Here is a 230,686-nt window from a genome sequence, read left to right on the forward strand (position 1 = left end):
CCGCACTTGGTGCACTGGGTCTGCGGCAGCAGGTCTTCGATCTGGTCGGCGAGCGTCTTGGTCACGGCGGTGCTACTTCGAAACTGGATAGACCGTCATTATCCGCTAAAAGCCCAATGCAGTCGAAATGCACCTAGGTAATTCAATCTGCATACTTTCGTGATGCAACGTACGGAGTGCAAGATGAGTCTGGTGGTCTACTGGAGTCCAGGCAACGAATTACATGGAGGGTCTTATGAACAAGAAGCACCTCGCGATGTCCACGTTGCTGGCGGCGCTGCTGAGTGCTGCCGGCGCATCGAGCTTTGCCCAGGACCGCTACCACGGTGACCGTGACGATAGCCGCTATAGCCAGCGCGACAATGATCGTGGCGACCGCCGCATCGACAACCGGAGCGACCGGCGCGGTGACGACCGCTACGACCGCCGCAATGACGATCGTCGCGACGGCTATCAGGCCCGCGGCGGCGGCCGCTACGGCGACGAAGGTTCCGGCGGGGCGCGCCGTTGGGATGGTGCCGGGCCCAACCACGATATCCGCCGCGGCGGGCGCCTGCCGTCCCGCTACCGGAATCACCAATACGTCGTGGACAACTGGCGCGACCACCATTTGCGGCCTCCGCCGCGGGGTTATCACTGGGTGCAGACAGGCGGCGATTATGTGCTGGCGGCCATTGCCACCGGCGTCATCGCAGACCTGATCATCAATCACTGACGCCGCGGGCTGCCTTCAAGGCGGCCCCGGCAGGTGAAACGCCAGGCCGTTCCCGTTCGCGCGGGGACGGCCTTCTGTTATTCTTGACGCGCCAACAACAAAAGAAAGGAGGACATCGTGTACCACGCATTCCTGGACCATTCACTTCACCGAACCAGCGACCTTTATGCAAGCGATTCCAACGATCTATTTTCCCGGCCTGTGCGCCGAAGCCCTTTCTTTTTATCGTGACGTCCTGCACGCCGACGTGCTGTTTCAGTTGACGGCGATTCCCGATGCACAACCACGGTTCCTCGCGCCAGGCAGTCCCGGCAAGATCATCCGGGCCGGCCTGCGCTTCGGCGAGTCGACCATCTATTTCTCGGAAGGCCACCACCCCGGCCAGGCGCCCGCGTTCTCTGGCTTCTCGATGAACCTGCACGTGGACAGCGCGGACGAGGCGGTGCGCATCCTGCAGGCGCTGGGCGAGGGCGGCGACGTCCGCGTCCCGTTGCGCGCCACGGCGTGGGCGGATGCGTTCGGTGCCGTCATCGACCGCTACGGCCTGCACTGGATGATCGAAACGGGCACGCGTTAACGAAAAATGCCGCGGTCCAGGCCGCGGCATTTTCAAAGGGACATTCGCAACGCTCAGGCGTTCTTGCGGATAAATTCACCGATCATCGGGCAAATGATCTCGCGCCAGCGGCGGCCCGAGAAGATGCCGTAGTGGCCGCACTTCGGCGCCGTGAACTGCTGCTGCTTCTTGGCCGGGATGCCGGTGCACAGGTCGTGCGCGGCATGGGTCTGGCCGGCGCCGGAGATGTCGTCCAGCTCGCCTTCGATGGTGAACAGCGCCACGCTCTCGATGTCTTGCGGACGCACGAGCTGGCCGCCCACTTCCCACGTGCCTTTCGGCAGGCGGGTTTCCTGGAATACCGTTTTAATCGTTTCCAGGTAATACTCGGCCGGCATGTCGAGGACGGCGTTGTACTCGTCGTAGAACTTGCGGTGCGCTTCCGCCGAATCGTCGTCGCCGCGCACCAGGTGCTGGTAGAACTCGCGGTGGCTCTGGGCGTGGCGGCCCGGGTTCATCGCGATGAAGCCGGCGTGCTGCAGGAAGCCCGGATAGACTTTGCGGCCGAAGCCCGGGTAATTGCCCGGCACGGCATAGATCACCGTGTTCTCGAACCACGAATATGGCTTCTCGACTGCCAGGTCGTTGACGGCCGTCGGCGACTTGCGCGGGTCGATCGGACCGCCCATCATGACCATCGACTTCGGCAGCCTGGCATCCTTGTTCGTCGCCATCAGCGAGATCGCGGCGAGCACCGGCACGGTCGGCTGGCACACGGAGATCACGTGCACGTCCGGGCCCAGGTGGCGGATGAAGTCCTGCACGTAATAGATATAGTCGTCCAGGTGGAACGGACCGTCCGACAGCGGCACCATGCGCGCGTCGACCCAGTCGGTAATGAAGACGTCCTGGTCCGGCAGCAGGGCGCGGACCGTGTCGCGCAGCAGGGTCGCATGGTGGCCCGACAGCGGGGCCACGACGAGCACCGTCGGCTGCTTGAGCGCGGCAAAGTCCGCGTCGCTCATGTCTTTCTTGAAGTGCAGCAGCTTGCAGAACGGCTTGCTGACCACGGGGCGTTCCACGATGCCGACCGTCTGCCCGTTGATGATGGTCGAGGTCAGGCCGAAAGCAGGTTTCTCATAGTCCTTGCCGAGGCGGTACATCAGCTCGTAGCCGGCAGCGATACGCTGCGAAAACGGGGTGTGCGCGAACGGTGAGACTGGATTCGAAAACAGTTTGGCAGAGGCATCGGCCCACTGCATCAGCGGGTTCAGGAAGGAGCGTTGCATCTCGTGCAGTTGATAAAGCATAATTTTTCCTTCATGACTCTGTGCGCAATTGCAATCGTTTGCGCTACGTGTGCGGTGAATTATAGGCTCATTCGGCTTGGCGTGGGGCAACAACGAGCCTGAGTCACAATCTGTTTATTACTGCGTTGCACAATATGTATCACACTTGTCAGCACCCGGTTCGTTAAGTGCACTACATAAGAAAAATGCCCCGCACAGGCGGGGCATTTTCGTCGTGACTGAGTTACGGAACGGTCAATCGAACACAGGCGTTTCGACGCCGAGGATCTTGTGCAGCTTCGGCGACGTCGTCGTGTACTGCATGTGGATCTTCTTGTCCGGGAAGATGTACGGCGCGGCGCCGAAGGCGGCCAGCGCGGCTTCGTGGAAGCCCGACAGGATCAGCTTCTTCTTGCCAGGGTAGGTGTTGATGTCGCCCACGGCGAAGATGCCCGGCACGTTGGTCTCGAACTTCTCGGTGTCCATGACCTTCAGCTGGCGGCGTTCGATGTCCAGGCCCCATTCGGCGATCGGGCCCAGCTTCGGCGACAGGCCGAAGAACACCATCAGCATGTCCAGCGGCACGCGGCGGGTCACGCCGTCGGCGCCGGTCACCTTGACTTCGGACAGCTGGCCATCCTTCTCATCGAAGCCGGTGACCTGGCCGGTGATCAGTTGCATTTCGTAGTCTTCGCACAGCTGCTTCATCTTGGCGACGGAAGCCGGGGCGGCGCGGAAGTCTTCGCGACGGTGCACCAGCACGACGGATTCGGCCTTGCCAACGAAGTTCAGGGCCCAGTCCAGCGCGGAGTCGCCGCCGCCGCAGATGACGAGGTTCTTGCCTTCGAACAGGCTCGGATCCTTGACGCGGTAGAACAGCTGGCTGTTCTCGAACTTCTCGATGCCGTCGACCTTGATCGTGCGCGCCTGGAACGAACCGACGCCGGCAGCGATGAAGATGGTCTTGGTGATGAAACGGGTACCGGTCGACGTTTCGACGTTGAAGCGGTGGTCTTCACGGCGCTGGACGGTGGTGACTTCCTGGCCCAGGTGGAAGGTCGGCTCGAACGGCTCGATCTGCTTGAGCAGGTTGTCGGTCAGTTCCTGGCCGGTGCAGACGGGCACGGCCGGGATGTCGTAGATCGGCTTGTCCGGATACAGCTCCACGCACTGGCCGCCGACGGCCGGCAGCGAATCGATCACGTGGGCCTTGATCTCCAGCAGGCCCAGCTCGAACACCTGGAACAGGCCGACCGGGCCCGCGCCGATGATCACGGCATCGGCTTCGATGGCGCCGGCAAAGGAGCTGTTGGGAGCGATGGTGCCCACTTCGGGGGTCGTAGTCATGCTGATTTCCTGAAAATTATGTACGGTAGGTAGGCGAGGGCGGATAGTGTGCCACGAATGGCGCACACCTGCAGGGACCGGCAAAGGACGCCGGCCACGGCCGGCGCTCCGGCGGGCCGGCGTTCAAGAACGATTAGCGGACCAGTTGGTCCAGCTTGCTCTTGACGTCCTTCCACTCTTCCGCGTCCGGCAGGGCCGGCTTGGTCTTGGTGATGGACGGCCAGTTGCGTGCCAGTTCGACGTTGAGCTTGATGAATTGCTGCTGGTCCGACGGCACGTCTTCTTCCGCGTAGATCGCGTTGACCGGGCACTCCGCCACGCACACGGCGCAGTCGATGCACTCGTCCGGGTCAATGGCGAGGAAATTCGGGCCTTCCCGGAAACAATCTACCGGGCATACATCCACGCAATCGGTATAGCGACAACGGATGCACGATTCGGTGACAACGTGGGTCATAACAGTCCTATCAATGAGTGGAAGCGGCGGCGTGTATTGTTCGAAAAGCGTTCGCCGGACGCGGCAAAGCACTGTATTTTAGGGCAATTCTGCTTCTACGACAAATCAGGCTTATACACAATACACATAAGCAAATGTATTCGGAGTCCGCTCGCCGGGCCGCTTCCAGGGCTCATCGAAGCCTGTCCGTAGCCCCCAGGTCCACTACCGCCGTCGTCGCGACGGCCGCGCCGGAATCGTCCGTCACCGTGACCGTGGTCAGCGCCACGGCCGCCGGCGGCGCGCCGGCCGGACCGGACCGGCCGTGCGCCGCGCACCAGCGCGCGAGGGCGTCCGCCTCCGCCTGCAGTACGCGTTCGACATCGTAGTATTCGGCCAGGTTCATCGTGCCGCAGCAGGCGCGCCGGTCCTGGCGCGCGCCGGGCGCGTCGGTCACGAGCGGCGCCAGGCGCAGGCCGGCCGGGTGGTCGCCCGTGATCCCGGCCGGCACGGCGAACACCTCGCGCTGGGCGAACCGGTCGCGGATCGCGTTGACGACGGCCTGCGGTTTGCCGTCCTCGAAGGCCAGGCGCAGCATCTCGTTGGCCACGTCGGCGAACGTGGCGGCCGTGTCCGGGGCGGCCATCAGCGCGCGCAGCACGAGTCCGCGCAGCCATCCGGCCACGCGGTGCAGGACGCTGGCGCAATCTTCCAGCGCGGGATCGCGCTCGAGGGCGAACACGTCGGCCAGGATGTCGTAGACGGCGCCCGTGAACACCTGCGAGATCGCGTGCACTTCGGTCCCGGCTTCGGACAGGGTGAGGTCGTTGTCGGCATTGCGCAGCCCGGTCGTGCTGCCCAGGGCGAGGCCGAACTGCTCGGCGATGTCGGCCAGGAAGGTCTTGTCGTGCAGGTGCGCCTTGGTCTGGGCGATGACGGCCTCGCACTGGTCGAGCTGGGACAGCGCGAGGAAGATCGCCGTCAGGTCGCCGAACGATTCGTGCAGGCCGCCCGTCTGCGGCGGATTGTCGGCCAGCAGCCATTGCGGCTTGAGGCCGTCCAGCACGGCGTGGCCCGTTTCGTGCGAGACGATGTCGAACGAGCGGCACGTGTACACGCGCGCGGTCTCTCCGGCGGGCACGAAGTCGCCGAACTTCAGGCACGCCTGCGCGCGGCTGTAATAGGCATTCATCACGTTCGGCAGGCCGTATGGCCAGACCTGCAGCGGCGCCGTGTCCACGCTGCTGTTCCATTGCCAGGGCAGGGGCATCGCGCTGCCGGCCGTCGACAGCGCGCGCTGGTACATCGTCAGGGTCTGGCGCACGACGGCGAACGTGTGGACGGCGTCGAACTGCGGCGTATCGGGCATCGTCACGAAGTCGCCGAAGGCGTTCGGCTCGACCGGCGGGATGCCGGCATCGCTGGAGGCCAGCACGATGCGCGCGTCGCGCGGACCGGCCAGTACGACGCCGGGCAGGAAGACCTTGCGCGTGCCGATCTCGTCCACCGATGGATCCTGCTTCCACATCAGCACGCGTGCGCCGGACGCGTAGGGCAGGGGCACGTCACCGGGCTGGCTGCCCTCAAGTGCCGACGCGCTGCCGGGGCCGGATTGCGGCCGTGGCCGGCCCGGCTGGTCGAGCAGTTGCGCGGCCTTGCGGTGCTGGCGATACGAGGCGGTGGGCGTCGGCACGAAACCGACGGGGGGCTGGGTGGGCGTCGAATCCATGGGAATCCTCCTTGATGACACGAGGAATGGTCGCCCCTTGCCCAAGTTGGGTTTTGAGACTCATCAATTGATTATTCTCTAGGCAAGCGCTGGCCTTTGCGCCCATCAACTGGCATCATGGCGGGCTGTTTGCTTTGAATCAGTAAGGAAATCGAATGCCGGACATCAGCATCACCCAGCCGCACAGCCTGAGCCAGACCGACGCGCGCGCCGCCGCGCAAAAGGTGGCGGACAAGCTGGCCCGCGAATATGGCCTGACGTGCAAATGGGAAGGGGACGTGCTGCGTTTCGCCCGCAGCGGCGTGGAGGGGGCGCTCACGCTGGGCGAGCGCCAGGCCGCGTTGCGCATCAAGCTGGGGTTTTTGATGAGTGCTTTCGCGTCCGCCATCGAACAGAAGGTGGCGGAAAGCATGCGCAAGACGTTTAACGCTTGATTACTTCAGGTCTTCGATCAGGTCGACGTACTGCTGCATCGCGTCGTCCTGCGACGTGCCTTTCAGCGCGGCCCACGCGTCGTACTTGGCGCGGCCGACCATGTCGGTGAAGCCGGGACGCTCGCCCGTGACGTCGCCGCTCGACCCCTGCTTGAACAATGCGTAGATCTTCAGCAGGGTCATGTTGTCCGGACGCTCGGGCAGGTTCTTCGAATCGATCTGGGCCTGGGCGAACTGTTCTTGCAAACTCATGGTAACTCCTTTGACGATGTGCGGGCATCTTAGCCCATCATGTTCGGAATTACGCCCGATTTGACCGGATTTTAGAATAATTGCTCGGTTGGCATCGTGGGCTCGGGGAGCCCACCAATGCGTCGGCGAAAATTAAACGTCCAGCAGTTCCACGTCGAAGATCAGCGTGGCATTCGGCGGAATCACGCCGCCGGCGCCGCGCGCGCCGTAGCCCAGGCTCGCCGGGATGATCAGGCGGCGCGCACCGCCCACCTTCATGCCCTGCACGCCTTCGTCCCAGCCGCGGATCACGTGGCCGGCGCCCAGCGGAAACTGGAACGGGTCGTTGCGGTCCTTGCTGGAGTCGAACTTGACGCCGGTGCTGCCGTCGTCGTTCTGCAGCCAGCCGGTGTAGTGCACGGTCACGTAGTTGCCGGCCTTCGCTTCGGCGCCGCTGCCGACGACGGTGTCTTCGTATTGCAGGCCGGAATTCGTGGTGGTGATGGACATGGGTGTTCCTTGTTATTCAGAGTGAAAGGCCGATTGTAGTCCATGACCTGTCAATGCGCTATTAACGGTCTGTCCACTGTGTTGCGGCGGCGCGCCGCTTGCGTGCGATTCCATCGTTCTGCGCTTCGGAGCGTTCAAGTTTCCCCGTAGAATAAAGCTTCCTTCCACTGAGTCCGTCTGGTTCCATGCCGCGTCGCTTCTGCAAGTCTCTCATCCCTGGTTTCGTGTTGTTTTCGGCCATCCAGGCTGCCCACGCGAACGTCGTGGTCGTACTCAATTCGCGCGACGCCACCGTCCAGCTGCTCGACCAGAAGACGGGCGCCGACAACGGCACGTTCGCGGTCGGCAAGGAGCCCCATCACCTGATGGCCACGCCGGACAACAAGTCAGTCATCGTCGCCAGCTCCGTCGGCAACGAACTGATCTTCCTCGACCCCATCTCGGGCAAGGTGCAGCGCCGGCTGGCGGACGTGCTCGACCCGTACCAGATCGGCTTCTCGCCGGACCAGAAATGGTTCGTGTCGGCGTCGCTGCGCCTGGACCGCGTCGACGTCTACAAATACGAAGGCGGCAACCTGTTGCTCAGCAAACGGCTTCCGCTCGCGCGCATGCCCAGCCACATCGCGTTCGACGCGGCCAGCACGACCGCGTTCGTGACGCAGCAGGGCAGCGACCAGGTCAGCGCCATCGACCTGAAGACGCAGACCGTCAAATGGACCCTCCCGGTCGGCAAGCTCCCGGCCGGCATCTCGATGACGCCGGACGACAAGTACCTGCTCGTCGGGATCATGGGCAGCGACTACGTCGAGGTGATCGACTGGCGCGCGCAGAAGACCGTCAAGCGCATCAAGACGGGCAACGGCGCCCACAACTTCCGCGCCCTCGGCGACCGCCGCCACGTGTTCGTGTCGAACCGCGTGCAGAACTCGATCAACATCATCGACCAGGTCACCCTGGAAAACGTCGGCATGATCCCCGTGCCGGGCGGCCCGGACTGCATGGAACTGACGAACGACGGCAAGACCTTGTGGGTGACGCTCCGCTGGATCAAGAAAGTCGCCGTGATCGACGTGGCCAGCCGCAAGGTCATCAAGATGATCCCCGTAGGCCGCTCGCCGCACGGCGTGTTCTTCGCCAACGCGGCGCCGCGGATGTGATGCTGCGTCTCGCCGCCGCCGCACTGCTGGCGGCCAGTTCCAGCGCGCACGCGGGTGACGCGCCCGCATGCAAGGGCACCGTCTACCTGACGTTCGACACGGGGAGCCAGTCGCAGGCCGAGCTGATCGCCGACACGCTGCGCCGCCACCACATCAAGGCGACGTTCTTCCTCGCCAACGAGAAGACGGTGCGCGGCGACTGGTCGCTCGATCCTTCGTGGGCGGACTACTGGAAGGCCCGCGTGGCGGAAGGCCACGCGTTCGGCAGCCACACGTTCGACCACGTGTATTTCCAGCGCGACGAGGCGGATGGCCGCATCGTCGTCAAGCCGCAGTTCGGCGCGCATGCGGGTCGGAAGCTCACCTGGACGCAGCAGCAGTACTGCGCCGAACTGCGCCGCGTCGACGCGCGCTTCGAACAGCTGACGGGCCGCCGCCTGGACCCGATCTTCCGTACGCCGGGCGGCCACAGCTCGCCCAACATCCTCGCGGCCGCGAAGGCATGCGGTTATCAACACGCGGGCTGGGCGCCGGCCGGCTTCTCGGGCGACGAGACGTCCAGCGACAAATTCCCCAACGCGGTGCTGCTGAAGCGCGCACTGGACAACCTGAAGGATGGCGACATCTTCATGGCCCACATGGGCATCTGGTCGCGCAAGGACCCGTGGATGCCCGCGAACCTCGAACCGTTGATCTCCGGTCTCGAGCGCAAAGGCTTCTGTTTCGCTACACTGAGAGCGCATCCGGACTACCGATAAAAATATGATTCAGCTAACGACATGAGCCAGCATTTCCTCGATGGTTTCGCCTTCCTGCAGGGATGGCTGTTCGAGAACGCGGTCGAACCCGCAATGTTCGCCATGGGCCTCGGCGAATACATCGAAGACGCCTTCGAAGGCATCGAATGGTTCCTCGCCGGCCTGTGCGAAGTGGCCGCCCTGTACCTCGTGCTGCGGCCGCTGGAGGCGGTCATCCCGGCGCAGAAGATGACGGACCGCCGCGCGCGCATCGACGATTTCATCTACACGCTGATCCACCGCCTCGGCTTCTTCGGCATGGCCGTGTTCTTCACGCTCGACCCGGTCATGGACGGCATCGCCGCGGCGCTGCGCATGGAAGGCGTCCGCCCGTTCAACCTGGAGAACCTGATGACGGGGTTCCACCCGCTCGCCAGCTTCCTCATGTACCTCGTCGTGCTGGACTTCTTCGATTACTGGTTCCACCGCGGCCAGCACAAGTTCCGCTGGTGGTGGGCCCTGCACAGCCTGCACCACAGCCAGCAGAACATGAATTTGTGGAGCGACGACCGCAACCACCTGCTGGACGATCTGCTGCGCGACGTCTACATGGCCGTCATCGCGCTGGCGATCGGCGTGGCGCCGAGCCAGTACGTGCTGCTCGTCTCCGTCTCGCGCGCGCTGCAAAGCCTGCAGCACGCGAACGTGCGCATCCACTTCGGCCGCCTGGGCGAGCGCCTGCTCGTGTCGCCGCGCTTCCACCGCACGCACCACGCCGTCGGCATCGGCCACGAATCGCAGGGGCGCGAGCTGGGCGGCTGCAATTTCGGCGTACTGCTGCCCGTCTGGGACCAGCTGTTCGGCACCGCCAACTTCGCGCCCGGCTGGCACGGCACGGGCGTGCGCGACCAGTTCGCGCGCACCAATCCTGATGGGAGTGTACGTCCCGCGCGCGACTACGGCCGCGGTTTCTGGCGCCAGCAGTGGCTCGGCCTCGTGCGCCTCGTCGAAGCCGGCAACCGGCGCAACGCGGCATGATGCGCCCCGTCGCCATTGCCTACGGCCGCGCGCTGCGCTCCCAGTTCTCGGGGCGCATGCTGCTGTTGTCCATCGTGCCGCTGCTGCTGTCGCTGGCGTTGTGGGGCGGCCTGCTGTACGCCGGCATGCAGCCGCTGCTGGACTGGCTGCACGCGGTCTTCGCCGACTACGGCCTGTTCGAGACGAGCGGCAGCATCCTTGCCACCCTCGGCCTCGGTTTCCTGAAAACGCTCGTGATCCCGCTCGTGGCGATGCTCGTGCTGCTGCCGCTGATGATCATCACGTCGCTGCTGTTCATCGGCGTGGGCGCGATGCCGGCCATCGCGCGCCACGTCAGCCGCGTGCAGTTCCCGACGCTCGAGCGCAAGGAGGGCGGCAGCTTCATGGGCAGCCTCGGCGTCAACCTGTCGGGCATCGTCGTGTTCGCGCTGCTGTGGCTCGTCACGCTGCCGTTGTACGCGCTGGCGCCCGTCGCCATCGTCGTGCAGGCCGTGCTGTGGGGCTGGCTGACGGCGCGCGTGATGGGGTACGACGCGCTGGCCATCCACGCCAGCCCGGAGGAACGTCGCACGATCATGCACGCGCACAAGCGCTCTCTGCTACTGATCGGCACCGTGTCGGGCCTGCTGGGCGCGTTGCCGGGCGTCGCGTGGATCGGCGGCGCGCTGTTCTCCGTCGTGCTGTTCCCGTTCCTGGCCGTGCTGTCGATCTGGCTCTACCTCGTGATCTTCATTTTCACGGGCCTGTGGTTCCAGTATTTCTGCCTGCAGGCGCTGGCCGACCTCCGGGCCGGCCAGGTGTCCAAGGACGTGTAAAGCGCGTCAAGGCGTGCCCAGCGTGACGAGCACGAGGCGGCCCTGCGCGCCTTTCGACTCGTTGACGGTGACGAGCACGCGTCCCTGCGGATCCTGGGCGATGGCCGTCACTTCCGCCACCGACGCATCGTCCAGGTTGCGCGCATAGCCGGGCAGCAGGGGCGACAGGTCCGTCCACGTCGTGCCGCCATCCTTCGACCAGGCCAGGTACGGCTTCTGCGTCGCCTTGTCGAAGCCGCCCGCGACGAGCGTGTCCGGCTTGCCCGCGAGGGCCAGCAGATGCCGGATGTACGGGTAGTTCGCGCCGCCGCTGAGCGGATGCCGGATCACGAACTTGAACGACTTTCCGCCATCCTCGCTGCGCAGCAGGCCGCCCTCGACGCCGGCGAACACGCGCTGGGCGCCTGTCGCCTGGATGAATTGCACGTTGCGGTTTTCCAGTTCCGGCAAGGCGACGGGGAGAGCGTCGCGCGATGCGAGGCTGACGCCATCCGCAGCCAGTTGGTAGGCGCGCAGGAACGCGAAATCCAGCGGGCATTCGCCGCCGACGAGCAGGCGGTCGCCGACGATCTCGAACGCGGGATGGGTGCAGATGTCCTGGTCGAAGAAGCCGGTCAGCACGCGCCAATGGGCGCCGCCGTCGTTCGACGCGAGCACGTTCTGGCCGCCGCCGGCATTCGTGTACAGGCGGTCGTTCACCTGTTTCAGCTCGTCCATCGACAACGTCGTGCACGTGCTGCCCACGCACGCTTTCAGGCCGGCGTCGCGCGGCACGAAGGTGGTCCGGTCGGCACTCAACGCGCACAGCGCGTGTTCGGGGCGCGCGTCCGGGCCCTTGTCGTACCAGGGCTGGAACAGCCACAGATCGGATCCCAGCATGCGCAACGATGGTGCGCGCAGGGGCCAGGTGCCGCCGTCTTCCCGCGCGAGGCCGCATTCGCCCAGCGCGACGCCGGTCCACGCGGAATCCGCCCGCAGCGGCAGGCTGGCATGGACGACGGCCGTGTCGGTGGTCGCGGTATTCGACAGCGACAGCCAGGCGCTGTCGCCACCGAAGGCGATGCTGTCGATGCCGCCGGCCGCTGTCGCCAGCACGTCGGCGCGCGCGGGTTGGGCGACGGGGGTCGTCGGCTGGGTGGCGACCGGCGGCGATGCGGCCGGATCGTCCGGGCCGCCGCAACCGGCAAGCAAAAGGGCCAGCGCGCACGCGCCGGCGACATGTCGTCCTGATGGAATCATCGTTCATCCTGTTCGGCGCCGCGCAGCCCGCGGCCGGCGCGCCGATTCTAGGAGGGGAGCCGTGTAGCGTCTTGGGGGCCTTTGTCACGAGTTTGTCCGCAAATGTCACACACGGTACGCGGCCACGGCGCGGCAGGCTCCGGCGCACTGTGGCACACTGGACGCATGGAGGACTGCATGTCATTCGGCCTCATCATCATCGGCGACGAGATCCTGTCCGGGAAACGCCGCGACCAGCACCTGCCCAAGGTGATCGAACTCCTGCGCGAGCGCGGCTTGCGCCTGGCGTGGGCCGAGATCGTCGGCGACGAACCGGAGCGCATCACGGCCCTGCTGCGGCGCACGTTTGCGAGTGCCGACATCGTGTTTTCCTGCGGCGGCATCGGCGCCACGCCGGACGATCACACGCGCCAGTGCGCGGCGGCGGCGCTGGGTGTGCCGCTCGCACTGCATCCGCAAGGACGCGCGCTGATCGAGGAGCGCATCCGCGAGACCGCGGGTCCGGACGCCGACCTGGAAGCGCCGGAGAACCTGCAACGCCTCAGGATGGCGGAATTCCCCGCGGGCGCGAGCCTGATCCCGAATCCGTACAACCGCATCCCCGGCTTCACGGTGGCGCAGCACCACTTCGTGCCCGGTTTTCCCGTGATGGCGTGGCCGATGATCGCGTGGGTGCTCGATACGCTGTATGCGGACCAATTCCACCGCGAGGCGCGGCTCGAAAAGTCGTTGCTGGTGGTCGAGGCGGCGGAGGCGGCGCTCACGCCGCTGATGGAAGCGCTGGAAGCGCGTTACCCCGAAGTGCGCGTGTTCAGCCTGCCCAGCGTGGGCGATGCGCACACGCGGCGCCATATCGAATTGGGGGTAAAAGGCGACCCCGGCCAGGTCGAAGCGGCCTGGACCGACATGTGCGTGGAACTGGAAAGAATGGGTGCGGAAGTGCAACCGTTGCGGGTGGTGGACAGCAGTTCGAACTGAGTCGTTGTTTTTTTGCGAAAATGTCAGGACGACGTCAAAAAACTGCGTGAGCGGTTCCTGCATGTCACATTGATGTGGTGGAATGATGTCTGTGAGCAGGGGCGATCCGGAGTGAGGTCGCCGTAGCTTTGTGAACTTTTACGACCTGGATCACTCGAACCGACCAGCAGCAGGATGGCGAGCAGGTTGACGGGATTTGCAGGCGTGTTTCAAACCGGTTGAGCCATCATGGATAGTATTCGCCGTCAACGACGGCCCCGTTTCTTCTCCCGCGCGCTGCGCCGCATTCTTGGCCAGGCTGCGCCGGGCCAGCCTGCATTGGCCGGCATTCCCGCCGTGGCAGCCGAGCAGGATCTCCCTGTCCGCAACATCCCCTCGCGCCAGGAGCCGAGTTTCGACTCCAGCCTCGAGCCCGCCGTCGAACCCGGCGGGGCCGGAGCGGACACGCCGCCCGAGCCGCCGCCGGCGCCGCCCAAGCGCCGCTGGCGCATGGTCAAGCGCACGTTCCTCGTCCTGCTGCTGCTCGCCGTCGCGGGTGCGGCCGGCCTGGTTGTCTACGAAAGCCGCACGTCGGCGCTCGAAGCGCACTTCTTCGCCGGCCTGACGAAGAAACTCAACTACCGCATGGCCAAGGGCCCGAGCGACGCGATCCGCTTCCCGCAGGCCAGCCCGTACGACGAGCGCCTCGGCTACTCGAACCTGCCGAACTACCTGGCCAAGCTCAAGACGCGCGACTACGTCGTCGTCGAACAGGCGCGCATGTCGCCAAAGATGCTGGAACTGGCCGACATGGGCCTGTTCGCCACGTACCACGAAAAGACGCGCGCCGGCCTCGACATCCTCGACTACAGCGGCGAGCCGCTGTTCTCGGCCCGCTTCCCCGAGCGCCTGTACGACAAGTTCGACGCCACGCCGCAGCTGCTCGTGAAGAGCCTGCTGTTCATCGAGAACCGCGAACTGCTCGACACGACGTATCCGAAGCGTAACCCGGCCGTCGAATGGGACCGCTTCTCGAAAGCCGTGTTCGACAAGACCTTGCACTCGATCGGCCTGGGCAGCGGCGGCCGCGTCGCCGGCGGCAGCACGCTCGCCACGCAGATCGAAAAATACCGCCACTCGCCGGAAGGCCGCACGGCCTCGCTGGGCGACAAGCTGCGCCAGATGGCGTCGGCCACGCTGCGTTCCTACCTGGACGGCGAGAACACGGGCCCGACCCGGCGCCGCATCGTGCTCGAATACCTGAACACCGTGCCGCTGTCGGCCAAGCTCGGCTACGGCGAGGTGAACGGCATCGGCGACGGCATGTGGGTCTGGTACGGCCGCGATTTCGCGGAAGTGAACCGCATCCTCTCGAGCAAGCAGGTCACGCCCGAATTCGCATTGGTGTACAAGGAAGCGCTGTCGCTGATGATCGCGCAGCGCCGCCCCGCGTACTACCTGGGCGCCGGCGAGAAGGACCTGGAAATCCTCACGAACTCGCACCTGCGCGTGCTGGCGCAGGCCGGCGTCATTTCGCCCGCGCTGCGCGACGCGGCCATCGCCACCGTGCTGCATCCGGCACTCGGTTCCGGCGTCGCACCGCCGCCCGCGAACACATTCGTCACGCGCAAGGCCGCCAACGCCGTGCGCAACCACCTCGCCAACCTGCTGGGCGACTCGCGCCTGTACAACCTCGACCGCCTCGACCTGTCGGTGGTGACGACCTTGAATTCGGACGCGCAGAAGGCCGTGACGGCCACCTTGCGCAAGCTGACCGACAACGCAGCGGCCGCGGAAGCGGGCCTCACGGGCAAGGGCATGCTGGGCAACGGCGACCCGTCCAAGGTCGTGTACAGCTTCACGCTGATGGAGCGGGGCGACAAGGTCAACTACCTGCGCGTCCAGACCGACAACTACGACCAGCCGCTCGACATCAACGAGGGCGCCAAGCTCGACCTCGGTTCGACGGCGAAGCTGCGCACCCTGACGACCTACCTCGACATCGTCGACCAGCTGCACCAGCGCTACGAGCCGATGTCGAAAGCGGAACTCGCCCAGGTCAAGGTCGATCCGAAGGACCGCCTGACCCAGTGGGCCGTCGACTACTTCCAGGCCTTGCCGGACGGCGCCGACCGCGGCCTCGTGCCGATGCTGGGCGCGGCCATGGAGCGCAAGTATTCGGGCAACCCGGGCGAAGCCTTCTTCACGGGCGGCGGCGTGCACATCTTCGGCAACTTCAGCAAGCTGGACGACAGCCGCATCCTCACCGTGCAGCAGGCGCTGCAGAACTCGACGAACCTCGTGTTCGTGCGCCTGATGCGCGACGTCGTGCGCTACTACATGTTCCAGCTGCCCGGCTCGTCCGCGCAACTGCTGGCCGACGCCGACGATCCGCGCCGCGCGGAGTATCTGTCGCGCTTCGCCGACCGCGAAGGCAAGGATTTCCTGGCCCGCTTCTGGAACAAGTACCGCGGCAAGAACTGGGACGAGGTCGAGACGGCACTGATGCAGGGCGTGCGCATCCGGGCGTCGAAGGTCGCGGCCGTGCACCGCACAATCTACCCGGACGCGTCGCTGGCCGAATTCGGCACCTTCCTCCACAAGTACCTGCCGGCCGACGCCGAGGTCGACGACGAGCGCATCGCCAAGATGTACGACCAGTACGCCGTCGCGAACATGTCGCTGGCCGACCGCGGCTACGTCGCCTCCGTGCACCCGCTCGAACTGTGGCTCGTGGGCTACCTGCGCACGCATCCGAAAGCGGGCTGGGACGAAGTCGTCGGCGCATCGACGAAGGAACGCCAGGAAGTGTATTCGTGGCTGTTCAAGACGCACCGCAAGCATGCCCAGGACAAGCGCATCGCCGGCCTGATCGAAGTGGAAGCCTTCCTCAAGATCCACGCGCAGTGGAAGAAGATGGGCTATCCGTTCGACTCCCTCGTGCCGTCGTACGCGACCACGCTGGGCGCGTCGGCCGACCGTCCGATCGCGCTGGCCGAGCTGATGGGCATCCTCATCAACGGCGGCGTGCGCAAGCCCACGCAGCGCATCGACTCGCTGCACTTCGCCAAGGACACGCCCTACGAGACCGTCGTCAAGCGCGGCAACGCGGAGAAGGGCGAGCAGGTGCTGAACCCCGACGTGGCGCGCGCCGTCGTCAACGCCATCCGCGGCGTCGTGCAGGAAGGTACCGCGAAGCGTGCCAAGACCGCGTTCGTCAAGGACGACGGCAGCGTGATCGCGCTGGGCGGCAAGACGGGTACCGGCGACCAGCGCTTCGACGTCTACGGCGCCGGCCACCGCCTGATCGAATCGCGCTACGTGAACCGTTCGGCCACGTTCGTGTTCAACATTGGCGAGCGCTTCTTCGGCAGCATGACGGCGTACGTCCACGGCCCGGATTCCGCGCACTACGACTTCACCAGCGCGCTGCCCGTGCAACTGCTCGTGAAGCTGGCGCCGAGCCTGATGCCGATGATCCAGCACCAGGACACGGTCACCATCCCGGGCCTGCACGTCGAACGTGCCGCGCCGGCGCCGGCGGGTCCGACGGATGCCGTCGCGCGCGATACCGAGCAGCCCGCGCCGGCCGATGCAGCGCCGCCCGTGGAGGCCCCGGCCGTCGAGGAGCCGGTTGCGAAACCGGTTGCCAAGCCGGCGGTGAAGGCCGCCGAGAAGCCGGCCGACAAGCCAGCCGACAAGCCGGCGCTGAAGAAACCGGCCGCGGAAGATCATCCGAAAGCGGTCGGCGTCCGCAAGGCCGACGTCGACACGCCGTCGAAGCCGGCGCCGCACAAGCCGGCGGTCAAGCGCGACGATCCGGAGGCACCGCCGCCGAAGGTTGAACGCGCAGCCCGTCCGAAGCCGGCCGCCGTGGAAGACGTGCTGCTGTGAGCCGGGCCGCATGAAGCGGCTCCCGCTGCGTAAATTCAGTCTCGTCTCGTTGCGCGACCTGCTGGTGGCGGTCGCGCCGACGGCCGTGCTCGTGCTGGCCGCGTGCATCGTCGCATACATCGTCGTCGACCCCGCGCCGCCGCGCCACGTGATCCTCGCGACGGGGCAGGAGAACAGCGCGTACGAGGAATTCGGCCGCAAGTACGCGACCATCCTCGCCCGCGACGGCATCAAGGTCGATGCCCAGCGCACGCTCGGATCGGAAGACAACCTGCAGCGCCTCATCGAAGGCAAGGCCGATATCGCGTTCGTGCAGAGCGGGTCGACGAGCGAGGCGCAGGCCGAGCGGCGCGGCCTCGTGTCGCTGGGCAGCCTGTTCACGGAACCCGTCTGGCTATTCCTGCGCGAGCGCGATGCGCACGGCCGCAAGCGCGACATGGACAGCATCGTGCAGCTGAAAGGCCTGCGCATCAACCTCGGGCCGGAAGGGACGGGCGTGCCGAAGCTGTTCCGCCAGGTCCTCGCCGTGAACGGCCTGGAGCCGCGCCAGCTGAAGCTCTCCGCGCTCGAGAACACGCCCGCCACCGTGGAGCTGCTGGCGGGGCATATCGATGGCCTCGTGTTCAGCTCCGCGCCGGAAGCGCCGTTGATCCAGATGCTGCTGCAGACGCCGGGCATCCGCCTGTTCAACTTCCGCCAGGCGGAGGCGTACACGCGCCGGCTGCCGTTCCTCACGCACGTCGTGCTGCCACGCGGAATCGTCGACCTCGGACGCGACATCCCGGCCCAGGATTTTCATTTGATCGCGCCCACGGCCACGCTGGTCGCGCGCGAGGACCTGCATCCCGCGCTGATCGATTTGTTCGTCAAGGCGGCCACGGAGATTCATGGCGGGACGGGCTGGTTCCAGCAGCAGGGCCAATTCCCGTCGCCGCGCTACACGGAGATCCCGGTGGCGCGGGAGGCGGCGAAATACTACCGCGACGGTCCGCCGTTCCTGCAGCGCTACCTGTCGTTCTGGCTGGCGAACCTGTTCGACCGGCTGTGGGTCGTCGTGGTGGCGCTGGCGGCGCTGATCATTCCGCTGTCGAAGATCGTGCCGCCGCTGTACGTGTGGCGCATCCGCTCGCGTGTGTACCGCTGGTACGGCGAGTTGCGCGCCGTCGAGCAGGCGCTGGAAAACGCGAAGGACGAGCACCGCGACGAGGCACGGGAGGAGCTGCTGCGCCGCCTCGACGGTATCGAGCAGCGCGTCAACCACATCTCGATCCCGCTCGCGTACGCGGATGCGTTATATGGCCTGCGCAGCCACATCAACTTCGTGCGCCAGCGCGTGCGGATCGCACTCGCGTAACGGCGGCACATCGCATACGTCACGCGTGGCGCCAACAAACCGCACGCGTCACGCGTGGCGCCAACAAACCGCATGCGTCACGCGTGGGCACGGGGTGCCCACCCTACGGCAACACGATTTTCACGATGGCGTTGCCCGACGTCGCGTACAACGTGCCGCTGCCGTCGACCGCGATGCCGCGCAGCTGCGCGAAGCTGCCGGGCAGCTTGCCGGTCCGCAGCGTCGTCGACGCGGCCAGGCCGGCGGGCGTCGCGACGATGCCGTCCGGCGTCGTGATCTTGCGCACCGTGTTGTTGATGGCATCGGCGCCGTACAGATTGCCGTTCTTGTCGATGGCAAGCGCGATCAGCTGCTGGAAGCGGGCGGTCGACGCATTGCCGTCGGCGTTGCCGGCCTGGTTGCGCGCGCCGACGAAGGTCGTGAGCGCGGTGGCGCCGGACGTGGCACGGCTGAGGGTGCGGAACAGGTCGGCCACGTACACGGTGCCGTCGGGATCGACGACCACGCCGCGCGGCACCAGCTGGCCCGTGCCGTAGATGGACGCGACGGCGCCCGTTTCGAGCGTCGTGGCGCGGTTCGGATTCGCGATCGGGATGCGGCGCGTGTCGACGCCCGACGTGACGTACAGGTTGCCGTCGTTGTCGGCCGCGATCCCGGCCGGGATGTTCTGCGGGTCGATGCCGAAATTGCCGAACGAGAGCCGGGTCACGGTGGTGACGGTGCCGTCCGACGTGATCTTGCGGATGGTCGCGCCGTCCAGGACGTACAGGTCGCCGCTGCCGTCGATCGTGACGGCGGTGGGTTGCGTGAAGCGGGCGCGGTTGCCCTTGCCGTCGGCCGTGCCGCTGGCGCCCGCCAGGCCGGCGAACAGGCTGACCGTGCCGTCCGGAGCGATCTTGCGGATCGTGAGGTTGCCTTCGTCCGCCACGTACACGTTGCCGTTGGTGTCGACGGCCAGGCCGCGCGGCGTGTTGAAGCGGGCCGCCGTGCCTTTCTTGTCCGCCGTGCCGCCGGTGGCGGCATCGCCGGCCAGCACGCTGATCCCGGTGCCCGGCCCGGAATCGCCGCCGTCGCCGTCGTCCGTCTCGCGCTTCGGCCCGCCGGGACCGCACGCGCACAGCAGCGCCGCGACACCCGCGCACAGGAGGCGCACGCGCAGGCGGGCAGGGACAGCGGATGGGGTCGTCATGGCTACATCTCCAGGTCAGCAGTGAGCCCGCATGCTAGCACGCGCGCGGCGTGGCGAATCTCTGCGATTCTCACGTGCGACCGGGAGGCCGGGCGAAAGTTCAGGCGCCGATCCAGGGCAGGCCGGCCTTGCACCAGCCGCCGACCGTCTTGCGGTGGCCTTCCGGATCGCGATCGCCCTCGAAGCCTTCCAGGATGTCGAACGCATTCTGGTAGCCCAGTTCCGTGGCGGTGCGCGCGGCGTGGCGCGAACGCACGCCGGAACGGCACAGGAACAGCACGACGTCATCCGGGGTGGCCACGTTCTGCAGCTGGGTCACGAAATCGGGGTTCGGCGCACCACCGGGGTACAGCGTCCATTGCACGGCGCCGTGCTGGGTTTCCGGGATCGCGGGGCGGCCGACCCAGTCGCGTTCCGCATTCGTGCGCACGTCGACCAGTTTCACCCTGGGGTCCGCTTGCAGGAGCTCGAACGCTTCCTGGGGCGTGACGGCGCCCGCGTACGGCTGGCCGGGCGCGCGGGCCCTGGCGTTCGCGAGGATCTCGTCGGTCGTAGTCATGTCATCAATTCCTTGTAGGGTGGTTGCGCACCGTCGCGGGTCGTTGCTAAGCTAGGGCTCGCACTTTTGGTGCATTGCGCATCAGTTTGGTGCATACTCGAAAAATTGCACTTGTTTGGTGCGTATGGACGAGCTTGCGCCAAGATCGTGCACGCTTAAGGTGTCATTGATTTTAAGGGGCAAATTGAGCGCCCTCAAAGTAATCATTATTTATTTGCTCATGGAAAAATGCTGGCATAATTTCTGCTTAGAAGGTTATGCGCCTGTCGCATGCCCGGTTGGCATCGACACCCCTTTTTGACTTAGGAGATACTGGAATGGCAAGGACCGCCGCAGATGTAATGCAGATGCTGAAGGACAACGAAGTCAAGTTCGTTGATTTGCGTTTCGCCGATACCCGCGGCAAGGAACAGCACGTGACCGTTCCCATCTCGCACTTCGACGAAGACAAGTTTGAATCCGGCCACGCATTCGACGGCTCGTCGATCGCCGGCTGGAAAGGCATCGAAGCATCGGACATGCTGCTGATCCCTGACCCGAACACCGCGAACATCGACCCGTTCTTTGAAGAGACGACCGTGTTCATGCAGTGCGACGTGATCGAACCGTCGGACGGCAAGGGCTATGACCGCGACCCGCGCTCGATCGCCAAGCGCGCCGAAGCGTACCTGAAATCGTCGGGCATCGGCGACACCGCCTACTTCGGCCCGGAACCGGAATTCTTCATTTTTGACTCCGTCCGCTGGAAAGTCGACATGTCGGGCTGCTTCGTCAAGATCGATTCGGAAGAAGCCTCCTGGTCGACCGACAAGGAATTCGAAGGCGGCAACAGCGGCCACCGTCCGACCGTCAAGGGCGGCTACTTCCCGGTCCCGCCGGTCGACAGCTTCCAGGACATGCGTTCGGAAATCTCGCTGATCCTCGAATCGCTGGGCATCCCGGTCGAAGTGCACCACCATGAAGTGGCGGGCGCCGGCCAGATGGAGCTGGGCACCAAGTTCTCGACCCTGGTCGAGCGCGCCGACTGGACGCAGAACCTGAAGTACGTGATCTGGAACGTGGCCCACAGCTACGGCAAGACCGCCACCTTCATGCCGAAGCCGATGAACGGCGACAACGGCTCGGGCATGCACGTCCACCAGTCGATCTGGAAAGACGGTAAGAACCTGTTCGCCGGCGACGGCTATGCCGGCCTGTCGGAAACGGCCCTGTTCTACATCGGCGGCATCATCAAGCACGCCAAGGCCCTGAACGCCATCACCAACCCGGGCACGAACTCGTACAAGCGCCTGGTGCCGGGCTACGAAGCCCCGGTCAAGCTGGCTTACTCGGCCAAGAACCGTTCGGCATCGATCCGCATCCCGCACGTGGCGAACCCGAAAGGCCGCCGCATCGAGACCCGCTTCCCGGACCCGCTGGCCAACGTCTACCTGTGCTTCGCAGCCCTGCTGATGGCCGGCCTGGACGGTATCCAGAACAAGATCCACCCGGGCGAAGCAGCAACGAAAGACCTGTACCACCTGCCGCCGGAAGAAGACAAGCTGATCCCGACGGTCTGCTCGTCGCTGGAAGAAGCGCTGGACGCCCTGAACAAGGACCGCGAGTTCCTGACCCGCGGCGGCGTGTTCAGCGATGCCATGCTCGACGCCTACATCGACCTGAAGATGCAGGAAGTCCAGCGTCTGCGCATGACCCCGCACCCGGCCGAATTCGACATGTACTACTCGTCGTAATTCGTTGGCATCACCCGGTGTCGGATTGGAAACGATTGACACCGGAGTGTATCCACACGGTAACGAAAACGCGGGGAAAGCCAGCCGGCTGCCTCGCGTTTTTTACTGGATGGGGTATAGTCGGAAGCTTCCCAACCATGCATCCAGACTGACCTGATGCGAATGACAAGCTGCTTCCTCCTGCGTCTGTTGTTGCTCGCAGGACTTGCCGCGCACGAGGCGCGGGCCGATTCCGTCATCTACAAATGCGTCGACCAGAACGGCCGGGTGGAGTTCACCGACATCAATAAACCGGGCTGCAAGGTGCTCGACCTGCCGGGTTATGTCGCATCCACACCCGCACCGGCGCCGCGCGCCGCGCCCGCGGTGACGATGCGCCAGGGGGCAGGGCGCCCCGCGGCCGCGAGTCCGAATCCCGCCGGCTTCCCGCGGGTGGACACGGCCACGCAGAAGGCGCGCGACGACGACCGCCGCACGATCCTCGAGGACGAATTGCGTGCCGAGGAGCGCAAGCTGGCGGACCTGAAGCGCGACTATAACAACGGCGAGCCGGAACGCCAGGGCAACGAAAAGAATTACGCGAAGTACCAGGAACGCGTGGCCCAGATGCGCGACAACATCGGCCGCAGCGAAAAGAACGTGGAAGCGCTCAAGCGCGAGATCGCCAACATCAAATGACATGAACGGGACATCGGCCCAACTTCTCCAGCACGACCGTTTCGCAGGCCTCGACATGCTCGCCTCCGCCGTGCTGGTGGCGGATGCCGATGGGCTCGTTCGCTACGCTAACCCGGCCGCCGAGCACCTGCTCGACATGTCCGCCAAATCGCTGTCGCGGCAGAAGCTGGTCGGGCTGTTCACGAACGGCGACGAACTGGGTGTCCTGTGCGAACAGGCGATCGCCCACAAGTATGCCGACCTGCGCCAGGACCTGACGCTGTTCCGCCCCGCGCGCGACCCGCTGCACGTGCACAGTATCGTTAGTGCGGCGGGCGAGGCCGAGGTCGTCGTCGAGCTGCGCGAGAACGTCCAGCAACTGAAGACCGACCGCGAGGAGCGCCTGCTCGACCAGAGCCTGGCCAACAAGGAACTCATCCGCAATCTCGCCCACGAGATCAAGAACCCGCTGGGCGGCATCCGCGGCGCGGCCCAGCTGCTGGAGCTGGAGCTGCCGGACGTGCACCTGAGTTCGCTGCGCGAATACACGCAGGTGATCATCAAGGAGGCCGACCGGCTGCAGACGCTCGTCGACCGCCTGCTGGCGCCGCACCGCCGCCCGCACATCGTGGGCGACGTCAACATCCACGAAGTGTGCGAGCGCGTGCGCAGCCTCGTGCTGGCCGAATTCCCGTCGGGCCTCGCGATCCGGCGCGATTACGATGCGTCGATTCCCGAGTTCCGCGGCGACAAGGAACAACTGATCCAGACGGTCCTGAACATCGTCCACAACGCCGCCCAGGCCCTGCGCGCGCGCATCGCGGCGGGCGACGCCGAGATCGTCCTGCGCACGCGCGTGGCGCGCCAGGTGACCCTGGCGAAGGTCCGTTACGGCCTGGCATTAGACTTGCATATCATCGACAACGGACCGGGCATCGCCCCCGATATCCGCGACCGCATCTTCTACCCGCTCGTCTCCGGGCGCGAAGGCGGCAGCGGTCTCGGGCTGACCTTGGCACAGACCTTCGTGCAACAGCACCTGGGCATGGTCGAGTGCGAGAGCCGGCCTGGATTGACGGATTTCCGCATCCTGATTCCCCTGCCATAAGCGGGTGAAGACGAGGGGCGTGCCCGGCAATCCCCCTTGAACCTTCGCGGGAAGTAGAATTACATGAAACCAATCTGGATTGTCGACGACGATGCATCGATCCGCTGGGTGCTGGAAAAGGCCCTGGCGCGCGAGAACCTCGCCACCCGGAGTTTTGCCAGCGGCCGCGAAGCGCTGGCGGCATTCGAAACGGACACGCCGCAGGTGCTGGTGTCCGACATCCGCATGCCGGGCGAATCGGGCCTGGACCTGCTGGCGGCCGTCAAGGAACGCCATCCCGGCCTGCCGGTCATCGTCATCACCGCCTTTTCCGACCTCGACTCCGCCGTCGCCTCGTTCCAGGGCGGCGCCTTCGAATACCTGGCCAAGCCGTTCGACATCGACAAGGCCGTCGCCCTGATCCGCCGCGCGCTCGAGGAGAGCCTGCGCGAGACCAGCGTCGACATCGCGCCGTCCGAAACCCCCGAGATCCTGGGCCAGGCGCCCGCGATGCAGGAAGTCTTCCGCGCCATCGGCCGCCTGTCGCAGTCGAACGTGACGGTGCTCATCACGGGCGAATCGGGCACCGGCAAGGAACTCGTCGCGCGCGCGCTGCACAAGCACAGCCCGCGCGCGCAGCAGCCGTTCATCGCGCTCAACACGGCCGCGATCCCGAAGGACCTGCTGGAATCGGAACTGTTCGGCCACGAGCGCGGCGCGTTCACCGGCGCGCAGGCGATGCGGCGCGGCCGCTTCGAGCAGGCCGAGAACGGCACCCTGTTCCTCGACGAGATCGGCGACATGCCGTTCGACCTGCAGACGCGCTTGCTGCGCGTGCTGTCCGACGGCCATTTTTATCGCGTGGGCGGCCACCAGCCGGTGAAGGCCAACGTGCGCGTGATCGCGGCCACGCACCAGAACCTGGAACAGCGCGTGCGCGACGGCCTGTTCCGCGAAGACTTGTATCACCGCCTGAACGTGATCCGCCTGCGCCTGCCCAGCCTGCGCGAGCGGCGCGAAGACATCCCCATTCTGGTGCGCCACTTCCTGGTGCAGAGTGCACGCCAATTGGGCGTCGAGACCAAGCGCATGAGCGACGACGCGCTGCGCTTCCTCACCGGCCTCGAGCTCCCCGGCAACGTGCGCCAGCTGGAAAACCTGTGCAACTGGATCACGGTGATGGCGCCGGGGCAGACGGTCGAAGTGAAGGACCTGCCGCGCGACCTGACCCAGGCGCAACCCGTGCCGGCCGGAGGCAACGGGTTCGCCGTCGGCATCAGTTCGGGCGTGGGCACGGTCTCGCTGGCGGCGCCGTCTTCCAGCATCGTGCACCATGCCGAACCGGGCGCGCCGCCGAACGGCGCCGACGGCTGGATCGGCCTGCTGGAACTGCAGGCCGCGCGCATGCTGTCGGAAGGGCAGGTCGAGGTGATGGACGTGCTGGGCCGCCAGTTCGAATCCGCACTGATCCGTACGGCGCTGAAGCACACGCACGGCCGCAAGAACGACGCGGCGATCCGGCTCGGGATCGGGCGCAATACCATCACGCGCAAGATTGCCGAGCTCGGCATTGATGGGGCAAAGGACGAGTAACCCGTATTGTTGAACCCGTGGGCTCGGGGAGCCCACCCTACCGATCTGCGTTGGGTGGGCACCCTGTGCCCACGCGGACTGATGGTGTAAGCTCTGTCATCCTAGCAACAACGTTCCGATGACATGCTGATCAACTGTGTCGCCTACCAGGAAGGCAAGAAGCTGTCCGACATTCCCGTCGAGGACATCAGCGACTACCTCTGCAAACCCGGCTGCTTCGTCTGGGTTGCGCTGCGCGACGCCACCGACGCCGAAATGGCGCAGATGAAGGAAGAGTTCAGCCTGCACGAACTGGCCGTGGAAGATGCCGCGCGCGGCCACCAGCGCCCCAAGATCGAGGAATACGGCGACTGCCTGTTCACCGTCGTGCACATGCTCGACCTCGTCGATGGCGACCACGTTGCCACCGGCGAGCTGGCGATCTTCGCCGGCACGAACTACGTCCTGTCCGTGCGCCGCGATTCCGCCAAGGGCTTTTTGGGCGTGCGTGCGCGCGCCGAGCGCGAACCGCATCTGCTGAAGATGGGCTCGGCCTTCGTCATGTACGCGCTGATGGACGCCGTCGTCGACCGCTACTTCCCCGTCGTGGACATGCTCGAATCCGAACTCGAAACCGTCGAGGACCGCATCTTCACGCACGGCGCCCAGCGCGAGAACGTCGAGCGCCTGTACCAATTGAAGCGCAAGGGGCTCGTGCTGCGCCACGCCGTGTTCCCGCTGCTGGAAGCGATCGGCCGGCTGCACGGCGGCCGCGTCCCGCCGCTCGTGCAGGGCACCGAGGATTATTTCCGCGACGTGCACGACCACCTGATCCGTATCGCCGGGCGCCTCGACGCGATCCGCGACACGATCAGCACCGCGATCCAGGTGAACCTGTCGATGGTCTCGATCGACGAGAGCGAAGTGAACAAACGCCTGGCCGCGTGGGCCGCGATCTTCGCCGTGTTCACGGCGTTCGCGGGCGTGTGGGGCATGAATTTCAAGTACATGCCCGAGCTGGAGTGGAAGTGGGGCTATCCGATGGCGCTCGCCGTCATGGTCGGCGTGTGCGCCTACCTGTACCGGCTCTTCAAGAAGGCAGGCTGGTTGTAAGCGTTCGGTGGACTCCCCGAGCCCGCCAGAACGAAAAACGCCCGGTGCGAACACCGGGCGTTCGATTTTCTACGAGCGGTTCAGCTTAGAACGTGTAGTTCACGCGCGCGTAGAAGGTGCGGCCCAGCGGATCCGTGTAACGCGGATCGTAGCCGGCCTGGAACGTGTAGTCCTGGTACGACAGCGGCGGATCCTTGTCCAGCAGGTTGCGCACGCCGACGGTCAGGCCCAGGCCCTTCTTCTGCTGCCATGCGCCGAACAGGTCGAACGTCGTGTAGGAAGCGACGTGGTTGGTCGGATCCTGGTCGATGTAGCCGCTCTTGTAGCGGGCGGTCAGGCCGGCCGACCAGGCGTCGCGGTTCCACACCACGTTGTTGGTCGACTGCCAGCGGAACACCGGACCCGTGCCCGAGTACACGCCGACGTTCTGGTGCCACTCGCCGCCTTCCGTGTTCTGGTACTCGTACTTGTGGACGTAGGTCGTGTTCGACGCGAACGAGAACGTGCCGTAGCCGGCGCTGCGCAGGCGGTAGTTGGCCGACAGGTCGATACCGTTGGTGATGATGCCGCCCAGGTTCTCGTTCAGGCGCTCGATGTAGCCGCAGGTCGCCGGGTTCGGGCACTGCGAACCGTCCACCGACAGTTCGCCGGCCGGGTTGCGGTGGTACCGGGAGCCGTACTTGACGTTGTCGGCGAAGATGTCGTCCAGGCTCAGCACGCCGATCTGGTGGTCCAGCTTCAGGGCCCAGACGTCGACGCCGACGCTCAGGCCTTTCAGCGGCTCGATCATGATGCCCAACGTGGCGTTCTTCGACTTCTCGGGCTGCAGCGCGGGGTTGCCGCCACCCAGCACCTGGAACTGCTGGCCGCAGTTCGCGGCGCGCGAGTGGCCAGGCAGCGGGGTGCCGCCCGGGCAGTTGACCGGGTCGTCATACGTGCCGGCGCTGTTGGTGAAGGTCTGGGCCGAGTGGATGTCGTACAGCGACGGGGCACGGAAGCCGGTCGAGTACGAACCACGCACCAGCACGGCCTGCGTCGGCTGCCAGCGGAACGACACTTTCGGGTTCGTCGTGTTGCCGAAGTCGCTGTACTTGTCGTAGCGGACCGAGCCCGTCACGTCCAGGGTCTTGAGGATCGGCACGTTCAGTTCGCCGTAGACGGCGTACGTGTGACGCGAGCCCGAGTTGAGCGTGTTCGGGTCGATACCGGTCGAAGCGACGACCTTCTCGGCGAACTCGGTATTCGCGGCGCTCGTGAACTTGTCGTACGTCGTTTGCGCGCCCAGCGCCACGGCGGCGCCGCGGCCGGCGTTCAGCCAGTCGCCCAGCTCGCGGCTGGCGTGGAAGTCGAGGCCCGTGGTCTGGCCGCGCGCGGTCTGGATGGTGCCCGACAGTGCGGCCGAGTTCAGCAGTGCGGTGCCGGCGGCGGACTGTTCGCCGAACGGGTTGATGATGCCGTCGCGGACGCCTTGGGTGATGAGGCCGCCGTCGCTGTAGCCGAACAGCTGCTCCTGCACGCGGTTCTCGTTCCACGAGACGGCGCCGTCATAGTCCCAACCGGCGACGTTGCCGTTGAGCGAGACGACCAGGCGTTGCTGGCGGTTCGTGTTCTTGTCCTGGCGCACGCCGTTCGGGATGTCGCGCCATTTCACGTGCGCGAAGCCCGGCTTCACGCCGGCCGGCATGAACGGTTCGGTGTAGGTCGGGTCCAGGCCGGCCGGGTAGTACGGGTTGGCCGTGCCGTCCGGGCGCAGGCGGTTCATGTACAGGCCGCCGTACGGGACCTGGGCGATGGTGGTGCCCACGACGCTCTGGCTCGTCAGGTACTCGACGCCCAGTTCGTGCTGGCCCAGTTTCAGCGTGCCGCGGATCAGGCCGGAGTCGCGGATGTTGCGCGGGATGTAGTCGACGAACGACGAGGTCGTCATGATGCAGCCGGAACCGCCGTCCGGGATCGTGTGCACGCCGGTCGTGCAGCCCGGGCCGGCCGGGTTGACGCTGTCGCCGCCCTGGTAGTAGTTGGCCGGGAAGGTCGACGTCGACAGGCCGCCCGGGTAACGGGTGTTGTACGAGCGGTCGGTGCCGGTCAGCGGGTACTGTTCCTGGTGGTCGATCACGGCCGAGACGTTCCAGCCCTGCGTATCCAGGTCACCCCAGCCCAGCGCGACGTTCGCGTTGATCGAACGGCCGCCGCCATGCGACGGGACGTCTTCGCCGAAGGTGGCACTGCCGCCCTGGTAGTTTTTCTTCGTGATGAAGTTGATCACGCCGCCCACGGCGTCGGAGCCGTACAGCGACGATGCGCCGTCGCGCAGCACTTCGACGCGCTCGAGCGCGGCGAACGGGATCATGTTCAGGTCCGGTGCCGAGCTGTCGTAGGCGTTGTTCGCCAGGCGGCGGCCGTTCAGCAGCACCAGGGTCTTGTTCTGGCCGATGCCGCGCAGGTTGGCGAACGATGCGCCGCCCGTGCTGGAACCGACCGACTGGCTGGTGCCTTGCTGGGCTTGCGAGACGCTCAGGTTCGACATCACCTGTTCGATGGTGGTGAGACCTTCCTTCTTCAGGTCTTCGACACGGAGCACGGTAACGGGTACGGCCGTTTCCGCATCGATACGCTTGATCGCCGAGCCGGTGATTTCCACACGCGCGATCGGCGCCTGTTGCACTTCCTGGGTTTGTGCCAGGGCGGTGCCGGCAAAACCGAAGCCGGCTGCCAGCGTCGTGCCGGAGAATACGAGGCGCAGGGTGCGCGCCATGGTTTTTTCTGTGAGCATCTCTTGGTTCCTGTTTTTGTAGGTTACAAGTTTGAAATAGTGGATCGCCAATATTTCAAGAACAGTAAACATACACCACAGAAACTAAAATTCACGCAAATTTGTGGTGTAATTACGTCAAAAACAGACAGATTTGCATTAGCGCTTGTAAGAATCTGAAACAATATTTCTTTGTGAAATTAAGTATGTATGTACGACATGTTTTTGTACATATGTCTCAATTGGCGGAAATACGTTGTTTCGGCCATGCGGGCGGGCGCCGGCCGTGCGACCGGCGCCGGGGATGAGGCAGTGGAAGATCAGCCGACCATGGCCAGTGCGACGGCTTCCGCGACGCGGATGCCATCGATCGCAGCCGACATGATGCCGCCCGCGTAGCCGGCGCCTTCGCCGGCCGGATACAGCCCTGCCGTGTTCAGGCTCTGCAGGTTGTCGTCATGGCGCTTGATGCGGATCGGCGACGACGTGCGGGTCTCGACGCCGGTCAGCACGGCGTCCTCCTTGTAGTAACCCTTGATCTGCTTGTCGAATGCGACGAAGGCTTCGCGCAGCGCGACGGTGGCATAGTCGGGCAGGGCCGGGGCGAGGTCGGTCAGGTGCACGGCCGGCTTGAACGATGGCGTCACGCTGCCGAATTCTTTCGACGGCACGCCGCGCACGAAGTCGCCCATCAACTGGCCCGGGGCATCGTAATTGCTGCCGCCCAGCACGAAGGCGCGCGATTCCAGTTCGCGCTGGAAGGCGATGCCGGCCAGCGGATGGCCCGGATAGTCGGCCGGAGTGATGCCGACGACGACCGCGCTGTTGGCATTGCGCTCGGCGCGGGAATACTGGCTCATGCCGTTCGTGACGACGCGGCCTTCCTCGGACGAGGCGGCCACGACGGTACCGCCCGGGCACATGCAGAAGCTGTACACGCTGCGGCCGTTGGAAGCATGGTGGACGATCTTGTAGTCGGCCGCGCCGAGGATCTTGTTGCCGGCGTTCGGGCCGAAGCGGCAGACGTCGATCAGCGATTGCGGGTGCTCGACGCGGAAGCCGATCGAGAACGGTTTTGCTTCGACATACACGCCGCGGTCGTACAGCATCTCGAACGTGTCGCGCGCGCTGTGGCCGACGGCCATCACGAGGTGGCGGGTCGGGATGGTCTCGCCCGTGTGCAGCTTGACGCCCACGACCTGGCGCGCATTGCCTTCACCCTCGATCAGCACGTCTTCCACGCGCGTCTGGAAGCGGATTTCCCCGCCCAGCGCGAGGATTTCCGCGCGCATCTGTTCCACCATTTTCACCAGACGGAACGTGCCGATGTGCGGCTTGCTGACGTACAGGATTTCTTCCGGCGCGCCCGACTTCACGAATTCGTTGAGGACCTTGCGGCCATAGTGTTTCGGATCCTTGACCTGGCTGTACAGCTTGCCGTCCGAGAAGGTGCCGGCGCCGCCTTCGCCGAACTGCACGTTCGATTCCGTGTTCAGCTTGCGCTTGCGCCAGAAGCCGAAGGTGTCGACGGTACGCTCGCGCACGATCTTGCCGCGTTCCAGCACGAGCGGCTTGAAGCCCATCTGGGCCAGGATCAGCGCCACGAACAGTCCGCACGGACCCATGCCCACGATCACCGGCCGCGGCGTGCCCGGTGCGGGCAGGGCCTTGGTCACGAACTTGTAGGCGGTGTCGGGCGCCGGGACGATGTGCGGATCGCGCGCCAGCCGGGCCAGCACGGCCGCCTCGTCGCGGACTTCCACGTCGAGGGCGTAGATCAGGACGATGGCGGTCTTCTTGCGCGCGTCGTAGCTGCGCTTGTAGACCGTGAAGTCGATCAGGTCGTCGCCGGCGATGCCAAGCCGGCCGACGATGGCGTCGCGCAGGGCGTGGTCGGGGTGATTCAGGGGCAGTTTGAGTTCGTTAATTCGCAGCATGATGAGTGGTGGGCCGGCGCGCGGCGGCGCCGGACGGGCGCCGTGCCGGCGGCGGCAGATCGGTACAGGCGCCAGTATAAGGCATCGGCCACCCGGACCGGCAGGAAAGGCCGCATCCGATGACCGGATGGATGAGCCTGTTTCCCTCGTTTTGTGTTGTAGGCAAGCAACCGACGTTGGGCTCCCCCCACGCATGGTGGCAACGTAAACATCATACGCAGGGAACGCGTTTCCAACCGAAATGCGTAACGTTCAGAATTTTCCTGTTGCGGTGCGTTGAGGATATTCGGCATCGAAAGCAACGAATATGCATGCCAAGTTCTGGCGACTCACTTCGATAGTGCAATATTTGTTCAAAACAAAACCCTTTGTGGTGCTGCGCCGCACCAGGGAAAAGCGTGAATTCTTCGGCGTTTTAAATGTGTTGTTTCTACACATTTCGGCAATTGTGCTTTATTGACACTTTTGCTTTTGCTATGGTTTTATCGACAAATCAGTAACGTTTGATATCTAGAAAACGTTAATTGAGAGGGTTCGTCCTACAGGGCGAATGATGAAAAAACACAGCAATTAGTGTGGAAGTCACCAGTAGTTTAAACGCACCAGGCCAAAAGCCTTTGCAGGCAACGGGGTGCAAGCGGGGGCGGCGCAGATTGGCCGCCCCCGCGTGTAAGCGTCGTGCCTGCATGTGGTGAACGTAAAAAACCACTTTGAGAGATCCGAGAAGGAGAAGTATTCATGACGTTTAAATTGAAGTCGATGCCATTGGCGATTTCGTGCGTTCTTGCCAGCGGTGCGTTGCTGGCAGCACCAGCAATGGCGCAGACGCAAGATGCAGTCAGCGCCCAGACCCCGGCGCGCGTTGTCGTCACCGGTTCGCTGATCAGCCGTACCGACACCGAAACTCCCACCCCCGTGCAGGTGTTGACGGCCGCCGACATCCAGAAAAGCGGCAAGACCTCCGTCGCCGAACTGCTGAACGACCTCGCCGCCAACGGCCAGGGCACGCTCGGCACCGGCTTCTCCGGCGCATTCGCGAACGGCGCTTCGGGCGTGTCGTTGCGCGGCCTGACGGTCGGCGCGACCCTCGTGCTCGTCGACGGCCACCGCCTCGCCCCGTATCCGCTGTCGGACGACTCGCAACGTTCCTTCGTCGACGTTTCCTCGATTCCATTCGACGCCATCGACTCCATCGAAGTGCTGAAGAGCGGCGCCTCGTCGCTGTACGGCTCGGACGCGATTGCCGGTGTCGTCAACATCAAGCTGAAGAAAAACCTGAACGGCACGCGCCTCGCGGCCGAAACCGGCAACACGCAGCACGGCGGCGGCAAGACGCACCGCGGCTCGATCAGCACCGGTATCGGCGACCTGGACAACGACGGCTACAACGCCTTCGTGACGGCCGAATGGCGCCGCCAGGGCAACATCAAGGTCAAGGACCGTTCGCAGTTCGAATGGGACAACGCCGACTGGCGTTCGCGGGGCGGCAACAACCTGAACCTGGGCGTGCCGACCGCGGTCAACAGCTTCCTCACCCCCACCAATACGCCGTTCCTGTACAACCCGTCGGGCACCGGCGGCGTCAACAACGCAGCCAACTTCACCTTCCTGGACCCGTCCAAGTGTAACTACCAGAAATACATGGCAGGGGAGTGCGCCGTCACCAACAACGACGGTTTCATCCAGCCGGAAACGGAGAACATCAACCTGCTGGTTGGCCTGACCAAGAAGCTGAACCAGGACTGGGAACTGGCCTTCAAGGGCTCGATGTTCCAGCGCAAGAGCCTGAACAACCGCGGCACGCCGTACCTGGCGTACAGCCCGACCGCGTTCAACGGCAACACGGTCGTCGCGCAAGGCTCGGCAACGCCGGGCGTCAACGCGTTCGGCTCGACCCTGTTCGCACCGGGCGCCGCGGTCGGCAACGGCTTCACGAATCCGTACGCAAACAATGCCCGCCTGTACGGCTACATCCCGGACGTCGATCCGGACCGCACGCTGGACAACACGGCGACGACCACCCGATTCGCCCTCGACCTGCACGGCAGCGCCTACGGCTGGGACATCAACGCCGCCGGCGGCATCACCAAGGTCAAGACCGACATCGACTACAGCGGCTACGTGAACCGCTTCGCCCTGTACACGGCGCTGCGCAACGGCACGTGGAACCCGATCGGCGGCAACGACCCGTCCCTGGTCGCGCAGATCTCGCCGCGCTTCTCGAACTCGCTGGAATCGAAGCTGAACTACCTGGACCTCGTCGGTTCGCGCGAACTGATGCAGCTGGGCGCGGGCCCGCTGGCCCTGGCGGCCGGCGTGCACTGGCACAAGCGTGAGCAGAACGCGCCGCCGGCCTCGCTCACCGCGAACGGCACGGTTGCCAGCACGACCGCGTTCGTGATCGGCGACGAGACCAACTCGGCCGTCTTCGCCGAACTGCAGGCGAGCCCCATCAAGAGCCTCGAGCTGCACGTCTCGAGCCGCTACGACCACTACGACACCTACGGCAATTCGTTCACGCCGGCGGCCAGCTTCAAGTGGACCCCGGTCCAGTCGTTCGCCGTGCGCGGCACGTTCGCCCGCGGCTTCCGCGCGCCGAACCCGGCCGAGGTGGGCAACGCCGGTTCGATCTTCACGTTCAACACGATCAGCGACCCGATCCTGTGCCCGGACGGCAAGAAGACGACGAAAGGCAACGTACCGACCGCATGCGGCATCTCGCCGATCTACGTGCAGTCGACCAGCAAGGACCTGTCGCCCGAGAAATCGAAATCGTTCACGCTGGGTATCGTCGCCGAGCCGATCCGCGGCCTGAACGCGACCCTGGACTACTACAACATCAAGGTCAACAACCAGGTCGTGACGTCGGCCGGTAACGACCCGTCGTACGTCCCGGTCTGGGTGCGTGCGCCGGCCCTGCCGGTCGATATCGCGACCGGCGTCGGCACCGGCACTGCCGTGGGCACGCCGGTCGTCGGTCCGATCCAGTACGCGCTGTCGCCGTACATCAATGCCGGCTCGACCAAGACGAGCGGTATCGAAGCGGATGTGGGCTACCGCTGGCGCCTGCCGAGCGACATGGGCATCGTGCGTGCAAACCTGAGCGCTGCCCATACGTTCAGCTACATCACTGAGGTGGCGGGCACGTCGTTCCAGCTGGCCGGCACGCATGGTCCGTCGGTCGTGTCCGGTGCAACGGGCAGCCCGAAAGACCGCGCCCAGTTCACGCTGGGTTACGCCCGCGGTCCGCTGGACATCACGGCGACGGTCAACTACACGAGCGACTTCACGACCCTGGACCCGGCGATCCCGGCGAACGACTGCGCGACGACCGCAGGCGACGTCGGCGGCCGCCTGTACTTCGACGGCCTGGATCAGCCGGCCTACTACTGCCACGTTGCGTCGTTCACGACGACCAACCTGAACCTGCAGTACAAGCTGAGCCAGAACCTGACGCTGAAGGGTTCGATCCTGAACCTGTTTGACCGCCAGCCGCCGATCGACGTGGCCACCTACGGCAACTCGGGTACGCAAACCGCGTACAACGCGTCGCTGCACCAGGCCGGCGCCGTGGGCCGTTTCTACAGCCTCGGCCTGAACTACACGTTCTGACGATGCGATCCTGAGCCCGGCGCCGCCGGGCTGCCGACCGCCCCGCAATGGACATCGTCCACTGCGGGGCGGCTTTTTTTTGTCCGGACGCGCCCCGGTGGCGATTTGCTGATATGATGACCGTCATGCGAAATAAATCGAACAAGTCGTCCGCGCAAAGCCGCAAGGAAGCCACCCACGAGCGCATCGTCGAGGTCGCGGCGCGCGCGATCCGGCGCAGCGGCTACGACGGTATGGGCGTGGCCGACATCATGAAGGAAGCGGGCCTGACGCACGGTGGATTTTACGCGCACTTCGCGTCGCGCGACGCGCTGCTGGCGGAAGCCGGCGACCGCGCGGGCGCCGAATCCGTGGCGTTGGCGGCCGGCATCGCGGCGGCCGCGCCGGCGGGGGAGGCCTTGCAGCGCATCATGGAGGCGTACCTGTCCGACGAACACCTCGGCGCCATCGAGACGGGTTGCCCGATCGCCGCGCTGGGTTCGGAAATGCCGCGCCAGGCGCCGGAAGTGCGGCACGCGGCGACCATCCGCATCAAGGAAATGATCGACCTGTTGGCCCGGCAGATGCCGGACTGGGGCCAGCCGGAGGCGCACGAGCGGGCGATGATGCTCGTGTGCGGGCTGGTCGGCACGGCCGTGATCGCCCGGGCCGTCGACGACCCGAAGCTGTCGAAGACGTTGCGGCTCGCGGCCATGAAGCAGTTGCTGCCTTCCGGCGCCACCACGTAGGCCGTTTTTTTTGCGCTCAAATATGATGATCGTCATATATATTAACTCAATCAGGAGAACTACCATGGAAAGCAAGATCGCACTGGTCACGGGCGCCTCGTCCGGCATCGGGGCCGCCGTCGCGCAACGACTCTCCGGCGCCGGCTACCAGGTCTACGGCACGAGCCGCCGTGGCGCGCAGGGCGGGCGCGCTGTCGAGATGATCGCGCTGGACGTCACCAGCGACGAGTCGGTGCGGGACGCCGTCGCCACCGTCGTGCGGAAGGAAGGGCGCATCGACCTGCTGGTCAACAACGCGGGTTTCGGCGTGGCCCCGGCCGGTGCCGAAGAAAGTTCCATGGAGCAGGCGCAAGCGATCTTCGACACCAACGTCTTCGGCGTGGTGCGCATGACCCGCGCCGTGCTGCCGCATATGCGCAGCCGGGGCGCGGGCCGCATCATCCACATGGGCTCCGTCCTCGGCTTCCTGCCGATGCCGTACGGCGCGCTGTACGCCGCCACCAAGCACGCGATCGAAGGCTATTCGGAATCGCTGGACCACGAGCTGCGCAACTGGGGCATCCGTTCGATCGTCGTCGAGCCGGCGTACACGAAGACCCCGTTCGACGCCAACCTGCTGGAACCCGACGCCGTGCTCGACGCATATCGCGACATCCGCGCCGCCGTCTCCGCGCGCCTCAAGGAATTGATGGCCGGCGCCGAAGGGCCGGACGTGGTGGCGGACACCGTGCTCAAGGCCGCGCAGGCGCCCCGCCCGAAACTGCGCTACACGGCCGGCACGCTGGCGAAGCGCCTGCGCCTGCTGCGCACCCTGGCCCCGAGCGCGCTGATGGACGCGGGCCTGCGCAAAGACCTGCACCTGGCCTGATCGATGAACGCACTGATACTCAAGCGCTACGGCGGCGCCGACGGGTTGGCATTCGCCGAGGTCGCCCGCCCGGCGATCCGGCCGGACGAGATCCTCGTCCGGGTCCATGCCGCTGGCCTCAATCCGGTCGACAACATGATCGCCAACGGCATGTTCAAGCCCATCCTCAAGTTCGACCTGCCGGCCATCATGGGCAGCGACCTCGCCGGCACGGTGGTGGAAGTGGGCAGCCGCGTGACCCGGTTCCAGGTCGGCGACGCCGTGTACGCCAGCGTCTTCGACCTGGGCCGGGGCAGTTTCGCGGAGTTCGTCGCCGTGCCCGAACGCGCGGCGGCCCGCAAGCCGGCGAACCTCGGCTTCGTCGAAGCGGCGTCGCTGCCCATGGTCGGCCTGACGGCGTGGCAGGCGTTCAAGGAACGATTGCGGCTCGAACCGGGGCAGAAGGTGTTCATTCCTGCCGGGTCGGGCGGCATCGGCACCTTCGCGATCCAGCTGGCGAAGCAGCTCGGCGCGACGGTCGGCACCACGACGAGCACGGCCAACGTCGATCTGGTGCGCGCGCTCGGGGCCGACGTCGTCGTCGATTACAAGCGCGAGGCGTTCGAGCGGGTGTTGCAGGGTTACGATGCCGTGCTGGGCACGATCAAGGGCGACGGCCTGGAGCAGGCCCTGCGCATCGTACGCCCCCATGCCCGGGTCGTATCGCTGGTCGGCCCGCCCGATCCGGCCTTCGCCGCCGCGCGCGGCATGAACCTCATCATGAAATTCGTGTTCGGCCTGCTGAGCCACAAGATCCGGCGCCTGGCCAGGCAACGCGACGCCAGCTATGCCTTCATGTTCGTGCGCCCGGATGGTGCCCAGCTTGTCGCGATCGGCGACCTCGTGGAAGCCGGACGCATCCGCCCCGTGATCGACAAGGTGTTTCCGTTCGCCGACGCGAAGGCGGCACTCGACTATCTCGAACAGGGGCGGGCGAAAGGCAAGGTCGTGCTCCGGATGAGCGCGGACTGACGCCCCGTCAGATGCCGCCCCAGCCGGCCGCCAGGATCGCCAGCGCCGCCAGCCCGGCCGTCTCCGTGCGCAGCACGCGCGGCCCCATCGACAGCGCCAGCGCGCCGGCTGCCCGCGCCGTCTCTTCTTCCTGGTCCGTGAATCCGCCTTCCGGCCCGACGAGCAGGGTGACGTCCTGCGGCGGCGTCGCGCGCACCCATTGCGCGAGCGAGGCGTCCGCGCGCGGGGAGAGCAGGATGCGCGTGCCGGTGGCTGGCGTCGCGAGCCAGCGGTTCGCGTCCTGCACGGGCGCGACGTCGGCCAGCCGGTTGCGTCCGCACTGCTCGGACGCGCTGACGACGACGCCCTGCCAGTGCGCCAGCCGCTTGTCGGCACGGTCACCGGACAGCCGCACGACGGACCGCTGCGCCGCCAGCGGAATGATGCCGGCCGCGCCCAGCTCGACCGCCTTTTCGACGATCCAGTCCATCTTGCTGCCCTCCGGCAAACCCTGGGCCAAGGTGACGCGGAAGGGGAGCTCCACGTCGACGGCTTCCAGCGCGATGACCTCGGCGCTGGCGCGGCGCTTGCCGATCTCGGCGAGGCGCGCGCGCACCTGGCCGCCCTCGCCATTGAACAGCACGAGCTCGTCGCCGCTCTGCTGGCGTACGACGTGCAGGTGGTGGGCGACCGCCTCCGGCAGGTCGACGACGCTGCCGGGAATGAGGGGCTGGGGGCAGTAAAAACGTGGCATGGATGGCAATCGGAACCGTTAACGAGCCGGCATTTTAAAGCGAGGTTGTCATGCTCTGGTAAAATACCCGGTTAAGGCCAGCTCGTGCCACCGCTTCCCTATCCTCAGACCCACACATCCATGAAATCTCTGCAAACCACCACCCTGATGGCCAACGCAATTCGTGCGCTGGCGATGGACGCCGTCCAGAAGGCGAATTCCGGCCACCCCGGCATGCCGATGGGCATGGCCGAGATCGCCGTTGCGCTGTGGGACGGCCACTATCGCCACAACCCGGCCAATCCGGGCTGGATGAACCGCGACCGTTTCCTGCTGTCGAACGGCCACGGCTCGATGCTGCATTACGCGCTGCTGCACCTGTCGGGCTACGACCTGTCGATGGACGACATCCGCAACTTCCGCCAGATGCACAGCAAGACCCCGGGCCACCCGGAAGTCGGCATCACCCCGGGCGTGGAAACGACCACCGGCCCGCTGGGCCAGGGCATCGCCAACGCCGTCGGCATGGCGCTGGCCGAGTGGCTGCTGGCAAAGGAATTCAACCGTCCGGGCTTCGACATCGTCGATCACTACACGTACGCATTCGTCGGTGACGGCTGCCTGATGGAAGGCATCTCGCACGAAGTCGCGTCGCTGGCCGGCACGCTGCGCCTGAACAAGATGATCTGGCTGTACGACGACAACGGCATCTCGATCGACGGCAAGGTGGAAGGCTGGTTCACGGACGACACGCCGCAGCGCTTCGCAGCGTACGGCTGGAACGTGATCCCGGGCGTGGACGGCCACGACGTCGCCGCCGTGGACGCGGCCATCGCGCAGGCCAAGCAGTCGGACCGCCCGACGCTGATCTGCTGCAAGACCATCATCGGCAAGGGCTCGCCGAACCTGCAGGGCGGCGACAAGGTGCACGGCGCCGCGCTGGGCGAGAAGGAAGTCGCCGCGGTGCGCGAGCACCTGATCTGGGACGCCGTGCCGTTCGACATCCCGGCCCCGATCTACGAAGCCTGGGACCAGAAGCAGAAGGGCGCCGCCGTCGAAGGCGCGTGGAACGAGCTGTTCGCCGGCTACCGCGCGCAATACCCGGAACTGGCCGCCGAATTCGAGCGCCGCATGAAGGGTGAGCTGCCGGGCAAATTCGAAGAGACGCTGGCCGCCGCCATCGCGTCGACCATCGACAAGAAGGAAACCATCGCGACCCGCAAGGCGAGCCAGAACGCGATCCAGGCGCTGGCCCCGGTGCTGCCGGAATTCCTGGGCGGCTCGGCCGACCTGACCGGCTCGAACCTGACCAACTGGAAGGAATCGATCCCCGTGCGTTCGGGCACCCCGGGCAACCACATCAACTACGGCGTGCGCGAATTCGGCATGTCGGCCATGATGAACGGCATCGCCCTGCACGGCGGCTTCATCCCGTTCGGCGCCACGTTCCTGACGTTCTCGGACTACAGCCGCAACGCCCTGCGCATGGCCGCGCTGATGAAGATCCGTTCGCTGTTCGTGTTCACGCACGACTCGATCGGCCTGGGCGAAGACGGCCCGACGCACCAGTCGGTGGAACACGTCTCGTCGCTGCGCCTGATCCCGAACCTGGACAACTGGCGTCCGTGCGACACGACGGAATCGACCGTCGCCTGGGGCGCAGCCGTCCAGCGCAAGGACGGTCCGTCCACGCTGATCTTCTCGCGCCAGAACCTGCCGTTCATGGAGCGTGACGCGGCGACTGTCGCGAACATCGCCAAGGGCGGCTACGTGCTGCGCGAAGTGGCGAATCCGGCCGCGGTCCTGATCGCGACGGGTTCGGAAGTGGAACTGGCGGTGAAAGCCGCCGAAACCCTGGCTGGCCAGGGTATCCAGGTGCGTGTGGTGTCGATGCCGTCGACCGACGTGTTCGAGCGCCAGGACGCGGCCTACAAGGCTGCCGTGCTGGGCCGCGGCATCCCGCGCGTGGCCGTCGAGGCTGGTGTGACGGACTTCTGGTACAAGTACGTCGGCCTGGAAGGTGCCGTGGTGGGCATCGATACCTTCGGCGAATCGGCTCCGGCCCCGGTGCTGTTCAAGCACTTCGGCTTCACGGTCGAGAATGTCGTCGCCAAAGTCAAATCGGTCCTCCCGGCCTGATGGATTGCAACCGCCGTATGGACACGGAGACTGTCCGTACGGCGGGTTTCACGCTATGCTTCGGTGTTAGGATTTTTTTAATCAGGAGTGAATAAATGACGATCAAAGTAGCAATCAACGGTTATGGCCGTATCGGCCGCAACGTGCTGCGCGCTTTCTACGAAGGCGGCAAGAAGCAGGACATCCAGATCGTGGCGCTGAACGATCTCGGCAACGTCGAGCACAACGCCCATCTGACCCGTTACGACACGACCCACGGCAAGTTCCCGGGCACCGTCGAAGTGGACGGCGACTACATGATCGTCAACGGCGACCGCATCCGCGTGTACGCGCAGCGTAACCCGGCCGAACTGCCATGGGGCGAGCTGGGCGTGGACGTCGTGCTGGAGTGCACCGGCTTCTTCACCACCAAGGAAAAAGCCTCGGCCCACCTGAAAGGCGGCGCCAAGAAGGTCATCATCTCGGCACCGGGCGGCAAGGACGTCGACGCCACCATCGTGTTCGGCGTGAACCAGGACGTGCTGAAGTCGACCGACACCGTGATCTCGAACGCGTCGTGCACCACCAACTGCCTGGCCCCGCTGGTCAAGCCGCTGAACGACGCCATCGGCCTGGAAAACGGCCTGATGACCACCGTGCACGCCTACACGAACGACCAGGTCCTGACCGACGTGATGCACGAAGACCTGCGCCGCGCCCGTTCGGCCACGCAGTCGATGATCCCGACCAAGACCGGCGCCGCCGCCGCCGTCGGCCTCGTGCTGCCGGAACTGAACGGCAAGCTGGACGGCTACGCGATCCGCGTGCCGACCATCAACGTGTCGATCGTCGACCTGTCGTTCATCGCCAAGCGCGACACGACGGTCGAAGAGATCAACAAGCTGATGAAGGACGCATCGGAAGGCGCGCTGAAAGGCATCCTGACGTACAACACCGAGCCGCTGGTGTCGGTCGACTTCAACCACAACCCGGCCTCGTCGAACTTCGACGCGACCCTGACCAAGGTGTCGGGCCGCCTGGTGAAGGTCTCGTCCTGGTACGACAACGAGTGGGGCTTCAGCAACCGCATGCTGGACACCACCGTGGCGCTGATGAACGCCAAGTAATCCGCACCACCCAACGAAAAACGCTCCCTCGGGAGCGTTTTTTGTTGGTGGGCTCGGGGAGCCCACCCTACGGCCGCACGTAGGGTGGGCACCCCGTGCCCACCACAACGTCCGCGTACCGTTATTTCGTCTTGGGCCAGGGCGTCAGGATTTCGAAGCCGTTCTTCGTCACCGCGATCATGTGTTCCCACTGCGCGGACAACGACCGGTCGCGCGTCACGACGGTCCAGCCGTCGTCGAGCTGTTCGACGTCGGCGTCGCCCAGGTTGATCATCGGCTCGACGGTGAAGGTCATGCCTTCCTTGATGAGCATGCCGGTGTTCGGGCGGCCGTAGTGCAGCACCTGCGGGTCTTCGTGATAGACCTTGCCGATGCCGTGGCCGCAGTATTCGCGCACGACGGAATAGCCCTGGGCTTCCGCCAGCTTCTGGATCGCATGGCCCACGTCGCCCAGGCGCGCGCCCGGGCGCACGGCGCGGATGCCGGCCATCATGGCATCGTACGTCGTCTCGACGAGTTTCTTTGCCTCCGGGCTTGGGGTGCCGACGAAGTACATGCGGCTCGTGTCGCCATGCCAGCCGTCCTTGATCACGGTGACGTCGATGTTGACGATGTCGCCGTCCCGCAGGATCTCGGCGGGGGAGGGGATGCCGTGGCAGACGACGCTGTTCACGGACGTGCACAGGGTCTTCGGAAAGCCGTGGTAGCCGACGTTGGCGGGCGTGGCCTTCTGCACCTTGCGGATGTATTCGTTGCAGCGGCGGTCGAGTTCTTCCGTGGAGACGCCGGGGACGACGTATTCCGCGATCATTTCCAGCACCTCGGCCGCCAGGCGGCCGGAGACGCGCATCTTGGCGATGTCTTTGTCAGTCTTGAGTTTGATAGGCATGGTTCGTTGAGTGTGCACCGATCGCTCATGATAGCCGATGCACGAAAAAAAATGCCCGCCAGGCGAACCCGGCGGGCATTGTTCAGGCTGTCACTTGCGTGATCAGAAGGCCTGGTTGTAACGCACGTAGATGAAGCGGTCGATCGGCAGGTTGGCGTCCACAGCCGACGAGGACGACGCACCCAGCACGGTGGTACGCGGTTCCTTGTCGAAGATGTTGTTGGCGCCGACCATGATCTGGCCTTTCCACGAGGTCTTGTAGGCGACGCTCACGTCGTTGTAGACCATCGCACCCTTCTTGTTGTAGCCGGTACCCCAGTTGGCGTGGCCTTGCGGGGTCGAGCATTCCACGGTGCTGCTGTAGCACTTGTCGCGCATCGCGCCGAAGTAGCGGGCCGTCCAGGTGGCGCTCCAGTTGCCCAGGCTCCAGTCCAGCGCGACGTTCGACTTCACGCGGTAGTAGGCGACGCCGCCGCTGCCGTCGTATTCGCCCAGCGAGCTTTCCCAGTCGGCCGTGTTGTCGGCCTTGGTGCGGTACTTGGTCACGAAGGTCGAGTCCGAACGCACGCCGAAGGCGCCATAGGCACCACGCTTGAAGCGGTAGGCGAACGACAGGTCGTAGCCTTCGGTTTCCAGCGCGCCCAGGTTGGCGTTGCCGCGCGAGAGGTTCGTGATCTGGCCGGTGACCGGGTCACGCTTGATCGCGTTGCAGAACGACTGAACACCCTGCACGTAGCAGTATTCGGCGACCTGGGTGGCCGAGATGCCGGTGATCAGGTTGTCGACACGGATGTTGTACCAGTCCAGCGAGCCCGACAGACCCGGCAGGAAGGCCGGGCTGTAGACGAAGCCGAAGGTCTTCGTCTTGGCGCGTTCCGGCTGCAGCGAGGCGTTGCCGGCGCCCGACATGAACGGGTTGGCGCTCTGTGCGCCGCCCGCGTCGGTGATCGGGGTGTTGGTCTGGTCGGTCTGGCGGAAGCCCGGACGTGCGCCTTGCGCCGTGCAGCGTGCATCGACGCCCGGCGTGCCGCGCTGGCCGTACAGGCTGTCGCACGGGTCCATGTACGTGTCGTAGGTCTGCTGGCCGCCGCCGAACGTGTCGCCCACGGTCGGTGCGCGGAAGCCCTGTGCCCACGTGCCGCGGACCAGCACGTCCTTGATCGGCTTCCACATGAAGCTGGCTTTGCTGTTGTGGGTGTTGCCGAAGTTGCTGTAGTCCGAGTAGCGGGTTGCCAGGTCGACGCTCAGCAGTTCCGCGAAGCGCACACCCTTCAGGATCGGGATGTTCGTTTCGAGGTAGGCTTCACGCACCGAGTACTTGCCGATGGTCGAGTTGCCGGCCAGGTCGGTCGAGTAGCCCGATTGCTCGAACTGGCCCGGGATGTCGTAGCCGCGTACTTCGCGGTGTTCGACGCCGCCTGCCACGCCCAGCATGCCTGCCGGCAACTGCAGCAGTTCGCCGCTGATGTTGGCGGTCGCGCTGTTGATGGTCGAGCCATAGGTGGCCTGGCCGGTCGACATCACGTAGTCCAGGGTTTCCTTGTTGGCTGCGCCCGGACCGGCGATGATGTTGAACGGCTTGCACTCAGCCAGCGGGATCGGCGAGGCCGCGGTGCCGCACTGGACGACGCCACTGGCGTTCAGGAACGACGGACCCAGCGCCTTCTTCAGGTTCAGCAGGTTGACGTTGCCGGTGCCCATGGTCGTGCCGCGGACGGCGCTGTGGTTGTAGCCCACGTCCCAGTTCCAGGCCTTGCCTTGCCAGTCGAAGTTGCCCGACAGGGTGGTGTCGACGTGGAACGTGTTGTTGGTGTTTTCCGTCACGCGCGGCACTTCGACGGTGCGGCGGATGAAGTACAGGTCTTCACCGAACGGGTTGTAGTAGTTGTCCTTGTCGATGTAGACCGGGTAGCTCGGCTGTGCATCGCTGCGCAGCGGATAGCCCGCGACCTGCGCGGACGACTGGCGCTGCGAATACATCGCGGTCGTGCTCAGCTGCATGTTGTACGGCAGTTCCAGCGTGCCCTTGGTGAACAGCGTGTCCAGGCGGTTCGGCATCTGGAACATCATCTGCGAGGCGCTGTTGAACTTGTCCTCGACGATGCTGCTCTTCCAGTCGTGGTAGTTGGCCGTGTTGCGCGGATCCGAGCCCGTGCCCATACCGTTGCCGCCGGCGCCGCCGGTGTGGTTCAGCACGTAGTCGAAGGCATCGCCGTTGGCCGGCAGGACTTCAGCCCACGGGCCTGCGCCCAGGCCGGCGGTCGGGTGAGCCGGGCCCTTCGGGTATTTGGTGATGTCGCGGTCGCGGGCCCACACGGTGCCCTGTTCGGTGTGCGACAGGCCGACCATCAGCGACGCCTTGTCGGAGCTGGCGCCGTAGGTCAGCGAGAAGTCCTTCGCGCGGCCGTCGGCCTTGTCGTTGGCGCCGCTGTAGATGCTCAGCTGGCCACCATCCATGCGCTTCTTCAGGATGATGTTGACCACGCCCGAGATCGCGTCCGAGCCGTAGATCGACGAGGCGCCGTCCTTCAGGACTTCGATGCGCTCGATCATGGCCGACGGGATGGTCGACATGTCGGTATAGCCGTCGACGGACTGGGTCCAGCGCTTGCCGTCCACCAGGACCAGCAGGCGGTTCGAGCCGAGGTTGCGCAGGCTGATGTACTGGCCGCCGTTCTCACGGTTCGACGTCAGCGAACCGCCGCGGTCGAAGTCCGGCGTACCGGCGGAAGACAATTGGTTCAGGATGTCGCCGACGGTCACGAGACCCGTCTTTTGAATCTGTTCCTGGGTCATGACCTGGATCGGTTGTGCCGTTTCCAGGTCGACCTGGCGGATGCGCGAGCCGGTCACTTCGACGCGCTGCAGGGGCGCCGATTGGGTCTCTTGCGCGTAAGCCGCGTGCATCCCGAGCGCGACGCCGCCGAGGCAGATCAGGCGGATCGAGCGGGACAAGACTTTTTCCATCATGGTTACAAAACTCCTAGGTTAGGGCACGGCGAACTGGGTAGCAGCAGCCGTGTGAGGCCGTCGCTGCAAAGCGACTGTTTTGAAAGCAATGTGGTTAACATTTTTTTTCAAGCTGGCAATGGAAGCATCCACCGTGGCAGCCTGTCAATGTTCAAGGATGCATATTTGTGGGTGTTGCGAGTTTGCGTAATTACAATAAAATCAACAGAGTTGCCCATATTTACGGCAACAAATATTGTGTACAGACATGAATCTATGCCGAAAGCATCGGTTTGGGCGTAGAACCCCCTACAGATCGCTGGAATAAGTGCAACATTCTTTTACGGCAGGAATGCATCAGATTGGTGCAAGAGGATTTGCACGCTTTTTAGACTGTTACATTTGTACAACAGGCAAAATTTCTTGAAAGGTCAAAACGACTGGTTGTCGCGCACGTGGACAGGGGACCGATCGGCCGCTGCGGGTCGACGGGTGCGCCGCTGCAGTAGTGCGACGCCAGGGGCACGGCCAATGCGATTCTCTTTCGTTGTGACATTGAGTCTCCGATGTAGACATTGCTGCAGATCATGCAACGTTAGTCATACCGGTGGCTTATGTATTGACGAGAATCAAGCCGTAAATATGTTCGCGAGGAAAAGTTAAGGAATAGCAAATTCCCGAGCGAAATAATACGCTCGGGATAGCGTCAGACGTGGAAGCAGTCGTGCCACAGCCGCACGACGACATCGGCATGTTTCGCGACGAGGCTGCGTTCCACGCGAGCATTTTCCTGGCCCTGCAGGCGGACCTGGTGCTGCAATTTGCGCATGGCGCGGTACGCCACGGCGGCGCCATCGGCCAGGGCCATGTCGATGAGGCCCAGCGTGCCGCACAGCTTCAGCAACGCGATATTGCCGACGTTCGCCGTCAGCTGCGGATACGCGGCCGCATGGCGCAGCACGAGGTATTGCACGATGAATTCGATGTCGATCATGCCGCCTTCGTCGTGCTTCAGGTCGAAACGTTCGTCGCGGGGCGGGTGCGCGTCGCGCATGCGCTGGCGCATCTTGACGACTTCCTCGCGCAGTTCGGCTTCGCGGCCCGAGCGGTCCTGGCGCAGCACCTGTTCGCGGATCGCCTCGAAGCGGGCGCCGATGCCGGTGTCGCCCGCGCAGAAGCGGGCGCGCGTGAGGGCCTGGTGCTCCCACAGCCACGCGGAGGATTGCTGGTAGCGTTCGAACGCCCCCACGGACGACACGAGCATGCCGGACGCGCCGTCCGGCCGCAGCGCCGTGTCGATGTCGAACAGGATGCCGGCCGGCGTATGCGTCGTCATCCACGTGATGAAGCGCTGGGCCAGCTTGGCGTAGTTCGAGGGCGCCATGTCGTCGTCGTCGTCGAACAGGAAGATGACGTCCAGGTCGGACACATAGCCCAGTTCCTTGCCGCCCAGCTTGCCGTAGGCGATCACGGCGAAGCGCGGCACTTCCACGTGGCGGGACGCGATCGTGCGCCAGGCGCGGCGCACGACCTCGCACACGATCAGGTCGGCCAGCGCGGAGAGGTGGTCGGCCAGGCGTTCGACGGACAGTTCTCCGGCGAGATCCAGCGCCAGCAGGCGGAACATCTGGGCGTGGTGGGCTTCGCGCAGGATGTCGAGCTGGCGCTCGGTATCGCCCGTGGCCGCGTCGAGCTGGGCCGCGAGGCTCGCCGCCAGCGAAGGCAGATCCTCGGCCGCGTTGCCGCGGTCGTCCAGCAGCTCGTCCAGCAGGATCGGGTGCTGGGTGAGGAACGTGGCGGCCCAGCCGGACGCGTTGATCATGCGGAGCACCCGCTCCAGCGTGTGCGGATATTCCGTCAGCAGCGACAGGTACGCGGAGCGGCGTGCAATGGCTTCGAAGAAATCGAGCAAACGGCCCAGCGTGGCCGCGTGGCTGCCGGCACCCGCCTGCGCGACGACGTTCGGGATCTGCGTCAGCGCCGTGTTGACGAGGGCGACGAGGCGGTGGCGGCTCGCTTCCGGCAACGTCTGCAGCTTGGGCGCCTGCCATGTGGCGATCAGGCGGTTCGCGCCGGCCTGCGGATCGTCGAAGCCGAGGCTCGCGAGGCGGTCGGCGATGGCGTCGCGGTTGTCCGGATCGGTCAGCAGCGCGTCCGGGTCGACGGGCTCGCTGCCTGCCGCCTTGTCGGCGAAGATCGCGTCGAACTGGGCGGCGACGAACGCGCGCCACGCGTCCAGCCGTGCCAGCAGTTCGGCCTCGTCGGCCATGCCCATCATGCGCGCGACGGTGTTGCGGTCCTCCGGCGCGACGGGCATCGTGTGTGTCTGGGCATCTTCCAGGTATTGGAGGCGGTGCTCCAGGTTGCGCAGGAATGTATAAGCTTCAAGCAATTGCTCGACGGTGTCTGCGGCCAGCAGTTCGCGCTCGGCCAGCAGGCGCAAGGTCTTGCGCGTGGAACGCTCGCGCAGCGCCGGGTCGCGGCCGCCGCGGATCAATTGAAACACTTGCGCGAGGAATTCGATCTCGCGGATGCCGCCGCGGCCCAGCTTGACGTTCTGGTTGCGCTCCGGATGCAGGCGCTCCTGGCGGTTGACCTCGGCGCGGATCTGGGCGTGCATGGTGCGGATCGCGTCGATCACGCCGAAGTCGAGATAGCGCCGGAACACGAACGGCCGCACGATGGCGTCGAGGGCCGCGATGTCGGCCGGATCGCCGGTGACCGCGCGCGCCTTGACCCACGCATAACGTTCCCACTCGCGCCCCTGTACGATCAGGTAGTCCTCGACCATGTTCAGGCTCGCCACGAGCGGGCCCGACTTGCCGTTTGGACGCAGTGCCATATCTACGCGGAACGTAAAACCGTCCTCGGTGACTTCGGACAGCGCGGCGATCAGCTTGCGGCCCAGGCGCACGAAGAATTCGTGGTTGGACAGGGATTTCTGGCCGGGGCCGGCTTTCGTATCGCCGTCCTCGGGGTAGACGAAGATGAGGTCGATGTCCGACGAGACGTTCAGTTCGCCGCCGCCGTGCTTGCCCATCGCCAGCACCATCATCTGCTGGGGACGGCCGGAATCGGCGCCGACCGGCTCGCCGTGCAGCGCGGTCATCTCCGCCATCAGCTCGGCCAGATGGGTCTGGACGGCGAAATCGGCGAAGCGGCTCATGGCCGTCACGACTTCGTCCAGGTCGGCCTGGCCGTCGAGGTCGCGCCGGATGATGGTGCAGATGAGCAGGTTGCGCAGCCTGCGCATGGCCCGCGTTGTCGGCAGGACCGTGCCGTTGGGACCAGAAGCGGCCTCGGTCGCCAGCGCTGCGCCGAAATCGAGGGAGGCCAGCGATAATGCGGACAGGGTATCGACGCGCCCGGCACGGGCCGGATCGGCGGCGAGCCAGCGTTGGTAATAGCGCGACATCTGCGCGGCCGACTGCGAAGAAGCTTGGAAAGGGAAAGCATGGAGCATGAGGCGAATTCCAGACGAGTTGTGCGTTTCGGGACGCTTGCTATGGGGTAAAATTGCCCGCCATGCTGCCCTGGGTCAGCACGATGTTAAGGTAGACGCCGCGGATGTTGCAAGCGCTCTCTTTTATTTACAGATTAACAACAAGGCACCTCGAAAACCGTCGTGAGCGGCGGCAGATTTGGCAGAGAAGCGCAGCTGTACGGATGTACAGCGAGCATCGCAGGCCGAATCTGCAACGCGCAACAGGTTTGCGAGGTCCCTGACACTCGGCGAGTCTTTTGACGCTATTGATGCACAACCCGGAACCGCAGGCGCAGCGCGAGCCCAACGCGCATGAGCAGGCGCACCCCCAGACGCACGCGCTGCCGCTGGTGGAGCGCTGGGCCCGCGCGCGTGCCTGCTACCGCTATGCGAACCTCGCGTCGCATCATGTGCTCGGCTTCACGATCAAGGCCGTCCTGCTCGTCTACTTCGCGTTCACGGTGCTGTTCCTGGTGCTGCGCTACGCAGTCCTGCCGAACATCGATTACTACAAGCCCGACATCGAAAAGGCCGCCAGCCGCGCGCTGGGCAACCAGGTGACCATCGCGCGCGTCTACGCATCGTGGCGCGGCCTGCGCCCGAACCTGTACCTGGGCGACCTGCGCCTGCACGACCGCGCCGGGCGCCAGCTGCTGGCGTTGCCGTCCGTGTCCGCCACCGTGTCGTGGTGGTCCGTGGTGGCGGCCGAACCCCGGTTCGAGGCGCTGGAAATCAACCGGCCGGAACTGGACGTGCGGCGCAGTGCGGACGGCATCATCGCCGTCGCGGGTGTGCGCATCGATCCCAATAAAAAGGAAGAGGGCGGCGGCGCCGACTGGCTGCTGCGCCAGCACGAGGTCGTGATCCGCGAAGGCCGCCTGACGTGGACGGACGAACTGCGCGCCGCGCCCACGCTCGCGCTGTCGGACGTGACCCTCGTGCTGCAGAACCGCTGGACCACGCACCGCTTCGCCCTGAAGGCCGCGCCGCCGGCGGGCGCGGGCGACCCGCTCGACCTGCGCGCGCGCTTCTCCCACCCGCCGTTCGGCGCCAAGCCGTCCGATGCAAGGCGCTGGAAAGGCCAGGTGTATGCCGACCTGCGCAACACCGACCTCGCCGCCTGGAAGCAGTACGTCGATTATCCGTTCACCCTGCAGGAAGGCCGCGGCTCCGTGCGCGCCTGGCTCGACTTCGACCACGCCCGCCTGGCCGGGTTCACGGCCGACCTGGCGCTGGCCGGCGTCAGCGCGCGCCTCGGCCCGGACACGCCGCCGCTGGCCCTGTCGCGCGTATCGGGCCGGCTGTCGGCCAGCGAGACCATCGCGCCGAACGTGGACGACGGCAAGCCGACCTTCGGCGCGCTGGGCCATGCGATCGGCCTGGAAAATTTCTCCGTCGTCACGGAAGGCGGCGTCGTGCTGCCGCCGGCCACCCTGAACGAGTCGTGGCGCCCCGCCACGCGCACCCAGCCGGAACGGTTCGAAGTGCGCGCCGAACAGCTGGACGTGGGCGCGCTGGCCGCGCTGGCCGTGCAACTGCCCATCGCGCCGGCGCAGCGCCAGCTGCTGACGGAACTGGCGCCGCGCGGCCGCATCAACGACGCCGACGTCGAATGGCAGGGCCGCTTCCCGCACATCGCCGGCTACCGTGTGCGCGGCGACGTCGAGAACCTCGGCATGAATCCGCTGGCGGCGCGCGCCGAGCTCGCCGCAACCGATGGTCACCCGGCCCAGCCCGCGCGCCCCGCGCTGCCGGGTTTCAGGAATCTGTCGGGTCGCATCGACGCGAGCGACCATGGCGGCAGCGTCGACATCGATTCCGACAAGCTCGTGCTGGCGCTGCCGGCCTGGTTCGCCGATCCGGAAATGCCGTTCGATCAATTTGCGCTGCACGCACGCTGGACGCAGCTGGCGGACGAGCAGCTGGCCGTCGACGTCGACAGCCTGAACCTGACCCAGGGCGCGCTGAAGGCGAGCTTGACGGGCCGCCACGTGCTGTCGTTGAAAGCCGGCCAGGGGCCGGGCAATGCCGACTTCACGGGCACGGTCGACAATTTCGAGATCGGCAGCATCGGCCGCTGGCTGCCGCTCGCGACGCCGGAAGGCCTGCGCGAATGGCTGACGGGTGCGCTCCAGGGCGGCATGCTGCACGACGCGCGCCTGCGCCTGCGCGGCGACCTGGCTCACTTCCCGTTCCGCGCCGAGAATGCCGTGCAGCGCGCCAAGGGCGAGTTCCGCGTCGGCGGCCGCATCGAGGACGGCAAGCTCGAGTACGCACCCGGCCACAAGGCGGCCGACGGCAAGACGCCGCTGTGGCCGCTGCTGGAAAACATCGACGGGTCCATCGTGTTCGACCGCGCCCGCATGGACATCCACGCCGACACGGCACGCACGCAGGGCATCGCCCTGTCGAACGTGAAGGCCGTGATTCCCGAGCTGGGCATCCACGAGATGATGCTCGACATCGACGGCACGGCCGCCGGCCCGCTGCCCGAGTTCCTGCACTACGTGGCGGCCAGCCCCGTGCTCGAATGGATCGGCCATTTCACCGAGGACACCAAGGGGACCGGCCCGGCGAAGCTGGGCCTGAAGCTGCACCTGCCGCTCGCGAACCTGCACGATGCGAAGGTGCAGGGCGCGCTGCAATTGCAGAACAACGAGGTCGTGCTGTTCCCCGACCTGCCGCCGATCGAGGCCGCGCTGGGCCGCATCGAGTTTTCCGAGCACGGCGTGAACCTGAACGGCGTGGGCGCCAGCTTCCTGGGTGGGCCGCTGCAATTGTCCGGTGGCACCCAGCGCGACGGCAGCATCCAGATCCGCATGGCCGGCAGCGCCACGGCCGAGGGCATGCGCCAGACGCGTTCCCTGCCGGCGCTGCAGCGCCTGGGCAATAAACTGTCCGGCGGCGCACGCTTCGGCGGCACCGTCACGGTGAAGGACCGCCAGACCCAGATCATCCTCGACACCAACCTGGCCGGCCTCGGCATCGAACTGCCGGCGCCGCTGAACAAGCCCGCGCCGGACGCGCTGCCGCTGCACTTCGTCCTCACGGGCCAGCCGACGGGCGTGGATGGCGTGGGCCACGACGACATCCGCATCCAGCTGGGCAATATCGCGGCCGCGAAATACGTGCGCGAGCGCCAGCCGCACGGCCCGTGGATCGTCAAGCGGGGCGGCATCGGCGTCAACGTGCCGGCGCCCGAGCCGGACAGCGGCATGATGATCAACGTGAACATGAAGGCGCTGAACGTCGACCGCTGGCTCGCGGCGGCGGCCGACATCGCCGGACCGGGCGAGGCGGCGCCGGCTGCGTCCACTGAAACCGGCGGCGGCATGGCCCAGTACGTCGTGCCGGACATCGTGGCCGCCCGTGCCGGCGAACTGATCATCGGCGAGCGGGCGCTGCGCGACGTCGTCGTCGGCGCCACGCACCAGAACAATACGTGGCAGGCCAGCATCGATTCGCGCCAGGTCGTCGGCTACGTCACGTGGGCCGAATCGGGCCAGGGCCTGGGCAAGGTGACGGCGCGCCTGGCGTCGCTCGTGATCCCGGAATCGTCCGCGAACGAAGTCAAGGACCTGCTCGAATCGAACAAGGGCGCCAGCGCCAGCATCCCGGCCCTCGACATCGTGGCCGACCGCTTCGAGCTGTTCAACAAGCAGTTCGGCCGCCTGGAACTCGTGGCCAGCAATGCGCAGGCGCTGGCCGGGCGCGAATGGCGCATCGAAAAGCTGGCGCTGACGAATCCGGACGGCCAGCTGAAGGCGAACGGCCGCTGGCTCACGCGCGACGGCAAGAGCAACACGGCGCTCAATTTCACGCTCGACATCAGCGACGCCGGCCGCCTGCTGGACCGCCTGGGTTTCCCGGAGACGCTGCGCCACGGCAAGGGCTCGCTGTCCGGCGACATCTCGTGGGCCGGCCTGCCGTACTCGCTCGACATTCCGAGCCTGTCGGGTCAGATCCAGATGAATGTCGAGGATGGCCAATTCCTCAAGCAGGATCCGGGTGCCGCGAAGCTGTTGGGCGTGCTGAGCCTGCAGATGCTGCCGCGCATGCTGAAGCTCGACTTCCACGACGTGTTCTCGGAAGGCCTCGCCTTCGACGGCATCACGGCGAACGCGATGATCACGCGCGGCGTCGTGCGCACGGACAATCTCAAGATGCATGGCGTGGCGGCGACGGTGCTGATGGACGGCACGGCCGACATCGCGCACGAATCGACGAACCTGCACGTCGTCGTGATCCCGGAATTCAATCTCGGCACCAGCTCGCTCGTGTACGGCCTCGCGGTGAACCCCGTGATCGGCCTCGGCAGCTTCCTGGCCCAGCTGTTCCTGCGCGCGCCCGTCATGAAGGCGCTGACTTACCACATGCAGGTGACGGGACCGTGGAAGTCGCCGCACATCGTCAAGCTGGACAATTCGCCGGCCGTGAACGCCGCCGCCGAGAAAGCGGCCGCGCAGGACCGCAACAAGGACAAGAAGGGAAGCAAATGAAGACGACCGTCGCTGCCGTACAGATGGTGTCCACGCCCAATGTGGACGAGAACATTGCCACCGCGCGCCGATTGATCGCGGACGCCGCCGCGCGCGGCGCGCAACTGGTCACGCTGCCGGAATACTGGCCCATCATGGGCATGACGGACACGGACAAGGTCGCCCGCGCGGAACAGCCGGGCCACGGCCCCATCCAGGATTTCCTGGCCGGACAGGCGCGCGAGCACCGTATCTGGCTCATCGGCGGTACCTTGCCCCTCGTGTCCAGCGACGCCGGGCGCGTGCTGAACACGACGCTCGTCTACGATCCGGCCGGGCAACATGTCGGCCGCTACGACAAGATCCACTTGTTCGGTTTTAATAAAGGCAGCGAATCGTACGACGAGGCCCGCACCATCGTACCGGGCGAGACGGTCGGCGGCTTCGACGCGCCGTTCGGCAAGGTCGGCCTGGCCATCTGCTACGACCTGCGCTTCCCGGAACTGTTCCGCGCGATGGGCGATTGCGCGCTGATCGTCGTGCCGGCCGCGTTCACGCACACGACGGGTCTTGCGCACTGGGAAGTGCTGCTGCGCGCCCGCGCCATCGAAAACCAGTGCTACGTGCTGGCCTCCGCGCAAGGCGGCACGCACGTGAACGGCCGCCGCACGTTCGGCCACAGCATGCTGATCGACCCGTGGGGCGAGGTGAAGGACGTGTTGCCGGAAGGCGAGGGCGTCGTCAGCGGCGCGATCGATCCCGCGTACATCGCGAAGGTGCGCGAGAGTTTGCCGGCACTGAAACACCGCAAACTTTAAGGTATGGCACAATGCCCCATCCCTATCAGAAAGACCTGACGCAATGACTCCATTCGAACCGAATCTCTCCTCCCTCGCTGTCGCGCGCGACGTCCTGTTGACGCCATTCGGCCTCGACGAAGGCAAGCTGATCACGACGCTGGGGACCATGTTCACGCACAAGGTCGACTATGCCGACCTGTATTTCCAGTTCACCAAGAGCGAGGGCTGGAGCCTGGAAGAGGGCATCGTCAAGAGCGGCAGTTTTTCGATCGACCAGGGCGTCGGCGTGCGCGCCGTGTCGGGCGACAAGACCGCTTTCGCTTACTCCGACGAAATTTCGCAGGCCGCCCTGCTGGACGCCGCCGCGGCCACGCGCACGATCGCGCGCGCGGGCGCCGGCCGCGTGAAGGTTGCAGCGAACGTCCAGCCGTCCGGCGGCCGCTCGCTGTACCTGCCGCATGACCCGCTGGCCTCGCTCGACGCCACCGCGAAGGTTGCGCTGCTGGAGCGTGTGGAAAAGATCGCACGTGCAAAAGATCCGCGCGTCGTGCAGGTGATGGCCGGCCTGGCCGGCGAGTACGACGTCGTGCTCGTCGTGCGCAGCGACGGCGTGCTGGCGGCCGACATCCGTCCGCTCGTACGCGTGTCCGTCACCGTCATCGCCGAGCAGAACGGCCGGCGCGAGATGGGCTCGTCGGGCGGCGGCGGTCGTTACGATTACAACTATTTCAGCGACGAACTGCTGGAGAAATACGCCAGCGAAGCCGTGCAGTCGGCTCTCGTGAACCTGGAAGCGCGTCCGGCCCCGGCCGGTCCGATGACCATCGTGCTCGGCCCGGGCTGGCCCGGCGTGCTGCTGCACGAAGCCGTCGGCCACGGCCTCGAAGGCGACTTCAACCGCAAGGGCTCGTCCGCGTATGCCGGCATGATCGGCCAGCGCGTCGCCGCGAAGGGCGTGACCGTCGTCGACGACGGCACGCTGCAGGACCGCCGCGGTTCGCTGAACATGGACGACGAGGGCAACCCGACCCAGTGCACGACCTTGATCGAAGACGGCATCCTGAAGGGCTATATCCAGGACACGATGAACGCGCGCCTGATGAAGATGCCGGTGACCGGCAATGCGCGCCGCGAATCGTTCGCCCACCTGCCGATGCCGCGCATGACGAACACGTACATGCTGGCCGGCGACAAGGACCCGGCCGAGATCCTGGCGTCGGTCAAGAACGGCCTGTATGCGGTGAACTTTGGCGGCGGCCAGGTCGACATCACGAACGGCAAGTTCGTGTTCTCGGCCAGCGAGGCCTACATGATCGAGGACGGTAAAGTGACGTACCCGGTGAAGGGCGCGACCCTGATCGGCAACGGTCCGGACACGATGAACCGCATCTCGATGATCGGCAACGACATGCGCCTGGACTCGGGCGTGGGCGTGTGCGGCAAGGAAGGCCAGAGCGTCCCGGTGGGCGTGGGCCAGCCGACCTTGCGCATCGACGGCGTGACCGTCGGCGGTACGGCCTGACGTCAACCGCAGCGATGGCGAGTGCCTTTGCAAACATGACGCCCGCCCTGCGCGGGCGTTTGTTCATCCGGGCTGCCCTCGCCGTGCTCGTCGTGTCGATGCATCCGTGGTGCACCGCAGCCGACGCTCGCACGAGCGTTCCGACCCGATTTGGTCCGGTCGAGACGCGCACCGTCGCCGGTGCTGACGCGGACAGTTCCAACATCCTCTTTCGCGGCGCGCCGCTCGGCCAGGTCGACGGCGATGCCAACCTCGTCAAGCTCTCCGTACAGGATGACGCCGACTATGTGATTGCGGACGCCTTCCTGCCGGGCCTGCACTGCCATCACCGTTTCACCCTGCTACAAATTGGCCCCGGCGATGAGGCGACGATGTCGCAGCCGTTCGGCGATTGCATGACCCTGTTCGGCGCCCGTCGCGCGGGCGACAGACTGGTCATACAGTTGGCGCACGAGACGACGGCGCAGGTGCACGAGTTCGTCTGGATGCAGGACCGCATGAAGGAACTCACCAACGTGCTCACGCGCTGCGAAGCGGCCCAGCTGACGGCCGCCTCGCGCTGGCTTCCGGTGGCCGCCGGGCAGGCCGCGCGCGTCATCACCGGCACCGGCCGCGCCTGGTTCCACACCGCGCCGCTGGACGAGTGCAAGCTTCCGCAGCTGTTCGTCATTCCCGGCGACGTGCTGACCGTCATCCACACGTACGGCGACTATGCGGACGTCGCGTACCGCAATCCGCGCACGGGCCGCGAGGCGAGCGGCTGGATCAGGGTCGAGCGGCTTGCGCCGATGCGGACGCCATCGGATGCGCCCTTGTGACACACTGGCTCCGACAGATTAACCATCGCAAGGAGCGCAACATGGCCAACGATCAAGCACAGTCCCCGCAGACCAACGCACAGCAGGGGCAACCACCCGCGCAGCCGGAGGCTCAGCAAGATGCGCAGCAGCCCTCCGACTTCGACGGCCTCGAAGGCAAGAAGCCGGAGGAGCTGACGCCGGAAGAGCTGCGGCTGATGGCTGACACGATGCCTGGCGAAGGACCGGGTGACTGAGGATAAGCACGCACTTCGGCTGCGCGACGAAATTGGGCCCCGGCCTTCGCCGGGGCGATGGTTTTAGGTCGCGTCCTAGAACGAGTACCGCGCCCCCAGTGTGAAATAGCGCCCGCGCGCACCCTCGTAATCGAGCGGGTTGTACGCTTGTGCGCCATACGTCAGCGGGTCGAGCGGCGCGATCTTGTCGAACAGGTTCTGGACCGAGCCGAACAATTCCCAGCGCTGCTGCGGCTTCCAGCGCACCACCAGGTCGACCGTCGTGAACGACGCCAGTTCGCAACCGTTCGGGGCGTCGGCGCCGTTGGCAAAGGTCACGGCACAACCGCTCGGGTCGCCCCGGAAGAAGCGGTTTTCCAGCACGCCGCGGTAGTTCACGTTGGCCGATACGCGCAGGTTGTTGCGGTCCCAGCCGAAGCGCATGTTGACACGGTCGGCCGGCGTGCCCGTGCAGTTCGTCACGTCGCAGTTGCCGTGCGTGCCCGCGAATTCGCGCGACGTACCGTCCCGTTCGGTGCGCAGCCATTCGAAGATGTGCGTGTACTTCACGTCGAACGTGGCATTGCCCCAGGCCTCCGGCAGGCGGTGGTTGTAGCGCGCGTCCACGTCGAGGCCGCGCACCTTGCTCTGGGCGGAGTTGACGTAGCGGGTCAGCACGGCCGTGATCTGGCCCGGGTCGCCCGGGATGCCGCTCACGCTGCCCGGGTCGCGCGCCACGCTGCCGGCAGCGATGGCTGCGTCGACCTGTTCCTGGTTGATCTCGTTCTTGCGCTTGATCTTCCAGTAGTCCACGGAGATGCTCGTGCGCGGCAGCGGGTCCCAGATGACGCCCAGCGTGTAGCTCTTCGACCGTTCCGGCGACAGGTTCGGGTTGGGCGACGTGATCAGCGCCACCGATGCCGGGTTGCAGGCGTTCGTCACGCCCAGGGCGCAGCGCACGGGGTCGGCCGCAGTGGAGAACGCGGCCAGGCCGCCGACGCCGTTCTCGGCCGGACTCGGCGCGCGGAAGCCCCGCGCGAACGTGCCGCGCAGCGCAAATTCGCGCACCGGCGTCCACTTCAGGCCGAACTTCGGCGTGTACGAACTGCCGACGTCGGTGAAGTGGTCGTAGCGCAGGGCCGCCGACGCTTCCACGTTGAACGGCAGCGGCGCGAGGCCTTCGCCGTACAGCGCGAACACGTTGCGGGCGCCGGAATACGCGGAATAGCCCAGGCCGATGACATTGCCCCGTTCCGTGCCGGTGGTGGGCAGCAGTTCCGTCATCTCGTGGCGGAACTCGGTGCCCAGCGCCAGGCCCAGGTTGCCGGCCAGCCAGGGAATGCCGCTGAATTCGCGCGTGGCCTTGAAGTCGATCTGGCCGATCTTCGTGTTGGCCCTGTTGCCGATGGTCGGCGACAGCGCGGCGTACACCGCGGGCGAATTCAGGCCCGCGTTCTCGGCGATGCGCCAGACGGTACCCAGCGGTAGCGCCGCATAGGCCGGGCTGTTCGCCGCCGCCGCCGCGATGTTGGCGGGGGTGGGATCGAGCAGGGCGAAGGCGACGTCGCGCTGCAGGAAGCCGTTCTGGTTGTTGTTGACGTGGTTGTGCGAGAACAGCAGGGACGAGTCCCAGTCCCAGCCGTAGTGCGTGCCCTTGGCGCCGCCGAGCCAGCGCAGGAAGTTGGAATCGATGCTGGACTTGCGCGGCCCAACGTCGGCAGCCAGGTAGCGGATCCGCGCGGCCGTGCCGAAATACGGGTTGTCCGGATGGTTCGCACCGAGCTGGACGACGGCATTGTTCACGGGCCCGCCCGGGAAGCCCACGGAGGCGCTGACGGAGGAGGGCGTCGTGGCGGTGTCCGTCTGGCTCGTGTACCAGTTGAACTCGCTGTACAGCTGGAGCGCCGGGTCCAGCTGCATCGTGCCGCGCAGGAAGAAGCTCAGGTTTTCCTGCTTCGGCTCGATCTGGTTGTACTGCATCGAGGCGTCGATCAGGCAGCCGCCGCCGGGATCGCCCTGCGGGTGGCTCGTGAAGTTGGAGCAGGCCGCGCCGGGGAAGGTGCGGGTGAAGCCGGGACCGGCCAGGTTGCCGCGGTTGTAGTAATTGGTCGGATCGGCCGGATTGCGCACGTTGCCGTTGATGGCATTGCCGGCCGTGCCGGTGCCGGGCAGGATGGCGCCGGTACCGCCGAGCGCCTGGTCGGCCGAATAGCCCCAGCGGCGCAGGTCGTTGCGGCCGATCCAGTCGCGGTCCGCGCGGTCGCGGTACCAGATCTCGTCGAACTTCTTGTACTCGATGCTGAACAGGACGTTGTAGCGGTCGGTGTCGAGGCTGCCGACGCCCTTGGTGAAGGCGACGTTCGTGCGCTTGCCGTCCCAGTCGTTGGTGGCGCCGCGCGAGAAGCGCACCGTGTTGCCCTGGAAGTCGCGGCGCAGGATGATGTTGACGACGCCGGCGATGGCGTCCGAACCGTAGATGGCGGACGCGCCGTCCTTCAGCACCTCGACGCGCTCGACGGCATCCGTCGGGATCACGTTCAGGTCCGTGAACTGCTTTTGGCCATCGTCGGCGAGGCCGTACGGGGCCATGCGGCGGCCGTTCAGCAGCACCAGGGTGGACGCCGCGCCCAGGCCGCGCAGCGAGATGCCCGAGGCGCCGGCGGCGAAGCCGTTGCCGAAGGTGGTAGGCACGGAACCCTGGTTGTCGACGGCCAGCGTCTGCAGCAGCTCGGCCACGGTGGCCTTGCCGGAACGCTCGATGTCGGCGCGGTTGACGGTGATCACGGAGGACGCCGTTTCAGCCTCGGAGCGGCGGATGTTCGAGCCGGTGATCTCGACGCGCGGGACGGGCTTCGGTGCGGCTTCCTGGGCCGGCGCCGGCAATGCCAGGATCGCCAGGCCGATGGCGCCCCCGCCCGCGAACAGGCGTCGGATCGTCCGGGATATCGGGGTTTCAGTCATGTCCAGACTCCAATAGGATGAGGGATAATCGACCCGGTGCGCATCATCCGGGGCTCGTTGCGACTTTTGCATCTTGCATAAAGGGGCAACTGACATCTCTCAAGCGTGTCCGGCACGGCGGAAAAGATGTCGGGTTGATGCAACCGATCGCCTGTATAGGCAACCGTAACCGACAGATCACAGGCCAAATAAAGTCTTGCCAACGTCGCAGCAATGTTGTTATAGTCAATCGACTACTTCGGATCTCTCCATGCGCCACGCCGTTTTCTTTACCTTTTATTTTTGGTTTAGCCATTCCAGCCCGACGGCGGTGGAGTAGCGGCAGGTTCACGCAGCAACAGAACAGAGTCCGACACAAGAATCCAAAAGACCGCCGAGCTGGCGGTCTTTTTTTTTACGCCCCAGAATTTAACCAGATCAAGAACGGAGAACTGCAATGCCTCGCACCGACGACTTACGCATCCGCGAAATGAAGGAACTGACGCCGCCCTCGCACCTGATCCGCGAATTCCCGGTGACCCCGGAAGCGGAACAGGTCGCGTCGCAGGCGCGCATGGCGCTGCATCGCATCCTGCATGGGCAGGACGACCGCCTGATGGTCGTGATCGGCCCGTGCTCGATCCACGATCCGAACGCCGCGATGGAATATGCCCGCCGCCTCGTCGAGCAGCGCCACCGCTTCGCCGGCGAGCTGGAAGTGATCATGCGCGTGTACTTCGAGAAGCCGCGCACGACGGTCGGCTGGAAGGGCATGATCAATGACCCGTACATGGACAACAGCTTCCGCATCAACGACGGCCTGCGCATGGCGCGCGAACTGCTGCGCGACATCAATGAACTGGGCCTGCCGGCCGGCACCGAATTCCTCGACGTGATCAGCCCGCAGTACATCGCCGACCTGATCAGCTGGGGCGCGATCGGTGCGCGCACGACGGAATCGCAGGTGCACCGCGAGCTGGCGTCCGGCCTGTCGTGCCCGGTCGGCTTCAAGAACGGCACCGACGGCAACATCAAGATCGCAGCCGATGCGATCAAGGCCGCGTCGCAGCCGCACCACTTCCTGTCCGTGACGAAGGGTGGCCACTCGGCGATCGTGTCGACCGCGGGCAACGAGGACTGCCACATCATCCTGCGCGGCGGCAAGGCGCCGAACTACGACGCCGCCAGCGTCGAGGACGCCTGCAAGCAGCTCGCCGCCAACGGCCTCGCGAGCCGCCTGATGATCGACGCGTCGCACGCCAACAGCAGCAAGAACCCGCAGAACCAGGTACCCGTGTGCGCGGACATCGGCAGCCAGATCGCGGCGGGCGATACGCGCATCGTCGGTGTGATGGTCGAGTCGCACCTCGTCGGCGGCCGCCAGGACCTCGTGCCGGGCAAGGAACTGACGTACGGCCAGTCCGTCACCGACGGCTGCATCGACTGGGAGACCAGCATCGCCGTGCTGGAAAACCTCGCGGCCAGCGTGCGCGCACGCCGGTTGCGCGACGACGCCTGAAGGGCGGCCAAATAAGTCTTGCCAACGGGAAGCAGCCATTCCAGAATCGGTATGTACATGGTCATACTTGAAGGAGCGGCATGGCTTCCAACGAAGGTGAAATCGCCGCCTGGGAACGCGCGGCCCAGGCGGCACTGAAGGGCGCCAATCCGCGCCTCGCGGCGCAGCTGTGGCAGCGCATCCTGGAACAGGTGCCGACGCACGGTCCGGCGCTGCTCGGCATGGCGCAGCTGCATTACCGGTCCGGCGCGCTGCCGGAGGCGCGGGCGCTGCTCGAGCGCCTCGTCGCCGCTGACGGACGCGACAAGCAGCAGTGGATCAACCTCGCCGTCGTTTGCATGGCCCAGCGCGACGAGGCGCGCGAGGAAGAGGCGATCCGCGGCGCGCTCGTGCTGGAGCCGACCGACCTCGTCGCGCTGATCCTGCGTGCCGGCTTGCTCACGCGCCAGGGCAAGCGCCACGCGGCCGCGCGCGCGCATGGCGCCGTCGCCGCGGTGGCGCCGCCGCTGCAGCAACTGCCGCCCGAACTGCGCCCGGCCGTGCAGGAAGCCATGGCCTACCGCGAACAGTACGACACCGATTTCGGCCGCTTCCTCGACGACCACATGGCACCCCTGTTGCGCGACCTGCGCGGGGAGCGCGTGCAGCGCTTCACGGAGTCGCTCGACATCATGCTGGGCCGCAAGCGCCGCTACGAGCCCCAGCCCGCGCTGTTCCACTTCCACGGCCTGGCGCCCATCACTTTCTTCGACCGCGCGGACTTTCCGTGGCTCGACGCGTTCGAGCGCGAACTTGACGCGATCCGCGCGGAATTCCTTGCCGCGCAGGCCGGCGCCGAAGGTTTTACGCCTTACATGCAGTATGGCGACGACCAGCCGCTGCGCCAGTGGGCCGAGCTGAACAACTCGCTGCGCTGGAGCGCCTTCCACCTCGTCGAAGCCGGCAAGGTCAACGACGCGAATGCGCGGCGCTGCCCGCGCACGATGGCGCTGCTGGCCGGGGCGCCGCAGCCGGACCAGCCGGGCCGCACGCCCGTCGCGATGTTTTCCGTGCTCAAGCCGAAGACGCGCATCCCGCCGCACTGCGGCGTCAGCAACGTCCGCCTCGTCACGCATGTGCCGCTCGTCGTGCCGGCGGGCTGCGGCTTCCGCGTCGGCAACGACGTGCGCGCGTGGGAGGAGGGGAAGGCATGGGTGTTCGACGACACGATCGAGCACGAGGCGTGGAACGACAGCGATTCTCCCCGCGCGATCCTGATGTTCGACATCTGGCATCCGCATCTGACGGGGCCGGAACGTGCCCTCGTGACGGCGATGAGCGACGGCATGAACGCGTTTTCGGCGGACGAAGGCAGCTTCGGGTTGTAATCTTCAAAAACAAAACCGCCGCCGGCCTCGCAGCCGGCGGCGGTTTTTTTACGGCGTCCGATTCAAGCGATCAGAAGCGGTAGGTCACGTTGGCGTAGATGAAGCGGCCGTACGAATCGTAGATCTGCGGGAACGTGTTGCCGTTGCCGTAGGTACCCGTCACCGAGCTGGACGATGCGATCGGCGGATCCTTGTCCAGCAGGTTGTTGATGCCGAAGCTCACGGCCAGCTTGCGGTTGAAGCGGTACACGCCGTTCAGGTCGAAGTAGCTGCGCGAAGCCAGGTACGCGTCGCGCTGCGTGTCCAGTTCGCCAGCCAGCTGCGGGTTCCCGTCGAGCATGTCGTTCTTCAGGCGGTCGATGTAGCGCCAGGTGAGCGACAGGTCCAGGTTGTACGGGCTCGACCAGGTCGTGCGCAGCTTGTGGCGCCATTTCGGGGTCGGGGTGCCGCAGGTCGCGCCGTACAGGCCCGTGCAGTCGTAGCTGCCGTTGCCCGGCAGGTTTTCCACGGTGTAGCTGTGCACGTAGGTGCCGTTCAGCGTGAAGTCCAGGTTGCCGTAGCTCTGCGGCAGGCGGGTGCGGTAGCTGGCGCCCACGTCCAGGCCCGACGTGCCCTGCGAACCGATGTTCGTGGTGCCGGCTTCGACGTAGCCGTTCGGGGTCAGCCACAGCGAACCGAGCTGGTCGCGGTGGATCAGGCCGCAATACAGCGGGTTGCCGGTCGTGAGGCACTGGGTGTACACGCTCTGGGCGTTGACGGCCTGGATCGCGTCCTTGATCTTCAGCTTGAACGCGTCCAGCGTGATGGTCAGGTTCTTGATCGGGTCGATCACGATACCGACCGTGTACGTGTTGGCGGTTTCCGGCTTGACGCCCGGGTTGCCGCCGGTACGGCCGTTGTACTGGTTGGTCGAGTTTTCCGGCACCTTGCCGTACAGCGAAGCCGGCAGGCCCGTGTTGGCGCACTGCGCCTGCGTGGCTTTCGGGGTCTCGCCGCCGCACGGGTCGTCGTTCGGCCCGGCCAGCACCACGGCTTGCGGCGTGTACAGTTCATAGATGTTCGGTGCGCGGACGGCACGCTGGGCCGAACCGCGGACGCGCACCTGGTCGATCGGCTGCCAGTCGAGGCCCAGGCCGAACGTGTTGGTCTTGGCATCCGTGCTGTACTGCGAACGGCGGTACGAACCGGACAGGTCCATGTGCTTCGAGAAGGCCATGTTGTCCAGCAGCGGCAGCTTGAATTCGCCGAAGGCTTCCTTCACGTTGTACGAACCTGCGACGGCCGGGGAGGCGCCGCCGGCACCGGACAGGTCGCCGGTCTGGTTTTCGTAGTCGGGCTCGAATGCCAGTTTTTCGACGCGCTGCTCGTAGCCGAACGACACGCCGGCGCCGCTTTCGGCGGTCGGCAGCTTCAGGCCGAAGCGGGTCAGGTCGGTGCCGATGTTCAGGCCGAACACGGATTGCTGGGTGAAGCCGCCGTTCGAGCCGGTGGCGTTCAGGTAGTCCAGCGCGGCCTGGTTGACGCCGCCCTGCTTGTACAGGTTGTACGGCACGCAGGCGGTGTCGGAACCGTTGACGACGGAGCGGCACACGGCCTTGCCCGTGGTCGGATCGGCGACGACGTCCAGCGCGTTGGCGATCAGGCGGCTCGAGAAGTAGCCGGTCGCACGGTCGCTGTGATTGACGCGCGCGAACTGGCCGAACACGTCGTACGACCAGTCCCCGACCATGCCCTTCACGCCCAGCACTTCGCGGAACGAGGAGTCGGTGATGCTGGTGGAACGCGGGCCGCCTTCGACGTTACGCTTGCCGACCGAGACGGTGGCGGTGTCGCCCGGCTTCTTGAGGCCCAGCGCGGTGCGCCATGCATCGTTCAGCAGCGGGTTTTCGTAGGCGATGGTCGCCTGCTGGCCGTAGAAGATGCCGCCCGGCGCGATCTGCGCGTCGGTCGTGTAGTTGTGGAAGCTGAATTCGCTGTAGATGCGCGCGTTCTCGTTGATGTCGAGGTGCACCATCGAGTTGATGTTGTACTCGTCCGACGGACGCTGGAAGAAGTTCAGCGGGCCGAAGTTGTAGGCGTCGGTGGCCGACACGTACTTGCGCGGATTGCCGTTCGCATCCGGGGTGAACGAGCCGACGCGGGCGATCGAGGTGCCGGAACCGGAGCAGGCGAAGCCCGGATCGGACGCGCCCAGCGAGCAGGCCGAGAAATCGCGCTGCGATTGCAGCAGGGCGTCGGCGTGGCGGTGCGAGGCGAAGAACGTCGCGTTACCCTTGTTGTCGGCGAAGTTCGAGCCCATCAGGATGCTGAAGTCGTACTTCTTGGCGTCGAACGTGTGGTTGCCCGGCAGCGGGAACCCCTTCTGGTTGACGACGCCCTGGATCTCGTCGTTGTGCTGCTTGTGGTTGGCGCCGGAGATGTTGGCTTCCAGTTCCACGCCTTCGTAGTTGTCCTTCATGATGAAGTTGACGACGCCCGACACGGCGCCCGAGCCGTACACGGCGCCGGCGCCGCCGGTCAGCACGTCGACACGGCGGATCAGTTCACTCGGGATCTGGTTCAGGTCGGCCGCGACGCTGAGCACGCTGCCGGACGGCAGGCGCTTGCCGTTGACGAGCACCAGGGTACGCTGCGAGCCCATGCCGCGCAGGTCGACGGTGGCGGTACCGCTGGCGCCGTTCGAGATCGCGGCACCTTGCGAGGCGAACACCTGGGGCAGGTTGTTCAGCAGGTCTTCGGTATTGCGCACGCCATCGATCTTGATGTCCTTGGCGCTGAGGGTGGTGATGGGGCTGGAGCCTTCCGTATTCAGCGACGGAATGCGCGACCCCGTCACTTCCACGCGCTGCATCGACGCGGCGGGTGCCGCGGCAGTGTCCTGTGCGTGAGCGACGGACGCGCCGAGCGCCATGCCGCCGGCAAACATCAAACGTACCGATCGAGATAAAACTTTTTCCGACATCATTTGTCTTGAGTCCCTTCTGAGCTGGGCCGGTGCGGGCTACGCGCCGGCTCGCAGATCTTGTTATTGATCTACCCCCATCCTTTTGGGAGGGAATTTTTATTTGCTGCAAGACAATGAAATCATTGCTAATAAACAAAGTCAACGTGTAAATATGCATATATGCATAACCACTGTAAATATCACATTTTGTTCTCCGGATATTAAAAATACTCGAAAGAAATTTTGCTTTACATGTTGTATTTAGTTTTTTATTCGAAATTTCATTGATGCGTAATTACAACGTTCTGCCCCATATTGGTGCGGCAATGCACCAAAAACAAACGGGACAGTGAGTGCTCACTGTCCCGTTCGTCATCGTCCGTCGATCAGCCGGGGAACCGGCTGTGTGTCGTCAGAACTGGTAACGCACGCCGGCCTTGAAGAAGCGGCCGATGGCGCCGCCGGCATCCATCGGGTTGTAGCTCGTGCCGCCGTAGGTCAGCGGATCCTGCGGTGCGATCTTGCCGAACAGGTTCGTGATCGAGCCGTAGACCTGCAGTTGCTGCGTGACCTGGTAACGGGCCGACAGGTCGATGGTCGTGAACGACGCCAGGCGGCAGTTGTCCGGTGCCGGCGAGCCGTTCGCGTACTGCGAGGCGCACTTGTCGCCCGCGCAGTACACGTTCTGCATGTCGGCGCGGTAGTTCGCGGTCGCCGTCACGTTCAGGTCCTGGCGGTCCCAGGACAGTAAACACCACAACAGCCCATTCATTTGGTTATGGCCCCATGACATCTTTTCCCGGCAGGGGCGGCGCAATCTGGTCTATAGTTCCGAACGCGTTCGATGACTCACCCGGGAATCCCGATGTTTGCTTATATCCTGCGGCGCCTGTGGCAGATGCTGCCGACGATGGCCGGCGTCGTCGTGCTGGTGTTCGTGCTGTTCAACTGGGTCGGCGGCGACCCCTCGTACCTGTTGGCGGGCAAGATGGCCGACGCGCGCGCCATCGCCAACATCCGCGCCCAGCTGGGACTCGATGCGCCGTGGTACGTCCAGCTCGGCATCTTCGTGAAGCAGATCGTCACGTTCGACTTCGGCAACGCCTGGGCGACGGGCGAGCCCGTGTCGCACATCATCGCCAGCCGGCTGGGGCCGTCGCTGACGGTGCTCGTGCCGCTGACGGTGCTGGAGACCACGATCGGCATCGCGCTGGCGCTCGCCGTCGCCTTCGTGCGCGGCTCGCTGACGGACCGCGTCGTGATGGTCGCGTGCACGGTCGGCATGTCGATCTCGATCCTCGTCTACATCATCGTGTTCCAGTACGGTCTCGCCTATAAGCTCGGGCTGTTCCCCGTGCAGGGCTGGGGCGAGCATTTCACGGAAAACCTGCTGCGCTACGCCACCCTGCCGATCCTGATCGGCCTCACCGTGTCGCTGGCGCCGACATTGCGCCTGTTCCGCAGCTTCGTGCTGGATGAAGTGGGGCAGGACTACGTGCGCACGGCGCGCGCGAAAGGCTTGCCGGAGCGGCGCATCGTCTGGGTGCACGTGCTGCGCAACGCCGCCATCCCCATCATCACGTACGTCATGGCCAACCTGCCGGCGCTCTTGATCGGCGCCTTCCTGCTCGAGCGCTTCTTCGGCATCCCGGGCATCGGGCGCGAAGTGATCCTCGCCGTCGAGCGCAGCGACTTCCCCGTGATCAAGGCGATCACGGTCTACGTCGCCGCCGCCACGATGGTGTTCAACCTGCTGGCGGACCTGATGTACCAGGCCGTCGACCCGCGCGTGCAGCTCAAATGACGGGTCAAGAGCTTAGCCTTCCCGCAACTTCTGTCGGCCTGTGGGGTCTGGCCTGGCGCCGCCTGCGCGCCGACCGCGTCGCGATGGCCGCGCTGGCCGTCGTGGGCCTGTTCCTGTTGTCCGTCGTGCTGGCGGCGACGGGCCTCGTCGCGGCCGACTGGGAAGACGAGGTGGCCGTCAATTACGCGCCGCCTTCCTTCGTCGGCCCGGATCCGGCCCTCGCCGCGCTCGCGCAGCCGCCGCGGCCGGCGCCGCCGAATGCGTTCGATCCGCTCGCGGGCGACATCGCCGAGCTGCGGGCGCAACTGGCACGCCAGGGCCATGCCGCGCATGCGGCGAAACGCACCACGCTGCCGTTCGGCGCCGACAAATGGGGCCACGACATCGTGAGGAAGACGATCAAGGGCGGGCAGACGTCGATCGTCGTGGGCCTCGTCGCCGCGTTCGTCGCCGTCGCGCTGGGCACGCTGTTCGGCGCGCTGTCGGGCTTCTACGGCGGGCTCGTCGACGATTCGTTCAACTGGTTCTACAACGTGTTCACGGCGATCCCCTCGATCCTGATGATCCTCACCGTGGCCGCCGTGCTGCAGACGAAGGGCGTGCTGACGATCGTGCTGATCCTCGGCCTCACCGGCTGGACGGGGCCGTACCGCCTGATCCGCGCCGAGTACATCAAGCACAAGGCGCGGGAATACGTGATGGCGGCCGACGCGATCGGCGCGTCCGGCTGGCGCAAGATGTTCGTGCACATCTTCCCGAACGTGTCGCACGTGGCGCTCGTGCAGATGTCGATCCTCGTCGTCGGCTTCATCAAGGCCGAAGTGATCCTGTCGTTCCTCGGCTTCGGCGTGCCGGTGGGCGTCGTCTCGTGGGGCAGCATGCTGAATGAGGCGCAGAATGAGCTCATCCTCGGCAAATGGTGGCAACTGACGGCGGCCGCCGGCGCCATGGCCATCCTGGTCACGGCGTTCTCGCTGTTGGCCGATTCGCTGCGCGATGCGCTGGATCCGAAATTGAAATGAACCTGCTCGACGTCCACAATCTGCGCGTGTCCTTCCGGACCGATAAAAAGAACACGTTCGAGGCCGTGAAGGGCATCTCGTTCAGCCTGCCGCTCGATGCGACCGTCGCGCTGGTCGGCGAATCGGGCAGCGGCAAGTCCGTCAGCTCGCTCGCCGTGATGGGGCTGCTGCCGCCGGAGACGACGATCATCCACCCCGGCTCGTCGATCCGCTTCGAGGGCCGCGAGCTGCTCGACCTGCCGGTCGCGGAACGCCGGCGCCTGTGCGGCAAGGACATCGCGATGATCTTCCAGGAACCGATGTCGTCGCTGAATCCCGTGTTCACGGTCGGCTTCCAGATCGGTGAAGTGCTGCGCCTGCACCTCGGCATGGACAAGCGCCAGGCGCGCGCCCGCACGCTCGAACTGCTGGAGGAAGTGGGCATTCCCGATCCGGCGCACAAGATCGACGCCTACCCGAGCCAGATGTCGGGCGGCCAGCAGCAGCGCGTGATGATCGCGATGGCCATCGCGTGCGAACCGAAGCTGCTGATCGCGGACGAACCGACGACGGCACTGGACGTGACGATCCAGAAGCAGATCATGGAACTGATCGCGACCCTGCAGCAACGCCGCCGCATGGCCGTGCTGTTCATCACGCACGACCTGGGCCTGGTGGGCGAGATCGCGGACCGCGTGATCGTCATGCGCCACGGCGAGGTGCGGGAAGAGGGGCTTGCCACGCAGGTGCTGGGCGACCCGCGCGATGCGTACACGCGCGCGCTGCTGCACTGCCGCCCGCCGCTGGATGCGCGGCCCGTGCGGCTGCCCGTCATCGACGACTACCTGAGCGGACGCGCCCAGCCCGGCGACACGCTGCCCCAGCGCACGCGCGGCTATGCGCCGGGCGACGACCATATCCTCGTCGTAAACAATCTCGCCAAGACGTTTTATCTGCGCGAGGGCCTGTTCGGCAAGCGCGCATTCCAGGCCGTGAAGGACGTGTCGTTCACGCTCCCGCGCGGCAAGACGCTGGGCGTCGTGGGCGAATCGGGATCGGGCAAGACGACGGTCGGCCTCACGCTGCTGCGCCTGCACCGCGCGACCGGCGGCAGCGCGCTGTTCGACGGCCGCGATCTCGTCGCGATGAGCGATGCCGAGTTCCAGGCGTACAAGCGGCGCATCCAGATCGTGTTCCAGAATCCGTACGCGTCGCTGAATCCGCGCTTCACCGTCGGCCAGATCCTGCTGGAGCCGATGCGCATCCACCGCATCGGCGCGAACGATGCGGAGCGCACGGAACATGCGCGCCATCTGCTGCGGAGAGTGGGCCTCCCGGCGCAGGCATTCGACCGCTATCCGCACGAATTCTCCGGCGGCCAGCGACAACGCATCGCCATCGCGCGCTGCCTGACGATGAAGCCGGAGATCCTCGTGTGCGACGAATCCGTGTCCGCGCTCGACGTCTCGGTGCAGGCGCAGGTGCTGAACCTGCTGCAGGACCTGCAGGATGAGTACAGGATGAGCTACATCTTCATCTCGCACGATCTGTCCGTGGTGAAGTACATCTCGGACCGCGTGATGGTGATGCACCACGGTAGCGTCGTCGAGATGGCCGATGCGGACGAGCTCTACCGTAACCCGCAGCATCCGTACACGCAGCAATTGCTGGCCGCCATCCCGGGGTCAGAGCCCTGATTTTGGCAATTGCCCAAAATCGGGCTCTGACCCCTGTGTGCGGTGTTGCGCGCGGGCTGCGCGCGTTGCCGCTTTCGCCACGCCGGTGCCGGTTTTCCGCTACCATACCAGGATGGCCCAGCTCTCCCACCTGATTCACGTTTACGGCGTCCTCATCGTGTTCGGCATCGTCCTGCTCGAACAGATCGGACTGCCCATTCCCGCGTTTCCGGTGCTGATCATCGCCGGTGCGCTGGCCGTCGACGGCGGGGCCAACTGGCCGCTGTACCTGGCCGCTTCCGTGCTGGCTTGCCTCATCAGCGATTACTTCTGGTTCCGCGCCGGCCGCTACTACGGCAAGCGCATCCTGCGCCTGCTGTGCAAGATTTCGCTGTCGCCCGATTCCTGCGTCAGCCAGACCGAGGACAATTTCAGCCGCTGGGGCGCGAAATCCCTCGTCGTCGCCAAGTTCATTCCCGGCTTCAACACGATCGCGCCGCCGCTCGCAGGCGCCATGGGCACGACGACGCCGCAGTTCGTCTGGCTGTCCGTCGCCGGCGGCCTGCTATGGAGCGGCGTGGGCATGGGCCTCGGTGCCTGGTTCCACAACAGCGTGGACGACGTCATCGCATGGTTCGAGACCCTGGGCAGCACGGCGTTGATGGTCGTCGGCTTCCTGCTCGTGCTGTTCGTGTCGTTCAAGTACATCGAGCGCAAGCGCAACCTCGGCGGGGCCAACCTGCCGCGCATCACGATGGACGAGCTCAAGGACCTGGTCGAGGCGGGACACGATCCGCTGATCGTCGACGCCCGCGGCGCCACCGCGCGCCAGCTGGAAGCAGGCATTCCCGGCGCACTGGTCTATGGCGACAACGTGCCGGAGCGCCTGATGGCCACGCTCGACAAGGACCGCCATATCGTCATCTATTGCTCCTGCCCGAACGACGTCACGGCGGCGCAGGTGGCGAAGGAGTTCGTCAAGAACGGTTTTCATCGCGCCCGTCCGCTGTACGGCGGCCTGGATGCGTGGAACGACCATTGCGCGGCCGCCCAGGCCGACGCCGAGCTCAAGCCCAAGCACGGCTGAGCATTCATCTATCAACCGATCACGCGGCACCGGCCCGGCGCGCCGGCGCTCGCCCATGCTTTCGATACATCCCGCGCATTGGTAGCTGGACTACTTGCCGCCGCACAGGGCTTTACGCAAATTCGCCCGGGTGTTGGGTCGGATGTACCTAAACTACAATAAAAGCTTGCGCTGCAGCCAAGAAATCCTTAAGCTTCGAGGAATCTGTTTCTTACGGCCTGCCATGATCGTTTCGTCCGTTGCCATCGTCGATCCGTCCACCGAACCGCGCCTCGACAGCGCCCGATACGCGAGCCCGCGCCTGCTGGCCGACATCGGCGGGACCAATGCTCGCTTCGCGCTGGAAACCGGACCCGGCACGGTCGGGCTGATCGAAGTCCTGCCCTGCGCCGCGTACGCGACCCTCGCCGACGCGCTGCGGGCCTACCTCGCGCTGCCGCACGTGGCCGCCGTGGGCGCCGTCCGCCATGGGGCGATCGCGATTGCGAATCCCATCGTCGGCGACTTCGTGCGCATGACCAATCATCACTGGGAATTCTCGATCGAGGCGTTGCGCCGCGAGTGCGGATTCGACGCGCTGGCCGTCGTCAACGATTTCTACGCGCTGGCGATGGCGCTGCCGCACCTGGCGGACGGCGAGAAGCGCCAGGTCGGCGGCGGCGCGCCCGTCGCGGGCAGCCCGATCGGCCTGCTGGGAGCGGGGACGGGCCTGGGCGTATCCGGCCTGGTGCCTGCAGAAAACCTGCCGGCCGGCGCCAAGCCGGTCTGGACGGCACTGCGCAGCGAAGGCGGCCATGTGACGTTTTCCCCGGCCAACGAGACCGAAGTCGCCATCCTGCAATTCGCCTGGCGCGAATTCGAACACGTGTCGGCCGAGCGCTTCCTGTCCGGTTCGGGCCTGGAACTGATCTACCGCGCGCTGGCGAACCTGCGCGGCGGCGCGGTGGCGGCACTGGATGCGCCCGAGATCACGCGCCGCGGCTTGGCCGGCACCTGCGTCGTGTGCGACGAGGTCATCGAGGTCTTCTGCGGCATGCTGGGCACCATCGCCGGCAACCTGGCCGTCACGCTGGGCGCCCAGGGCGGCGTCTACATCGGCGGCGGCATCGTGCCGCGCCTGGGCGAGCGCTTCGCCGCCTCGTGCTTCCGCGCCCGCTTCGAGCAGAAGGGCCGCTTCGCGGGCTATCTGGCGCAGGTGCCCACCTATGTGATCACGGCCAACTACCCCGCTTTCGTGGGCGTTTCGGCAATCCTCGCGGACCATCCGGGCGTGTGATCCGCGTCCGCGGCGTCGCTTCCGATGCATGGCAATGTTCTTTTCCCGGTTTTATCGGGTACAATGACTGTCAGTTGGAAGAAACGATGTCGTTCGCTTAGCCCGGCGCCAGGAGCCTCGCCTCCAGAGCACCAGTCTCCCGATGGTGCCGGCAGCCCCGTTTCTCTTGAAAATCAACCGTTTGCGGTCCACTTTCCGGTGAGCCGCCCCGTGCCAGGGCGCAAACCCTCACGGTATCCCGTCCGGTACGCCAATCCGGGCGATGGAACCCCGTTTCAAAGCATGAGTCTCAGTCTGGCGGCTGCCGCGCAGCTGATGGAGCGGGTTATGTTTGATGATTCTTAGCATCCAGAGTTGCACACTCCGCTGACGACATCGTTATGAACACTGATGAGGCCAAGAAGGTCCTCGAGACCGCCTTGCTGTGCGCGCGCGAGCCGATGACGATCCACGCCATGAAGAAGCTCTTCGTCGACGTGGACAAGGACGGCCAGCCGCTGGGCGCCGGCGTCGGGTCGGATACGATCAAGATCCTGCTCGAAGAATTGCGCCAGGATTGGCAGGATCGCGGCATCGAGATCGTCAGCCTGGCATCGGGCTGGCGTTTCCAGAGCCGCCCGGAAATGAAGCCTTACCTGGACCGGATCGCGCCGGAAAAACCGCCGAAGTATTCGCGCGCGACCCTGGAAACCCTGGCGATCATCGCCTACCGCCAGCCGGTGACGCGTGGCGACATCGAGGAAATCCGCGGTGTGGCGGTGAATTCGCAGACGATCAAGATGCTGGAAGACCGCGGCTGGATCGACGTGGTGGGCCACCGCGAAGTGCCCGGGCGCCCCGCGCTGCTGGGAACGACGAAGCAGTTTCTCGACGACCTGGGGCTCGCCGCGCTGTCCCAGTTGCCGCCGCTGCAGCAGGTGGCCGACATCGGCGCCGGGCGCAGCCTGGAAGCACTGGAAGCGGCCCTGCAACAATTTGACGACACTTCACCTGTTGAAGTCCCGATACACGACCAAGCGCTCGCGTCCAACGACTGATCGTCGCGCCAGGTCAGCAAAACCAAGAAACGAATGATGAATCCAACTGACATGAACGAGACGACCCCTGCCGAGGCAGGACAGGAGACGGCCGCCAAGCCGAAGCGTCGCACCAAGCCGAAGGCGGAGGCCGCACCCGCGCCCGCATCGGTGCCTGTTGCCGCCGCACCTGCGCCAGCGCCTGCCGCAGTCGCTCCGGCGGATGACGCTGCCGGCCAGCGCAAGCCGCGCGGCCCGCGCCAGATGCGTGAGCAGCGCCAGCAGCGCGAACCGCGCCAACCACGCGTCGAGTCCGAAGCGCCCGCCGTGGAGGCCGTTGCCGCCGAGGCGGCACCGGCCGAAGCCGGCCGCAACGAGCAGCGCCGCGACCAGCGCGGCGGCAAGCAGCAGAAGAAGAAAGGCCAGCCGGGCCAGCAGCGCGGCCAGCAGGCACAGAACGCTCAGGGCGCCCAGGGCGGCCAGGGCGGCCAGAACGCTCAACCGCAGGGCCAGAACCAGAAACAGCAGGGTAAGGGCAAGAACGCCAGGCCCGGCAACAAGCCGGCCAAGGGCGGCAAGGGCAACGATGCCGACGCCGTGTTCTCGTTCGTCACGTCGGACGCGTTCGATGCCTACGAGGGCGGCCGCGGCCAGTCGCAGCCGACCAAGGCGCGCCGCGACCTGACGGCCGAGGACGACGCACCGAAGCTGCACAAGGTGCTGGCGGAAGCGGGCCTCGGTTCGCGCCGCGACATGGAAGAACTGATCATCGCCGGCCGCGTGTCGGTGAACGGCGAGCCGGCCCACATCGGCCAGCGCATCCTGCCGACCGACGCCGTGCGCATCAACGGCAAGCTGCTGCAGCGCCGCGTGAACAACAACAAACCGCCGCGCGTGCTGGTGTACCACAAGCCGGCCGGCGAAATCGTCAGCGCGGACGATCCGGAAGGCCGTCCGTCCGTGTTCGACCGCCTGCCGACCATGAAGACCGGCAAATGGCTGGCCGTGGGCCGCCTCGACTTCAACACCGAGGGCCTGCTGCTGTTCACGAATTCGGGTGATCTGGCGAACCGCCTGATGCACCCGCGCTACAACATCGACCGCGAATACGCCGTGCGTACGCTGGGCGAGCTGGAAGAGGGCATGCGCCAGAAGCTGCTGGCCGGCGTCGAGCTCGACGACGGCACGGCCTCGTTCACCAAGATTGCCGATGGCGGCGGCGAGGGTGTCAACCGCTGGTACCGCGTGGTGATCGGCGAAGGGCGCAACCGCGAGGTGCGCCGCATGTTCGAGGCGGTGGGGCTCACTGTTTCGCGCCTGATCCGTACGCGCTACGGCGCCATGACCCTGCCGTCGGGCCTCAAGCGCGGCCGCTGGGAAGAGCTGGAAGAAAACGACGTGCGTCAGTTCCTCGACGCCTTCGGCATCGAGAAGAAGGGCGGCGCCCAGAACAACAAGGGTGCTGCCGGCGGCAAGGGGCAGGGTGGTCCCAAGGGTCGCGGCAACGACGATCAGCGCTCGAACGGCAACCGCATCGACCGTGCCGACGCCAACCGCAACGTGGATCCGTTCGGTCCGCCGGTGGCGCGTGTCGGCGCGGGCCGCGAAGAGGGCGGCATCCTGGGTGGCCGCGGCGGCCAGGGGCAGGGCCAGGGTGGGCGCGGCTTCGGCGGTGACCAGGCACGCGGCAGCAACCAGCCGCGTGGCAGCAACCAGCCGCGCGGCGGTGGTGGTGGTGGTGGCAAAGGCCCGCGCCAGCCGGATCCGCTGCAGACGACGTTTGGTTTTGCCGGCGCCGGCCAGAACCGCCGCAGCCAGGGTCCGCGCGTGAGCGACCACGGCATGCCGCGCCGCGGCCGCCGCGGTTAATTCGTCAAATCGCGCGGCATGACCTGAGTCATGCCGCGCGAAAATGAATCGCTTGCAGCGCCGTGTTCTTCAAACGTGTAAACTGTTGCATAGCTGTTCATTTTGCAGTGCGGCGATTGCGGCCGACCCTGTATCGGGTTATAATGCATGTCTAACCCGAGTGCTTCCCAATATTGTTTTGGCGAACAAGCTCCAGTTGGGAATACAAAAGATGGGCAGTTGCCCATTTTTTTTTTGTTGAATCGTTTTACGGGTCCGGCACCGGACCGTGGAGAAACCTGTGCAGTTGTTTGATTTGATTGCCACGACAGTCAGCGGACTGGGCTACGACCTCGTCGATATCGAACGGGCCGAGCGAGGCATCCTGCGCGTGTTTATCGACTTCCCGGCGGCAGTGGCGGACGAAAAGGGACCGATCTCGGTCGAGGATTGCGCCACGGTGAGTCACCAGCTGTCGCACGTGCTGATGGTCGAAAACGTCGACTACGAGCGCCTGGAAGTGTCGTCGCCCGGACTGGATCGTCCGGTGCGCACCCTGGCCGACTTCGAACGCTTTGCCGGCAGCGAATGCACCGTCAAGCTGCGCGTCGCGATGCCCGGCACCGCGAACCGCAAGACCTGGACGGGCATCCTGCATGCGCCGCAGGGCGACAAGATCGGGTTGGAATTTGAAAGCAAGGATGGGCCGGCGTTGCTCGAATTTACGCTGGCCGAACTGGACAAGGCACGCCTGGTGCCGAAGGTGGATTTTAGGAGTCGCAAAGCATGAGTCGCGAAATTTTGTTACTGGTTGATGCGCTCGCGCGCGAAAAGAACGTCGACAAGGAGGTCGTCTTCGGCGCCCTCGAGTTCGCCCTGGCGCAAGCTACGAAAAAGCGCTATGAAGGCGAAGTCGACATTCGCGTGTCCATCGACCGCGACAGCGGCGAGTTCGAAACCTTCCGCCGCTGGCACGTCGTGCCCGACGAGGCCGGCCTGCAGCTGCCCGACCAGGAAATCCTGCACTTCGAAGCCAAGGAACAGATTCCGGACATCGAAGTCGACGAATACATCGAAGAGCCGATCGAGTCGGTCGAGTTCGGCCGCCGCTTCGCCCAGGACACGAAACAGGTCGTGCTGCAGCGCGTCCGCGACGCCGAGCGCGAGCAGATCCTGCAGGACTTCCTGGAGCGCGGCGACGCGCTGGTCACCGGCACCATCAAACGCATGGAGCGCGGCGATGCGATCGTCGAATCGGGCAAGATCGAGGCGCGCCTGCCGCGCGACCAGATGATCCCGAAGGAAAACCTGCGCATCGGCGACCGCGTGCGTGCCTACATCCTGCGCGTGGACCGCAACATGCGCGGCCCGCAGGTGATCCTGTCGCGCACGGCACCGGAATTCATCATGAAACTGTTCGAACTCGAAGTTCCCGAGATCGAGCAGGGTCTGCTGCAGATCAAGTCGGCCGCCCGCGACCCGGGCGTCCGTGCGAAGATCGCTGTCTTTACCGCGGACAAGCGCATCGACCCGATCGGTACCTGCGTCGGCATGCGCGGTTCGCGCGTGCAGGCCGTGACCGGCGAGCTGGGCGGCGAGCGCGTGGACATCGTGCTGTGGTCGGAAGATCCGGCCCAGTTCGTGATCGGCGCGCTGGCTCCGGCCAACGTGTCGTCGATCATGGTGGATGAAGAGAAGCACGCGATGGACGTCGTCGTCGACGAGGAAAACCTCGCGATCGCGATCGGCCGTTCGGGCCAGAACGTACGCCTGGCGTCCGAGCTGACCGGCTGGAAGATCAACATCATGACCGCCGAAGAGTCGGCCAACAAGGCTGCCCAGGAAACCGCTGCCGTGCGCACGCTGTTCATGGAAAAGCTGGATGTGGACGAGGAAGTGGCGAACATCCTGGTCGAAGAAGGCTTCTCGAGCCTTGAAGAAGTCGCATACGTGCCCATCTCCGAAATGCTGGAGATCGAATCGTTCGACGAGGACACCGTCAATGAACTGCGCACCCGCGCACGCGACGCGCTGGTGACCGAGGCGATTGCTTCGGAAGAAGGTCTCGAGGGTATGGAAGAGGCGCTGGCCAACCTGGAAGGGATGGACCGCGCCACTGCCGGCAAGCTGGGCCTGGCCGGTATCAAGACCCTGGAGCAATTCGCGGGTCTGGCCTACGACGAGTTCAGCGCCATCCTGGCGCTCCCGACCGATCGTGCCCGTGAACTGATCAAGAATGAATTTAATGATGTGACCGACGATGAGATGAAACTGGTCGACGCCAAGTACGACGACCGGGCCAAGGCCCTCCAGGCAAAAGCCTGGAGCCAGGTCGAAACGGCCAAGGCATAAATGAGACGCGACAGACCGGAGCATATCGCTTTCCGGTCTTCGCGCTTTATTAAGCTAGCAAATTTCTTTATCATCTCGCGACACATAGAAAAGAGGACTGAATGGCGAGTAACAACGTAGCCCAATTTGCCACCGAACTGAAGATGCCTGCAGATTTGCTGCTGACGCAGCTGCGTTCTGCCGGCGTCGAGAAAAGTTCGACGTCAGATCCCTTGTCCAAGGATGATAAGGATAAGCTGCTGAACCATCTGCGCCGTACCCACGGTGCCGCCGAATCCGGCGAAAAGAAGAAGATCACGGTGACCCGCAAGGAAACCTCCGAGATCAAGCAGGCTGACGCCAGTGGCAAGTCGCGCACGATCCAGGTCGAAGTGCGCAAGAAACGCACTTTCGTGCAACGTGACGATCTCGTCACGCCGAAGGCGGCTGCCCAGCAGTCGCCGGTCGTCGACGCCGCCGAGCAGGCGCGTCGCGATGAAGAAGCGCGCCGTCAGGCAGAGCTGATCGCGCGCCAGGAAGCGGAACTGCGCGAGAAGCAGGAACGCCTGGCCAAGCTCGAATCCGAAAAGGCCGAGCAGGCCAAGGCGGCCGAAGAGCAGGCCAAGCGCGACGCGGAAGAGCGCGCAAAGCGCGAAGCCGCGGAAGCCGAGGCAGCCCGTGCCAACGAGGCGCAGAAAGCATCCCAGGCGTCGGCAGGTGCTGCCAACGCCGCCGAGGAAGCGAAGCGCGCCGCCGCCGAGGAAGCCAAGAAAGCGGCTGCCGAGGAAGCCAAGCGCAAGGCCGAAGAGGCTGCGAAGGAAGCCGCCGAACGCGCTGCCGCCACCGAGCGTGCACGCAAGGCCGTGGCCGACGAAGTCGCCCAGATCAAGGCGATGATGGCCCAGCCGCGCCGCGTGATCAAGGCGCCGGAAGTGGTGCCGGCTGCGAAACCGAAGGCGGCCGAACCGAGCACCCTGCACAAGCCGGCGACGGTTGCGAAACCGGCCGAAGCCAAGCCGGCCGACGGTGCGGGCGGCCGTGCCAAGCCGGGCGACAAGAAATCGATCAAGTCGGCCAACGTGGCCTCGACCTGGTCGGACGACAAGAAGCGCGGCGGTCCGAGCGGCGGTACGAAGGGTCGCGGCAACGCGGCGCCGACCGGCCGTGACGGCTGGCGTGCAGGCGGCGGCCGTGGCGGCCGTCGTGGCGGCCACGACGATCGCGAATCGAACTTCCAGGCCCCGACCGAAGCCATCGTCAAGGATGTCTACGTGCCGGAGACCATCACCGTCGCCGAACTCGCGCACAAGATGGCCGTCAAGGCATCGGAAGTCATCAAGCAGCTGATGAAGCTGGGCCAGATGTGCACCATCAACCAGGTGCTGGACCAGGAAACCGCGATGATCGTGGTGGAAGAGATGGGCCACAAGGCCTTCGCCGCCGCCGAGGACGATCCGGAAGCGCTGCTGGCCGACCACGGCGAGCATGCCGATTTCGAGTTGAAGCCGCGTGCGCCGGTCGTGACCGTCATGGGTCACGTCGACCACGGCAAGACCTCGCTGCTGGACTACATCCGCCGCGCCAAGGTGGCGGCGGGCGAAGCCGGCGGCATTACCCAGCACATCGGTGCTTACCACGTGGACACGCCGCGCGGCATGGTCACCTTCCTGGATACCCCGGGCCACGAGGCATTCACCGCCATGCGTGCCCGTGGTGCCAAGGCGACCGACATCGTCATCCTCGTGGTGGCGGCCGACGACGGCGTGATGCCGCAGACCAAGGAAGCAATCGCTCACGCGAAAGCGGCCGGCGTTCCCCTGGTCGTGGCGATCAACAAGATCGACAAGCAGGGCGCGAATCCGGACCGCGTGACCCAGGAACTGGTGGCTGAAGGCGTCGTGCCGGAAGAATACGGTGGCGAGTCGCCGTTCGTCCAGGTGTCGGCGAAGACCGGCCAGGGCATCGACGACCTGCTGGAAAACGTGCTGCTGCAGGCCGAAGTGCTGGAACTGAAGGCGCCGGTGGAATCGCTGGCCCGTGGCCTGGTGGTCGAAGCCCGCCTGGACAAGGGCCGCGGCCCGGTCGCCACCATCCTGGTGCAGTCGGGTACGCTGAAGCGCGGCGACGTCGTGCTGGCGGGATCGTCCTTCGGCCGCGTCCGTGCGATGCTGGACGAAAATGGCAAGTCGGTGACCGAAGCCGGTCCGTCCTTCCCGGTCGAGATCCAGGGCCTGACCGAAGTCCCGAGCGCGGGCGAGGAAGTCATGGTCATGGCCGATGAACGCAAGGCGCGCGAAATCGCACTGTTCCGTCAAGGTAAATTCCGCGACGTGAAACTGGCCAAGCAGCAGGCAGCGAAGCTGGAGAACATTCTCGACCAGATGGGCGAAGGCGAAGTCAAGAACCTGCCGCTCATCGTCAAGACCGACGTCCAGGGTTCGCAGGAAGCGCTGGTCGGCTCGCTGCAGAAGCTGTCGACGTCGGAAGTGCGTGTGCAGATCGTGCACGCGGCCGTCGGCGGCATCACCGAGTCGGACGTCAACCTGGCAACCGCGTCGAAGGCAGTCATCATCGGCTTCAACGCCCGTGCCGATGCGCAGGCGCGCAAGCTGGCGGAAACGAACGGCGTCGATATCCGTTACTACAGCATCATTTACGATGCGATCGACGAGATCAAGACGGCACTGTCGGGCATGCTGGCACCGGAGAAGCGCGAGCACGTCACCGGCCAGGTGGAAATCCGCCAGGTCATCCTCGTGTCGAAAGTCGGCGCGATCGCGGGTTGCCTGGTCACGGACGGCGTCGTCAAGCGTACCTCGTCGGTCCGCCTGCTGCGCAACAACATCGTCGTGTGGACGGGCGAGATCGACTCGCTCAAGCGCTTCAAGGACGACGTCAAGGAAGTGCGTGCCGGTCTGGAGTGCGGTCTGTCGCTGAAGAACTACAACGATATCCAGGTGGGCGATACCCTGGAAGTCTTCGAAGTTCAGGAAGTGGCGCGTACGCTGTAATCACGGCCTTTGCCGATCGGAGTACCATTTGGGGCCAGGAGCTCGCGCCTTGCGGCGCGGGGCGACTGGCCCCAAATCATTTTTCGTCGTTCCCGCGCACGCGGGAATCCATGCTGAGCATATCGGGTTGCGCTGATGGCTCGATCGATACAGTGATCGAAGTCGATTGTTTTTCGATTTCTGAACGTCAGTATGGGTTCCCGCTTTCGCGGGAATGACGGGTGATAACAAGAATACACGGCAGTAAACGAACATGGCAAAACATAGCAAAAGCATTCCCCAGCGCGGTTTGCGCGTGGCCGACCAGATCCAGAAGGACCTGTCGGAACTGATCGCCTTCGAACTGAAGGATCCGCGCGTCGGCATGGTCACCATCAGCGAGGTCAAGCTGACCCCGGACTACGCGCACGCGAAGATCTATTTCACGCTGCTCAAGGACAGCCCGGAAGAGATCAAGCAGACGCTGGAAGGCCTGACCAAGGCGTCGGGCTACCTGCGCAACCTGCTCGGCAAGCGCCTGCACATCCACACGCTGCCGCAGCTGCACTTCGTGCACGACACGTCGACGAGCCGCGGCCTCGCGCTGTCGGCGCTGATCGACCAGGCGAACGCGACAAGAGCAAAAGACGACGTGGCCGACACCGGCCACATCGAAACCGATCGAGGGGTTACCGGCAACGACGTTGCCGAGGATTCCGAGTGAACGCACGTCCCCCGAAAAAGCCCCGCGACCTCGTCGACGGGGTGCTCCTCATCGACAAGCCGGTCGGCCTGTCGTCCAACGATGCGCTGATCAAGGCAAAGCGCGTCGTCAACGCGAAGAAAGCCGGCCACACCGGCACGCTGGACCCGTTCGCCACCGGCCTGCTGCCGCTGTGCTTCGGCGAGGCGACCAAGTTCTCGCAAGACCTGCTGGAAGCGGACAAGACGTATGACGCCGTCGTCCACCTGGGCATCACGACGGCCACGGGCGATACCGAAGGCGAGGCCGTCGAGACGCGTCCCGTGGACGTCACGGTCGAGCAGATCGAAGCGGCGCTGGCGAAGTTCCGCGGCCCCATCCTGCAGATCCCGCCGATGTATTCGGCCCTGAAGCGCGACGGCAAGGCGTTGTACGAGTACGCGCGCGAAGGGATCACGCTGGAACGCGAAGCGCGTCCCGTCACGATCCACAAGCTCGAGATGCTGGCGTACGACGCCCCGATGCTGACGATCCGCGTCACGTGCAGCAAGGGCACGTACGTGCGCGTGCTGGGCGAGGACATCGGTGCCGAACTCGGCTGCGGCGCGCACCTGAACGCGCTGCGCCGGATCCAGGTCGGCGCGCTGACGGTCGACGGCATGGTCACCCTGGAACAGTTGCAGGCGCACGACAATCCGTTGTCGCTGCTGGCACCCGTCGATGCGCTGCTGTCGAGCTTTCCGCGCGTCGAGCTCACCCCCGAACTGGCCGCGCGCTTCCTCAACGGCCAGCGCCTCGCGCTGAACCGCGAGCCGGTGACGCTGCCGGAGACGACCGGCAGGGTGCGCGTCTACCACGACGATAAACTGCTGGGCACGGCGATCCTGCAGGACTATGGCGTGCTGGCGCCGGAACGGCTGATCGCGCGGCCGCAAGGTTAACCGTTTGCTCTGGCGTCAACATTGCGCCAGAATCAAGTGATGCAAGCGACCGACTCCATTCGCACCGAAGCGCAACTGGCCGGCCGGGCCACCGGCGCCATGTTCTTTTTCGTGTTCGGCGCGCTGTATCCGCGGCTGGCGAGCGGCGGCCCGGCGGCGCCGGTGGGTTTCCTCGGTGCCGGACTCATCCTGTGGCTCAGCGCCGCCTGGGCACTGCGCGCCTGACGTCATCGTCATTCAATATTTCGGCGTTATTCTGGCGCTGCGGGCCGTTGCGGCGCAGCAGAGGCCTGTAAGCATGCTATACTAGTGGGTTCCGGAAGTCGAAAGTCTCGAGCTCTTCCGCCCATCACGCAACATTTCACTGTTGAAAACGCATATGTCAGACACCAAACGCGCGATTCGTAATATCGCAATCATCGCCCACGTTGACCACGGCAAGACCACCCTGGTGGACCAGCTGCTGCGCCAATCCGGCACTTTCCGTGAAAACCAGGCGGTCGACACCCGCGTGATGGACTCGAACGACCTCGAGAAAGAACGCGGCATTACGATTCTGTCGAAGAACTGCGCGGTCGAGTATGAAGGCACGCATATCAACATCGTCGACACCCCGGGCCACGCCGACTTCGGCGGCGAGGTCGAGCGCGTGCTGTCGATGGTCGACTCGGTGCTGCTGCTGGTGGACGCCCAGGAAGGCCCGATGCCGCAGACCCGCTTCGTGACCCGCAAGGCGCTGGCGCTGGGCCTGAAGCCGATCGTCGTCGTCAACAAGATCGACCGTCCGGGCGCGCGCGCCGACTGGGCGATCAACCAGACGTTCGAACTGTTCGACAAGCTGGGCGCCAACGACGAGCAGCTGGACTTCCCGATCGTCTACGCGTCGGGCCTGAACGGCTACGCCGGCATGGACGAAAGCGTGCGCGGCGGCGACATGAAGCCGCTGTTCGACGCCATCCTGAAATACGTGCCGGTGCGTGACGACAATCCGGACGGTCCGCTGCAGATGCAGATCACGTCGCTCGACTACTCGTCGTACGTCGGCAAGATCGGTATCGGCCGCGTCAACCGCGGTCGCGTCAAGCCGGGCATGGACGTGCTGGTCGTGAACGGCCAGGACGACAAGAATCCGATCAAGGGCCGCATCAACCAGGTGCTGAACTTCAAGGGCCTGGAGCGCGTGCTGGTCGATGAAGCCGTCGCCGGCGACATCGTGCTGATCAACGGTATCGAAGACATCGGCATCGGCTCGACCGTATGCGCACCGGACGTGCCGGAAGCGCTGCCGATGCTGACCGTCGACGAACCGACGCTGACGATGAACTTCATGGTCAACAATTCGCCGCTGGCCGGCCGCGAAGGCAAGTTCGTCACCAGCCGCCAGCTGCGCGACCGCCTGGAACGCGAACTGAAGTCGAACGTGGCGCTGCGCGTGCTGCCGACCCCGGACGACACCGTGTTCGAAGTGTCGGGCCGTGGCGAGCTGCACCTGACCATTCTGCTGGAAAACATGCGTCGCGAAGGCTTCGAGCTGGCCGTGTCGCGTCCGCGCGTCGTCTTCAAGGAGATCGACGGCGTCAAGTGCGAGCCGTACGAAAACCTGACCGTCGACGTCGAAGAAGTCAACCAGGGCGGCGTGATGGAAGAACTGGGCCGCCGCCGTGGCGACCTGCAGAACATGGAATCGGACGGCAAAGGCCGCGTCCGTCTGGAATACCGCATCCCGGCCCGTGGCCTGATCGGCTTCCAGGGCGACTTCATGACCCTGACCCGCGGCACCGGCCTGATGAGCCACGTGTTCGACGCGTACTCCCCGGTCGACAACGGCAAGGGCGAACTGGCCGGCCGCCGCAACGGCGTGCTGATCTCGCAGGATGACGGCCAGGCCGTCGCCTACGCACTGTGGAAGCTGCAGGACCGCGGCCGCATGTTCGTCGAGCACAACACCCCGGTGTACGAAGGCATGATCATCGGCATCCACTCGCGCGACAACGACCTGGTCGTCAACCCGATCAAGGGCAAGCAGCTGACCAACGTGCGCGCGTCGGGTACCGACGAAGCCGTCCGCCTGGTGCCGCCGATCCAGATGTCGCTGGAATACGCCGTCGAGTTCATCGAGGACGACGAACTGGTCGAGATCACGCCGAAGAGCATCCGCCTGCGCAAGCGCCACCTGAAAGAGCACGAGCGCAAGAAGGCCAGCCGCGAAGCCGCATAAGCTTCACCGGTTCCAACGAAAAACCCGCTGTTCGCAGCGGGTTTTTTTATGGCTCGGGAATCCATCGATTTGGCTTCCCGGGCAAGGACAAAACGATGTGGTTATTGCATTGGAAGGAATAACATTATTTCCACTTAATTGACTTCCAATTAAGGCAAAAGCGGTCCCGACGCAGCCGTCCCGATTGGCCACAAGCCGCAGAGGAACCGATGCGGACGCGCGGGGAAGCCCGAAGAGATTCCGTCGATCACAATAACACTGGAGATACCATGAAACTGCTGAAACAACTGACCGTCGTTGCCGCCCTGTCCTCGATCGCTTCGTACGCATCGGCCCTGACCCCGATCGCCGATGCCGAACTGTCCAAGGTCTCGGGCCGTGACGGTGTGTCGATCGCCGCTGACCTGCATGTGAACATCGGTTCGTTCGTCTACACGGATACCGATACCGCGGGCGGCTCGGTGAGCTTCAACAACATCAAGATCGCCGGTGCCATCGCTGCAACCATCGACATCATCGACAACGCCACGTTCCAGGCCGACGCCAGCGCGGCGTCGGGCGCATCGAGCGTCCTGGGCGTGACCGGCGGTGCCGGCCTGGCCGCCTTCATGCCGGCGGGCGACGTCGTCAAGATCGCCATCCCGCTGATCGATACCAACAAGAACCTGAGCATGTCGGTCGACTCGATCAAGATGGGCAACTCGACCGCTTCCTACGGTTCGTTCGCCGCCAACGACATCAAGCTGCAAGGCACCACCGTCTACATCTGGGCGCACTAAGCGGCTCGGGTTGGGTGATGGACGGCCCGCGGGCTTGCCCCGGGCCGTTTTTTTGACCATTGTTTTTCCCTGGTTAGGCCATGCGCACCTTGCTCACTGCGTCCCTCGTGGCACTCTCGCTGTCGCCCTGCGCGGCATCGGCCCAGATGCGCCCGATGTCCGACACCGAACTGTCCACAGTCAGCGGCCAGGGCCTGTTCACGGTCAGTAATTCCAGCTACAGCGGTTTCGATTTCACGCGCGTCGGCCTCGACGCCGACGTCACGCTGAACGCCAACTTCGCCAACATGCGCCTGGGCGAGTACACGTACGCGCCGCGCAACGGGGCCGGCGCCGACCTCGACATCGGCGCGCTGCAGTTCGGCCGCACCGACGCGTCCGCGGCACAGCGGCTCGTGCAGATCACGAACCCCTATTTCGAATTCGTCTACAAGAACACCGCCACGGGCAGCGGCAGCCAGCGCGAGATCGTCGGCATGCGTCTCGGCTTCGACGGCATCTCCGGCGACATCGGTATGAAGATCGCCACGCTGTCCGGTTCCATGCGCATCGATGCGGGCGCCGCCGGCGTCATCGACAGCATGAACGACGCCGGCGGCGGCAAGCGCTGGGACGGCACGTGCACGGGCTGCACGCCGCTCGCCAACGTGGGTGGCGTCACGGCCGGCGATGCGAACGGCCCGAGCCGCGATTTCTGGATCGCGATCCTCAAGCAACCCGTGACATTCCAGGCCGCCGCCGGCATGCCCGCGCCGACCGAGGCGCAGGCCGGCATCTGGCTGAACTGGCGCGACCGGCTGACCGCGCTGAACCTTACCGGCACCGTGCCGGCCAATAACGCGGCGGGGCATTGATGCGCGCCGTCGCCGCTGCCATCCTGTTGTCCGCGCCGGTGCTGGCCGCGGCGCTCGAACCGCTGCCGGACAGCGCACTCGCCAAGGTGGCGGGGCGCGACGGCATGAGTTTCAACCTGTCGAATTTCGCCATGTCGGGCAACGCCGAGCTGCGCTACTACGCGCCCGGCGGCGGCAGCGTCGGCATCGGCAACCTGGCCGCATCGCGTTCCGACAACACGGACGCGCCGTTCGCCGATCCGTACCGCCTCGACATCCTCGCGGGCGGCCAGGGCCGCGCCGACATCATCAACATCGCCTTTCCCGAGAACGCGGCCGGCCGCGAAGTCTGGCAGGTCGCCTACGACTTCGGCGTGAACGCCAGCGGCTTCGACGTCAGGAACGGCAGCGTGATCCTCAAGGATCTCGTGGTCTACGGCGGCGGCCTGCAGTGGTCGACGCCGGCCGTGGGCGACGGCCTCGCGTTCGGCCTCGCCACACGCATCGAGCTCGGGAGCCTGACGCTGGCGCCGAACGGACGCGAGGCGACGGGCGAGGCGATGGTGCTGTCCAACGTGAAGATCGGCGCGGCGACGGCGGACGGTTCCGCGCCCACGTCGCCGTGGCGCATCGCCGACGTGACGGGCCAGGCCGGCATCTTCAATGCGCGCACGGACGCGGCGGGTAATTCGAGCCTGCACATCGGCGTCAACTGGCCCGATGCGGGCCAGGCGGCACCGAGCGGCACGCTGCAGATCGGGAACATCGGCTTCCGCAGCGACGCGGGGGCGAACATGGACCTGGGCAGCTCGCGCATCGGATCCATCCAGTTGCAGTACCTCGACGTCAAGTTCCGCCAGTGAGCACGCGCCTTCTCGCCCTCCTGTTGCTCCTTGCGGCGCCGTGTGCGCTGGCGGGGCCGCAGCCGCTGGCCGACGAAGAACTCGCGCAGGTGCGCGGCGCCGACGGCGTCAGCTTCGCCGTGCGCCTGCAACTGAACCGTCCCGGCGACGGCAGTGTGGGCGACAGCCGCCTGACCATCGGCCAGACGGTCGATGGCCGCACGACGTACACGGTATTGAAGAACATCGGGGGCGTGATCCAGATGGTGGGCCTGAACATCAGTCCGCAGACGGCCGCGGACGGCACGAACTACCTGGCGCTGACTCTGCCGGCGTGGACGAAGTTCACGGACACCGGCTTCGATTCGCTCAGCGTGCAGGCCGACCCGCGCGGCCCCGTCACGCAGAGCCTGGGGCAGGTCACCCTGAACGGCGAATTGCAGATGCAGGGCCAGTTGCGCCTGTGGTCCCATTGACGGCCGCCTGTCCGTGGGCGTTCAGCCGGTCCTGCTGGAATTCGCCGGGCGCCTTGCCGAACCAGCGCAGGCAGGCGCGGTGGAAGGCGCTGGGGTCGGCGAAACCCAGCTTGTAGCTGAGGTTCTTGACGCTGATGCGGTCGCTGCCCAGGTATTGCTGCGCGATCGTGCGGCGCACTTCGTCGACGAGCGTGGAAAAGTCGGTGCCTTCGTCCGCAAGACGGCGCTGCAGGGTGCGCTCGCTGATCGCGAGGCGCCGCGCGACGGCATCGCGCAATGCGCCGCCCTGGTCGATCATCGCCGGCAGGAGTTCGCGCACGCGCGCGGCCACGCTCGTGCGCTCGGCCTGCGCGAGGCGTTCGTCGAGCAGGCGGAACAGGCCTTCCGCCGCGAGCGGGTTCGCGGTCGGAATCGGCGCCGTGATGTCGGCATTGGCGAATTCGACCGCGTTGGCGGGCGCGCCGAAACGCACGGGGCACCCATACTTTCGCACGTACGGCGCCGTGTCGGGCGGGGGCGGATACGCGTATTCGACGAGCGCCGGCTTCAGGTCGGGCTTGCTGCCGACGAAGCGCAACGTCGCCAGTAGCAGGTTCCAGGTGAAGTCGTAGCGCGCCTGCGGCACGGCGCGCGCGCCGCCGACGAGGTTCAGGCCCACGCGCACGCGGTCCGCCTTCGGCTCGATGGTGGCGCGCACGACGGGCGACACGAGCGGCATGTAGCGCGTCAGGCTGTCCGCGGCCTGGCGCAGGGTGGGGGAGGCGAGCATCAGATGGCCCAGCACGCCGAGCCAGCTGAGCGGGTCGGGGGCGAACACGCGAAAGCCGATCAGGGGATCGCCGCTGGCGGCCGCGAGGCTCTCCCACAGGATGCTGAACTGGTCGGACAACGCGAGCAGGTCGGCCGCGCGCTGTCCCTGCGCGCCGTGCTCGAACCATTCGAGGCCGGCCCTGGCGAACAGGGCGTCGACGTCGATGCCCTCGGCGCCGAGGCAGGTCTTGATGCGCTGTACCACGTCCGTGGCGGACAGGTACTTCACGCTGGCGACCGCGTACGTGCGGACGCGTCCTGCGCTGGTCTCATGCTTGGTCTCCTGACTCATTTATCGAGTGGCCGCGGGTTCTTGTGCCCGGGTGTGTTTTTTATTATGTGTGCATGCGAAATCGCAACGCTTCGGAAAATGATCCCGTGTTTATCAAAAAACGATCATTTTAGGCAGGCAAGATTTTCAATTTGACGCGGCGCAAACGCGGCGTTGCCTGCCGGAATCAGGAGCGCGCCTGCTGGCGTGCCCGAGCGGGCGTGATGCCGTACGCGGCCGCGAAACAGGCCGTCATGTGACTCTGGCTGTTGAACCCGCATTGCGCCGCAACACGGGCGATCGAGAAGCTGGTCCGGGTCAGTAATTCATGCACCCGTTCGAGGCGTAAACGCAACACATAGCGGTGCGGCGTCATCCCCATCGCTTCCTGGAAGATGCGGCGGAAGTGCGATTCCGACACCCCCGCGCGCTCGGCCAGTTCGGCATTGGACAGCTCGCTCGACAGGTTCTGGCCGATCCATTCCAGCACGCCCTGCAGGCGGCCCAGCTGGAGGGCGTCCGGCGGCAGGTGGCGGCCCGTCTTGCCCTCCAGCACGCGGCACGCCTGCTCGATCATCAGGGAACAGGCCCGCTCCACGAAGCCCGTGTTCGGCGTGCTGGTGCGGGAAACTTCCGCCAGCAGCTGCTGCGCGGCCGCATGCACGAGCGGGTCGGAGAACATGGGCGACTTGGCGCGCGCCGCGAGCAGGCGCTGCAGGTGGCGCACCATCTCGTGCTCCGGATCGAGGAAGTGGAACATCGCCATGTCGATCGCGCCGAAGAACGACCAGCGGCTCGCGAAGCCGGGCTGGAACACGGTCGCGGCACCCGCCAGGAAATCGAACGAACGGCCCGGACTGCGCCCGGCCGTGGCGCGCGCGCCACCGAGGTGGCAGGCCAGCACCATCGAATCGAGCGGCGGCACTTCGCAGCCGCCCAGCTGGAAGATGTAGCGCTCCGCGCGCAGCGGCACGCCGCCGATCTCCACGCTGGTGACCGGCTCGCCCAATGCATTGCTGATCCTGTCCCAAGTGTGCACGCTGCCTCAATGAATGAGCGGTTTTTTATAAAAACGATAGCGTTTTATAACATCCGTCAGCCGTGGCTGCATCCAAAATATAGAAAAAGTGCAATAAACGTGGCCAAAACACCACGTTGGGATGCATGAAAAATCCGCCATCCGGGCGCCATGAATGCGCACGGAGCCGGGCCACAAGGGGCCGCATGAAGCGCCCCAGGGAGACATCATGTACACATTCCTGCTGGGGATCCTCGCGGTCCTCGTGGGCGGCGGCGGCGTGCTGGCCAGGCACGACGTGCAGGACCGTCCGCTCGACCATTTCGACCTGCCGACGACCATGTCCGTGGCCGCCGCCGGCATTCCGAACGTGTCGATGGAGCCGTTCTCCGAGCTCAAGTACAAGAACATCGTCCACCAGGCCTACGACTACAGCTGCGGCTCCGCAGCGCTCGTCACGATCCTCAAGTACCACCTGGGCATCGACGTCACCGAGCAGCAGTCGATGGAAGGGATGATGGCCTTCGGCGAGAAGGACAAGATCATCGAGCGGCGCGGCTTTTCCCTGCTCGACATGAAGCGCTATCTCGCCTCGATCGACGTGCAGAGCGCGGGGTTCCACGCCGAGATGGCGGACCTGCTCGCGCTCGACGCGCCGGGCATCGTGCCGATCGACTACGCCGGCTTCAAGCATTTCGTCGTGCTGCGCGGCGTGCGTGGCGGCCTCGTGTTCCTGGCCGACCCCTCGGCCGGCAACATCACGTTCTCGGTCGGGGAATTCGCCACGCTGTGGGACCGCAACACGCTGTTCATCGCCTACCCGCCGAAGAACCGTCCGCCCGCATTGAAGCTCGCGCTGGCCGACGACGAACTGGGCGTGGTCGACATGGACCGCATCCGCGACCGCGGCCTGCAGCGCCCCATCGACACGCAGGTGGCGAACGAGCGCCTGCTGAACGGTTTCGGCGGCATCTCGATCCGCAAACACTAGACCCACCACGAAGGACCACCATGAAGATTTCCACTATGTCGGCGTGCGCGCCGGCGCTGGCCTGCACCCTCCTGCTCGCCCAGATGCCGGCGCGGGCCCAGGACCCGGCGACCCCGGAAGCCGTGCGCGACGCGCTGGCGAAGAAGGAGGGCGATGCCGACAACACGACGCTGCTGAAGGAAACGCTGACCGCGGTGGACAAGCAGTACTCGCTGATCCGCAAGGGCAAGGTGCAGCTGAACTACGAGCTGGGCTACACCTACATCGGCCAGGAAAAGATCAACACCGACCTGTCGTCCGGCACGGCCACGCTGTTCTCGATCGAGAACACGAACTCGCACACGATCACCAACACGATCATGGCGGACTATGGCGTGCGCAACAACCTGACCGCCAACGTCACGCTGCCCCTGATCAGCCGCTACTCCGATTCCGGCGGCTTCTCGGGCGTCTCGCACACGATCGGCGACGTGGGCCTGGGCGTGCGCTGGCAGCCGCAGGAGGTCAAGCGCGACGAGGTCGCGTACACGTTCACGGGCAACGTGCGCCTCGCGACGGGCACCAGTCCGTACAAGGTCGACGTGCAGAAGGGCGTGGCCACCGGCTCTGGCGTCAACACCTTCAACATCGGCGCCAACATGACGCGCATCGTCGATCCGGTCGCGCTGTTCGGCTCCTTCAACATGGGCTACAGCCTCGCCGCGAAACACCTGAGCCAGCAAATGTACGGCGCTACGCTGCGCGAAGTGAAGCCGGGCGCCAGCTTCGGCTTCGGCCTCGGCTTCGCGTACGCGCTGTCGTACAAGATCACGACGTCGTTCTCGTTCCAGGAATCGATCCAGGCCCGCTCCACGCTCACGTTCGACAACGGCAACAAGGCACAGACGCAGACGCAGAGCGCGGGCATCCTGGCGATCGGCGCGGGCTATCGCATGTCGCCCAAGACCACCGTCAACGTGACGGTCGGCGCCGGCCTCACGGCGGCCGCGCCGAACCTGTCGCTCACCATGAGCCTGCCGTTGTCGCTGTGAGGCCGTGCCCATGAACGCCGCGCCGTCACCGATCGTTCTGCTCGCCGCGGCCGGCCTGGCCGCGGCGCTGGCGCCGGTCGCCCATGCCGGCGTCACCGACAACCTCGTCACGAGCCCCACCGCGATGGCGATGGGGAATGCGGTGACGGCCGACCCGCCCGGGATCGAATCGATCCACTTCAACCCGGCCGGTCTCGCGCGCCTGGAAGGCACGCACCACATCGATTCGGTGTTCGTGGCGACGATCCGCAACCCGAACCGGTTCGTGTCCGCGCCCGACCTCGACATCGGCGGCTTCAAGGACGATCCGATCAACGGCAAGTCGAGCGGCCCGGTGCGCCAGGCCCTCTACATCCCGTTCTACGGCGTCCCCAAGGCGCGCCTGCCGGGCGTGCTGGTGCCGAGCATGGGCATGTCGTACAACGCGCCCGGTTCGCGCTGGACGTTCGGCACGAACGTCTACCTGGCGGCGGCGATGAGTATCGACCGCACCAAGGACCCGGACGATCCCGCGCGCTTCGACGGCCGCCTCGTCCAGCTGCAGCGTCTCGTGTACCTGTCGCCGGCGGCCGCGTACAAGGTGTCGGACACGCTGAAGATCGGCATCTCGGTGCCGATCGCGTATTCCGCGTTCGCCATCAACACCGACTTCCGCGCGCCCAACAAGCTGCTCGGCACCGTCGGTCAACTGCAGAAGGCCGTCTGCCCGGACGGCAACGGCACCGTGATCGACACGCTGACGTTCGGCCTGTGCGGCGGCGGTCCGGAAGGGATGGTCAATCCGTTCAAGCGCGCCGCGAACATCGACTTCGATCTGCGTGCGTCGTTCGACCCGACGGTCAACATCGGCGTGCTGTGGGAACCGAAAAAATGGTTCGCGCTGGGCCTCGTGTACCAGGGCGGCGCGCGTACGACCTACACCGGTTCGTACACGTTCCACAGCGACCCGATGCTGCGCAGCTTCGTGCGCGGTCTGAATTCGAGCCTGCTCGGGCCGATCGTCGGCGCCGTCACCGGCATGCCGCAGGACATACCCGAATACCAGTCGGGGAACATGACGGCGCAGATCCCGTTCCCGTGGCGCGTGCAGGCCGGCATGAAGCTGATGCTGACGGATTACGTGCAGGTGAACGCGGACGTCAGCTACGCCGACTGGTCCCAGTGGAACGAGCTGACGTTCCAGTTCGACCGCAGCGTCAAGCTGCTCGAGATGGCGCGCCTGTTCGGCTATGCGAATTCGAGCCAGGCCACGTTCAAGATGGGTTTCAGGAGCGTCGTCAACTACAGCTTCGGCACGCAGCTGAACCTGACGAAGAAGCTCGCGCTGCGCTTCGGCTACGAGCCGCGCAAGAGCTCCATCCCGGGCAACCAGATGAGTCTTCTCGCGCCGCTGCCGGACACGAAACTCAGGAGCGTCGGCCTGCGCTACCGTTTCGACGACGGCGGGGAACTCAACCTGACGGGCAGCTACATGAAGGGGACGTACGACATCCCCGCGCGCAGCGACTGCAATCTGAATTGCGACAATTTCTTCAACCTGATCTACAACCCTTACGCGGCCACCAACGTGTCCGGCAGCCTGATCGTGAAATACGCGGGCGCCTCGTACACGCGGCCGTTCTGACTGGAGACGACGATGTTGCGAACGATGTGGATGACGATGGCGCTCGGTGCGGGCGTGGGCCTGGCCGCGGGCGCGCACGCGGAGGGCATCACCGGCGTGCCGCCCGCCAAGCAGGCGCTCGTGCAGCGCGTGCTGGACAAGATGGGGCTGGAATCCGTCGGCCTGCAGATGCTGCAGGCGCCGGTGGCCGACATGCTGCGGCAGTCGCGCGTGGTCGTGCAGAGCCGCGTCCCGGCCGACAAGCAGGACGCGACGATGAAGGACATCACGGCGGAGGCGACGAAGTTCGTCGAGCAGGAATCCCCGGGCCTGCGCACGAGCACGCGCGCGATCGTGCAGTCCAGCGTGGCGCCGCTGCTCGCGCAGAAGTTCAGCGAGGACGAGCTGAAACAGCTGGCGGGCATCCTCGAATCGCCCGTGCTGGCGAAGTTCGAGAGCGTCGTGCCGGAGATGAAGAAGGCCGTCGGCGAAAACGTGGCCAAGGCCAACGCGGCGCAGATCCAGCCGAAGATGACGGCGCTGCAGAACCGCGTGGGCCTGAAGCTGCGCGCGGCCGTCGGGCAGTGATGACCACACCATGAGGAGGCGGGGATGAGCGACTGGATGACACGCAGTACCAACAGGTCCCGGCTGGGCCAGATCCTGATCGAGAAGAAGCTGATCTCGCAGGACCAGCTGGACGCGGCGATCCGCGCGCAGGAACAGAGCGGACGCCGGCTGGGCGAGATCCTGGCCGACATGAAGCTGATCACGCAGGCGCAGGTGCGCGGCGCCGTGCGGCGCCAGCGCAGCCTGCGCATGGCGGCGGCGCTGGCGACCGCCTTGCTCGGGCCTTTGCACGCCTACGCGGCGGTGGCGGCGGCGCCGGCGGCGGCTGTCTCCACGCGCCAGGGCGGCGAAAGCGGGCGCGAATTCGGCCGCGGCATGCGTGCGCTGTCGGATGAGGAACTGGGGGAGGTGACGGCCCAGGGCCGCAAGGAGGATCAACTGGGCGATGCGCTGCGCGACCAGGCGCGCCAGGCGGAACTGCGCCTGATCGCCATGGCGGCGCAGGGTGGCCCGCATGGGGTGCGGACCGCCGTGCAGCACGCGCTGCCGAACGACGGCGTGCGCGTGCTGGGCGAACTGGCGACGGTGTTCAATCCGCTCGCGCTGCTGCTGTCGGCCGACACGACGGTGCGCGACGTCAGCTACGACCCGGCCAATTCGCACGCGACCGTGAACAAGGACGGCTCCATCACCTTGCGCCTGCCCAGCACGATCGGCGAGATCAGCTTCCGCAACATTCGCGTGGGCAGCCATCCGGGGCCGACGTTCGGCAGCATCGAGATCCACGACATCGATTTGCGGGGGACGACGATCAGCGTGAAGCCGCTGGGTCGTTGACCCATAAACGTCGTCCCCGCGGAGGCGGGGACCCAAGTTCCAGGCGTATCGAAACGCTTGCAAGATTGGGCCCCCGGCAAGGCGGACGGCTAGTCCGGGGGCGACGGTGGTTTTTAACGCAGGCCGAGCAGCGCGAGGACGCGATCCCGGCTGACGCCGACGAGCGCCGACGTCAGGGCGATCAGCGACTCGTAGTCGGTGCTGGCGGCGACCTTACCGAAGTCGTCGATCGCGATGGTCATGTCGGGCGGCGGCGTCGCGGCGTCCGACACCTGGGCGCTGGCAGCCTGCAGGGCAGCGCTGGCGGCGGCCTGCGAACGGTGCACGCGTTCCAGAGCCTGCACGACTTCGCGCAGGCTCTGGCGCAGCGCGTCGGCATTGCCGGTCTCCGCGCCCACGTTCCACAGCTGGGGTGCCAGGTTCGCCGGCAGTTCTTCGGTGGTCACGCGGCCGCGGCCGCTCACGGCGATGCTGTCCTTGACGGACGACCAGTTCGATTCCGGCGTCGAGAACACGAGTTCCCCGTTCTCGTCCAGGCTCGCATGCACGCCCATCGGGGCGAGGGCGCGGTCGAGGGCGCGGGCGACTTCCTGGTTCGACTGGTCCGGCTCGATGTTGACGCCCATCTGCGGGCCGCCGGCGCTGCCGACCGAGAACGAGATGGTCAGCGGCGCGTTCTGCTTGATGCTGGCGATGTCGAGGCCGCGGATACGGAAGCGCTGCGTGGCCGGCTTCGTCGAATAATTCAGGTTGTTGTCGACGCTGCCGCCGCCGGTCTTCTTGCGCTCGGCCAGCGTTTGTGCAAGCTGGCGCGCGTGGACTTCGAGCTGCAGGCGCGAACCGTTGCGGGTGCCGGCCAGCTTGGCCGTCAGCTCGCCCTTCAGCGCCTCGAGCTGGTTCGACACGCGTTCCAGATAGTCGAGCGCCTGCTGGGCGCCCGCGACCTGGTCCTGCAGGCCGCTGGCGATCTTCGCCGCGCTGCCGTTGGCGCGCAGCGGTGCCGCGGACGCGGCGGAGGCCGCCGTCGTGGCGGCCGCCGTGTCGTCGACGGACCCGCTCGAGCGGGTCGGAACGAGCCGGGAGGAGGCATTCGCCCGGGTGCCGAGTGTGCCGCCGGTTCCGCCGGCGGTCGTGGGTCGTAATGTGGTATCCATCGCCGTCAGAGCACCGCGAACAGGGACAGCGTGCCGATCTTGCTGTAGGCCTTGTAGCTGGCCTGGAGCGCCGTCTGGTAGCCGTTCAGCTCGATGGCCGCGGTACCGACGTCGAGCTGGCCGATGTCGAGGATCGCCGTCTGGTTCGACAGGCTGACGTTCTCGTGGTTGGCGTCGATCGTCTTGAGGACGTTCTGCTGGCCGCCGATGACGGCGACCTTGCCGGTAACGAGATTCAGCGCATCGTCGAAGCCGTCCAGGTTGGCCTTCAGGATGCTGCGCACGGCGGGGTCGTTGGCATTGACCGTGCTGCTCGACATCGTGCTGATCGTCTGGTCGAGCTGGTTCAGCAGTTTTTCCAGCCCGTTGACGTTCTGGTTCGCCACCTGGGTGATGCCATTGCCCACCACCACCAGCTGGTCATTCGTGTTACCCGTATAGCTGTAGCGCGAACCGAGCGGGGCGGCGGCATTGTACGTGATCGGGGCCGTGCCGGTCTCGGTGCCGGAAAATACATAGCGGCCTTCCTGGTCGACCGTGTTGGCCGAGTACATCAGACTGTCGCGCAACGAGGTCAGCGGGCTGGTCATGGCGTTCAAGTCCTGCGGGGTGTTCGAACCGTTCAGTGCCCAGACGAGCAGGTCGCGGCCCGGGCCCATGTCGTTGACCATGTTCTGCAGGTAGCCTTCGTTCTTCGTGAGCCGTTCGTTGATCGCGGCGATGTTGTTGCGGTACTGCTTGATGCCGGCTTCTTCGCGCTTGAGGCGCGACAGGCGCACGCTGTCGACCGGATCGTCCGACGGCAGCTGGATGCGGTTGCCGTTGGCCATCTGCTGCGTCACGTAGGTGATGCTCTCCTGGTTCAGCTCGAGCGACTGGGTCATCATCGCCTGATATTGACTGGTGGCGATACGCATGCTTTTCTCCTTTAGCCCATCATCTGCAAGGTGGCGTCGAACAGCGCGTTCGCGACGGACATCACCTTCATGTTGGCCTGGTACATGTTCTGGTATTCGACGAGATGCACGGCTTCCTCGTCCTGGTTGACGCCGCTCGTCGACTGCCAGTCCGCGACGGCCTGGTCGCGCATCGTCTGCGCGGTCTTGAGGGCCCCCTTGTTCTGCTGGCTGTCGACGGCGAGGCGGCCGACGAGCTGGGTGTCGGCGTCGCTGATGAGCACCGTGCCGATCTTCGCCATCGTGATCGTCTGGCTCTTGATGGCGACCAGTTGTTGCAGGTTGCCGGTGTCGCCCGGCTTGCCGTCGCTGGAAAATGCGAGGTCCGACGTCTGGTAGCCGTCCGCCACCTGCAGCATGTTCGACGTGCTGCCCGGGTTGTACACGAACAGCGGCTTGCCGGCCGACCCGTCCATCGCATACCCGGCCTTGAGCTGGGTGTTGACCTTGTCGGCGATCTGCTGCGCCATCTCGGCCACGCCCTGCTGCAGCGGCAGCAGCGTGTCCTGTTCATAGACCGACAGGCCGCCCAGTTGGCCGCCGGCCCTCGTCGTGTCGAGGTCGAACGTCGTGCCGGCGAACGTCAGGGTGAAGGTCTGCGCGGCGCCGCCGCTGACCGACAGCTTGGCGGGGACGCCGCCCAATACCAGCGACTGGCCGGTCTTGAGCGACACGTTGCGGGTGCCGTCCGGCTGGTCGCTGACTTCCAGGCCCATCTGGCTCGCCAGGCTGTCGATGGCCTGGTCGCGCGCGTCGATCAGGGCCGACGGATTGCTGCCAGTGGCGTTCGCGTTCGCGATCTGGGCGTTCAGCGACGCGATCGACGCGATCGTCGAGTTGGCCGAGTCGACCAGCGCGCTGCGCTGCTGGCGCACCGATTGCAACTGGGCGTTGTAGACGTTGTTCATGCTGTTGAAGCGCTGGGCCAGCAGGCCGGCGGCGGTCACCACCTGCTGGCGCAGCGGGGTCGACGTCGGGTCGACGCCGGCCACCGAGTTCAAGGCCGCGAAGAAGCCGTCGACGCCGCTCGACAGGCTGGCGGTGTCGTCGCCCATCACTTTTTCCAGCTGGGTCAGGTAGGGCTGGGTCTGCGAATGCGCGCCCAGGTCCGACGCGCTGCGCCACATCTGCTGCGTCTTGTAGCTGTCGGAGAACCGCATCAGCTCGGTCACGCGCACGCCGTTGCCGGCCTGGCTCGAACCGGCCGCCGGCGCGACCGCGCTCAGCAGGGCCGACTGGCGGGTGTATCCCTTGGTCTGCAGGTTGGCGATGTTCTGGCTGCTGGCGGACAGGGCCAGTTGCGAAGCGACTGCTCCGGACAGGGCGTTGTTCAGGATGCTCATGGTGCGAAGCCTTCTTGTGCGTGGTCAGTAATGACAGGCGACCGTTCAGCTCGTTTTATTAAGCGGCGCGGGCAAGATCTGCCGCAAAATCGCATCGGCGACGCCGAAGGCACGCTGTTGCGCCATGTTACCGGCCAACATGTTATCCACCATGTCGGTCATGTCCTGGTTGACTTTGTCCTTCGTCGGGCTGTCGTCCGGCGCGATGGCGCGCGTGCTCTCGCGCATCTGGTGCAGCATGTGCGAAATGAAGAAGCTCTCGAATTCGACGGCGGCCTTGGTCGCTTTGGCAACGTAGGCCTTGTCCAGCGCGGCGGGCGCCACCTTCTCTTCGCCCGCGGCCTGGTCCGGCTGTTCCGGACCGATTGCGTTGACGTTGTTCAGCATCAGATCACCACCAGTTCGCCTTCGATCGCGCCGGCCTGGTCGAGGGCCTGCAGGATCGCCATGATGTCGTCGGGAGAAGCGCCGAGGCTGTTGACCGTGTCGATGATGGTCTGCAGGCGGGCGCCGGCCGGCCAGTGGAACATCTGGCCCGAGCCCTGGTCGACCGATACCTTCGATTGCGGCGTGACCTGCGTCTGGCCTTTCGAGAACGGTCCCGGCTGGCTGACGGCCGAGCTTTCCGAGATCACGACCTTGAGCGAGCCGTGGGTCACGGCGGCCGATTTCACGCGCAGGCCGTCGGAAATCACGACGGTGCCCGTGCGCGAGTTGAACACGACGCGCGGCACTTCCTCGCCGGCTTCCACCGCCATGTTTTCCAGCTTGGCGACGAAGGCGACGCGTTCGGTCGGATTCGTCGGCGCCACGACCTCGACGCTGGTGCCGTCGGCGGTGGTCGCGACCTGGCCGAAGCGGCGGTTGATCGCGTTCACGACATTGGTCGCGGTGTCGAAGTTCGGGTGCCGCAGGCGCAGCAGCACGGCCGGGCGGGTGGCGAAATCGGTCGCGATTTCGCGCTCGATTATCGCGCCGTTCGGGATGCGGCCGCTGGTCGGCGTGTTGACCGTCACCGACGAGCCGCTCTTGCCGGCCGCCGACAGGCCGCCGACGACGAGGTTGCCCTGGGCCAGCGCATAGACGTCGTTGTCGGCCGCGCGCAGCTGGGTCAGCAGCAGGGTACCGCCGCGCAGGCTTTTCGCGTCGCCCAGCGACGAGACGGTCACGTCGATCTGCTGGCCGCGGCGGTAGCCGGGCGGGAACACGGCCGAGACCATGACGGCGGCCACGTTCTTGTTCTTCGCTTCCTCGCCTTCCGGCAGCTTGACGCCGAACTGCTTGAGCATGTTGACGACCGACTGGCTCGAGTACTTCACCTGGGTGGAGTCGCCGCTGCCGTTCAGGCCGACGACGAGGCCGTAGCCGACGAGCGGGTTTTCGCGCACGCCTTCCACGCTGGCGAGGTTGCGCAGCGGCTGGGTGCGCGCGAGGATGGCCAAGTCGGGACTGACGGACGCGGTCTTCACGGCGGGGGCGGCCAGGGCCGGCAGCGCCAGCACCGCGGCCAGGACCAGGGAAGCGAAACGTAAGATGCGGGTCATGACGTCCTCAGAAGGGCATGAACGGACCGGTGAAGAACCGGGTCAGCCAGCCGGGGGTATTGGCTTCGGCCAGCGTGCCCTGGCCGGAATAAGCGATGCGGGCATTGGCCACGCGCAGCGACGACACCTGGTTCTCGTTGTCGATGTCGGCGGCGCGCAGGTAACCCTTGATGCGGACGTATTCCTCGCCCTGGTTCAGCTGCAGGCGCTTTTCGCCGGCCACGCGCAGCAGGCCGTTCGGCAGCACTTCCTGCACGAGCACGGTGATCGCGCCGGTCAGCGCGTTCTGCTGGGTGCTGGTGGCGTCGCCGTTGAAGCTGCGGTCGCCGGCGATCTCGAGGCCGGTGCGGCCGAAGGTCTTGCCGAGCGCGCTGATCGGCGTCACGGAGGCGGAGGAACCCTTGCTGAAGCTGGTCCCGGCCTTCTTGCTGGCCTGGGTCGTTTCCTGCAGCAGGACGGTGACGACGTCGCCCACGCGGAACGCGCGCGCGTCCGAGGTCAGCGAGACGGTATCGGCGCTGAACACGCCGCCCCCGACGCCGGCGCGCGCCGCCTGCGCTTTCGGCAGGGCGAGGGCGTCGTCCACGGGGGCGGGGGTGTTCAGGGGGACGCGCGAGGCGCATCCGGTCAGCACGAGGCTGGCCGCCATCCCGGCGGCGAGGGCGAAGCGTTTCATGGTCAGCGGGACGCCTGGGACAGGTATTGCAGCATGTTGTCGGCGGCCGACAACACCTTGGTGTTCATTTCGTAGGTGCGCTGGGCGGCGATCATGTCGACCATCTCTTCGACGACCTGCACGTTCGACCCTTCCAGTGCGCCCTGCTTGATCTTGCCGAAGGCGCCGTCGCCGGCGCGGCCTTCGTTGGGCGTGCCGCTGGCGGTCGTTTCCTGGAACAGGTTGTCGCCCAGGGCCAGCAGGCCGGCCGGGTTGACGAACGTGGTCAGCGTGAGCTGGCCCAGTTCGGTCGGGGCGATGTTGCCCGGGACGGTCGCGCTGACCATGCCGTTTTCGCCGATCGTGATCGCGGTCGCGTTGTTCGGCACGGTGATCTGCGGCACCAGGGGCAGGCCCTGCGCGTTGACCAGCACGCCGTTCGAATCGACCTGCAGCTGGCCGGCGCGGGTGAATGCCGGCTGGCCGTCCGGGCGGCGCACCTGCAGGAAACCGTTGCCGTTGATCGCCACGTCGAGCGGCTGGCTCGTCGTCTGGATGCTGCCGTTGGTGAACACCTTCTGCGTGCCGACGATGTTCACGCCGTTGCCGAGCTGGACGCCGTTACTGACCGTGTTGTCGGCCGTCTGGGCGCCCGGCTGCTTGTCGACCTGGTAGAACAGGTCTTCGAACACGACGCGGTCGCGCTTGAAGCCGACCGTGTTCACGTTGGCCAGGTTGTTGGCGATGGCTTGCAGTTTCGCATCCTGCGCCTGCACGCCGGTCTTGCTGATCCACATTGCTGGATTCATGGTTTCTCTCTCTCTCTGGATTCGGTTGGGGACGCGCGATCAGCCGGCGATCAGCTTGTTGCCGACCTCGTTCATGCCGTCGCTGGCCTTGAACAGGCGCATCTGCACTTCGAAGCTGCGGTTCAGGCTCATGGTGGCGACCATTTCTTCGACGGCCGAGACATTGCTGCCTTCGAGCGCGCCCGGGCGGACCTTGACGTCCGGATCGGCCGGCAGCTGGGCGCCGTCGCGCGTCACGATCAGGCCCGCCTCGTTCTTCGTCAATTCGGCGCCGGTGGCGTTCACGAGGCGCAGCTTGTCGACGACCTGCATCTGCGTGGCGCCTTCGGTCAGCACGGAGATCGTGCCGTCCTTGCCGATTTCGACCGCGGTGTGCGGCGGCAGCACGATGGGGCCGCCTTCGCCCATCAGCGCATGGCCGTGGACCGACAGCGCGCCGTCGGGACCGATGTCGATCTCGCCGGAGCGGGTATAGGCTTCGTTGTCGCCATACTGCACGGCGAGATAGCCCTGGCCGCCGATCGCGACGTCGAGCGGACGGCCCGTTTCGCGCACCGAGCCGGCACGGGTCGAGACCATGTCGGCCTGCATCGACGACATATGGCGGTCGTCGTAGCCGAAACCGCCCAGCTGCTGGTTGGTCGCCACTTCCATGCTGGCCCGGAAGCCCGCGGTGTCCAGGTTCGCCAGGTTGTTGGCGTGGACCTGTTGGGCGCGCATCAGGCGCTCGGCGCCGGAAACGGCGGTGAAGATCAGTTTATCCATGGGGCGTCAGTCTTACAGGGCCTGCATGAGGGCCTGCATCATCTGGTTCTCGGTGGTCAGGACCTTCGAGTTCGCCTGGTAGTTGCGCTGCGACGTCATCAGGCCGACCAGTTCCGACGTGATGTCGACGTTCGAGCCTTCCAGCGCGCCGGTCGACAGCTTGCCGGCCAGGCCCACGCCCGGGGAGCTGTACAGGGCGGCGCCCGAGTCGGCGTTGGCGACCCAGCTGGTATCGCTGATGGAGGAGAGTGCGCCTTCGTTGGCGAAGGTGGCGAGGGCGATGGTGCCGACCACCTGCGACTGGTCGTTGCTGTACTTGGCCACGAGCGACCCGTCCGGTGCGAGTTCCACGCCCACGAACGTACCCGACGCATAGCCGTTGCTGCGGTTGGTGGTCGTGGTGGCTTCGCCGGCGAAACGGGTCGTGCCCGTGTAGTCGATGGTGACGTTGCCGGCCGCAGCGCCGCCCGCCGCCGTGATGGCGACCGAGTTGCCGGTCGTGGTCTTCAGCGCGCCGGTGGCGTCGAACGTCAGCACGGCGGGCGTCGTGCCCGGCGTCGCGCCGTCCAGCGAATAGAATGCGTTGACGGTGTTGGCGTCCTTCTTGACGAAGTATTGCGACAGGGTGTGCTGCGTGCCCAGCGAGTCGTACACGATCGACTGCTTGACCATGTTGTACGAGGTGTTCTTGGCCGGGTCGAACGGGGTGACGGTCGGCACGGTCCAGTCGGCCGACAGGTTGCCGGTGTAGGCGATGCCGGTCGTCGCGACGGCCGGGATCTGGCCGGTCGGAATTTGCACGTCGCCCATCACACCCAGCGTGCCGTTCTTGGACGGACCGTAGCCCTGCACCTTGTTGCCGTTGCTGTCGATCAGCATGCCGGTCGAGTCGGTCGAGAAGATGCCCACGCGCGAATACTGCGTCGTGCCCTGGGCGTTGACGCTGACGAAGAAGCCGCGGCCGTCGATGGCGGCGTCGAGGCCGCGGCCGGTGGTCTGGGTGCTGCCGTTCGTGCTGATGTTCTGCGTGACCGAACCGATTTCCACGCCGTTGGGGCGGCTGCCGGCCATGACGGACGAGAAGTTGGCGCGGCTGCCCTTGAAGCCGTAGGTGGCCGCGTTGGCGATGTTGTTCGAAACGGTGTTCAGTTGCTCGTTGATGGCCTGGATGCCGGACAGTGCGATGTCGAAGCTCATGTCGATTCCTTAAATGCGTTGCGGTAGAGGGTGGGCGCCGTTCAGGAGCCCGTCTTGCCGTTGAAACCCGTGACGGCCGAGGGATCGACCTCGCCGATGTTGGCCACCTGGAGCACGACGCTGGTGCCGTTCACGCGCACGCTGTTCAGGCGCGCCGCCACTTCGATCGTCGGGGCGCTGCCGTCCGACGGCTTGGCCTGGATCCTGTACGTGCCGGGCGCCAGGCCAAGGGCGTCCGGATCGATCGTGAACGACTGGGCGCCCGAACCGGGACCCAGGTCGACTTCATGCTGGCGGCCGTCGACGCCGGTCAGGACCAGGCTCGTGCCGGCCGAGAGACCATTCAGTTGCACGGTGCCGTTCACCTTGCCGCCGTCGAGCCTGACGGTGTCCGTCGCGACCGTGACGTCGGAACCCACCTGGCCGCCCATCGCGAGCGTCTGCAGGCTTTGCAGGACGGATGCGCTGGCGGTCGTCGTCTGCGACAGGTTCTGCAATGCCTCGGTCTGCGACAGCTGCGACAGCTGGTTCACGTACTGGGTCGGATCCTGCGGCGACAGCGGATCCTGGTTCTGGATCTGCGCCACCAGCAGCTTGGTGAACATGTCCTTGTTGGCCTCGGTCGGCGCCTGCGTTGCGATTTTGTTGCTGCCCGTATTCGACGTGCTGCCGAACTGGGTGTTGGTGGCGTGATTGGTGGTCACCATGTTCAGGATTCTCCCAGCTTGAGCAGCGACTGCTGCATGGATTTGATGCGTCCGAGGACTTCGACGTTGGTTTCGAAGGCGCGGCTGGCGGACATCATGTCGGCCATCTCGGACACTTCGTTGACGTTCGTGTAATAGACCATGCCGTCGGCATCGGCCTTCGGGTTGCCCGGCTCGTGCACGCGGCGCAGCGGCTCGGCGCTCTCGACCACGTCGAGCACCTGCACGCCCGCGCTGGCGTTGTTGCCCATGACGGCCGCGAAGACCGGCTTGCGGGCGCGGTACGCTTCCGCTTCGGAGCCGGCCGCGACGTCGGCGTTGGCCAGGTTGCTGGCAATCGTGTTCAGGCGCACCGACTGCGCCGCCATCGCCGAACCGGCGATCTGGGAAATATCCTTGAAGCCCATTGTTGACCTGTTATTGACCGTTGATGGCTTTTGCCAGACCGCGCAACTGCATGTTGATGAAGGTGAGGCTGGTATTGAAATCGGAAGAGTTCTGGCCGAACGCGGCCTGTTCGACGCCGATCTCGACGGTGTTGCCGTCGGCGCTCGGGTGGTAGGGCACGCGGTACAGGGGCTGGTCGTCGCTCAGGCTGAGCTCGCCGTTCTCGGTGTCGATACGATCCTGCAACATGGCGCCAAAGTCGATGTCACGGGCGGTGTAGCCGGGCGTGCTCTCGTTGGCAATGTTCGCCGCCAGCACCTTGGTGCGCTCGGCGCGCAGTTCCAGCGCGTCGGCATGCACACCCAGTGCATCTTTGAAATTAATCGTCATGTCGGGAACTCCTGTCGGTTGAACTTCGGATGATTGGTTAGAATCAGATTTTTTCCGCAGCCACTATTCTCTAATGATTGCTTTCTGTAAGGCAACCCTTGCCGCTTCATCACTGATACTATTTTCTGCGTTCGCGCAAGCGGCGACGCCGTCGATTCCCATGCAAATCGAGCAATCGGCCCGTGCCGAACTGGAAAGACAGATGGCCGCGTCCGGCTTGACCGAACCGCAATTCGAGATTGCCGTCGTGACCGCGCGGCCGGCGCCGCCGTGCAGCCAGCAAGTGGCCGTGGAACCGCTCGATACCCGTTTTCCCCAGAGGATGCGCTTCGTGGCGCGCTGTCCGGACACGCCCGGATGGCGGTACGAGTACGTCGTCCGCGCGCGCGTGACGGCCATGGTCGCGATCGCGGCGGCGCCGGTGGCGGCCAATGAAGCGTTGACGGATGCACAAGTCACGATCGAGCGGCGTGATATTTCCAACATTGCCGATCCGATCAGCAATCCGGCCGACGCGGTCGGACAAATGTCTCGTCGCATGTTGCGTCCAGGAGACATTTTGCGCAGCGGCCAGCTCAGCAGCCCCGTTTTGGTGAAGCGCGGCGATGCCGTCATGATGATCGCGCGGCGCGAAGGCATCGAAGTCAGCATGGCCGGAGAAGCACTGGATGCGGGCAGCAAGGGCGCGGTCGTGCGCGTGCGCAACGCCGGCAGCGGGCAAGTCGTGCGCATGCGCGTCGCCGGACCCGGCGCGGTTGAGCCGATCGACATGGCGATCAGCCGCTGATGTTCTGCAGTTTGCCGGCCAGGCGCGACAGCTTGGCCGCATAAGCGGGGTCGGTGGCATAGCCGCCCTTCGCGAGGCCGGCGGCAAAGGCCTGGGCGTCGGCGCCGGCGCCGAGTGCGCCACGGAAGCGCGGATTGTCGATCAGCATCTGCGCATAATCGCGGAAGGCGCTGGCCTGGTCCGGGTAGGCGCGGAACTTCGCGCTCGTCTTGATGGCGGCCCCGGCGACGTATTCGGTGGTGGCGGACTGGGCGACATCGCCTTTCCAGCTGGCGCCGGCCTTGATGCCGAACAGGTTATAGGATGAACTCCCGTCCGCATTGCGCAGCGGACGCTGGCCCCAGCCGGATTCCAGTGCGGCGTGCGCGGAGACGAGCTCGGGTGCCACGCCCAGCTTGCCGGCCGCTTCTTTCGCCCATGGCGCGATGCTTTCCAGGAAAGCCTGCTGGTCGGGCGACGCGTCGGTGTCGCCGCCCATCAGGGCCGCCGTTGCGCCCTGGCTGCGCGCGGCCCACATGCGGCCCTCCGCGCTGAGCTGTGCGCTCGGCGCGAAATCGCCGCCGCCGTTCTGGATGAAGTCGGTGACTTCGCCCTGCACCTCGTTGAAGATGCCGCCGAATTTGCCGCCGCCGTTGCCGATCGGCGCGGTGGGCGCGGTGGCCGCGGTCGGGGTCAATGAGGGGATCGACGTCGTGAATTCAGCGTGGCGCATAGGTATCGTCTTCGCCGTGCAGCAGGCGTTGCATGATCGTAAATTGTTCAGCCATCAGATTGCCGTTGCGCGTCGTCGCCTGCTTGCAGTCGCGCACGAGCGTCTCGAGCTGTTCCCAGTCGGCCTGGCCGCGCGTGCGCTGCGGCGCCGGCAGGCTGCCGAACAGGTCGTCCATCGTCGCTTGCGGGCCCAGCAGGGCGCGCACGAGCTGCACGCGCTGCTGGCGGCGCTGTTCCATCGCGTCCAGCTCGGGCGCGAGGGATTCGGCCAGCAGCGTCAGTTCGGTGCCGCGGTGGCGCATCGCGGCCTGGAATTGGCGTTCCAGCAGGTCGCGGATCGTGCCGCAGGCGGTCAGGTCGGCCTGGACACCATCCAGCAGGCGCACGACGGCCTGGTCGCGGGTCATGCGGCTCATGGGTTCACGCCTTGCTGCCGTGGAAGCGCTGGATCAGGCCGGCCAGGCGGCCCGCGTCGAACGGCAGTTCGCCCTTGGCCAGCGCGTCGCGCAGCTCGGCCACGCGGGCGGCGTCGAAGTCGGGCAGGGCGCCAAGCGCTTTCTGGGCCGGCTGCAGCACGGCGGATTCGAGGGCGTCGTTGCCCGCCGGGGCGGCGACTGGGGCCGCCGCCGGCGCGGCGGCGGCGCCGCCCACCTGCGGGGCGATCGAGACGGAAGGCGAAGAGGCACTGGAAATCTTCATGCGTGGTCCTCGGGTTTTCGATTGAATCGTCATGGTTTCTTTACCATCTGGCTGCGCAGGTCCTTCAGCGCCGGATCGTCCGTTGTGGACGTGGACGCGTCGGACGTCAGGGCTTCGGTATCCGCCGGGGTGCCGAACATGGTCTTGATGGCAGCCGCTTGCCTGCTGGTCAGGATCAACAATTCGATACGGCGGTTGGCCGAAGCATCCGGATGGGCCGCGTCGATCGGGGCGCGGTCGGCCATGCCGACCAGTTGCAGGATGCTGGTGTTGCGCATCCCGCCGACGAGCAGTTCGGACCGCGCAGCCAGAGCGCGGTTGACCGACAGGCTCCAGTTGGAATAGCTGGTCGGTCCGGCCTTAGTGTACTGCAAGGAGTCGGTGTGGCCTACGATCAGCATCTGATTTTCCATTTTTTCGAACAGCGGCGCCATCGCACGCAACAGTTTTGCGAACTTGGCGGTCGGCAGCGGGCTGCCGCGCACGAACATGCCCTGGCGGTCGGTGTCGTGCAACATCACGCGCAGGCCGTCCGGTGTGATCACGGTGGCAAGGTTCGACGCGAGGCCGGCGTCCGCGCTCATCTGCTGGAGCTGGTGCGCCAGCGCGGCCAGTTCGGACGGCGATTCGTACTTCGTGCGCACCGTCTGGGTATTCGCCCTGGCGCCGGCCGCCGGACCTTCGGCGCCGCCGTTGCTCTTCGGGAGCTGGAAGCGTTCGATCAGGCTGCCGGCGGGGCTCGACTTGATTTCCGGCTTGCCGCCCGTACCTTCGATCAGGCCGCTGGCCGTGTTGTCGCGCACGATGTTCTTGACCTGCTGGGCTTCGCGCGCGGCGATCAGCCACAGCACGAGGAACAGCGCCATCAGCGCCATGCAGAAGTCGGCGAAGGCGACCTTCCACGCGCCGCCGTGTTCGTCGTCGTGATGCTTGCCGCCGCCACGTTTGACGATGGTCGCTTCGTGCTTTTCGGCGGCGACTTTCTTGGTTGCTTGCACTTATCGCTCCAGATCAGGCCTTGCGCCTGGCGCCGGCGTCCTCGCCGTCGGCCATCGCGTTGATCCACGCTTCGAGCTGGGCGAAGCTGGGCTTGGTGTTCAGCTGGATCAGGCGGCGGCCCGCGTCGATCGCCAGCAGGGGCGGCTTGCCGGCGACGTGGGTGCACAGCACGACCTTCACGGTTTCCATCGTCGACGCTTCGGAATTGACCAGCTGCTTCATCATGCCGGAGATCGGGTCGAGCACGCCGTAGCAGAAGAAGATACCGATGAACGTGCCGACCATCGCGGCGCCGACGTGTTCGGCGATCTCGGCGGTGTCGGCCCCTTCGCCGACCGAGTTCATCGTGATCACGATGCCCAGCACGGCGGCCAGGATGCCGAAGCCCGGCATTGCCTCGGCGATCTTGTGCAGCGATTTCGACGGCTGGGTCAGTTCGTCGTGGATGGCCTCGAGTTCCTGTTCGAGCACGCCTTCCAGCTCGTGGGCGTTGATCTTGCCCATTGCCATCAGGCGGAAGTTGTCGACGATGAACGCCAGCAGCTTCGGTTCTTCGAGAATCCGCGGATAGCGCTGGAACATCGGGCTGTCCTTCGGCGCCTCGACGTGGGCGTCGAGTGCCTTCAGGCCGCCCGCGGCCGTCTGCAGCAGTTCGTACATCAGCAGCAGTAGCTGGCGCTGGAATTCGGAGTCGTGCTTGTGCTTGCTCGCGACCTTCCTGACCTGGGAAAACAGTTCGGCCAGCACGTGCTTGGGGTTGCCCAGCACGAGTGCGCCGACGGCGGCGCCACAGATGACGAGCATCTCGGTCGGTTGCCAGATGGCGAGGGCGCTGCCGCCCATCATGAGGTAGCCGCCGAACACGGCACCGAGCACGATGAGAATGCCAAGGATTTGCATGATTGTTATTACCTTTCTTGTCTGGTCGTTCAGGCCTGGGCGAGCGCCGCTTTCATCTTGGCCAGCGCACTCTTGTTGAGCTGGCAGACGCGGGCGTCGGACAGGTCGAGCACGGCCGCGATTTCCTTGTAGCTGAGCTCGAATTCATAAATCATCTGGATCACGCGCTGCTCGCGTTCGTTCAGGGCGCCCAGTGCCTGCTCCAGGCTGCGGCGTACCATGAACTGTTCTTCCGGACCGGGGGCGTTGTGGGCGCGCTCGGTCGCTTCCTGCAGCACATCGTCGAAGCTGAGCAGCTCCTCGGCAACGTCATCCAGCAGGAACTGGCGCCAGTCTTCCTGGCTGATGCCGAGCGCCTCCGCCGCTTCCTTGTCGTTCGGCTCGCGGCCGAGCTTGCGGGTGAGGGCACGCACGGCGTCGCGCATCTTGTGGCTGTCCTGGCGCACGGCGCGCGGGCGCCAGTCCTGGCGGCGCAGCTCGTCGAGGATCGCGCCGCGCACGCGCAGCGACGCGTAGCTGGAGAAGCCGGTGTCCGGGGTGCCGTAGCGGCGCAGCGCTTCGAGCAGGCCCATCAGCCCGATCTGCTCCATGTCCTCGCGTCCCATCGCGCCCGACACCTGCGACGTGAGCTGGCGCGCGATGCGCTTGACGAGCGGGGCATAGGCGACGAGATGTTTCTGCTCTTCGGCCGCGCTCATGGCCGCGTGGATGGCGGCGTCGGCATATTCGCTGCTGGCGTAGCTGTCGGCGTAGTCGGTCATGTAACCCACGTTGTCCCCGATGGTTATTCGATGATCAGCTTGCCGATCATGACTTGCACGAACGGTTTTTCCGTGTGCTCATGCTCATAATTGGCGTCGAAGGATTTGTTCAGTTCTTCCGCGTACTGTTCCACCGTCATGCCGGCCGCTTCCTTCATCGTGTAGGCCGACAGGGTACGCACCGCCAGGCTGCGCAGCAGCGGCAGGTTTTCCTTCGTTTCCTTTTCCTTCTCCGCTTCCGTCGACAAGACGAGGTCGGTCGACAGGTAGTGGGTGTCGGCGTCGTCCGGGCCGCGGCGCAGCATCACGATGACCTTGTCCAACGTCACGTACTTGACCGGCTTGCCTTCCCTGGCCCTTTCCGCTTCCGCTTTTTTCGCCGCGCCGGCGGCTGCCGCGGGCTTGGGCATGAACCACCAGACCGCGCCACCCGCACCGGCCGCGCTCACTATCACGGCGCTGGCGATGGCAATCATCATTTTCATTTTGCTCATGTTGGTACTTGCGCCCGAAAGCGCTCTTGATTCGTCCGTTGCTTACGAGTCGCGGCCGAGATTGAACACGGACGCGGGGTTGCCGGCCTCGGCCAGACCGCGGCCGGGCTCGTTGTCCTGGTCGCGGCCTTGCTGGCGGCCGCGGCCCTGCTGCTGCGGGTCGCCGAACGGCGCCGCATTGTTCCTGGGTGCCGGTGTCACCGTCACGGCGACCTCCGTGTACTGGCGCTGCGACAAATCGTTGCGCAGGTTGTCGCTGACGGTCTGCAACTGGCGCAGCACGTCGCCGTTGGTGGCCGAGATGTTCACCTCCAGCATGCCGGCGCTGTGGCGGATCGCAATGTCGATGCGGCCCAGCTGGGGCGGCTCGATGCTGATCGTGGCCTGCTGCACGTTGCCCGCGACGTGGACATTCAGGCGGTCGCCCAGCGTTTCCTGCAGAGTCTGGCGCCATGCGGTCGGCGGACCGGCCAGCTTGACGGTGTCGGCGACCGGCTGGGCAGCCGGCAAGGTCACGGCGCCCACGACCGGCGCGGCCGTGGCGCTGCCCGGCTGGACGCCCTGTGCACCGGACCCGTCCGTCGCGGCGTCCTGGCCGCCGGTACCGGCGTTGCCGTTGGCGGCATTGCCCTGGACGGCCAGGCGCACGTTGGCGGCGGTCGCATCCTGCTGGGCGGCTTGCGCGAGCACAGCCTGCGGCAGGGCCACCGGTGCGCGGCGGGCCTCCTGGCCGGAGACTGCGAGCGGCTGCGCCGGCGTGTCGGCCTTGCCGGTCTCGTCCGTGCCGGTGTGCGCGCCGCCCTGGGCAGCCTGCACGGCCTGGGTGACCTGTTGCGGCGACAGCGGCATCAGCGGCATCGTCATCGCGGCCAGCAGGGGATTGTCCGGCGTGGCGGCGTCGTCGGCCGGCGCAGTGTCGGTCGCGGCGGCGGTCGCGGCGTCGGTGGGCGCGCTCGCTTGCGCGGCGGCGGCGTCCGCTGCCGGATCCGCCGCGGCGTCGGTCGGCGCCTGTGTGCCCGCGCCGTTCTGCAGGCCGAGCCAGCGGGCGAACGTCTTGCCCGGCGCCTGCGCCGGCGCAGGCGCGGCGCCGGCGGTCGTGGATTGCGTGGCTGCCGCCGCGGTCGGTGCATCCTTGGCGGCAGCCGGGGCATTCGCCTGCTTGGCGGCCGGCTGGGCCGACGTGGACGGGGTTGCGGTATTGAGCATCATGGTCATTCCTGGCTTGCGCCTGATTCTGTTTCGCTGTGCATCGCGTAGGCGATCCAGCCGTCCTTGTTGGCGCGCATCTCTTCCAGGCGCGGTTCGAGCGCGCGCGCGGCGGCGGCCACGTCGCGCGCGGCCGTGTCGTGCTGGGCACGCACGCGTTCCAGCGCGGTGCGTTCCCCGGCGGTCCACGGCCCCTGTGCGGCGAGCGCGTTCAAGGCCGGCAAGAGGGCACGGGCCTGTTCGCCCAGCCGGTCCCAGTCCTGGCGCGCGGCGGCGTCCTGCAGGGCATTGCCTAATAGCGCCAGCGGTGCAAGCCGGTCGGTCCTGTCAGCCATTGCGCGCCTGTACGCCGGCCCAGCCCTGGCGGATGGTGGTCAGGATGCGCACGACCTCGTCGATCATCGCCGGGTCCTGCTTGATGCCGGCGCCGTGCAGGTGCGTGACGCAGAAGTCATACAGGTTGGCGAGGTTGGCGACGACCTGGCCGCCGGTCTCGAAATCGAGCGAGCTGGACAGGCCGTTGATGATGTCGACGCATTTGTTGATGCTGTGGGCGCGCTGTTCGTAGCGCTTGGCCACGATGTGGGCGCGGGCGCGCGCCAGTTCGTCGAGCAGGCCATCGGTCAGCACCAGGACGAGTTCGATCGGCGAGGCGCGCGACGTTTGCGCGTCCAGGCTGGTGGCGTGATAGCTGCTGTAGGCTTCGGTATAAGACATCGCGAATCTCTCAGTTGGATGAGCTGCTGTTGAACAGCGCGCTGAACATCGAAGAATTGTTTTGCATGGTCGACTGCAGGGCCTGCAGGGCGGTGTACTGCTTCAGGTAGCGCTGATAGGCCCCATCGTACTTGGCATCGAGTTCCGTCTGGCGCTCGGTCAGGCGCGACTGCAGCTTGCTGTTGGCGTCGGTACGCTGCTGGATCTGGCCGGAGGTCGTGTTGCTCCACATGTTCAGGTAGGTGTTCAGCGAGCCCGCGATGCCTTTCGGTGCCGACGTGCTGGCGGTGCCGATCAGCGTGTCGAGACCGGTCGGATTGACGGCCAGCTGCTTTTGCAGGCGCGCCGAATCCAGGCTCAGGGTGCCGTCGTGGGCGGCCGTGATGCCGTAGCTGGCCAGCGACAGCACGCCGCTCGGCCGCAGCAGGTCGACGACGCGGTTGCGCAGCGCGGTCACGCCCGCGTCGTGAGCAAACGCGCCGGCCGCGACGTTGTTCTTGGGGTCGCCCGCCGAGAGGAGGCCGTCGAGTGCGCTCTTGAGTTTGTTGTAGGCGTCGACGAACGCCTGCACGTTCGCCGTCGTGCCGGTGGCGTTGCCGCCCACCGTCAGCGTGATCGGCGTGGCGCCCGGCGCCTGGGCCTTGGTCGCCGTGAACGATACGCCGTCGATGTTGGTGAAGATGTTCGACGCCTGCGTGACTTCCGTCGTGGGGTCGGTGGGATCGCCGAAGTTGACGATGGCGTCCTGGGCCGTACTCATGACCGTGGGCGCGGCGTTCAGGGCGGACTGCAGGTTGGCGTCGAGCACGCCGGTCGTATCGAGCGAGATGGTGTTCGCCGCGCCGGTTTTCGTCGACGACAGCACGAGACGCGACGTCGCGCTGGCGCCGGTGCCGATCGTGACGATGCCGGCCGTGACCTTGCCGCCATTGTCGGCGGACTGGTTGATGGCCACCGCAAGCTCGCGCGCGGTGAGCGTGCCGTTCTTGTCCGCATCGGCGGCGGCGAGGTCGACGTTGATGGTGACCGGGGTCGCGCCGAGGTCGGCCGGGTCGGCCAGGTTCAGCTTCAATACGCCGGGCTGGTAGGTGCCATCGGGCTGCTGTTCCGCGCTCAGGTCAAAGTCGCCCAGGTTGTAGGCGATCTGGCTCGGCGTCGCCACCTGCTTGACGAACACGCTGTAGGCGCCGGGCGCCGCGGTCGAGCTGGCGGTGGCCGTACCAAGCGTCGTGTCGGACAACGTGGCGCTCTGGGCGAGCATCGACTTGCCGATGCCGGCCAGGCTGGCGAGGGACGTCTGGTAAGCCGAGATCGCGGAGCTCAGCGTCGTCAGGGCCTTGGCCGTGGCGTTCGCCGTATTGGTCTGCGTGGTCAGCTGGGTCTGTGCACCTTCGATGTACTTGTCGGCCAGGGCCTTGGCGGTGCTGGTCGGGTCGTAGGTGGGGGCGGTGATCGCGCTCGTTGCCATATCGGTTCTCCTGCTTATACGTTCTTTGCCAGCCACGACTGCGTGGCGATCTCGTCTTCGCGTTTGCGCTGCGTGCGTTCTTGCGCACGCGCATACGCGTCCTCGTGCTGCTCCAGCACCTTGCCCAGCAGCTCGCGCCGCGTCCAGGCCTGGGCCAGATGCTTCTGCGCGACGGCCATGTCGGCCTCGTGCAACTGCAGGTCGGTCCGGTGCGTATCCGCCAGCGCGAACACGGCCTGCTTGTAATTGCCGCAGTTGATGGCCAGCGCCGGCGACAGCGCGCGTGCGCCGGCCGGCTGCCCCGACGGGCCGCTGCCTTCCGCCAGCGCCGTCAGGCGCTCCACGCTGGCCTGGTAGCGCGCACGCGTCGCCTCCTTCTTCGCCAGCGCCGTCTGCATGCGTTCCACTTCGGTGCTGCGCACGCGTACGAGCGTGTCCAGGCTGGTGATCGTCTCGCGCTTGCTCATGCCATCATCGCTTTCAGTTGGTCGACGCAGTCCGCGAACGGCGCGTCTTCGCGCGTGCCCTGGCACAGGAACGCCTCGATGTGCGGGTGCAGCTTCACGGCGCGGTCGGTTTCCGGATCGGCGCCCGGCTGGTACGCGCCGAGCGGGATCAGGTCGCGCACGCGCGCATGCTTCGCCAGCGCGGCCTTCAGCTTGCGCGCCGCCTGTGAGTGTTCCGGCGTCACCACCTGCGCCATGCAGCGGCTGATGGATTGCGCCACGTCGATCGCCGGGTAGTGCCCGCGTTCGGCCAGTTCGCGCGTCAGCACGATGTGGCCGTCGAGGATCGCGCGGGCGCTGTCGACGACCGGGTCCTGCTGGTCGTCGCCTTCCGCCAGCACGGTGTAGATGGCGCTCATGCTGCCCTGTTCGTTTTCGCCGTTGCCGGCCGATTCGACGAGCTGCGGCAGGTTCGAGAACACCGACGGCGGATAGCCGCGCGTGGCCGGCGGCTCGCCCAGCGACAGCGCCACTTCGCGCAGCGCCATCGCGTAGCGCGTCAGCGAATCGCACAGCAGCAGCACGTTCTGGCCGCGGTCGCGGAAATGCGCCGCGATCGAGTGGCACAGTTCCGTCGCCATCACGCGCATCAAGGGACTTTCGTCGGCCGGCGCGACCACCACCACGGCGCGCTTCAGGCCTTCCGGACCGAGCGACTTCTCGATGAACTCGCGCACCTCGCGGTTACGCTCGCCGATCAGACCCACGACGATCACGTCGGCCACGGTCTGGCGCGTGATCAGGCCGAGCAGCACGGATTTACCCACGCCGGAGCCGGCCATCAGGCCGACGCGCTGGCCCTTGCCGAGCGTGAGCATCGAATTGATCGCGCGCACGCCGACGTCCAGCGGTTCTTCCACCGGGGCCTTGCGCAGCGGGTTGACCTTCGGCGGCGTCGTCGACAGGGTTTCCTCTCCACCCAGCTTGCCGCGGCCGTCGATCGGTTCGCCCAGGCCGTTCACCATGCGGCCCATCCACGACGGGCCGATCTGGATGCTGGACGGGCCCGTGGCCGGCAGCACGCGCGCGCCGGTCACGAGGCCGTCGGCCTGCTTGAACGGCATCAGGTACGTGACCTTGTCGCGGAAGCCCACGACCTGCGCGTCGAGCCACGAGCCGTCGACGGTCTCGACGCGGCAGCGCTGGCCCGTGTGCAGGCGGCAGCCCACGCTTTCGAGCAGCAGGCCCTGCACGGCGACGAGGCGCCCGGTGGGCGTCGCGACCGGCGGGGCCTTGATCTCGAGTGCGCGCAGGGTTTCGGCCAGTGCGCTCACTCGGCGTCCTCCTTCGCGGCCGAGTCCAGGCTTTCGCGGACTTGCGCCATGCAGGCGGCGAGGCGGTTCTGGCACCCGGCGTCCACTTCATGGTCGCCCGCACGCACGCGGCACTCGCCCAGGTCCAGGGCGGGATCGGACATCAGGTTCCACTTCTTGGCGCGCTTCGGATCGAGTTCCTGGATGCGCTTGAGTTCTTCCGGATTCATGAACACTTCCACCTCGTCGCGCGTCGGCGGCATCGCGGCCAGCGCCTCGTCGACGAGGTTCAGCATCTGCACGGGTTGCAGCGCCAGCTCGGCGCGGATCACCTGGCGGGCGATCTTGCCGACCAGGTCCACCACTTCCTTGCGCTGGGCGTTGCGGAATTCGGTCTTCATCTTCTTCAGGCTGCGCAGCATGGCGTCGACTGGCTTGGCCATCTGCTCCAGTTCGGCCAGCGCCTGCTGGCGGCCTTCGGCGATGCCGCGCTCCACGCCCTCGGCATGGCCCGCGTCATAGCCGTCGGCACGGCCTTCGTCCAGTCCGACTTCATAGCCTTCGCGCTGGCCTTGGCGATAGCCGTCGGCCACCGCGCTCTGCCAGTCCTCGGTCGGCGTGGCGGAGGACGACGATTGCGCGCCCTTGGCCGCGCCGGCGGCGATGAACTGCGCCAGCGGCGGGAAGTGATAAGGCCGGAACTGCTTCATTCGGCAGTCGCCTCGGCAAACAGCTGGACTTCGATCTCACCGTTGTCGACGAGCTCCTTGACCTGCGCCATGATCTCCTGGCGCGTCTGCACGATGCGCGACATCGGCACCGGGCCGGAACGCTTCATGAGGTCCTCGAAGCTCTGTGCCTGGCGCTTCGGCATCGCGCCGAGCAGCGCGTCGCGCAGCGCGGGTTCGGCACCCTTGAGCGCGATCGCCCACTGCTCCAGCGGGATCTCGTCGAGCAAGCGGGTGATCGTCTGCTCGGTCTGTTTCGACAGGATGAAGAAGTCGTACATCGACATCTCGATCTTCGACACGACATCCGGATCGTGCGCGCGCAGCAGCTCGACCATCGTGGCGCGGTTGTTCGGCAGGCGGTTCAGGATGTCCGCCGCCTGGCGCACGCCTTCCACGGTGGCGCTCTGCGTGTCCAGCGCGGACAGGCAGCGCTGCACCAGCTCTTCCAGCTCGGTGAGCAGGTCGCGGTCGATCTCTTCCAGGCGCGCCAGGTTCAGCAGGACCATCTCGCGGCTGCCTTCCGGCAGCGCATCGATGATCTGGCCGGCCAGCGCGGGCGGCAGGAAGGCGAGGAACACGGCCTGCATCTGCACGTGTTCGGCGGCGATATAGTCGGCCAGCCACTTCGGCGACGCGTACTGCAGGCGCGCCATCATCGGACGGATGGCGTCGCCGTAGATCGTGTTGAGCACGGAATTGGCGATCTCGCTGCCCAGGGCCAGGTCGAGCGAACGCTTCAGGTAGCTGCGCGAAGCGCCGTGCAGGCCGCTCTGCTGGCGGTAGTCGTCGAAGAACTTCTGGATCGAGTTCTTCACGGCGTCGACCTTGATGCCGCTCATGCGGCTCATCACCTGGGTCAGTTCGATCAATTCCTCGCGTTCGAGGCAGCGCAGAACGGCCGCAGCCGGTTCTTCACCAATGGACAGCAATACGATTGCGGCCTGTTCGACCGGGCTCAGCACTGCTTCCTGCACGTCGTTATTGTTCAGATCCGGCATTTTTCTTTTGCACCCATTGTTTGACCACTTCCGCCACCCGCTCCGGCTCCTTGCCCGCCAGGACTTTCAGGTGATCGACCATCACATCCACGGCCGAGCCGGCCGGAGGCAAATCGTATTCCTCGAGCAGCGCCTGGACCGGCAGCGTGCCGCTGGTCGATGCTGCCGCCGCGTCGTCCGGCAGGGCCGCCGCCGCGGTGGCGCCCGGGGCCGGCAGCGCGCCGGCACTGTGCGCGGCACCCGGCAGGGCGTTGCTTGCGCCGGCCTGGACGGTCGCCAGGTTCGGCGCGGCGGCTGCCGCTGCCTGCTGCGGTGCGACGCGCTGGTTCAGCATGCGCATCAGCGGACGCAGGACCAGCAGCCAGCCGAGCAGGGCGCCGAGCGCATACATGCCGTAGCGGACCATGTCGACGATGTTGTCGCGCTCCTGGTACCACGGCTCGACCGCGACCGGGGCCGGGAACGACAGCGCGGACACCGTCAGCACGTCGCCGCGGGTGGCGTCGATGCCGAGGCCACCGCGCAGGATCTTGTCGATGTTGGCGATCTCGGCCGGGGTCCAGCCCGTCTTCGGCGTCGCGGCCCTGGCGTTGTTCAGCACCACCGCCACCGACAGCTTCTTCAGGCGGCCGCGCGAGCGCTTGATCTGCGTGATGGCGCGGTCGTAGGCGTACTGGCGCGTCGTCGCGTTCTTGCGTGCGCTGCCGTCGTCCGCCTTGGCGTTCGGGTCCGCGGCGGCGGCGTTGGCAGCGGCATTCGGATCGGCCGGCGGATTGGCGGCGACCGGAGGACGGTTCGACAGCGTGCCCGGCACGCCCAGCGCCATGCGGCTCTTTTCCATCTCCTCGCGCATCGCTTCGCTGGTGACTTTCGGGTCTGCGCCGTATTTCTCCTGGGTTTCCTCGACCTTGTCGTTGTCGACGTCGGCCGTCACGCTGACCTTGAAGTTGTCGGCGCCGAGCACGGGGCCGAGCAGGCCGGCCACGTTGGCGCGCGCTTCATCCTGGTAGCGCTTGGCGGCGGCATCGCCCTGGGCGGCGCCATCGAAGCCTTCGGTCAGGTCCACGCGCGACGACAGGTAGTTGCCGTTCTGGTCGACGAGCGACACGCGCGCCGGCGCCAGGCCCGCGACGCTGCCCGAGACCATGTTGACGATCGCGGCGATCTGTTCGTTCGACAGCGTGTGGCCCGGCTTGACCGCCACCACGACGGAGGCGGACGACTTGTCGCCGTCGCTGGCGACGAACGACGAGGACTTGGCGATGGCCAGGTGCACGCGTGCCGAGGCGATGGCGTCCAGGGTCTGGATCGACTGCGCCAGTTCGCCTTCCAGGCCGCGGCGGAAGCGCACGTCCTGCACGAACTGCGACACGCCCAGCGGGTCGTTCTTGTCCATCAGCTCCAGGCCGGCCGGCAGCTGCGCGGTCACGCCCTTGGCGGCCAGCAGCATGCGGACCTTGCCCAGCTGGCCGGTCGGCACCATGACCTGGCCCGAATCCGGGTGGATGCGGTAGGGCACGTGCTCGGCGTCGAGCACGCTCATCATGTCGCTGGCGACGACTTTCTCGTGGGCGCCGAACACCGGTTTGTAGCCGGCCTGGTCGTTCCACATGTAGAGCATGACGGCCGCGGTGATGCCGATGGCCAGCACCAGCATCGGGGTCAGGTTCCTGGTCAGCGCGGGCGGCAGGGCCAGGCGCTTGCCGCCGAAGGCGGACTTGAGAGTAGCAATCACGATCGGTTCGTTCCCGTTACACCGGCAGCTTCATCAGCTCGTCCACGGCGCCCATCACCTTGTTGCGGACCTGCATCAGCATGGAGAAGGACAGGTTGGCCTGCTGCGACGACAGCATGGCGCCGACCAGGTCGTCGCTCTTGCCGCTGTCCACGTCGGCCATCTTCTGGTTGGCCACCTGCTGGTCCTGGTCCACGCTGACGAGGGCATTCTTCATGCTCTGCGCGAAGGAGAAGTTGCCGGTGCCATCGCCCAGGGTGGGGTGGCCGGCATTGGCCGCCGGCGCCACGCTGGCGAGGCGGTTGGCATCGTTGGAAAGGGCTGCCAGGTCGGCCCGGATCAGGCCGGCAAGTTCAGTTCCCATCGTGTTCATCGCTCCCATGCTTAAGTTTGCGGGTTGTAACTTTTAGTCAATCTTGCTTCGCATACGGTTGTTTCATTTTCTGCAAGAACCGTTGACATTTAGAAAATTGTTAAATTTTCAGTGTCATACTGTGGCTTGGTTTCTCTCGCGGAACCGAGGAGAATAGCAGCGGTTTCGTCCGATACCCAGAGTGGATTTTTGTTTTCCCCAGCGCAGTAACCGCATCTTACCGTAGGGCAATGGCGAATTCAAAGGGGAAAATCAAATGGCGTGACACAATTTCCCGGGTATAATTGTTGCCCAGAGGAATGAAAAGAAAGCATCTCTGCTTATCATTTTTTTATTTTGACCATGCCGATTGCAAACCCCGACACCACCCTGCAGCACCAAGTGCTCGACCCCTGTCTTCTAGGGCGTCCGGTACATCTGCTGCCCCAGTTCGCGGCGCGTCTCCAGGAAGACCTGGACACTGCCCTGCAGGGCAGCGCGCGCCGTTACTGGGCCGGATGGCGTCTCGAAACCGTTGAATTCGGCCGCGTGCCGCAAGAAAATAGCCTGCGCTGGATGGCCGTATTGGGTGCGTTGGGCACCGTCGCGGTGACGTTCGAGCGTGGTTTATTACTGACACTGTTGGAGCGACGCTACGGTGGACGTAGCGCCGGCGCAACTCAGCGGGACCCGCAAACCGAGCGCGTGACGGCCACCGAAGAAAGATTGGGCGTCGTACTGACGCAACAAATGGTCGATCTGTTGTATGCACGCGTCGCTGCCAATGTGGCAATGGAGGTGGCGCCGCGGCCCATCCAGGCCAATGCGGTGGTGCCTTCGGCAATGCCCGGCGAGAGCAACTGGGCCCTCCGCGTGCAGGTCCGTGACAACAACGACAACACCGGCCAGTTCTGGATCGCGCCCGACCAGCAGCTGATGGCCATGATCCTGGGCACGCTGCGCCTGGAAACTGGCCGCCCGGCCGGCGCGCGCGGTCCGGCCGAGCCCCTTGCGACCAGGCTCCAGGTCAAACTGGACGGCCGCCTGGTCAGCAAGGAAATCACCCTGGGCGCACTGTTCGACCTGAAGGTGGGCGACGTGATTCCGGTGAACGTGGGCCGGGCCGACGTCCTGCTCGACGAGGCGCGGTTGTTTACCGCCGCCGTCGCCGAGCACAAAGGCAAGCTGTGTTTAACCTCTTTTGAAGACGCCGAGTAATCAACATGAACCTGAACGATCAATTCGCTGGTGACGACATCCTCATCGACGACGAGCTGGCGGAAGAAACCGCAGAAGGCAAGCAAAGCGCGGCCGCGGCACCGAAAGCCGCGCCGCGCCTGCCGCAGATGATGCGCCGCATCCCGGTGACGCTGACGCTGGAAGTGGGTTCGGCCCGCATCTCGCTGCAGGAACTGATGGCGATCGGCCCGGACAGCGTGCTGCCGCTCGACGCCATGGCGGGCGAGCCGCTCGTCATCAAGGTCAACGGCGCCGCCATCGGGCGCGCCGAAGTGGTCGTCGCGGGCGAGCAGTACGGCCTGAAGGTGATCGATCTGGACGGCCTCAACCTGGACCTGATCGCGTCATGACGTTGCAACGCCGCGGCGCCGGTTTGCGCCGCTACGCGCCCGCCATCGCGGGCGCCGTTCTTTTGCTGGCCAGCGCAGGCGCATGGGCCGCACCGGACGTGCTGCCCGGCGTGATCCCCGGCTCGTCCAGCGGCCTCACGGTGAAGTCGCAGATCCTGGTCCTGATGACCATCCTCGGGCTGCTGCCCGTGATGGTCATGATGATGACCAGCTTCACCCGCTTCGTGATCGTGCTGTCGCTGCTGCGCCAGGCCCTGGGCCTGCAGCAGGGCCTGCCCAACCGGATCATCACCGGCGTCGCCCTGATCCTCACGCTGCTCGTCATGCGTCCCATCGGCGAGCAGGTGTGGAACGAGGCCTTCGTCCCGTACGACAAGGACAAGATCTCGCTGGAGCAGGCGCTCAAGATCGCCGAGGTGCCGCTGTCGCGTTTCATGCTGGCCCAGACGAGCAAGACGGCGCTGGCCCAGATCGCGCACCTGGCGGGCGAGCCGGCCGAGATGAAACCGATGGACCGCGGTTTCACCGTGAAGCTGGCCGCGTTCGTGCTGTCCGAGTTGAAAAGCGCGTTCCAGATCGGCTGCATGCTGTTCATTCCGTTCCTGATCATCGACCTCGTGGTGTCGTCGGTGCTGATGGCGATGGGCATGATGATGCTCTCGCCGCTCGTCATCTCGCTGCCGTTCAAGCTCCTCTTGTTCGTGCTCGTCGATGGCTGGACCCTGACCGTGAATACGCTGGTCGGCAGCATCCACGGCATCTAGCATTCATTCCCATGACTCCTGATATCGCCGTCGACTTCGTCGTCGAAGCCCTGCAGCTGGTGATGCTGCTCGTGATGGTGCTGGTGGTGCCGGGCCTCGTGGCCGGCGTCATCGTCGCCCTCGTGCAGGCCGCCACCCAGATCAACGAGCAGACGCTGAGCTTCCTGCCGCGTCTCCTCGTGACGCTGGTGGCCCTGATCCTCGCCGGTCACTGGATGACCGGCAAACTGATGGACTATTGCGTGAGCGTGTTCCAGCGCGCCGCGACCCTGGTCGGCTGATGCTGGAAGTGTCTCACCTGCTGCTGCCGTTCATCAGCGCGCTGTGGTGGCCGTTCTGCCGCGTCATGGCGCTGCTGTCGACGGCTCCCGTCATCGGCGACGCGCTGGTGCCGGTACCGGTGCGCGCGCTGCTGTCAGTGGTGCTCGCGTTCCTGATGCTGCCGCTGACGAAAGGCGCCGTCATGCCGGATCCGTTCTCGCTGGCGGGCGTCGTCGTGATGATCGAGCAGGCCGTGATCGGCGGCGTGATCGGCCTCGCCATGCAGCTGACGATGGCCGTCGTGAACATGCTCGGCTTCCTCGTCTCGAGCCAGGTGGGCTTTTCGATGGCGCAGATGAACGACCCCATGAACGGCCAGCAGTCGGACGTGATTTCGGGCCTGCTGGGCCTCGTCGCAATCCTCGTGTTCTTCGCCGTCGACGGCCATCTCGTGCTCGCGGGCGTGCTGGGCCAGAGCTTCAAGGCGTGGCCGGTCGGCGGCGGCTACAAGAGTCTCCTGCTGGAGACGGTGGCGCTGAACGTGGGCTGGGTGTTCTCGGCCGCGATCCTGCTCGCGCTCCCGATCGTGTTTTCGACGATGGTCGTGCAGATCGGCTTCGGCTTCCTGAACCGGGTCGCGCCGTCGCTGAACCTGTTCTCGCTGGGCTTTTCGCTGGTGACGCTGTTCGGCCTGATGATGCTCGTGCAGGTCGTGCGCTTCATCCCGGAACACTATGTGCAGATGACGAACCAGGTGCTGGAGATGCTGCAGCAGCAGATGGGGGCGGCGCATGGCTGACAATACCGGCGGCGACAAGTCGGAAAAGGCGTCAGCCCAGAAGCTCAAGAAGGCGCGCGAGCAGGGCCACGTCGTCCGCTCGAAGGACCTGGCCACGGCGGTCGGGATCCTGGTGAGCCTGAAGCTGTTCGCGTTCCTGCTCCCGGACTACCTGGAGTCGTTCCGGTCGCTGTTCCGGCTCGTGTACGCGCCGCTGGGCGCGGCCGGCTCGATGGAAAACGCGATGACCGTCGTATGGAGCGGCGCCGCGGTGCTGCTCGTGAAGATGGTGCTGCCGCTCGCCGCCGTGCCGCTCGCGATCGTCGCCGCGAGCCTCGTGCCGGGCGGCTGGGCCGTCTCGACCAGCAACCTGGTGCCGAAGTTCGACCGCTTCTCGCCCGTGAAAAACCTGGGCAACCTGGCCTCCGGCAAGCACTGGACGACGTTCGCGACGTCGGTGGCCAAGGCGGCGCTGCTCGCCGTGGTGCTGGTGCACGTCGTGCGCTCGGCGTTGTCGGCGTGGGTCAACCTGCAGCGCATGCCGCTGTCGGACGCGCTGCTGCACGGCGGCAGCATGATGTTCGACGGCCTGATGGCGCTCGTCACCGTGTTCGTGCTGTTCGCGTTGATCGACGTGCCGCTGCAGGCGTTCCTGTTCGCGCGCAGCCAGCGCATGAGCAAGCAGGAAGTGAAGGAAGAATACAAGAGCACCGAGGGCAAGCCCGAGATCCGTGCGCGCATCCGCCAGTTGCAGCAGCAGATGGCACGCCGCAACGTGAACAAGACGGTGCCGACCGCCGACGTGGTGATCGTGAATCCCGAGCACTACGCGGTCGCGCTGAAGTACGACACCAAGCGTGCGGAAGCGCCGTTCGTGGTGGCGAAGGGCATCGACGAGATGGCCCTGTACATCCGCTCCGTCGCGGCGAAGCACCAGATCGAGACGATCGCCTTGCCGCCGCTGGCACGTGCCATCTACAACACCAGCCAGGTGCAGCAGCAGATTCCCGCCGCGCTGTACCAGGCGGTGTCGCAGGTGCTGAACTACGTGCTGCAATTGAATGCGTTCCGAGCGGGCCGGCGCCAGGCCGCCCCGCGGTTCCCGAATGACGTGGCCGTGCCGGCCGCTTTGAGTGAGGTATCCCCGACATGAATTTCCTGAACAGCTTGATGCTCGAGCTGCGCCGCCAGAAGATCGCCACGCCGGCGTTCCTGCTGACGCTCCTGGCGATGATCATGCTGCCGCTGCCGCCCGCGGTGCTGGACGTGCTGTTCACGTTCAACATCGTGCTGGCGCTGATCGTGATCCTGACGTCCGTCTCGACCAGGCGGCCGCTGGACTTCTCGGTCTTCCCGACCGTCATCCTCGGCACCACGCTGCTGCGCCTGGCGCTGAACGTGGCGTCGACGCGGGTCGTGCTGCTGCACGGCCACGAGGGCACGGGCGCGGCGGGCCACGTGATCGAAGCCTTCGGCAACGTCGTCATCGGCGGTAACTTCGTCGTCGGTATCGTCGTCTTCGTGATCCTCATGATCATCAACTTCGTCGTCGTGACGAAGGGTTCCGAACGTATCTCCGAAGTGTCGGCGCGCTTCACGCTGGACGCGCTGCCCGGCAAGCAGATGGCGATCGACGCCGACCTGAACGCGGGCCTCGTCAACCAGGAACAGGCGCAGGTGCGCCGCAAGGAAGTGGCGGCGGAAGCGGACTTCTACGGCGCGATGGACGGTGCCTCCAAGTTCGTGCGCGGCGATGCGATCGCGTCGATCCTCATCCTGCTCATCAACATGATCGGCGGCGTCGCGATCGGCGCGGTGATGCACGACCTGTCGTTCGGCGACGCCTTCCGCCAGTATGCGCTGCTGACCATCGGCGACGGCCTCGTGGCCCAGGTGCCGGCGCTGCTGCTGTCGGCCGCGGCGGCGATCCTCGTCACCCGCATCAGCGATTCGGGCGACTTCGAGCAGCAGGTCGGCGGCCAGCTGCTGGCCAATCCGAGCGTCCTGTACTCGGCCGCCGGCGTGATGCTGATCCTGGCGATGGTGCCGGGCATGCCGTCGCTGTTCTTCATGGCGTTCGCCGCGGCCATCGGCTACGTCGCCTGGAAGCTGGCGCGCGAAGAAGTGAAGCCGCCGGACGAATCGGGCGTGGCCGCCATCGAGGCCGCGCTGCGCGACGACCGCGTGCCGGAACTCGACTGGCAGCAGCTGCCCGTCGTGCAGCCGATTTCGATCACCGTCGGCTACAAGCTCGTGCACCTGGTCGACAAGGCCCAGGGCGAGGTGCTGACGAAGCGGATCAAGGGCGTGCGCCAGAGCCTGTCCGAGCAGATGGGCCTCCTGCTGCCGCCCATCGGCGTGCGCGACGACCTGACCCTGCGCCCGAACCAGTACGCGATCGCGATCAACGGCACCGTCGTGGCCGAGGGCGAGGTCGTGGCGGAATGCCTGATGGCGATCCCGTCGCCGAACGTGTACGGCGACATCGACGGCATCCCCGGCATCGAACCGGCGTTCGGCATGGCCGTCACGTGGATCGATCCGGAGCAGAAAGCGCACGCGCTGGGGCAGGGCTACCAGGTCGTCGAGGTGCCGAGCGCGATCGCCACGCACACGTCCAAGGTCGCGCGCGACTACATGGCGGAGCTGTTCCGCCACGAGGACGTGCCGGCGTTGATGGAACGCCTCACCGCGCTCTCGCCGAAGCTGGCCGGTGCGCTGGACAAGGCGCTCACGCACACGCAGCTCTTGCGCGTGTTCCGTGTGCTGCTGGCCGAGAACGTGTCGCTGAAGGACATCGTCGTGATCGCGACCACGCTGCTGGACAGCTCGGAAACGACGAAGGATCCGATCCTGCTCGCGGCCGAGGTGCGCTGCGCGCTGCGCCGCCAGATCGTGTCCGGCCTGTACGGCAAGAAGAAGGACATGCCCGCGTTTAACCTGTCGGGCGAGCTGGAAAACATGCTGCTCGGTTCCCTGAACCAGGCGCGCCAGAACAACGGCGGCAAGGTCGTGCTGGACAACTATCCGATCGATCCGCAACTGCTGCAGCAACTGCAGCTGAACATGCCGGTGGCACGCGAGCAGATGAAGCAGCATCATACGCCGCCGCTGCTCCTGGTGTTGCCGCAGATCCGCCCGCTGCTGGCCCGCTACGCGCGCCTGTTCGCGCCGGGGCTGCACGTGCTGTCGTATAACGAGATTCCCGAGAACCGGGAAGTCTCGATCATCGGCACGGTCGGCTGACGTTACGCGTGGGCACCCCGTGCCCGCCAGCTCGCCGATCAGGCGCCGGCCTCCGTCGGTAGCCGTAGGGTGGGCACCCCGTGCCCGCCAGCTCGCCGATCAGGCGCCGGCCTCCGTCGGCAGCAGCAGCGCCAGTTCCGCCATCGCGCGGAACACGGGCAGGCTGAGGGCGGCCGCCGCCTCGGTCGACGGCAGGCGCGCGTGCACCCGGCCTTCCGGCAGGGCGTCGTTCCAGGTCCAGCCGAGCACGCGCAGGCCCGCGCGGCGCACGGCGTCTTCCAGCTGCGGCTGCAGGGCGCGCAGGTGCAGCAGGGTGCCCGGGTCGAGCGTGCACACCTCGAGCATGACCCCATCGGCCAGCGGCTCCGCCTGCACCGTGACGACGGTGCCGTCGGCCAGCACCAGTTCCAGCCGCAGCGCGGCACGGCGCCGGCGGCGCTGCGGCTTTTGCGATTGTTCCTCTTCCCCGATCACGCGCAGGTGCTGTGCCTGCGGTCCGCCCGCATGCACGGTGAACCGCCAGGCGTCGGGCGGCAGGGCCGCGAGATCGGCCTGGCGCAGCACGCGCGCATCCAGCCCGCTCTGCAGCAGCGCGCCCGGCAGCGACTGGCCCGACTGTTGCCGGGACGCCTGCACCGCGCGCGTGACGAGCTGGGTGCCGTAGGTGCGTACCATCCCGCGCCATGACGTGGCGAGCGCACCGCCGTCCGGACGGGGCCAGGTCAGCTGGCGCGCCATCACGACCTGGTCGGGACGCATCGCCGCGGCATCGGGCAGGGCGTCGCCGGCGGGCAGCGCGGGCGCCGGCTGCGCGGCGGGCAGCGGCAGCGGGATTGCCTCGAGCTCGGCCTGCAGCAAGGCGACCGGGACGGCGGCCGCGACCGCGCCGACCGGCGTGGCCGGCAGGGTGCCGGGCGCGCTCGCCGGGATGACGGGTGGCGGAAGGGCGGGGATGGATAGGCTGGCCATGATCTCGGCGGTGTAAAGTGAAAAGGCCAGCTTGTGGCTGGCCTCTTGCGGATTCCGGCTGGACTAGCCCGGGGTGGCCATCACCGGCCCTGCGATTACTGCAGCAGGGACATGACCATCGACGACATGCTGTTGGTCTGCTTCAGCATGGCGGTACCAGCTTGCATCAGCATCTGGTTCGACGTCATGCTCGACGACTCGGTCGCGAAGTCGACGTCCATGATGCGGCCGGTAGCGGCTTGCGTGTTGCTCGAGATGTTCGACAGGTTATTGTAGACGTGGTCGAGGCGGTTCGACACGGCGCCCAGCTTCGAACGCAGGGTCGAGACGGCGTCGATGGCCGTGTTCAGGCTGCCGATCGCAGTGTTGGCGTCGGTGAACAGGATCGTACCGGTCGACGCGGCGATCGGCGCACCGGCGGCGTTCGAGACGAAACCGGCGGTCGCCGTCGTGATCGAGTCGGTCACGCCGCCGGCTGCGGAGAGTTCGGCGTCGAAGTTCGCAGTCATCTTTTCCGAGCTGTCGGCACCGATCTGGAAGGTGATGCCGGCGGCGGCGTTCAGCTTGCCGTTCGCGCTGGTCGACAGCAGCTCGGTGCCGCCGAATTTGGTGTTCGAGAAAATGTTCGAAAGTTCGTCGGTCAGCGAGTTGTATTCCTTGTCCATCGCTTTCTTGTCGTCGTCGGACGAGGAACCGTCGGAGGCCTGGGTTGCCAGATCCTTCATGCGGGTCAGGATGTTGGTGACTTCGTTCAGCGCGCCGTCGGCGGTCTGCAGCATCGAGATCGAGTTCTGGGTGTTGCGCATGGCGACGGCCATACCGCTGCTCTGGGATTTCAGGCGGGTGGCGATCTGCAGGCCGGCGGCGTCGTCCATCGCCGAGTTGATACGGTAACCGGTCGACAGGCGGGTCATCGAGGTCGACAGCGAGGTCTGGGTACGGGTCAGCGAATTTTGTGCGGAAAGCGATGCGACGTTGGTGTGAAGGCTCAGCATGATATGGCTCCTAATGGCTTGGATACTGTTGGGAGGTTGCGCATCTCGCGCTCTCACAAGTACAGGACGACCATTTAGCGGCCGTCATTAAATGCCGAGCGGAAATTTTTTTTAAATTATTTTTTGCGCGTTTCATGTTGTCATTTTGACTGTTGTACGTATGGCAGGTCTGTCATGAGTAAACCGGATATACAAGACCGAAAGTATTCGTTCGTCTTTCGAGGGGGTGTGCTTAACCTGTGCCTTCCAGAACCCTTCGAAAAAGAGCTTCCATATGTTGTCAAGAAAACTGATCCAAGCCCTGGTCGGCATCGCGCTGGTGGCCCCGACCGTGCACGCCGCCGACATCACTCTCCTGAACGTGTCGTACGACCCGACGCGCGAGCTGTACCAGGACGTCGGCAAAGCCTTCGCCGCCAGGTACAAGGCCCAGACCGGCGACAACGTCACCTTCAAGGCGTCGCACGGCGGCTCGGGCAAGCAGGCCCGCTCCGTGATCGACGGCCTGCAGGCGGACGTCGTTACCCTGGCCCTCGCCTGGGACATCGACGAGATCGCCGAGCGCGGCCTGATCGCCAGGGATTGGCAGAAGCGCCTGCAGCACAACAGCTCGCCGTACAACTCGACCATCGTGTTCCTGGTCCGCAAGGGCAACCCGAAAGGCATCCACGACTGGAACGACCTGATCAAGCCGGGCGTGCAAGTCATCACCCCGAACCCGAAGACGTCCGGCGGCGCGCGCTGGAATTACCTGGCAGCGTGGGGCAACGCCCTGAAACAGCCGGGCGGCAATGAAGCGAAGGCGCGCGACTACGTGGCCAAGCTGTTCAAGAACGTGCCGGTGCTGGATTCCGGCGCCCGTGGCGCGACGACGACCTTCGTCGAACGCGGCATCGGCGACGTGCTGATCGCCTGGGAAAACGAAGCGATCCTGGCCATCAAGGAACTGGGCCCGGATAAATTCGAAATCGTCGCGCCGAAGGCGAGCATCCTCGCCGAGCCGCCGGTCGCCGTCGTCGACAAGGTCGTCGACAAGCGCGGCACCCGCAAGGTGGCGGACGCCTACCTGCAATTCCTGTACACGGATGAAGGGCAGGACATCATCGCGAAGAATTACTACCGCCCGATCAACGCCGCGATCGGCGCGAAATACGCGGCGCAGTTCCCGAAAGTGAACCTGTTCACCATCAACGACGTGTTCGGCGGCTGGACCAAGGCGCAGAAGACCCACTTCGCGGATGGCGGCACGTTCGACCAGTTGTACCAGCCGGGCAAGTAAGATAGTCTGATCCCGTTCCGCCGGCGCTCCCGCGCCGGCCTTCTTTTGTTTCGGACCCATCATGGACTGGCTGGATCGGGTGACCTGGTTCCTGGTCATCGTGCTCGTGATCGCCGCCTTCTGCTTTCCCATCAACCGCGGCGACCAGTAAGCGTACTGGTCAATCCAGCTTGACCAGGACCTTGCCGACGCTGGCGCCGGACGCGAGCCGGCGATAGGCCGCGGCGGCATCCACGAACGGATGCACGCTGTCGACCAGCGGCACGATCCCATGCGCCTCCAGGGCGCGGTTCATGGCATCGAACTGGCGCGCATTGCCCACCGTGTGGCCATGCAGGCGCGCCCGTTTGGCGATGAACACCTGGCGCAGGTCCATCTCCAGCAGCGGCCCGGACACATATCCGATCATCGCCATCGTCGCGCCCGGCGCCAGCGCGCGGACCGATTCGGAAAACGTCGCACTGCCTCCGGTTTCCAGCACGAGGTGCGCACCGACGCCCTCCGTCAGCCGCATGACTTCCATGCCCCAGTCGGGATGCGCGCGGCTGTCGACCGCAGTGGTCGCCCCGGCCGCGAGCAACTGCGGGATCTTGTGCGCCGACGACGTGACGGCGATCGCCCGCACGCCGAACATTCGCGCAAACTGCAGGGCGAACAGCGCGACGCCGCCGCTGCCGATGGCCACGATCGTCTGGCCCGGCTGCAGCGCGGCATCCGTGAGCGCCGCCCAGGCGGTGAGCGCGGCGACGGACAGCGTGGCGGCCTCGTCCCCGAGGTGGCGCGGCGCACGTACGATGGCATTGGCCGGCGCCGTCATCGCCTGGCGCAGCACGCCCGGGTGGTTGCCGCCCAGCTGACGTGCGAAATAGCGCGGGTGGAACGGGCCGTCGATCCAGTCGGGGAAGAACAGCGGATTGCCCCGGTCGCCTTCCCGCCATTCGGTGACGCCCGGCCCGATCCGGGTCACTGTGCCGACCGCGTCCGACAACGGCATGCAGGGCAGGGGCACGGGCATGCCGTAGCGGCCTTCGAGGATTTCCAGGTCGCGGAAGTTGAGGGCGGCCGCGTGGAGGCGGAGGGTGACGTGGCCCGGCGGCGGATCCGGTTCGCACGCGTCCACCATGCGCAAGCCGTCGAGTCCGAATGCCTGCAGTTCGATTGCTTTCATGACCATCCTTTCTGAACAGGGAATGGCTGCAGTATTGCCAAGGGTCGCTCGGGATACAATCTGCATTCCTATCACAGACTGTTTCCTGAGGTGGACAATCATGGGTGATCGCCTGACCGAGCGGATGGCATGCATGGCCGTGTTCGCGCGCGTCGTCGACATGGGCGGCTTTTCGGCCGCGGCGCGCTCGCTGGGGCTGACGAAGTCGGCCGTCAGCAAGCAGGTGGCGCGGCTGGAAACGCTGTGCGGCGCGCAATTGCTGCGGCGGACCACCCGCAGCATCAGTCTCACCGAAGCGGGACAGGTGATGGTCGAGCGCGCCCGGGAAGCCGTGGCGCTGTGCGAGGGTGCCGGCCGCGAGATCGACAGCCTGCACGGCGACGCCGGCGGCACCGTGCGCATGAGCGCGCCGATCACGTTCGGCCAGCGCTGCATCGTGCCGCTGCTGCCCGAGCTGCTGGCCACCCACCCCCGTCTCGACGTGCAACTCGTGCTGCTGGACCGTCCCGTCGACCTGGCCCAGGAGGGTTACGACCTGGCGATCCGCCTGACGCGGTCGCTGCCCGGCGACGTGGTGGCGCGCCGCCTGCTGACCACGCGCTATCTGCTGTGCGCGGCGGCGCATGCCGCGCCCGTGCTCGCGCACCCCCGTGACCTGGCCGGCGTGGTGTGCCTGCGCTACGGCGAAGGCGAGCACGCGCGCGCCTGGCATTTTCGCCGTGCCGACGACGACCTCGCCGTGGCCGTGCGCGGCAACGTGTCCGTGAATAACAGCGACAGCCTGCGCGCGCTCATGCTGGCCGGGGTCGGCGTCGCGCTGTTGCCGCACTATGTCGTGGCGGACGACCTGGATGCCGGCCGCGCGGTGCGGCTCTTGCCCGAGTGGGAGCCGCGGCCGGTGTTCGGACACCAGGCGTTCGCGATCTGGCTGCCGCACCGCTACCAGCCGCCGCGCGTGCGTGTGGTTCTGGACTTCCTGTCGGACCGCCTGCCACGACAGTTATCTTGCGAAGCCGTTGTCCGTGGGCGACATGGAAGCGTGGCTGGAGGCAAGGAAAGCGGCGGGGTGAGCGGCGTGCGTGGCGGGCACGTATAATGTCTGTCCCTTTTTCGAGCCCGACGTAACGTGAACGATCACAAGCAAGCTAATCCAGGTGTCCAGGCAACGGGCCGCAGGCTGTCGGTTGCCCCCATGATGGACTGGACGGACCGCCATTGCCGCGTGTTCCACCGCCAGATCACGCAGCACACCTGGTTGTATACAGAGATGGTGACGACGGGCGCCCTGGTCTATGGTGACGTCGAGCGCCACCTGCGCTACGACGAGGTCGAGCATCCCATCGCGCTGCAACTGGGCGGCAGCGATCCGGCCGACCTCGCCAAGAGCGCGAAGCTGGGCGAGCAGTGGGGCTATGACGAGATCAACCTGAATTGCGGCTGCCCGTCCGAGCGCGTGCAGAAGGGGGCGTTCGGCGCCTGCCTGATGCAGGAACCGCAACTCGTCGCCGATTGCGTGAAGGCGATGCGCGACGCCGTCAGCATCGACGTCACCGTCAAGCACCGTATCGGCATCGATTACAACGAGGAATACGGCTTCGTGCGCGATTTTATCGGCACCATCGCCGACGCTGGCTGCCGTACTTTCATCGTGCACGCGCGCAATGCCGTGCTGAAGGGGCTGTCGCCGAAGGAAAACCGCGAGATCCCGCCGCTGCGCTATGAAGTGGCGTACCAGCTGAAGCGCGAATTTCCTGAGCTCGAGATTATCATCAACGGCGGCATCAAGACCGACGACGAGATCGCCACTCACTTGCAGCACGTGGACGGCGTCATGATCGGTCGCGAGGCGTACCACAATCCCTACGTGATGGCCGGCTGGGACGCCCGTTTCTATGGCGACGCGACCCCGCCGAAAACGCGCGAACAGGTGCTGGAAGCCATGATTCCATATATCCGCGCCGAGCTGGAGCGCTACGGTCCGCTGGGCCTCCGCCTGAACAGCATCACGCGCCACATGCTGGGCCTGATGGCCGGCCTGCCGGGCGCGCGCGGCTATCGCCAGTTGCTGTCCGACTCCCGCCGCCTCGCCGCAGGCAACCCCGAACTCCTCCTCGAAGCCGCCGGCAGACTGCGCCTCGCTGCGTAAGCGCCGTGTAAGGTTGACTTTTAGTTATTTTACTACCCCGGCCGCATGAAAATGGCCGGGATGTTCAAAATTCGCTACAAAAAATGTTGCATTTATTTAATCATTTGCAACGTTATCCTTGCCCGAAGGCAAGAATAGACCCATAATCTGGGCTCTTCTCCTTGCACGACATCTAATCCTGTTGTTGTGGTGAAACATAATTACAGCGGGGCATGTTTTCTGTCTGCAAATCGGCGTTTTGATTTATCCTGACGGAAATACGCGAGTCCACCGGGAAGATGGACTTTCCGTAACAAAAGACAAAGACTCCGGAGCGGGTCTGATCACTTGAAACAGGGAAGATAAGGAATGAACTTAGCAAACATGAAGGTCGGCATGCGTCTGGGGCTGGGTTTTGCCCTCGTGCTCGTGCTGCTGGTTATCGTTACCGTCGTCGGCATCCTGCGCATGGCGCAGATCCAGAACCGGCTCGACCACGTCGTGAATGTCAACAATGTCGTGACCCGCCTGGTCGTCGACATGCGCAATAACGTGAGCGAACGCGTCACCTCGCTGCGTACCTTGACCCTGATGACGGACCCGGCCGACATGGAGCCGGAACTGAACCGTTTCAAGGAGCAGACCGCCAAGTACGATGCTCTGCAGCAAAAACTGGCCGCCAAGTTCTCTGAAGAAGCGTTGCCTGAAGAAAAAACCCTGCTGAACCAGGTGAAAGAAGCCGAAGGCGCCGCCATGCCGGCCATCGCCAAGGCATCGGAACTCTATCTGGCCAATAACGCGATGGACGCCACCCGCGTGATGGTCAAGGAAATCCGTCCGGCCCAGAAGAAATGGCTGGATGGGCTGGATCAGCTGGGCAAGCTGGAAGACAAGCTGAACGCGCAGACCCAGGTCGACGCGGAAGCCGCCTTCGCCAGCGCCCGTAATTTCATGCTCGGGCTGCTGGCCCTGGCCGTTACACTCGGCATCCTGGCCGCCACCATCATCACCCGCGGCCTGCTGAAGCAGCTGGGCGGCGAGCCGGGCTACACCGCCAAGATCGCCGGCAGTATCGCCGAAGGCGACCTGTCGATCGCCATCGACACCAAGTCGTCGGATCGCGGCAGCCTGCTGATCGAAATGAAACAGATGCGCAACAGCCTGGTCGACATCGTCAGCCAGGTCCGTCGCGGCACGCACACCATCACCACCGCATCGCGTGAAATCGCAGCCGGCAACACCGACCTGTCGTCGCGTACCGAACTGCAAGCCAGCTCGCTGGAGAAGACCGCGTCGGCGATGGAAGAACTGACGTCGACCGTGAAACAGAACGCGGACAATGCCCGCGAAGCGAATCACCTGGCCGCCACCGCATCGGACGTGGCACGCAAGGGCGGCGACGTGGTGTCGCAGGTCGTTGGCACGATGGGCGAGATCAATAGCTCGGCGAGCAAGATCGCCGACATCATCGGCGTCATCGATGGCATCGCCTTCCAGACGAACATCCTGGCACTGAACGCCGCCGTCGAGGCAGCCCGTGCCGGTGAACAGGGTCGCGGCTTCGCCGTCGTCGCTTCGGAAGTGCGTAACCTGGCCCAGCGTTCCGCAGCGGCCGCCAAAGAAATCAAGCAACTGATCGGCGACTCCGTCGAGAAGATCGGCCGCGGCAGCAAGCTCGTCGGCGAGGCCGGCGAGACGATGGACGAGGTCGTTGCCAGCGTCAAGCGCGTGACCGACATCATGAGCGACATCGCCAGCGCCAGCGCCGAACAGAGCGCCGGCATCGAACAGGTCAACCTGTCGATCATCGAGATGGACGGCATGACGCAGCAGAACGCCGCGCTGGTCGAAGAAGCCGCCGCCGCCTTCCAGAGCCTGCAGGACCAGGCCGCGGAACTGCAGCGCGTCGTCAGCATCTTCAAGCTGGCCGAAGGCGAGGAGCAGGCCATCGTGGACGCACCGGCGCCGGCTGCCGCCACCGCCAGCCGCGCCGTCGTCGTCCGCCCGGCCGCCAAGCCGCAGCTGAAGAAGCCGGCCGCCGCGAAGGCCAAGGCGCCGGTCCAGCAGGAACGTGCGGCGGATGCGCCGGCATCGACCGCGAAAAAAGTCGCAGCGGCAGCAGCCAGCGACGATTGGGAAGAATTCTGAGCCAGGACGGCTCGTCCAGCGCCGGTGGAGAGCACTGGCATTAAAAAAAACTTTGTTTTCCGGGGGTAATAAAAATGTCCAATAAGAAATTTGCTGTAAGCCTCGTCGCTCTGCTGGTCTCGGGTATCGCTGGTTCGGCTTTTGCAGGCGAAACGCCGGCGACGTTCGATCCGTCCAAGTGCAAGGTCGAATATCCGAAAGCGTCGCTGATGAACGAAGAGCAGGGCATCACGTCGATGTCCTTCCTCATCGCCGCCGACGGTTCGGTGGCCGATTCGAAGCTGGACAAATCGAGCGGCTTCAAAGGCCTGGACAAGGCTGCAATGAAGGGCCTGTCGGCCTGCAAGTTCAAGCCGGGCACCAAGGACGGCGCACCGGCCCAGACCTGGACCAAGGTCGACTACGCCTGGAAGCTGGACTGATCGTCTGGCGGGTGCCGGCCGGCCTGGCTCGGCGCCCCAGGTGAGGCACTGCGTCCCCGGCATCTTTGTCGGGTGCGCACGAGACCTGGGCCTGGCGGCATCCAACAGCGCGAAAAGGGCGTCCCTGCGGGGCGCCCTTTTCGCATCTGCCTCGTGAAAATCTGAAAATCTGTTACCGGCCTGTTGCGGCATGTATCGGTTGTAAGCGCCCGCTTCAATCCGGCAAATGCGGGCGGCGAATCGCTATAGTGGTCTCACAGCGCAACTTCACCGCGCAACCAAAGGAGAACCACCATGAAACGCATTCTCGCTGCTGCCGCCCTTGCCATCGTCAGTTCTGCCGCCGTCTTGCCGGCGCAGGCGTTCGCCCGGGATGTCGTCGTCGTGCGCACCGCACCGCCGCCGCCGCGTCACGAAGTCGTGCCGGCCGCGCGCCACGGTTACGAATGGGCGCCGGGCTACTGGAACTGGAACGGCCACCGCTACACCTGGGTGCGCGGCCATTGGGAACGGGTGCGCCCGGGCTATGTCTGGCACCGTCCGGAATGGCGCCAGGGCGACCGCGGCTGGCAACTGGAGCGGGGCGGCTGGCGCCACGGCGACCGTGACGGCGACGGCGTGCCGAACCGCGTCGACAACCGTCCCAACAACCCGCACCGCTCGTGACGAGCAACTAGTCCAGCGGCGCGCCGTCTTCGAACATCTCGCTCGCCATCCGCGCGAGGTCGTTCATGCCGCCGCCGGACGCGAGATGGGCGCGCAGCCAGCGCGCCTGTCCGCCGTCCTTCATCAGATGCTCGATCACCTTGCACGCCTTGCCGAAACCGGGGTCGGTCGAGCGTTTTGACAGTCGTTCGAGGTCGGCGCGGATCGCTTCGCCGATGGGCATCGACGCGCCCGACTCCGGATCGATCCACGTCGCCTCGACGCCGTCGCGTGCCGCATTGAAGCGGTTCCAGATGTACAGCTCGCGGCTGCTGCTGGTCGGCCAGCGTCCCGGCTGGCCCGCCCATTCCAGGCACAGCTCGCGCGCATAGCACGCGAGCGCCGCCGCGTACACGGGTTTCAACGGCGTATCCAGCACGCGCAGTTCGATCGTCCCGTATTCCGGCTTCGGACGCACGTCCCAATAAAAATCCTTGATGCTGTTGACGATGCCGTGGCCGGCCAGCTCGTCGAAGTGGGCGCGGAAATCGTCCCACGTGCGGATGTCGTACGGGAGGATGCCGCTCATCGGGAACGCACCCACGACGTTGCTGCGCGAGCTGCAGAAGCCCGACACTTCGCCCTGCCAGCACGGCGAATTGGCCGACAGTGCGATGAACAGGGGCGCGCGCTGCGTGAGCCAGGAGCACAGGCGCATCGCCTCGTCCGGCGTACCCGCGCCGATGTGCACGTGCATGCCAAACACGGTAAACAGTTTAGCCAGATAGCCGAACTTGCGCTCCGATGCGAAATAGCGTTCCTTCGGGTAGATGCGCTGCTCGTTCCACTTCTGGAAGGGATGCGCGCCGCCGCCCGAGATCGACGCGCCGACATCGAACGCGGCCCGTTGCACCGTCGTGCGGATGTGTTCCAGCTGCTCGGCCGCCTCGTCGAACGAGGTGAGGATGGCAGTCGCCACTTCCAGCATCGATGTCGTGATTTCGGGCGTGTGCACCCACGGCTTGTCGTGCTTGTCCAGCAGGCGCAGGATGTCGGGCGCGGCGGGGAACAGGTCGAACGTGAGGCGGTCGAGCACCATCAGTTCCAGTTCGATGCCCATCGTGCCGATCGTGGACGCCTTGAAGTCGGGCAGGAATGCGGGGCCCTGGCCAGATACCGCCTGGGCCTGGGCGTCCGGTTTCAGTTTTCCCAGCGCTTCGTCGTTCAATAGTTCGCTCATTGGGCACCTCCTCGATAGGTTTCGCCCGCCAGGCGCAAGCCGAGCCACGTGAGGCCGGGCGCCAGCAGGACGTTCAGGGCCAGCAGCGCGCCCATGACGGCGGTGGACGTCGCATCGAGCCCGGTGTAGGCATTCAGGGTGTTGTCCACGACGAGACCGCCGTAGCTCACCAGGGAACACATCGACAGGGCCATCGCATGCTGCTTGCGCACGTCCCACGCGGTGCCCGGCCACAGGGCCAGGCGCGTGGCCGCGATGCGGACCGCGAACACCGTCAGCGCGACCACGATGGTCCAGCCATGCAGCAGCGCCTGCAGGTCGACGAGCGCCGCCGACATCAGGAACAGCAGCACGTAGCCGATGTCCTGCGCCGTCTTCAACTGCGCCTGGAACACGTTGTCGCGCTTCTCCGCATTGCGCAGCAGGACGCCCATCAGCAGCAGCGAGAGCAGGGCGCTCGCGGACATCACGGAGCACAGCCCGAGGTCGATCAGCAGCGCGGCCAGCAGCATGCCGGGGCGCAGCGTCGCCGGCACCTTGCACAACCGCGTGGCCAGCGCATAGAGGCCGTACGACAGCACGGCGATCAGGGCGCCGATCACGAGCTTGCCGCCCTGGCGCATCAACTCCGTCCAGAAACCGCTGTCGGCGTCCTGGCCGTGGCTGCGCGTCCATGCGAGCGTGATGCCGAGCGCCAGCAGCGCGACCAGGTTGGAGAGGCCGACCATGTTCGACGTCGCGAACGTGCTCGTGCCGCTCGCGTTTTCGTCCGCCACCATCGAACTGTGGATGACGGGATTGACGGCGATGAGGATCGAGCCGATGAAGATCGCGGCGCCCCACGGCAGGCCGAAGAGGCCCAGCGTGATGGCGGCCGCGGCGCCGCGCGCCACGGTCGCGAGCAGCAGGCTGGCGCCCTGGCGGCCGCTGCGCAGCAGCCACGCGAGGTCCATCTTGCGGCCGACCTCGAACAGCACGAGCGCGGCGGCGCCGTTGAGCAGTTCCTGGAACTGCGTCAGCAGCGCGCGGTCGATGAAGCCGGCACCGTTCGCGCCGAGCAGCAGGCCCGCGATCACGGCGCCATACAGTTTCGGGATGCGAAAACGCTGCAGGGTCAGTCCGATCACGAGCGCGACCATCAGGCCGGCACCCAGCACGGCCAGCGGCGACAGCAGCCAGAAGGGCGAGTACAGTTCGTCATTCATGGCGCACCTCCCACGCGTGGGCAAGCGCGGTCAGTTCGCGCCCGATCACGTCGGCCCGCTGCTTCGCCAATTCCTTTTGACGCTCCGCCGATGCCGGCGCGAGATCGCTGACGATGCGTGCGCGGACGATGCCCGCGTCGTCGCGCAGCGGAATCCACAACTGTCCCTTGACGCTTGCGCCTTCGCGCCACACGGCGATGAACTTCGCACCGGTGCGGTCGCCGGGATGGCCCGGCTCCAGCAAGGTAAAGGGCTGCAGCCACTCGGCATTCGGGAAGCGGCGCGCCAGCAGCACCTGCATGCCGCTGCGCTGCTCGAGGCGCGCATCGTCGCGCGAATAGGGCAGGTGGATGCGCGTCTGGCTGATGCCCGACGTCTCCAGTCGCAAACAGGTCTTGTCCGACACCCAGCGCCACGTGTCGCCATCGAGCACGCGCGGCTTGCCCTGCGACGCATCGCGCCACGCGACGAACAACGGCGACGCGGCGGGCAGCGGACTGCCCGCATCGATCGCGTGCGCGGCCTGCTTCACATCGTCCCAGTGGCCGGCCTGCCAGGTGCGCGTGTCCGGTTTCTCGGACGGCTGCCAGCGCCACAGCGCCGCCGACCATTGCCCGTCGTCGTCGCGCCAGATCGCGGCCAGTTGCTGGGATTCGGGCGTGTTCGTAGACACGGTGCGGCCGGACCAGGCGTTGTTCCAGGGCGGCGCGTCCGCGTGGATCGCTTGCGTGAGGCGGTGCCATGCGATGGCGGCCGGCGGCAGGCAGGTGGCGGCCGGCGCCGGGATGCTGCGCCAGTACACCATTTCCACGCGCTGGCTCCAGGCGCACTGGCGCGTCGTCGGTTCGCCCAGGCCGGAAAGCGCCGGGGCGACGGGTTGTTCGCACGTGCCGGGATACGAGCCGCTCAATTCCCTGAAGTCGGCGATGGCTGGTGTCTTTGGCGCCGCCGGCTTGCGTTTGGCCGCATGCGCTTGTGGTGTCAGGATGACGCACAGCGCGCACGCGGTCGCGAGCAGGCAGTGGCGGCGCGATGGTCGTGTTGGGGTCATGAAGATCGGCCCTCATTGAAAGGCCTCGGTGCGGGCCGGCTGGAAGCCTGGATCCGTCCGGCGCGCGGAGGCGGGCGGTCGCAGCGCGGCTCGTCCGGCCGGCGTCTGGACCCGTTGAAAGAGTGGATGCTTCACGCATCCGCGATGCGGCGGGGCCGCATGGCGGTCAGGTCAACGTGATGCCTGCCGCTCGTTGTTATGGGTGTGTATCGGGGTCAAGTATAGGGCAAATGATTCATTCGCTCAAATATGATTGACGTAAGTACATTTCTGACATGCATTTTAAGCTATTGGAAAGCGCGACGGCGTACAGTTGGAATCCCGTGGACTATCGCTATGAAACTCGAAACGCCGGCCTATTTTGACTAAAATTTCTTGGGTGTAAGTTTCAGAGCAGGTCGTTAGCGCAGTAAAAGGACCGGGTAAACAGGAAACGATGTTATTTCATTCGCAGGGCGGATCGTATTGTCGTCTTGTTTCTGCAGCCACTCAACTTCAAATCCACATGATTGTTCATACCGTAAAATTCACCTTGCCCGAACGGGAGTCGGTAAGGCTGACGTTTCGTTCAAAGTAAGAAAAGATGAACGGAAATTTGGCGAGCTGAAAATCTCTAATGGCTCTGCTGTATGGTTTCCGCAAAAAGGAAAGCAAGGATGTCGGGTCGGTTGGTCGGAGTTGGAGCAGTGCTTCTTGGCGAACGGCGATAAAGTCGAGAAGAGGTAATCTCTCTCGTCAACACGAAAAGGCCGGCGATGTCCCTGGCCTTTTTGTTGTCGTACTGTGCCGTCGAGAATTTTGATGGACTGGGTGAGTCATCGATCGCGGACAAGCGCGGACATTTGGTGTCGATGTGCAATGGCTCAAGAGACCGGGGGAGCGCTTCCCGGCTGAGGCGGACCGCCGCACGTTACAGGTGTGGCCGAAAAACAAAAAACCCAGCACGAGGCTGGGCTTTCGAATTCTTTGGGGTGGCTGATGGGACTCGAACCCACGACAACAGGAATCACAATCCTGGACTCTACCAACTGAGCTACAGCCACCACTGTCTTGCTTGCTGTCTCGTTGTTGCCGAGACAGAACGAGATTATATAGGGTCATTCGCATTCTGGCAAATCGAGTTTTGCCCAGCAGTGCGAACGGCCGTCACGGCTCGCCGAACGTCGCCTCGTGCACGGGCGGATCGATGCCGATCAGGCTGTTGAACGCGGCCGACAGCGCGGTGGCGCTGGCGCTGGTCCAAGCCTCCAGTGTGCCTGGCGCATCGCCAGAAGGGGAGCGCAGCAACCGCCCCGCATCCAGCAAGCGCACCAGCTGGCGCGTCACGGCGTCGCCGGTGTCCACCAGCGTGACGTCACGTGCGCCGGCCGATGCGATCACGTCCTCGATCGCGGCGCGCACGAGCGGATAGTGCGTGCAGCCGAGGACGAGCGTGTCGGCGCCCTGGTCGAGCAGCGGTGTCACGTAGCGTACCAGCAGCGCGCGCGTGGCCTCCGTGTCGCCCAGTTCGATCTGGTCGACGAGGCCGCGGCACGGCTGCAGCAAAAATTCCGCGTGCGTCGCTTCGGTGACCTGGTCGCGCAGCTGCAGGAACTTAGCGCCGGCCAGCGTGCGTTCCGTGGCCAGCACGCCGACCTTGCCGCTGCGCGTCGCGGCCGCCGCGGGCTTCAGGCCCGGTTCCACGCCGACGATGGGCAGGTCGGGGAAGGTGTCGCGCATCAGGCGAACCGCGGAGATGGTCGCCGTGTTGCAGGCGACGACGATGGCCTTGACGCCCCGTTCGACGAGGAAGCGGGCCACCGCCAGCGAACGCCCGGCGACGACGTGTTCGGGCTTGTCGCCGTACGGGGCGAAGCCCGTGTCGGCCACGTAGATCAGGTGTTCGTGCGGGAGTTGCGCTCGGATGTGGCGCAGGATCGACAGGCCGCCGAGGCCGGAGTCGAAGACGCCGACGGGGGCGTCTTCGGGGTGTGCTTGGGTGTTCATGGGGGAGATGGTAACCCGGCAGGAAGCGTTGCGGTACTGCGAGTGAAATTGGGTCCCCGCCTCCGCGGGGACGACGTGCGGGCGGCGCGGGCCGGGCTCACACGTCGTACCGCACAACCTTAAGCGGTTGCGACCGGGATACCCTTCAGCGACTCGATCTTCGCAGCCCACTCCTTCGGACCGGTCTGGTGCACCGACGTACCCGTCGCATCGACGGCCACGGTGACCGGCATGTCCTTGACCTCGAACTCGTAGATCGCTTCCATGCCCAGGTCTGCGAAGCCGACGACCTTCGCCGACTTGATCGCCTTCGACACGAGGTAAGCCGAGCCGCCGACGGCCATCAGGTAGGCCGACTTGTGGTTCTTGATCGCCTCGATGGCGGCCGGGCCGCGTTCCGCTTTACCGATCATCGCGATCAGGCCCGTCTTCTCGAGCATCATGTCGGTGAACTTGTCCATGCGGGTCGCCGTCGTCGGGCCGGCCGGGCCCACGACTTCGTCACGCACCGGATCGACCGGGCCGACGTAGTAGATCACGCGGTTCGTGAAGTCGACCGGCAGCTGTTCGCCTTTCGCCAGCATGTCCTGGATGCGCTTGTGCGCGGCGTCGCGGCCCGTCAGCATCTTGCCGTTCAGGAGCAGGGTCTGGCCCGGCTGCCACGATGCGACTTCTTCCTTCGTCAGCGTGTCGAGGTTGACGCTCTTCGATTTCTGCGTGTCCGGCGTCCAGTTCACGTCCGGCCAGGTCGACAGCGCCGGCGGTTCGATGTACGACGGGCCCGAGCCGTCCAGCACGAAGTGCGCGTGGCGCGTCGCGGCGCAGTTCGGGATCATCGCGACCGGCTTCGATGCGGCGTGGGTCGGGTACATGTTGATCTTCACGTCCAGCACGGTCGTCAGGCCGCCCAGGCCCTGCGCGCCGATGCCCAGTGCGTTGATCTTGTCGCACAGTTCGATCCGCAGCTCTTCCAGTTTATTTTGCGGGCCGCGTGCCTTCAGTTCGTACATGTCGATGTCTTCCATGAGCGACTCCTTGGCCATCAGCATGGCCTTCTCGGCGGAGCCGCCGATGCCGATGCCCAGCATGCCCGGCGGGCACCAGCCGGCGCCCATCAGCGGGACAGTCTTGAGGACCCAGTCGACCAGCGAGTCGGACGGATTCAGCATGACGAACTTGGTCTTGTTTTCCGAGCCGCCGCCTTTTGCGGCGACCATCACGTCGACGGTGTCGCCCGGGACCAGTTCCATGTGCACGACGGCCGGGGTGTTGTCCTTCGTGTTCTTGCGCTCGAAGTGCGGGTCGGCGACGATCGAGGCGCGCAGCTTGTTGTCGGCGAAGTTGTACGCGCGGCGCACGCCTTCGTTGACGGCGTCGGTGATCGAGCCGCTGCCGAAGCCTTCGAAGCGCACGTTCATGCCGATCTTCAGGAACACGTTGACGATGCCGGTGTCCTGGCAGATCGGGCGCTTGCCTTCCGCGCACATGCGCGAGTTGGTCAGGATCTGCGCGATGGCGTCCTTGGCGGCCGGGCTCTGCTCGGCCTCGTAGGCGCGCGCGAGGTGCTGGATGTAGTCGGCGGGGTGGTAGTAGCTGATGTACTGGAGGGCGCTAGCGACCGATTCGATCAGGTCGTCCTGTTTAATGACAGTCATGTGGGTCTCGCTGTGGGGTCTTGGATTACGGAGGAATCAGTGGTGCTTGTTGTCACTCTGGGTATTCATCATGATCCGGTCGGTGTAGGCGATCGCCATCGCCGACAGCAGGAACACGACGTGGATGCAGGTCTGCGCGATGATCGTCTGCGCATCGTAGGACTTGGCGTTGATGAACGTCTTGAGCAGGTGGATCGACGAGATGCCGATGATCGCCATCGCCAGCTTGGTCTTCAGCACGGACGCGTTCACGTGCGACAGCCATTCCGGCTGGTCCGGATGGTCTTCGAGATACATGCGCGACACGAACGTCTCGTAGCCGCCCACGATCACCATGATCAGCAAATTCGAAATCATGACGACGTCGATCAGGCCCAGCACGACGAGCATGATCGTCGTTTCGTTCAGCTTGTCCGGCAGCGGCGCGCCCGGCACGGCGACGGCCTGGAAGATGTGCTGCAGCGCGGCTTCGTTGCCCATCGCGGCCAGCACGAGGTCCTTCAGTTCGACCCAGAAATGGAACACGTAAACGCACTGCGCGAGGATCAGGCCGAGATACAGAGGCAGTTGCAGCCAGCGGCTGGCGAACATGAAATTGGCGAGTGCGCTGCGTTTGCGTGCGCTGGAGGAGGGTTGCGAATCGAGCATCTATGCGGGCTTTCCAATGCGGCGGCGGTCAGGACAGCTCAACATTCTACACCCGCCGCGCGTCGCCGGCACGGCGTCGTGGCATGCCGAAGGTTGATAGAATGGCCAGCGGGGATGCCGCCTTGGGCCGTGTAAGGGCTCAGTAAGCGTGGGTGCTTAAGGTATTAGGCAAAATTACTACATCATCAATAGGAGACTAGTATGGCCGAGAACGAGACCCAACAGCAGGGACTGCAGGAACACCGCGTCTTCCAGCCGCCCGCACAATTCACCGCCAATGCCGCGATTTCCGGCATGGATGCGTACAACAAGCTGTGCGACGAAGCCGCCAGCGACTACGAAGGTTTCTGGGCCCGCCTGGCGCGCGAAAACGTCGCCTGGCACAAACCCTTCACGCAAACCCTCGACGAATCGAATGCGCCGTTCTACAAATGGTTCGCGGATGGCCAGCTGAACGCGTCGTACAACTGCCTCGACCGCCAAATCGAGAACGGCAACGGCGACAAGACGGCGATCATCTTCGAAGCGGACGACGGCACCGTCACCCGCGCCACCTACCGCGAACTGCACGAGCGTGTGTGCAAATTCGCCAACGGCCTGAAATCCCGCGGCATCAAAAAAGGCGACCGCGTCATCATCTACATGTCGATGTCGATCGAAGGCGTGGCCGCGATGCAGGCGTGCGCGCGCATCGGTGCGACGCACTCCGTCGTGTTCGGCGGCTTCTCCGCGAAGTCGCTGCAGGAGCGCATCATCGACGCGGGCGCCGTTGCCGTCATCACGGCCGACGAGCAGCTGCGCGGCGGTAAATCGCTGCCGCTGAAAGCCATCGTCGACGAGGCGCTGGCGATGGGCGGCTGCGAGACGATCCGCGACGTCATCGTCTACAAGCGCACCGGCGGCAACATCGCCTTCCAGGCAGGCCGCGACCTGTGGCTGCACGACCTCGTCGACGGCCAGAGCGGCGAGTGCGAGCCGGAGTGGGTGGATGCGGAACATCCGCTGTTCATCCTCTACACGTCGGGTTCGACGGGCACGCCGAAGGGCGTCCAGCACTCGACCGGCGGCTACCTGCTGTGGGCCGCGCTGACGATGAAGTGGACCTTCGACCTCAAGCCGGACGACGTCTACTGGTGCACGGCCGATATCGGCTGGGTGACGGGCCACACGTACATCTGCTACGGCCCGACCGCGGTCGGCGCCACGCAGATCGTGTTCGAAGGCGTGCCGACGTTCCCGAACGCCGGCCGCTTCTGGGAGACGATCGCCAAGCACAAGGTCAGCATCTTCTACACGGCGCCGACGGCGATCCGTTCGCTGATCAAGGCGTCCAACACGGACGAGAAGGTGCATCCGAAGAACTACGACCTGTCCAGCCTGCGCCTGCTGGGCACCGTCGGCGAACCGATCAATCCGGAAGCGTGGATGTGGTACTACACGCAGATCGGCGGCCAGCGCTGCCCGATCGTGGACACCTTCTGGCAGACGGAAACGGGCGGCCACATGATCACTCCGCTGCCGGGCGCGACCCCGATGGTGCCGGGTTCCTGCACGTTGCCGCTGCCGGGCATCATGGCCGCCATCGTCGACGAGGCCGGCCACGACGTGCCGAACGGGCAGGGCGGCATCCTCGTGGTGAAACGTCCGTGGCCGTCGATGATCCGTACGATCTGGAACAACCCGGACCGCTTCCGCAGCGCCTACTACCCGGATGAACTGGGCGGCAAGTACTACCTGGCTGGCGATGGCGCGATCCGCAACAAGGACACGGGCTACTTCACCATCACGGGCCGCATCGACGACGTGCTGAACGTCTCGGGCCACCGCATGGGCACGATGGAGATCGAGTCCGCGCTCGTGGCGCACCCGATCGTGGCGGAAGCCGCGGTCGTCGGCAAGCCGGACGAGACGACGGGCGAGGCGATCTGCGCGTTCGTCGTGCTGAAACAGGCGCGTCCGACCGGCGAGGAAGCGAAGAAGCTGGCCGCCGAGCTGCGCAACTGGGTCGGCAAGGAGATCGGTCCGATCGCCAAGCCGAAAGAGATCCGCTTCGGCGACAACCTGCCGAAGACCCGTTCCGGCAAGATCATGCGCCGCCTGCTGCGCGTGCTGGCCAAGGGCGAGACCATCACCCAGGACATCTCGACCTTGGAAAACCCGGCCATCCTGGAACAACTGAAAGAATCTGCCTGACCATTCGGGCGTGATCGGTTACACTGGTCACAGCAGAGTTGACGCCGCGCCGGGAGACCGGGGCGGCGTTTTTTTATATGCGCCGCGCCCCCGCCGTCGCCCGCGAAGGCGGGGACCCAATTACTCGTCGCCGGACGGTTTGAAGAGGTCGTCCAACGGATTCGGCTTCTTCGGCGCCTCGGCAACGCTGAACAGCGCATCGAGCTCCGCCCGTTTGCTGTCCACCTGCGCGCGGCCGCGCTTGCCCGCAAACTCTTCCTCGATATTGTCGCGATAGAAACTCCAGGCCGCGCCCGACGTCGAGAAGCGCCGCCATACCTCGCTGCCGACCCCCGAGTAATCGATTGCGCTGCCGTCGTCGAATTCCACGCGCAGGATGCGCTCGCGCGCGTCGTAGCCGATCGCGCGCAGCTTGCCCGCGTTGATGCGTTTCATGTCCATGTGTGGTTTTCTCCCCTGACGATGCATGGATTATTGGGACATTCACCTGATTCGGCAAGCCAATCCGTCCCGTGCGGCCGTGCATGCCTTGTTGCGTCCTCCGCTTGACCGTACTCTGACTCAGCCGTACGACAATCATTAGAAAGGAGACTAACCGATGAAACGTTTCGCCCGCTGGTTCGCCGCACTCTTGTTCGCGCTGTCGTTCCTGCCGCTTTCCGCATCCGCCGCCGGTTATACCCAGACCCGCTACCCGATCGTGCTGGTGCACGGCCTGCTCGGCTGGGACAGCATCGGCCCCTTCGATTACTGGTTCGGCATCACGGACGCGCTGCGCCGCGACGGCGCCCAGGTCTACGTCGCCCAGGTGAGCGCCGCCAACAGCACGGAAGTGCGCGGCGAGCAGCTGCTCACCTACGTCAAGCAGGTGCTGGCCGCGACCGGCGCCCGGAAGGTCAACCTGATCGGCCACAGCCACGGCGGTCCGACCATCCGCTACGTCGCCTCGGTGGCGCCGAACCTCGTCGCGTCCGTGACGAGCGTCGGCGGCGTCAATAAGGGGTCCGCTGTGGCGGACGTCATCCGCGGCACGGTCGCGCCGGGGACCTTTTCGGAAGCCGTGCTGGGGTCCATCGTCGACGGCCTGGCGGGCACCATCGCCTTCCTGTCCGGCGACGGCAGCGCGCAGGTGTCGACGGCGGCGCTGGATGCGCTGACGACCGCGGGTGCCGCAAAGTTCAATGCGGCGCATCCGGAAGGCGTGCCGACGACCGCGTGCGGCGAGGGCGCCTACCAGGCTGGAGGCGTGTATTACTTTTCGTGGAGCGGCGCGCAACCGTTCACGAACCTGCTCGACCCGATCGACGCGCCGCTCGGCCTCGTGTCGCTGGCGTTCCGCGGCGAGAAGAACGATGGCCTCGTCGGCAGCTGCTCCAGCCACCTGGGCCGCGTGATCCGCGACGACTACGCGCTGAACCACCTGGACGAAGTGAACCAGGTCGCGGGCCTCGTCAACCTGTTCGAGACGAATCCCGTCACGCTGTACCGCCAGCACGCCAACCGCCTGCGCGAGATGGGCCTGTGAACCGCAGTCCGACCATCGTCCTGGCGCTCGGCGCGGCCGGCACGCTGTGGCTTGCCATGCTGGCCGGGCAGCCTGCGCCTGCAATGCAAACCGTGACCGTCACCCCGCCGGCGAAGGCGTTCGCGCCATCGCTGCTGGGCACGCGGCCGGACGGCGCCGTGCACGTGGCGCCGGACGACAGCGTCGTCGCGGACGCCCAGCTGATCGAACTGTTCGACTACTACCTGAGCACCGTGGGCGAGAAATCGCCCGCCGCGGTGCGGGCGGAAATCGAGCGTGAACTGGACCGCACCTTGCGCCCGGCCGCCGCCGCGGCAGCGAAGCGCGTGCTGACGCGCTACACCGCGTACCGGCAGGCGCTGGCGGGCCTTGGCGTCGATCGCAGGCTGACCGGCCAGGACGCCGCGGCCCTGAAGCGCCGGCTCGACGCGCTGCGCGGACTGCGTGCGCAGTATTTCAGCCAGCGCGAGATCGCCGCGATCTTCGGCCGCGAGGATGCCGCCAATGCCGAGGCCCTGGCACGCATGGCGATCCGCGACGACCGCACCTTGGACGCGCAGCAGAAGCAGGCGCGCCTGGCCGCGCTGGATGCCGGCTTGCCGGCCGACGTGCGCGCGGCGCGCGAGGCGCCTCTGAAAATCGTGCGCGTGCAGGAGGAGGCGGAACGGCTGCGGGCCGGCGGTGCGGGCGAGGACGATGTCTTCCGCCTGCGCGCGGAGGCGTTTGGCGCGGATGCGGCGCAGCGGCTGGCGGATGTCGATCGGGAGGAGGCGGCGTGGAAGCGGCGGATCCAAGCGTATCTGGTTCGGCGCCGGGGACTGAACGACGAGGCAGCCGTGGCGGCGCTGCGCGGCCGGATGTTCAGCGAAGACGAGCAGCGGAGACTACCTGCATACGAAACCCCGTAGGGTGGGCACCCCGTGCCCACGCGTGACGTCAACGCATCGCAAGCGTCCGCGTGGGCGGAGGGCCGCCCACCCTACAATTTCTCTACCTGCTGCTTTGCGTATCCAGCCCCCGGCCCGGTCGGCGCCAGCTCGAGATAAGTCTTGTACGCCGCCTTCGCCTTCTCGCCATCCCCCGCGCGCGCATACGCGTCGCCCAGGTTCATGTACGCGATCGCGCGCGACGGATCCATCTTGATGGCGTTCTCGAACCAGCGCGCCGCCTCGGCAAACTTGTCCTGCTTGTAGAAGACGAAACCGAGATTGTTCGCCGCCAGCGCGAAGTTCGGCCGCAGCTTCAGCGCTTCCGTGAACTGCGCCTCCGCCTGCGCGTACTGTTTTTCCTTGTACAGCTGCAGCCCGTGGTCGTTGGCGCGCTGCGCCTGCTGGCGGCTCGACACCGGCACCGCGACCGGCGCCTTGATCGTCTGCTCGCCGCCTTGCAGGTCCTTCACGACGACGGGCGCGGTCGGCGCCGACGCCTTCGCGTCCAGCTTCGTGTTGAGCGCGATGGCATCGTTCGACAGCTGCGCCGTGTTCGTGTTCAGGAATTCGCTTTCCTCCGGCAGTTCGAACACGAAGTCGCCGCCTTCGGACCCGGGCAGGCTGCCGAAGGCGGGCGTCTGCTGCGACACGCTGGCCACCGCCGGCGCCACGTACGCCGCCAGCTCCGTCGCCGTGATCAGGCCATCGCCATTCAGGTCGGCCTTGCCGCCGAGGCCCTGCAACAGCGTCCACGTGAACACGGAATGGCCGTTCGGACCGCCGTCCGACACCATCTGGTCCGTGCCGCCCGCCGTCAGCATCTGGCGGCCGAGGCGCTTGGCGTTATCGCGCAAAAAGGCCGCGTTGGCGCCGCCGCGCGTGAGACCCAGGCCGCTGTAGCAGGCATCCATCACGAACAGCACGTGTTTCGCGGGCAGGCTCTCGGCAATGTTCTGGATTTCGGTCATCGGGATCGCGTCGCTGGCGAGATTCTCCGGATCGGCGTCGTACGGCACGATGTAGCCGAGATCGCGGCCGGAACTCAGCTTGCGCGTGGCGCCGTGGCCGGCGAAGAACACGAACACGCGGTCGTTCGGCTGCAAGCCGTGGCCAACTACGTCATGGAATGCAGCGAGGATGCCGCGGCGCGTGGCCTGCTCGTTCTTCAGCGTGACCACGTGGTCGGACGCGAAGCCGAACTTTTGCACGAGCGCCTGCCCGACGCCTTCCGCATCGCGCACGGCGTACTGCAGGCGCGGCCATTTCGGATAACCGTCGACGCCGACGACGATCGCCCACGAGGACGCATACCCCGTCGCAGCCGCGCGCGCGACCGGCGCCGGCGTCGCATGCGCGCCGCCGCTCACGCGGAACGCGTTGCCATCCCAGCCGGCGAACTGGTAGCCCTCGGCGACGAGCCGGTCGAGGATCGCCGGCAGCGCCTTCACGGTACGCTCGTGGATGTCGTGGAACAGGATGATGCCGCGGCCTTCCTTGTCGACCGCGCGCAGCACGCGATCCGCGATGGACGAGGGCACCGGATCGGCCCAGTCGAGCGAATCGATGTTCCACATGACGGACTTCAGGTGCGCATCGGCCAGCAGGTGCATGCCCTCCTTGTTGCGCGCGCCGTAGGGAAAGCGGAACAGCGCGGAGCGTTGCGGATCGACGGCCTTCAGCAGCGTGTCCGTATCGAGGATCTCGGCTTTCAGACTGTCGCCGCTCTCCTTCGACAACTGCGCGTGCGAGAAGCTGTGGTTCGCGAGCACATAGCCCGCGGCCTTCAGCTTGCGGCTGACTTCCGCGCCCGCGTTGAGCCGCGCGGCGCCGTGCGCGTCGAGCGTACCGAGGTTGCGGCCGACGCTGAAGAACACGGCCGGCGCGTCGTACTGCTTGAGGATCGCGGCGATCTCCTCGCTGTAGCGGCGGTGCGGGCCGTCGTCGAAGGTCAGCACGATCGTCTTCTTGGGCAGGCCCTTGCCGAAGATCTCGTCCTCTTCCTTTTGCGCGGTCGGGCTGTTGTCCTGGTTCGGCGGTTCGGGCTTGGCGGGGTAGGGCAGCACGACGCCGTAATCCTTGAGGATGCGGTCGCGCTGGTAGAGCGTCTTCAGGTAGGCGACGTAGCTGTCCCACTTCTCGCGCTTGAGCGTGATGGAGCGCGTCTCGAAGCGCCCGAAGACGGCACGGATCTCCTTCTCGTAATTGCGCTCGATCTCGGCCAGCGCATCGACGTCTTCCGAGATCCGCTTGTGCAGCTTGATCGCGGGTAGCGACGAATCCTTCGCCACGCTGGCCAGCAACGACTGCATCAGTTCGCGGAATGCGAGACGGTCCGCGTCGTACAGGCCTTCGCCCGACTCGACGTAATCGAGCAGGCCGCCGACCGCCTCGAAACGGCGCGGATTCTGCGACCCGACAAGGCTCGCCAGCGCATCGTCGATCTTGTTGATGCGCTCCTGGTTTTCATGGAACAGCTGCTGGCCGACGCGGTTGACCTCTTCCTGGCCTGTCGAGGAGAGCCCGGCTTCGTCCTGGGTCAGCACGATCATCTTGCGGTAGGCGGCCAGCACCTGCCGCATGTCGGCGGCGATGGCGGTGGCTTCCTTCGATAGTCCCGTGGCTGGCGCCGACTGGGTGGGCGGCGCGGGCTTGCGGTTGGCGATCCAGGTCCCACTGGCGGCGCCCGCTGCGGCGATGGCGAAGATGACGAGGTAAAGGGATTTGCGTTTCACGGCCGTGTTGAAAAAGTTATATCGCGGCAACAATATCACTAACGGCGTGACTTTTGCTAACGAAAACTTAACGTTTGTGGTGGCGCAACAAACCAAATGTCGCACCATTGCAATGAGCGGAGCCAATGATGGGACACGTGCATCACGAGCTGCCCGCATGGAAGGACGAAACGCTAATGTCGAGGTGCGGGAGTACGTCGCCGGGTGCGCGGCCACTCAGCGCTAGGGCTACTCGCAATACCGCGAAAACCAACGGACTATTGAACTACGTGAACAAGCGGGTGCGCGCTTCCCGGTAGGACGCGGAACACAGCGTTATCTTTGAACAAAACCATGTATGGCTGGTATCCGACATAGCCGCCAAAACTATTCTTTGCGTTTACCTCTACCCTCACGAGATAACCAGTCCACTCGACTTGTGCACCGTGCGCCTCAGCCCAGCCATAATTTGAATATGCCCGAACTGGCTTACCGAAGCGGTAAGTAGCGCTTGCTGGGTCTTTTAGATAATTCTCCATTGCCGCGCGAACGCTCGCCTCATAAGCAACCGGCATCTGACCATAGCTGGCGGTCTCTGGCGGCACCTGCCAACTGACGCAACCTCCCAGCGCCAATCCGGCCACAACTGTGCTTACGATGATGAGTTTTCGAGGATGCATATTACATTCCTTCTCGGCTACCGGCCGTGTACGGGCACCACTAAGGCGCATGGACTATTCGTCTTGCCGCTTCGCCCCCATGGGTCATCGGATGGCCTGTCCAAGCGGAAGCTGGTTGGAACTTGCTTCTTCGTTTGCCGAGCGGGAGCGGCTCCCCCGTCTGCAAGCTAGAAAATTGCTCTGGGGACACAGAATACTAAGGATTTCTTGGCGTGATCGCAACACATTCCTAAGTTCATCTTAGCCTTTAGACGCTGAGAAAAGTCGCCGGTTTATCCCAAGCGAAGCGCGTTCGACGTTGGGTCGTGCTGATCCGTTGGCCGAAGAAGGCGAGCAATTACGTCGCGTGTCTTCATTTGGTGTACGGCATCATCGCTTGGCGCTCAGCAGTTCTACTGGAATAGGATCTAAGTGCGCCGAGTGCCAAAGGTGCCGCTAGCCGACAGCTGTCAGCAGTGGATGACCACATTGCCCTTGAGGTACGAGGTCGACCCCAGCCAATTTGCAGCCTGTTCGGAACAGGTTTCGGTATGTGGGCCTGGCTGTGGGACACAATAAAAAAGCGCCCCGAAAGGCGCTTATTTACTGGGTTCTTGGCGGAGAGAGGGGGATTCGAACCCCCGATAGGCTATGAAGCAATGCGCAAGTTGCAGATTTTCTCAAGAATATCAAACACTTAAGTAGTCATATATGCGCTATCCATTGGAACGATTCCTTGAATGTAGCGGTAGGAAGTCGCAAGGCGTCAGTACTTCCGATAGCGCAGGGGGGCATGTACAGAAAAGTGAGAATCTGTGATTTTTGCAACCGCAAGGCATGATATTCTTTTTAGATCATTGTCAAAAATTAATCGACTGTCAAATTAAAATGAATATCATTGTCAACAATTGCAATAGTATAGATGAGGCAAATATTACAATTGAAGTTGGTAAGCTGAATATTAAGCATGGACCAAACGGTACGGGCAAGAGCACAATCGCGAAAGCAATATCATTGCACGTTCAGGGAGATAGTATGCTTCAGCCGCTCTTGCCCTTCAAGTATCGAGGAATCGAACTTGAACCGACTATGAGGCCGTCTGTTACGCTCGATTTCCAACTGAAATCTGCTCTACTTTTCAACGAAGAATACATCAATCAGTTCGTTTTTACACAAGATGAGGTTTTAAAGAACAGTTTTGATGTGTTTATTAAAACCCCTCAATACGAACAAAAAATGGCAGAGATCGAGGGCATAATTTCGGATATACGCAATACATTTCGAAATGATGAGAGAATCGATGTCGTACTGATTGATCTCGCAGCACTTTATGAATGTTTCGGTAAGTCGAACTCTGGTTTGGCAAAATCCAGTAAGTTTATCAAAGGACTCGGGAACGGGAATGCTATCGCGAATATCCCTGCCGGACTGGAGCCATTTAGCAAGTACATTCAAAGCGAAAATAATTTGGCGTGGCTGAAGTGGCAGATGACCGGTAACAGCTTTATGTCAATTTCGGATCAGTGCCCCTATTGCACCTCGCCGACGGCAGATAAGAAAGAAACTATCTTGTCGGTGGAAAAGACGTACGACGCAAAATCTGTCGAACATTTGGCGAAAATTCAAGACGTACTGAGCAAGCTGGGTGCCTACTTTAGTGACGAGACACGACAAAAGCTTGATGTTATCGTAAAGAACAAGGATGGCTTAAAGAAAGAGGAAGAGTCATTTCTTGCTGAGATTAAGCAGCAAGTGCAAACCTTGACCGGGAAAATAAATGATATTAAATCAATATCCTATTTCTCTTTAAAGAATTCTTCCGCGATAAAAGTTGAGATCTCGAAATTAAAAATAGAGCTAGCTCTTCTGGGGCATTTGAACTCGGATGCAACCAGTGATCTAGTGTCTGAGATTAATTCTGCTCTCGACAGCGTTATTGAGCGCGCCGGGAAGCTCCAGGGTGAGATCAATAAACAGAATAAGCTGATTCAAGAAACCGCTCAGAAACATAAAGAGGACATCAATAATTTTTTGAAGTATGCCGGGTATAAATACTATGTAGATATTACAGAGGATTCGGGAACATTCAAAATGAAGCTGAAGCATCGTGACTGCACTAGCGAAATCTCTGATGGTGCTGACCATTTAAGTTATGGTGAACGAAATGCTTTTTCTTTGGTCCTTTTCATGTACGAATGCCTGACAAAGAACCCCGATTTAGTAATATTAGACGATCCTATTTCATCGTTTGATAAAAACAAAAAATACGCAATTATAGAAATGCTCTTTCGGAGTAAGGTCTGCCTTAAAGGTCGAACAGTCTTAATGTTGACGCATGACATCGAGCCAGTAATTGACATGATAAAGAATTTAGCGCACACGTTTCAGCCGAAGCCAGTGGCGCACTTCCTCTCGGCTAAAGATGGGAAGGTGACTGAAAAAGAGATTAAAAAGGATGATATTCTAAGCTTTTCTCAGGTGTGTGATAAGAATATTAAATCCGCAAATCACAATGCTATAAAGGCAATATATCTTCGCCGGCATTTCGAAATTTTGGATGATAAGGGTATGGAATATCAGCTTCTGTCAAATGTGTTCAAGAAGAGACCTCAGCCGACCATACGGTCAATCGGAGTGGACGGAATTCCTGTAGAGCTGCCAATGACGCCCGAAGAGATCGACAGCTGTGAAAATATGATTCGACAGCATATTCCCGACTTTGATTACGCTGCATTAGTGTCGAACATGAGCGACCGAGAAGCTATGATTCAGCTTTTCACTGAAACAAATAATAATTACGAAAAGCTTCAAATATTTCGTCTTATAAACGTTGACAACCACGACAATAATGTCGTGAAAAAATTCGTGAACGAAACATATCACATTGAAAATGAGTACATCATGCAGTTGAACCCGCATGAGTATGACTACGTGCCAGATCATATTGTCGCTGAGTGTACAAAGAATTTAATGTGACGAGCCTGTTTGGCCGGTCCCTGATCTGGTTATCCACGGCGCCGCTCGCTGCCCCATGAGCAGGGCAAGAGCGAGCGGCGCGGTGGGTAACCGGGCCACGGCGCCGAACAAGGGTTGTTGAAAACCCCTTCCCGGTCTATTCTGTCAACTTCAAGTAGCGAAGATGGCACGAAAAGACAAATATTCGACTCCACCTGTAGAGACCGTTCATCCTCCTGAACGCGCACAGCAGCTCGTCCGTATCGCCAACGATGCATTGAACCGCTTTTCTGGCACGGCGGATGAGTTAGAGAAAGCCCTGGGAATGCTGATGCTGGGCGACTACGTCGGCTGGAAGGTGCTGGTGGTCATCCACAACAAACGGACGATCCGGAAGTACGAAGAGATACTCGGTATCTCCGTGCGTGAGTTCTTCCCCGATGAGGGGCCGGTGGCGCAGCGGTCATTGGGTTACAAGATCGCGACGGAGCTCGGCAACTTCTGGAAGGTGGTCAGCGGCGATATTCCTGTCGAGGATAGACGCGAGTTGGCGAGCCCAAGCGGCACAAAGGGGTAATCAATACCCTTTACGAGGGGTATTGATTACCCCTAGCATAGGGGGCATGGATACCCCTATGCATCTATTTCCTTTTTCGGGTCCGCCTGCGGAGGACTCGGTAGCTCCTGCGGCGCTCGCCGCTGGGGCTGCCGAGGCCGCAGCAGGGTTCCCCCCGTCTGGTACTACGGGGGGAAAGTTTTCACCCGACAGTGAAGGGAACATACACCCGTATGCTGCCATCACGGATTACCTGAACTGTACGTTTGCGTTCGATAGCTTCCGTTACCTTCGGGAAGTGGAAGCAGGAAGCCCGAGCCTTGAAACGATCTACGGGGCTCTCGCATCACGAGGCCTTCGATCAGATCGCGAAGCAAAACCGGTTTGCCAGTTGGCGCCATGTCGTAGCGGAAGCCAAGCTCAATCGCATCAGTGAATCTGCATACAAGACGGGCCTCGTGGTCGGCTACGACATTAAGAATGCAATGGACAACTGGAGTTCAGATGAATCCTTCGTCGACGATTTTCGCGCTTTTCATTTTTGCGAAGGCGACATCTTTGATTGGTACCGCCGAAGCGACGACGAAGCAGAAGGCGACGAGCGCAATGCAATTCCGAACGATCCAACCGAGTAATGCGAAGAATTTGAAGAGTGGAGCACCAACGTCCACATCTTCCGCTATACCGGACCAGCTTTGCCGCCTACGCCTACGAAGGTCCTTCCGCTGTTGAATGAGCGATGCTTCTTCGGCCCGATGTTCTTCTGGTATCGAGGCAAGTTTGTCGATCCGTGGCGCGATCTCGTCGTCAGTGGTGTTTTGGACATGAGCGGGAACACCGAGCCCGTGAAGGAATGAGTGGCATGGCTAAGCGTTGCCTACGCTTCTATGCCTGCTGGAACACTCGACTTGCGCACGAGGTTCCATTGTTGAAGTAGCGCCGCCGTTGATGGCTGCTGGGTTGGAGGCTTAGGCGGCGTGAGCGCACGGCCCGACAGATCAGTATAAGTCGGGTCGTTCACGTCAGGGCTCACCCATATACGTTTCGTCGATGCCTCGACTGCCATCAGACCCAAGTCCGACAACGTATGGATGCCCGCGCGAAGCAGCAGGCCGTTCGTGATCGCGTTCGTGTAAGGCCCGAGATACGGCGTGATGTGGGCCGCTTCCAGCAAGGGCAGGACGGAACAGCCGGTAATCGCACAGCGACCGCCATACGCGGCGATAAGGGCCTTCCTGAACGTTTGTTGGCCCCGGCGTTGAACAACCGCGCGCAGCACGCGTGCGCGGGCGTCGTCCCGTCCCTTCGGGGCAAACTCGGGGTGCTCCGCTTCGATAACGATGACCTGACGTTGATGCGGACCGTATTCCGTGGTCTTGGTAGCGGTACCGGCGCCGAGAGCGCTCAGGTATTTTTGGTAGTTGCTGAGCGCAGCGGCATACATTCCCTTACCGGTCGAGTTCCTGTCCTTGAACTCTGGTGTCTGCCTCAGCTGCTCAGCCACCGCTACGAACTCGGGCAGATCGGTGATGTTTGCGAGTTGCTTCTTCGTGATCTGATGGCTGATGGCCAAGTTGTTCAAGCGTCCCTTGAGTGCGCCCGCGTAGCTGTCGGCGGACTTTTCAGACAGCCTGGTCGACTTCATCCATCGCACAAAGTCCATGTTGCCCCTTCAATAGATATTGAACAGGCAAGATAGCATTGATCCGAATAGCGCACACCAAATCTATAGCGCAGACAAAGAAAAAGCCGACCTCGAAAAGTCGGCTTTTGTCTTAAAAATCAAATGATTATCCTTGGCGGAGAGAGGGGGATTCGAACCCCCGATAGGCTATGAACCTATACACGCTTTCCAGGCGTGCGACTTAAACCACTCATCCATCTCTCCTGATGGGTTCACGAACCAGTTGCTCGCGAAGCCGCCTATTATAGCAAGGATTCTCGGCTGTACAAGGGTGTCATGTCACGTCTACTAAATTGCCTCCCCGTTCAGATCCCGCTGTTCAAAATCAATGCTATCTTGCCTGTTCAATATCTATTGAAGAGGCAACATGGATTTCGTGGAATGGATGCGAGCAAGCGGCTTATCCGAAAAGTCGGCCAATAACTACCTCAACGCCATCAAGGGAAGTTTGACCAACTGGGCGATCAGGCACAAGCTGACGACGAAACCAATCTCCGACATCTCGGATGTGGATGAACTCACTGTCCTCATCGAGCGGCTGAGCCGAACCACCGAGTTCATCAATCGGAACGCGACGGGGAAGGGCATGCACGCTGCAGCCCTCAGCAACTATCAAAAATACTTGCAGGCCCAATATCACGGAAAGCCGAACGATTACGGGCCGTATCGAAAGCAAGTTGAAGAACTCGAAGCGGACACCGGCGAGCCGTTCGATCCGACGGGCCTCGATGACGCGCGCACACGCGTCCTGCGCGAAGTCGTCCAGCGACGCGGACAGCGCAAGTTCAGGGCGGCGCTGCTCCAAGCCTACGGCGGACGTTGCGCGATCACAGGCTGTCCCGTGGTTCCCCTGTTGGAAGCTGCGCATATTACGCCCTACCTCGGCCCGGATACCAATACGATCAAGAATGGCATACTGCTGCGTGCCGACATCCATACGTTATGGGACTTGGGCTTATTGGCCGTCGATCCCGATACAGGCGGGGTATGGGTCGGCCCCGACGTCGACGATCCGACTTATCGTATCTTGTCGGGACAACCGCTGAAGCATCCATCGCATCCCGCCCAGCATCCAGCGGTGTCCGCCTTGCAGCAGCAATGGGAACTCGTGCACAAGAAGCGCGATGAAGCGGCGGTAGGCATTCCGTAAGTCGTTTCGAGCCCGGTGGCGCCGCGTCGCGGGCCAATTGGTCTGATCATGCCGCCCGCGCATACCGCCCCGGCGGCTGCCCCACATGCCGCGCAAAGGCGACGGTGAACGTACTCGCGGAACTGTAGCCCACGCGCTCGGCCACCTCGGTGACGCTGCCCGCGCCGCGCCGCAGCAGGTCCTGCGCCAGCGCCATCCGCCAGGTGAGCAGGTAGGCCATCGGCGCCATGCCCACGGTGCGGCTGAAACGCTCGAAGAACGTGGAGCGCGACAGCGCCGCTTCGCGGGCGAGATCGGCCACCGTCCAGGCACGCGCGGGGGCCGCGTGCAGCGCGCGCAACGCGTGCGCGAGGCGTGCGTCCGCGAGACCGCGCACGAGCCCCGGCGACGCGTCCGTGCCACCGGCGCCGCGCAACGCTTCGATCAGCAGCACTTCCAGCAGGCGCGCCAGCACGACGTCGCGTGCGGGACGCCCGGCGCGCGCTTCGTCGTTCACCAACTGCACGAGTGTGGCCAGGCGTGCCTCGCCGCGCACGTGCACGACGCGCGGCAGCAGCGACACGAGCAGGGCCGCATCGGGCGCCGCGAACTCGCAGTGGCCGATGAGGAAGCGCACGTCCGGCGGGCCGTCGCGCGTGCCGTGGCGGACTTCGCCGGGCGCGACCTGTGCGGGCGGCTTGTCGAAGTCGCGTGCGGGCGGCGGGCGCAGGCTGGACATCGAGAAGCCGTACGTGGCAGGGATCAGCACGAAGTCGCCCGGTTCGAGCGCGATGGGATCCATATCCGCGGCCGTGAGCAGGCAGGCGCCGTCGAGTACGACGCAATACGACGGCTCGCCCGTTTCCGTGCGCCGCACGCCCCAGCGGCCCGCCGCGCCGACGATCTTCGTGTAGCGCACGCCCGGCCGCAGCAGGCCGACCACGTCGGCCAAGGGATCGATCATTCCGGACTCTCGCAAAAGATATGTGGACTAACGATTGTAGCGCGTCCTGGCGCCGACCGCTATCGTGACGGTATTGCCAACCCACACAGGAGTTCACATGAAAACCGTCATGATCACCGGCTGCTCGTCCGGCTTCGGCCTCGAAATCGCCCGCCATTTCCTCGACCGCGACTGGCAGGTCGTCGCCACGATGCGTACGCCGCGCACCGACCTGCTGCCGGCGTCGAGCCGCCTGCGCGTCGTCGCGCTGGACGTGACGGACGCGGGCAGCGTCCGCGCGGCCATCGCCGCCGCGGGGCCGATCGATGCGCTCGTCAACAATGCCGGCGTCGGCCTGATCAATCCGCTCGAAGCCGTGTCGACGGACACGATCCGTGCGGTGTTCGAAACGAACACACTCGGCACGATCGCCATGACGCAGGCCGTGCTGCCGGCGATGCGCGCCCGGCGCGCGGGCGTGATCGTGAACGTGACATCGACCGTTACGCTCGCGCCGCGGCCGCTGCTGTCGGTCTACACGGGCAGCAAGGCGGCGGTGAATGCGTTCACGGAATCGTTGGCGCTGGAGCTGGAACCGCTGGGTATCCGCGCGCGCCTCGTGCTGCCGGGTCGCGCGCCGGAGACGCGCTTCGGCGAGAACGCCCGTCCGCTCATGCAGGACGACGTGCCGGCAGATTACGCGCCGCTGCGCGACAGCCTGTTTGCGGGCATGCGCGCGCCCGGCCCGGTGACGCACGCCGAGGACGTTGCGCAAGCCGTGTGGCGTGCCGTGACGGATCCCGCGGCGCCGATGCGCATTCCCGCCGGTGCGGATGCGGAAGCACTGGCGGCCTCGCTCTGACGCGCGGCGATAGGGAACGTTGTCGCGAATGTTGCCGCATGGCATCATTCGCATGTAAGTTCATGCGCGCACAGCCAGCAACAGGCTACAATGAAGCCATGACCGCTGCGCAGTCCCAACGCCTATGAAAAACTGGATCAGCCGCCTCCGGGGCGGTGCCGACAACACGCCCGACACGAAACCCGCTCCCGTGGCGGCGGCGGACGAACACCCGGGCGGCATTCCCGCCGAAATCGAGGCCGCGTATTACCGCTGGCTGACGGCGTCCTCCGGCTACGAGGCGTCGGACGCCGTCCAGGCGGCGATCCTCGACCAGGTGCGCGCGCTCGCGCGCGATCCGGCCAGTGCGGCCGAGCTGGTGCCTCGCGTGCCGGAAGTGATCCCGCAACTGCTGCGCAGCCTCCAGGACGAAGCGTCGAACGCCGAGCTGGCGCGCCAGGTCGCGCAGGACGTCGTCCTCGTGGCCGAGGTGATCCGCGAGGCGAACAGCGCGTATTACCGGCCGATGTCGCCCGTGAAGACGGTCGAAGCGGCCCTCATGATGCTGGGCCAGAATGGCTTGCGCATGCTGCTGGCGCGCATCGCCTTCCGTCCGATCATCAAGCTGCAGACGACGGGTTTCACGCGCCTGGCGGCGCCGCACGTCTGGGCCCAGTCCGAGAAATGCGCGCTGGCCGCGAGCCTGATGGCGCCGGGCCTGACGGCCGGGCCGTTCGAAGCCTATCTGTCCGGCCTGATGCAGAACCTGGGGCTCGTCGTCGGCTTCCGCCTGGCCGACCGCCTGTGCGAAGAGAACAAGGTGCCCGGTTCCAGCGAATTCGGCGTGCAGTTGCTGGCCGAAGGCCGCCTGCTGTCGGCCGCCATCGCGAAGCACTGGGACTTCCCGCAGGAAGTCGCCGACGCGATCGCGCACGCCGGCGATCCGGGCGAGGAGAACCTGGCGCAGGCGCTCGCGCTGGGCGACCGCATCGCCAAGCTGCGCATGCTGATCGACGGCCACGTGATCGACGAGGACGACGATTTCGTCACCGACGGCCTGGACAACTTCCAGCGCCGCTGCCTCGGCAAGCTGGGCACCGTCGAAAGCTGATCCGCCCCACCGTTCTTCTTCCGTGTTGCCACGGCAGGGTTTCCGTGTAATTATGATTTTCGGACACGAAACTTTTGCTCGAGCAATAAATACACGTGGAGGAGACACCATGATTCGCAAGACGAAGGTTGCATCCCTGCTGCTGGCATGCGCATTGCTGCCCGTGTGCGGCGGCCAGGCCGTGGCCGGACCGCTGGACGAGGCGAAGGCGAAGGCCCACCTCGACGCCGTCGCCGCCGGCGACCTGGAAGCGCTGATGCGCGACTATGCCGATGACGCTTATATGGAGTGGGTCGGCGGACCGCTCGACGGCCGCTACCGCGGCAAGGCCGCGATCCGCGCCGTCTGGCAGAAGTTCATCGCGGCGAATGCCGGCAAGCCCCGTCCCGCGTCGTTCGGCAAGCTGACGGCGCTCGGCAATCCGCGCGGCACGTCGCTGCAGGCGAAGGCCGACTACGGCGGCACCGTTCCCGTGAAAGTCTGGCATGCGCTGACCTACCGCGACGGCGATTTGACCACCGAGGTGTGGCAGATCGCGCCCGCGCTGCAGATCGATCCGTGAGGCGCGCGCTGCCGCCGCTGTTGTGCGCAGCGGCCCTGGTGGCGGGTAGCGCGAGCGCCGCGACCGTCGAGGTGCTCGTGCAGACGCCGGCCGGCACGCCGCTGGCCGACGCCGCCGTGCTCGTCGAGCCCCTCGCGGGCACGCCTGCGCGCGCACGTGCACGCGTCCCTGCCGCGAAAGGGGTAGCAATCGAGCAGCGGGGCCGCGAATTCATCCCGTGGATGACCGTCGTGCAGACCGGCACCAGCGTCGATTTCCCCAACAACGACACGATCCGCCACCACGTGTATTCGTTCTCCGAGCCGAAGCGCTTCGAGATCAAGCTGTATGCCGGCAAGCCCGGCCAGCCCGTCGTGTTCGACAAGCCGGGCCAGGTCGACATCGGCTGCAATATCCACGACTGGATGGAGGCCCACGTGCTGGTCGTCGACACGCCATACTTTGCCCGCACGGGCGCGGATGGCCGTGCGGCCGTCACGAACGTCCCGGCGGGCCATTATCGCGTGCGGCCGTGGCATCCGCTGCAGAAGGTGGCCGTGGCGCCGCAAGACATCGAGATCGAGGAGGCGCCGGTGCGCATGACGCTCGTGCTGGACGCGCGCGCGCGCCAACCGAAGCCGCATACCGAGGACGACCCGGACCGTTACTGACATGTCATCGAGATCGCTGCGGCATCGGATCGCCATCGTCTTCGTGGGCCTGCTCGTGCTGGTCATGGGGCTCGTGCTGGCGCTCGTCCACCACAGCAGCGAGCGGATCGTGGAGCGCGAGACGCGGCGCGAACTGGCCGTCGGCGCCAAGGTCTTCCAGCGCCTGCTCGAACAGAACCAGCGCCAGCTCGAGACGGCGGCCGCCGTGCTGGCCGCCGACTTCGCGTTCCGCGAGGCGATCGCGACGCAGGACCAGCCCACCGTGCGTTCCGTGATCCGCAACCACGGCCAGCGCATCCACGCGCAGGTGATGATGGTCGCGGGCACCGACGGCAGGCTGATCGCCACCACGCAGCGCGCCAGCGCGGCCGGCGACCCGTTCCCGTTCCCCGACCTCATCGCCGCCGCCGAGGCGTCCGGGCGCAGCGCGGGCTTGCGCCAGATGCGCAACGGCCAGCTCAGTGGCCAACTTTATCAAGTCGTGCTCGTGCCGATCCAGGCGCCCACGCGCATCGCGTGGGTGGCCATGGGCTTCCACGTGGACGACCGCTGGGCGGCCGACATGGCCGGCATCACGGGCCTGGGCGTGCAGATCGTGCGGACCGGGACGCCCGGCGTGCTCGCCTCGTCCGGCGCACCCGTCGGCACGCGGGATGCGTCGGTGGCGGTGCCGCTGGACGGCGGCCTGCAGGCCGTGCTGCGGCTGCCCGTCGCGCAGGTGCGGGCGCCGTTCGAACAGCTGCAGGGCCGGCTGCTGGGCGTGATCGTCGCGGCCATCGCGGTGTTCGCGGCGGGCAGCGTGATGCTGGCCGGGCGCATCGTCCGGCCCCTGCACCAATTGTCCGCCGCCGCGCGCCGCATCGCGCAGGGCGATTACGCGCAGCCGCTGCCGCCCGCGCCGCGCGACGAGATCGGCCAGCTGGCCGGCAGTTTCGAGCAGATGCGCACGGAGATCGCGTGCCGCGAGGAGCGCATCGCCCGGCTGGCCTACGTCGATGCCTTGACCGACCTGCCCAACCGCACGCGCTTCCTGGAAGCGTTCGGCCGCCTCTCGCCGGGCGCCGGCGGCGCCGTGCTGGTCGTGAACGTCGACCGCTTCGCCCTCATCAACAATGCGCTGGGCCACGTCGTCGGCGACCGCCTGCTGCGCGCCGTCGCGGGCCAGTTGCAGCCGCTGGTGCCGGCGGGCGGCATGCTGGCGCGCCTGTGGGGCGACCAGTTCGCGTTCCTGCTGGAGGGCGCCGGCCCCGAGGCCGCGCGCGGTTTCGCCGACACCGTGCTCGCCGCGCTGCGCGACCCGGTCACGCTGGACGGCCAGCGCCTCGACATCGAAGCCAGCGTCGGCATCGCGCTGTATCCGGACGACGGCCTCGATGCGGCGACGCTGCTGCGGCGCGCGGAGCTGGCGCTGGCCGCCGCCAAGCGGCGCCATGCCGGTATCGCGTTCGCGCAGGAGGCGGGCGGGGAGTCCGCGCACGAGCAGCTGTCCCTCATCGGCGACATGCGGCGTGCGCTGGCGGCCGGCGAATTCACGCTCGCTTATCAACCCAAGCTGGCGCTGGGGAGCGGGCGCATCGTGGCGGTGGAAGCGCTGCTGCGCTGGCAGCATCCGGAGCGCGGCAGCATCGCGCCGGCGCGCTTCATCCCGTTCGCCGAACAGACGGGTTTCATCCGCGAGATCACGCCGTGGGTGCTGGAATCTGCGGTGCGCCAGGCCGCCGTGTGGCATGCGGCGGGACTGGACATCGCCGTGTCGGCGAACCTGTCGACCCTGGACCTGCTCGATCCGCACCTGGGCCGGCGCGTGCGCGGCCTGCTGGAGCGGCATGCCGTACCGGCGCGCCGCCTGTGCCTGGAGATCACGGAAAGCGCGCTGATGGACGATCCGGCGCTGGCGCAGGCGCACCTCGATGAACTGGCGGGCCTCGGGATCAAGCTGTCGATCGACGACTACGGCGTCGGCCAGGCGTCGCTGGCCTACCTGAAAAGCCTGCCCGTGGACGAACTGAAGCTCGACCGCAGCTTCATCACCGCGATCACGGAGTCGCCGCGCAACGCGGCCATCGTCGAATCGACCATCATGCTGAGCCACGCACTGGGGTTGACGGTCGTCGCGGAGGGCGTGGAAACGCCGGCGGAACTGCGCTGGCTGCGCGAGCACGGCTGCGACATCGCGCAGGGTTACGGTATCGGCCGGCCGATGACGGCGGCGCAGCTGCAGGACTGGCTCGCCGGGTTCGCGCGCCATACTGTGGTTTGAACCGCGGTCGCCTGAAGAACGTCAGGCGAGGAAGTCGAACGCCGACATCGGGCGGCCACCGTTCATCAGCCCGAACAGCGAATTGCTGCCGGCATTCGCGTACTGCTGCACCAGGTTGCTGGCCTGCGCGTTGACCGCCTGCGTCATCTGCGTCTTCTTGTCGGCGAGCGTGTCGCGGTCCTTCGCCACGGCCGCGGCCTGGCCGGCCAGCGTGCCGCCCGTCGCCAGCTGCTGCGCGATGCCGGTGCCCACCTTGTCCGCGAGTCCCGAGCCGCCGTTCGCGAACAGCTTGGCCACCCGGTCCGGGTCGGCGGCGATGGCGGCGTCAAGCTTCGCCGCATCGATCGCCAGCTTGCCGTTCTTCGTACTCACCCCGATGGCCGCGAGAGCGGTGGGATCGACGCCGCCGACGAGGCGCGTGACCTGGTCCTGGATCTGGGCGAGCGTGCGGTCGGAGGCGGTGTCTCCCGACTTCAGCGCGGCCAGGCGGCCCGGCAGCGCGTTGACGGCGTCGGCGAACGCCTTGACGTTCTTCGCGATCGCCGTGTTGTCGCCGGCCAGCGTCACGGTGCCGGCACCCTTGGCCTTGAGGTCGAGCGTGACGCCGGCGATGGCGCCCGTGAGCTTGTTGCTGCCGCTGGTGACGGTCTTGCCGTCGACGTTGACGACCGCATCCTGCGCGGCGCTCGCCTGCGTCACCGCGCCGCGCGCGCCCGGCTGGTAAGACAGCAGCGCCTGCAGGGCCGGGTCGCCGGACACGCCGATGCGCATGGCATTCGCCGCGCCGGGCTGGCCGGTGAGGCTCAGCGCGACGCCCTTGTCGTCGGATACGAGCTTCGCATCGATGCCGGCCGCCTTGAACGCGGCGGCGATGCCGTCCGGCGTGTTGTCGGGCGCGCCGATGCGAATGGTCCTGGCGCTGCCGCCCGCTTCGATCCTGACGACGGTCGGCGCGCCGCTGCCGATCGTCGTCGCGGCCGTCGGCACGCGGATCGTGACCAGTTGCTGGGCCTGGGCCAGCTGCTTGACGTCGATCTTGTGCGCGCCGGCAGTCGCGCCGGAAGCGGTGATGCGCGCGTCGAGGACCTTGCCGTCGACCTGCGTCGCGAGTTTCAGGCCGCTCGCGGCGAGGGTTCCGGCGACGGACCTGACGTCATCCAGCACGTTGGCCAGGCGCCCGAGCGTGGACAGGCGCGCGTCGTCGCGTTTGATCTGCGCGTCGATGCCCTGCAGGCCCGTGTTGCGGGCGCTCAGCGACTTCACGGCGGCGCCGTACAGGTCGGCCAGGCCCTGGTTGGCGTTCGCCGTCGTCCTCGATGAAATGGTGGTCGTCATGGCTCGATATTATCGCTGCAAGCTTGCCGTTTCATTTACCGAACATCGTCCGGTTTACCCGTCAATCTCCGCGTTTGCCGCGGCGGTGGGTGCCTCGACGAAGCATGCGACGGCGCCGACGACTTCACCCGCTTCGTCGCGCAGGGGCAGGGCGTTCATGACGACCTGCAGCCGCTCGTCGTCCGCAAAGCGCACCGTCAGCGTCTCGTCGCGCACTTCCTCGCCGGTGGCGGCGGCGCGCTGCAGCGGCAACTGGTCGAGGGCCAGCAGCGTGCCGCCCGCGTACACGGCGAACGCGCGGTGGCCGGGCACGTCCGCCGTGGGATTCTCGCCGCGGCGCAGGCGCAGCAGGCGCTCGGCGGCGGGATTCGCCTTGATGCGCCGGCATTCGCGGTCGCTGGCGACGAACAGCGCGGCGGGCGCCGCCTTCATCAGGCCTTCCAGCTCGTTCGTGCGGCGCTGCTCGCGCCGCTCGCTGTCCTTCAGGGCGCCGGCGAGACGCTGCTGTTCGGTGATCTCCTCGACGACCACGGTCACGCCCAGCAGGGCGCCGTTGCGGTCGACGACCGGGTAGATGCTTTCGCGCCATACGCGACGCACGTGCGCCTGGGCCGGCGTCGCGCCTTCGAACACGAAGCCGAGGAGGGGCGTGCTGCGCGCCATGACCTGGCGGATGCGCACTTCGGCGGCGGGGGCGATGTCGGGAATGACGTCGTGGATCGATTTGCCGATGTGGTCCTCGGCCGACAGGCCGTTGATCTCGGCGAGCAGGCGGTTGATGCGCACGTAGCGCAGGTCGAGGTCCAGCACGGCCAGTCCGACCGGCACGTGGGCGAACGCGGCTTCCAGGGTCAGGATGGCGCGGTGCGTGTCCAGGCTGTCGCGCCGGGCGTCGCCCAGACGCTGCTGCTGCCATCCCAGCAGGATGGCGATGACTGCCGCGAGCGGCATCAACATCAACAGGAGTTCAGCACTGACAACGGGCACGGCGGTCTCCGCAATACATCGATGGGTGTTTCACAAAATATCATTTCTTTTGCGAAATTCCTAATAGATGTAAGCCGGCGGCGACGCTGAATGAGGGAAGTGGAAATGCAAACCTTTACATATGTGGCAACGCAACATCACCCGGAATCTATGTAACAGTAATTTTACGTATTTCAAAGATTTGTCCGATCAATAATAATCGGCTGCATCAAGAAGAAAGAGGAGACCCATGTCATTCCTGATCGTTCTCGCCGCGCTGGCGTTCCTGATGTTCGCCGCCTACCGCGGCTACAGCGTCATCCTGTTCGCCCCGATCGCCGCCCTGGGCGCGGTGCTGCTCACGGCGCCGGACGCCGTCGCACCCGTATTCACCGGCATCTTCATGGAAAAGATGGTCGGCTTCGTCAAGCTGTACTTCCCCGTGTTCATGCTGGGCGCCGTGTTCGGCAAGGTGATCGAGCTGTCCGGCTTTTCGGAATCCATCGTCAATGCCGCCATCCGCTACATCGGCCGCTCGCGCGCGAACGCGGTGATCGTGGCCGTGTGTGCGCTGCTGACCTATGGCGGCGTGTCGCTGTTCGTCGTCGTGTTCGCGGTGTACCCGTTCGCGGCGGAGCTCTACCGCCAGAGCAACATCCCGAAACGGCTGATGCCGGGCGCCATCGCGCTGGGCGCGTTCTCGTTCACGATGGATTCGCTGCCGGGCACGCCGCAAATCCAGAACATCATCCCGACGACGTTCTTCAAGACGACGTCGTGGGCCGCGCCCGTGCTGGGCACCGTCGGCTCGCTGTTCATCATCGTCGTGGGCCTGTCGTACCTGGAGTGGCGCCGCCGCGCGGCGCTGGCGCGCGGCGAGGGCTACGGCACGTCCCTCGTCAACGAGCCGGAACGCACGCAGGCGACGTCGCTGCCGCATCCGGCGCTGGCGATCCTGCCGCTGATCGTGGTGGGCGTGGCCAACTTCATCCTCACGCGCATGATCCCGCAATGGTATGGCGATTCGTTCACGGTGCCGGCCGAGATCCTGCCGGGCGTGCACACGCCGGTGACGGCGACCATCAGGACCGTCGTCGCGATCTGGGCGGTGGAAGCGGCGTTGCTGCTGGGGATCGTCGTCGTGATCCTGACCGCGTTCCGGCGCGTGAGCGCGCGTTTCGCGGACGGCTCGAAGGCCGCGGTCGGCGGTGCGCTGCTGGCCGCGATGAACACGGCGTCGGAGTATGGGTTCGGCGGCGTGATCGCGGCGCTGCCGGGCTTCATCGTCGTCAGCGATGCCTTGAAAAGCATTCCGAATCCGCTCGTGAATGCGGCCGTGTCGGTCAGCTCCCTCGCGGGCATCACGGGGTCGGCGTCGGGCGGCATGAGCATCGCGCTGGCCGCGATGTCGGACCTGTTCATCAAGGGCGCGCAGGCCGCGCAGATCCCGCTGGAAGTGCTGCACCGCGTGGTGTCGATGGCGAGCGGCGGCATGGATACGTTGCCGCACAACGGTGCCGTCATCACCTTGCTCGCGGTGACGGGGCTGACGCACAAGGAATCGTATCGCGAGATTTTTGCGGTGACCGTCATCAAGACGCTGGCGGTGTTCTTCGTGATCGCGTTTTATTACGTCACGGGACTCGTGTAGCCGGTTGCTTGGTGGGCACGGGGTGCCCACCCTTGTATTATCCTTCTGAGCAATTTGCTTACCTGAGGGGCACCTCAGGTTCTGAGCAGCTGGATGCCGAGCCCACCCTTTGGCACGAGCCAGTTTCGTAGATTTCGCACCAGCTGCTCTCCCTCGTTCGAAGATCGGACAGTATCTTTGGCCCGGCTAGCCGTGAGCCCGTATTTCGCAAGGTGGATCAGAAGAGGATATCGATGCAAGAGTGGTACCTGGGAATTGACGTTGCCAAGAAAAAGCTCGACTGCGCGCTGCGCCAACCGGACGGCAAGCACAAGCACAAGGTTTTCGACAATACGCCCAACGGATTTAAAGAGTTACAACAATGGATTTGCAGCTTTGACGTGCCCCAGCTTCACGTCTGCATGGAGGCTACCGGGGTGTACTGGGAAGCCGTCGCCGAGTATCTGGCGAACCATCGGTACGTGGTCAGTATCGTCAATCCGGTGCAGATCAAAGCGTTTGGTGCGTCGCGTCTTGTCAGGACCAAGACTGACAAGGTCGACGCGAAGTTGATCGCTGATTTCTGCAAGGAGAGTCGGCCGGAACCGTGGAAGGCCCCGTCTTTGCAAGAACAAGAGTTACGGGCCATGGTGCTGCGCCTGGACGCTCTTCAGGAGATCCGGACTCAGGAAAGTAATCGTCTCGAAGTGGCGCGTGAAGCCGTCAAGGACGGCATTACATCCCATATCGTCTGGCTTGACGAGGAAATCGCGCATCTCAGCAAGAAAATTCGCGATCACATCGACAGCGATCCCGATTTGAAGGACCGGAAAGCGCTGCTGGACAGCATTCCTGGCGTCGGTGAACGTACGATCGCATTGCTGCTGGCTTTTTCGCTCGCTCCAGGCCGGTTCGCGAACGCCCGACAGGTGACTGCCTATGCCGGGCTCGATCCGCGGCATCATGAGTCAGGCAGCAGCGTTCAAGGAAAGACACGCATCTCCAGGGTCGGTCACAATCTGATCCGGAAAGGCTTGTACATGCCGGCTATGGTCACGTTGTATCGAACGAACTGGGGAAAGCGCTTCCTCGCTCGTCTGTCCAGCGCTGGAAAAAAGCCCATGGTCATTATCGTCGCCATGATGAGAAAGCTGCTTCATGTCGCCTTCGGCGTGCTGAAGTCCGGACAAAAGTTCAATCCAGACCTGCACGCCGCTTGACCGGGATAACAGTATCTACGATTGTCACGATGCCGTACGGTGGGCACCCCGTGCCACCGTACGTATGCAACGCTCAGCCGCGCTTGCGCTTGTACGCCGCCGCCATCCCCAGCAACGCCGTCATCGTGAGCAATGCGCTCGACGGCTCCGGCACCTCGGCCACCGCCGCGGTGGCGGCGGTGATCGTGAACGTGTCGCCCGCGCGCAGGCCGCGCGTATCCAGCAGCCAGTCGCTGGCACCCGGCGCACCCAGCGCATTCCCGAACTGGAACTCGGCCCACTCCGGCGCGCTGAACACGACGTTCGCCATGTGCGCGCCGTACGTCGTCGAGCCGACCGTGCCGAACGCCGGCGTCACGCTGCCGGCCGTGAAGAACGCGATGCCGTTCAACGAGAAGCTGAATTCATCGAGTGCGGTGCCGGCCAGGTTGCGCACGAGCGCGTTGAAGGCGAGGGGCGCTGCCAGGTCGCCGGCTTCCAGCACGAAGCTGAACGTCGTCGGCGTGAACGTGGCGAGGTCGAGGTCGAACGAGGCCAGGCCAGCGCCGCTGTAATCCGTCACGGTATTCGATCCCGTGGTGCCGGCCAGGATCGCGGCCTGGGACAGTTGCGGCAGTGCCAGCGCGGCCGCCAGGGCGAATGCGCCCATCAGTTTGTTGTTCATGTCGGTTCCTTTCGATGGCGGATCAGAGCGGGCCCTTGGCCCACGGACCGGAGATCGCGAACGTGATGCCCGGCGTCTGGATGTTGACGAACAGGTAGCGGCCCGTCGGGTCGAAGCAGGCGCCCGCGAACTCGTTGCCGCGGTGGTCGCCCGCCAGCGTATCCAGCTTGCCGGCCGCGTTCAGTTGCGGCGTCGTCAGCTGCACGTTGTTCTTGGCGAAGATGTAGGCGTCGCCGCCCTGCGTGATGCCCATCAGGCGCTGGCCGTAACCGAAGGCGTCGGTCGTGGCCGTGGACGCGTCCTCGCAGATCAGGATGGCGTTGCGCGGGCTGACTGTGAGGTTGTCGCCCATATTGCCCACCGTCGTGTTCGGGCTCGAATAGATGCAGCGGAAGACCTGCGTGGCGAGGTCCAGTTCCCAGATCGCGCCGCGCGCCACGCTGCCGCCCGACGTGTCCATCACGTACATCTTGCCCTGCGCGTACCAGATGCCTTCGCCGCGGTTCATGCGCAGCGCGCCCTGCAGCCAGCCCTGCACGAACGGGCCGGCCGCGTTGTTGATCGTCGTGCCGGACGGCCCCGTCGCGTTGCCGCGGTTCTGGTCGGGATTCGCGATCGGGACCCATTCCAGCACATAGGCGTCGCCCTTCAGCGCACCCGCCACGTTGGCGTTCGGCGTCCCTCGCACCCGCGCCATCTGCAGCACGCCGCCGCGCGCCAGCGCGCCGTAGCCGCCATTCCTGTCGTCCGGAATGTAGCGGTAGAAGCCCGACTTGCCCGACGAATCCTCCGTCATGTAGACGATGCTCGTGGCCGGATCGACGGCCGCCGCTTCGTGCGCGAAGCGTCCCATGCCGACGATCGGCTGGCCCGTCGTCTGCGTCGTGTCCGGCGACACTTCGAACACATAACCATGCTTCTTGCCCGAGGCGGAGACTCCATCCGAGCCGATTTCCTCGCACGACAGCCACGTGCCCCACGGCGTGATGCCGCCCGCGCAATTGCCGTCCGTGCCGCCCAGGCTCGGGGTCACGCTGACCCACGCGCCGTCGCGGAACAGCAGATTCGTCGTGCCGCCGCCCAGCACCGTGGTCGCGCCGGCGCTGCTCGCGCCCGTGTCGTACGCGCCGAACGCGTTGATGAATTTGTTCGGGCTGACGGCGTGCGCCTCGTGGTTGCGGATCAGGACGAGCTCCGTGCTGCGGCCCACCTTGCGCGCCAGGACGACGCCCATGCCGTCGTGCGCGGCGGGGCAGGGCTTACCGTCGGTCATGGTGTCGCCGGTCCAGCCGAAGCTCTTGTACGTGAAGCCGGCCGGCAGCTGCAGCAGCGGCAGGCCGGTGGTCAGGTCGTTGACGGGGGCGATGGGGCCGTATGGGCTGTCGACCAGGGCGCTGACGCCGCCCGCGGCCAGCGCTTCGCGCGCCTGCAGGGCGGCGAAGGCGCCGACGAAAGGTAACGTGCCCATGCTCTTGAGCAGATTGCGTCGCGACGGCGAGATGTCGTTGTGAGTCATGCTGAGCTTTCTCCATAGGGATGGATTGCACCGGCACTTGGCGGCCGGTTTGCGTGCCGGGATGGCACGTGCTCATGCATTAAAGCAAACGAAAACTACCGTTCGATGACAGCAAAAAGACAACGGCAGGGTGGGCATTTGAGGCCGGGGGCCTCAAATGAAACGTGCCCACGCGTGACGCGTGCGGCTTGCTGGCGTTGCGCGTGGGCGGAGGCCGCCCACCCTACGGTGAGTACACAGGAATCAGCATGGCGTGACGACCCGTACGACCGTCTCGCCATAGTCGCGGAAGCCCATGCGCAGGTAAAAATCGTGGGCGGCCTGGTTGGCGCTCATCACGTGCAGGAACGGGATCTCGGCGCGCGCGAGCTGGCGCATGATGAGCTTCTGCATCAGGCGTTTCGCATGGCCGCGGCCCTGGTGGTCGGGGTGCGTGCAGACGCCGCTGATTTCGCGATAGCGGCCCGCCGTCGTGCGTTCGCCGGCCATCGCGACGAGGCGCCCGTCCTCGAACAGGCCGAAGTATTCGCCCATCTCGATCGTACGCAGGCCGAACGGGCCGGGACGCGTCAGCCGGGCCAGCGCCAGTGCCTCTTCCGCGTGGGCGGGGCCCAGCGGCAGGGCGTCCGGTGCGGGATCGCCGGCCGGGCCCGGGCGGCCATCCCACGCGAGGCGGAACATCTTCGCATCGACCTCGATGCGCCAGCCGTCCGGCGCGGGACCGGACCAGGCGTCGCAATAGAACTGCTCGCCGGGCGTGCAGAACGGGCGCAGCGCGGCGAAATCGGGCCGCTCGGGATCGGGAAAGCCGACGATGGGCGACAACCCGGGCGCATAGCGGCGCGCCCGGTCGGTGCCGGTGGAAAGATGGCGGTGCGGGCCGTCGAGGCAGTTCCAGAAGATGTTGTCGAGCGGGTGGGCCATGCTGTCATTATGCAGGCAGCTGCAGGATCCAGTCCAGCAGCGGCCGGGCCGCGTCTTCCCAGTGCGGATCGAGCATCAGCGCGTGCGCCAGCTGCGGCACGAGGTGCGGTTTCACGCCGTAGTAGGTCGCGGTGCCGCGCACGGCGTCGGGACGGATGAAGCGGTCGTCCTGGCCGCCCAGCACGAACACGGGCGGCGCCTGCCAGGGCATCGGCGCGAACGGCCGCCAGCCCTGCAGTTCGATGCCCACGTGGCGCGACTCGCCCTGCACGCGGCGCGCGAAGCGGGCATATTCGGCGTCGGGCAGGTCGTCGGAAAAGAGGTGGCGGCGCATGACGTCCGGGTCGAGCGTCCGCGGTTCGGCGAAGGAGAGGCGCGCCAGCTGCTGGAACAGGTCGGGCGAGGACAGCATCATCTGCCACGCGGAATACGCGAGGCCCCACGGCGGCACGGACGCGAGCAGCGCGACGCCGGCCGCGTGCCCGCCGCTGCGGATCCAGTCCTGCACGACGGCGCCGCCGAGCGAGTGGCCGACGACGACGAGCGGCCCGTCGCCCAGCCGCGCGATGGTCGTGCGCAGGTCCTCGGTGTAGTCGGCCAGGCGCCAGTCGTTCAGCCGTTCGCGCCCGCCGCTGCCGCCATGGCCGCGCAGGCTGAGCGTATGCACTTCGAAGCCGGCGTCGGCGAACCAGGGCAGGACGTGTTCCTCCCACACCCAGGCGCCCACGCAGATGCCGTGCACCAGCAGCAGGCGCGGACTGTCCGGACGGGGCGTCGCCGGGCGGCGCGTGATCAGTTCGAGTTCCATGCGGTCGTCGTGAGTCGCTCTCGACTGTATGGTAGCGCAAACGGGGCGGGGCGTCAGTCCGGCAGGCCGAGCGCCTTCGCGACGTCCGCCCACGCCACCAGCTTGAAGTTCTGGGGCCCGTCCGGCAGCCGCTTGTGGCCATCCTGCACGACGAGCAGGCCTTGGCCATATGGCCCGCCCAGCCGCGCGGACGTCACGTCCAGGCCATCCGTCTCGGACGTCCCGTCGATGCCCCGCGCCGCATCGATGCCGATCCGGAACGCGCCGCGCACCGCGAACGGCGCCGTGGCATCCAGCACGACATAGCTGTCGCTGCCCTGGCTCGACACGACGACCCAGCTGCCCGTCTTGCCGTGATAAATGCCCATGCCTTCGACGTCCGCATGCAGCGGGTCGCCCACCGGCAGCACGAGGCGCGGCGACATCGGCTTCGCCGCATCGGCGTCCGCCACCCACAGACCGCGCTTTTCCTCGCCCATGAACAGCAAGCCGGTGCGCTCGTCCGCCACGCAACCCTCCGGCTGGCTCGCGAGCCGCCAGCTGCGCGCCAGCGTCGCGCCGAAGCGGCCGTCCGTGCGCGTGATGCGGTATTGCTGGAAGCGTCCGTCCTTGTCGTTGACGATCGCATCCAGCCCGCCTTGCGGCGTGCGATAGAGGCAGGCGCCGTAGACGTCGGACAGCGTCGTCGGCAGGCGCGCGGCTTCCGTGACGGTGCCGTTGCCGTCGATGGCGAACAGCACGATCGCGTTCTCGTCGCGCTGCGTGGCCATCGCGAGATCGACGCGGACGCCGGCGCCGAACGCGAGGTCCTGGCGCACATCGACGTTGTTCAGGCGGCCCGCTTCCAGCAACTGCGTCTGGCGGCCCGCCAGGTCGTACACGAGCAGGCCCTGTTTCTTGTTCGTGCCGAGGATGCGGGCGCCGTCCGGGTCCGACGGGTGGATCCAGATCGCGGGATCGTCAGCGGCATCGCCTGCGCGCGCGACGGGGTCCGTCTGCGCGCGCGGCAGCACGATCGGCAGCGCCGCCGGCTTCGATGCCGTCGCTTTCCACGCCAGGCCGGCATCCTTCCAGCCGGCGCCCGTGCGCGCGAGCAGGCGCGCGCCGGACGCCAGCGTGTGTGCATGCAAAGGCAGCGCAGCCTGTTCGCGCCACGTGTCGCCCGCGCGCCGCCATGCGTGCAGCGTGCCCCGGCCATCCAGCGCGGCCACGCCGCCTGGCAATACGACGATGGCGCCGGCACCCCTGGCCAGCTTGCCGAACGGCGCCGCCAGCGCGACCGGCGCGCGGGCGCCGGCGCTCTCCGGAGCGGCGTCGTAGGCCCACAGCCCGAAGCTGGTCTCGGCCACGTACAGCGTCGCCTCCGCATCGTCCACGCGGCAATGCTTCACGTGCGGCGGCAGCGCCATGTGGCGCACGAGGCGGGCCGGCTCGCCCAGCAGCCATTGCTGCGCCTGGCCATCCTTCGCGATCAGGAACGCGTGGTCGAGGTGCTGCGCGTCGCGGTACAGGCAGGCCGCTTCGATGCCGAAGCCGGTCTCCGGCAACGGGGGCAGGGCGTGCAGGCCGCCCCCGTCGATGCGGACGGGGACCGCGCGTTCGGCGTTCGCATCGACGACGAGCGCCAGGCCGCCGCGCACGTCGAACTGGCGGCCGCGCACGGCGACGCTGGCGCGCTCGCTACCGGCGCCGTCGACGAGGCGCAGCGCATGCTTGTCCAGCGCGAGCCAGCCGCCGCCGGGCAGCGCGGCCAGTTCGTTCGCACCGTGCAGCGCGGGCGGGACGACTTGCGCGTGGGCCGTCGTGGCGAGCAGCGCGGCGTACAGGAGGATCGTTTTCATCAGAACAGGCTCGCTTTCAGGCCGATCTTGTACGTGCGCCCGTAGCGTTCGTACTGGACGTTGTGGCCCTTCACGCCCTGGTACACGTAATAGGTTTCGTTGTTCAGGTTCGCGGCGTCGAACGACAGCTGCCAGCGCTTGCCCAGTTGCCAGGCGAGCGAGAAGTCGACCTGCTTCTGCGTGTCGACGATGTGGTCCTGCATCGGGTCGTTCACGTCCCCGCCCAGCTCCAGCAGATACGGCGACTTGTAGTTGACGGCGATGCGCGTGGACAGCGGACCCGCTTCGTACCCCAGCATCAGGTTGGCCATGCGCTTCGCCTGGCCCGGCATGCGGATGCCGCGACCGCCGATGTCGGCGCTGGACGACGTGAGCGTCGCGTTGGCGCCGACGAGCAGGCCGTTGAACGGCGCGGGCAGCATGCGCAGCGGCTGCTGCCACGCCAGTTCGAGGCCGCGCACGTCGGCATCGTCGCCGTTCGCGTACGACGTGGCCGTCGTATAGCCCACCCACCGGCCCGTGCCCGCGAGGTTGGCGGCATACGTGAAATTGCGGATGTCCTTGTAGAACGCATAGGCCGACACGACGCCGCCGCTGCCCAGGATGCGCTCGATGCCGGCGTCGAGATTGTGTGCCCTCAGCGGCGCGAGGTCCGGGTTGCCGATCGTCGCCTCGGTCGCGCTGGCCAGGTTGATACCGGGCGCGAGCTGGCTGAAGTTGGCGCGCACGACGGCGTTCGTCCACGCGGCACGCACGCTCGTGGCGCGGTCGATGTCGTAGCGCACCTGCACGCCGGGCAGCCAGTTGGTGTAGTTGCGATCCGCGTGGCGCGGCGTGATCGTGGTGCCGGCCACCTCGTTTCCGTCGGCCGCGAAGCGCGTCCGTTCGGCGCGCACGCCGGCCAGGATCGTCCACGGGCCGCGCATGAGGCTCGTTTGCACGTAGCCGGCATCGATGTCTTCGCGCATGCCGTAGTCGTTCAGTGCCGATTCGGCGCCCAGGCGCGCTGCGGCGCGATCGAGCCCCGCCACGCGGGCGCGGATCAGCGCCGGATCGAGCGCGGCGCCGATCGTGCCCGGCGCATAGTCCAAGGAGGCGCCGTTCGTGAACGCGGACATCGATGTCGAACCCGGACCCCAGTAGTTGCCGCTCGTGGTTTTGCCGCTGTTGTAGGCCCACTGGTTCGTGTCGTTGTCCTTGTCGCGCCGGATCGCCTTGGCGCCGAATTTCACGTTGCCGCGCCAGTCGCCCGCGTCGACGTCGCGCGCGAGGTCCACGCGCAGCTGGTGCGTGCGGTCGGACGAGTAGCGCTGCTGCAGCGTGATGGCGTTCAGCGCGTAGCTGGCCGGATCGAACACGGCGCCTGGTGCGATCAGGTGCGGCTGCACGCCGTCCGTGAAGCCGATGCCGGCAAAGCTGGACGTGCCGCGGAAACGGCCGTCGTTCAGCGACTCCGGCGTGTCCTCGCTGGCGCGCGTGCCGGCCGCTTCCGCGTGGATCTTCCACGCGTCGATGCGGTGGTCGGCGGCGAGGCTGACCGAGCGGATCTCCTGCGTGTACTTGCGCTGGCGGATGCGGCGTTCGACGCGGGCCGTATCCGTCGTTCCCTCGGCCAGCGCGCCGCCCTTGGCGTTGCTGACCGTGAGGCGGTCGCGCACCTCGTCGTCCGAAAAGCGCGACAGGAAGCTGCGCAGCGCGACGCCGGTGTCGGCATCGGGACGCCAGTCGACGTTCAGCGCGCCCGCGCGGCGCGTGCGTGCCGGCAGGTAGTCGCGCAATTCGAAGCCGGACAAACGGTTGCCGGTCCACGCGCCGCCCGTCTCCACGTTGTCCGAGCCGAACCTGCGCCGTTCTCCGGACAGGCCGGCCGCGATGCCCAGCGTCCCGCCCGCGAAGCGCTGCGCCCACAGGGCGTTGGCGGATGGGCTGGTGCGGTGCGTGAGGTCGTCGTGGCTGGCGGCCGTGCCCACGCTGAGCAGGCGGCCCGGCAGGTCGAACGCGGACAGGGTCTTGACGTCGATGCTGCCGCCCAGCGCGTTCGCGTCCTGGTCGGGCGTCAGGGTCTTGGCGACGGCCAGTTCGCGGATCAGGCCCGCCGGCAGCACGTCCAGCGCGACGGCGCGACGCGACGCTTCCGGCGACGGCACGGTCGCGCCGTTGATGGTGACGCTGTTGTAGTCGGCATCGAGGCCGCGCACGACGACGTAGCGGCCTTCGCCCTGGTCGCGCTGCACCGCGACGCCCGGCAGGCGGGCCAGCGCCTCGGCGGCGTTCTTGTCCGGCAGGCCGCCGATGTCGTCGCTGCTGACGACGGAGACGATGTTGTCGGCCTTTTCCTGCGCCGCGATGGCATGCGCGAGGCTGGCGCGCTGGCCGGTGACGACGACGGTGTCGGCCGCGTGGACGCCGCCGGCGGCCAGCAGGCCCGCGCCGAGCGCTGTCAAAGTCTTGGGAAGATCGAGAGGTCGCATTGTTGTTCTGTCAGGACGTGGTTGGAATGCGGCGCATTCTCGGCACCGAATATGACGGGTCGGTGACGTCCAACACCACGCAAGGCGCGTACGACACGGTAATGAGCCGAATTGACCCGGCAGGCCCGCGGGCACACATCCCCCGGCGTGCTGTAGACCTGCGCATCATGAGCCGTTCAGACCCGTGCACCTGTCATCAACCTGTCATGCGCCCGCGCTACCTTCGGCCGTCATTCTCGCTACCGCGCCGCCATGCCCGCCTTCGTCCGTCCGCTCCTCGTCTTCGCCTGCGCAATGGCCGCATTCGCCGCGCTGTATGCGTCCGCCGGGACTGCCAAACCGTTCGCGAGCTGGCACTGGATGGACATCGTCGACGAGGGCGGCACCGCGCTGATGGCGCTCGTGTGGTGCCTGATCGTGCTGGCGAGCCGGCCGGCCGGGCGCGTGACGCGGCTGCTGGCCGGCGGCCTTGCGTGCATCACGCTCGGTTCGTGGGCCGATTGCCTGGACGAGTTCTGGCGCATCGACAAGGACGCGCTGTGGGACAACGCACTGGAAGGACTCGTGCCGTTCGGGATGCTCGTGCTGACGGCGGGGCTGTACTACTGGCGCCGCGAACAGGCGCTGCTGACGGACCACCTGCGCAAGCGCGAGCGCCTGTTCCGCAGCCACCGGCCGTTCGACCGCGTCACGCAACTGGCCGACGCCAACTACCTGCGCGAACAGCTGCGCCGCACGACAGGGACCGTCGTCCTGCTCGACATCGACGGCTTCCACCGCATCAACCGCGAGCACGGCAGGGCGGAAGGCGACCGCGTGCTGCAGGCCGTCGCGCACATGCTGCTGCTGAACCTGCGCAACGACGACCTGCTGTGCCGCTACGCGGGCGACCGCTTCGCCGTGCTGATGCCGGGCCTCGCCGTGGACGCGGCCGCGGACGCCGCGCGTCACCTGTGCGCGATGGTCGGGGCCATGCATCACCACGCGGGCGAGCGCCGCGTCGCACTGAGCCTGCGCCACGACTGCGCGCCGGCGGACGGCGCGCCCGACATCCTGCTGGCGGACCTGTGCCGCCGGATGGACGCGGCGTGATCGCCTGGTGCGCGGCGGCCGACCCGGCTATCCCGGGCTATCTGCAGCCGGCGCTCGTGCTCGAATACGGCCGCGCGGCCGACGCGGACGACGCTGTCCTGCTGCGCGACACGGGCCTGGCCGATGCGCTCGATCCGGCGGCGCTGGTGTCGGCGAGCCAGCTCCTGCGCCTGCTCGCGAACACGTTGCGCGCGCTGGAGAGTCCGGACACGTCGTTCATGCTGGGCCAGCAGCTGCTGCCCGGCCACGACGGCGCGGCCAGCCACGCGCTCGTGCAGGCGCCCACGTTGCGCGCGCTCCTCGAGACGCTGTGCCGCTGGCATGCGCGCCTCACGCCCCTGCTGCGTCCGCGCCTGGAGACGTGGGGCGACGTCGCGCTGCTGTACTGGGTGGACAGCCACGGCGCGCCGGGGCTGCGTCCGGCGCTGGTCGAGATGCACATGACGGCCGTCGTCGCGCTGTGCCGCTGGCTCGGCGGGGAGCGGCTGCCGTGGCGCTTCTGCTTCAACCGCGCGGCCCCGCGCCACGTCGAGCAGCACCACGTCCACCTGGGGAGCGCGCTGCGCTTCGACTGCCAGCTGGACGCCATGTTGATCGACGCGGCATGGCTCAACCGCCCCTGGCCGCGCGGGAACGGCATCGCGGCCGGCCTCGCGCAGGCGGCGGCCGCGGCGGAGCCCGAACGGCCGCCAGGCCTGTTGGCGGCGCTGTACGACTACCTGCTGGAACGGGTGCGCGCCGCGCCCACGCTGGAGCGCACGGCCCACGATTTCGGCGCCAGTCCGGCCACGCTGAAGCGCCAGCTGCTGCGCCATCACACGCATTTCCAGGCCGAGCTGGACCAGGTGCGCACGCACGTCGCGCTATGGCTGTTCCAGGCCCGCCGCCTCGACAATGAAGCGGCCGCGGCCTACCTGGGCTTCCACGATGCCGCCAATTTCCGCCGCTCGTTCAAGCGCTGGACGGGCATCACGCCGGGACCGCTGCGGCTGGCGCTGGACGCGGCCCTGTGAGCATGATTGTTGGGCGAGGTTGAACAGACTTCGCCATTTCTCCACATTTATCGCATCGGCGCGAATGGCGACAATGCGTGCATCGGCGACATCCGTCGCCATTCACGACAAGGAAAAATCATGCCATTCGCAAACTTCAAGTTCCCCGAAGGCGTCGTCGACGCGGCCCGCAAGGAAGAGATCATCCACCGCACGACGGCGATGTTCGTCGAGTATTTCGGCGAGCAGGCCCGGCCTTATTCGATGGTGCTGGTGGAAGAGGTCGCCGACGGCGGCTGGGGCAGGGCGGACGAGACGCTGACCCTGGCCAGGATGGGCCTCGCCAAGCCGTAGAGACGCAAGGTTACAACGGTCGGCCAACCAAATGATAGATATGTGGCGAGTGTATTGATATACTGAAATAATTCTTTGTGGAAAAGAATGTAACCGGCTTATCTACCGAGCTCGCGCCATGTATCGACATCAAAATGGAATTCACGCCCCGACCGCCGGACGGACCCGGGGCTTCACGCTGATCGAACTGATCGTCGTCATCGTCATCCTGGGCGTCCTGTCCGCGGTCGCGTTGCCGAAATTCGCCGACCTCGGGGGGGACAGCCGCAAGGCGTCGATCCAGGCGTTGACCGGTTCCGTCAACACGGGCATCAAGCTGGTCAAGTCGCTGACCGCGATCCGCGGCGCCGGCACGCCGCTCGCCATCGCGAACCTGACGAACGTCGACATGGACGGCACCAAGATCCGTGTCTGGAGCGGCTACCCCGACCGGTGGTGCGACGGCATCGGCTCGGTGGTGCAAGGCCTGACGGTGCCGGCCAACGGCTGCTACCTGTCCGCGGCGGCAGTCGAGGCCGACGGCTACACGTTCTATGGCTACGGCAACAACAAGATCCCGAACGGCGATGCCGGATGGCGTATCGAAAGCGCGCCGAATCCCACGCAATGTTCCGTGCAGTACTCGTATGCCGGCACCGGCGTTCCGACCGTCAAGGCCAATACCGACGGGTGTTGAGCCGCGGGAAACGCGGCACAGCTTGATTGCGCCTGCAATGCATTAGCGCGCCACGGCGGCGTGCTTTTCGATAGCATGGGGTGTCGATACGAGCGATACAGTGCCGATGGAGATCCCACCCGCAGCCGCCGCGTCCTGCGTGGACGACGTGCTCATCACGAAGGAACTGGAGCGGCGTCCGCGCCGGGCGCCCGACTACGCGGCGGAAAACCGCGCGATGGCTGCGCTCGCCCGCCAATTGGCCGCCGATCCGCACGGCGTCCCCCGGACACTCGCCGAACTGGTGCTCGAATTGTGCGACGCCGGTTCGGCCGGCATCAGCCTCCTCGAGGAACAGGACGGGCGCCGCTACTTCCGCTGGCACGCGGCGGCCGGGCTGTTCGCGGACCATCCTGGCGGCACGATCGCTTTCGACGTCAGTCCATGCGGCGTCGTAGTCGACCGCAATCAAACCATGCTCATGCGGTACGGCGAGCGCTGCTTCGCGGCGATGGCCGGCTTCGACCCGCCGATGATCGAAAGCCTGCTCGTGCCGTTGACGGCCCAGGGCCGCGCGGTGGGCACGGTATGGGTGATCAGCCATCGCCCCGATCGCGAATTCGATGCCGAGGATGCGCGCGTGCTGCGCAACCTGGCCGACTTCGCGGCGGCCGCCTGCCAGGCCGTCGTCGCGCTCGATGAAACGGCCGAGGGCCGGCGCGAACTGGAGCAGGCGGCCGAGGAACGCGCGCGCGTGCTGGCGGAGCACAACCGCATGCTCGAACACGAGATCGCGCAGCGCCGCCAGGCCGACGACGCGCTGCGCGCCAGCGAGCAGCGCTACCGCGACCTGATCGGCGCGATCCCGGCCGGCGTCGTCGCCTGCGATGCGGCGGGGACGGTCGTGTTCCACAACGCCTGCGCCGACGCGTTGTGCGGCGGCCCGCCCGGCGAGGCGCCCGCGTGCTGGGGCCCCGAAGCATGCGCGAACAACGGCCACCGGCTGGAAAACTTCACGGCGCCGTTGCGCGAGGTGCTGGCCGGGGGACAGCCCATCGTCGACCGCGAGCTGACGATCGAGCGGCCGGACGGCAGCCGCATCGACGTCCTGCTCACCATCACGCCGCTGCGCGACCATGCGGGCGTCGTCACGGGCGCCGTCAACATCGTCCAGGACATCACGGCGCGCAAGCGCATCGAGGACGAGCTGCGGGTGTCGGAACAGCGCTTCCGGACGCTGGCGAATACCGTGCCCGTGCTGATCTGGCAGAACGACGAAGCAGGCCGCAACGTGTTCGTCAACCAGTACTACCTCGATTTCACGGGCAAGGCATTCGAGGACGTGATGGGCATGGGCTGGCACGAACTGGTGCATCCGGACGACGCGCCCGCGTACATCGCCGACTACATGGATGCGGTGCGCACGCGCCGGCCCTGGCGCAACGTCGACCGCGTGCGCCGCCGCGACGGCCAATGGCGCTGGTTCGACAGTTACGGGCAACCGCTGTTCGCGCCGGACGGCAGCTACGCGGGCCACGTCGGCGCTTCGCTCGACATCACGGACGCCGTGCTGGCCGAGCAGGCGCTGAAGGAAACGGACCGCCGCAAGGACGAATTCCTCGCCGTGCTGGCGCACGAGCTGCGCAACCCGCTCGCGCCGATCAGCAACGCGGTGCATTTGCTGCGCCATCCGGACGGCCGCCGCCGCGCCGACCGCCTCGTCGAGATGCTGGGCCGCCAGGTGCGCCAGATGATCAAGCTCGTCGACGACCTGCTCGAGATCTCGCGCATCACGCGCGACAAGATCGAGCTGCACCGCCAGCCGCTGCTGCTGGCCGACGTCGTGCACGGCGCCGTCGAGACGAGCCGGCCGCTGATCGACCAGCACCACCACCAGCTGGACGTGCGCCTGCCCGACGAAGCGCTGACGCTGAACGCGGACAGCGTGCGCCTCACGCAGGTGCTCGCGAACCTCCTGAACAACGCGGCCAAGTACACGGACCAGGGCGGCCGGATCACGCTGGAGGCGCGGCGCGACGGCCTGGAAGTCGAGATCGCGGTGCGCGACAACGGCATCGGCATCCCGGCCGGCCACCTGCCCGCGGTGTTCGACATGTTCACGCAGGCGCATCGCGCGGCCGGGCGCGGGCAGGGCGGACTCGGGATCGGTCTCGCCATGGTGCGCAGCCTCGTGCAGATGCATGGCGGGACCGTGGAGGCGAAGAGTGCCGGGACGGGGCTGGGCAGCGAATTCGTCGTGCGCCTGCCGCTGGCCGAACCGCCCGACGCCGCGCACGACGGCGCCGCCGCGGGGGCGGGCACGGCGCCGCTGGCGGGGCAGCGCATCCTCGTCGTGGACGACAACCAGGACGCCGCCGACACGCTCGCGATGCTGCTGGACGCGGACGGTGCCCAGGCGCGCGCCGTGTACGACGGCCCGTCCGCGCTGACCGCGTTGCCGATCCTGCGCCCGCACACGGTGCTGCTCGACCTGGGCATGCCCGACATGGACGGCCTCGACGTGGCGCGCCGCATCCGCGCCGATCCCGCCTGGTCCGGCGTGCGCATCGTCGCGCTGACGGGGTGGGGGCAGGAGAGCGACCGCGAACGCACGCGCGGGGCCGGATTCGATTTTCACCTCACCAAGCCGGTCGACCTGGACGTGCTGCACGCGTGGCTCGGCACGACCCGTTGACCATGGCGGGCACGGGCTGCCCGCCCTACGGCGACCAATCGTAGGGTGGGCGGCCCTCCGCCCACGCGTTCAGATTGCGCCGGCACGGAACGCCTTGCGGTACGCCGCCGGCGACGTCTGCAGCGCGGTGCGGAAGTGCTGGCGCAGCGACAGCGCGGAGCCGAAGCCCGCCTCCTGCGCCACGACCTCGACGGCCGCATCGGATGTCTCCAGCATCCAGCGCGCGTGCGCCAGCCGCTGGGCCAGCAGCCATTGCTTGAACGACGTGCCCGTCGCCTGGCGGAAGTGGCGCGTGAAGTTACGCCGGCTCATGGCGGCGCGCTGGGCCAGGTCGTCGATGCCGTGCTCCTCGGCGAGGTGCCGGGTGACCCAGTCCAGCACGGCGGACAGGCGGCCGTCGCTGGGCGACGCGGGCAGCGGCCGTTCGATGAACTGGGCCTGGCCCCCTTGCCGGTGCGGCGCCACGACGAGCATGCGCGCCACGTGGTTGGCCGCATCCGCGCCGCACAGCCGGCGCATCAAGTGAAGGCAGCAGTCGATGCCGGCCGCCACGCCGGCCGACGTCAGCACGTCGCCATCGTCCACGTACAGCACGTCCGGATCGACTTTTACGTGCGGGTGGCGGCGCGCCAGCTCGGCGGCGAGGGCCCAGTGCGTGGCGACCGTACGGCCGTCCAGCAGGCCCGCCTCGGCCACCGGGAACGCGCCGAGGCACAGCGCGACGATGCAGGCGCCGCGCGCATGCGCCGCGCGCAGCGCGTCCAGCAGCGCGGGCGGCGCGGGGCGGCAGTCGTCGTACCAGGCGGGCATGACGACGATGTCGGCATCCCGCAGCGCTTCCAGGCCGTGGCCCGGCACGATGCCGAAGCCGGCGCTCGTGGCCAGCGGCGAGGCCGATCCGGCGCCGCACACCGTCAGCGCGAAACGCGATCTCGCATCCGCGCCGGGACGGCCGCCGAACACCAGGCAGGGCACGGACAGATGGAAGGGCGTCATGCCGTCGAAGGCGATGACGCCCACGCGCCAGGTGGAGGGATCATGTCGGGTCATGGCCCGATTATATCGAAGATTGTCCTCCGGGCCACTGTCGGGCAAGCGTCCGCACCGCGAGAATGGCGTCACACAACCAGGGAGAAACACCATGCAAGTGACCCAGATCCGCAACGCCACGCTGCTCATCGAGTACGCCGGCAAGACCTTCCTCGTCGACCCGCTGCTGGCCGGCAAAGGCGCCTACCCCGGCTTTGCCGGCACGGCCAACAGCCATCGAGACTATCCGCTCGTCGACCTGCCCGTGCCGCTGGCGACCCTGTTCGACGTGGACGCCGTGCTCGTCACGCACCTGCACGCGGACCACTGGGACGAGGCCGCGCGGCGCATGCTGCCGCGCGCATTGACCGTGTTCGCGCAGAACGACGCCGATGCGCAGGCCATCCGCGCCGACGGCTTCACCGACGTGCGCACGCTGTCGGCGCAAGGCGACACGCTGGTCGACGGCATCCGCATCGCCCAGACCCGCGGCCAGCACGGCAGCGACGCCGTCATGGCCGCCATCGGCGCGCGCATGGGCGAAGTGAGCGGCCTCGTGCTGCGCCATCCGGACGAGCCCACGCTGTACATCGCCGGCGACACGGTGTGGAACGTGCACGTGGCGGCGGCGCTGGAGACGTACGATCCGGACGTCGTCGTGCTGAACTGCGGCGACGCGCAGGTGCCGGGCCTGGGGCCCATCATCATGGACCTGGACGACGTGGCCAGCGTAGTGAAGGCGGCGCCGCGGGCGGCCATCGTCGCGAGCCACCTGGAAGCCGTGAATCACTGCATGCTGTCGCGGGCCGAGCTGCGGGCGTGGGTGGACACGCAGGATCTGGTGGGGCGGGTTCTCGTGCCCGACGATGGCGAGGCATGCGTATTTACCCAAGCCGGCGCAGGTTCGATGTAGTATCGGGAGGCGGCGCCGTGCCGCCTTCCTGCGAGATAGCCGATGCCCATCGATGCCACCGAATTCGACGAGTACCTGCAGTTCGCCAACGAGCTGGCCGACGCGGCCGCCGGCGCGATCCTGCCGCATTTCCGCGCCGGCAGCGGCGCCGAGAACAAGAGCGCGCACGGCTTCGATCCGGTGACGGCAGCCGACCGCGGCGCCGAGCGCGTGATGCGCGCGCTGATCCGCGCGCGCTATCCGCATCACGGCATCCTCGGCGAAGAGGAAGGGGCGCAGGCCGGCGATGGCCTCACCTGGGTGCTCGATCCCATCGACGGCACGAAAGCGTTCCTCCTCGGCCTGCCGCTGTGGGGCACGCTGATCGCGCTGAACGACGGCACGCGTCCGGTGCTGGGCCTGATGAACCAGCCCTTCACGCGCGAGCGCTTCGTCGGCACGGCGCAGTGCGCGTGGAACGGCGGCCACGTGCTGCACACGCGCCCGTGCGCGCAACTGGCGGACGCGCACGTGATGTGCACGTCGCCCGACATTTTCGATCCCGCCCAGCGCATCGCGTTCGACGCCGTCGCAAGCCGCGCGCGGCTGCTGCGCTATGGCGGCGACTGCTACGCCTATTGCATGCTGGCGTCCGGTCTCGTCGACGCCGTCATCGAAGCGGGCCTGCAGCCGTGGGACGTGCAGGCGCTGGTGCCTATCATCGAAGGGGCGGGCGGCGTCATCACCGCATGGGATGGCGGCGACGTGCAGCACGGCGGCACGGTGCTGGCGTGCGGCGATCGCCGGCTGCACGCCCAATTGGTGAGTGAATTGGCGGATGCGTCCGCGTGGGCACGGGGTGCCCACCCTACGGCAAGGTAGATACTGTTATCCCGGTCAAGCGGCGTGCAGGTCTGGATTGAACTTTTGTCCGGACTTCAGCACGCCGAAGGCGACATGAAGCAGCTTTCTCATCATGGCGACGATAATGACCATGGGCTTTTTTCCAGCGCTGGACAGACGAGCGAGGAAGCGCTTTCCCCAGTTCGTTCGATACAACGTGACCATAGCCGGCATGTACAAGCCTTTCCGGATCAGATTGTGACCGACCCTGGAGATGCGTGTCTTTCCTTGAACGCTGCTGCCTGACTCATGATGCCGCGGATCGAGCCCGGCATAGGCAGTCACCTGTCGGGCGTTCGCGAACCGGCCTGGAGCGAGCGAAAAAGCCAGCAGCAATGCGATCGTACGTTCACCGACGCCAGGAATGCTGTCCAGCAGCGCTTTCCGGTCCTTCAAATCGGGATCGCTGTCGATGTGATCGCGAATTTTCTTGCTGAGATGCGCGATTTCCTCGTCAAGCCAGACGATATGGGATGTAATGCCGTCCTTGACGGCTTCACGCGCCACTTCGAGACGATTACTTTCCTGAGTCCGGATCTCCTGAAGAGCGTCCAGGCGCAGCACCATGGCCCGTAACTCTTGTTCTTGCAAAGACGGGGCCTTCCACGGTTCCGGCCGACTCTCCTTGCAGAAATCAGCGATCAACTTCGCGTCGACCTTGTCAGTCTTGGTCCTGACAAGACGCGACGCACCAAACGCTTTGATCTGCACCGGATTGACGATACTGACCACGTACCGATGGTTCGCCAGATACTCGGCGACGGCTTCCCAGTACACCCCGGTAGCCTCCATGCAGACGTGAAGCTGGGGCACGTCAAAGCTGCAAATCCATTGTTGTAACTCTTTAAATCCGTTGGGCGTATTGTCGAAAACCTTGTGCTTGTGCTTGCCGTCCGGTTGGCGCAGCGCGCAGTCGAGCTTTTTCTTGGCAACGTCAATTCCCAGGTACCACTCTTGCATCGATATCCTCTTCTGATCCACCTTGCGAAATACGGGCTCACGGCTAGCCGGGCCAAAGATACTGTCCGATCTTCGAACGAGGGAGAGCAGCTGGTGCGAAATCTACGAAACTGGCTCGTGCCAAAGGGTGGGCTCGGCATCCAGCTGCTCAGAACCTGAGGTGCCCCTCAGGTAAGCAAATTGCTCAGAAGGATAATACAAGGGTGGGCGGCCCTCCGCCCACGCGAACGTTCGCAATGTGTTGACGTCAGTCCGCGTGGGCACGGGGTGCCCACCCTACGGCAAGGTAGCGTACGTTCGCAAAGCAAGGTAGGGTGGGCGGCCCTCCGCCCACGCGTACGTTCGCAATGTGTTGACGTCAGGCGTTTCCCAGCCACGCGGCAAGCGCCGGCAAATCGACCGGCTTGGTCATGTGATGATCGAACCCGGCCGCGCGCGTGCGTTCACGGTCGGCCTGCTGGCCCCAGCCCGTGAGGGCGACGACGCGCACGTGCGCATGGCCTTCCGCGCGGATGGCGCGCGCGACGTCGAAACCGTCCATCTCCGGCATGCCCAGGTCGAGCAGCACGACGGTGGGCGCGAACGCCGGCAGCGCCGCCAGCGCGGCCGGGCCGCCGTACACGGCCCGCGTCCGCGCCCCGTGCGTGTCCAGCAGCTGGGCCAGCGTGTCGGCCGCGTCGGCGTTGTCGTCGACGACGAGCACGCGGTGGCCGGCCAGCGCCGCACACGTCGTCCCCGCTTCGCCGTCCGGCGCCGTGTCGTGCAGCAGGGGCAGCCGCACGACGAATTCGCTGCCGCAGCCCGGGCCCGCGCTGTGGGCTTCCACGGTCCCGTCGTGCATCTCGACGAGCTTGCGCACGATGGCGAGGCCGATGCCCAGGCCGTCGCCGCCGCCCCGGTCGCCCAGGTGCGGCTGCGCGAACATGTCGAACACGTGCGGCAGCTGCGCGGCCGGGATGCCGCGGCCGTTGTCGCGCACCCGCAGCGCGACGGCGCTGCCTTCGCGCCGGGCGAGCAATTCGATGCGGCCGCCCGCGCCGGTGTACTTGGCGGCGTTGTTGATCAGATTCGTGAGCACCTGCGTGAGGCGCACCGCGTCGCCGTGCACGACGAGGGACGCGTCCGGCTCCGTCACGTCGAGGACGTGGCCGGCGCGTTCGGCCTGCGGCCGGCTCGCTTCGACGGCGTCGCGCACGATGTCGGCCAGCGCCAGCGCGCGCCGGTCCAGTTCGATCTTGCCGCGCGAGATGCGCGCGATCTCCATCAGGTCGTCGACGAGCTTGACGATCTGCCGTACCTGGCGCTCGACGATGCCCGTGAGACGATCGGCGGCATCGCGGCTGTCGGCGCGGCGCATCAGCTGGATCGCGTTGCTGATCGGTGCGAGCGGATTGCGCAACTCGTGCGCCAGCGTGGCGAGGAACTCGTCCTTGCGCCGGTCCGCGTCCTTCAGCGCCTGCTCGGCGCGCACGCGCTCGATCGCGGCCCACGTGCGTTCGGCCGCTTCGCGCACGAGGTTCACTTCGGCCGCGTTCCAGTGCCGCGGCGCCGCGTGGTGCACGCAGAACACGCCGGCGATGCGCCCGCCGGAATACAGCCCGACGCCGACGTGGGAAGCAATGCCGACGCTGATCCAGCCGGCGCGCGTGGCGCTGTCCGTATGCGGGTCGCGCGCGGTGTCCTCGACGACGAAGGGCTCGCCCCGCTCGAACGCGGCGAGCGCCCGCGCACCCAGCGCGGGCATCGGATACGTGCCGGCCAGCGACGCGACACCGTCCACGTGGTCGCGCCGGATGTGGACGCGGCCTTCCTCGAGTTCGCCGATCAGCACGCGGCTTGCCTCCAGGTGCGCGGCCACCATGCGCGTGGCCGTCGCCTCGATCGCGTCGGCATCGTCCAGCGAGCGCATCGCGTCGGACAGGCGCAGCAGGAAGGCCGCCCGTTCCTCGCTCTCGCGCAGGCGCGCTTCCAGCATGCGCCGGCCGGTCGTGTCGCGCGATACGCCCACGACCTGCTCGACCGATCCGTCCTCGGCCAGCACGGGCCCCCAGCGGAACTGGAAATAGGCGCTCGTGCCGGCCGGGCTCGTGAAATACACCTCGTCCTGGATGGTGACGCCGGTGCGGAAGATGGTGTCGAGGTGGCCGTCCAGGCGCGCGGCCAGGTCGGACGGGAAGTCCAGGTCGGCGAAGCTGCGGCCCACGAGCGCGCCGGCTTCCATGCCGTACAGTTCTTCCATCGCGCGGTTGACGTAGACGAAGCGGTGCGCGCGGTCGAACGCGTAGACGAAGTCGGGCAGCGCATCCATCGTCGTCGCGACGAAGCGCGACTGGCGCATCAGTTCCGCGTGCGCGGCCTCGCGCTCGGCCTGCGCCTGCGCGCGTTCGACGGCGGCCCAGGTGCGCTCGGCCGTCTCCTGCATGACGGCCAGGTCGGCGGCGTTCCACGCGCGCGCGCTGCCGTGGTGCGCGAACAGGATGGCGACGAGGCGGCCTTCCTTCACCAGCGGCACGTCGGCCACGGAGAGGGCGCCGAGCAAGGCATGCGCCTCGCGTGCGGCCGCGTCGAGCTCGGGATCGGACAGGATATCCGGCCGCACGACCGGCCGGCCCTTGCGCAGCGCGGCCAGCAGGCCGGGACCGAAGTCGGCGTAGCGCATCTTGCTGCCGAACGCGGACGCGCGCGTGCCGTCCGCATGGGTGACGATCACGTGCTCGCCGTCGCCGCAATCGGCCGCATAGCCGATCCGGTCGACGCCGAGGTGGGCGCGCAGCACGCGCGCGGCTTCTTCCTGGATGCGGCGCGGGTCGGCCAACGGGCGCAGGGCATCGTTCAGGCGCAGCAGGAAGGCGTGGCGCCGCTCGTCGTCACGCCTTGCCGCATGGCTGCGGTGGCGTTCGATGGCGCCGGCCGCCGTGCGCACGAGCAGGTCGAGCAGGCCCGTGCCGTCCGCCGCGGGCGGCCGCACGAGCGCGAGGCGCAAGGTGCCCAGCGCGGTGCCGTCGTGGGCCGTCAGGGGCAGGGCATACGGCGCATCCGTCGCGGCGGCGCGCGCTATGGGGACGACGTCGTTGCGGTAGCCGGCGGCGGCGCCGTGCGTGCGCTGGGCCACGATGGCGCGCCCCGCATCCGCGCCGGCGGCCAGTTCGATGCGGCCGTAGGCGGCCCCCGCCAATGCGCAGGCGCGGTTCAGCACCGGGGCCAATGCCGCGGGCAGGTCGCCCTGGCCGGGCGGCGCCACGTGGAGTTCGAGCAGCGGCCGCAGGATGGCGGGACTGGCCAGCAGCGCGGCTTCGGCGGTGCCCCCGGCACGCGTTTCGACATGGTGGCGCAGCGTCGCGAGACCGCGCTCGACATGGCTTGCCGCCTGCGCCTCGTCCAGCGCCTTCACGACCTGGTGCGCCGCGGCGGCAAAGGACGACAGTTCCGCCAGCAGGCGCGCATCCTCGGCATCGAACTGCCGCTCGGGATCGTGGGAGAGGATCCAGACCGTGCCGATCGGCTGGTCGTCGATCGCCCAGGGGACGAGCAGGCATTCGAGCAGCGGCGGGCCGTCGCAGCGCAGCGAGGCGAAGCGGCGCCCCGGCCCGTCGAACAGCAAGGTCGTATTGCGTTCGATGACGGCGCCGCACGGGCTGTCCCCGCGCGGCACTGCGCTGCCCACCGCGTTCGCATACACGCCGGCCATCGCGTGCCAGCGGAACACGTCGCCCTTCGCGCCATGTTCGAGAATGCTGACGCCGGCGGTGCCGGCGCGGCACAGCTGCAGCGCGAGTTCGGCAAGGCGCTGCAGGACGCCGCGCGGATGGGTCACGAGCTCCTGGCCGAGCAGCGTGAGGGCGCGGCTCTGCGCGCGGTGATCGGGTGCACGCGCCGGGCGGCGTGCCAGTTCGTGCGTGATCAAGACTTCGTCGAGGGTCACCTCGACATTGCCCGTGTCGTTATGCGTCATGTCTTCTCGTCCGTTGTCATTCCGGGCAGACTCTCCGCGGGTGAACCGCGAACGGGAAGAATAGGGTCAGATTGTTTCGCTGGGCAAGCGAAAGATGAGTTTTCGAGAGATTTCGTTTGCCCCGTGTTGCCGATGCGACGATTCAAATTCCGGATGGAAAATCTTTACTTTCCGACAGGCACTTCGCGACGACGATGCCGCCGCCCGGTTCGCTCCCACACCGTGCGATCATCTGGCAATGCGGTGTGTCATTTGTGCAGCAGTCCGCATGGATTTTGCATAAAAGGTGAATTCTCATCAATTATTTCGAAGTAGAATGTTTTCAAAGTTTTACAACGGCACGGGGTGTACCCGGGATGCAACGGATGTGGCTCTACCGCACAGATTGGTGATAATCGGATAGAATTTGCTGCACAGGCTGCGTGCTTCGCCGATCAAGGATGCCCATGCTCAGTCAACAAGATCTCGCTGAAGAAGCACGCCTCCAGGCCCTTCACGCGCTGGGGTTGCTCGACACGCCCCGCGAAGACCGGTTCGACCGGTTCACCCGCCTCGCCACCGCCGCGTTCGACGTCCCGATCGCCCTCGTGTCGCTCGTCGACCGCGAGCGCCAGTGGTTCAAGTCGCAGGCGGGCCTCGACTACTGCGAAACGCCGCGCTCGCTCGCCTTCTGCAGCCACACCGTCGCCCTGGACGACATGCTGGTCGTCTCGGACACGCTCCTCGACGAGCGGTTCGCCGCGCACCCGCACGTGACGGGCACGCCCCGCATCCGCTTCTATGCCGGCCAGCCGCTGCACAGCGTGGACGGCCAGCCGCTCGGCACCCTGTGCATCATCGACAGGCGTCCCCGCACGTTCGGCGACGCCGAGCGGCGCATGCTGCGCGACCTCGCGCAACTGGTGCAGGACGAATTGAACCGCGACGTGCTGGTCGCCAACCGCACGCGCGAACTGCAGGACAAGAACGCCGCCCTCGAACTGACGATGCGCCTGCGCGAGGCGGCCGAGCAGGCCCTGCGCCAGAAGCAGGAATTGCTGGACGCCGTGCTGGAAACGGTGGACGTGGGCGTGGTCGCGTGCGACGCCGACGGCCACCTGATGCTGTTCAACCGCGCCGCGCGTGCCTTCCACGGCCTCGACGCGGACAGCGCCTTGCCACAGGCCGCCTGGCCCGCGCACTACGATTTGTACGGCGAGGACGGCCTCACGCCGCTGGCGCCGGACGACATCCCGCTGGTGCGCGCGCTGCGCGGCGAGCGCGTGATGGACGCCGGCATGACGATCCACGTGGCGGGTGAGCCGCCGCGCCGCCTGCTCGCGAGCGGCCGCGCGCTGCACGGCAGCACCGGCGAGCCGCTGGGCGCCGTCGTCGCGATGAAGGACGTGACGGAACTGGATGCGTCGCGCGCACGCCTGGCCGAAAGCGGCGAATGGCTGCGCACCATCGCCGACAACGTGCCGGCGCTGATCGCCTACGTCGACACCGACCTGCGCTACCGCTTCGCCAACGAGCGCTATCGCGAATGGTTCGGCGTGAAGACCGCCGACATGATCGGCAGGACGGTGCTCGACGCGATGGGCGACGGGTTCTACGCGCCGCGCCGCGAAGCGCTGGAGCGCTGCCTGGCCGGGCACGCGTCGCACCTGGAGATCGAGGAACGGCGCCGCGGCCGCACGCGCGTGATCAGCTCGACCTATCTGCCGCACATCCGCGACGGCATCGTGCAGGGCATCTACGTGCTGTCGACCGATGCGACCTCCGCGCGCGAATACGAGCGCCAGCTGCACGCGCTCGCCCATTCCGACCACCTGACCGGCCTGCCGAACCGGCGCAGCTACGAGGAGCGCTTCGCGCAGGCCATCGCGCGCGCGCGCCGCGGCGCCACGCCGCTGGCGCTGGCCTACCTCGATCTCGACCACTTCAAGCAGATCAACGACAGCCTCGGCCACGCGGTGGGCGACGCCGTGCTGCGCGAGTTCGCGCGCCGCCTCGGCGCCACGGTGCGCGCCACCGACACGGTGGCGCGCCTGGCCGGCGACGAATTCGTCATCGTGCTGGAGCAGGTCGGCTCGCCGCTGGAATGCGAACGCATCGCGGCCAAGCTGCTCGACGCGATCCGCGCGCCGTTCCTGCTGGACGGGCACACGCTCGCGGTCACCAGCAGCATCGGCATCGCGTGGAGCGCACGGCCGGAGCAGGTCGCGCTGGCCCATGCGGCGGACGACGGGTTGTACCGCTCGAAGCACGCGGGGCGCGATACGGCGTCCGTGCTCGTCGTCGACGAGACTACGGCAGCTGGAAGCGGTAGCCGACACCTGTCTCGGTGACCAGGTAGCGGGGCTGGGCGGGATTGTCTTCCAGCTTGTGGCGCAGGTGGCCCATGTAGATGCGCAGGTAGTGCGCCTGGTCGGACTGGTTCGGTCCCCACACGCCGCGCAGGAGCTGCGGCGTGCTCATCACCTTGCCCGCGTTCGCGACGAGCACCGCCAGCAGCCGGTGCTCCGTCGGCGTGAGCCGCACGGTGGCGCCGCCTTTCGTCACCTGGCGGTTGTGCACGTCCACGACGACGTCGCCGAAGCGCACCTTGCCGTCGCCGCCCGTCGCCGGGCCGCGCTGGCGCCGCTGGGAGGCGCGCACGCGCGCCAGCAGTTCGCCCACGCCGAACGGTTTCGTCAGGTAGTCGTCCGCGCCGCGGTCGAGCGCGCGGATTTTTTCTTCCTCGTCGACGCGCGCGGACAGCACGATCACCGGCACGGCGGACCATGTGCGCAGGTCGGCGATGAAGTCGGCGCCGTCGCCGTCGGGCAGGCCGAGGTCGAGGATGACGACATCCGGCTTGCGCGTGCCCGCCTCCGTCAGGCCGCGATCGAGCGTCGCCGCCTCGTGGACCTGCCATCCTTCCCGTTCCAGCGCGGCGCGTACGAAGCGGCGGATGTGGGGCTCGTCTTCCACGAGCAGTGCGGTACCGGTGAAATCACTCATCGTCGTTCTCCATGTCGTCCGGCGGCGGCGCCGGCGGCGTGCCCAGGGGCAGCGTGAACGTGAACGCGGCGCCGCCGCCCGGGCGGTTGGCCGCGCGGATGGTGCCGCCGTGCGCGCCCACGATCGCGCGGCAGATGGCGAGCCCGAGGCCCACGCCGGGCTTGGCCGATTCCCGTTCGCCGCGCGTGAATTTCTCGAACACGGCTTCTTCCTGGCCGGGCGGCAGGCCCGGCCCGTCGTCCGTCACGGCGACGTTCAGCCACTGTCCGTGCTGCTCCGCGGCGACGGTCACCGTGCTGCCGGGCGGCGTGTACTTGCCCGCGTTTTCCAGCAGGTTGGACAGCACCCGTTCGACCAGCACCGCGTCGTACTGCACGAGCGGCAGGTCCGCCGGTACCCGGGTCGCGACCACGTGGCCGGCCAGCGCGGCGCGGCTGGCCGCCAGGGCGCTGCCGATGACCTCCTCGACCGGCTGCCACTGGAGCCTGAGCTTGACGTCGCCGCTCTCGATGCGGGCCATGTCGAGCAGGTTCGTCACGAGGCGGCCCATGCGCACCGTTTCCTCGCGCAGCGCGTCGGCCATCGCGCGCTGCCTCGCGGCCAGCGGCGGCGTGGAGCCCGCCAGCGCCTCGGCCTGCGCCATCAGCGACGTGAGCGGTGTGCGCAGGTCGTGCGACAGCGCCGCGAGCAGGGAGTTGCGCAGCCGTTCCGATTCGATGCGCACCAGGGCGTCCTGCGCCACCTCGATGTAGTGCACCCGTTCCAGCGCGATGGCGGCCAGCGCCGCGAACGTGTCGAGCTGCTGGCGTTGTTCCGGCGCCGTGAGCCAGTGCGGCGTCGCGGCCTCGATCGCCAGCACGCCGCGCGTGCGCATCGGCGCCACGAGCGGCAGGTAGAAGACGGGGCTGCCGGGCAGGGTGTCGGTGCCCATCCCGGCGCTGGCGCCTTGGTCGAACGCCCATTGCGCGATGCCGGTGTCGAGCGCGGCGATGGCGTCGCCGCCGGCCACGGCCACGCGCCCCGCGGCGTCCGGCACCAGCAGGACGGTGCGCGCGCCGAACGTGCGACCGATCGCGTCGCGCGTCGCTTCCTGGATCTGGTCCGTCTGGAGCACGCCCGACAGGGCCCGGGCGAATTCGTACAGCGCGCGCGTGCGGCTCTCGCGGCGCGCCGCCACGTGCGCCTGGAAGCGCAGGCCGGCCGTAAGGTGGCCCGTGATCAGGCCGACCGCCAGCATGACGCCGAACGCCACCAGGTACTGGACGTCCGAGATCGCGAACGTGAAGCGCGGCGGGACGAAGAAGAAGTCGAAGCACGCGACGCTGATGCAGGTCGCGGTGACGGACGGACCGCGGCCCAGGCGCACCGCCACCATCAGCACGACCAGCAGGAACAGCATGGCGATGTTGGCGAGGTCCAGGTGGCCGACGGTGGGCGTCAGCGCCAGCGCCATGCCGACGCTCGACAGCACCGCCACGCCGTGTGCGGCGATGTCCATGTGGGTGGTCGTGCGCCGCGCGGCCGGCATGGGCGGTGCGGCGGAGGCCGGCGGCATGGCCACTTCCAGCAGTTCGACGTCCGGCGCGAGGCGCGCGATACGCCGGGCGCGCGTCGCCTGCCACGGCCAGCGCGGGTCGCCGCGGCCCAGCGCGATACGCCCCAGGTTGTGGCTGCGCGCGTAGTCGGCCGCGGCCGATTCCACGCTGTCGCCGGACAGCACGGCGGTGACGGCGCCGAGGTCGCGCGCCAGCTTCAGGGCGTCCAGGGTGCGCGCGCGCCGGCCCGCGTCGAGGCGCTGCAGGGCCGGCGTCTCGACATAGACGGCGTGCCAGTCCGCACCCAGCTGGGCCGCGAGGCGCGCCGCGCTGCGCACGACGCCTTCCGCGCCGGGACCGGGACCGACGCAGGCGAGGAACGTCGTCCCGGTGCGCCACACGGTGTCGATCGATTGCTCGACCCGGTACGCGCGCACGTCGTCGCCGATGCGTTCCGCCGTGCGTCGCAGCGCCAGCTCGCGCAGGGCGATGAGGTTCCCCTTGCGGAAGAAGTTGCGGCCGGCCCGCTCGGCCTGCACCGGCTGGTACACCTTGCCGAGTTTCAGCCGCGCCAGCAGCTCGTCGGCGGGCAGGTCGACCAGCACGACCTCGTCGGCCGCATCGAACACGGAGTCCGGCACCGTCTCGCCGACGCGCACGCCGGTGATGCCGCCGACCACGTCGTTCAGGCTCTCCAGGTGCTGCACGTTCACCGTCGTGAACACGTCGATGCCGGCGGCCAGCAGCTCGTCGATGTCCTGCCAGCGTTTCGGGTGGCGCGATCCCGGGACGTTCGAATGCGCCAGCTCGTCGACGAGCACCAGTTCCGGGCGCCGTTCCAGCGCCGCGTCGATGTCGAACTCGGACAGAACCTTGCCGCGGTAGGCGATCTGGCGGCGAGGCAGGACCTGCAATCCGTCCAGCAGCGTTTCCGTTTCGGCGCGGCCGTGGGTCTCGACGACGCCGACCAGCACCGTGCGCGCGGCCGCGAGCTGGCGCGCGGCCGACAGCATCGCGTACGTCTTGCCGACACCGGCCGACGCGCCGAAGTAGATGCGCAGCCGGCCGCGCGCGGCGCGCCGTTCTTCTTCCTGCACGCGGGCCAGCAGCGCGTCCGGATCGCGCCGTACCTCGTCGCCGGGCACGCTCATGCGTTCGTCCTCATGGCGCCTTGCCGTCCAGGGCGAGATTCAGCGCCAGCACGTTCACGCGCGCCTCGCCGAGGAAGCCCAGGGCCGGGTCCCGGCGGTAGCGCTCGATCAGCGCGCGCACCTGCGCCACGGGCAGCTTGCGCGCCGCGGCGACGCGCGCGGCCTGGTACTCGGCGGCCGCCACGCTGATCTCGGGATCGAGGCCGCTGGCGGACGCGGTGACGAGGTCGACGGGGATCGGCGCGTCGTTGCCGGGGTCGAGCGCCTTGAGCGCGTCGACCCGCGCCTTGACGGCGTCGAGCAGCTCGGGATTGGTCGGCCCCTGGTTGGAGCCGCCCGAGCCGGCCGCGTTGTCGGCCATCGGCGCGGTCGCGGACGGACGGCCCCAGAAGTGGCCGGGCGAGGAGAACGGCTGGCCGATCAGGGTCGAGCCGACGGTCTTGCCGTTCGCTTCGATCAGGCTGCCGCCGGCCTGGTGCGCGAAGGCGACGCGGCCGACGCCGGTGACGGCGGCAGGGTACAGCACGCCGCACAGCAGGGTCAGGGCGCCGAACAGGACGAACGTGGGACGAAACAGTGATGTCATGGTGGTCTCCAGGGTCAGGCGAGGTTCAGCGCCGCGAGCAGCAGGTCGATCAGCTTGATGCCGATGAACGGCAGGACGATGCCGCCCAGGCCGTAGACGAGGAGGTTGCGGCGCAGCAGGGCGGTGGCGCCGATCGCGCGGAAGCGCACGCCGCGCAGCGCGAGCGGGATCAGGAACACGATGATCAGCGCGTTGAAGATCAGCGCGGACATGATCGCCGACGACGGGCTCGCGAGATGCATCACGTCGAGCGCGCGCAGCTGCGGATAGGTGCCGACGAAGGCGGCGGGGATGATCGCGAAATACTTGGCCACGTCGTTCGCGATCGAGAACGTGGTCAGCGCGCCGCGCGTCATGAGCATCTGCTTGCCGATCTCGACGATCTCCAGCAGCTTGGTCGGGTTCGAGTCGAGGTCCACCATGTTGCCCGCTTCCTTGGCCGCCTGCGTGCCGGAGTTCATCGCCACGGCCACGTCGGCTTGCGCGAGCGCGGGGGCGTCGTTGGTGCCGTCGCCCGTCATCGCGACCATGCGGCCGTCGGCCTGGTATTGCCGGATCAGCTTCAGCTTGTCTTCCGGCGTGGCCTCGGCGAGGAAATCGTCGACCCCGGCCTCGGCGGCGATGGCCGCCGCCGTCAGCTTGTTGTCGCCCGTGATCATCACGGTCTTGATGCCCATGCGGCGCAGTTCGGCGAAGCGTTCCTTGATGCCGCCCTTGACGATGTCCTTCAGCTCCACGACGCCCAGCACCCGGCCATCCTCGGCCACGACGAGCGGGGTGCTGCCGCGGCGCGCGGCGTCTTCCGCGAGGCGCACGACGTCGGCCGGGAACGTCGCGCCGAGCGACTCGACGTGGCGGCGCACGGCGTCGTAGGCGCCCTTGCGGATGCGGCGCTCGCCGCAATCGACGCCGCTCATGCGGGTCTGCGCGGAAAACGGCACGAACACGGCATGGAGGGCTTCGAGCTCGCGCTGGTGGATGCCGAAGCGCTTGGCGAGCACCACGATGCTGCGGCCCTCCGGCGTCTCGTCGGACAGCGACGCCAGCTGGGCCACGTCGGCCAGCTGGTGTTCGGTGACGCCTGCGGCGGGCAGGAAGGCGGCGGCCTGGCGATTGCCCAGCGTGATGGTGCCGGTCTTGTCGAGCAGCAGGACGTCGACGTCGCCGGCCGCTTCCACGGCGCGGCCCGAGGTCGCGACCACGTTGGCGCGCATCATCCGGCTCATGCCCGCGACGCCGATGGCCGAGAGAAGGCCGCCGATCGTCGTCGGGATCAAGCACACGAGCAGCGCGATCAGCACGGTGATCGTGACCGGCGTGCCGGACTTGGCGACGTCGACCGCGTACAGCGAGAACGGCAGCAGGGTCACCGTCACGACGAGGAACACGATGGTGAGCGCCACCAGCAGGATCGTCAGCGCGATCTCGTTGGGCGTTTTCTTGCGCTTCGCGCCTTCGACCATCGCGATCATGCGGTCGAGGAAGGTCTCGCCCGGGTTCGCCGTCACCTTCACGACGAGCCAGTCGGACAGCACGCGCGTGCCGCCCGTGACGGCCGAGAAATCGCCGCCGGATTCGCGGATCACCGGCGCGGATTCGCCCGTGATCGCGCTTTCGTCCACGGACGCGACCCCGTCGACGACCTCGCCGTCGATGGGCACGACGTCGCCCGCCTCGATCAGCACGTGGTTACCCTTGCGCAGGTCGGTGGCGGGGCAGGGCAGCCACGTCGTGCCGTGCTTCGGCACCGCCAGCTTCTTCGCGGTCACGGCTTCCTTCAGGCCGCGCAGCGAGGCCGCCTGGGCCTTGCTGCGGCCTTCGGCCAGCGCTTCCGCGAAGTTCGCGAACAGCACCGTGAACCACAGCCACACGGCGCAGGCGAGGATGAAGCCGGACGGCGCTTCGCCTGTGCCGAACAGGGCCTGCACGTACAGCAGGGTCGTGATGATGCTGCCGACGTACACGACGAACATGACGGGGCTGCGCAGCTGGGTGCGCACGCCGAGCTTCTTGAAGGCGTCGACGAGGGCGGGGCCGGCCAGCTTCGTGTCGAGCAACGACAGGCGCTGGCCCGGCGCCGCGGCGGCCGGCGCGGCCAGGGGGGCCGTCACCGGGGATTTCAGTTGGTTCATGGCGACTCCAGGTTATTTGGCAAACAGCTGCAGGTGTTCGACGACGGGGCCGAGTGCCAGCGCCGGCACGTAGTTGAGGACGCCGACCAGCACGACCACGCCGACCAGCAGGCCGACGAACATCGGGCCGTGCGTGGGCATGCTGCCGGCGGTCGTCTGCAGGCGCTGCTTGGCCGCGAGCGAACCGGCGATCGCCAGCACGGGAACGATCACGGCGAAGCGCCCGAACCACATCGCGAACGCCAGCATCCAGTTGTAGAACGGGGTGTTGGCGGACAGGCCCGCGAACGCGCTGCCGTTGTTGTTGGCGGCGGAGCTGAACGCGTACAGGATTTCCGAGAAGCCGTGCGCGCCGGGGTTGGCGACGCCAACCCTGCCCGCGGCCGCCAGCACGGCGATCGCGGTACCGGCCAGCACCAGCACGGGCGTGACGAGGATGGCGACCGACGTCATCTTCATCTCGTAGGCCTGGATCTTCTTGCCGAGGTATTCGGGCGTGCGGCCGATCATCAGGCCGGCGATGAACACGGCCATGATCGCGAAGACCAGCATGCCGTACAGGCCGGAGCCGACGCCGCCGAAGACCACTTCGCCGAACTGCATCAGGAGCAGCGGCACCGCGCCGCCCAGCGGCGTGAACGAATCGTGCATCGAGTTGACCGCGCCGCACGAGGCGGCCGTGGTGACCGCGGCGAACAGCGCGGAGGCGTCGATGCCGAAGCGGGTTTCCTTGCCTTCCATGTTGCCGCCCTCGATGCCCAGCGCCGCGAACCCGGGATGCGCCTGGTGCTCGGCCGTCATCACGCCGGCCGCCATCACGACGAACAGCACCGTCATCGCGGCGAGGATCGCCCAGCCCTGGCGGCTGTCGCCGACGAGGCGGCCGAACGCGAAGCACAGGCCGGCGGGGATCAGGAAGATCGACACCATCTGGAACAGGTTCGACAGCGGGGTCGGGTTTTCGTACGGGTGCGCGGAGTTCGCGTTGAAGAAGCCACCACCGTTCGTGCCCAGCATCTTGATCGCTTCCTGCGAGGCGACCGGGCCCATCGCGATCGTCTGCGTCGTCGTGGTCACGGCCTCGGTGACCGGCTGGCCCTGGGCGTCCAGCACGGGCTGGCCGTCCGCGTCCGTCTTCGGCTGCGTGTACGTGAGCGGTTCGAGCAGTTGCACCTCCTGGTAGCCCGAGAAATTCTGGATCACGCCCTGGCCGGTCAGGAACACGGCGAACACGAGCGACAGCGGCAGCAGCACGTACAGGGTGGTACGGACGAGGTCGACCCAGAAGTTGCCGATGGCGCGCGCCGACTTCGACGAGAAGCCGCGGATCAGCGCGAACACGACGGCGATGCCGGTGGCGGCCGAGAAAAAGTTCTGGCACGTGAGGGCGAGCATCTGCGTGAGGTAGCTCATCGTCTGCTCGCCGCCGTAGCCCTGCCAGTTGGTGTTGCTGACGAAGCTGACGGCGGTGTTGAACGCCGAATCGGGGGCGACGTTGGCGAGGCTCTGGGGATTGAAGGGCAGCCAGGCCTGGACCCGCTGCAGCAGGTAGACGACCAGCGTGCCGAGCGCGTTGAACGCGAGCAGGGACAGCGCATAGGTTTTCCAGTGCATGCCCGTGGCCGCGTCGACGCCGGCCGCGCGATACAGGCCGGCCTCGATGCGATACAGCCAGCCGAAGCCGCGCACGCGGCCGCCTTCGGCCACGCGTGCGAACAGGATGCCGAGCGGCCACGACAGGGCCAGCAGGATCGCGAAGAACAGGGCGAGCAGCGCCAGCGATTGCGTATCCATCACAAATCCTCCGCGCAGAACATGGCGTACAGCAGGTATGCGAGAAGCGCGCCCGATGCGAGCACGCCGATCAGGTAAAACAATGTCATTTGCGTTCTCCCAGTCTGGCGCAGCCGTGCGCCATGCCCGCGATCAGGGCGGCGAACAGGGCGATGGCGCCGATGAAGACGATATCCATGGTTCCCTCGTTACGGTTGATCAGAATGTCTTGCCGACGGTGACGACGAGCGCCTTCCGGCCGAGGAACTTGCCGTTGGCGGACGACGCGTACGCGGTCTCGTCGGCATTCGTGCCGACGAAGGCCGCCGCCACGCTCGCGAAACCGAGATCCTTCGTCACGCCGATCTTGTAGTCGGTGTAGCTGGCGGCGTCGTGGTGGCGTACGTCCTGGCGGCCGGCGTGCAGGTTCAGCGTGAAGGCGTTGCCCAGGTCGATGTTGGCACCGGCGTCCAGGTAGCGGCTGTGGCGGCTGTCCGTGAAGCCGAACAGGTTGGTCAGCGCCGCCGAATACTTCACGTACGTGGGGCCGTAGCCCAGCTGGCCGTAGACTTCCGCCGTGTTCGCGTCGGCCGAGCCGGGCACGTCCTTCAGACCATTGGCCGGATAGACGTAGCCCAGCACGCCGACGTCGTAGGTCACGTCGGCGCTCAACTGGCCGCGCTTGCCGGCATACAGGTCCGACTCGATGTCGCCGCCGCCGCCCGCGTCCTTCGTCCACTTGATGGTGGACAGCCACGTGCCGGCGTACAGGCCGGTCGGGCTGTGGGTCCAGTCGGCGCCGCCCTGCAGCGCGGGCTGCAGCCGGGTCTGCGAGATGCCGCGGTAGCGGTAGTCGGACGCGAGCGCCGCGTTGAACGTGACGCTGTCGGCCGGCGGCGTTTCCTGTGCATGCAGCGGCGCTGCCAGCGCAACGAGGAGGGCGGGGATGAAGACGGTGTTTCTCATGGTCGGTTCGTTCCTTGTTTTTGTAAAAGCCGTCCGTCCGCCGGGTGGGCGGAGGCGAACGGTGTGCGTCGCCGGGGCTGCGGCGACGCGTGAGGAGCCAGGTAGACCTCCTCGTACAACGCCGCCATCTCGGCGGCGCTGCGGAAATCGGGCAGGTGCAATACGGTGTCGGCGATCCCGGCCGACATCACCTGTGCCGCGTAGGCGCGCATGGCGCACTGCGCCTGCGGCGCCGGATCGGTCGCGCCGCCCACCGTCACGAACAGCACGCGCAGGCCGGGATTGAACATGCGGGCGTGGTTGCGGCCGGCGATTCGGCCGTAGCGGGTATCGACGTCGGCCTGTTCCGGCGCCAGCGGGACGAGCGCGACCTGGGCGGCGACCAGCGCGCTGCGGCATGCGGGATCGTCGCCGCAGGTAGCGACGACGATGTCGTCGTGGCGCGCCGGCATCCGTTCCAGTTGCTCCGACAGGCTGGCGCCGCGCAGGGTGCGGGTGGCCAGCAGCACGACCTTGCGGCCGTGGCGTGCGCGCTGGAGGGCGAGGTCCGCGGCCAGGCGGGCGTCGGCGGCAGGCAGGGCGGCGTGGACGATCGTGACGATCACGTGGTCTCCTTGCAGCATTGATTGCGATGGAAGCAGTGTAGAAAGCATCACGTAAAAATTTTCTAAAAAGACGCCCGCCCCGGATAAAGGCTTCGTTTATGCGCGCCGGGCGGTCCCGTTTTTACAAAATCTTTACGCCGGCGCCAGTACGATACGGTCCACGAACATTGCCGGAGAAACCGTTTGGACAAGCACAAGAACAACAAGAACATCGCCGGCCTCGCGCTGGCCGCCATCGGCATCGTGTACGGCGACATCGGCACGAGCCCGTTGTATTCGCTGAAGACCGTCTTCGACCCCGCGCACGGCCTGCCGCTCACGCCCGCCAACCTGGTCGGCGTCGTGTCGCTGATCTTCTGGGGCCTGTCCGTCATCGTCTCGTTCAAGTACGTGACGCTCGTGCTGCGCGCCGACAACCGCGGCGAGGGCGGCATCATGGCCCTGCTGGCGCTCGCGCTGGGCGCCGTCGGCGACCGCAGGCGGATGCACCTCGGGCTGCTGCTGATCGGGGTGTTCGGCGCGTCGCTGTTCTACGGCGACAGCGTGATCACGCCCGCGATCTCGGTGCTGTCCGCCATCGAGGGTCTCGAAGTCGCGACCCCGGCGCTGCAGGCCTGGGTCGTGCCGCTGACGATCGTCGTCCTGATCTGCCTGTACGCGGCGCAGCGCCACGGCACCGCGGGCATCGGCCGCTGGTTCGGCCCCGTCATGCTGGTGTGGTTCGCGGCGCTGGCGGCGATGGGCGTGCTGAACATCGTGCGCAGTCCGGGCATCCTCGTCGCGCTCAATCCGTGGCATGCGGTGCGCTTCTTCCTCGATAACCGCAGCCTCGGCTTCCTGGCCCTGGGCGCGATCGTGCTGGCCTTCACGGGTGCCGAGGCGCTGTATGCCGACATGGGCCATTTCGGCCGCAAACCGATCCGCCTCGCGTGGTTCGCCGTCGCCTTTCCGGCCCTCGCGCTGAACTATCTCGGGCAGGGCGGGCTGCTGCTGGCGCGGCCGGACGCGATCGCCAACCCGTTCTACCAGCAGTTGGGCAGCTGGAGCGTCTATCCGCTCGTCGTGCTGTCCACGATCGCCACCGTCATCGCGTCGCAGGCGACGATCTCCGGCACGTTCTCGATGACGAAGGAAGCGATCGCGCTCGGCTTCCTGCCGCGCATGCGCACCGTGCACACGTCGGAGCGCGAGATCGGCCAGGTTTATCTCCCCGTCATCAACTGGCTGCAGCTGATCGCCGTGCTGCTGGCCGTCGTCGGGTTCGGCTCGTCCGACGCGCTGGCGTCCGCCTACGGCATCGCGGTCACGGCGACGATGCTGGCCACCACCATCCTCACTTACTTCGTGATCCGCTACCGCTGGCGCATGAATCTGCTGCTGTGCCTGGGCGCGACCGGCTTCTTCTTCGTGATCGACGCGGCGTTCTTTTCGGCCAACGTGCTGAAACTGCTGCACGGCGGCTGGTTCCCGCTGACGCTGGGCGTGCTGCTGTTCACGTTGATGCTCACGTGGCGCCGCGGCCGCGCGCAGATGTTCGAGAACCTGCAGAAGCACGCCATCCCGCTCGACGCTTTCCTCGAATCATTGTTTATCGCGCCGCCGACGCGGGTCGCCGGCACGGCCATCTTCCTGCGCGGCGAAAGCGATGGCGTCCCGCATGCGATGCTGCACAACCTGCTGCACAACAAGGTGCTGCACGAGCGCGTCGTGTTTCTCACCGTGTACATTGGCGACGAGCCGTACGTCGATGCGGCGTCCCGGATCCGCATTACCGATCTTGGACACGGCTGCCACCAGGTCGACGTGAAATTCGGCTTCAAGGACGAGCCGGACATCCCCGGCATCCTCGACCAGTGCGCGGCGCATGGCCTGGCGTTCGACATGATGCAGACCTCGTTCTTCGTCGCGCGCCAGACCGTGATCTCGACGCCGGGCGGGGGCATGGCGCCGTGGCGCGAGCACCTGTTCGTCGCGATGCAGCGCAACGCCCGCGACGCCGCCGATTACTACCGCATTCCAACGAATCGGGTCATCGAGCTGGGTACGCAGGTGGAAATCTAGCGGCGCCGCTCGTGCGAATGTGGACGGCGGGCGCCGACGCGGATAAGCTGGAGCCGGAGGGAAATCCGCACCATGCACGATGCCGACCACAGCGCCGCCGGCCACGACGGCCAGGGATTGTCCGCACTCGACGGCCAGCGCCGTCCGCTGGTCGCGCTGGCCGTCGGGCTGCTCGCCTGTTTCTGCCTGCTGCTGGGCGGCCTGCAGGGCTGGAGCGCCTGGCATGCCTACGAGGCCGAACGGGAGGACAGCCGCGTCGCCACGGCCAACATGGCACGGGCGCTCGCGACGCATGCGGAGACGTCGATCCGGCTGGGCGACGCCGTGCTGACCGAGATGGTCGAGCGCGTCGAGCACGATGGCCTGGGCGAGGCCGCCACGGCACGCCTGACGGGACGGCTGCGCGCGATCACGCGCAACGTGGGCGAACTGCAAGGCCTGTTCGTGTACGGGCCGGACGGCAAGTGGCTGACATCGTCGCTGCCGCGCCCCATGCAGGGCAATAATTTCGACCGCGAATATTTCCAGTTCCACCTGCTGCACGACGGGCGCGCGACCCACGTGGGCGTGCCGGTGCGCAGCCGGTCGACCGGGGTGTGGATCCTGCCGCTGTCGCGCCGCCTCGAAGCACCCGACGGCAGCTTTGCCGGCGTGGTGCTGGCCACGCTGAACCTGGCGTGGTTCGGCCGCTTCTACGACAGTTTCGATGTCGGCGAGAACGGCACGATCCTGTTCGCGTTCGACAACGGCACGCTGATCTACCGCCGGCCGTTCCGCGACGACCAGGTCGGCATGGACATCCGCAACGGCACCATCTGGCAGCAGATCCAGCGCGACGGCCAGGCCGGCTCGATGGTGGCGACGCCCCGCATCGACAACGTCGAGCGCCTGTACAGCTACCGGCACCTGGCGGGCTATCCGCTGTTCGTCGCCAGCGGGCAGGCGACGGACGAGGTCCTGTCCGGATGGCGCCGCACCACGGTGCAGACGGCGATCCTGGGCGCGGCGGCCATGCTCCTGCTGGCGTGCGGCGGCGTGATCCTCGTGCGCCAGATCCGCGTCCGCGAACGGCTCGAGCGCGACCTGATCCGCGTGGGCGTCTCGCTCAGGCGCCACAACGCGTCGCTGCAGAACCTGGCCGACAGCGATGCGCTGACGGGCCTGGCCAACCGTCGCCTGTTCGAAGACCGCCTCGTGCGCGAATACGAGCGCGCGCGCCGCAGCGGGGCGCCGTTCGGCCTCATCCTGGCCGACGTCGACCACTTCAAGCAGTACAACGACCGCTACGGCCACGCCGCCGGCGACGAGTGCCTGCGCAAGATGGCCGGTGCCATCGAGAGCGGGGCGCGGCGGCCGGGCGACCTGGCCGCGCGCTACGGTGGCGAGGAATTCGCCATCATGCTGGCCGACACCGACCTCACCGGCGCCAACGCGGTGGCCGACACGATCCGCGCGGCCGTGGCGGCCCTGGACCTGCGCCACGCGGACAACCCGGCCGGCCGCGTCACCCTCAGCATGGGCCTGTACGTGGGCCATCCGGCGCTGGCCGAGCGCAACGATCCGCTGGCCTGGGTCGACGTGGCCGGCCGGCTGCTGTACGAGGCCAAGGACGCCGGCCGCAACCGCGTCGTGTCGCGCGAGGGACACGAAGCGGCCGCGTGATGCCGTGCGCTGGTCGGCCGTAAAAGGTCTACACTGATGTGGAGGCTGCCTCGCGATCGGATAGGCAAACCATGGAAGCGAACGACACATCGACCAAGCAAGGCAAGCGGACCCCGCTGCTCGACGACCAGTTGTGCTTTGCGCTGTACTCGACCGGTCTGGCGATGAACAAGGTGTACCGCAAGCTGCTGCGCAGGCTGGACCTGACTTACCCGCAATACCTCGTCATGCTGGTGCTGTGGGAAAAGGACGAGCAGACGGTGTCCGAGATCGGCGCCCGGCTGTTCCTGGACTCGGCGACGCTGACGCCGCTGCTCAAGCGGTTGGAGGCGGCCGGCCTGGTGAGCCGGACCCGTTCCGCCGCCGACGAACGGCAGGTCGTCGTGGCCCTGCGCCCCGCCGGCCGCGCGCTGGAGCAGGAAGCCGCCGCGATCTACGACGGCGTGCTGTGCGCCACCGCGTGCGAACCGTCCGATCTCGCTGCGCTCAAGCGTCAGCTGGACATGTTGCGCGGTAAACTGGCCGACCATACTTGAGGAATGCATATTTTTAGTCACAAACGCTTACGTGCCGGATGATGCGATTTTGAACACGGACTGCTATCCTGAGCGGAGGCTTCCATGACAAAGGGGACACGCATGAATACCATCCATCTCGCATTGGCCGCCGGGCTGCTCGCCGCCGGCGGCGCGCACGCGCAGTTGCTGGACGGCGCGGCGGCATCGAAGGACTTGTCGGCCACGCGCACGCTGTCCCCGCCGTTCGCGAAGATCCAGCCCGTCCCGCGCACGTACATGGGCAATGCGGCGGAAACGGATGGCCTGCGCTACCAGGACAAGAGCGCGTTCGGCGTCTACGTCTCCGATCCCAAGCTGTTCGCGGGCGTCAACCTGTCGCCGAACTTCGCCATCGAGACGGGCTACGCGAACCTGTACACGCGCGGCTACCACTTCGCCGATTACGCCCGGCCCGACGAGGTGAATGGCGCGCTCGGCACGAAGGGCGCCAACAGCTACCTGGCGGCGCGGCTGAACGTGCCCGTCAACGACCAGTTCTCCGCGTACGGCAAGCTGGGCGTCGCCGTCAGCGAGCGCGTGGCCCACGACAAGACGTATCGCAATACCGCGTCGGACACGGACGTCGGCCCGTACGTCGGCATGGGCGCGCGCTACAAGGTCAGCGAGAAGGCGTCCGTGACGGCGGGCTACGAGCAGTACGGCAACACCGCGAAGAAATGGGGAAGCGAGACCAATAACTCGGGCCTGCAGGCCAAGTTCAAGATGGGTTTCTGAGCCTGTGTCACAATCGCGGGCATGGAAAAACTGCTCTCCGAATTGAACCGCCTGTACCTGCTGCCGGACAGCCCGGCCGCGCAGCGCGGCCCCGGCCCGGACGCGGACCTTGTCTCCGGCGCGGGCCTCCTGCGCGCCATCGCGATCCCGTTCCGCAAGGCGCCCGGCGCGGATGCCCAGCACTGGGAACGCCTGTGCACCGTCGCGAACGGCCTGCAGGCCGACTTCGGCTTCCCGGCCCCCGCGGTGAGCGTGACGAGCACCGGCGGCTTCATGCTGTGGCTGTCGCTGGCGGCGCCCGTGCCGGTCGCGGACGCGCGCCGCTTCGTCGCCGGCCTGGACCGGTTGTGGCCGGACACGCTGCCGCCCGCCGACACGATCGGCGTCCCCGTCGAATTGCCGCCGTGCCCGAACGCGGCGACGGGGACGTGGGCCGCGTTCATCCATCCGGGCATGGGTGCGTCGTTCGCGGACGAGTCCGGGCTCGACATGGCGCCGCCCGCGGCGGGGCAGGTCGCGTTCCTGGAAGGCCTGGACAGCATCGCGCCCGGCCAGTTCGCGCAAGCGCTGGCGCGGCTCGAGGCCCCCGCGGCACCCGTCGCCGCGCCGCCGCCTCCCGCCGCCGACGGCCTGCTGCTGAAGGACGCGACGCTGGAAGACATCGTCCGCGTCCTGCACGCGCGCGGCATCGAACCCACGTTCCGCTTCACGTTGCCGCGATGAAGCGCGCCTTGCTGGCCGCGGCCGCCGCCGTCGCGCTGAACGCGCAGGCGGCCAACCCGATCGTCAAGGGCTGGTATGCCGATCCGGAGATCCGCCTCTTCGGCGACACGTACTGGATCTATCCGACGTATTCCGCGGACTACGAACGACCTGCGCGGCCGACGGCCTTCACGCCGGACCAGCAGCGGATGCGCGCACGCTCGGACCTGATCTGGGCGCCGTTCCTGAAGCAGACGTTCCTCGACGCCTTCTCGTCGCGCGACCTCGTGCACTGGACGCGGCACGAGCGCGTGCTCGACGTCGCGCACGTGGCCTGGGCCGCGTATGCCGTGTGGGCGCCGTCGGCCATCGCGCACGACGGCAAGTACTACCTGTTCTTCGGCGCGAACGACATCAAGGGCAACGACCAGCTGGGCGGCATCGGCGTGGCCATCGGCGACCGGCCCGAAGGTCCGTTCAAGGATGCGCTCGGCAAGCCGCTGATCGGCCGGATCCACAACGGCGCGCAGCCGATCGACCCGATGGTGTTCAAGGACGACGACGGCCAGGCGTACATGGTCTACGGCGGCTGGAAGCACGCCAACGTCGTGAAACTCGCGCCGGACCTGCTCGGGGTCGTGCCGTTCCCGGACGGGACGACGTACAAGGACATCACGCCCGATCCGGACTACGTGGAAGGCCCGTTCATGGCCAAGCGCCGTGGCGTGTACTACTTCATGTGGTCGGAAGGGGAGTGGACCGGGCCGGACTACCGCGTCGCGTATGCGATGGGCCCGTCGCCGTTCGGACCGTTCAAGCGCGTCGGCACGATCCTCGCGCAGGATGGCAAGATCGCGCGCGGCGCGGGCCACCACTCGATCGTCAACGTGCCCGGCACCGACGAGTGGTACATCGCCTACCACCGCCGCCCGCTGGGCGAGACCGACGGCAACCATCGCGAGCTGGCCGTCGAGCGCCTCTACTTCAACGACGACGGCACGATCCGGCCCGTGGTCATGACGAAGCGGCGCGTGCGCTGATCACGGCGCGAGACACGCCGCCAGCTCGTCCGGCGTCCCTTTTGGAAACGCCGCTTTCAAATAATCGAGGAACGCCGACACGCGCGCGCTCAGCAGCCTGCGCGACGGGTACAACGCCCACAGCGCGATCTCGGGCCCGGCCACGTTGCCCCAGCGCACCAGCCGCCCGGCCGCGAGATCGTGGCTGACGACCGACGCGGGCAAGCAGCCCGCACCGACGCCCGCCCGCACCGCGTCGCGCACCATCACGAGCGACGACAGGCGCAAGACCGGGTCGATCGCGATGTCCGGCTGGCCCGCCACCTGCCACGCCGCCTGGTCGCCCACGGGCCGCACGACGGCGGGAACGGGTGCCCCACCGGCCGGCCGCGCCAGATGCGGTGCCGCCACGACGACGAGCCGGTCGCGCAGGAAGATGCGGCCGACGAGGTTCTCGTCCGGATCGGGATTCACGCGGATGACGAGGTCGTAGCCTTCCTCGACCATGTCCACGGGCCGGTCTTCCGTCGTCACCTCCAGCCGCACGTCGGGATACGCCCGCGCGAAGCCTGCGGCCAGCATGCCCATCGCCGTCAGCGAGAACAGCAGCGGGGCGCTGATGCGCAGCCGGCCGCGCGGCCGGTCGCCGCCCGAGGCGAGGGCCGCCGCCGTCTCGTCGATCTCCGCGAGGAGTGCCCCGGTCCGCTCGTGCAGCGCGCGTCCTTCCTGCGTGAGCTTCAGCAGGCGAGCGCCCCGTTCGAACAGGCGCAGGCCGAGATCCGCTTCCAGTTCCGCGACGCGGCGCGACAGCGTCGCCTTCGGCCGGCCCGTCTCGCGGGCGGCACGGCCGAAGCCGCCGTGGCGGGCGACGAGATTGAAATCGGCGAGGGCGAGCAAGTCCATGTGTTCCACCTGTGAGACGGGATGTCCAATATTACCGTCTATCGGTCCATCTGCGGGATGTCTAAGCTGTGAAGCGTCAACCGACACTTTTCACAACCCAACAGGAGCACACATCATGACCATTCTCGTCACCGGCGCAACGGGCAACATCGGCCACCACGTCGTTAGCCAACTCGTGCAGCGCGGCGCCCCCGTGCGCGCACTCGTCCGCAATCCCGCCAAGGCTGCATTTCCGGATGGCGTCGACGTCGTCCAGGGCGACCTCCTCGACGTGGATGCCCTGCGCCGCGCATTCGACGGCGTGTCGACGCTGTTCCTGCTGAACGCCGTCGTCCCCGACGAATTCACGCAGGCGCTCGTCACGCTGAACGTGGCGCGGGAAGCGGGCGTGCAGCGGGTCGTCTACCTGTCCGTGATCCACAGCGACCTGTATGTGAACGTGCCGCACTTCGCCGGTAAATTCGGCGTCGAGCGGATGATCGAGCAGATGGGCTTTGCCGCCACCATCCTGCGTCCGGCCTATTTCATCGACAACGACGTCACGATCAAGGACGTGGTGCTGGGCTACGGCGTGTATCCGATGCCGGTCGGCGCCAGGGGCCTCGCGATGGTCGATGCGCGCGATATCGCGGAGGTGGCCGCCATTGAACTGGTCCGCCGCCACGATGCCGCGCAGCCGCTGCCGCTCAAGCGCATCAACGTCGTCGGCCCGGACACGCTGACGGGTGCCGACGTCGCCGCCATCTGGTCCGACGTGTTGCAGCGTCCGATCGCGTACGGCGGCGACGACACGGCCGCCTTCGAACAGAACCTGCGCCAGTTCATGCCGGCCTGGATGGCCTACGACATGCGCCTGATGAGCGAGCGCTTCCTCACCGACGGCATGGTGCCGGCCGCCGGCGACGTCGAGCGCCTGACCGCGCTGCTGGGCCGTCCACTGCGCAGCTATCGCGCATTCGCCGCCGCCATCGCCGCGGCCTGAACCCGGGTGCTTCGGCTTTCCCGAACTTCTGCTTCCGATATTTCTGATTCTATTGTTCCTCTGACAGCTTTACACTTTGTCCGTCGTCAATATAAGGCGACCTGCCGATCCAGAGCCGATCGGTGGAACCACAGCTGAAAGGGAATTGAAATGAATCGAGTGTCATTGAACGCGGGCGTGAAGCTTGTCATCGCCGTCGTCGTGCTGATCCTGCTGTTCGCGCTGGCACCGTTCGGGACGGTGCCGGCGGGCCATCGCGGCGTGATGACGACGTTCGGCAGCCCGAGCGACCAGGTGCTGAGCGAGGGCATCCACTTCCGCGTGCCGATCGCGCAGAAGCTCAACCTCGTCAACGTCTCGATCCAGAAGGGCGAAGGCGATGGCGATGCCGCCTCGCGCGACCTGCAGACCGTGCACACCCGCGTGGCGCTGAACTACCACGTCCGTCCGGATGCCGCGATGACGGTGTTCCGCGACCTGGGCAACGAGCCGGGCCAGCGCATCATCATCCCCGCCGTGCAGGAAGCGGTGAAGGCCGTCACGGCCCGCTTCACGGCCGAGGAACTGATCGCCAAGCGTACCGACGTGCGCGACCAGATCGTCACCCAGCTGCGCGAACGGCTGGCGCGCCACGGCATCGTCGTGGACGAGTTCTCGATCGTGAACTTCAATTTCTCGCGCTCGTTCAATGAGGCGATCGAAGCGAAGACGACGGCCGAACAGCTCAAGCTGAAGGCGGAACGCGACCTGCAGCGGATCGAGGTGGAGGCGAAGCAGCGCGTCGCCCAGGCCAAGGCCGAAGCCGAATCGCTGGCCGTGCAGCGCCAGCAGGTGACGCCGGAACTGATCCGCCTGCGCGAGATGGAGAACCAGCGCATGGCGATCGAGAAGTGGGATGGCAAGCTGCCCAGCGTGGCGGGTGGTGCGGTCCCGTTCATCAACGTGAGCAACGGCGTTAAATGATCCTCGCAATCGTAAGCAAGTGAAACAGGAGTGGCGTCGGCGTATGGCTGGGATCGTGCAGTCAACGCCGCGCTACGTCTTGCAACGCACGTTCGCTTGTCTGCATGCATATTTGATCTCCCGGTCATTGATATGCACACCGGTAACAGATCCTTACCAATCCCCAATGTTTCGTTCTTGAACACATTGCTATCGTGGCGCCTCACACCACCACAGGAGATAGCCATGAAAGCACTGACCTTCGCCCTCGCCGCTGCCACGCTCGTCGCCGGCACTGCCGCCCACGCGCAGCAGTCGACGACGTTCAAGCCGTATATCGGCGCGGGCGTCGCGAGCACCAGCAACCGGGAAACCGACGGCCGCCACGCCGACGCGAAGATCTTCGGCGGCGTGGACTTCTCGAACAACCTGGGCGTGGAAGCGGGCTACGTCAATTTCTCCAGCCGCGACCGCCAGTATTCGGAAGCGTTGACGAGCATCCCGGGCGGCGTGAATACGACGACGAAGGGGTACGGCGCGTACGTCGCCGCGAAGTACACGGTGCCCATCACCGACCGTTTCTCAACATACGGCAAGCTGGGTCTCGCGCACAGCCAGCGCAAGTGGAGCAACAGCATCGGCTACTCGGCAACGGAGAACGACAACGACGTGTATGCCGGCGTGGGCGCGCAGTACAAGCTGAACGACACGCTGTCCCTCGTCGGCGAGTACGAGAACTACGGCCAGCGCAAGGATTTCGGCGCGCGCGCGGGCGTGTGGTCGGCGGGGCTGAAGGTCGGCTTCTGATTGCCCGTCAGGAAAAACCACGTTAGACTTGCGTTGTCGGAAAAGGCAGACTTGGTTATAGGTAGGCCCAAGTCCTTTCGGAAACGAAAGCTCTGTTTCATGCGTCCGCGCATGCGAACCCTCGACGAACACTGGCGCCCGTTGGCGCCAACTGTTCGTCCGTGTGGTCGTCATGTCGATGCGCCGCTCCGGTCGAACAGTCGATCAAGGAGCAGCCCATGGACGCATCGTCATCCTCATTTTTTCTCCGCTTTACCGGTCGCACCGGCATCATCGCCGTCTCCGTTTTCTTCAACTTCGCCGGCTTCACCCTGATCATTCCCGTGCTGCCGTTTTCGGTGGCGCGCTACGTCGCGGCACCCGACGTCGCCTGGTGGGTGTCGGCTATCCTCGCCCTGTATTCGCTCTGTTCGTTCATCGCGGCGCCCGTGCTCGGCGCGCTGAGCGATCGCTTCGGGCGGCGGCCGGTGATGCTGGTGTCGCTGTGCGGCTCCGCCCTCGGATTCGCCGTGTTCGGTGTCGGCGGGGCGTTATGGGTATTGGTGCTGGGCCGCGTGATCGAAGGCCTGACGGCCGGCAGCATCTCGGCCCTGTATGCGTATGTCGCCGACACCCACGGTCCCGCCGAACGCGGTCCGGCGTTCGGCACGCTCGGCGCCGCGGGCGGCCTTGGCTTCATGGTGGGGCCCGTCCTGGGCGGTGCCCTCGGCCAGGTGTCGCTGTCGGCGCCGCTGTATGGCGCGGCCGCCGTGGCGCTGCTGAATTGCGTGCTGGTCTGGTTCTGCATGCCGGAAAGCCATCCGCACGCGCGCCGCAGCGTACGCCTGCATTGGGGCCAGTTCAACGCCGTGGGCCAGCTGCTGCGCGCGCTGCGCGAATCGCGCCTGCGCCTGCTGTTCGCGGTCGTGTTCTGCTTCGCCCTGGGCGGCACCGTGCTGCAGGCGAACCTGACGGTGCTGCTGAAGGACTTGCTGGCCTTCCAGCCGGGCAGCATCGGGCTGGTGCTGGCATGCGTAGGCGTGATGGACATCGTCAGCCAGGGCTTCGCCGCGCCGCGGCTGCAAACCCGTTTCGGCGAGCGCCGCGTCGCCGCTGCCGGCCTCGCGATCAATGGACTCGGCCTCGCCATCGTCGCGCTGCTGCCGCTGCACGCCATCGTGCCGCTGCTCGTGGCCGGGATCGCGGTCTTCACATTCGGCGACGGCCTGTTCCAGCCATCCGCGAGCGCGTTGATCGCCAATGCCGCGCCGCCGGAACGGCAGGGCGAAGTGCAGGGCGCAAACCAGGCGCAGCAGGCCATCGCCCGGACGGCGGGACCGCTGGCGTCGGCCTGGCTGTACGGCGTCGCGGCGAGTGCGCCGTATGCGGTGGCCGCGATCGTCGTGCTGGCGGCGGCCGTGGCGCTGTCGCGCAAATCCTGAAAAAAAAGCGGGACCGAAGTCCCGCCAAGAGGGTACAGCAGAAGAGGAGGTAAAGCGTTACGTCGGCTTAAAAGCGGTAGGTCAGCGACGCCTCCCACGCGCGGCCGAAGATCGGACGCGCGTTGATCGGGCCGGTGCTGGCGCCCACGAGGCGCGAGTTACCCTCGGTCAGGCCGAGCGAATTGTTGACGTTGGTGCCCGTGACGCGGAATTCCAGCTTGTCGGACAGCTCGGCCAGGATGCCCAGGTCCAGCGTGTTATACGACGGCAGGTACTGGGTGTTCTGCTGGTCCGCCCAGCGCGCGCCGATGTGCGAGTAGGTGCCGTAGAAGCGCAGGGCATAGTCGCCGATCGGCAGGCGGTAGCTCGGCGAGAAGCGGTACTGGAACTTCGGCTGGCGCTGCACCTGGTTGCCGGCGATGGTCGGATTGTCCTTGTACGTCGAATCCTGCCAGTCGCCCGTCAGCTGCAGTTGCAGGCCCGCGATCGGACGCACCGCCAGTTCGAATTCCACGCCCTTGCCGTGCGAACCGCTCACCGAATACAGCACGCCCGACGTCGTGATCTGCTGGAACGAGATGCCCGTGAAGTCCGTGAAGAACGCGTTCACGTAGGCGCTGTACAGCGGCGTCGCCGTCTTGTAGCCGATCTCGTACTGCGTGACTTTCGGCGTCGGGACGCGATTGCGGTCGTTCACGACATCCTGCGTGCCGGCGTTGCGCAGGTCGTCGAAGTAGATGAACGTGTGGCCCTGGTTGGCGCGCACGAACACGCTGGAATCCTTGGTCAGCTTGTACAGGCCGCCCGCGGTGAACGAGTTCGCGGTGTCGTCGCGCGACAGGCCCGTGAAGCTGCCGCTCGGCGTCGACGTGCCGTTGTTGTAGACCGTCAGCGGATTGTTGTCCGGATCGACCGAGGTCAGGTTCGAGATCGAGCCCGAGATGTGCTGCTTCTCGTGGCGCATGCCGGCGTCGACCTTGATGCGGTCGTTGATGCGCCATTCGTCGGCGATGAACACCGCCGTGTTGCGGCCGTCGTACGAGGCGATTGGCGCGTAGAACACGTTGCCATCCGTGCCATTTTGCGAGACGACGGCACCGTTGTTCAGCTTGACGTCGATGAGGCGCGCGTTCGGCGTCGCGGTCATCAGGTGGCTGTTGCCCAGGTACCAGACGTCGTGCGACGAATAGTTCGCGATATACGCGCCGGCCGTGATCGTGTTGTCATTGCCGATGTCTTTCGAGACGCGGAACTCGTCCGTGAACGAGCGCAGCTTCTTCTCGACGGCCCACAGGCCCGCCTGCACCACCTGCTGGTTGGCCGCGACGGTGCCCCCGCCGTTCGTGTACGTAATTGCGCCGCCGGTGGCAGCGACGCCGCCCGCCGCGGCCAGCACTGCTGAATTGCCGTTGGCGGAGGAGACGGCCTGGCTCACGTAGTCGGCCGCGCTCAGCGGGTTGTTACCCGTGAACATGGCGATCGTGTTCAGGTCGCCCTTGAAGTAGTTGAACTTGTTCGACACGTCCCAGCCGTTGAGCTTTTGCTGGAAATCCGCGCCGACCAGGTTCGACGAGAGGCCGCGGCCGTCGCCCAGGTCGTACGTCAGGGTCTTGCCCGGACCGGCTTCCACCGTGAAGTTGCGCATCTCGTTGCTCATCAGCGTCCCGCGCAGCGGATCGAAGCCGGGGAACGACGAGATCGTGTGGCCGTTGTTCGAGGAGATCAGCGGCACGCCCGTGTAGAACGCGTTCTTGTCCGACGTCGAGCGGGCGTAGACCGTCAGTTCTCCCTGGTCCAGCTTGCGGGTCAGCGAGGCGGACAGCTGGCCGCCGTCGTCGGCCGGGAAGCCGGCGTCGCGCACGCCGTTCGTCGTGCGGTAGAAGCCGCCGATCATGCCGTACCAGCCGTCGGCGATCTTGCCGCTGTAGACGCCGTCGAAGCGGCGCAGGCTGCCGGTACCGGTCGTGAAGCGCAGGCTGCCTTCCGGCTCGTCGCCGCCTTTCTTCATGATGAAGTTCATCGTGGCGCCCGGCTGGCCGCTCGAGTAGATCGTGCTCGGACCGCCGCGCAGCACTTCCACGCGCTCGATCGTGTCATCGAGGCGGAACGCGGACGAGCCTTCGAAGAACGACAGCACGGGCACCGGGAAGATCGGGTTGCCGTTCATCTGCACGGAGACGAACGGCGAGTCGCTGCCCGACGGGAAGCCGCGCACTTCGATGTTGGCGCCGGACTGGCCGCCCGTCGCTTCGGCATACACGCCCGGGACGATCTTCAGCACGTCGGCGGTCGACGACGGTGCGGCCTGCTTCAGCTGCTCTTCGGTCGCGGTCGTGATCGAGAAGCTCGTGTCGATCTTGCGCGTGCCGGAGGCCGATGCCGTACCGGTCACGACGACTTGCTGGATTTCTTGCTGGACATTGTCCTGAGCGGCCGCATGGGACTGGGCAACGAGGGCGAGGACAGCGAGGGCAACTGCCGACAGTTGCGGGAACTGCATGGTGTTTTTCAGCATTGTTTTATTCATCTTACGCTCTCAGTGATTGGGAACCGGCTGCGGGGCGTCTCCTCCCCGATTTACTTGTCGATTGATGGTTCGACAAGGAAAGTCTGGCCATTGAAACATCGGATTGACATCGATGTCAATCAAAATGCTATCGATGTCATTTTTTGTCGACACGACAAAAAAATCTGTCATAATCCATCCCGCTCAAGTAATCTGTTACCGCTACCCCAAGCTTATTTCTCACGACCTATTGCTTACAAGACTATGGCGCAAGCGAAGAAACCCCTGACCGGCGATACCGCCGTGACGATGGAAGACCTGGCGAAGATCGCCGGGGTCTCCACGATCACGGTGTCGCGGGCATTGCGCGACAGTCCGCTCGTGACGGAAAACACGCGGGAAAAGATTCGCAAGATCGCGCAGGAGCAGGGCTATCGCTTCAACATCAGCGCCCGCAACCTGCGCATGCGCCGGTCGTATTCCGTCGCCGTCGTCGTCGAGATGACGCCCGTGAAGGGCCGGCCGATGTCCGACCCGTATCCGCTCGAACTGCTGGGCGGCATCACGCAGGAACTCACCACCGCCGGCTACAGCGTCGTGCTCACGTCCAAGCAGCTGCTCGACACGGCCCCGGTGCAGGGCGCCGACGGCCTGATCCTGCTGGGCCAGGGCTCGCACGGCGAGGCCGTGAAAGCCTTGCAGCAGACCACGTTGCCGCTCGTCGTGTGGGGCGCGCCGGAAGAAGGCGCCACGTACACGGTCGTCGGTTCCGACAACCGCAAGGGCGGCGCCAGCGTCGCCGAGCGCTTCCTGGAGCAGGGCCGGCGCAAGCTGATCTTCGTCGGCGACGTCGACCACGCCGAGGTGCAGGAACGCTGTGCCGGCTTCATCGACGCGCTGTCCGGCCGCGCCACCGTGCACATCCTGCGTCCGAAGGCATTCACGTTCGAAGCGGGCTTCGACTGCGTCACGTCGATCCTGAAAAAGAAGAACGGCCACAGCATCGACGGCCTGTTCGCCGCCAGCGACCTGCTGGCGATGGGCGCCATCCGCGCGCTGACCGAAGCGGGCCTGCGCGTGCCCGACGATATTTCCGTGATCGGCTACGACGACACGCCGGGCGCCTCCAGCTTCGTGCCGCCGCTCACGAGCGTCCACCAATACCTGCGCGACGGCGGCGTGCTGCTCGCGAAAAAAATGCTGGCCATGATCGAAGGCCAGCCGGCGCATTCGGAAATGCTGCCGACCACGCTGATCGTACGCCACACCTGATCACGCTACATCACCCATAAGCTTGAAGAACGCGCCCCGCGCACGAGACGAGGAAACTGAAGTGAAAGATGACATCGATAACACTAATGACATCGATAACAATAACGCCATCGCGGCCGAGTCGTGGCGCATCCGCGAAGACGCGCTGGACCCGGCGCGTGCGTTCCTGCACGAGACCCTGTTCACCCTGGGGAATGGCTGGATCGGCATGCGCGGCACGCCGGACGAAGGCACCGTCGGCGCTGCCGGCCAGACGCTGGAAGGCACGTACCTGAACGGCTTCCACGACACCGAAGCGATCCGCTACCCGGAAAACGCGTACGGCCTCGCCCGCATCAACGAATTCATGCTGAACGTGCCGAATGCGAAGCGCATCGCGGCCGTCATCGATGGCGAACGCTTTGCGCTGGACGCCGGCAACGTGCTCGCGTGGGACCGCACGCTGGACTTCCGCACCGGCCTGCTCGAGCGCACGGTCGAGTGGGAGACCGCCACGGGCAAGCGCGTGCGCATCGCCAGCCGCCGCCTCGTGTCCCTCGCACGCAAGCACGTCGCCGCGATCGAATACGCCGTCACGCCGCTGAATTTTTCAGGGGGCGTGCGCATCGTCGCGGACATCGATGCGGACGTGACGAATCTGCAGGCCGGCGACGATCCGCGCGTCGGTTCCGCGCTGACTGGGGCGTCGCTGATCGAGACGCAGCGCGAGGTGGGCGGCGAGCCCGGCGCACACGACGTGCTGCTGCTGCAGCGCACGCGCCACAGCGGTTTTACGCTGGCCACGGCGACGGATGCCGTGCCGTCCAGCGCCGCCCGCGTCGAGCAGGTCGGACTGGGCCACGCGTTCGATGCCGACGTCGCGCAGGGCGCCACGTTCACCGTGCACAAGTACGTCGCCTACGCGAGCTCGCGCGACATGGCGCAGGACGCCGTCGGCCCGCACGCGCGCGCCGAGCTGGCGCAGGCTCGCGCGGCCGGCTTCGATGCCCTGGCCGCCGAGCAGGCCGGCTATCTGTCCCGCTTCTGGGAAGACGCCGACGTGGCGATCTCCGGCGACGACGCCCTGCAGCAGGGCGTGCACTTCAACCAGTTCCACCTGCTGCAATCGGTCGGCCGCGACGGCAAGACGAATATCGCGGCCAAGGGCGTGACGGGCGAAGGCTACGAAGGCCACTATTTCTGGGATACGGAAATCTACGTGTTCCCGTTCTTCCTGTATTCCCGTCCCGAGATTGCGCGCGCGCTGCTGCAGTACCGCTACAACGGCCTGCCGAAGGCACGCGAGCGCGCCCGCCAGATGGCGCATGCGAAAGGCGCGCTGTACCCGTGGCGCACGATCGCCGGCGAGGAATGCTCGGCCTACTTCCCGGCCGGGACGGCGCAATACCACATCAACGCGGACGTCGCGTACTCGATCCGTTTATACCTGCTGGCGACCGGCGACTTCGACTTCATGGCGGAGCAGGGCGCCGAGATCGTGCTGGAAACGGCGCGCATCTGGACGGGCATCGGCAGCTACGACCGCGCGCAGCGCTTCTGCATCAACGCGGTGACGGGACCGGACGAATACACGGCCATCGTCAACAACAACTACTACACGAACGCGATGGCGCGCATGCACATGACGTTCGCGGCGGACGTCGCGGAGCGCCTGCGTGCCGAACGCCCGGCGGACTACGCGCGCGTGGCGCAAGCCATCGGCCTCGAGGACGCCGAGATCCGGGCGTGGCGCGCCGCCAGCGCCGCGATGCGCCTGCCGTACGACGACGCGCTCGGCATCCACGAGCAGGACGACAGCTTCCTGTCCAAGAAACCGTGGGACTTCGCGAACACGCCGAAGGAGAATTACCCGCTGCTGCTGCACTACCACCCGCTCGTGATCTATCGCCACCAGGTGTGCAAGCAGGCGGACGTCGTGCTGGCGCTGCTGCTGCTGTCGAACCAGTTCTCGCTCGACGACAAGCGCCGCGACTTCGATTTCTATGAGCGTGTGACGACGCACGATTCCTCGCTGTCCTCGTGCATCTTCAGCATCGTCGCGAGCGAGATCGGCTACCGCGACAAGGCGTACGGCTACTTCATGGAGACGGCGCGCCTGGATCTCGACAACACGCACGCGAACACGCAATACGGCGTGCACACGGCCGCGATGGCCGGCACGTGGCTCGGCGTCGCCTACGGCTTCGCCGGCATGCGCCTCGACGACGCGGGCCTGCGCTTCGCGCCGACGCTTCCCGACCGGTGGACGGGCTACCGCTTCAAGGCGCAGGTGCGCGGCGCGCTGCTGGAAGTCGCGGTCGACGGCGCCGGCACCGACTACCGCCTGCTGCGCGGCGCCAGCCTCACCTTCGCGCACGCTGGAACCACGATCGCCCTGGACGCGCAGCGCGCCCACATCCGCATGGAGAACTCACAATGACTTCAAGATTCAAAGCCGTCATCTTCGACCTCGACGGCGTCATCACCGACACGGCGCACTACCACTACCTGGCGTGGAAGCGCCTCGCGGACAGCGTCGATGCGCCGTTCGACGCAGCGTTCAACGAACAACTGAAGGGCGTCGACCGCATGGGATCCCTGGACCTGATCCTCGCACGCGCGCCGCGCACGTACACGCTTGAAGAAAAGCGCGCGTTGGCCGATGCGAAGAACACGCATTACCAGCAACTGATCGCGACCATGACCCCGGACGATCTGCTGCCGGGCGCCCTGCGCGCGCTGGAAGAGGTGCGCGCGGCGGGACTCCATATCGGCCTCGCGTCGGTCAGCCGCAACGCGTTCACGGTGCTGGACCGCCTGGGCATCCGCGACCGCTTCGACGACGTCGTCGACGCCGCGACCATCGTCAACGGCAAGCCCGATCCCGAGATTTTCCTGACGGCGGCCGCGCACCTGGGCGTCGATCCCAAGGATTGCCTGGGCGTGGAAGATGCCGCGGCGGGCGTCGCGTCGATCAAGGATGCGGGCATGTTCGCCGTCGGTGTCGGCAGTCCCGCGGTGCTGCATCGCGCCGACCGTGTGATACCGTCCATGGACGCGTTCCGGCTGCAGGACTACTAAAAAACATAAAACATAAAACACATTGGAGACAACATGAACCAACGACGCATCCTGCTCGCCCTGTTCATGATTTATTTCGTGTTCGCCATCCTGCTCAACAGCGTGGGGACGGTGATCCTGCAGGTCATCCACACCTACGGCGTCGACAAGGGCGCGGCGAGCGTGCTGGAAGGGTTCAAGGACCTGCCGATCGCGATCGTGTCGTTCTTCGTCGCGTCGACCCTGCCGCGCTTCGGCTACAAGAAGGCGATGCTGGTGGCGCTGGCGATCGTCACCATCGCCACGCTGGCGATGCCGCTGATCCCGGCCTTCGCGACGGCGAAACTGCTGTTCCTGTGCGTGGGCGTCGCGTTCGCGCTGGTGAAGGTGTCCGTGTACTCGACCATCGGCCTCGTCGCGCGTGACCGCAAGCACCATGCGGGCATCACGAACATGCTGGAGGGCTTCTTCATGGTCGGCGTGCTGTCGGCGTACTGGATCTTCGGCTTCTTCATCGATGCCGATCATCCAGCGTCGACGAGCTGGCTGAACGTCTACTGGCTGTTGTCCGTGCTGTGCGCGGCCACGTTCGTGCTCGTGCTGGCGACGACGTTCGACGAAGCCGGCGCCGCGCCGCCGGACAGCCGCGGGCCGGCGGCCGACTTCCTGCAGATGCTGCGCCTGTTCGTGCAGCCGCTCGTGTACGTGTTCGTGCTGACGGCGTTCCTGTCCGTCCTCGTCGAGCAGGCGATCGGTTCGTGGCTCCCCACGTTCAACAACGAGATCCTGATGCTGCCCGCCACGATGAGCGTGCAGGTGACGAGCATCTTCGCGGGCTGCCTCGCGGTGGGACGCCTGCTGGCCGGCGTCGTGATGCGCCGCCTGAACTGGTATCCCGTGCTGACCGTGTGCATGCTGGCGATGGGCGCGACGGTGCTCCTTACACTGCCGCTCACGCACGGCGTCAATCACGATCCGAACGTGACGTGGTCGACGGCGCCTGTCGCCGCGTTCCTGTTCCCGCTCATCGGCCTGTTCATGGCGCCGATCTACCCGGGCATCAATTCCGTGATGCTGAGTTCCCTGCCGCGCCACCAGCACGCACCGATGACGGGCCTGCTCGTGATCTTCTCGGCGCTTGGCGGCACCACGGGGTCATTGATCACGGGGTATGTGTTCGGCCACGTGAACGGGCACTTCGCGTTCTACCTGACGCTCGTGCCGATCGTGCTGATGGTGGGAAGCCTGTACGCGTTCAAGCGGCAGGTCGAAAAGACCGCCGGCGCGGCGTGGACGGCCCGGCCGCACGAGTTGATTTGACCTCCTTTACGGATCCGCAAGGACATCTTTGTTGCTGATCCGCTACGTTCTGACCTGTCCCTTCCTGATGGCGGCATTTCATGTGCCGCCTCGTGATCGCCGCCGCATGTGCGGCTGATCGCCCCCGTTTTTCCCGCCCATCCGACTACGTTTCCCTCTGGGGAACCGCTTTTGCGCCATTTGATCGCGCGCAAAATCGACTCCCAATTTGTTGTCACTAAGTTTGGTTTGATATCAAAACCGATATGGGAAAGCCAGAAAAAATCATTGGATCGATCATTGCCGCGTCTCTAACATTCAAAACATGCCAGTCGAGAAGTCAATATTTCTATAACTAGAAACACAGGAGACGTATGAAATCGCAATTATCTGCACGTCCTTTGGCCCTGAAGATGTCGGTTACCGCGTTGATGGGCGCCGGCCTGCTCACCAGCGCCTCCGTATGGGCGCAAGCCGCACCCGAAAAGACCGAGCCGGTCGAGACCGTGGTCGTCACGGGCGTCAAGGCATCGCTGATCAAGAGCCTGGCGATCAAGCGCACCAACGACCAGGTCGTGGAATCGGTCGTCGCCGACGACATCGGCAAGCTGCCAGATAACAATGTCGTCGAAGCGCTGCAGCGCGTGACGGGCATCCAGGTCACCGACCGCGCCGGCGGCGAAGTCGGCACCCTGTCCATCCGTGGCATGCCCGACGTGCAGACCACCTGGAACGGCCGCACCATTTTTACCGCCTCCGGCACGCAGGTCGCGCTGCAGGACATTCCGTCGACCCTGGTGCGCCAGATCGACGTCTACAAGACGCGCGACGCCAGCCAGCTGGAAACCGGAATCGCAGGCCAGATTGACGTCAAGTCGCTGCGGCCGTTCGATTTCAAGGGTTCGAAAATTTCGCTGTCGGCGCGTGAAACCTATCTCGATCCCGCGAAAACGGGGAACCCGCAGCTCAGCGGCATGTTGAGCAACCGCTGGCAAACCGGCTTCGGCGAATTCGGCGCCCTGGTCAATCTGTCGGATACCAAGACGAAATACCGCAACGAAAGCGTGACGCCGGGTGCGATGGTGCCGTTCGCCAGCCCCAATGCCGCGGAAGACCCCGCAGGTTATACGCCCTTGCAGCGCATTTTCGACAACAGTGTCTGGACGCCCGGTACGCGTACCGGCTTGCCGACCGCCGCGGGTTCGACGCTGAATTTCAACGGCAAGGCGTATCCGTACTACCTGTCGCGTGACGCAGTTTTCCAGAGCGACCTGCAGGGCGAGCGGGAGCGTCCTTCCGCCAATATCGCCTTGCAGTGGAAACCGAACAGCGATTCGGTCTACACGTTCGAATCGATGTACAACGGTTATCGTAACAAGTCGTTCAACAAGTTGCTGTTCAGCTTCGTCGACTGGTGGGGCGATCTCGGCACCAACCCCGCGGGCTCGATCACGACGTTCCCGGGAACGAACATCATCCAAAGCCGTACGGTCAATAACGTCTACGGCTTCAACAGCGGCGATTACACCACGTCGGCAACCGATTCCTACGTGTATGCCCTGAACGGCAAATGGGATATTGGCGACCGCCTGAAGCTGGAAGGCGACGTGTCGTACCAGACGAGTACCTTCCACTCGGAATTCACCGCCACCCGCATCGATCGCGTTGCGCCGTCCATCAACGTCAAGTTCAATGACGGCAGCAACAACACGGCGTTCCATTTCAACAACGATGCCGACCTGGCCGACCCGAGCAAGTGGAATGTCGCGCAGTTCTTCGATAACGCCAACCGCAACAAGGGCAGCGCCGCGACGGCCAGCCTGGCGGGCGTCTTCGATGCCGACTGGGGCGCGCTGCAGACGATCCAGTTCGGTGCGCGCTTCGACGACCGCAAGGCGTCGGAAGCCAACCGGACGCAATCGGCTGCGTTGAACCGCAACCTCGCCTCGCTGGGTCCGGAGTATTCCATCGTCAACTCGGGCTTCGGCACGGGCATCTCGGACGTTCCGCGCTCGTGGGTGGAGCCCAATGCCTACTACATCCGCGATCATATCGACGACTGGCGCAAGCTCTACAACTCGGTCGACGCGAACTTCCAGACGACGGATAAACTGAGCCTGCAGAAGACGTTCGATGTCGATGAAAAGACGACCAACCTGTTCCTGATGGGGAATACCCAGAACGACCTGTTCGGCCATCGCCTGCGCGGCAATTTCGGCGTGCGCTACGTCAAGGTCAAGACCGACATGAACTTCTACAAGGTCGATGCCACCACGAAGGCGGTCACCGCGACCGGTGCCAGCAAGTCGACCAGCAAGCTGCTGCCCAGCATGACCCTGATCTACGACCCGTCCAAGGACGTCGTGCTGCGCTTCAACTATGGCGAAACCCTGCGCCGCCCGGGCTTCGGTGACCTGAACCCTGTCTATCAACTCGCCGACGACGTGTCGAAGGTGGGTTACGGCTCGGGCAGCGGCGGCAATCCCGACCTGAAACCGACGCAGTCCAAGAACCTCGACCTGACGGGTGAGTGGTATTTCCAGAAGGATAGTGCACTCTACGGCACGCTGTTCAAGCGCAAGATCGACGGCCTGGTCGTGCCCCTGCGTCGCAAGGTCCACGTCGATCCGGCGAACGATCCGTTCCGCAACTCGACCTCGGGCGGCGACCATACGAACGGCTACGACTACGTCATCAACTCGCCGACCAACGCCTCGAACGGCACCATGAAGGGCGCCGAGATCGGCCTGATCTACTTCCCGAAGTGGCTGCCGAGCGCACTGGACGGCTTCGGCATCCAGGCCAGCTATACGCGTCTCACCTCGTCGCAGAACGTGCCCGAGGTTAATGATGCCGGCGACATCGTCTCGCAGCTCGAGACGCCGTTCTTCGGCGTGTCCAACAAGTCCTACAACGCCACGCTGGCGTACGAAAAGGGCCCGGTCAGCGCGCGCTTGTCCCAGGTCTGGCGCTCCGGCTTCCTGGCCAGCAACGAAGCCGCGTTGTTTGCCAATCCGATCGGTATCTGGCGTCATCCGGAGAAGAGCGTCGACATGCAGATCTCCTACAAGATCAACGACAACACGACGCTCGACATCAGTGGTGTCAACCTGACCAACGAAGTGCAGCAGGCGTACTACCATTTCGGCACTGCGGGTAACGCGCAGCTGACCAATTTCGGTACGCTCCAGATCGGACGTTCGGTCGCGGTCGGCCTGCGCTGGAAGCTGTAAGGCCCTGGGGTCGAACGACCCCGCCAGCCGGACAGGGCGTTGCTCGGTTCACACCAGCAACGCCCTGTCCGCATCTACGTTTTGCATCCCGGATCGGCCTGGTCCGGCGCCGCGGTCTGCGCCAGCAGCAGTGCCCGGAAATCGTCCGACCGCATCGGCTTGCCGATCAAATAGCCCTGCAGCACGTCGCATCCGGTCGAGCGGATCGCTTCCTTCTGCAGCTCCGTCTCGATCCCCTCGCAGATCACGTCCAGCTTGAGCGACTTGGCAAAGGCGATGACGCCGTTGACGATGTCCAGGCAGCGCCGGTCCTGTTCGATCTCGCGCACGAACGAGCGGTCGATCTTGATCGCGGTGATCGGCAAGGTGCGCAGGTACGACAGGTTCGAATAGCCGGTGCCGAAGTCGTCGAGCGCGATGCGGAAACCGTCGCGCTGCAGTGAGCGCAGCACCGACGCCGCCTTGTCGATGTCCTGCATCAGCATGCTCTCGGTGACTTCGAGCTTGATGCACTCGGGGTCCAGGTCGTAGCGGTTGACGAGGTTCTTCAGCAGCGGCGGCAGGTTTTCGTCCGTCAGCTGGCGCGGCGAGACGTTCACCGCCATGCGCAGCCGGTAGCCCAGCAATTCCCATTCGCGCGCCTGGCGGCACGCTTCTTCGCACACCCAGGCGCCGACGGCCGTGATGGCGGGCGAGCCTTCCAGCATCGGCAGGAACAGGTCGGGGGCGAGCAGCCCGAGGCGCGGATGTTCCCAGCGCAGCAGCGCCTCCGCACCGACGACGGCGCCGTTCACGGCGCTCACCTGCGGCTGGTAGAACAGCACGAACTGGCGGCGTTCGAGGGCGGAGAACACGTCCTGGCGCAGTTCCAGCCGCTGCTTGAGCAGGTGGCGCGCGGCCGTCGAGAAGATGGCGTACGTGTGGCGGCCATTGTCCTTGGCCTCGTACATCGCCGCGTCCGCGTTGTTGAGCAGCTCGTCGGCCGAATACTCGCGGCCGTTGCCGATCGCGATGCCGATGCTGCCGCCCACCGTCACGTAATGGCCGTCGACGGCGATGGGGGTCGCGAGGTGCCGCAGGACGGCCGCGGCCACACCCTTCGCGCCGTCGGCGTTCATGCCTTCGAGGACGACCACGAACTCGTCGCCGCTGATGCGCGCGACCGTGATGCCGGCGCCGGCGAGGCTGCCCAGGCGCCGTCCGATTTCCTGCAAGGCCATGTCGCCCGCGCTGTGGCCGTGGGCGTCGTTGACTTCCTTGAAGTGGTCGAGGTCGACGAACAGGACGCCGACCGGGCGCTCGTCCTCGACCGAACGTGCCAGGGCCTCGTCGAGCGCGCGCAGGCAACTGAGGCGGTTGTGCAGGCCCGTCAGGCTGTCGTGCGTGGCCAGGTGCAGCAGCCGCGTCTCCGCTTCCTTGCGCTCGGTGACGTCGGCGAAGAATGCGGTGACGCCTTCGCGCGACGGGTACACGCGCAATTCGAGCCAGATGCCCAGCGGCGCGTAGAAGTTCTCGCAACGGGCGACTTCGCGGTCGTGCATCGCGTGCTGGTAGGCGTCGTAGAACGGGCCCCCGACGGCTTCCGGGAACTCGTCCCACATGTTCTTGCCGATGAGGTCGTCCTGGCTACGGTCGATCCAGGCCGCGCCGCGCGCGTTGATGTACGTGAAGCGCCATTCGCGGTCGAGCGATACGCAGCCGTCGGAGATGCTCTCCAGCACGGTGCTGAGGCGTTCGCGCGCCTGCACGGCGGCCTGCTGGGCTTCGACGACTTCCGTCACATCCTGCAGGAAGGCGACGAAGTGGGTGGGCGTGTTCCCGTTCTCGCGCACGGGAAACAGGTGCATGCGGCACCAGAACGGGGTGCCGTCCTTGCGGTAGTTGCGCAGCAGCGCCGTGCAGATCTCGGCGCGCTCGACGCAGTGGCGGATCAGCGCGATCTCGGGCTGGTCGCGGTCGCCGCGCTGCAGGAAGCGGCAGTTGCGGCCGACGACTTCGTACAGCGCGTAACCCGTCATCCGTTCGAACGCGGGGTTGACGTACGCGATGGGATTGTCCGGCAGGCTGGCGTCGGAAATGATGATGCCCGTGTTGCTCGCCTCGATCAGTCGCTTGAAGAACGGCACCGGCAACTGTTCGATCTTGTCGAGGAGGGAGCGGACTTCTTCAGGAGAACAATTCTGCATGATCGTCTACCTTGGCGCTGGACGTTATCAGTGTAACGCCGCCTGAGGCCGGCATGCAGCACGAAAGACAGCGGTGTCCGCATCGGGTTGCCTGGCGGACGCGACCGGTTCAATCCACGCCCAGCGCCGCCATTTTCGCCCGCAGCGCCAGCCGGTCCGCATCGATCTGCGCGCCGTTCGTCTGGCGCGACAGCGCGGCCTTGTCCTTGCGGCCGAGGAAGTACGCGATGCGCTCGGCGTTGGCGCCGGACGGGTGCGGGATGCCGTGCAGGATCCGGTCCGCATCCAGCACGCCGCGCGCCGCGAGCCAGTCGAGCGCGAGGCCGACTTTCGGGCCCAGCGGCACGTACACCGCGTCGGGCAGCGACGCCGCTTCGGCCGCGAAATAGTCGAGCAACTGGGTCTGCAGCAGCGGCGTCGTCAGCATGTTCGGCGCCGCGCCGTTGTAATTCTTGTCGTTAACAAAGACGGGATGGCGCAGCACGGCTGTCACGTGCATCAGGTGCGCGTGCGCGCCGAACAGCGACGCGCAACTGGCGATGCCGAGCCAGCGCTGCAGGCCCACGTGGTCGAGCAGGGCGACGAGGTTCGGCCGGATCGCGCCGGAAAACGCGCCGGTGTACTTGGCCGCGCGCAGAATCTCATCCTCCGCGGCACCTTGCGCCAGCAGGCGCCGCGCCTCGCGCACGGCGTTCTTCCATTGCACGAAGCCGGGCGAGATGCCGACGAGGACGAGCCGCGCCCCGTGGTTCACGTAATCGAACGGGATGTAGTGCGCGCTGATGGTGCCCGCGCGCGCCAGCAGGAAGCCGGCCGGGATCTGCGCGGGCGTGCCCGCGAGGTCCGGATCGGTGTCCAGGATGAGGTCGCGGAACGTGGAAAAGGTCGCCTGCATAAAAAGTGTCAAAAGTGCCGAAGCCTCGCATTGTGCCACGTGAAATCGTTGTCACTTCTCTTTACGCGGTTTTACACATACGAAAAACGATATCGAAGTTGCGGAAAAATTGATTGGATCGTTCTCGATGTTGCGCCTAACATTACCGATGAGCATGCCAGTTCTGAAAGCGTTCCCCAGCTTTCAGAAACATAACAATACTTACAAAGTAACAGGAGACGTATGGAACCCACCGTATCGGGCCGTTTCACGCCCGCCAGCCGCGCCTTCGCATTGCGCGGCACCGTGGCCGCACTCATGGGCATCGGGCTGTTGACGAGCGTTTCCGTCCGCGCCCAGGACGCCGGCGCGTCCCAGGACGCCAACCAGGCCAACGGCGGCAACAACGTCGTGGTCGTCAGCGGCCAGCGCCAGGCGGCGCAGAGCGCCCAGACGATCAAGAAGAACGCGGACCAGGTCCTCGATTCGATCGTCGCCGACGACATCGGCAAATTCCCCGACAAGAACGTGGCCGAGATCCTCGCCCGCGTCACCGGCGTACAGGTCCTGCGCGGCGCCGGCGAAGCCAGCACGGTCGTGATCCGCGGCCTCGGCGGCGCGAAGACGCTGTTCAACGGCCGCGAGATGTTCACCGCCGCCAGCCGTTCGCTGTTCCTGGCCGACGTGCCCGTCTCCATGCTGCAGCGCGTGGACGTGTATAAATCGCAGGGCGCCGACATGGTCGAAGGCGGCACCGCGGGCACCATCGACGTGCGGACCTTCCGTCCGTTCGACTTCAAGGGGTCGCAGGTCGCCATCAACGCCCGCGCCGAAAACCGCGACAAGGCCGGCAAGACCGATCCGCAGGTCGGCGGCCTGTGGTCGAACCGCTGGAAGACCGGTATCGGCGAAGTCGGCCTGCTGGGCGGCCTGTCGTACCAGCGCGGCCGCTACAGCGATGAAGTGGCGTGGGCCGGCCAGCCGGCCACGTACCAGGCCAACGGCCAGACCGTGCAGGGCGCGGACGGCAACGGCCGCGTGATGACGACCGGCGACCGCAAGCGCCTGGCGCTGAACTTCGCGGCCCAGTGGCGCCCGAACCGCGACATGCAGTTCTACGCGGAAGGTTTCGGCACCAAGATCGACCACGATGCGCAGAGCGTGTTCTTCGTCGGCGGCTTCCCCGTGAACAGCCCGACGTCGACGATCAAGACGATCACCGAGAATGGCAAGAACTACCTGGACAGCATCAGCAATCCGAGCGACACGTCGCTGGTGCTGAGCTCGACCCAGGCGCGCCGCGACTGGTCGAAGGGCAGCCAGCTGGCCGTCGGCGGCACGTGGGACGCGACGCCGACGATCCGCCTGTCGACGGAAGCCGTGCGCACGGTGTCGACCACCCGCCAGGAAAACCCGATCCTGGACTCGATCTACACGGCGCCCCATGCGGTCGTCGGCGGCACCCGCGACGGCGGCGGCTATGTCGATTATCCGGGCACGGACCTGACCGATCCGTCCAAGTGGACGATGATCGCACTGTACGACAACCACAACCACGCGAACGGCTCCGCCAACGACTGGCGCGGCGACGTGTCGTGGACCCCGGAGAACGACGGCCTGCTGAAGGAATTGAGCGGCGGCCTGCGCTGGGCGCAACGCGACGCCTCGTATGCGCACGAACTGGGCAACTACCGTCCCGCGACGATCACCGGCCAGAATCCGGGCAGCGTTCCCGGCCTGTCGTGCCTGAGCCCGGAAACCCACGGCAACTACGGCATCAACCAGTACTACGCCGCCTGCTACAACTTCCTGCTGGATAACACGTCCGTCGTGCGCCAGGCCATCCTGGGCACGCCGAACGGCCTGCCGGACGATCCGCTGTCGTTCTACACGGACCGCGAGACGTCGCAAGCCATCTACGGCAAGGCCAAGCTTGGCTTCGACGCCTTCGGCGTGCCGATCGACGCGACGGCCGGCGTGCGCGTCGTGAACACCAAGCAGAGTGTCAACGGCAACTCGCGCAGCGGCACGGGCCCCGTCACGCCGGTCGCGGTCTCGACCAGCAATACGGACGTGCTGCCGAGCCTGAACCTGCGCGCCAACTTCCGCAACGACCTCGTCGGCCGCCTCGTCTACGGCAAGGCGATCGAGCGCGCCGCGTTCGGCGACTACAACCCGGGTGTCGTGCTCGGTTCCGTCACCACGACCAACGGCAATCCGCCGGGCGGCTCCGGCGGCAACCCGAACCTGAAACCGCAGGAAGCCCGCAACCTGGACGTCGCGCTGGAGTGGTATTTCGCGAAGGACGGCTCGGTGACCGGCACGGTATTCCAGCACGACTTCAAGAACTTTATCCGCCACAAGACGACGACGGAAACGATCAACGGCCAGGCTTACCTGATGGACCGTCCGTACAACACGGACACGGCCAAGCTGTACGGCTTCGAGGGCGCCTACCAGCAATTCTTCTCGTTCCTGCCGGGCTGGCTGAGCGGCCTGGGCATGCAGGCGAACTTCACGTACATGAACGGCGGCATGACGGAGCCGGACGGCACGCGCAACACGTTCCCCGGCATGTCCAAGCGGGCCTACAACCTGGTCGGCCTGTACGAGCGCGGCCCGTGGTCGGCCCGCGTGGCCTACAACTGGCGCGACAAG

The 230,686-nt window shown here is 66.0% G+C and carries 188 protein-coding genes, 2 tRNA genes and 1 pseudogene (2 of these 191 cut by a window edge); 103 read left to right on the forward strand and 88 right to left on the reverse strand.

Annotated features, from left to right (window positions below; translation table 11 throughout):
* Positions 1-65 carry the beginning of an electron transport complex subunit RsxB gene (gene rsxB / locus ACEN98_RS21650; protein WP_413387021.1) on the reverse strand. 622 nt of this gene lie to the left of the window's left edge, so the window shows 65 of its 687 coding nt (coding positions 1-65); the start codon lies at positions 63-65; its stop codon lies off the left edge, out of view.
* A gap of 170 nt (positions 66-235) precedes the next feature.
* Between rsxB and ACEN98_RS21655 the strand changes: the two genes are divergently transcribed.
* Together ACEN98_RS21655 and ACEN98_RS21660 are read left to right on the forward strand one after the other, a co-directional pair.
* On the forward strand, positions 236-715 hold the full coding sequence (locus tag ACEN98_RS21655; protein ID WP_413387022.1) for an RcnB family protein: 480 nt from the start codon (positions 236-238) through the stop codon (positions 713-715).
* A 166-nt stretch (positions 716-881) separates the two neighbouring features.
* Positions 882-1,292, forward strand: a complete 411-nt coding sequence (locus ACEN98_RS21660) for a VOC family protein (RefSeq protein WP_413387023.1) — start codon at positions 882-884, stop codon at positions 1,290-1,292.
* Positions 1,293-1,345: 53 nt separating this feature from the next.
* On the opposite strand, the gene ACEN98_RS21665 is transcribed toward ACEN98_RS21660, so the two are convergent.
* From ACEN98_RS21665 to ACEN98_RS21680, 4 genes are all read right to left on the reverse strand, one after another.
* Positions 1,346-2,581: a polyhydroxyalkanoate depolymerase gene (locus ACEN98_RS21665; RefSeq protein WP_413387024.1), complete on the reverse strand. Its 1,236-nt coding sequence runs from the start codon at positions 2,579-2,581 to the stop codon at positions 1,346-1,348.
* A 234-nt stretch (positions 2,582-2,815) separates the two neighbouring features.
* Positions 2,816-3,907, reverse strand: a complete 1,092-nt coding sequence (locus tag ACEN98_RS21670; protein WP_056123168.1) for an NAD(P)/FAD-dependent oxidoreductase — start codon at positions 3,905-3,907, stop codon at positions 2,816-2,818.
* A 133-nt stretch (positions 3,908-4,040) separates the two neighbouring features.
* Positions 4,041-4,364 carry a ferredoxin FdxA gene (fdxA, locus tag ACEN98_RS21675; protein ID WP_413387025.1) on the reverse strand — a complete coding sequence of 108 codons (324 nt, stop codon included), beginning with the start codon at positions 4,362-4,364 and terminating at the stop codon, positions 4,041-4,043.
* Positions 4,365-4,536: 172 nt separating this feature from the next.
* Positions 4,537-6,072, reverse strand: coding sequence for a hypothetical protein (locus ACEN98_RS21680; RefSeq protein WP_413387026.1), 1,536 nt, complete (start codon positions 6,070-6,072; stop codon positions 4,537-4,539).
* A 155-nt stretch (positions 6,073-6,227) separates the two neighbouring features.
* Here ACEN98_RS21680 and ACEN98_RS21685 point away from each other — a divergent pair, with 155 nt between their 5' ends.
* Entirely contained in the window at positions 6,228-6,506 is a 279-nt protein-coding gene (locus tag ACEN98_RS21685; RefSeq protein ID WP_413387027.1) for a polyhydroxyalkanoic acid system family protein, read from the forward strand.
* On the opposite strand, the gene ACEN98_RS21690 is transcribed toward ACEN98_RS21685, so the two are convergent.
* Both ACEN98_RS21690 and ACEN98_RS21695 read right to left on the reverse strand, forming a co-directional pair.
* Positions 6,507-6,758: an acyl-CoA-binding protein gene (locus tag ACEN98_RS21690; RefSeq protein WP_258851041.1), complete on the reverse strand. Its 252-nt coding sequence runs from the start codon at positions 6,756-6,758 to the stop codon at positions 6,507-6,509. It abuts the gene before it with no gap.
* 132 nt (positions 6,759-6,890) lie between these two features.
* On the reverse strand, positions 6,891-7,247 hold the full coding sequence (locus ACEN98_RS21695; protein WP_036235195.1) for an FKBP-type peptidyl-prolyl cis-trans isomerase: 357 nt from the start codon (positions 7,245-7,247) through the stop codon (positions 6,891-6,893).
* Between the two features lie 185 nt (positions 7,248-7,432).
* On the opposite strand from ACEN98_RS21695, the gene ACEN98_RS21700 reads away from it, so the two are divergent.
* The 4 genes from ACEN98_RS21700 to ACEN98_RS21715 are packed head-to-tail and all read left to right on the forward strand — an operon-like array spanning position 7,433 to position 10,994.
* The gene (locus ACEN98_RS21700; RefSeq protein ID WP_413387028.1) at positions 7,433-8,404 is read left to right on the forward strand and encodes a cytochrome D1 domain-containing protein; all 972 of its coding nucleotides are present in this window, start codon (positions 7,433-7,435) and stop codon (positions 8,402-8,404) included.
* Complete coding sequence (locus tag ACEN98_RS21705) at positions 8,404-9,162, forward strand: polysaccharide deacetylase family protein (protein ID WP_413387029.1); 759 nt, start codon at positions 8,404-8,406, stop codon at positions 9,160-9,162. Before ACEN98_RS21700 ends, ACEN98_RS21705 begins: the two co-directional genes overlap by 1 nt.
* Before the next feature lie 21 nt (positions 9,163-9,183).
* Positions 9,184-10,179 (forward strand): sterol desaturase family protein, encoded by a 996-nt coding sequence (locus ACEN98_RS21710; RefSeq protein ID WP_413387030.1) that lies wholly within the window; start codon positions 9,184-9,186, stop codon positions 10,177-10,179.
* The gene (locus ACEN98_RS21715) at positions 10,176-10,994 is read left to right on the forward strand and encodes an EI24 domain-containing protein (protein ID WP_413387032.1); all 819 of its coding nucleotides are present in this window, start codon (positions 10,176-10,178) and stop codon (positions 10,992-10,994) included. The genes ACEN98_RS21710 and ACEN98_RS21715 overlap by 4 nt, the downstream gene beginning before the upstream one ends.
* Positions 10,995-11,000: 6 nt before the next feature.
* Here ACEN98_RS21715 and ACEN98_RS21720 read toward each other — a convergent pair whose 3' ends face one another.
* Complete coding sequence (locus tag ACEN98_RS21720) at positions 11,001-12,233, reverse strand: WD40/YVTN/BNR-like repeat-containing protein (protein ID WP_413387033.1); 1,233 nt, start codon at positions 12,231-12,233, stop codon at positions 11,001-11,003.
* Between the two features lie 177 nt (positions 12,234-12,410).
* On the opposite strand from ACEN98_RS21720, the gene ACEN98_RS21725 reads away from it, so the two are divergent.
* The 3 genes from ACEN98_RS21725 to ACEN98_RS21735 all read left to right on the forward strand — a co-directional run bounded on the left by ACEN98_RS21725 (position 12,411) and on the right by ACEN98_RS21735 (position 18,438).
* A complete protein-coding gene (locus tag ACEN98_RS21725) occupies positions 12,411-13,211 on the forward strand; it encodes a competence/damage-inducible protein A (RefSeq protein WP_413387034.1) in 801 nt (266 codons plus the stop codon).
* A gap of 228 nt (positions 13,212-13,439) precedes the next feature.
* Positions 13,440-17,084: a transglycosylase domain-containing protein gene (locus tag ACEN98_RS21730; protein WP_413387035.1), complete on the forward strand. Its 3,645-nt coding sequence runs from the start codon at positions 13,440-13,442 to the stop codon at positions 17,082-17,084.
* A gap of 10 nt (positions 17,085-17,094) precedes the next feature.
* Positions 17,095-18,438: a TAXI family TRAP transporter solute-binding subunit gene (locus ACEN98_RS21735; protein WP_413387036.1), complete on the forward strand. Its 1,344-nt coding sequence runs from the start codon at positions 17,095-17,097 to the stop codon at positions 18,436-18,438.
* A 103-nt stretch (positions 18,439-18,541) separates the two neighbouring features.
* Here ACEN98_RS21735 and ACEN98_RS21740 read toward each other — a convergent pair whose 3' ends face one another.
* A complete protein-coding gene (locus tag ACEN98_RS21740; protein ID WP_413387037.1) occupies positions 18,542-19,627 on the reverse strand; it encodes a hypothetical protein in 1,086 nt (361 codons plus the stop codon).
* A 100-nt stretch (positions 19,628-19,727) separates the two neighbouring features.
* The gene (locus ACEN98_RS21745) at positions 19,728-20,186 is read right to left on the reverse strand and encodes a rhodanese-like domain-containing protein (protein ID WP_413387038.1); all 459 of its coding nucleotides are present in this window, start codon (positions 20,184-20,186) and stop codon (positions 19,728-19,730) included.
* A 317-nt stretch (positions 20,187-20,503) separates the two neighbouring features.
* Between ACEN98_RS21745 and glnA the strand changes: the two genes are divergently transcribed.
* From glnA to corA, 5 genes are all read left to right on the forward strand, one after another.
* Positions 20,504-21,919, forward strand: a complete 1,416-nt coding sequence (gene glnA / locus ACEN98_RS21750; RefSeq protein ID WP_413337478.1) for a type I glutamate--ammonia ligase — start codon at positions 20,504-20,506, stop codon at positions 21,917-21,919.
* Between the two features lie 156 nt (positions 21,920-22,075).
* Positions 22,076-22,597: a DUF4124 domain-containing protein gene (locus ACEN98_RS21755; protein WP_413387039.1), complete on the forward strand. Its 522-nt coding sequence runs from the start codon at positions 22,076-22,078 to the stop codon at positions 22,595-22,597.
* Position 22,598: 1 nt separating this feature from the next.
* On the forward strand, positions 22,599-23,684 hold the full coding sequence (glnL, locus tag ACEN98_RS21760; RefSeq protein WP_413387040.1) for a nitrogen regulation protein NR(II): 1,086 nt from the start codon (positions 22,599-22,601) through the stop codon (positions 23,682-23,684).
* Between the two features lie 63 nt (positions 23,685-23,747).
* A complete protein-coding gene (ntrC, locus tag ACEN98_RS21765; RefSeq protein ID WP_413387041.1) occupies positions 23,748-25,256 on the forward strand; it encodes a nitrogen regulation protein NR(I) in 1,509 nt (502 codons plus the stop codon).
* Positions 25,257-25,379: 123 nt separating this feature from the next.
* The gene (gene corA / locus ACEN98_RS21770) at positions 25,380-26,348 is read left to right on the forward strand and encodes a magnesium/cobalt transporter CorA (protein WP_371763656.1); all 969 of its coding nucleotides are present in this window, start codon (positions 25,380-25,382) and stop codon (positions 26,346-26,348) included.
* Between the two features lie 85 nt (positions 26,349-26,433).
* Here corA and ACEN98_RS21775 read toward each other — a convergent pair whose 3' ends face one another.
* Together ACEN98_RS21775 and ACEN98_RS21780 are read right to left on the reverse strand one after the other, a co-directional pair.
* A complete protein-coding gene (locus ACEN98_RS21775; protein ID WP_413387042.1) occupies positions 26,434-29,121 on the reverse strand; it encodes a TonB-dependent receptor in 2,688 nt (895 codons plus the stop codon).
* A gap of 299 nt (positions 29,122-29,420) precedes the next feature.
* Positions 29,421-31,037: an NAD(P)/FAD-dependent oxidoreductase gene (locus tag ACEN98_RS21780; RefSeq protein ID WP_413387043.1), complete on the reverse strand. Its 1,617-nt coding sequence runs from the start codon at positions 31,035-31,037 to the stop codon at positions 29,421-29,423.
* 816 nt (positions 31,038-31,853) lie between these two features.
* On the opposite strand from ACEN98_RS21780, the gene ACEN98_RS21785 reads away from it, so the two are divergent.
* The 4 genes from ACEN98_RS21785 (at position 31,854) to ACEN98_RS21800 (ending at position 37,256) form a co-directional block, all read left to right on the forward strand.
* The gene (locus tag ACEN98_RS21785) at positions 31,854-34,649 is read left to right on the forward strand and encodes a TonB-dependent receptor domain-containing protein (RefSeq protein ID WP_413387044.1); all 2,796 of its coding nucleotides are present in this window, start codon (positions 31,854-31,856) and stop codon (positions 34,647-34,649) included.
* A gap of 113 nt (positions 34,650-34,762) precedes the next feature.
* Positions 34,763-35,377, forward strand: coding sequence for a TetR/AcrR family transcriptional regulator (locus ACEN98_RS21790; protein ID WP_413387045.1), 615 nt, complete (start codon positions 34,763-34,765; stop codon positions 35,375-35,377).
* Between the two features lie 64 nt (positions 35,378-35,441).
* Complete coding sequence (locus ACEN98_RS21795; protein ID WP_413387046.1) at positions 35,442-36,245, forward strand: oxidoreductase; 804 nt, start codon at positions 35,442-35,444, stop codon at positions 36,243-36,245.
* Between the two features lie 3 nt (positions 36,246-36,248).
* On the forward strand, positions 36,249-37,256 hold the full coding sequence (locus tag ACEN98_RS21800) for an NADP-dependent oxidoreductase (RefSeq protein ID WP_413387047.1): 1,008 nt from the start codon (positions 36,249-36,251) through the stop codon (positions 37,254-37,256).
* A gap of 7 nt (positions 37,257-37,263) precedes the next feature.
* Here ACEN98_RS21800 and ACEN98_RS21805 read toward each other — a convergent pair whose 3' ends face one another.
* Positions 37,264-37,989 (reverse strand): 16S rRNA (uracil(1498)-N(3))-methyltransferase, encoded by a 726-nt coding sequence (locus ACEN98_RS21805; protein WP_413387048.1) that lies wholly within the window; start codon positions 37,987-37,989, stop codon positions 37,264-37,266.
* 84 nt (positions 37,990-38,073) lie between these two features.
* Here ACEN98_RS21805 and tkt point away from each other — a divergent pair, with 84 nt between their 5' ends.
* Together tkt and gap are read left to right on the forward strand one after the other, a co-directional pair.
* Positions 38,074-40,107 carry a transketolase gene (tkt, locus tag ACEN98_RS21810; RefSeq protein WP_413387049.1) on the forward strand — a complete coding sequence of 678 codons (2,034 nt, stop codon included), beginning with the start codon at positions 38,074-38,076 and terminating at the stop codon, positions 40,105-40,107.
* Between the two features lie 95 nt (positions 40,108-40,202).
* Positions 40,203-41,213 carry a type I glyceraldehyde-3-phosphate dehydrogenase gene (gene gap, locus ACEN98_RS21815; protein WP_259448910.1) on the forward strand — a complete coding sequence of 337 codons (1,011 nt, stop codon included), beginning with the start codon at positions 40,203-40,205 and terminating at the stop codon, positions 41,211-41,213.
* Between the two features lie 121 nt (positions 41,214-41,334).
* On the opposite strand, the gene map is transcribed toward gap, so the two are convergent.
* The 3 genes from map to glnE form a co-directional block, all read right to left on the reverse strand.
* A complete protein-coding gene (gene map / locus ACEN98_RS21820; protein WP_413387050.1) occupies positions 41,335-42,102 on the reverse strand; it encodes a type I methionyl aminopeptidase in 768 nt (255 codons plus the stop codon).
* A 102-nt stretch (positions 42,103-42,204) separates the two neighbouring features.
* Positions 42,205-45,072: a TonB-dependent receptor plug domain-containing protein gene (locus tag ACEN98_RS21825; protein ID WP_413387051.1), complete on the reverse strand. Its 2,868-nt coding sequence runs from the start codon at positions 45,070-45,072 to the stop codon at positions 42,205-42,207.
* Positions 45,073-45,757: 685 nt separating this feature from the next.
* Positions 45,758-48,514: a bifunctional [glutamate--ammonia ligase]-adenylyl-L-tyrosine phosphorylase/[glutamate--ammonia-ligase] adenylyltransferase gene (gene glnE / locus ACEN98_RS21830; RefSeq protein ID WP_413387052.1), complete on the reverse strand. Its 2,757-nt coding sequence runs from the start codon at positions 48,512-48,514 to the stop codon at positions 45,758-45,760.
* Between the two features lie 290 nt (positions 48,515-48,804).
* Between glnE and ACEN98_RS21835 the strand changes: the two genes are divergently transcribed.
* From ACEN98_RS21835 to ACEN98_RS21855, 5 genes are read left to right on the forward strand one after another with little or no spacing between them, the layout of a single operon-like run.
* The gene (locus ACEN98_RS21835) at positions 48,805-53,034 is read left to right on the forward strand and encodes a YhdP family protein (protein ID WP_413387053.1); all 4,230 of its coding nucleotides are present in this window, start codon (positions 48,805-48,807) and stop codon (positions 53,032-53,034) included.
* Positions 53,031-53,831, forward strand: a complete 801-nt coding sequence (locus ACEN98_RS21840; RefSeq protein ID WP_413387054.1) for a carbon-nitrogen hydrolase family protein — start codon at positions 53,031-53,033, stop codon at positions 53,829-53,831. The genes ACEN98_RS21835 and ACEN98_RS21840 overlap by 4 nt, the downstream gene beginning before the upstream one ends.
* 43 nt (positions 53,832-53,874) lie before the next feature.
* Complete coding sequence (gene tldD / locus ACEN98_RS21845; protein WP_056123277.1) at positions 53,875-55,335, forward strand: metalloprotease TldD; 1,461 nt, start codon at positions 53,875-53,877, stop codon at positions 55,333-55,335.
* 14 nt (positions 55,336-55,349) lie between these two features.
* The gene (locus ACEN98_RS21850) at positions 55,350-56,153 is read left to right on the forward strand and encodes a hypothetical protein (RefSeq protein WP_413387055.1); all 804 of its coding nucleotides are present in this window, start codon (positions 55,350-55,352) and stop codon (positions 56,151-56,153) included.
* A 41-nt stretch (positions 56,154-56,194) separates the two neighbouring features.
* Positions 56,195-56,389, forward strand: a complete 195-nt coding sequence (locus tag ACEN98_RS21855) for a hypothetical protein (RefSeq protein ID WP_413387056.1) — start codon at positions 56,195-56,197, stop codon at positions 56,387-56,389.
* Positions 56,390-56,464: 75 nt separating this feature from the next.
* Here ACEN98_RS21855 and ACEN98_RS21860 read toward each other — a convergent pair whose 3' ends face one another.
* Positions 56,465-59,329 carry a TonB-dependent receptor gene (locus ACEN98_RS21860; RefSeq protein ID WP_413387057.1) on the reverse strand — a complete coding sequence of 955 codons (2,865 nt, stop codon included), beginning with the start codon at positions 59,327-59,329 and terminating at the stop codon, positions 56,465-56,467.
* Positions 59,330-59,765: 436 nt separating this feature from the next.
* Between ACEN98_RS21860 and aroG the strand changes: the two genes are divergently transcribed.
* Both aroG and ACEN98_RS21870 read left to right on the forward strand, forming a co-directional pair.
* A complete protein-coding gene (aroG, locus tag ACEN98_RS21865; protein ID WP_056123286.1) occupies positions 59,766-60,827 on the forward strand; it encodes a 3-deoxy-7-phosphoheptulonate synthase AroG in 1,062 nt (353 codons plus the stop codon).
* Between the two features lie 80 nt (positions 60,828-60,907).
* Positions 60,908-62,194, forward strand: a complete 1,287-nt coding sequence (locus tag ACEN98_RS21870; protein WP_413387058.1) for an aspartyl/asparaginyl beta-hydroxylase domain-containing protein — start codon at positions 60,908-60,910, stop codon at positions 62,192-62,194.
* Positions 62,195-62,264: 70 nt separating this feature from the next.
* Here the strand turns inward: ACEN98_RS21870 and ACEN98_RS21875 are convergent, their stop codons facing one another.
* On the reverse strand, positions 62,265-65,120 hold the full coding sequence (locus ACEN98_RS21875) for a TonB-dependent receptor domain-containing protein (protein WP_413387059.1): 2,856 nt from the start codon (positions 65,118-65,120) through the stop codon (positions 62,265-62,267).
* A gap of 430 nt (positions 65,121-65,550) precedes the next feature.
* Complete coding sequence (locus ACEN98_RS21880) at positions 65,551-65,898, reverse strand: hypothetical protein (protein ID WP_413387060.1); 348 nt, start codon at positions 65,896-65,898, stop codon at positions 65,551-65,553.
* A gap of 105 nt (positions 65,899-66,003) precedes the next feature.
* Here ACEN98_RS21880 and ACEN98_RS21885 point away from each other — a divergent pair, with 105 nt between their 5' ends.
* From ACEN98_RS21885 to ACEN98_RS21970, 18 genes and pseudogenes are all read left to right on the forward strand, one after another.
* Positions 66,004-66,942 (forward strand): ABC transporter permease, encoded by a 939-nt coding sequence (locus ACEN98_RS21885; RefSeq protein ID WP_036235137.1) that lies wholly within the window; start codon positions 66,004-66,006, stop codon positions 66,940-66,942.
* A complete protein-coding gene (locus ACEN98_RS21890) occupies positions 66,939-67,964 on the forward strand; it encodes an ABC transporter permease (protein WP_413387061.1) in 1,026 nt (341 codons plus the stop codon). The genes ACEN98_RS21885 and ACEN98_RS21890 overlap by 4 nt, the downstream gene beginning before the upstream one ends.
* Positions 67,961-69,640, forward strand: coding sequence for an ABC transporter ATP-binding protein (locus ACEN98_RS21895; RefSeq protein ID WP_413387062.1), 1,680 nt, complete (start codon positions 67,961-67,963; stop codon positions 69,638-69,640). Before ACEN98_RS21890 ends, ACEN98_RS21895 begins: the two co-directional genes overlap by 4 nt.
* A 112-nt stretch (positions 69,641-69,752) precedes the next feature.
* Complete coding sequence (locus tag ACEN98_RS21900; protein WP_413387063.1) at positions 69,753-70,706, forward strand: VTT domain-containing protein; 954 nt, start codon at positions 69,753-69,755, stop codon at positions 70,704-70,706.
* A gap of 223 nt (positions 70,707-70,929) precedes the next feature.
* A complete protein-coding gene (locus ACEN98_RS21905) occupies positions 70,930-71,982 on the forward strand; it encodes a glucokinase (RefSeq protein ID WP_413387064.1) in 1,053 nt (350 codons plus the stop codon).
* Between the two features lie 380 nt (positions 71,983-72,362).
* A pseudogene (scpB, locus tag ACEN98_RS21910) lies at positions 72,363-72,956 on the forward strand (SMC-Scp complex subunit ScpB); the annotation flags it as partial.
* A 99-nt stretch (positions 72,957-73,055) separates the two neighbouring features.
* Positions 73,056-74,867 (forward strand): 23S rRNA pseudouridine(2605) synthase RluB, encoded by a 1,812-nt coding sequence (gene rluB, locus ACEN98_RS21915; RefSeq protein WP_413389070.1) that lies wholly within the window; start codon positions 73,056-73,058, stop codon positions 74,865-74,867.
* Positions 74,868-75,147: 280 nt separating this feature from the next.
* Positions 75,148-75,636, forward strand: coding sequence for a ribosome maturation factor RimP (gene rimP / locus ACEN98_RS21920; RefSeq protein WP_371763677.1), 489 nt, complete (start codon positions 75,148-75,150; stop codon positions 75,634-75,636).
* Entirely contained in the window at positions 75,633-77,198 is a 1,566-nt protein-coding gene (nusA, locus tag ACEN98_RS21925) for a transcription termination factor NusA (RefSeq protein ID WP_413387065.1), read from the forward strand. Before rimP ends, nusA begins: the two co-directional genes overlap by 4 nt.
* A gap of 101 nt (positions 77,199-77,299) precedes the next feature.
* Positions 77,300-80,188, forward strand: a complete 2,889-nt coding sequence (gene infB / locus ACEN98_RS21930) for a translation initiation factor IF-2 (RefSeq protein WP_413387066.1) — start codon at positions 77,300-77,302, stop codon at positions 80,186-80,188.
* Between the two features lie 253 nt (positions 80,189-80,441).
* A complete protein-coding gene (gene rbfA / locus ACEN98_RS21935) occupies positions 80,442-80,891 on the forward strand; it encodes a 30S ribosome-binding factor RbfA (protein ID WP_259448932.1) in 450 nt (149 codons plus the stop codon).
* The gene (gene truB, locus ACEN98_RS21940) at positions 80,888-81,811 is read left to right on the forward strand and encodes a tRNA pseudouridine(55) synthase TruB (RefSeq protein ID WP_413387067.1); all 924 of its coding nucleotides are present in this window, start codon (positions 80,888-80,890) and stop codon (positions 81,809-81,811) included. The genes rbfA and truB overlap by 4 nt, the downstream gene beginning before the upstream one ends.
* A gap of 39 nt (positions 81,812-81,850) precedes the next feature.
* Positions 81,851-82,036 carry a hypothetical protein gene (locus tag ACEN98_RS21945; protein WP_413387068.1) on the forward strand — a complete coding sequence of 62 codons (186 nt, stop codon included), beginning with the start codon at positions 81,851-81,853 and terminating at the stop codon, positions 82,034-82,036.
* 154 nt (positions 82,037-82,190) lie between these two features.
* Entirely contained in the window at positions 82,191-84,029 is a 1,839-nt protein-coding gene (gene typA, locus ACEN98_RS21950) for a translational GTPase TypA (RefSeq protein ID WP_413387069.1), read from the forward strand.
* A 269-nt stretch (positions 84,030-84,298) separates the two neighbouring features.
* Positions 84,299-84,808: a DUF6160 family protein gene (locus ACEN98_RS21955; protein WP_371763683.1), complete on the forward strand. Its 510-nt coding sequence runs from the start codon at positions 84,299-84,301 to the stop codon at positions 84,806-84,808.
* Positions 84,809-84,888: 80 nt separating this feature from the next.
* Complete coding sequence (locus ACEN98_RS21960; RefSeq protein WP_413387070.1) at positions 84,889-85,662, forward strand: hypothetical protein; 774 nt, start codon at positions 84,889-84,891, stop codon at positions 85,660-85,662.
* Positions 85,662-86,504: a hypothetical protein gene (locus ACEN98_RS21965; RefSeq protein ID WP_413387071.1), complete on the forward strand. Its 843-nt coding sequence runs from the start codon at positions 85,662-85,664 to the stop codon at positions 86,502-86,504. Before ACEN98_RS21960 ends, ACEN98_RS21965 begins: the two co-directional genes overlap by 1 nt.
* The gene (locus ACEN98_RS21970) at positions 86,501-86,959 is read left to right on the forward strand and encodes a hypothetical protein (protein WP_413387072.1); all 459 of its coding nucleotides are present in this window, start codon (positions 86,501-86,503) and stop codon (positions 86,957-86,959) included. Before ACEN98_RS21965 ends, ACEN98_RS21970 begins: the two co-directional genes overlap by 4 nt.
* Here the strand turns inward: ACEN98_RS21970 and ACEN98_RS21975 are convergent.
* On the reverse strand, positions 86,904-88,061 hold the full coding sequence (locus ACEN98_RS21975) for an AraC family transcriptional regulator (protein ID WP_413387073.1): 1,158 nt from the start codon (positions 88,059-88,061) through the stop codon (positions 86,904-86,906). The genes ACEN98_RS21970 and ACEN98_RS21975 overlap by 56 nt on opposite strands.
* Positions 88,062-88,227: 166 nt before the next feature.
* On the reverse strand, positions 88,228-89,079 hold the full coding sequence (locus ACEN98_RS21980; RefSeq protein ID WP_156403644.1) for a helix-turn-helix domain-containing protein: 852 nt from the start codon (positions 89,077-89,079) through the stop codon (positions 88,228-88,230).
* 208 nt (positions 89,080-89,287) lie between these two features.
* Here ACEN98_RS21980 and ACEN98_RS21985 point away from each other — a divergent pair, with 208 nt between their 5' ends.
* The 5 genes from ACEN98_RS21985 to ACEN98_RS22005 are packed head-to-tail and all read left to right on the forward strand — an operon-like array spanning position 89,288 to position 94,090.
* A complete protein-coding gene (locus tag ACEN98_RS21985) occupies positions 89,288-90,049 on the forward strand; it encodes a C39 family peptidase (protein WP_413387074.1) in 762 nt (253 codons plus the stop codon).
* 20 nt (positions 90,050-90,069) lie between these two features.
* On the forward strand, positions 90,070-91,080 hold the full coding sequence (locus ACEN98_RS21990; RefSeq protein WP_413387076.1) for a transporter: 1,011 nt from the start codon (positions 90,070-90,072) through the stop codon (positions 91,078-91,080).
* A gap of 10 nt (positions 91,081-91,090) precedes the next feature.
* Entirely contained in the window at positions 91,091-92,704 is a 1,614-nt protein-coding gene (locus ACEN98_RS21995) for an OmpP1/FadL family transporter (protein WP_413387077.1), read from the forward strand.
* Positions 92,705-92,716: 12 nt separating this feature from the next.
* Positions 92,717-93,271, forward strand: a complete 555-nt coding sequence (locus tag ACEN98_RS22000; RefSeq protein WP_413387079.1) for a DUF2059 domain-containing protein — start codon at positions 92,717-92,719, stop codon at positions 93,269-93,271.
* Positions 93,272-93,307: 36 nt separating this feature from the next.
* Positions 93,308-94,090, forward strand: a complete 783-nt coding sequence (locus tag ACEN98_RS22005; RefSeq protein WP_413387080.1) for a hypothetical protein — start codon at positions 93,308-93,310, stop codon at positions 94,088-94,090.
* Positions 94,091-94,203: 113 nt separating this feature from the next.
* Here the strand turns inward: ACEN98_RS22005 and ACEN98_RS22010 are convergent, their stop codons facing one another.
* Genes ACEN98_RS22010 through flgB form a run of 12 tightly spaced genes read right to left on the reverse strand, consistent with a single transcriptional unit; the run spans position 94,204 to position 103,997 of the window.
* The gene (locus ACEN98_RS22010; RefSeq protein ID WP_413387081.1) at positions 94,204-95,244 is read right to left on the reverse strand and encodes a hypothetical protein; all 1,041 of its coding nucleotides are present in this window, start codon (positions 95,242-95,244) and stop codon (positions 94,204-94,206) included.
* Positions 95,245-95,249: 5 nt separating this feature from the next.
* The gene (gene flgL / locus ACEN98_RS22015) at positions 95,250-96,161 is read right to left on the reverse strand and encodes a flagellar hook-associated protein FlgL (protein WP_413387082.1); all 912 of its coding nucleotides are present in this window, start codon (positions 96,159-96,161) and stop codon (positions 95,250-95,252) included.
* 11 nt (positions 96,162-96,172) lie between these two features.
* Positions 96,173-97,543 (reverse strand): flagellar hook-associated protein FlgK, encoded by a 1,371-nt coding sequence (flgK, locus tag ACEN98_RS22020; RefSeq protein WP_413341016.1) that lies wholly within the window; start codon positions 97,541-97,543, stop codon positions 96,173-96,175.
* 45 nt (positions 97,544-97,588) lie between these two features.
* Positions 97,589-97,930, reverse strand: coding sequence for a rod-binding protein (locus tag ACEN98_RS22025; protein WP_413387083.1), 342 nt, complete (start codon positions 97,928-97,930; stop codon positions 97,589-97,591).
* The gene (locus tag ACEN98_RS22030) at positions 97,930-99,087 is read right to left on the reverse strand and encodes a flagellar basal body P-ring protein FlgI (protein WP_413387084.1); all 1,158 of its coding nucleotides are present in this window, start codon (positions 99,085-99,087) and stop codon (positions 97,930-97,932) included. Before ACEN98_RS22030 ends, ACEN98_RS22025 begins: the two co-directional genes overlap by 1 nt.
* Positions 99,088-99,094: 7 nt before the next feature.
* Entirely contained in the window at positions 99,095-99,763 is a 669-nt protein-coding gene (flgH, locus tag ACEN98_RS22035) for a flagellar basal body L-ring protein FlgH (RefSeq protein ID WP_413387085.1), read from the reverse strand.
* A gap of 2 nt (positions 99,764-99,765) precedes the next feature.
* On the reverse strand, positions 99,766-100,551 hold the full coding sequence (gene flgG, locus ACEN98_RS22040) for a flagellar basal-body rod protein FlgG (RefSeq protein WP_200948751.1): 786 nt from the start codon (positions 100,549-100,551) through the stop codon (positions 99,766-99,768).
* A gap of 39 nt (positions 100,552-100,590) precedes the next feature.
* Positions 100,591-101,316 carry a flagellar basal body rod protein FlgF gene (locus ACEN98_RS22045; protein ID WP_413341023.1) on the reverse strand — a complete coding sequence of 242 codons (726 nt, stop codon included), beginning with the start codon at positions 101,314-101,316 and terminating at the stop codon, positions 100,591-100,593.
* A 12-nt stretch (positions 101,317-101,328) separates the two neighbouring features.
* Positions 101,329-102,513, reverse strand: coding sequence for a flagellar hook protein FlgE (locus tag ACEN98_RS22050; protein WP_413387086.1), 1,185 nt, complete (start codon positions 102,511-102,513; stop codon positions 101,329-101,331).
* 41 nt (positions 102,514-102,554) lie between these two features.
* Positions 102,555-103,220 (reverse strand): flagellar hook capping FlgD N-terminal domain-containing protein, encoded by a 666-nt coding sequence (locus ACEN98_RS22055; RefSeq protein ID WP_413387087.1) that lies wholly within the window; start codon positions 103,218-103,220, stop codon positions 102,555-102,557.
* A 2-nt stretch (positions 103,221-103,222) separates the two neighbouring features.
* A complete protein-coding gene (gene flgC / locus ACEN98_RS22060) occupies positions 103,223-103,627 on the reverse strand; it encodes a flagellar basal body rod protein FlgC (protein ID WP_036235094.1) in 405 nt (134 codons plus the stop codon).
* 10 nt (positions 103,628-103,637) lie between these two features.
* Positions 103,638-103,997 (reverse strand): flagellar basal body rod protein FlgB, encoded by a 360-nt coding sequence (flgB, locus tag ACEN98_RS22065; protein ID WP_056123393.1) that lies wholly within the window; start codon positions 103,995-103,997, stop codon positions 103,638-103,640.
* A gap of 160 nt (positions 103,998-104,157) precedes the next feature.
* Between flgB and flgA the strand changes: the two genes are divergently transcribed.
* A complete protein-coding gene (flgA, locus tag ACEN98_RS22070; protein ID WP_413387088.1) occupies positions 104,158-104,784 on the forward strand; it encodes a flagellar basal body P-ring formation chaperone FlgA in 627 nt (208 codons plus the stop codon).
* Here the strand turns inward: flgA and ACEN98_RS22075 are convergent.
* Genes ACEN98_RS22075 through ACEN98_RS22155 form a run of 17 tightly spaced genes read right to left on the reverse strand, consistent with a single transcriptional unit; the run spans position 104,774 to position 118,326 of the window.
* Positions 104,774-105,496, reverse strand: coding sequence for a glucosaminidase domain-containing protein (locus ACEN98_RS22075; protein WP_413387089.1), 723 nt, complete (start codon positions 105,494-105,496; stop codon positions 104,774-104,776). The two genes, flgA and ACEN98_RS22075, sit on opposite strands and share 11 nt — an antisense overlap.
* Positions 105,483-105,911, reverse strand: a complete 429-nt coding sequence (flgN, locus tag ACEN98_RS22080) for a flagellar export chaperone FlgN (RefSeq protein ID WP_413387090.1) — start codon at positions 105,909-105,911, stop codon at positions 105,483-105,485. Before flgN ends, ACEN98_RS22075 begins: the two co-directional genes overlap by 14 nt.
* 4 nt (positions 105,912-105,915) lie before the next feature.
* Positions 105,916-106,194 (reverse strand): flagellar biosynthesis anti-sigma factor FlgM, encoded by a 279-nt coding sequence (flgM, locus tag ACEN98_RS22085; RefSeq protein WP_413387091.1) that lies wholly within the window; start codon positions 106,192-106,194, stop codon positions 105,916-105,918.
* A 29-nt stretch (positions 106,195-106,223) separates the two neighbouring features.
* Entirely contained in the window at positions 106,224-107,192 is a 969-nt protein-coding gene (locus ACEN98_RS22090) for a flagellar motor protein MotB (RefSeq protein ID WP_413387092.1), read from the reverse strand.
* A 13-nt stretch (positions 107,193-107,205) separates the two neighbouring features.
* Positions 107,206-108,096 carry a flagellar motor stator protein MotA gene (gene motA, locus ACEN98_RS22095; RefSeq protein WP_056123405.1) on the reverse strand — a complete coding sequence of 297 codons (891 nt, stop codon included), beginning with the start codon at positions 108,094-108,096 and terminating at the stop codon, positions 107,206-107,208.
* Positions 108,097-108,122: 26 nt separating this feature from the next.
* Positions 108,123-108,854, reverse strand: a complete 732-nt coding sequence (locus tag ACEN98_RS22100) for a FliA/WhiG family RNA polymerase sigma factor (protein WP_413387093.1) — start codon at positions 108,852-108,854, stop codon at positions 108,123-108,125.
* A 23-nt stretch (positions 108,855-108,877) separates the two neighbouring features.
* The gene (locus tag ACEN98_RS22105; protein ID WP_413387095.1) at positions 108,878-109,339 is read right to left on the reverse strand and encodes a flagellar basal body-associated FliL family protein; all 462 of its coding nucleotides are present in this window, start codon (positions 109,337-109,339) and stop codon (positions 108,878-108,880) included.
* Between the two features lie 51 nt (positions 109,340-109,390).
* Positions 109,391-110,557 (reverse strand): flagellar hook-length control protein FliK, encoded by a 1,167-nt coding sequence (locus ACEN98_RS22110; RefSeq protein WP_413387096.1) that lies wholly within the window; start codon positions 110,555-110,557, stop codon positions 109,391-109,393.
* Positions 110,558-110,559: 2 nt separating this feature from the next.
* Positions 110,560-110,889 carry a hypothetical protein gene (locus ACEN98_RS22115; RefSeq protein ID WP_413387097.1) on the reverse strand — a complete coding sequence of 110 codons (330 nt, stop codon included), beginning with the start codon at positions 110,887-110,889 and terminating at the stop codon, positions 110,560-110,562.
* Positions 110,882-111,271, reverse strand: a complete 390-nt coding sequence (gene fliS / locus ACEN98_RS22120; protein WP_413343267.1) for a flagellar export chaperone FliS — start codon at positions 111,269-111,271, stop codon at positions 110,882-110,884. Before fliS ends, ACEN98_RS22115 begins: the two co-directional genes overlap by 8 nt.
* A 10-nt stretch (positions 111,272-111,281) precedes the next feature.
* Positions 111,282-112,739 (reverse strand): flagellar filament capping protein FliD, encoded by a 1,458-nt coding sequence (gene fliD / locus ACEN98_RS22125; protein WP_413387098.1) that lies wholly within the window; start codon positions 112,737-112,739, stop codon positions 111,282-111,284.
* A 14-nt stretch (positions 112,740-112,753) separates the two neighbouring features.
* Positions 112,754-113,206, reverse strand: coding sequence for a flagellar export protein FliJ (gene fliJ, locus ACEN98_RS22130; protein WP_413387099.1), 453 nt, complete (start codon positions 113,204-113,206; stop codon positions 112,754-112,756).
* Positions 113,203-114,519 carry a flagellar protein export ATPase FliI gene (gene fliI, locus ACEN98_RS22135; protein WP_413387100.1) on the reverse strand — a complete coding sequence of 439 codons (1,317 nt, stop codon included), beginning with the start codon at positions 114,517-114,519 and terminating at the stop codon, positions 113,203-113,205. Before fliI ends, fliJ begins: the two co-directional genes overlap by 4 nt.
* Positions 114,516-115,208: a flagellar assembly protein FliH gene (fliH, locus tag ACEN98_RS22140; RefSeq protein WP_413387101.1), complete on the reverse strand. Its 693-nt coding sequence runs from the start codon at positions 115,206-115,208 to the stop codon at positions 114,516-114,518. The genes fliI and fliH overlap by 4 nt, the downstream gene beginning before the upstream one ends.
* Positions 115,205-116,227, reverse strand: a complete 1,023-nt coding sequence (locus tag ACEN98_RS22145) for a flagellar motor switch protein FliG (RefSeq protein WP_413343258.1) — start codon at positions 116,225-116,227, stop codon at positions 115,205-115,207. Before ACEN98_RS22145 ends, fliH begins: the two co-directional genes overlap by 4 nt.
* Positions 116,208-117,962 (reverse strand): flagellar basal-body MS-ring/collar protein FliF, encoded by a 1,755-nt coding sequence (gene fliF, locus ACEN98_RS22150; protein ID WP_413387102.1) that lies wholly within the window; start codon positions 117,960-117,962, stop codon positions 116,208-116,210. Before fliF ends, ACEN98_RS22145 begins: the two co-directional genes overlap by 20 nt.
* Positions 117,963-117,978: 16 nt before the next feature.
* Positions 117,979-118,326, reverse strand: a complete 348-nt coding sequence (locus tag ACEN98_RS22155) for a flagellar hook-basal body complex protein FliE (protein WP_413341631.1) — start codon at positions 118,324-118,326, stop codon at positions 117,979-117,981.
* A 351-nt stretch (positions 118,327-118,677) separates the two neighbouring features.
* Between ACEN98_RS22155 and ACEN98_RS22160 the strand changes: the two genes are divergently transcribed.
* Genes ACEN98_RS22160 through ACEN98_RS22190 form a run of 7 tightly spaced genes read left to right on the forward strand, consistent with a single transcriptional unit; the run spans position 118,678 to position 124,952 of the window.
* Positions 118,678-119,532: a FliM/FliN family flagellar motor switch protein gene (locus ACEN98_RS22160; RefSeq protein ID WP_413387103.1), complete on the forward strand. Its 855-nt coding sequence runs from the start codon at positions 118,678-118,680 to the stop codon at positions 119,530-119,532.
* Between the two features lie 5 nt (positions 119,533-119,537).
* A complete protein-coding gene (locus ACEN98_RS22165; RefSeq protein WP_413341627.1) occupies positions 119,538-119,903 on the forward strand; it encodes a FliM/FliN family flagellar motor switch protein in 366 nt (121 codons plus the stop codon).
* On the forward strand, positions 119,900-120,667 hold the full coding sequence (gene fliP, locus ACEN98_RS22170) for a flagellar type III secretion system pore protein FliP (protein ID WP_413387104.1): 768 nt from the start codon (positions 119,900-119,902) through the stop codon (positions 120,665-120,667). The genes ACEN98_RS22165 and fliP overlap by 4 nt, the downstream gene beginning before the upstream one ends.
* Positions 120,668-120,678: 11 nt before the next feature.
* Complete coding sequence (fliQ, locus tag ACEN98_RS22175) at positions 120,679-120,948, forward strand: flagellar biosynthesis protein FliQ (RefSeq protein ID WP_036235061.1); 270 nt, start codon at positions 120,679-120,681, stop codon at positions 120,946-120,948.
* The gene (fliR, locus tag ACEN98_RS22180) at positions 120,948-121,727 is read left to right on the forward strand and encodes a flagellar biosynthetic protein FliR (RefSeq protein WP_413341624.1); all 780 of its coding nucleotides are present in this window, start codon (positions 120,948-120,950) and stop codon (positions 121,725-121,727) included. Before fliQ ends, fliR begins: the two co-directional genes overlap by 1 nt.
* The gene (gene flhB / locus ACEN98_RS22185; protein ID WP_413387105.1) at positions 121,720-122,859 is read left to right on the forward strand and encodes a flagellar type III secretion system protein FlhB; all 1,140 of its coding nucleotides are present in this window, start codon (positions 121,720-121,722) and stop codon (positions 122,857-122,859) included. The genes fliR and flhB overlap by 8 nt, the downstream gene beginning before the upstream one ends.
* The gene (locus tag ACEN98_RS22190) at positions 122,856-124,952 is read left to right on the forward strand and encodes a flagellar biosynthesis protein FlhA (RefSeq protein WP_413387106.1); all 2,097 of its coding nucleotides are present in this window, start codon (positions 122,856-122,858) and stop codon (positions 124,950-124,952) included. The genes flhB and ACEN98_RS22190 overlap by 4 nt, the downstream gene beginning before the upstream one ends.
* A 99-nt stretch (positions 124,953-125,051) precedes the next feature.
* On the opposite strand, the gene ACEN98_RS22195 is transcribed toward ACEN98_RS22190, so the two are convergent.
* Both ACEN98_RS22195 and ACEN98_RS22200 read right to left on the reverse strand, forming a co-directional pair.
* Positions 125,052-125,921, reverse strand: coding sequence for a hypothetical protein (locus ACEN98_RS22195; protein WP_413387107.1), 870 nt, complete (start codon positions 125,919-125,921; stop codon positions 125,052-125,054).
* Between the two features lie 95 nt (positions 125,922-126,016).
* Entirely contained in the window at positions 126,017-126,916 is a 900-nt protein-coding gene (locus tag ACEN98_RS22200; protein ID WP_413387108.1) for a flagellin, read from the reverse strand.
* Between the two features lie 277 nt (positions 126,917-127,193).
* On the opposite strand from ACEN98_RS22200, the gene ACEN98_RS22205 reads away from it, so the two are divergent.
* Complete coding sequence (locus tag ACEN98_RS22205) at positions 127,194-128,195, forward strand: sulfate ABC transporter substrate-binding protein (protein WP_413337876.1); 1,002 nt, start codon at positions 127,194-127,196, stop codon at positions 128,193-128,195.
* Positions 128,196-128,355: 160 nt separating this feature from the next.
* On the opposite strand, the gene ACEN98_RS22210 is transcribed toward ACEN98_RS22205, so the two are convergent.
* On the reverse strand, positions 128,356-129,363 hold the full coding sequence (locus ACEN98_RS22210; protein WP_413387109.1) for a zinc-dependent alcohol dehydrogenase family protein: 1,008 nt from the start codon (positions 129,361-129,363) through the stop codon (positions 128,356-128,358).
* Between the two features lie 100 nt (positions 129,364-129,463).
* Between ACEN98_RS22210 and ACEN98_RS22215 the strand changes: the two genes are divergently transcribed.
* From ACEN98_RS22215 to ACEN98_RS22235, 5 genes are all read left to right on the forward strand, one after another.
* On the forward strand, positions 129,464-130,459 hold the full coding sequence (locus ACEN98_RS22215) for a LysR family transcriptional regulator (RefSeq protein WP_413387110.1): 996 nt from the start codon (positions 129,464-129,466) through the stop codon (positions 130,457-130,459).
* A 30-nt stretch (positions 130,460-130,489) separates the two neighbouring features.
* Positions 130,490-131,509 carry a tRNA dihydrouridine(20/20a) synthase DusA gene (dusA, locus tag ACEN98_RS22220; RefSeq protein ID WP_413387111.1) on the forward strand — a complete coding sequence of 340 codons (1,020 nt, stop codon included), beginning with the start codon at positions 130,490-130,492 and terminating at the stop codon, positions 131,507-131,509.
* Positions 131,510-131,857: 348 nt separating this feature from the next.
* Entirely contained in the window at positions 131,858-133,636 is a 1,779-nt protein-coding gene (locus tag ACEN98_RS22225; RefSeq protein ID WP_413387112.1) for a methyl-accepting chemotaxis protein, read from the forward strand.
* Between the two features lie 74 nt (positions 133,637-133,710).
* Positions 133,711-134,058: an energy transducer TonB gene (locus ACEN98_RS22230; protein WP_413337859.1), complete on the forward strand. Its 348-nt coding sequence runs from the start codon at positions 133,711-133,713 to the stop codon at positions 134,056-134,058.
* Positions 134,059-134,352: 294 nt separating this feature from the next.
* A complete protein-coding gene (locus ACEN98_RS22235) occupies positions 134,353-134,724 on the forward strand; it encodes a YXWGXW repeat-containing protein (RefSeq protein ID WP_056131028.1) in 372 nt (123 codons plus the stop codon).
* A gap of 7 nt (positions 134,725-134,731) precedes the next feature.
* On the opposite strand, the gene ACEN98_RS22240 is transcribed toward ACEN98_RS22235, so the two are convergent.
* From ACEN98_RS22240 to ACEN98_RS22270, 7 genes are all read right to left on the reverse strand, one after another.
* Positions 134,732-135,943: a YbdK family carboxylate-amine ligase gene (locus ACEN98_RS22240; protein WP_413387113.1), complete on the reverse strand. Its 1,212-nt coding sequence runs from the start codon at positions 135,941-135,943 to the stop codon at positions 134,732-134,734.
* On the reverse strand, positions 135,940-137,148 hold the full coding sequence (locus tag ACEN98_RS22245) for a cation:proton antiporter (RefSeq protein ID WP_413387114.1): 1,209 nt from the start codon (positions 137,146-137,148) through the stop codon (positions 135,940-135,942). The genes ACEN98_RS22240 and ACEN98_RS22245 overlap by 4 nt, the downstream gene beginning before the upstream one ends.
* Positions 137,141-138,199 carry a hypothetical protein gene (locus ACEN98_RS22250; protein WP_413387115.1) on the reverse strand — a complete coding sequence of 353 codons (1,059 nt, stop codon included), beginning with the start codon at positions 138,197-138,199 and terminating at the stop codon, positions 137,141-137,143. The genes ACEN98_RS22245 and ACEN98_RS22250 overlap by 8 nt, the downstream gene beginning before the upstream one ends.
* Before the next feature lie 967 nt (positions 138,200-139,166).
* Positions 139,167-139,242: transfer RNA gene (locus tag ACEN98_RS22255), tRNA-His, on the reverse strand.
* A gap of 103 nt (positions 139,243-139,345) precedes the next feature.
* Positions 139,346-140,185, reverse strand: coding sequence for a glutamate racemase (murI, locus tag ACEN98_RS22260; protein ID WP_413387116.1), 840 nt, complete (start codon positions 140,183-140,185; stop codon positions 139,346-139,348).
* A 119-nt stretch (positions 140,186-140,304) separates the two neighbouring features.
* Positions 140,305-141,840 carry a fumarate hydratase gene (locus ACEN98_RS22265; protein WP_413387117.1) on the reverse strand — a complete coding sequence of 512 codons (1,536 nt, stop codon included), beginning with the start codon at positions 141,838-141,840 and terminating at the stop codon, positions 140,305-140,307.
* Between the two features lie 36 nt (positions 141,841-141,876).
* Complete coding sequence (locus ACEN98_RS22270; RefSeq protein ID WP_413387118.1) at positions 141,877-142,488, reverse strand: TIGR00645 family protein; 612 nt, start codon at positions 142,486-142,488, stop codon at positions 141,877-141,879.
* Between the two features lie 201 nt (positions 142,489-142,689).
* Here ACEN98_RS22270 and acs point away from each other — a divergent pair, with 201 nt between their 5' ends.
* Positions 142,690-144,681, forward strand: a complete 1,992-nt coding sequence (gene acs, locus ACEN98_RS22275) for an acetate--CoA ligase (protein ID WP_413387119.1) — start codon at positions 142,690-142,692, stop codon at positions 144,679-144,681.
* 120 nt (positions 144,682-144,801) lie between these two features.
* Here the strand turns inward: acs and ACEN98_RS22280 are convergent, their stop codons facing one another.
* On the reverse strand, positions 144,802-145,122 hold the full coding sequence (locus ACEN98_RS22280; RefSeq protein ID WP_413387120.1) for a KTSC domain-containing protein: 321 nt from the start codon (positions 145,120-145,122) through the stop codon (positions 144,802-144,804).
* A gap of 157 nt (positions 145,123-145,279) precedes the next feature.
* Between ACEN98_RS22280 and ACEN98_RS22285 the strand changes: the two genes are divergently transcribed.
* Both ACEN98_RS22285 and ACEN98_RS22290 read left to right on the forward strand, forming a co-directional pair.
* Positions 145,280-146,206, forward strand: coding sequence for a lipase family alpha/beta hydrolase (locus ACEN98_RS22285; RefSeq protein WP_413387121.1), 927 nt, complete (start codon positions 145,280-145,282; stop codon positions 146,204-146,206).
* Entirely contained in the window at positions 146,203-147,114 is a 912-nt protein-coding gene (locus ACEN98_RS22290) for a lipase secretion chaperone (protein ID WP_413387122.1), read from the forward strand. Before ACEN98_RS22285 ends, ACEN98_RS22290 begins: the two co-directional genes overlap by 4 nt.
* Before the next feature lie 71 nt (positions 147,115-147,185).
* On the opposite strand, the gene ACEN98_RS22295 is transcribed toward ACEN98_RS22290, so the two are convergent.
* Both ACEN98_RS22295 and ACEN98_RS22300 read right to left on the reverse strand, forming a co-directional pair.
* Positions 147,186-149,867 (reverse strand): polysaccharide deacetylase family protein, encoded by a 2,682-nt coding sequence (locus tag ACEN98_RS22295; protein WP_413387123.1) that lies wholly within the window; start codon positions 149,865-149,867, stop codon positions 147,186-147,188.
* 257 nt (positions 149,868-150,124) lie between these two features.
* Positions 150,125-150,526, reverse strand: a complete 402-nt coding sequence (locus tag ACEN98_RS22300; RefSeq protein WP_413387124.1) for a hypothetical protein — start codon at positions 150,524-150,526, stop codon at positions 150,125-150,127.
* 867 nt (positions 150,527-151,393) lie between these two features.
* On the opposite strand from ACEN98_RS22300, the gene ACEN98_RS22305 reads away from it, so the two are divergent.
* The 3 genes from ACEN98_RS22305 (at position 151,394) to ACEN98_RS22315 (ending at position 154,651) form a co-directional block, all read left to right on the forward strand.
* Positions 151,394-153,481 carry an AAA family ATPase gene (locus ACEN98_RS22305; protein WP_413387125.1) on the forward strand — a complete coding sequence of 696 codons (2,088 nt, stop codon included), beginning with the start codon at positions 151,394-151,396 and terminating at the stop codon, positions 153,479-153,481.
* Between the two features lie 163 nt (positions 153,482-153,644).
* Positions 153,645-154,037: a hypothetical protein gene (locus ACEN98_RS22310; protein WP_413387126.1), complete on the forward strand. Its 393-nt coding sequence runs from the start codon at positions 153,645-153,647 to the stop codon at positions 154,035-154,037.
* Positions 154,038-154,336: 299 nt separating this feature from the next.
* A complete protein-coding gene (locus ACEN98_RS22315) occupies positions 154,337-154,651 on the forward strand; it encodes a hypothetical protein (RefSeq protein WP_413387127.1) in 315 nt (104 codons plus the stop codon).
* A 242-nt stretch (positions 154,652-154,893) separates the two neighbouring features.
* Here the strand turns inward: ACEN98_RS22315 and ACEN98_RS22320 are convergent, their stop codons facing one another.
* A complete protein-coding gene (locus ACEN98_RS22320; RefSeq protein WP_413387128.1) occupies positions 154,894-155,661 on the reverse strand; it encodes an HNH endonuclease in 768 nt (255 codons plus the stop codon).
* Positions 155,662-155,813: 152 nt separating this feature from the next.
* A tRNA-Ser gene (locus tag ACEN98_RS22325) sits at positions 155,814-155,904 on the reverse strand.
* 163 nt (positions 155,905-156,067) lie between these two features.
* Here ACEN98_RS22325 and ACEN98_RS22330 point away from each other — a divergent pair.
* Positions 156,068-156,850, forward strand: a complete 783-nt coding sequence (locus tag ACEN98_RS22330; protein ID WP_413387129.1) for an HNH endonuclease — start codon at positions 156,068-156,070, stop codon at positions 156,848-156,850.
* A 46-nt stretch (positions 156,851-156,896) separates the two neighbouring features.
* Here the strand turns inward: ACEN98_RS22330 and ACEN98_RS22335 are convergent, their stop codons facing one another.
* Positions 156,897-157,793: an AraC family transcriptional regulator gene (locus ACEN98_RS22335; RefSeq protein WP_413387130.1), complete on the reverse strand. Its 897-nt coding sequence runs from the start codon at positions 157,791-157,793 to the stop codon at positions 156,897-156,899.
* Between the two features lie 97 nt (positions 157,794-157,890).
* Here ACEN98_RS22335 and ACEN98_RS22340 point away from each other — a divergent pair, with 97 nt between their 5' ends.
* The 5 genes from ACEN98_RS22340 (at position 157,891) to ACEN98_RS22360 (ending at position 163,196) form a co-directional block, all read left to right on the forward strand.
* On the forward strand, positions 157,891-158,634 hold the full coding sequence (locus ACEN98_RS22340) for an SDR family oxidoreductase (RefSeq protein ID WP_413387131.1): 744 nt from the start codon (positions 157,891-157,893) through the stop codon (positions 158,632-158,634).
* A gap of 124 nt (positions 158,635-158,758) precedes the next feature.
* Positions 158,759-159,724 (forward strand): HDOD domain-containing protein, encoded by a 966-nt coding sequence (locus ACEN98_RS22345; RefSeq protein WP_413387132.1) that lies wholly within the window; start codon positions 158,759-158,761, stop codon positions 159,722-159,724.
* A 109-nt stretch (positions 159,725-159,833) separates the two neighbouring features.
* Positions 159,834-160,286, forward strand: a complete 453-nt coding sequence (locus ACEN98_RS22350) for a nuclear transport factor 2 family protein (RefSeq protein ID WP_413387133.1) — start codon at positions 159,834-159,836, stop codon at positions 160,284-160,286.
* Positions 160,283-160,936: a methylamine utilization protein gene (locus ACEN98_RS22355; RefSeq protein ID WP_413387134.1), complete on the forward strand. Its 654-nt coding sequence runs from the start codon at positions 160,283-160,285 to the stop codon at positions 160,934-160,936. The genes ACEN98_RS22350 and ACEN98_RS22355 overlap by 4 nt, the downstream gene beginning before the upstream one ends.
* Position 160,937: 1 nt before the next feature.
* Complete coding sequence (locus tag ACEN98_RS22360) at positions 160,938-163,196, forward strand: putative bifunctional diguanylate cyclase/phosphodiesterase (RefSeq protein WP_413387135.1); 2,259 nt, start codon at positions 160,938-160,940, stop codon at positions 163,194-163,196.
* Positions 163,197-163,217: 21 nt separating this feature from the next.
* Here ACEN98_RS22360 and fliD (ACEN98_RS22365) read toward each other — a convergent pair whose 3' ends face one another.
* Both fliD (ACEN98_RS22365) and ACEN98_RS22370 read right to left on the reverse strand, forming a co-directional pair.
* A complete protein-coding gene (fliD, locus tag ACEN98_RS22365) occupies positions 163,218-164,531 on the reverse strand; it encodes a flagellar filament capping protein FliD (protein ID WP_413387136.1) in 1,314 nt (437 codons plus the stop codon).
* Between the two features lie 54 nt (positions 164,532-164,585).
* The gene (locus tag ACEN98_RS22370) at positions 164,586-165,518 is read right to left on the reverse strand and encodes a PAS domain-containing protein (protein WP_413387137.1); all 933 of its coding nucleotides are present in this window, start codon (positions 165,516-165,518) and stop codon (positions 164,586-164,588) included.
* A gap of 229 nt (positions 165,519-165,747) precedes the next feature.
* On the opposite strand from ACEN98_RS22370, the gene ACEN98_RS22375 reads away from it, so the two are divergent.
* Together ACEN98_RS22375 and ACEN98_RS22380 are read left to right on the forward strand one after the other, a co-directional pair.
* A complete protein-coding gene (locus ACEN98_RS22375; protein WP_413387138.1) occupies positions 165,748-167,148 on the forward strand; it encodes a GntP family permease in 1,401 nt (466 codons plus the stop codon).
* Positions 167,149-167,381: 233 nt separating this feature from the next.
* Positions 167,382-168,347, forward strand: a complete 966-nt coding sequence (locus ACEN98_RS22380; protein WP_413381644.1) for an IS110 family transposase — start codon at positions 167,382-167,384, stop codon at positions 168,345-168,347.
* A gap of 73 nt (positions 168,348-168,420) precedes the next feature.
* Here ACEN98_RS22380 and ACEN98_RS22385 read toward each other — a convergent pair whose 3' ends face one another.
* The 6 genes from ACEN98_RS22385 to ACEN98_RS22410 form a co-directional block, all read right to left on the reverse strand.
* A complete protein-coding gene (locus ACEN98_RS22385) occupies positions 168,421-169,011 on the reverse strand; it encodes a PEP-CTERM sorting domain-containing protein (protein ID WP_413387139.1) in 591 nt (196 codons plus the stop codon).
* Between the two features lie 22 nt (positions 169,012-169,033).
* The gene (locus tag ACEN98_RS22390) at positions 169,034-170,527 is read right to left on the reverse strand and encodes a PhoX family protein (protein WP_413387140.1); all 1,494 of its coding nucleotides are present in this window, start codon (positions 170,525-170,527) and stop codon (positions 169,034-169,036) included.
* A 243-nt stretch (positions 170,528-170,770) separates the two neighbouring features.
* A complete protein-coding gene (locus ACEN98_RS22395; protein WP_413387141.1) occupies positions 170,771-171,451 on the reverse strand; it encodes a GNAT family N-acetyltransferase in 681 nt (226 codons plus the stop codon).
* Between the two features lie 7 nt (positions 171,452-171,458).
* Positions 171,459-172,259, reverse strand: a complete 801-nt coding sequence (locus ACEN98_RS22400) for an alpha/beta hydrolase (RefSeq protein ID WP_413387142.1) — start codon at positions 172,257-172,259, stop codon at positions 171,459-171,461.
* A 53-nt stretch (positions 172,260-172,312) separates the two neighbouring features.
* Positions 172,313-174,100, reverse strand: coding sequence for a phytase (locus tag ACEN98_RS22405; RefSeq protein ID WP_413387143.1), 1,788 nt, complete (start codon positions 174,098-174,100; stop codon positions 172,313-172,315).
* On the reverse strand, positions 174,100-176,571 hold the full coding sequence (locus ACEN98_RS22410) for a TonB-dependent receptor (RefSeq protein ID WP_413387144.1): 2,472 nt from the start codon (positions 176,569-176,571) through the stop codon (positions 174,100-174,102). Before ACEN98_RS22410 ends, ACEN98_RS22405 begins: the two co-directional genes overlap by 1 nt.
* A gap of 252 nt (positions 176,572-176,823) precedes the next feature.
* On the opposite strand from ACEN98_RS22410, the gene ACEN98_RS22415 reads away from it, so the two are divergent.
* The 5 genes from ACEN98_RS22415 (at position 176,824) to ACEN98_RS22435 (ending at position 182,359) form a co-directional block, all read left to right on the forward strand.
* Positions 176,824-177,663: a GGDEF domain-containing protein gene (locus ACEN98_RS22415; protein ID WP_413387145.1), complete on the forward strand. Its 840-nt coding sequence runs from the start codon at positions 176,824-176,826 to the stop codon at positions 177,661-177,663.
* Positions 177,639-178,676 carry an AraC family transcriptional regulator ligand-binding domain-containing protein gene (locus ACEN98_RS22420; RefSeq protein WP_413387146.1) on the forward strand — a complete coding sequence of 346 codons (1,038 nt, stop codon included), beginning with the start codon at positions 177,639-177,641 and terminating at the stop codon, positions 178,674-178,676. The genes ACEN98_RS22415 and ACEN98_RS22420 overlap by 25 nt, the downstream gene beginning before the upstream one ends.
* Before the next feature lie 120 nt (positions 178,677-178,796).
* Complete coding sequence (locus ACEN98_RS22425) at positions 178,797-179,009, forward strand: tautomerase family protein (RefSeq protein WP_413345450.1); 213 nt, start codon at positions 178,797-178,799, stop codon at positions 179,007-179,009.
* A gap of 118 nt (positions 179,010-179,127) precedes the next feature.
* Complete coding sequence (locus ACEN98_RS22430; RefSeq protein WP_413387147.1) at positions 179,128-179,685, forward strand: Tfp pilus assembly protein FimT/FimU; 558 nt, start codon at positions 179,128-179,130, stop codon at positions 179,683-179,685.
* Between the two features lie 106 nt (positions 179,686-179,791).
* Positions 179,792-182,359 carry a PAS domain S-box protein gene (locus ACEN98_RS22435; RefSeq protein ID WP_413387148.1) on the forward strand — a complete coding sequence of 856 codons (2,568 nt, stop codon included), beginning with the start codon at positions 179,792-179,794 and terminating at the stop codon, positions 182,357-182,359.
* Between the two features lie 69 nt (positions 182,360-182,428).
* Here ACEN98_RS22435 and ACEN98_RS22440 read toward each other — a convergent pair whose 3' ends face one another.
* Positions 182,429-183,409 (reverse strand): GlxA family transcriptional regulator, encoded by a 981-nt coding sequence (locus ACEN98_RS22440; RefSeq protein ID WP_413387149.1) that lies wholly within the window; start codon positions 183,407-183,409, stop codon positions 182,429-182,431.
* A 91-nt stretch (positions 183,410-183,500) separates the two neighbouring features.
* Between ACEN98_RS22440 and ACEN98_RS22445 the strand changes: the two genes are divergently transcribed.
* Together ACEN98_RS22445 and hisN are read left to right on the forward strand one after the other, a co-directional pair.
* Complete coding sequence (locus ACEN98_RS22445; protein WP_413387150.1) at positions 183,501-184,301, forward strand: MBL fold metallo-hydrolase; 801 nt, start codon at positions 183,501-183,503, stop codon at positions 184,299-184,301.
* Positions 184,302-184,343: 42 nt separating this feature from the next.
* A complete protein-coding gene (gene hisN, locus ACEN98_RS22450; protein ID WP_413387151.1) occupies positions 184,344-185,162 on the forward strand; it encodes a histidinol-phosphatase in 819 nt (272 codons plus the stop codon).
* Positions 185,163-185,177: 15 nt separating this feature from the next.
* Here hisN and ACEN98_RS22455 read toward each other — a convergent pair whose 3' ends face one another.
* Positions 185,178-186,143 (reverse strand): IS110 family transposase, encoded by a 966-nt coding sequence (locus tag ACEN98_RS22455; protein WP_413381644.1) that lies wholly within the window; start codon positions 186,141-186,143, stop codon positions 185,178-185,180.
* A 358-nt stretch (positions 186,144-186,501) separates the two neighbouring features.
* Positions 186,502-190,095: a GAF domain-containing protein gene (locus tag ACEN98_RS22460; protein WP_413387152.1), complete on the reverse strand. Its 3,594-nt coding sequence runs from the start codon at positions 190,093-190,095 to the stop codon at positions 186,502-186,504.
* A 446-nt stretch (positions 190,096-190,541) separates the two neighbouring features.
* Here ACEN98_RS22460 and ACEN98_RS22465 point away from each other — a divergent pair, with 446 nt between their 5' ends.
* A complete protein-coding gene (locus ACEN98_RS22465) occupies positions 190,542-192,425 on the forward strand; it encodes a diguanylate cyclase domain-containing protein (protein ID WP_413387153.1) in 1,884 nt (627 codons plus the stop codon).
* On the opposite strand, the gene kdpE is transcribed toward ACEN98_RS22465, so the two are convergent.
* From kdpE to ACEN98_RS22500, 7 genes are all read right to left on the reverse strand, one after another.
* Positions 192,385-193,080: a two-component system response regulator KdpE gene (gene kdpE, locus ACEN98_RS22470; protein WP_413387154.1), complete on the reverse strand. Its 696-nt coding sequence runs from the start codon at positions 193,078-193,080 to the stop codon at positions 192,385-192,387. The two genes, ACEN98_RS22465 and kdpE, sit on opposite strands and share 41 nt — an antisense overlap.
* Positions 193,073-195,766, reverse strand: coding sequence for a DUF4118 domain-containing protein (locus ACEN98_RS22475; protein ID WP_413387155.1), 2,694 nt, complete (start codon positions 195,764-195,766; stop codon positions 193,073-193,075). Before ACEN98_RS22475 ends, kdpE begins: the two co-directional genes overlap by 8 nt.
* A 10-nt stretch (positions 195,767-195,776) precedes the next feature.
* Complete coding sequence (kdpC, locus tag ACEN98_RS22480) at positions 195,777-196,352, reverse strand: potassium-transporting ATPase subunit KdpC (RefSeq protein ID WP_413387156.1); 576 nt, start codon at positions 196,350-196,352, stop codon at positions 195,777-195,779.
* A 14-nt stretch (positions 196,353-196,366) separates the two neighbouring features.
* Complete coding sequence (kdpB, locus tag ACEN98_RS22485; RefSeq protein ID WP_413387157.1) at positions 196,367-198,484, reverse strand: potassium-transporting ATPase subunit KdpB; 2,118 nt, start codon at positions 198,482-198,484, stop codon at positions 196,367-196,369.
* A gap of 12 nt (positions 198,485-198,496) precedes the next feature.
* Positions 198,497-200,278, reverse strand: coding sequence for a potassium-transporting ATPase subunit KdpA (gene kdpA, locus ACEN98_RS22490; RefSeq protein WP_413387158.1), 1,782 nt, complete (start codon positions 200,276-200,278; stop codon positions 198,497-198,499).
* Between the two features lie 198 nt (positions 200,279-200,476).
* Entirely contained in the window at positions 200,477-201,223 is a 747-nt protein-coding gene (locus tag ACEN98_RS22495; RefSeq protein WP_413387159.1) for a TorF family putative porin, read from the reverse strand.
* A complete protein-coding gene (locus tag ACEN98_RS22500; RefSeq protein ID WP_413387160.1) occupies positions 201,220-201,828 on the reverse strand; it encodes a hypothetical protein in 609 nt (202 codons plus the stop codon). Before ACEN98_RS22500 ends, ACEN98_RS22495 begins: the two co-directional genes overlap by 4 nt.
* 183 nt (positions 201,829-202,011) lie before the next feature.
* Between ACEN98_RS22500 and ACEN98_RS22505 the strand changes: the two genes are divergently transcribed.
* The 6 genes from ACEN98_RS22505 to ACEN98_RS22530 all read left to right on the forward strand — a co-directional run bounded on the left by ACEN98_RS22505 (position 202,012) and on the right by ACEN98_RS22530 (position 208,585).
* Entirely contained in the window at positions 202,012-203,889 is a 1,878-nt protein-coding gene (locus tag ACEN98_RS22505; protein WP_413387161.1) for a potassium transporter Kup, read from the forward strand.
* A 72-nt stretch (positions 203,890-203,961) separates the two neighbouring features.
* Positions 203,962-205,551, forward strand: a complete 1,590-nt coding sequence (locus tag ACEN98_RS22510) for a diguanylate cyclase (protein ID WP_413387162.1) — start codon at positions 203,962-203,964, stop codon at positions 205,549-205,551.
* A 71-nt stretch (positions 205,552-205,622) separates the two neighbouring features.
* Complete coding sequence (locus ACEN98_RS22515; protein ID WP_413342118.1) at positions 205,623-206,087, forward strand: MarR family winged helix-turn-helix transcriptional regulator; 465 nt, start codon at positions 205,623-205,625, stop codon at positions 206,085-206,087.
* Between the two features lie 102 nt (positions 206,088-206,189).
* Positions 206,190-206,843, forward strand: coding sequence for an outer membrane protein (locus ACEN98_RS22520; RefSeq protein ID WP_413387163.1), 654 nt, complete (start codon positions 206,190-206,192; stop codon positions 206,841-206,843).
* Between the two features lie 21 nt (positions 206,844-206,864).
* On the forward strand, positions 206,865-207,566 hold the full coding sequence (locus ACEN98_RS22525) for a hypothetical protein (RefSeq protein ID WP_413387164.1): 702 nt from the start codon (positions 206,865-206,867) through the stop codon (positions 207,564-207,566).
* A complete protein-coding gene (locus tag ACEN98_RS22530; RefSeq protein ID WP_413387165.1) occupies positions 207,563-208,585 on the forward strand; it encodes a glycoside hydrolase family 43 protein in 1,023 nt (340 codons plus the stop codon). Before ACEN98_RS22525 ends, ACEN98_RS22530 begins: the two co-directional genes overlap by 4 nt.
* On the opposite strand, the gene ACEN98_RS22535 is transcribed toward ACEN98_RS22530, so the two are convergent.
* A complete protein-coding gene (locus ACEN98_RS22535; RefSeq protein ID WP_413387166.1) occupies positions 208,586-209,467 on the reverse strand; it encodes a LysR family transcriptional regulator in 882 nt (293 codons plus the stop codon). It abuts the gene before it with no gap.
* A 115-nt stretch (positions 209,468-209,582) separates the two neighbouring features.
* Between ACEN98_RS22535 and ACEN98_RS22540 the strand changes: the two genes are divergently transcribed.
* From ACEN98_RS22540 to ACEN98_RS22555, 4 genes are all read left to right on the forward strand, one after another.
* Positions 209,583-210,449 (forward strand): SDR family oxidoreductase, encoded by an 867-nt coding sequence (locus ACEN98_RS22540; protein ID WP_413387167.1) that lies wholly within the window; start codon positions 209,583-209,585, stop codon positions 210,447-210,449.
* Positions 210,450-210,599: 150 nt separating this feature from the next.
* Positions 210,600-211,412 (forward strand): prohibitin family protein, encoded by an 813-nt coding sequence (locus ACEN98_RS22545; RefSeq protein WP_413387168.1) that lies wholly within the window; start codon positions 210,600-210,602, stop codon positions 211,410-211,412.
* A 225-nt stretch (positions 211,413-211,637) separates the two neighbouring features.
* A complete protein-coding gene (locus tag ACEN98_RS22550) occupies positions 211,638-212,198 on the forward strand; it encodes a porin family protein (protein WP_413387169.1) in 561 nt (186 codons plus the stop codon).
* A 218-nt stretch (positions 212,199-212,416) separates the two neighbouring features.
* Positions 212,417-213,619, forward strand: a complete 1,203-nt coding sequence (locus ACEN98_RS22555) for an MFS transporter (protein WP_413387170.1) — start codon at positions 212,417-212,419, stop codon at positions 213,617-213,619.
* A gap of 67 nt (positions 213,620-213,686) precedes the next feature.
* Here ACEN98_RS22555 and ACEN98_RS22560 read toward each other — a convergent pair whose 3' ends face one another.
* The gene (locus ACEN98_RS22560) at positions 213,687-216,134 is read right to left on the reverse strand and encodes a TonB-dependent receptor (protein WP_413387171.1); all 2,448 of its coding nucleotides are present in this window, start codon (positions 216,132-216,134) and stop codon (positions 213,687-213,689) included.
* Positions 216,135-216,389: 255 nt separating this feature from the next.
* Here ACEN98_RS22560 and ACEN98_RS22565 point away from each other — a divergent pair, with 255 nt between their 5' ends.
* The 5 genes from ACEN98_RS22565 to ACEN98_RS22585 all read left to right on the forward strand — a co-directional run bounded on the left by ACEN98_RS22565 (position 216,390) and on the right by ACEN98_RS22585 (position 224,968).
* Positions 216,390-217,397, forward strand: a complete 1,008-nt coding sequence (locus ACEN98_RS22565) for a LacI family DNA-binding transcriptional regulator (protein ID WP_413387172.1) — start codon at positions 216,390-216,392, stop codon at positions 217,395-217,397.
* A gap of 61 nt (positions 217,398-217,458) precedes the next feature.
* Positions 217,459-219,816, forward strand: a complete 2,358-nt coding sequence (locus ACEN98_RS22570) for a glycoside hydrolase family 65 protein (protein WP_413387173.1) — start codon at positions 217,459-217,461, stop codon at positions 219,814-219,816.
* Positions 219,813-220,457: a beta-phosphoglucomutase gene (pgmB, locus tag ACEN98_RS22575; RefSeq protein WP_413387176.1), complete on the forward strand. Its 645-nt coding sequence runs from the start codon at positions 219,813-219,815 to the stop codon at positions 220,455-220,457. The genes ACEN98_RS22570 and pgmB overlap by 4 nt, the downstream gene beginning before the upstream one ends.
* 33 nt (positions 220,458-220,490) lie before the next feature.
* Positions 220,491-221,756 (forward strand): MFS transporter, encoded by a 1,266-nt coding sequence (locus ACEN98_RS22580; protein WP_413387178.1) that lies wholly within the window; start codon positions 220,491-220,493, stop codon positions 221,754-221,756.
* Between the two features lie 353 nt (positions 221,757-222,109).
* Positions 222,110-224,968, forward strand: coding sequence for a TonB-dependent receptor (locus ACEN98_RS22585; RefSeq protein ID WP_413387180.1), 2,859 nt, complete (start codon positions 222,110-222,112; stop codon positions 224,966-224,968).
* 74 nt (positions 224,969-225,042) lie between these two features.
* Here the strand turns inward: ACEN98_RS22585 and ACEN98_RS22590 are convergent, their stop codons facing one another.
* Positions 225,043-227,154 carry an EAL domain-containing protein gene (locus ACEN98_RS22590; protein ID WP_413387182.1) on the reverse strand — a complete coding sequence of 704 codons (2,112 nt, stop codon included), beginning with the start codon at positions 227,152-227,154 and terminating at the stop codon, positions 225,043-225,045.
* A gap of 109 nt (positions 227,155-227,263) precedes the next feature.
* A complete protein-coding gene (locus ACEN98_RS22595) occupies positions 227,264-228,049 on the reverse strand; it encodes a hypothetical protein (protein WP_413387184.1) in 786 nt (261 codons plus the stop codon).
* Between the two features lie 222 nt (positions 228,050-228,271).
* Between ACEN98_RS22595 and ACEN98_RS22600 the strand changes: the two genes are divergently transcribed.
* Positions 228,272-230,686 carry the 5' portion of a TonB-dependent receptor gene (locus tag ACEN98_RS22600; RefSeq protein WP_413387186.1) on the forward strand. 231 nt of this gene lie beyond the right edge of the window, so 2,415 of the gene's 2,646 nt are visible here — the first part of the coding sequence; its start codon is at positions 228,272-228,274; its stop codon lies off the right edge, out of view.

It is taken from the genome of Massilia sp. CT11-137 (assembly GCF_047302885.1).
Lineage (GTDB): Bacteria > Pseudomonadota > Gammaproteobacteria > Burkholderiales > Burkholderiaceae_D > Telluria > Telluria orientalis.

Coding starts and splice junctions, on each gene's coding strand:
- ACEN98_RS22050 (WP_413387086.1), bottom strand. CDS start 102,513: ATGAGCTTCGACATCGCACTGTCCGGCATCCAGGCCATCAACGAGCAA.
- ACEN98_RS22395 (WP_413387141.1), bottom strand. CDS start 171,451: ATGGCCCACCCGCTCGACAACATCTTCTGGAACTGCCTCGACGGCCCG.
- ACEN98_RS21720 (WP_413387033.1), bottom strand. CDS start 12,233: ATGATTCCATCAGGACGACATGTCGCCGGCGCGTGCGCGCTGGCCCTT.
- ACEN98_RS21800 (WP_413387047.1), top strand. CDS start 36,249: ATGAACGCACTGATACTCAAGCGCTACGGCGGCGCCGACGGGTTGGCA.
- ACEN98_RS22030 (WP_413387084.1), bottom strand. CDS start 99,087: ATGACCCGCATCTTACGTTTCGCTTCCCTGGTCCTGGCCGCGGTGCTG.
- ACEN98_RS21740 (WP_413387037.1), bottom strand. CDS start 19,627: ATGACGACCCCATCCGCTGTCCCTGCCCGCCTGCGCGTGCGCCTCCTG.
- ACEN98_RS22165 (WP_413341627.1), top strand. CDS start 119,538: ATGAACCTGAACGATCAATTCGCTGGTGACGACATCCTCATCGACGAC.
- ACEN98_RS21825 (WP_413387051.1), bottom strand. CDS start 45,072: ATGATGGAAAAAGTCTTGTCCCGCTCGATCCGCCTGATCTGCCTCGGC.
- kdpE (WP_413387154.1), bottom strand. CDS start 193,080: ATGAGTGATTTCACCGGTACCGCACTGCTCGTGGAAGACGAGCCCCAC.
- ACEN98_RS22540 (WP_413387167.1), top strand. CDS start 209,583: ATGACCATTCTCGTCACCGGCGCAACGGGCAACATCGGCCACCACGTC.
- glnE (WP_413387052.1), bottom strand. CDS start 48,514: ATGCTCCATGCTTTCCCTTTCCAAGCTTCTTCGCAGTCGGCCGCGCAG.
- ACEN98_RS21945 (WP_413387068.1), top strand. CDS start 81,851: ATGCAAGCGACCGACTCCATTCGCACCGAAGCGCAACTGGCCGGCCGG.
- ACEN98_RS22160 (WP_413387103.1), top strand. CDS start 118,678: ATGCCGATTGCAAACCCCGACACCACCCTGCAGCACCAAGTGCTCGAC.
- ACEN98_RS22245 (WP_413387114.1), bottom strand. CDS start 137,148: ATGAATGACGAACTGTACTCGCCCTTCTGGCTGCTGTCGCCGCTGGCC.
- ACEN98_RS22250 (WP_413387115.1), bottom strand. CDS start 138,199: ATGACCCCAACACGACCATCGCGCCGCCACTGCCTGCTCGCGACCGCG.
- ACEN98_RS22550 (WP_413387169.1), top strand. CDS start 211,638: ATGAAAGCACTGACCTTCGCCCTCGCCGCTGCCACGCTCGTCGCCGGC.
- ACEN98_RS21730 (WP_413387035.1), top strand. CDS start 13,440: ATGGATAGTATTCGCCGTCAACGACGGCCCCGTTTCTTCTCCCGCGCG.
- ACEN98_RS21875 (WP_413387059.1), bottom strand. CDS start 65,120: ATGTTTGCCGGCGGCATGGCGCTCGGCGCGTCCGTCGCTCACGCACAG.
- flgN (WP_413387090.1), bottom strand. CDS start 105,911: ATGAGCCGCATGACCCGCGACCAGGCCGTCGTGCGCCTGCTGGATGGT.
- kdpC (WP_413387156.1), bottom strand. CDS start 196,352: ATGACATCACTGTTTCGTCCCACGTTCGTCCTGTTCGGCGCCCTGACC.
- ACEN98_RS22145 (WP_413343258.1), bottom strand. CDS start 116,227: ATGCCGGATCTGAACAATAACGACGTGCAGGAAGCAGTGCTGAGCCCG.
- flgL (WP_413387082.1), bottom strand. CDS start 96,161: ATGCGTATCGCCACCAGTCAATATCAGGCGATGATGACCCAGTCGCTC.
- ACEN98_RS21795 (WP_413387046.1), top strand. CDS start 35,442: ATGGAAAGCAAGATCGCACTGGTCACGGGCGCCTCGTCCGGCATCGGG.
- fliP (WP_413387104.1), top strand. CDS start 119,900: ATGACGTTGCAACGCCGCGGCGCCGGTTTGCGCCGCTACGCGCCCGCC.
- ACEN98_RS22305 (WP_413387125.1), top strand. CDS start 151,394: ATGAATATCATTGTCAACAATTGCAATAGTATAGATGAGGCAAATATT.
- ACEN98_RS21905 (WP_413387064.1), top strand. CDS start 70,930: ATGATCGTTTCGTCCGTTGCCATCGTCGATCCGTCCACCGAACCGCGC.
- ACEN98_RS22425 (WP_413345450.1), top strand. CDS start 178,797: ATGCCATTCGCAAACTTCAAGTTCCCCGAAGGCGTCGTCGACGCGGCC.
- glnA (WP_413337478.1), top strand. CDS start 20,504: ATGGCAAGGACCGCCGCAGATGTAATGCAGATGCTGAAGGACAACGAA.
- ACEN98_RS22115 (WP_413387097.1), bottom strand. CDS start 110,889: ATGGCTGACAGGACCGACCGGCTTGCACCGCTGGCGCTATTAGGCAAT.
- ACEN98_RS22410 (WP_413387144.1), bottom strand. CDS start 176,571: ATGCGACCTCTCGATCTTCCCAAGACTTTGACAGCGCTCGGCGCGGGC.
- ACEN98_RS21670 (WP_056123168.1), bottom strand. CDS start 3,907: ATGACTACGACCCCCGAAGTGGGCACCATCGCTCCCAACAGCTCCTTT.
- ACEN98_RS22530 (WP_413387165.1), top strand. CDS start 207,563: ATGAAGCGCGCCTTGCTGGCCGCGGCCGCCGCCGTCGCGCTGAACGCG.
- ACEN98_RS22075 (WP_413387089.1), bottom strand. CDS start 105,496: ATGCGCCACGCTGAATTCACGACGTCGATCCCCTCATTGACCCCGACC.
- ACEN98_RS22440 (WP_413387149.1), bottom strand. CDS start 183,409: ATGACCCGACATGATCCCTCCACCTGGCGCGTGGGCGTCATCGCCTTC.
- ACEN98_RS21655 (WP_413387022.1), top strand. CDS start 236: ATGAACAAGAAGCACCTCGCGATGTCCACGTTGCTGGCGGCGCTGCTG.
- ACEN98_RS22270 (WP_413387118.1), bottom strand. CDS start 142,488: ATGCTCGATTCGCAACCCTCCTCCAGCGCACGCAAACGCAGCGCACTC.
- ACEN98_RS21700 (WP_413387028.1), top strand. CDS start 7,433: ATGCCGCGTCGCTTCTGCAAGTCTCTCATCCCTGGTTTCGTGTTGTTT.
- ACEN98_RS22535 (WP_413387166.1), bottom strand. CDS start 209,467: ATGGACTTGCTCGCCCTCGCCGATTTCAATCTCGTCGCCCGCCACGGC.
- ACEN98_RS22460 (WP_413387152.1), bottom strand. CDS start 190,095: ATGACGCATAACGACACGGGCAATGTCGAGGTGACCCTCGACGAAGTC.
- corA (WP_371763656.1), top strand. CDS start 25,380: ATGCTGATCAACTGTGTCGCCTACCAGGAAGGCAAGAAGCTGTCCGAC.
- typA (WP_413387069.1), top strand. CDS start 82,191: ATGTCAGACACCAAACGCGCGATTCGTAATATCGCAATCATCGCCCAC.
- flgH (WP_413387085.1), bottom strand. CDS start 99,763: ATGAAACGCTTCGCCCTCGCCGCCGGGATGGCGGCCAGCCTCGTGCTG.
- ACEN98_RS22555 (WP_413387170.1), top strand. CDS start 212,417: ATGGACGCATCGTCATCCTCATTTTTTCTCCGCTTTACCGGTCGCACC.
- ACEN98_RS22265 (WP_413387117.1), bottom strand. CDS start 141,840: ATGACTGTCATTAAACAGGACGACCTGATCGAATCGGTCGCTAGCGCC.
- kdpB (WP_413387157.1), bottom strand. CDS start 198,484: ATGAACCAACTGAAATCCCCGGTGACGGCCCCCCTGGCCGCGCCGGCC.
- ACEN98_RS21725 (WP_413387034.1), top strand. CDS start 12,411: ATGTCATTCGGCCTCATCATCATCGGCGACGAGATCCTGTCCGGGAAA.
- ACEN98_RS22510 (WP_413387162.1), top strand. CDS start 203,962: ATGCACGATGCCGACCACAGCGCCGCCGGCCACGACGGCCAGGGATTG.
- murI (WP_413387116.1), bottom strand. CDS start 140,185: ATGAACACCCAAGCACACCCCGAAGACGCCCCCGTCGGCGTCTTCGAC.
- ACEN98_RS22445 (WP_413387150.1), top strand. CDS start 183,501: ATGCAAGTGACCCAGATCCGCAACGCCACGCTGCTCATCGAGTACGCC.
- ACEN98_RS22025 (WP_413387083.1), bottom strand. CDS start 97,930: ATGCTGAACAACGTCAACGCAATCGGTCCGGAACAGCCGGACCAGGCC.
- rluB (WP_413389070.1), top strand. CDS start 73,056: ATGAATCCAACTGACATGAACGAGACGACCCCTGCCGAGGCAGGACAG.
- ACEN98_RS22350 (WP_413387133.1), top strand. CDS start 159,834: ATGATTCGCAAGACGAAGGTTGCATCCCTGCTGCTGGCATGCGCATTG.
- ACEN98_RS22210 (WP_413387109.1), bottom strand. CDS start 129,363: ATGAAAGCAATCGAACTGCAGGCATTCGGACTCGACGGCTTGCGCATG.
- ACEN98_RS22190 (WP_413387106.1), top strand. CDS start 122,856: ATGAATTTCCTGAACAGCTTGATGCTCGAGCTGCGCCGCCAGAAGATC.
- ACEN98_RS21840 (WP_413387054.1), top strand. CDS start 53,031: ATGAAGACGACCGTCGCTGCCGTACAGATGGTGTCCACGCCCAATGTG.
- ACEN98_RS22525 (WP_413387164.1), top strand. CDS start 206,865: ATGGAAAAACTGCTCTCCGAATTGAACCGCCTGTACCTGCTGCCGGAC.
- ACEN98_RS21960 (WP_413387070.1), top strand. CDS start 84,889: ATGCGCACCTTGCTCACTGCGTCCCTCGTGGCACTCTCGCTGTCGCCC.
- ACEN98_RS22310 (WP_413387126.1), top strand. CDS start 153,645: ATGGCACGAAAAGACAAATATTCGACTCCACCTGTAGAGACCGTTCAT.
- ACEN98_RS22580 (WP_413387178.1), top strand. CDS start 220,491: ATGAACCAACGACGCATCCTGCTCGCCCTGTTCATGATTTATTTCGTG.
- ACEN98_RS21680 (WP_413387026.1), bottom strand. CDS start 6,072: ATGGATTCGACGCCCACCCAGCCCCCCGTCGGTTTCGTGCCGACGCCC.
- ACEN98_RS22235 (WP_056131028.1), top strand. CDS start 134,353: ATGAAACGCATTCTCGCTGCTGCCGCCCTTGCCATCGTCAGTTCTGCC.
- ACEN98_RS22405 (WP_413387143.1), bottom strand. CDS start 174,100: ATGAAAACGATCCTCCTGTACGCCGCGCTGCTCGCCACGACGGCCCAC.
- tldD (WP_056123277.1), top strand. CDS start 53,875: ATGACTCCATTCGAACCGAATCTCTCCTCCCTCGCTGTCGCGCGCGAC.
- fliH (WP_413387101.1), bottom strand. CDS start 115,208: ATGAAGCAGTTCCGGCCTTATCACTTCCCGCCGCTGGCGCAGTTCATC.
- ACEN98_RS22110 (WP_413387096.1), bottom strand. CDS start 110,557: ATGATGCTCAATACCGCAACCCCGTCCACGTCGGCCCAGCCGGCCGCC.
- ACEN98_RS21985 (WP_413387074.1), top strand. CDS start 89,288: ATGTACACATTCCTGCTGGGGATCCTCGCGGTCCTCGTGGGCGGCGGC.
- ACEN98_RS22520 (WP_413387163.1), top strand. CDS start 206,190: ATGAATACCATCCATCTCGCATTGGCCGCCGGGCTGCTCGCCGCCGGC.
- ACEN98_RS21755 (WP_413387039.1), top strand. CDS start 22,076: ATGCGAATGACAAGCTGCTTCCTCCTGCGTCTGTTGTTGCTCGCAGGA.
- ACEN98_RS22390 (WP_413387140.1), bottom strand. CDS start 170,527: ATGACTCACAACGACATCTCGCCGTCGCGACGCAATCTGCTCAAGAGC.
- fliD (WP_413387098.1), bottom strand. CDS start 112,739: ATGGCAACGAGCGCGATCACCGCCCCCACCTACGACCCGACCAGCACC.
- ACEN98_RS21805 (WP_413387048.1), bottom strand. CDS start 37,989: ATGCCACGTTTTTACTGCCCCCAGCCCCTCATTCCCGGCAGCGTCGTC.
- ntrC (WP_413387041.1), top strand. CDS start 23,748: ATGAAACCAATCTGGATTGTCGACGACGATGCATCGATCCGCTGGGTG.
- ACEN98_RS22345 (WP_413387132.1), top strand. CDS start 158,759: ATGAAAAACTGGATCAGCCGCCTCCGGGGCGGTGCCGACAACACGCCC.
- ACEN98_RS22335 (WP_413387130.1), bottom strand. CDS start 157,793: ATGATCGATCCCTTGGCCGACGTGGTCGGCCTGCTGCGGCCGGGCGTG.
- ACEN98_RS21890 (WP_413387061.1), top strand. CDS start 66,939: ATGACGGGTCAAGAGCTTAGCCTTCCCGCAACTTCTGTCGGCCTGTGG.
- ACEN98_RS22455 (WP_413381644.1), bottom strand. CDS start 186,143: ATGCAAGAGTGGTACCTGGGAATTGACGTTGCCAAGAAAAAGCTCGAC.
- infB (WP_413387066.1), top strand. CDS start 77,300: ATGGCGAGTAACAACGTAGCCCAATTTGCCACCGAACTGAAGATGCCT.
- ACEN98_RS21860 (WP_413387057.1), bottom strand. CDS start 59,329: ATGACTGAAACCCCGATATCCCGGACGATCCGACGCCTGTTCGCGGGC.
- map (WP_413387050.1), bottom strand. CDS start 42,102: ATGCCTATCAAACTCAAGACTGACAAAGACATCGCCAAGATGCGCGTC.
- glnL (WP_413387040.1), top strand. CDS start 22,599: ATGAACGGGACATCGGCCCAACTTCTCCAGCACGACCGTTTCGCAGGC.
- ACEN98_RS22320 (WP_413387128.1), bottom strand. CDS start 155,661: ATGAAGTCGACCAGGCTGTCTGAAAAGTCCGCCGACAGCTACGCGGGC.
- ACEN98_RS22200 (WP_413387108.1), bottom strand. CDS start 126,916: ATGCTGAGCCTTCACACCAACGTCGCATCGCTTTCCGCACAAAATTCG.
- ACEN98_RS21660 (WP_413387023.1), top strand. CDS start 882: ATGCAAGCGATTCCAACGATCTATTTTCCCGGCCTGTGCGCCGAAGCC.
- acs (WP_413387119.1), top strand. CDS start 142,690: ATGGCCGAGAACGAGACCCAACAGCAGGGACTGCAGGAACACCGCGTC.
- ACEN98_RS22400 (WP_413387142.1), bottom strand. CDS start 172,259: ATGGAACTCGAACTGATCACGCGCCGCCCGGCGACGCCCCGTCCGGAC.
- ACEN98_RS22045 (WP_413341023.1), bottom strand. CDS start 101,316: ATGGATAAACTGATCTTCACCGCCGTTTCCGGCGCCGAGCGCCTGATG.
- ACEN98_RS21885 (WP_036235137.1), top strand. CDS start 66,004: ATGTTTGCTTATATCCTGCGGCGCCTGTGGCAGATGCTGCCGACGATG.
- ACEN98_RS21790 (WP_413387045.1), top strand. CDS start 34,763: ATGATGACCGTCATGCGAAATAAATCGAACAAGTCGTCCGCGCAAAGC.
- ACEN98_RS22230 (WP_413337859.1), top strand. CDS start 133,711: ATGTCCAATAAGAAATTTGCTGTAAGCCTCGTCGCTCTGCTGGTCTCG.
- ACEN98_RS21870 (WP_413387058.1), top strand. CDS start 60,908: ATGGCTTCCAACGAAGGTGAAATCGCCGCCTGGGAACGCGCGGCCCAG.
- ACEN98_RS22495 (WP_413387159.1), bottom strand. CDS start 201,223: ATGAGAAACACCGTCTTCATCCCCGCCCTCCTCGTTGCGCTGGCAGCG.
- kdpA (WP_413387158.1), bottom strand. CDS start 200,278: ATGGATACGCAATCGCTGGCGCTGCTCGCCCTGTTCTTCGCGATCCTG.
- ACEN98_RS22560 (WP_413387171.1), bottom strand. CDS start 216,134: ATGCTGAAAAACACCATGCAGTTCCCGCAACTGTCGGCAGTTGCCCTC.
- flgA (WP_413387088.1), top strand. CDS start 104,158: ATGCAAATCGAGCAATCGGCCCGTGCCGAACTGGAAAGACAGATGGCC.
- ACEN98_RS21695 (WP_036235195.1), bottom strand. CDS start 7,247: ATGTCCATCACCACCACGAATTCCGGCCTGCAATACGAAGACACCGTC.
- ACEN98_RS22055 (WP_413387087.1), bottom strand. CDS start 103,220: ATGGTGACCACCAATCACGCCACCAACACCCAGTTCGGCAGCACGTCG.
- ACEN98_RS21975 (WP_413387073.1), bottom strand. CDS start 88,061: ATGAGTCAGGAGACCAAGCATGAGACCAGCGCAGGACGCGTCCGCACG.
- ACEN98_RS21745 (WP_413387038.1), bottom strand. CDS start 20,186: ATGACTACGACCGACGAGATCCTCGCGAACGCCAGGGCCCGCGCGCCC.
- ACEN98_RS22415 (WP_413387145.1), top strand. CDS start 176,824: ATGCCCGCCTTCGTCCGTCCGCTCCTCGTCTTCGCCTGCGCAATGGCC.
- aroG (WP_056123286.1), top strand. CDS start 59,766: ATGCCTCGCACCGACGACTTACGCATCCGCGAAATGAAGGAACTGACG.
- ACEN98_RS22215 (WP_413387110.1), top strand. CDS start 129,464: ATGGGTGATCGCCTGACCGAGCGGATGGCATGCATGGCCGTGTTCGCG.
- ACEN98_RS22585 (WP_413387180.1), top strand. CDS start 222,110: ATGAAATCGCAATTATCTGCACGTCCTTTGGCCCTGAAGATGTCGGTT.
- fliD (WP_413387136.1), bottom strand. CDS start 164,531: ATGACGACCACCATTTCATCGAGGACGACGGCGAACGCCAACCAGGGC.
- ACEN98_RS22515 (WP_413342118.1), top strand. CDS start 205,623: ATGGAAGCGAACGACACATCGACCAAGCAAGGCAAGCGGACCCCGCTG.
- ACEN98_RS21995 (WP_413387077.1), top strand. CDS start 91,091: ATGAACGCCGCGCCGTCACCGATCGTTCTGCTCGCCGCGGCCGGCCTG.
- ACEN98_RS22195 (WP_413387107.1), bottom strand. CDS start 125,921: ATGGCCAGCCTATCCATCCCCGCCCTTCCGCCACCCGTCATCCCGGCG.
- ACEN98_RS22545 (WP_413387168.1), top strand. CDS start 210,600: ATGAATCGAGTGTCATTGAACGCGGGCGTGAAGCTTGTCATCGCCGTC.
- gap (WP_259448910.1), top strand. CDS start 40,203: ATGACGATCAAAGTAGCAATCAACGGTTATGGCCGTATCGGCCGCAAC.
- ACEN98_RS22100 (WP_413387093.1), bottom strand. CDS start 108,854: ATGACCGACTACGCCGACAGCTACGCCAGCAGCGAATATGCCGACGCC.
- fliR (WP_413341624.1), top strand. CDS start 120,948: ATGCTGGAAGTGTCTCACCTGCTGCTGCCGTTCATCAGCGCGCTGTGG.
- ACEN98_RS21705 (WP_413387029.1), top strand. CDS start 8,404: ATGCTGCGTCTCGCCGCCGCCGCACTGCTGGCGGCCAGTTCCAGCGCG.
- nusA (WP_413387065.1), top strand. CDS start 75,633: ATGAGTCGCGAAATTTTGTTACTGGTTGATGCGCTCGCGCGCGAAAAG.
- flgB (WP_056123393.1), bottom strand. CDS start 103,997: ATGACGATTAATTTCAAAGATGCACTGGGTGTGCATGCCGACGCGCTG.
- ACEN98_RS21665 (WP_413387024.1), bottom strand. CDS start 2,581: ATGCTTTATCAACTGCACGAGATGCAACGCTCCTTCCTGAACCCGCTG.
- flgM (WP_413387091.1), bottom strand. CDS start 106,194: ATGAAGATTTCCAGTGCCTCTTCGCCTTCCGTCTCGATCGCCCCGCAG.
- ACEN98_RS22240 (WP_413387113.1), bottom strand. CDS start 135,943: ATGAGCGAACTATTGAACGACGAAGCGCTGGGAAAACTGAAACCGGAC.
- ACEN98_RS21685 (WP_413387027.1), top strand. CDS start 6,228: ATGCCGGACATCAGCATCACCCAGCCGCACAGCCTGAGCCAGACCGAC.
- hisN (WP_413387151.1), top strand. CDS start 184,344: ATGCCCATCGATGCCACCGAATTCGACGAGTACCTGCAGTTCGCCAAC.
- ACEN98_RS21775 (WP_413387042.1), bottom strand. CDS start 29,121: ATGCTCACAGAAAAAACCATGGCGCGCACCCTGCGCCTCGTATTCTCC.
- fliS (WP_413343267.1), bottom strand. CDS start 111,271: ATGTCTTATACCGAAGCCTACAGCAGCTATCACGCCACCAGCCTGGAC.
- ACEN98_RS21855 (WP_413387056.1), top strand. CDS start 56,195: ATGGCCAACGATCAAGCACAGTCCCCGCAGACCAACGCACAGCAGGGG.
- ACEN98_RS22340 (WP_413387131.1), top strand. CDS start 157,891: ATGAAAACCGTCATGATCACCGGCTGCTCGTCCGGCTTCGGCCTCGAA.
- pgmB (WP_413387176.1), top strand. CDS start 219,813: ATGACTTCAAGATTCAAAGCCGTCATCTTCGACCTCGACGGCGTCATC.
- rbfA (WP_259448932.1), top strand. CDS start 80,442: ATGGCAAAACATAGCAAAAGCATTCCCCAGCGCGGTTTGCGCGTGGCC.
- ACEN98_RS22330 (WP_413387129.1), top strand. CDS start 156,068: ATGGATTTCGTGGAATGGATGCGAGCAAGCGGCTTATCCGAAAAGTCG.
- ACEN98_RS22285 (WP_413387121.1), top strand. CDS start 145,280: ATGAAACGTTTCGCCCGCTGGTTCGCCGCACTCTTGTTCGCGCTGTCG.
- ACEN98_RS21900 (WP_413387063.1), top strand. CDS start 69,753: ATGGCCCAGCTCTCCCACCTGATTCACGTTTACGGCGTCCTCATCGTG.
- ACEN98_RS22435 (WP_413387148.1), top strand. CDS start 179,792: ATGGAGATCCCACCCGCAGCCGCCGCGTCCTGCGTGGACGACGTGCTC.
- ACEN98_RS21955 (WP_371763683.1), top strand. CDS start 84,299: ATGAAACTGCTGAAACAACTGACCGTCGTTGCCGCCCTGTCCTCGATC.
- ACEN98_RS21850 (WP_413387055.1), top strand. CDS start 55,350: ATGGCGAGTGCCTTTGCAAACATGACGCCCGCCCTGCGCGGGCGTTTG.
- fdxA (WP_413387025.1), bottom strand. CDS start 4,364: ATGACCCACGTTGTCACCGAATCGTGCATCCGTTGTCGCTATACCGAT.
- ACEN98_RS22465 (WP_413387153.1), top strand. CDS start 190,542: ATGCTCAGTCAACAAGATCTCGCTGAAGAAGCACGCCTCCAGGCCCTT.
- ACEN98_RS21835 (WP_413387053.1), top strand. CDS start 48,805: ATGCACAACCCGGAACCGCAGGCGCAGCGCGAGCCCAACGCGCATGAG.
- ACEN98_RS22000 (WP_413387079.1), top strand. CDS start 92,717: ATGTTGCGAACGATGTGGATGACGATGGCGCTCGGTGCGGGCGTGGGC.
- ACEN98_RS22225 (WP_413387112.1), top strand. CDS start 131,858: ATGAACTTAGCAAACATGAAGGTCGGCATGCGTCTGGGGCTGGGTTTT.
- ACEN98_RS22010 (WP_413387081.1), bottom strand. CDS start 95,244: ATGGATACCACATTACGACCCACGACCGCCGGCGGAACCGGCGGCACA.
- ACEN98_RS22300 (WP_413387124.1), bottom strand. CDS start 150,526: ATGCATCCTCGAAAACTCATCATCGTAAGCACAGTTGTGGCCGGATTG.
- ACEN98_RS22430 (WP_413387147.1), top strand. CDS start 179,128: ATGTATCGACATCAAAATGGAATTCACGCCCCGACCGCCGGACGGACC.
- ACEN98_RS21780 (WP_413387043.1), bottom strand. CDS start 31,037: ATGCTGCGAATTAACGAACTCAAACTGCCCCTGAATCACCCCGACCAC.
- ACEN98_RS21710 (WP_413387030.1), top strand. CDS start 9,184: ATGAGCCAGCATTTCCTCGATGGTTTCGCCTTCCTGCAGGGATGGCTG.
- ACEN98_RS21965 (WP_413387071.1), top strand. CDS start 85,662: ATGCGCGCCGTCGCCGCTGCCATCCTGTTGTCCGCGCCGGTGCTGGCC.
- ACEN98_RS22375 (WP_413387138.1), top strand. CDS start 165,748: ATGTCATTCCTGATCGTTCTCGCCGCGCTGGCGTTCCTGATGTTCGCC.
- flhB (WP_413387105.1), top strand. CDS start 121,720: ATGGCTGACAATACCGGCGGCGACAAGTCGGAAAAGGCGTCAGCCCAG.
- ACEN98_RS22280 (WP_413387120.1), bottom strand. CDS start 145,122: ATGGACATGAAACGCATCAACGCGGGCAAGCTGCGCGCGATCGGCTAC.
- ACEN98_RS22380 (WP_413381644.1), top strand. CDS start 167,382: ATGCAAGAGTGGTACCTGGGAATTGACGTTGCCAAGAAAAAGCTCGAC.
- ACEN98_RS21715 (WP_413387032.1), top strand. CDS start 10,176: ATGATGCGCCCCGTCGCCATTGCCTACGGCCGCGCGCTGCGCTCCCAG.
- ACEN98_RS21895 (WP_413387062.1), top strand. CDS start 67,961: ATGAACCTGCTCGACGTCCACAATCTGCGCGTGTCCTTCCGGACCGAT.
- ACEN98_RS22385 (WP_413387139.1), bottom strand. CDS start 169,011: ATGAACAACAAACTGATGGGCGCATTCGCCCTGGCGGCCGCGCTGGCA.
- flgG (WP_200948751.1), bottom strand. CDS start 100,551: ATGAATCCAGCAATGTGGATCAGCAAGACCGGCGTGCAGGCGCAGGAT.
- ACEN98_RS22595 (WP_413387184.1), bottom strand. CDS start 228,049: ATGCAGGCGACCTTTTCCACGTTCCGCGACCTCATCCTGGACACCGAT.
- ACEN98_RS22005 (WP_413387080.1), top strand. CDS start 93,308: ATGACACGCAGTACCAACAGGTCCCGGCTGGGCCAGATCCTGATCGAG.
- ACEN98_RS21785 (WP_413387044.1), top strand. CDS start 31,854: ATGGCGCAGACGCAAGATGCAGTCAGCGCCCAGACCCCGGCGCGCGTT.
- ACEN98_RS21735 (WP_413387036.1), top strand. CDS start 17,095: ATGAAGCGGCTCCCGCTGCGTAAATTCAGTCTCGTCTCGTTGCGCGAC.
- ACEN98_RS21990 (WP_413387076.1), top strand. CDS start 90,070: ATGAAGATTTCCACTATGTCGGCGTGCGCGCCGGCGCTGGCCTGCACC.
- ACEN98_RS22565 (WP_413387172.1), top strand. CDS start 216,390: ATGGCGCAAGCGAAGAAACCCCTGACCGGCGATACCGCCGTGACGATG.
- fliQ (WP_036235061.1), top strand. CDS start 120,679: ATGACTCCTGATATCGCCGTCGACTTCGTCGTCGAAGCCCTGCAGCTG.
- ACEN98_RS22590 (WP_413387182.1), bottom strand. CDS start 227,154: ATGCAGAATTGTTCTCCTGAAGAAGTCCGCTCCCTCCTCGACAAGATC.
- ACEN98_RS22475 (WP_413387155.1), bottom strand. CDS start 195,766: ATGAGCGTGCCCGGCGACGAGGTACGGCGCGATCCGGACGCGCTGCTG.
- ACEN98_RS21690 (WP_258851041.1), bottom strand. CDS start 6,758: ATGAGTTTGCAAGAACAGTTCGCCCAGGCCCAGATCGATTCGAAGAAC.
- flgC (WP_036235094.1), bottom strand. CDS start 103,627: ATGGGCTTCAAGGATATTTCCCAGATCGCCGGTTCGGCGATGGCGGCG.
- ACEN98_RS22155 (WP_413341631.1), bottom strand. CDS start 118,326: ATGGGAACTGAACTTGCCGGCCTGATCCGGGCCGACCTGGCAGCCCTT.
- flgK (WP_413341016.1), bottom strand. CDS start 97,543: ATGAGCATCCTGAACAACGCCCTGTCCGGAGCAGTCGCTTCGCAACTG.
- fliJ (WP_413387099.1), bottom strand. CDS start 113,206: ATGAGCAAGCGCGAGACGATCACCAGCCTGGACACGCTCGTACGCGTG.
- ACEN98_RS22360 (WP_413387135.1), top strand. CDS start 160,938: ATGTCATCGAGATCGCTGCGGCATCGGATCGCCATCGTCTTCGTGGGC.
- ACEN98_RS22105 (WP_413387095.1), bottom strand. CDS start 109,339: ATGAAAATGATGATTGCCATCGCCAGCGCCGTGATAGTGAGCGCGGCC.